Raw genomic sequence first — 230686 nt, forward strand, 5'->3', positions numbered from 1 at the left:
GGTCGGGTAGTGCGGCGACTGCGGCTCCTACCGAGTTCGCCGCAGCGGCAACGGCATTGAAAGTGCGGCGGCGTGATTCACTCACGCCGCCGCGGTCGCTCCCGACAGCGGTTCGCGACGAATCCAAGTCAAGGCGCCCACGGCTCGCTGACCGGAGCGCCGACCCTGCCCTCGTACAGGTAGACCAAAAGTAGGTCGGCTGACCGTTGCACCACCCGGCGAACGAGTGGTCATTCGGCTCACTTCTATCGGCACACCTCCATCGGAGGCGGGACGCTTCCCATCCTAGCCGAACATACGTTCGAATCAAGGGCGGAGCGACGGATTTCGCGGCGCACTCGGAACTGTTCGACATGGAGCGCACTCCAACTCCTAGCGTCTTGTGCCAGCAGGTTTTTCGAGCGCAGGAGGTAGCACCATGATCGACGTCCGCACCCGGCATCTCGGCGAACTCGCCGTCTCCGCCTCCCCCGAGGATCTCGCCGCCATCGAGGCGGCCGCCCCGGCGGAAAAGATCGCGGGCACCCGCTACGACGCGACCAGCCTCACCTTCGTGAACGGGTGAGCGCGGGTCGCTCCGGTTACCGGCTCGCGGGTAGCCGGGTCGTGGCGACCGCCGATCGCTCTCCGCGAGTGAGCAATCCGTCCTCGGTCAGCGCCGCGGCTCGCGCGAGGAATTCGCGGCGCAGTGCCGCGATTTCCTCGGCGGCGAGCGTCGTTGTGTCGTAGTACTTTTCGATGGCGTTGTCCCATACCTGTTCGGGTGTGCCCGATCCGCCGAGGGTGATCTCCTCCCAGGTGATCGACGCGAAACCGGCTGCCGTCAGCAGCTCGTTCAATCCGTCGCGGCTACGGGTGCGGCGGTCGCCGAGCGGCGGGATGGGGCGCTGCGCGAACAGCGGCCGCGCCAGCTCGAGGAACAACTCGAGCCCGCTGCCCTCGGCCGACCGCGCGCCGACGACGACGGCCAGCCTGCCGCCCGGCCGCAGCACCCGGGCGGTCTCGGCGATGACCTGCTCGACGTCGGCCATCAGCATCAACGCCATATGGCAGACCACCGCGTCGAAGGAATCCTCGGCGAAGGGCAGCTCCTGGGCGCGCGCTTCGCGCAGATCGGCGTCGACCAGCTCGGGGCGCCGGCGAGCCACCGCGAGCTCGCCCTCGGAGATGTCGACACCGGCGAGCCCGGTCGCGCCGTCGCGGGCGAGTACCGCCAGCAGCGCGCCGTCACCGCACCCGAGATCGAGCACACGCCGGGCGCGCGCGACCCGTTCGGCGAGGAACTGATAGCTGGTTCTGCCATCGGGCAAGCGGTGCGCGGCGACGTAGCGACCCATCGCTTCCGGCGCTCGGTTGTGCAGGTTCCGCAAGAATTCCTCAGCAGCACGAGCCGCGTCAGCCGTGGTCACGATGCCAACCTAGCCGACTTCGGGTTCGCCGTACGGTCCTCGGACTGCGGGATACCGGCTGGTCGTTCGTGCCCGTGGGCGGGGCGGGCGGTGATAGGTTCGGCGCGGGGTGTCCGAGAGGAGTTCCGGTATGCGAGCAGCTGTCGTGACGAATACGAAGTTCCAGGTCGAGGAGTTGCCAGCGCCGCGGCCCGGGCGCGGGCAGGTCTTGCTCGACGTGGTGCGGTGCGGGATTTGCGGGTCCGATCTGCACGCTCGCACCCATGCCGACGAGATGGCCGAGCTGGCGAGTGCGACCGGGTACGACGCGTTCATGCGGGCCGAGCAGAGCGTGGTGCTCGGGCACGAATTCAGCGGGGAGATAGTCGAATACGGGCCAGGGTGCCGGAAGCGCTGGAAGCCCGGGACGAAAGTGGTCGCGCTGCCGATCATTCGGCACGACGGGCAGCCGCATCTCACCGGACTGTCGACGGCCGCCCCAGGCGGCTACGCCGAGCAGGTGGTGGTGCAGGAGTCCATGACCATGCCGGTGCCGAACGGGCTCTCGGCCGAACTCGCCGCGCTCACCGAACCGATGGCGGTGGCCTGGCACGCGGTTCGCAAAGGGCGAGTCGGCAAGGGGCGCGCAGCGTTCGTGATCGGTTGCGGGCCTATCGGTCTCGCGGTGATCAGCATGCTGAAGGCAGCGGGCGTCCGCACCGTGATCGCAAGCGATTTCTCCCCGCGCCGCCGTGAGCTGGCGGCCGCGTGCGGTGCGGACGTGGTGGTGGATCCGGCGGCCGAATCACCCTGGGAGGCAGCGCCGAAGAAAGGGATCGGCAGCGTCACGGATCTGCTCGGGCTCGGCTTCGACACCATGCAGCGACTGCGCCGAGTCCCGAATCTGCCGTGGTGGTATGTCTTTCGGCTCGCGCACACGTTCGACGCGGGACCGGCGGGGCCGGTGATCTTCGAATGCGTCGGCGTGCCGGGCATCATCGATCAGATACTCACCGCGGCTCCCCCGCTCTCGCGGGTCGTCGTGGTCGGCGTGTGCATGGAGACCGACCGCTTCCACCCGGCGATGGCGATCAACAAGGAGATCGAGCTGCGCTTCGCGCTCGGCTACGACCCCGGTGAGTTCCGCGACACGCTGCACATGATCGCCGACGGCAAGGTCGACCCGGCGCCCCTGATCACCGGCACCGTCGGGTTGGCGGGCATCGACAGCGCGTTCACCGCGCTGGGCAATCCGGAGCGCCACGCCAAGATCCTCATCGATCCGTCCAGCTCCGCAATCGCGCCCTGAGCCTGTCGGCCTCGACCACCATTTCTCTCTCGACGGGAGTCGAATGGATTCGACGGAGAAAGACGGTGGCTTCCCGCCCGCTCGGAGCAACCATTCTCTCCCGTGGATTTCGCCGTGCATCAACGCAGCGGGCATGGGTACGCGTTCGGTAGTCGAGCGAGGAGGGCGTGATGGGTGATCGTGAGGTTGTGCGGGCTCTGCTGGATCGCGCGGGCACGGGGTACGCCGCCGAGGCGGGTATCGAGCTCGCGGACAAACCCGCGCCGCTGTTCCAACTGCTGATGCTCGCCGAGCTCATGAGCACCCGGATCTCCGCGGACATCGCGGTGGCCGCCGCCAAAGAACTGGCCCACAGCGGGTACCGGACACCGCAGAAGGTGGCCGACGCCGACTGGCAGGACCTGGTCGACGCCCTCGGTCGCGCCCACTACAAGCGCTACGACGAAAGCACCGCTACCCGGCTCGGCGCGAACGCCGAACGCGTTCTCGAGCAATACCACGGCGACCTGCGCGAACTGGCCGCCGCAGCGGACGGCGACCCCGACCGAGCAGCCGACCTGCTCCAGGAATTCGACGGCATCGGTCCCACCGGCAGCGACATCTTCCTCCGCGAAGTCCAGGACACCTGGTCCTGGGCGCGACCCCACTTCGACGACCGCGCCCTGCGCGGCGCCCGTCGCGTCGGCCTGCCCGCCGCGCCGGACGAGCTGGCCGATCTGGCACCCCGGGACCGCGCCGCCGATCTGGCCGCCGCACTGGTCCGCGTCACCATCGATGACAAGGTGGCCGAGGGCCTGCCGACCTGACCGGTCGTGCAGGCGGTCAGCGGCGCATGCCTTGGGCCGCCGCGTCGATGCGTCGGCTGAGGAACCGGCGCCACTTCCGGCCGCGTGCCGGACCCGAGTGATCAGGCCGGGATCGGGCGCTGGTCAGCGGCGACCCATGCGCATTTCCGGGGCCGGGGGCAGCATGCTCAGGGTTCCCTCGGCGCTGCGGGCGGCGGTCAGGCAGGCGAGGGTGGTGAGCTGGTCGGCCATCGGGTGGCGGGCGCGTTCGCGCCATTTGCGCACCGCGGCGACGGCCTGCGCTCGCTGCGCCTCCGGGCCCGCGTGCACCGGGAGGCCGAGGCGCAGGTGCGGTGCGATGCCGGAGCCGCCGATCAATCGATGCAGTTCGGCGAGATCGGCTGGGGGCAGCGTCAATTCGTCGGTGCGCAGGCGGCCGAGCAGACGCAGTTCGGCGAAACCGTGCACGTCGGCGAGCAGGGTGCGGACCCGCGGCAACAGTTGGTCGGCCGAAGTGCCCGGATAGACGGTCAGGACCCGCGCCAGGGCGGTCAGCGCCGAATGCGCCTTGAGCTGGTCGGCGCGCTGGCCGAACTGCACGTCGAGCACCGAGCGCAGCTCGTCTACGCCGCTGCGGCTGGTCAATTCGGCGGCAAGCGTGGCGGAGTCGCGGACGCCGAGCCGAATCAGGGTGACCGCCATGCGGATACCGAACAGGCCGAAGCGCTCGGCGAGCTGGGCGCGCAGTTCCGGCGGGACGGGCAGCGGAATGTCGGGGCGCGCGAAGCGGTCCGCCGACAACATCGCTGCGGTCAGCTCGTCGACCGGAACACCCGCCAACGCCTGGAAGGCGGCGAACTCCTGCTGACGCAGCGTCGCCGCGGCGAAGGCCAGCAGTCCCGCGACGGGAATCACGGCCTGGCACAAGCCGGTTCGCTCCAGCTCGGTGGCGAAGCGAGACGCCACATCGCGGGCCGAATCCAAGGCGTCGATGCGTCCCGCGCCGATCTCGTCGGCCCGCGAGACCACGCCGACCACTCCGAGCGGACCGGCCAGGCCCGAACCGCCCTGGCGCGCACCGGTTCCCGCGCCGATACGCTCGAGGAAGCGGATGTCGGTCGCGTCCAGCCTGCGCAGCAGGTAGACGACCGCGTCGGCGCCGGGGACCGAGACGTGCTCGGCGGCCGCGGCGTCCTCGTCGTCCGGCGTCAGCAGGCGGGCGGTGCGGCGCGACACCTCGCGGGACAGCGATGACGTGCCGGGAGTGTCGATGATGGTGGTGTGCGCCAGTGCGGCCGCGGGCCATTCGACCTCGAGGTGGTCGACCTCGCGGGGGCCGGGCGCGTTCCAGTTCAGCCGTTGCAGGTCGAAGGTCAGTCCGTGGGCGCCGCCGCCACGGCGCACCACCACATTCGCGGCAGCGCCGTCGGGGGCGTAGGCGGTGACGCTCGGGGTCGGGCCGTTGCGGTACCAGGTGACCACCCTGGTGCACTCGGTCGCGTCGGTGGGCGCGATGTCCTGGCCGACGAGCGAGTTCAGCAGCGTGGACTTGCCCGCTTTCAGCGAACCCGCCAGCGCGACGCGCAGCGGCTGATCCAGCCTGCGCGCGCAGTCCGCGAGCAGCGCCCTCGGCCGCGGCTCGCGCGCGAACGCCTGCCTGGCCGCGTCCACCAACCGGTGCGCCTCGACGACGATGCCGGGCGCGACCCTCGTGGTCACCGGCGCCCCGCGGCGTGCACGCCGGTTCGGGTCTCGACGGCGCACCGGAAAGAGGCGGCGCCCCTGGTCGAGCGCGAGTGGGGTGTCGTGATCACCCCGATACCGTACCGAGAGCTCTCGGCACGGTCGCGTCGATGGGCTGTTGCATGGCGTCGGCGTAGCGGCGCAACTCCGCGACGAAGCGCAGCTGGCGTTCCAGCACCGCGCAGCGCTCGGTGCGGCGCGCGGTCTCCATGTTGGCCGCCTCCTGCGCGGCGCGCAGCGAATCCTCGATGGACCGCAGGCCGCGCTCGGCGACACCGCTGTAGTGATCGCGCAGCGCGCGATGGATGCTGTGCAGGCGGTCCTTGGACTCCTTGCCCGCTTGGAACGCGACGTCGTCGACGAAGCGGCGCACCGCGTTCTTGGCCTCGACGCGGCGGCGGGCCAAGCGGGCCTGTTTGTCGTCGCGGAATGCCTTGCCGCCCACGATGAGTCCCGCGCCGATGGAAATCGGGTTGAGCATGGCCAGCCCGGCGAAGGTGCTGGCCAGGCCCACCATGAGCACACCGCCGTAGGAGCCGCGCATGCCGACGAGCAGTTTGCTGGCGAAACCGATATCCGGCTCCAGATCGGCGAGGGTGCCGCACCCGGCGAGGCTTTCCTCGGAGTTCAGCCCGCTCTTCACATCGGGCAGCTCCACCGCGCCGATGTGAGTGAAGTGTTCGCCGACGCGCTCGGCCAACTGGATCGCGCGCTTGTGGGTCCACAGCAGGTTGTCGCCGAGCGCGCTGTCGACGGTGCCGGCGAGCCATTCGGCGATCGCGTCCCAGTGCCTGCCCGGATCGTGCTCGTCGATCCACTCCTCGCCGGTCCGAGTCAAGCCGCGCAGGCGATCTCGCAGATCGTGGTCGACATCGCCTGCCAGATCGGTGATTCCGTCGGTGAGTGTCTGCTGCCAGGCGGCGGTGCGCCGATGCAGTTCTTCCGCAGCGGTTTTCGCGGCTCGGAGTTCCCGGATCGCGGCCGCGCCCTGATTCGGGTCGCGCAGCGCGACGAGTTCGCTACCCAACGCGAGCGCCAGATGTTCCGCGGCGGACTGGATATCGCGGGCGACGGCGGCACGGGTCGCGGCTTGATCGCGAGCGACCACCTGCTCGCGCAGGAACTGATACAGCACACCGAAGCCGGACTCCAGTCCGAGCTGGGCGTCCTGTAGGCGCATGGCGTGCTCGCGCAGCAGCGCCGAGACCGGGATGATCGGCACGTCCAACCCGGCGCGATGCAGGTGGCCGAGATTCGCTTCGTGGACCCGCCGCCAATGCGGGTACAGGTCGGTTTTGGTGAGCAACAGCGCGACCGTGGGGCACAGCTCGCGCACCTGACGCAGGAACACCAGCTCGGGTTCGGTGATCTCGGTGGAGGCGTCGGAAACCACGAACACCGCGTCGGCGGCCGGGACTATGCCGAGAACCGTTGTGGCGCCCGCGTTTCCGTGTCCGCCGACGCCGGGGGTGTCGACCAGGACGATGCCGTCGGCGAGCAGCGGATTCGGCAGCTGGATCTCCATCCGCAGCACCCGCCTGCCATCGGCGAGCGGGGGGCGGGCGTCGATCTCGGGAAGCTGTTCGATCGGCACCGGAATCCGGCTCTCACCGCCGCCGTACGGGTCGGTGAGCAGCAGCTCCGCGTGCGCCTGATCGCCGTGCACGAGCGTGGCGGGGACGTCGGTGGTCGCGTCGTCGCCGACCGGGCAGATATCGACGTTCAGCAGCGCGTTCACGAAACGGCTCTTGCCCTGGCCGAGTTGACCCGCGATCACGATGCGACGCCGCGGCGATGGTTTCACCCAGTACCGACAGCAGCGGTACCGCGGGCGCGGAAGCGGATACGGGTGTCCCCATCGCGATATCGACCTCTCTCAGTGCAGGAACGCATCACCCGACAGGTCGGTCGACCCGCCGAGATCGACGCTCGACGCGCCCTCGGCGAACAGCGAGGTCTCGCCGGTCGCATTGGTGCCGCCGTCGAAACCGCTGCCGAATGCGCTCGAAACGTCCAGCGAGGACCAGGTGTGCGCGGTGGTCTCCGCCGTGGAACCGATGCTGCCACCCAGGTCCGTTCCGCCGCCGAGCGCACCCTGTGCTCCCGCGCCGGCCGAGTGCGTTGCGTCCGCGCCGCCGTGGAAGGAGCTGGAGGCTCCTGTGGAGAGGCCACTGCTCGCCGTGCCGCCGATGCCGGAGTCCAGACCGCCGCTCAGACCACCGCCGACGCCGGTCTCCAGACCGCTGTGCAGACCAGCACCCGCGTTAGCCGCGCCACCGATACCCGTCTCCAGACCGCTGTGCAGACCAGCACCCGCGTTAGCCGCACCGCCGACGCCGGTCTCGAGACCGCTGTGCAGACCCGCGCCCGCGTTGGCCGCGCCACCGATACCTGTCTCCAGGCCGCTGTGCAGACCAGCACCGGCGTTGGCCGCGCCACCGATTCCCGTCTCGAGACCGCTGTGCAGGCCCGCTCCCGCGCCCGCCGCGCCACCGATGCCCGTCTCCAGACCGCTGTGCAGACCAGCACCCGCATTCCCCGCGGCACCGAGACCGGACTCGAGACCGCTGTGCAGACCCGCGCCCGCGTTCCCCGCCGCGCCGAGTCCGGCCGACAGGCCCGATTCCAGTCCGGCCCCGGCCTGACCAGCCGCGCCGATGGCGCCGTTGAGACCGGCCGTGAGACCGGCGCCCGCCTGGCCGGCGGCGCCGAGGCCCGCTGACAGACCCGCTTCGATTCCGGACGCCGCCTGCCCGCCCGCGCCGAGCGCGCCGCCGAGACCGCCCGTCAGATCCGCACCCGCCGCAGCGCCGGTTTCGAGACCGCCGGAAAGGCCGGTCTCCAAACCGGTTCCGAATTCGCCGCCCGCCTCGACAGCGGCGTCCGCACCGCCGGACACACCGCCGCCGAACCCGGTCACGCCACCGACCAGACCCTGCAAGCCGCCGCCCAGTTCGGCGCCGCCCTGCGCGCCGCTGGCGAGCACGCCGCCGAGATCACTGTTCAGCCCGCCGCCGATCTCCTGCTCCGCGCCGAGAACGCTGCCGAGCCCCGCTGACACGCTCGACTCCAGACCGGTGACCGTCTGAGCACCCGCGTTCGCCCCGCCGGAAACACCGGACCCGACGCCGGCGGACGCCTCCACCGCGCCCTGCAAGCCGCTCTCCAGCCCGGCCCCGGCGTCGATGGCCCCATCGATGCCACCGGCGAACTCACCACCGAACTCCGCACCGGCGCTCGCCGCGGTGCCGAGCCCGGCCGCCAAGCCTGCTCCGGACGCAGCGCCCGCGTCGACCGCGCCCTCGACGCCGCCCTCCAGACCGGCACCCGCTTCGATGGCACCGCCCACAGCACTTTCCAGCCCACCGGCCAGATCGCCGCCGAAGTTCGCACCTGCGTCGACCGCACCACCGAGACCGGTCTCGAGACCAGCCGACAGACCTCCGCCCAGGTTCGCGCCCGCGTCGACCGCACCACCAAGACCGGTCTCCAGACCAGCCGACAGACCCGCGCCGGCATCCACCGCACCATCGAAACCAGCGGACAGATCACCGCCAAGGTCCGCGCCTGCGTCGACCGCCCCACCGAGACCAGCCTCCAGACCACCGGCCAGACCGGCACCAGCCTCCGCGCCCGCATTCAGCGCACCACCGAAACCAGCGGCCAAATCGCCACCGAGATCCGCACCCGCATCGACCGCACCACCGAGACCGGTCTCGAGACCAGCGGACAGATCGCCGCCAAGGTTCGCGCCCGCATCGACCGCACCACCGATCCCAGCCGACAGACCAGCACCCGCATCCAATGCACCACCGACACCGGCGGCCAGATCACCGCCCAAATTCGCACCGCCATCAACCGCCCCGCCGAGACCAGCTTCCAGACCGGCACCAGCCTCCGTGCCCGCATTCAGCGCACCACCGAAACCAGCGGCCAAGTCGCCACCGAGGTTCGCACCCGCATCGACAGCCCCGCCGAGACCGGTCTCCAGACCAGCCGACAGACCCGCGCCCGCCTCGCTTCCAGCATCGAAAGCACCCTCGAGCCCACCGGCCACAGCACCACCCGCTCCGAGCGCACCCTCAACGCCCGCACCAAGATTCGCGCCCGCCTCGGCCCCACCGTTCAGCGCACCACCGACACCGGCAGCGAAATCACCACCGAGGTTCGCACCCATGTCGACCGCACCGCCCAGACCAGCCTCCAAGCCGCCACCGAGACCGGCCGACAGATCACCGGCGAGTTCGGTACCCGCGCCGAAGGCACCGTCGAATCCGGCACCCAGGTCCGCGCCCGCACCCAGGCCGGCATCCAGCGCACCTTCAAGACCCGCGCCCGCATCCAGCGCGCCATCGATACCCGCGGACAGATCGCCGCCCAGGTTCGCGGCCGCATCGACCGCACCGCCAACGCCCGCACCAAGATTCGCGCCCGCCTCGGCCCCACCGTTCAGCGCACCACCGAACTCGGCACCCGCACCAACCGCACCTTCCAGACCCGCACCCAGGCCAGCACCCGCGCCGAGGCCCGCATCCAGCGCACCTTCGAAGCCACCGGCCACATCGCCGCCGAACCCGGCGCCCGCATCCAGCGCACCGCCTAGACCCGCGCCCAGACCGGCACCGGCCTCTGCACCCGCATCGATCGCGCCACCCACGCCAGCGGACAAGTCACCGCCGAACCCGGCGCCCGCATCAATCGCGCCGTCCAGACCCGCACCCACACCGGTGGCGATATCGCCACCCGCTCCGATCGCGCCACCGAGACCGGCCGACAAGTCACCGCCGAACCCGGCGCCCGCACCGATCGCGCCGTCCAGACCCGCACCCACACCGGTGGCGATATCGCCACCCGTGCCGATCGCGGCGTCGATTCCGGTGGACAAGTCACCACCGAACTCGGCGCCCGCACCAACCGCACCTTCCAGACCCGCACCCAGGCCCGCGCCCGCGCCGAGGCCCGCATCCAGCGCACCTTCGAGACCACCGACCACATCGCCGCCGAACTCCGCACCAGCATCCAGCGCACCGCCCAGACCCGCGCCAAGACCGGCACCCGCGTCAACCACGCCACCGACACCGGCCGACAGATCGCCGCCGAGCTCGGCGCCGGCATCGATCGCGCCTTCCAGACCGCCGCCCAGACCGGCACCGACTTCGGCACCCGCACCGACCGCACCGCCGAGACCGGCCGACAGGTCGCCACCCACTTCCGCGCCCGCACCAAATGCCCCATCCAGGCCCGCACCGACTCCGGTGGCGATGTCACCGCTCGCGCCGATGGCGGTGTCGATTCCGGTGGACAGGTCGCCGCCGAGCTCGGCGCCCGCGCCAACCGCGCCGCCCAGCCCCGCGCCCAACGCGCCTTCCAGTCCGGCACCGAGATTCGCGCCCGCGCCGAGGCCCGCGTCCAGCGCGCCACCCAGACCGCCGGCCACGTCACCGCTCAATTCGGCTCCCGCGCCGAGCGCGCCGCCCAAGCCCGCGCCCAGACCGGCACCCGCGTCGACCACGCCACCGACACCGGCGGACAGATCGCCGCCGAGGTCAGCGCCGGCATCGATCGCGCCTTCCAGACCCGCACCGAGACCGGCACCCGCACCAACGGCACCCCCCAAACCAGCACCGAGCCCAGCCCCAACGCCCAGCGCACCATCCACAGCGCCACCGATACCGGCCGAGAGATCGCCGCCGAGGTCAGCGCCCGCGCCGATCGCGCCTTCCAGACCGGCACCGGCTTCGGCACCCGCACCAACGGCACCCCCCAAACCAGCACCGAGCCCAGCGCCGACGCCCAGCACACCGTCCAATGCCCCGCCGAGGCCGCCGGTCAAGCCGGTTGTGAGATCGCCGACACCGTCCAAAGCCCCGCCGACGGCACCGGTCAGACCCGCACCCGCGCCGAGCGCGCCCTCGAGCCCCGCACCGACCGACGTATCCAGCCCGGCGGCGATATCGGCGACGCCACCCACCGCGCCACCCACAGCACCCGTCAAACCGGCACCGGCGCCGAGCGCACCCTCCAGACCCGCGCCGACCGACGCATCCAGACCCCCGCCGACACCCGCGGCGATGTCGGTGACCGCGCCGAGCGCGCCGCCGACACCCGCGCCCGCACCGAGGACGCCGTCGAGGCCCGCGGTCAGGCTGCCGCCGAGATCGGCCACGGCCTGCGCGCCCGCTCCTACGGTCGTGCCCAGCGCGCCACCCAGATCGGCGGAGAGGTCGGTGCCCGCGTTCACGACGGCCCCGAGGCCCGCGCCGAGCGCGCCGCCCAGGTCGAGGCCTGCGCCGAGATCGCCGTTCAGTCCGGTGTTCAGACCGAGGCCGAGGTCGATGTCGGTGTTCACGTCGGCGCCCAGGTCGACGCCTGCGTTCGCCGCCGCGCCGACCGCCGCGTTCGCGCCCGCCGAGGCGGCGGCGCCGACACCGCCTGCCGCGGCGGCTCCGGCCGAAGCCGAGGTGCCCGCCGCGACGATCGCCGACAGCTGCGAGCCGCCCGCGACCAGAGCCGACTCGGCCACCATCGGGGCGACCGCGGCGATGTCCTCCGGCGTGACCGCGGAGAGTCCCGCGGCCGCCAGCGCGCCTTCCGGGTTGGCGCAGTAACCTACCGCGGCCTCGCGGTCGCGCAGCAGGCCGAGGATGAACTCGAGAATCACGTTGGGGGTCATCGAGGATCGTCTCCTGGGATCGGCGGACCACGCGATCCGCTCTCGTTGGAATGCATTTCACGCTAGGCACGCATTGTGTTACGGGGGAACGGGGCGGACCCCTACCAATCACGGGTGCAACCCGTTAGGGGCCGGACGGCCATTAGGGGAATTACCCCGCACCTTCCCCTACCCGGTAACGGCGGCTCCCCAGCTACCGACAGATCTGACAGGTCGGCCGGATCACTCGGCTATCTCGCACCACCGAACAACCCAGCAGCGACTACCGGATCACACGGTTTTCCCCTAACGAGGTTCACCAATGACACAGCGTCTGGCGCTCGGCATCAAGGTCGGGGCGTCGAATTCGGTCGCCGTGGCGACGACGGGAGAGATCGGCGACACCCAGGCCGGGCCGGCCGCGGGTGGCACCGTCGCGAACCACCCGAGTGTGTTGCGTTTGAGCCGGGACGCCCCGCCTTCCTTCGGGAATGGCGCGCGGCGCACCGGAAGACACTCCAGTGATGCGGTGCTGGAAGGGTTTCTGGCTCGCGTCGGCGATCCGGTCGACATCCTGGCCGAAAATGGTTCCGCGCATGCGGCGGAGGACTTGGTGGCGACGGCCGTCACCTGTCTGATCGACGAAATCGCCCATGCCACAGGGCAAGAGCCCGATGCCGTGGTCGCCTGCCATCCGGCGTGGTGGTCGCGGCACACGATCGACGTGCAGCGCACCGCGTTCGACTCGGCGGGCCTGAACGATGTGACGCTCGTCCCAGAGCCGACGGCGGCGGTGCAGTGGCTGGAGGCCGCGCACGGTCCGCTCGGCGACGGCGCGCTGGTCGTCTACGACCTCGGCGCGACCGGGTGCACGGTCTCGGTGGTGCGCACCGGAACTCAGACTGCGCTGCTGGCCTCGTTGCGTTCCACCGACGTCGCCGGTTCGGAATTCGATCTGCTGACCATGCGTTACGTGCTGGCTAACGCATTGCGTGGAAATGATTTCGATCCGTTCGACCCGGTCGTGGAACGCGAATTATCGGTATTGCGAGAGCGCTGCAAAAAAGCGAAAGAAGAGCTTTCCATAAATACCGCTACGGTCGTCCCGGTCCGGCTCGACCCCGCTTCCGGTGTGGGCGACCAGATCCGTCTGGTGCGCGGCGAGCTGGAAGAACTGATCCGCGGCCCGCTGCTCACCTCCCTCGACCTCATTCGCGACACCGTGCACCGCGCGGGACTGGACGTCGGCGACATCGGCCGGGTCCTGCTGACGGGCGGCGGCGGCGCGATCCCGTTGGTCGGCGAGCTGATCTCGGGTGAGTTCGGTCTCCCGGTCGTCGCCGCGCCCGAGCCTGCCAACACCAGCGCTCGCGGGGCGGCCGCGCTGGCCGGGGATCTGATGGACAGCGCGATCGACACCGCCCCGGTCGCGGCGCTCGCCGAGGTTCCCGCGACCGCCGTCGCACCGAAGACGAAGGAACTGCCCGCCGTCGACCGGCCGACCCGCGCAGGCCGCGGCGCCGAGAAGGAGCTGCCGAAGTCCCGGATCCGCAGGCTCACCGGCCGCCGGCGCGCCGCGATCGTCGCGGGTACGGCCGTGGTCATCGGCTTGCTCGCCACCGGCACCGTCGCGATCGGCACCGGCGCGCAGTCACCCGCGAACTCGCCCTCTCCCGAGCAGTCCGTCTCGCCGGGGCCCGCCGATGTCGCGGCGCCCGGCGGCACCGGCGCTCCGGCATCGGACGTTCCCGCGGCGGATCCCGGCACCGGCACCCCGCAACAACCGAAACCCGTAGCGCCGCAGCCTGGTTCCGCGGCGAACTCGACCCCTGGCTCGAGCACGGTCGCGGTGGTGAACAACCAGCCCGCGCCTGGGCAGCCCACCCAGGGGCAGCCCGCACCCGCCGCCACCGCTCCCGGGGAGCCCGCGCCGCAACCGGCGCCGCAACCCACACCGGGACCGAATCCTCCTGCTCCGCAACCACAACAGCCCCAGCCCCACCAACCGCAGGCACCGAGCGTCCCCACCGGAGTGCTGACCGATCCGCTCGGCGATGTGGTGGACGGAGTCGGCGGCGCGGTCGGCACGGTGCTGCGCGCGCCGGGCGAGATCCTCGGGGGCAACGGTGGCTGACACGGCGTTCGACACTCTCCCGAGCGCCCGTGACATCCTGCGCGAACTCGACAGCGCCGAGCAGGAACCCGCCGTCTACCTGATTCGCGGCCGCTCGGGCACCGGCAAGTCCACCCTGCTCTCGGTGATCCGCACGCGCCTGCGCGGACGCGGTATTCCCCTACAGGACAACGTCGCCGCGCCGGGACCGAACGCGTCGACGAACGGCCAGGTGGACAGCGCCGACCCGGACGCGCCCCGCCCGGCGCTGATCATCGACAACGCGCACACCTTGGGCGCGTCCGAACTCGAAACGCTCTGCACGGCGGTCGAATCCGGAAACTGCACCGCGGTGATCGCGGTGCAGCCGCGCCCGCACGACGCGCACCTGCGCGCCCTGGCCGAGGCGGTGGCCCGGCGCGGGCGCATCGTCGACCTGCGACCGCTCGGTGTCGCCGACATCCTGCCCTTCGCAAGGGAATTGGGGATGATGGTGCCGCGTCCTGTCGCGCAGCACATTCATCAGCAGACCGGCGGTATCCGCGGCGGCGTCGTCGCCGCGCTCTCCGCCGCCTGCTCGGCGCGCCTGGACGCCGGGATCCGCACCGTGGACGAGGCGGTGGCCGACTGGTCGCGCTCGCAGTTGGACAACCTCGAACCCGATCTGCTCGAGACCCTGGTCGTCGCGACCACCGGGACCGGGCTGGACTCCAGCGAACTCACCGAAGTGCTCGGCGTCGAATCGGCTGCCGCACAGACGCTCATCGACCGGGCCCGCGCCACCGCCTTGGTGACCGACGCCGACCTGCTGCTCGCCCCCGCCGTCGCACCGCTGCGCACCATGCTCGGCGACCGCAGGTTCGTCGCGGTGCAGCGCAGGCTGCTCTCCGCCCGCCTCGACGCGGGCCTGCTGCGCGACCACACCGCGTTGCTGCTCGCCGAATCCGGGGTCCGCGACCCGCGCCTCGCCGAATTCCTCTGCACCTCAGCCGAACACGCCGGACGTGAGGCGGTCCGCTATTACGCCGCAGCCGCCGCGGCGGGCGCCGATCCGAACGAGATAGGGCTGCGCTGGGCCGAGGCCGCCGCCCGCACCGGCGACGGCGAGACCGCCATGCGGCTGGCCGAACCCGTACTGGCCAGGGCGGGCGTCGACGGCTCCGATCTCTCCGACGCCGTGCGGATCTGCGCGGGCGTGCTGACCCGGCGCGGACTCGTCGGCCGGGCCGCACAGCTCTACGGCTGGCTCGGCGCGCACCGCGTCGGCCCGGACTGGGCGGTCGGCGCGACCGTGCTGTATCTGGCGGGCAATGTGCCCGCCGCGACCGAACTGTCCGGCGCGGCGGGCAATTGGCCGCCGACCGAGGCGGGCTCGCACGCCCGGCTGATCGCGACCGCGCTCGCCGACTCCCTCGCCGATCACGGAAGCGGAACGCCCAGCGCGGTTTCCGCGCTCATCCAGGCCGCGCACGCCGACTCCGGCGTCGACCGATTCCTGCCGTGCACGGCCGTCTCGATCGCGACCTTGCTGTGTCTGAGCACAGGTGAGCCGCGCCGCGCCGGTGACGCGCTGCGCCGGGCCACCACCAGCGGTCTGCGCTGCCACCAACTTCAGGTGCTCGCCGCGTGGGCGGCCATGCTCGGCGGCGACGAACAGGCCGCGGCGAACACCGTCGCGGCCCTGGGCTGGGACCAGCTCGACATCCGTGACCGGCTGCTCGCGCACGGCGTCGCGGTCGGTCTCGCGCGCCGCGGCGGCGACCACGCCGCGCTCACCCGCGCCTGGCAGGCCGCCTACCCGCTGTTCGACGACGTGGACGCCGACCTGCTCACGGTGCTGCCGATCGGCGAACTGTGGCTGGCGGGCATCCGGCTGCGCGACGAACGCCGCGTCACGCCGCTCGTCGACGCGACGCTGAGCCTGCTGCACCGCCTCGATCAGCCGCCCGCCTGGGCCAACGCCTTCCACTGGTACGGCGTGCAGGCGGCCATCGCCCACGAGAGCCCGGCGGAGCTGCTGCCGCACGCGCGCCTGCTCAAATCCGCGGCCGAGGCGGGTGACCGGCACGCGGCCGTGCTGGTGGACGCGGGCCGCACCTGGGTGCTCGTGCTGCGCGGGCAGGTCGAGGTGAAACCGGTCGAGGTGGCCGTCAACGGACTGCGCGAGATCGGCCTCACCTGGGACGCGGCCAGGCTGGCCAGCGAAGCCGCCCTGTCCGCAGCCGATTCCGCGACCGCGACAGCGCTGCTCAAGCTGGCCCGCATGGTGCGCGCCGAGTCGAAACCGCAGGAGCAGCCGGTGCCACAGTCCGCCGCCGCACCGCGCACGTCCAGCGCGCCCGATCCCGCCGGGGACGGCGCCGCGATCCTGAGCGAACGGGAAAGGGAAGTCGCCGAACTGGTGTTGCTCGGACTGACCTATCGGGAGATCGGTGCGCGGCTGTACATCTCCGCCAAGACCGTCGAGCACCATGTCGCGCGGATCCGACGTCGGATCGGTGCGCGATCCCGCTCGGAGTTATTGTCAATGCTCCGCGCCATGGGACACGGCTCATTGCTCGTGTGATCGCCCGGGGCGGGCCGATCGAAGCCGAAACGAGGAATGTGATGGCCACAGGGGTGGGCCTGCGGATCGCCGATGAGGACTGCACCGCCGCGATCGTCACCGACTCGGGCGACCTGCACTACGTCGTCCGAGAGTCGGTGCTGCACATGTCCGACGACGGCGACACCGTCCTCGGCGGCGACGCGCCGACAGACCACTCACACTCCATCACCGGTTTCGTCGGCGCGGTCGGCAACCCCGCGGGTATCTCGGTCGACGACGGCGAGGCGTATCGCGCGGAGGACCTCGTCGCCACCGCCCTGTTCTGCCTGATCAACCTGACCACCGAGCACCTCAGCGGCGCAGCGGAGTTCTACGCCACCCACCCCGGCTCCTGGCCCGCTCAGCAGGTGCAGTCGCTGCGCGAGGCGCTGGACTACCTGGGTCTGAAATCGGTTGTGCTGGTCAGCGAGGCCGATCTGCCCGCAGTCGACACCGCCGAACCCGGCAAGTCGTTCGCCTACGACGCCGCGCGGGCCGCGCTGGCCTCCGTACTCGCCACCCCCGCGGGCGCGACGCCGCCGGATCCGGGCGCGGCCGAGAACTCGACCGTGGTGACCGACATCATTCCCGCGGTGCCCGCCGAAACCCGTATGCAGGCCTACTCCGCGGCGATGCCGACCGCGACGCCGCTGCCGACCGAATTGCTCGTCGAGACAGTGGCCCCCGAAACGCCGGCGCCCGCGCCCACGCCACGGTCCGGCGACCGCCGCCGCGTCTCGGTGCTGATCGCGGTCGCGGCGCTGATCGGACTCGTACTCGGCGGCATCGGCGTCGCCGTGCTCTTCCGCGGTGAGGAGTCCCCCGCCGTTCCGTCGGTGCGCGACGCGCAGTCAGGCACCTCGAGCAGCGTCGCCCCGCCGCCGGTGGCCCCGCCGCCCGTCGCCGAGCCGCCGGTGGTGATCACCGAGACCACCGAAGCGGAGCCGACCGTCGAGCCCTCGCCGACGCCCCCTCCGACGACCGAGCCGACCACCACGCCGACCACGACGGCGCCCTCGCGTCCGACCACCGCCCGCAACACCAACCCGTGGTACCCGTACCCGTCCTACGACCCGTACGAATGGTGGAACCCGCAGTGGCAGACACCCGGTAACACACGGCCTCGCTGATTAGTAGCGAACGGAAGGGGTTTGTGCCCTAGAGTGAAGCGCTGACCGGTCCGTCCGATGTATCGCGACGACCGGTCGGTCGCTGATCGAGGACTGTGCGCCAAGAGGTTCGCCGCCGACGGCCCACGGATTTAGCTGGCACTTCCGTGCCGACGAAGGGACTTCATGCGCAAGTTGGTGGCGCGTCGCGCCGCGGTCAAGGCTGCCTCTCTCACGGCCGCGGCGACCGTTCTTCTGGCCCCCTTGTCCGGCACGGCGACAGCGGAACCCGCGCCGCCCCAGCTCGCCGCCGATACCCTGCCCGCGGAACTGGTGCAGGCGATCGCGCGCGATCTGAAGATGACGCCCACCGAATACCTCGACCGCGCGGCCCGCGCCCAGCAGCTTCGCGACTACGCCCGCGACTTCCGCTCCGAACGCCCCGATTCCTACGCGGGCGCGTGGATCGGCGCCGACGGCAAGGCCGTCGTCGCGGTGACCTCGCCGGACGCCGCCCGCATCGCCGCGGACGACGGCTACCAAACCCGCCTCGCCCCGGTCTCCGCGGACAGCCTCGAGGGCTCGCTGATGCAGCTCAACCAGTGGATCACCTCGCTACCGCGCGAGCTGTCCGCGGCGATCAACTCGGTGGCCATCGACTTCCTGAACAGCCAGCTGGTGCTCAGCGTCGCTAACACCCCCGCAGGCCACGTGCTGAACCTGCCGACCCTGATCGCCAACATCAAGGTCATCCTTTCCCCCGGCAACGGCGGCCCCGTCGAGCGCAGGCCGATGGGCGGCGACACCTACATCAGCGCGCCCAGCTCGCTGCACGACTCCTCGCTGCGCAACGTCGACGTCTGCTCCTTCGGTTTCAACAGCGTGGATTCGGCGGGCAACGCGCTCAACATCAGCGCGGGCCACTGCGACCCGAACGTGGGCAAGGCGAACCAGCAGGCCGGGGTCTACCTCCCCAACCTCAAGGATCTCCCCAACAGCCCCGAGCTGGGCAGCTTCGTCAACGCCAAGCTCGGCGGGCAGAACGCGCTGGACTACTCGGTGATCAAGCTCAACGACCGCGCCGTCCGGGCGGGCATGGACCAGCCCTCGGTGCGCGGCGCGAACGGCACCACCCTGTCGATCACCGGCACCGCCGATCCGATCACCGGCGCACCGGTGTGCAAGTCGGGCCAGTCGTCCACATTCACTTGCGGTTTCGTGGTCGCCGACCGGGTCGAGACGCAGCTTTACACCGCCGAGGGCGAGAGCAAGACGATCCGCGGCTTCGCCAGCTCCGCCTGCACCCTCGGCGGCGACAGCGGCGGCGCGATCGTCTCCGGCACCCTGGCGCTCGGCATCACCAGCGGCTCCAACGCCGCCGACGCACCGGACTGCAGCGAGGCGAACCTCGCGCTCGCGCCGTACGGCGGCACGGCGACGCTCGGCATTCCGATCCGCGCGATCCTCGCCGACATCGACGAGTCCGCGGGCGGCGGGCTCGGCAGCGGCATCCAGGTTCGGACCCGTCCGAATGCCGGATGACCGACGCATCGCCGGATTAGTCCGAATTAGGCAAAATGGGGTCCCCGCTCGGGTGGGAATACCGGGCCGGACCCCATATAGTCTGGACATGCTCCTGCCACGTATGGGTCAACCCCGATCAGCTGCGCGACAGACAAGATTCCGGAAGTCAGTAATCGCCGCCTCGGCGGCGATCATGCTGTTCGGACCGACGGCGGCAGTGGCGAACGCGGAACCCGCCCCGGCCCTGCCCTCGGATCTCATCGCCGCGGTCACCCGTGACCTGAAGATCTCGCCCGAGGAATACCTGCGCCGCGCCGAGCTCGGCCAGCAGGTCGCGGCCTTCGCCACCTCGGCGCAGCGCCAGTACCCGGGGGTGTTCGGCGGCGCCTGGCTCGACGACGCGGGCAAGGCCATCGTCGCGGTGGCGCAGGGGCCCGGCGCGGAGGAGGCGCGCAAGGCGGCCGAATCGGCCGGATTCGAGGTGCGCAACGTCGCCAAGAGCGAAGCGGCGCTGCGCGGCGAGAAGAGCGCGTTCGATCGGTGGCTGGAGAGCCAGCCCGAGGCGGTCGCGGCCCTGGTGCGCGGCGTCGTGATCGACACGGTCAACAACAGCATCGCGGTGCGAGTGGACCAGGCGGGCCTGCCGATGCCCAGCTTCGTCGACCCGTCGCGGGTCATCGTGATGGCGCCGCCGGTGGCGGGCGAGCTGCTGCCGCAGGGCACCGCCATCGCCGAGGGCGACAACCGGGCCGCGCTGGCAGGCGGCGACGGCTACGCCTCGGTGGGCGGCGGAAGCCAGCTGCGCTGCTCGTTCGGCTTCAACGGCACCGACCGCGCAGGCAACGTCGTGAACATCTCCGCGGGCCACTGCAACCCGGACCTCGGCAACCCGTCGGCCGTGCACGAGCTGCTGCCTCAGGAGCGGCGCGGCGCCCAGCTCGGCGTGTTCCAGAAGTCGGTGCTCGGCAACCAGGACTACTCGATCATCCGGATCAACGACTCCTTCGCGGACCGCTTCTCCAACAACAGCGTGAAGGTGCCCGGCGCCGGGCCGATCGCGGTCGACGGCGTGGCCACCCCGGTGGTCGGCGCCCCGGTCTGCAAGTCGGGTTCGCGCACCGGATTCAGCTGCGGCGTCGTCAACGCCGTCGACCAGACCGTGCAGGTCGGCGATCGTGAACTGACGCAGAGCTTCTCGGCCAACATCTGCGCCCTGCCCGGCGACAGCGGCGGCCCGATCGTGACCGGCCGTCTCGCACTCGGCATCTCCAGCGCCTCGTCGGTGGCCGACTACCCGATCTGCGAGATCCCCAACCTGATCGGCGCGCTCACCGGCAACGCGCCGCAGCTGTTCGCGCAGCCGGTCAGCGTGGTCCTCTCCGACAACCCGGGGCTGCGGATCCGCACCAACTGAGCATGTTTGCCCGAAAAGGCCGTCTGCGTTCGCGCGGGCGGCCTTTTCGCTGTCTCGCACCGTTTTTCCGCTGCCCTTTCCGATGACCGCGCGGGGCCTGTCCGGCATTCTGGACCACATGTGTTTGGTGTTGATCGGTTGGCGCGCACACCCGGATTACCGGTTGATCGTGGCGGCCAACCGCGACGAGTTCTACACCCGGCCGACCGAATCCATGCGGTGGTGGCCGGAGGTGCCCGGACTGCTCGCGGGGCGCGACACGGGCGCGATCGGCAGGCGCGAGGGCGATCCTCCGGGCACCTGGCTGGGGATGAGCGTGGCGGGTGCACACAATCGCTTCGCCGCGGTGACCAACGTCCGAAATCCGGATGACCAACGCGCAGACGCGCGTTCACGCGGCGCTCTGCTGATGGATTTCCTGCGCGGCGGCGACGACAGGCAACCCTCTGGCGAATTTCCCAGCCCGGAAAAGTACGCTCGGGAGGTCGCCGCGGCGCCGGACGACTACAACGGGTACAACCTGGTGATCTCGGATCTGGCTGCGCTGTGGTGGCATTCGAACCGCAGCGCGAATCCACCGCAACCGCTCGCTCCCGGCTTCCACGGACTCTCCAACGGCACCTTCGTCACGTCGGCCGAGGCGACGCCCGGCGCCGAACTCGAGGCGCCCGAGCGGATCTGGCCCAAGGTGCAGGACGGCCTGACCGAACTGCGCAAGGTGGTGGAATCCGATCCCGGTGCGCTGGACCGGTATTACGACGTGCTCTCCGATCACACCGAGGTCCCGGACGATCAGCTGCCGCACACCGGCGTCCCGCCGGAGATGGAACGGGCGCTGTCGGCGAGATTCATCGCCCATCGGGTGCACGGCACCAGGGCGAGCACGGTCCTGCTGGTCCGCGAGAACGGCACGTTCGAGATGGCGGAGCGGTCTTACGGCGAGCTGGGAACCCGTTTGGGGGAGGTCGCTTTCCACGGCTCGCTGGAGCTGCCGAGCTGAGCCGCTGGGGATTGCCGTCGGGCAGAAGACCCGCGAAACGACGACCGGCCCGCTCCCCGAAGGGAACAGGCCGGTCGTACGTGAAGAGCCGAGTCAGTTCGCGGCCTGCGCAGCCTTCGGCTTGTCGGCCCACTTGGTGGTGCCTTCCGGAGCCTGCAGGGTGTTGATCAGGTCCATGCCCGCGACGGCGAGAGCCGGGCCACCGACGGCGATGGTGCCCAGGATGCCGCCGATGCCCGCACCGGCGATGGCGGCCGGGATGCAGCCGACACCGAGCAGCGGCAGGCCGAGGATGCAACCGATGACGCCGCCCGCGATGACGCCCACGGCGGTGCCGAGGAAGCCGCCGACGGCGGTGGCGATGCCGAACTGGCTGGCGAACTCGTTCTGCGCCCGCTGGTTCTCGATCGGCGAGGCGATCGGCTTGGCGACGACGTTGACCGTGTTGGTCGCGATGCTCGCCTTCTGGTCGGCCGGGATCGCGTTCTGGTCCGGCGTCAGTTCGAGCACCTTGCCGTCGTTCTTGAGCTCCGGCTTCACCGGCACCGCGATGTCGGCGACCTTGAAGTCGAGCGGCAGCTCGATGACGGTGTTGCCCGCGTCGTCCTTGACCAGGTAGATGTCGTTTTCCTTGACATCATCGGACGACTTGGCCAGCTCGAAGGTCCCCCCCTTGAGCGTGGTCACGACCGTCTTGTCCACCAGCTTGACCGAGTAGTTGATGGCCTGCGCAGGGTCGGCGGGCTCGGCGTGAGCAGTACCCATACCGATGGTCATCGCGCCAATGACCAACGCGGCGGCCGCGGTGGTTCTGCGGAGATTCAATTCAGTTTCCAATCCATCACAGGGTTGTTGTCCGCACGCCGCTTCGACACGCGAGAGCTCATTCAACCCGAAAGACGGTCGGCCCCTACGGATTCTCCCCGAGCGGTGCGAAGACAGGCGTGGCAAACAGAACGACGTGAGCGTAATCGAACGAGCGCCCAGAAGCGAGATCCCTAGCAGATTCCGCCGAGTAAGCCTGTCCTTACCGATTGGTGTGACTTGCTCGGTGTTTACGGTGGTTACCGGCTGATCTCACGACGGACTTCGAGAATCTATGTGAGATTGATCACAAGTAAATATCAGGTCAAGCCCCAGCAAGTGGGGGCGGACCTCAAATACCGATCGTACGATAGACACTATAAGTTACCGGCGAGTAACTTACTGGCAGTTACGATACGACCAACCGGTACGGCATGCCTGCCGCACCAGTCGCTCGTGTTGCCTCAAAGAAAGGTCGCGACATGAATGCCCTGACAGTGACGCTGGGCACATTCGGAGCGGCGCTCAGCCTCCTGTGCTGGGCGTCGTTCTTCGGCGGCGTCAGGAACATCGCTCGCACCATCATGGTCGGACAGGGCGCGCCCGATCGGTGGCGACCGTTCTTCCCGCGCTTCAAGCAGATGTTCGTGGAGTTCATCGCGCACACCCGCATGAACAAGTTCCGCACCGTCGGCTGGGCGCACTGGCTCGTGATGATCGGCTTCCTCGCCGGCTTCGTACTGTGGTTCGAGGCGTACGGACAGACGTTCGACCCCGAGTTCCACTGGCCGGTCGTCGGCGGCTGGGCTATCTACCACCTGGCGGACGAGATCCTCGGCATCGCCACCGTGGTCGGCATCGTGACGCTGATCGCCATCCGTCAGCTGAACCACCCGCGGGTTCCCGAGCGCCTTTCCCGCTTCGGCGGCTCGAAGTTCGCCCCGGCTTACGTCATCGAGACGATCGTGCTGATGGAAGGCCTCGGCATGATCTTCGTGAAGGCCGGCAAGATCGCGACCTACCACCACTCCAACGCCGCGACCGACTTCTTCACCATGCAGGTGGCCAAGCTGCTGCCCGCCAGCCCGGTCATGGTGTCGATCTTCGCGTTCATCAAGCTGATGTCCGGTATGGCGTTCCTGTACCTGGTCGGCCGCAATGTCACCTGGGGTGTTGCGTGGCACCGTTTCTCGGCCTTCCCGAACATCTATTTCAAGCGTGAGGACGATGGCGGGGTTGCGCTGGGTGCGGCCAAGCCGATGATGTCGGGTGGTAAGGCGCTGGATATGGAGAACGTCGACCCCGATACCGACACCCTGGGTGCGGGTCGGATCGAGGATTTCTCGTGGAAGGGCATTCTCGACTTCACCACGTGTACTGAGTGTGGTCGTTGTCAGTCGCAGTGTCCGGCGTGGAATACCGGTAAGCCGCTCTCGCCGAAGTTGTTGATCATGTCGCTGCGTGATCACACCTATGCCAAGGCCCCGTATCTGCTGGCCGGTGGCCGCACGGACATGGGTGGTGAGGAGGTCGGTCTGGTCGACGCCGAGGGCAAGCCGGACGAGGCCGCGCTGGCCAGGATCTCCGAAGCGGCTCGCGCCGAGGCGGCGCGTCCGCTGGTCGGTGGTGAGGACGTCGGCGGCATCATCGACCCGGAGGTGTTGTGGTCGTGCACCACCTGTGGTGCGTGTGTGGAGCAGTGCCCGGTGGATATCGAGCATGTCGATCACATCATCGACATGCGCCGCTATCAGGTGTTGATCGAGTCGGAGTTCCCCTCCGAGCTGGCCGGTCTGTTCAAGAACTTGGAGAACAAGGGCAACCCGTGGGGTCAGAACGCCAAGGACCGTCTGAACTGGATCAACGAGCTCGACTTCCAGATCCCGGTGTTCGGGCGGGACGCGGACAGCTTCGACGGTTATGAGTACCTGTTCTGGGTTGGTTGCGCGGGTGCGTATGAGGATCGTGCGAAGAAGACCACCAAGGCCGTGGCCGAGTTGCTGGCGACCGCGGGGGTGAAGTTCATGGTGTTGGGTCAGGAGGAGACCTGCACCGGTGACTCGGCGCGCCGGGCGGGTAACGAGTTCTTGTTCCAGCAGCTCGCGCAGCAGAACATCGAGTTGTTGAACTCGGTGTTCGCCGGTGTGGAGGATCGCCGCAAGAAGATCGTGGTGACCTGTGCGCATTGCTTCAACGCGCTCAACAACGAGTACCCGCAGGTGGGTGGCAGCTACGAGGTGGTGCACCACACGCAGTTGCTGAATCGTCTGGTGCGGCAGAAGAAGCTGATCCCGGTGGCGTCGGTGACCCAGAACGTCACCTACCACGACCCCTGCTACCTGGGCCGGCACAACAAGGTCTACAACGCGCCGCGTGAGTTGATGGAAGCTTCGGGTTCGACGCTGGTGGAGATGCCGCGTCATGGTGAGCGGTCCATGTGCTGTGGTGCCGGTGGCGCGCGGATGTGGATGGAAGAGCAGCTCGGCAAGCGGATCAACATCGACCGGGTCGATGAGGGTCTGTCGACCCTGGCCGCGTCGAACGGTGGTTCGGGTGCGGGGAAGATCGCGACCGGTTGCCCGTTCTGCCGGGTGATGCTCAACGACGGTGTCACCGCGCGTCAGGAGAAGGGCGAGGGCGAGGGTGTCGAGGTCGTCGACGTCGCGCAGCTGATGCTCGATGCCATCACCCGTGTCGAGCCCGCCACGCTGACCCAGAACCTGACCGTCATCCAGGAGCCCAAGACCGAACCCGAACCCGAGGCCGAGCCCGAGCCGGAGCCTGTCGCGGTGGCGACCGAGACCCCGGCACCGGCCAAGGCGGCTCCGGCTGGTGGTGGCCTGGCGATGAAGGGCCCGGCCAAGGCACCCGGCAAGGGTCTCGGCATGAAGGGTGCCGCGAAGGCGCCCGGTGCCAAGGCCGCGGCTGCGGCCGACGAAGCGCCCGCTGCGGAAGCTTCGGCCGCGCCTGCCAAGGGTCTGGCCATGAAGGGTCCGGCCAAGGCACCCGGCAAGGGTCTCGGCATGAAGGGTGCTGCGAAGGCGCCGGGTGCGCAGGCTGCGGCGGCTCCGGCCGCCGAAGCTCCGGCCGCGGAAGCCCCGGCGGCGCCCGTCAAGGGTCTGGCCATGAAGGGTCCGGCCAAGGCACCCGGCAAGGGGCTCGGGATGAAGGGTGCTGCGAAGGCACCCGGTGCGAAGACGGAAGCAGCTCCGGCCCCCGAAGCGGCTCCCGAATCCGCGCCCGCCGCCGAAGCGCCCGCCGCCCCGCCCGTCAAGGGACTGGGCATGAAGGGTGCGGCCAAGGCACCCGGCGGTAAGGGCCTGGCGATGAAGGGCGCCGCCAAGGCACCCGGCACCAAGGCACCCGAAGCCGCGGCTCCCGCCACGGCAACGGCCGCTCCCGCGACCGAGTCGGCTCCCACCGCCCAAGCGCCTGCCGCCGAGACGGTTTCGGCCCCCGCCGAAGTCAAGCCGACCATCGCCGCCAAGGGCCTGGCCATGAAGTCCGGCTTCAAACGCCCCGGCCCCAAGGCCCCCGGCGCCGCCGCGACCTCGGCCCCCGCCGAGCCGGCTCCGGCCGACCCGGCCCCCGCCGCGGAAGCCCCCGCCGAACCCGCACCGGAGCAGCCCACCAACGGCACCTCCGGCAACGGCTCCGTCGCCGCACCCCCGGCCGCCAAGCCGGGCGGCCTCGGCTTCAAGTCGGGTGCGAAGGCCCCCGGCCGCAAGAACTGACGCGGCTCCCAACTGAACACAAGCCTCGGCCCGGGTTCGATCAGAACCCGGGCCGAGTGCTTTCGAAGAGTTGCTATGCGAAAAATTCGAAACGCGTTACGCTTCCTTTGAAAGGAGGCCGCGTAGATGTCGTCCGAAGCCTTGCAACAGCACACCTACCTGCCTGAGCCGACTGAGGAACTAGCCCCCGTCGTGAGCTTCCTCGCGGCCCACGAATCGCGTCGCGGTGACCGCATTCGCCCCCGGTATCTGCTGGTCGGCGCGGACGAGCACGACCAGGTCGAGGTGCCTGAATCGGTGCACCGCGTCCTGGTCCAGGTCGTCGCGGCACTTCGCGAGGGCAAGGCCGTCACCGTCGCGCCGCAGAGCATGACGCTGACCACTCAACAAGCCGCCGACCTGCTCAGCGTGAGTCGGCCGACCGTGGTGCGTCTCATCGATGCGAACGAAATCCCAGCGGAGCGAACCGGATCCCGCCGCCGCGTCCTGCTGACCGATGTCCTCGCCTACCGAGACGAGCGCCGAAAGCGGCAGTACGAGGCTCTCGCCGCGAGCTCGGTCGAGCTCGACGACGAAGACGATCCGGATGCCGTGCGCGCTCAGCTACGCGAGATTCGCAAGGAGGTCGCGCGAAGACGGCGCGGCTGATGTTCGGCGCGGTGCTGGACACCTGCGTCCTCTGGCCGAGCCTGCAGCGCGACTTCCTGCTGTCGTTGGCCGTGGAGAACCTCTACCGGCCGCTCTGGAACGACGCCATCCTGGCCGAACTCGAACTCCACGAGGAGCGCAAGCTCGTCCGCCGCGGCACGGATCCGCAGACCGCGAAACGGCGAGCATCCGGTCTTCTCGCGGTGATGACGCGCGCCTTCGACGACGCGCTGGTATGCGGTTGGGAACCGCTCGAAGGCTCGTTCGGTCTGCCCGATCCGGACGACGAGCACGCCGCCGCGGCGGCGGTCGTCAGCAATGCCGGAGCCCTCGTCACCGAGAACGTGCGCCATTTCCCGTCGCACCTGATGCCGACCGGCTTGCAGGTCGTCGGCGCCGCCGAGTTCGCCGCGAACACTTGCGCTGTCGACCCGGTCCGCGCCCTGGCCGCCATCCGACAGATCTCATCGCGTCACCGCGACCCACCGCAGACGGTCGATCAACTTCTCGACATCCTCGCCACCCGCTACAAGATGCACGAGGCCGTCGAACTGATGCTCGGCGCTTGATCCGCGCCGCCGACTACGGCCTGGTCAGCTGCGCGTACCGGGCGCGGTGGTAGTCGGTGCTGCCGAATTCGCGTTCCAGGGCGGTGAGGCGTTTGAAGTAGTGGCCGATGGCGAGTTCTTCGGTCATGCCCATGGCGCCGTGGAGTTGGACGGCGTTCTGGCCGATGAAGCGGGCAGCGCGGCCGACGGTGACCTTGGCGGCGGAGAGGGCGCGGGCGCGGTCGGCGGGGGCGGCGGAGAGGGCGTGGGCAGCGAGGTGGGATGCCGCGATGGCCTGCTCCAGTTCCATGTACATGTCGACCATGCGGTGTTGCAGCGCCTGGAAACTGCCGATGGGCACGCCGAATTGCTGGCGCTGCTTGGCGTATTCGACGGTGTCGGCGAGCACCTTGCGCAGGCAACCGACCGCTTCGGCGCAGATCGCGGCGATCGCCGCGTCCACGGTGGGTTCGATGACGTCCCATGCCGCGCCCTCGGCGCCGAGCAGCGCGTCGGCGGGGAGCCGGAATTCGGTGAGGACGAGATCGGATCCGACACGGTCGTCGATGGTGCGGTAGGAGTGCACCTCGACTCCGGCGGGCGGGTTCGCCGCATCGAATTCGGTGAGGAACAACGAGATTCCGGCCCGATCGCGCCGCTCACCCGAGGTGCGGGCGGCGACGAGCAGGTGCGTCGCGAGCGGCGCACTGGTCACCACGCACTTGGCGCCGTCGAGCACCCAGGAATCGCCGTCGCGTCGCGCCAGGGTGCCGACATCGTGCAGCGTCTGCCCCGAGCTGGGTTCCAGCGCCGCGAACGCGGTGCGGACGTCGCCCGCGACGATGCCGCGCAGCACCTCGTCGACGCGCGAACCACCCGACCGTTCCAGCAGACCGGCCCCCACGACGACGGTGTCGACGAACGGCTCGATCACCAGCGCCCGGCCGAGCTCCTCGGCGATGACCATCAATTCGACTGCGCCACCGCCCATCCCGTCGACCCGTTCGGGCAGGGTCGCGCCGAGAATCCCGAGCTCGTCGGCGAATCCGCGCCAGACGGCGGGCTGCCAGCCCTGCGCCGATTTGGCGGCGGCCCTGCTCTTCTCCAAGTCGTAGCGGACGCCGAGGAATCCGGCGACCGCATCGCGCAGCAGCTGCTGCTCCTCGGTGAGTGTGAAGTCCATCAGAGCCCCAATGCTGCTTTGGCGAGGATGTTTCGCTGAATTTCGTTGCTGCCCGCGTAGATCGATCCCGCGCGGTCGTTGAAGTAGCGCAGCGGCGCGACGGCCTGCCAGTCCGCTCCGCTGTGGTAACCGTCTGCGGGAGCGGCGAATTCGGCGATCGGCCCGCCCGGCGCGGTGGCGTGCGGCTGGTAGACGCGTCCGGCCGGACCCGCCGCATCCAGCGCGAGTTCGGTGAGCTGCTGGCTGAGTTCGGTCGCCAGGATCTTCAGCATCGAGGACGCCGGGCCCGGGTCCTTGCCCTGCGCCATCGCCGAAATCGTCCGGTACTCCAGCACTTCCAGCACCTCGGTGCGAATCCGCGCGTCGGCCAATCGGGTGGCGAAGCTCGGGTCGTCGATCAGCGGGTTGCCGTCCGGGCCCGGCTGCCGCGCCGCCGCCTCGGCCAGCTCCTGGCCCATGACCTGCAACATCGGCGCCGCCGCGCCGCCGCGTTCGTGCACGAGCAGGTACTTCGCGACGGTCCAGCCGTCATCGACGCGGCCGAGCACATTGCTCTTCGGCACCCGCACATTGTCGAAGAACACCTGGTTCTGCACCTGTTCGCCGGAGGTCATCACCAGCGGGCGGATCTCGATGCCCGGGGTCGTCATGTCGATGAGCAGGAAGGTGATGCCCTGCTGCTTCTTTCCCGTGCGCGAGGTGCGCACCAGGCAGAAGATCCAGTTCGCCTCGGTGGCGTGGGTGGTCCAGATCTTGCTTCCGGTGCAGACGAAATCGTCGCCGTCGTCGACGGCCGCCATGCTGAGCGAGGCGAGGTCCGAGCCCGCCTCCGGTTCCGAATATCCCTGGCAGAAGAAGATCTCACCGGTCAGGATGCGCGGCAGATAGAAAGCCTTCTGCTCCGGCGTGCCGAACGCGATGATCGCGGGCGCGACCATCCTGATCCCCATCGGCGAGAGCGTCGGCGCGCCCGCGAGCGTCGACTCCCTGCTGAAGATGTAGTGCTGGGTCAGGCTCCAATCACACCCGCCGTGCTCCACCGGCCAGTGCGGCGCGGCCCATCCGCGCTCGTGCAGAATCCGCTGCCACTCCGTGCTGGCCTCGTGGTCCGGGTACACGCTCGTCGCCAGCCGCCCCGCTCGCCGCAACTCCGGCGTCAGCTTCGCGGCCAGAAACCCCCGCACCTCGTCCCGAAAGGCCAGATCGGCCGCTGACCAGTCGTAATCCATCTGTCCTCCCGGCGGGGTATGCCACAGTGCACCACTATTGGCCACCGGCCAACACGCCCCCAATGTAAGCCCACCCACATCCCGAAATCAAACTGAAGCAACCCGCCCGCAGTTGCCTCACCCGCGTCCCCGCAGAGGTTCCACACGCCTCACAAGAGATATGACGTCTGCGAACCGTGCGACGGGCCTGCGGCAACTGGATCGCATCCTCGGAACGGACGCGCATGATGCATCGCCTCCGCCGCGCAGATATCAATGATCTGCTCTACCTGGCGGCTCGGCGTGCCCGAGTCCGGCGCTTTCGCGCCCATCTTCGACCCTGGACGAGCCATCAGCGTGGATTGCTCCGACCGCCACATTCGCCCTGGACGACGGACACCGGGAGGCGTTGGACCTGACCACCGCCGACACCGGCCTCGACGGCCATATCGGCTCCGACACAATCTATTCCGTAGTCGATGAATTCGGTCTGATCGATGATCCAGCGGGTACGGTGACCCGTCGATCGCCCAACTCGGTCACACTTTCATGACCGTGACCTTCGCTCCACACAAGGCGGTGAGGTCGTCCGGATCGGACGTGAGGATTGTGGTTGGCCCTGGAGCGGAGAGGGCAGTAGCGCAGAGCATCGCGTCGATGGCGTGCTTGTGGCCATGTAGACCCGCCTGACCCAGGAGGGTGGCCGCGTGGCGAGCGATTTCCTCGGTGATCGGCTCGACAACCAGGCGGGACAGTATCCATTCCAAGGCCGGGCGCTTTATGCGCGGATGGATCACTTCGACGATCGTCGCCGCCGAAGTGATCACACGCAGGTCGTCTGCCCGGGCCAGCGCGAGCCAGCTGGTTATCGCACGGTCCCGCAGAACAGCTTTGGACAGACCCTCACTGTCCAGAACGAGCGTTCCGCCAGGCGCCGCCGCACTCATGCCACGTTCGTCTCACGCTGCGCTGCTCGCACTTGCCGAAGCTGATCGCGGAGTGCCTGGACCTCTTCCTCCGTGACAGGCCCGTGTTCCGCCTCGGCGACCGCGATGATCTCGTTAAGGTTGTCCCGTTCGATCTGCCGGGCCACAGCGGCGGCCACATAGCTGGAGAACCCGGAAGGCCCACTGCGAGCACGGGCGGCGTCCGCGATGTCGCGCGGCATGGTGATCGAATACTTCCCGGTATTCTCACTCATAAGACTTATCCTACCAGCGATCCTCCTCGCAAAGGCCTACAGGGAAACAGTGTGATCGACTGGCTGACCTCCGCTCGGAATCAGAGGTGTTCGGCAGCTGACCTCGCACGGTCCGGGTTCATCAGTCAGCTAGCAGTCTTCGAAGAATGCCCGCGTGTACCCCGCCGATTGGTAGGCGTAGTCGTACGCCCAGCGGGCGACGGAGAGGTCGGGTTGGGGGTCGACGAAGAGAAGTTCTCCGTCCCAGCACTTTCCGATGATGTAGCGGGCGCGGGAGACGTGCGGGGTGAAGGTGACGACGATGACGCGGCGCCACCCTTCGGCACGCGCCCTGCGGGCGAGTTCACGTCCCTCGCCGCGGGTGGTGCGCGGGGACGGGTCGAAGCAGATGACCTCGAAGCGGTACCCGCCGTGACAGATGCGGTTCATCGTCGCGCTGTACTCGTAGGGGTCGGAGAAGAGCACCCGCGGCGCGTAGCCCTCCGCGGCAAGGCGCAGGCCGAGCTGCTCGCGGCCGTCGCGCGCGCCGCCGAGGACCAGGATCGCGTCGGCCGTCGCGGGCTGGTCGGTGCGAGGCCGGACGTAGACCGGCCACAGCGCGACCACCACGAGGACGAGCACCGCGGCAAGGCCGATCACGGCACGGGTCACCGAACGTCGTCGCACGACTTCCGATGGTATGCGGGCACCGCATCATCGCAGGTCATCGCCGCCGACCCGGGGCTGTTTCCACCTGTACACCTGCTGTTGCCGTGACCCTTGCCTCGCTGACGTGGCGTGGCCATCGTCGGGGCTTACCAATCGATCATGCGATGCACAGTCTTCGGAACCGGGTACCTGGGGGCCACGCACGCCGCGTGTATGGCCGAGCTCGGGCACGACGTGATCGGGGTGGACGTCGATCCGGGCAAGGTGGCGAAGCTGTCCGACGGCGTGGTGCCGTTCTACGAGCCCGGCCTCGAGGAGGTGCTGCGCCGGAATCTGGATGCGGGCAGGCTGCGGTTCACCACCTCCTATCCGGAGGCCGCCGCCCACGCCGAGGTGCACTTCCTCGGCGTCGGCACGCCGCAGAAGAAGGGGGAGTACGCCGCGGACCTGAAATACGTGCACGCCGTGGTGGATACGCTCGCGCCGATGCTGGAGCGCCCCTCCGTGCTCGTCGGCAAGTCGACCGTTCCGGTGGGCACGGCCGCGGCGCTGGGCGCGCGGGCGCGGAAGCTGGCAGGCGCCGAGGTCGAGGTGGCGTGGAATCCGGAGTTCCTGCGCGAGGGTTTCGCCGTACAGGACACGCTGCGTCCCGACCGGTTGGTGCTGGGCGTGGACCGCGCTCGCGAGAATGCCGACTGGGTCGAGGATTTGGTCCGCGAGATCTACGCCGATCTGATCGCCGCGGAAGTCCCTTTCCTGCTGACCGATTTGGCCACGGCCGAATTGGTGAAGGTCTCCGCGAATGCTTTTCTCGCGACGAAGATCTCGTTCATCAACGCGGTCTCCGAGGTGTGCGAGGCGACCGGTGCCGACGTCACTGTGCTCGCCGACGCGCTCGGTTACGACGCGCGCATCGGTCGCCGATTCCTCAACGCGGGCTTGGGTTTCGGCGGCGGATGTCTGCCCAAGGACATCCGGGCCTTCATGGCCCGCTCCGGTGAGCTGGGCGCCGATCACGCCGTCGCGTTCCTGCGCGAGGTCGACAACATCAACATGCGCCGTCGCACCAAGGTGGTCGACATGGCGGCCAAGGCGTGCGGCGGCTCGCTGCTCGGCGCCAATGTCGCGGTGCTCGGCGCGGCCTTCAAACCGGAGTCCGACGACGTGCGCGATTCCCCCGCGTTGAACGTCGCGGGCATGATCCAGTTGCACGGGGCGGTGGTGACCGTGTACGACCCGAAGGCGCTGGAGAATTCGCGCCGCGTCTTCCCCACCCTCAACTACGCGACTTCGGTGGCCGAGGCGTGCGACCGCGCCGACGTGGTGCTGGTGCTCACAGAGTGGGACGAGTTCACCGCGCTGCGCCCCGAGGACCTGGATCGGGTGGTGCGCGGCAGGTCGATCATCGACGGCCGAAACTGTCTCAATCGTGCCACCTGGAGAGAGGCGGGATGGGTGTACGCCGGACTCGGCACACCGTAGAGTTGCCTGGCGAGGCCGCGCTGGATCACCCGATCCCGCCTGCCTCGTGTGCGACTGAGCGCCGCCGGTAGGGTCCCGGGAGCGGTTCGCGTCGATGACGACGCGAGCTCGCTTTGTCGTGAAGCGTGAAACGAGATGGGCAGCTGATGAGTTCGGTACTGGGGGTTTCGGTGGGGGCCGGCGCTGTCCGTATGGCGCGACCACACCCCGGAAATCCCCCCGGTCATGTCACGCCTGATGCCTACGATCTCCAGACCGTCCCGGTGACCGAGCACCGCGCGGAGGAGCTGGTCGCCGAGGCGGTCGGCGTCACCCTGGCGACCGATCAGATCGGCGCCACCGCGATCGCCTACCGCAGCGAACAGCAGGCCAGGGCGGTGCGCGCCGCGATGGCGCGACAGCAGGTCACCAACTACGAGCTGGTGCCCGAGATCTTCGCCGCGCTCGAATTCGCCCAGGCCACCGGCGATATCCGCGGCATCTCCTCGCTGGTCGTCTACGACCTCGGCAGCACCGGGCTCTCGGTCAGCGTGGTCGACACCCAGACCAGGGAGGTCAGGCACAGCGAGCGCACCAGCGATATCAGCGGTGACTACCTGGATTCGCTGATCCGCGAACAGCAGATCGCCTCGGGCCGCATCGCGCACCCGCAGGACCCGGCGGGCTTGGCCGCGCTGGACGCGCTGTGCCGCGAGGCCAAGGAACAGCTGTCGAGCAATACCGCGGTCGCGCTGCCCAGCGAACAGGGCCTGGTGCTGTTGGCGCAGGAGAACTTCGAATCCCTGATCATGCTGGCCATCGAGTCGTCGGCACGGATGACACGCGATGTGATCGTGCGCTCCGACCGCCCGGTGCACGGTGTGCTCGCGATCGGCGGTTGCGCGCGAATCCCGCTGATCGGGAAGGTGCTCGAGCGCTGGATGGGCGTGCCGGTCATCGTGCCGGAAAGCCCCGAGACGGTGATCGCCCGCGGCGCCGCGCTGCTCGCCCGGCCGGTCCGCCCTGCGGCTCCGGTCGCTCATCCCGTCCCGGCCCCGAGCCAGGCACCCGCCGGCGGCTACGGCGACGAGGATCTCTCGCCCGCTTGGCTGTCCGCGCCGCCCAAGCGTCGGCCGAAGCGGCCGAAGGCGGCGCAGCCGGACGACTTCGACGACATCGACGGTCTCGCGCCGGACTGGCTGGCCGCCAACCCGCGCCGCCGCGAGAAGCGCGAACTGAACGGCGCCGTGCTGACCGTCAGCGCACTGACCGTGGTCGCCGCGATCGGCCTCGGCCTCGGCTACGGACCCCAGGTGCTGGAACGGGATTCACACAGCAGCGAGGGCTCGCCGTCGATCTCGCCGACCGGCTTGCCGCGCACCACCACCCTCGATCCGCAGATCGCGGTGGCGCCCGCCACCACGACGGAGACCGAGGAGTCGGTCGCCGCCCCGCCGCCGCGCAGGCAGACGACCAGCTCGCAGCCGCCGCCCAGCCAGGGCCCGAACACCTTTGTGGTCCCCGGTCTCCCACCGATCGTGGTGCCGACCATCCCGCCCGAGGTCTTCCCCTTCCCACCGCCGCCTCAGCGCTGACGAGCACTCCTGGTGCAGCTGGTCGAGCATCGGCCCGATCTCAGCGGCGCTCGGCGTCGCTGCGGGAACAGAACGGACCCCGGCACGAAGTCCACCCGCAACTGCCACCGGAGGCATGCCGACCGCCGAGACGCGAGTCGGCCCACGCAGGCCACCCCTCGCGAGGCGCGGACAGTGTCACCGCGCCCGCGACGAGCACGATCGCCGTCAACCGCGCGAGTGCCGCCCATGGCGAGGCGCGGGCGCCGGGGGCTTGTGACTGCCGAACGGCCGGGCGAGCAGCACCGCGATGCCGGTGGTCAAGGGCACCGAGAGGGCGAGCGCGATACCGCCGACCGCCGACCGCGCGATCTCGATGGCGACCGCGTCACCGGCGAGCACGTCGCGAATCGAGCGTCCCGCCACGCTGAACAACAGCAGCAACGGCAGCGCGCCACCCGCGTAGGCGAGCACCAGTGTGTAGACGGTGCTGGCGATGTGGTCCCGGCCGACCCGCATGGTCGCGGCGAAAACATGTCGGCGCGACGCGGTTTCGTCCAGGGCGGCCAGCTCGAAGGCGGCCGAGGCCTGGGTGATCGTGACGTCGTTGAGCACACCGAGCGAGCCGATGATGAAGCCTGCCAGCAGCAGGCCGGTGATGCTGACGTGCTCTAGATACGTGGCGACGTTGGTGTTCTGCTCCTCGGAAAGGCCGGTGAGCTGGGTCATCTCGATCGCCAGCCAGGACAGCGCCGCGGCGAGCAGCATCGCGGTCAGCGTGCCGAGCAGCGCCGAACTGGTGCGGAGATTGACACCGTGCGCCAGATACAGCACGGCGTAGAGGATCAGCGACCCGGACACCAGCGCGACCGGGATCGCGGGCTTGCCGTCCAGCAGCGCGGGCAGCAGGAACATCACCAGCACCGCGAACGCGAACCCGAGACCGAGCAGCGCGCGTAGGCCGCGCCAGCGCGCCACCGCGATGATCACCACGACGAAGGCGATCACGATCAGGGTCAGCGGCAGTCCGCGCGCGTAGTCCTCGAAGGAGTACAGCGGGGTGCCGGTCGGATCGGTCTGCCGGACCAGACGGATGTCGTCACCGGCGCGCAGATCGGGTTGTCCTGGGCCGGGGGCGATTTCGAGCAGCGTCTTGTTGCCCTGGTGCGGACCGGTTTCGATGGTGATCAGGCTGCGCTGACAGGTGTAGGCGTTGGTGCGCGGCGGCTCGGGTTTGTCGGCGAACACCTTGCCGATGGAGGGACTGCCGCACGGCCCGACGTCCTGCGCGACGACCGTGCCCGCTTCGGTCTCCACCGCGCCGCCGCCCGCGCTCTGCATCGGCAGCGGGATCGCGACGTGCTGACTGCTCGGCCACAGCGCGATGGTGGCGACGACGGTGAGCACACCGATGACGGTGAGCAACCCGACCACGACGCGGGCGGCGGTGGCGCCGATCGCGATCGGTCCGGAGTGATCGTGATGATGATGATGGTGGTCGGTCACCGGGCTCCTACTTCTCCGTCGTGGCCCCGGGTGCTCGTGCCGGACGACAGGAGCGGCTGACCCGCGGCAGCTACGCGGTGCCGAGCTTAAAGGATGTCGTTTTCAAGATCAGGTCGCCAAGCACCACGGGCACACAACTGCCCATCAAGCACCACCGGTACACAACGGACGGGACCATCGAGACGCAACAACTGATCTCGCAAGAGCCGGGTAACTCACCGGGTACGGGCTGACTCCACCCAGGTACCTACCGCCGGCCGCCAACGCAAATCACCACACACCTGAGTCTGGCCTGAAACGCGGAGAGGCGGGCCGGGGGGCGGCGGAGAGCAGGGGGATGTCTCCGCCGCCCGCAGGCCGGCGGCCCAGGGGGGTAGGCGGCCGAACCCGAGGCCAGGTTGCCCAGGGGGGGTAGGCAACCCGACCGGGCACTCGAAGTGCCAAGAGCCACTGTACACAAAAGTTGCACTTTTGCGCTAGCGGGTCTTCAAAACTCGCCTCTATCCATACATTCGGTATGTTTTAGGCCCAGAAGCAGGGCGATTAGGGCTCAGAGTCCCGCGACGCACATCACTGTCGGTAGCTCGCCAGGAAATTGCCGAAGCGCTCGATCGCGACCGCGAGGTCCCTGGCCCACGGCAGCGTGACGATTCGCAGGTGGTCGTGATCGGGCCAGTTGAAACCGGTCCCCTGCACCATCAGGATCTTCTCCTGCAACAGCAGATCCAGGACCAGCTTCGAATCGTCGTAGATCTCGTACACATTCGGATCCAGCCGCGGGAACGCGTACAACGCACCCTTCGGCTTCACGCACGACACACCCGGGATCATGTTCAGCCGCTCCCACGCCACATCGCGCTGTTCGAGCAGCCGCCCGCCGGGCAGGATCAGATCCTCGATGCTCTGATGTCCGCCCAGTGCGACCTGAATCGCGTGCTGCGCGGGCACATTCGGACACAGTCGGGAGGAGGCGAGCAGATCGATGCCCTCCAGGAACCCCGCGGCGTGATCCTTCGGGCCGGTGATGGCCAGCCAGCCCGAGCGGTATCCGGCGACCCGGTATGCCTTGGACAGTCCGTTGAAGGTCAGGCACAGCAGGTCGGGCGCGAGGGTGGCCAGCGAGATGTGCTTGGCATCGTCGTAGAGGATCTTGTCGTAGATCTCGTCGGCGAGCAGCAGCAGATGGTGCTTGCGAGCCAGGTCGACCAGCTGCTGGAGCACCTCGGCCGAGTAGACCGCGCCGGTCGGGTTGTTCGGGTTGATCACCAGCAGCGCCTTGGTCTTGCTGGTGATCTTGGCTTCGATGTCGGCGACGTCGGGCTGCCAGCCGTTGGACTCGTCACACAGGTAGTGCACCGGAGTGCCGCCCGCCAGGCTGGTCATCGCCGTCCACAGCGGATAGTCCGGCGCCGGGATCAGCACCTCGTCGCCATTGTCCAGCAGCGCCTGCATGGTGATCGTGATCAGCTCGGAGACGCCGTTGCCCAGGTAGACGTAGTCCACGTCCAGTTCGGGGAAGCCGGGCACCAGCTCGTAGCGAGTCACGATGGCGCGCCGGGCCGACAGGATGCCCTTCGATTCGGAGTAGCCCTGGGCATAGGGCAGCGCCGCGATGATGTCGCGCATGATCACGTCGGGCGCCTCGAAACCGAACGGCGCCGGATTGCCGATGTTCAGCTTCAGGATGCGGTGGCCCTCCGCCTCCAGCCGTGCCGCGTGCGCGTGTACCGGTCCACGAATCTCGTAGACGACGTTCTGTAGCTTCGTGGACTGCTCCAGAACGCGCGGCGGGCGGTGGGGTAGATGGCTCGGGCTCACCGTCCCATGGTGCCATCCCCCCACAAGGGGTCGATCGATCGCGTCAGGGTGCGGAATGCCCAGGCGGGATGCCCTTGGCTGCGGTCGCCCCGCAGAACTCCTCGATGCGTTCGTCCAGGAAACGGGCCTCGACGGCGTCGCGGAACGCGGGCTGGGCGATCCGTCGGCGCACGCCGGTGAGCCGCTCCTCGAGCTGGGCGATGCGCTTGTCCTCGGCCAAGCCGAGCACCGGGTTCAGCGCCTCGGTCGCGCCGTCCAGGCTGCCGTTGATCAGATGCGCGGCCGCGCAGTCCACCCGCGCCAGCGCCTCGGCGCCGTAGGAGCGTTTCTCGGACGGGCCGTTGGCATAGATATGGATGGCGCGTTCGGTGGCGGCCAGTGCGGGCTCGGCCTGGCCGAGATGGATGTAGGTGGCGCCCGCGTAGTACTGGGCCTTCGCGTCGGGGAAACCGAAGACGCCGCCGACCTCGTCGTGCAGGTTGTCGGTCGTGGCCAGCTCGCGCGCGTCGTCGGCGGCCCGGATGCAGCGATCGGTGTCGGCGTCGCTGCCGATCTTGGACCAGATCCTGGCCTCGATATTGAGCAACCGCACCTTCGCGGTCGCCGAATCGGCGAAATCCTGCCCGCTCTGCGCGAGCAGCACCGCCCTGCGCGGGCGCTCCGACCAGTATTCGATCAGCGCGTGCATGCCGCGGGTCCAGGCACGTAGCCCGTTGTGGCCACATAGCTCGGCGTAGGCCCAGGCCGCTCTGGCCTGCTCACCCGCCGCGTCGAGGTAGCCGAGGTCGGTGCTCGCGTTCGCGAGCAGGCCGGACAGCGTGCCCGCGAGCAGATAGAGGTGACTGGTGTCGGTCGGCCGCTGATGACCCTCCAGCAGTCGATACACCCGGCGCCGAACCCGAAGCATCTCCACCATCATCGGAACCGGCGGGATGTGCACGTAATCGTTCGCAATGCGCGTGACATCGGCGTCGAGCTGTTCCAACGTGGTCGCACCCACATTGGTGCTCTCGGCCCGGCCTGCGTGTTCGCTGGCCTCGTGGGCAGCCGCCATGATCAGATCCCTCTCCGAAATCGCTGCTAACGCATCACCTCTCATCGCACCGGCGTCTATGAGAGCAAGAAGGTCCGCGTCGCTCGAATAACTGGCACGCGTCCCCGCAGCGGAACGCGTGTCGAAACCGGCGGCAGGTCCATCGATCGGCGGATCGCCGATCAGCGCCGAAAACCGTGCCCGCACAACATCGTCGGACCTGGCAAGGGATGTATCGAGCGCGGCTTGGTTGACGGGGCGCGGATGAACTCGGTTGCCCCCCGCCTCCCATTTGGACACCAGGCGTTCGTGGACACCGAGATGCGCCGCGAATTCCCGGATGCTCATCCGCTTGGCATCGCGAAGGGCGCGGGTCTCTTTACCTGACCAGTGCCGGACCACGATGTCATCCCTTCCGCACGAACCTTCATCCAGGGTACGAGGGCTTTGTGGCTACGGCCACACACAATTCGCAGTTGCTATTGGCTTTTCGCGCCTCGCGCACCCGCGCGAGCGAGCTTCCCTCGGTCAAAGGCAGCGGATTGGCAGTGGAAGGCGCGCATGGGGGCGATGCCGCGTCGCGGTCATTGGCCCGACCCTGGTAGCAGGAGGCAAGGAGTTGGCCGTGAACGTGGAGAAACTCAGGACAGTCGAGGATTGGGTGTCCTTCTACCGGTACGAGTACGGGCTACCCGTCACCGAGCGTGGCGGTTTCGTGATGCTGCCGATCAGCGGCCGGGTCTGTGTCGTTCACCTGCCGACGGCCCGGGCCGAAAAGGTCAGGGCGGCACTGGAACAGCAGGGGACGAGGGGTCCCATGCTGGCCAGGCAGATCCGCTGGAGCTTCCTGGCCGAGCCGGACAGCCGTCCCGGCGCGCAGGTACTGGAGGTGCTGAATCGTCTCGATATCGGGATACCTGCCATCGGCAGTGCAGTGATGTTGCCGACGGGGCTCGGCCGGTGGACCCGGGAAGGGTGCTTCTGGGTTACTCCGCCGAGCCGCGGCGACACGCTCCCACCGCTGTCCGCCGTGGTGACGACGGCGCTCGCGGTCGGAGCGGGCGGCGGGGACTGAATGCGTCGTCGGTCCCCGTCGCCGACAGTGCGACCGAATCCGCCCCTATTTCCTGGCAGTCGGCGGGGCGGATTCGGTCGTGGGTCGTCGTGCGCGCCAGGCGAACCCGCGTCGGCTACCGCGATTCGGCGGCGTCCACCACGTCGGCGGGCAGCGGGAAGTTCAGGTAGGAGCGCGAGGGAGTCGGTCCGCGCTGACCTTGGTATTTGGAGCCCGCGACGGCGCTGCCGTACGGGTGCTCGGCGGGGCTGGTCAACCGGATCAGGCACAGCTGGCCGATCTTCATCCCCGGCCACAGGGTGATCGGCAGGTTCGCGACGTTCGACAGTTCCAGCGTGATGTGGCCGCTGAAACCGGGATCGATGAAGCCCGCCGTCGAATGCGTGAGCAGGCCGAGACGGCCGAGGCTCGACTTGCCTTCCAGTCGCCCGGCCAGATCGTCCGGCAGCGTGCACACCTCCAGCGTCGAGCCGAGCACGAACTCGCCGGGGTGCAGCACGAACGGCTCGCCCGGCGCGGGCTCGACCAGGCTGGTCAGTTCGTCCTGGCGCTGCGCGGGATCGATGTGGGTGTAGCGGGTGTTGTCGAAGACGCGGAACATCCGGTCCAGGCGAACGTCGATACTCGACGGCTGGATCAGGCTCTCCAGCAACGGCTCGACCCCGAGACGCCCAGCGGCGATCTCCGCGCGGAGGTCACGATCGGAAAGCAACACGGCACGAGCGTAGCGTCCGGCCGATCGGGCCGTTCGGGCGCACGGGGGAGGGCCGGATCGGCGACGCATTCTTCGCTGGTCTTCAGTTAATTCTCAGCGCAAGCGGGCAACCTAGGACCAGTGACCTCGAATCCCCGCAGGACGGTGCCAACGGTGCCGTCGCTCGCCGCGCTCGGCGTGCTCCTCGCGGCATTCATCACCGTGCTGACCCGCAATGTTCTCGACAGCAGCGGGCTGGCCACGATGGATCCCGAGGTCTCCGGCTGGGCGGTCGAGAACCGCAACGGGGTGCTCACGCCCGCCGCGCGGATGGTCAGCAACTGCGGGGACACCCTGTCCATGACGATCCTCACCGTGATCGTCTGCGCGGCGCTGCTGCGCGTGCGCGACCGGATGCGCGCCGCGCTCGTCGCCGTGACCGCCCTCGGCGCCGGTCTCATCGTCGTGATCGCGAAGCGACTGGTCGGCCGGGAACGCCCGCCGGTGGCCGATCACCTCGCCGTCGAGAACAGCCTGTCCTATCCCTCCGGGCACAGCACCGGCACGTTCGTGGTCGTCGGGATCGTGGCCATCGTGCTCATCCCCTTGATCCGGCGGCCGATCGTCCGAGCGGGCGTGGCACTGGTCGCCGTCCTGTTCGTCGCCGCGGTCGGCGCCTCCCGCGTCTACCTGGGCGTGCACTGGCCCACCGACGTGCTCGCGGGCTGGTCCCTCGGAGCGCTGTGGATCCTGCTGTGCCTGGCCGTCTTCCGCTACCCGACCTGGCGTTCGCGGGCCGCCGCTACAGTCGATTCGTGCCGCGAACAAAGCAAGTCCGCGACAGCATCGTCGTCGCGATCGACCCGGTGACGGCTTACGACCGGGTCAGCGACGTCACCCGGATCCACCGCTGGAGTCCGGAGAACACCGGCGCGGTACTGGCCGAGCCCGGCGCACCGGTCCGCGTCGGCCTGCGGTTCGTCGGCACCAATCTGCGCCGCGGCGTGCGCTGGTCGACGGGCTGCGAGATCACCGCCGCCGACCGCGGCGCGCGCTTCGCCTTCAAGGTCCGGCGCTACGGTCTGCGCAAGCCGGTCCTCCCGGTCGCCGTCGCCAGCTGGGAGTACCGCTTCGAGGCTGTTCCCGAGGGCACCAGGATCACCGAGATCTGGACCGACGACCGCCGCGGCTGGCCCGACCGGCCCACGCTGTGGTTCGACCGCATCGCCACCGGCAAGCCGGGGTTCGCCGAGTTCCAGCGAGGGAACATCCGCCGGACGCTGGAGCGGTTGAAAGCGGACCTCGAAAGCGAATCCTGACCCCCGAGGCGGTCAGTCGGCGGCATCCGCTCGCGCGGCGTCGATACCCGCGAAGATGACGCGTAGGCCCTCGGTGAACTCGGTATCGGTGTCGCCGGAGAAGACGTCGGTCACCAGTTGCGCGGTGAGAGGGTAGCGGTGGGCGTCGATGACATCGGCGAGGCGTTCGGGGAGGTACGGGTTGCGGTCGCCGTACGCGTCGTCGGAGCGCGCCTGCTCCTCGATGACGAAGCCGACGGTGTAGTGCAGCAGGATCGGGAAGACCCGGGCCGCTCGGGTTTTCGAGAACCCCGCGTCCTCCAGCGTCCGCAGCGTCAATTCGACTGTGCGCCACATTGATTCGTCGTCGATATAGGTTCCTGCCAGCACCTTCGCCCCATCCCGGTAGCCGAGCATCGCCCGCCGCAACCGGCTCGCCAACGCGATGAGCCAGTCCCGCCAGTCCTCGTCGCGACGCGGCGCCTCGATGCCGTCGACCGCGGAAACGAAGACGGCCCGCGCCATCGCGTCGAGCAACTCGCGCTTGTTCGCGAGATGCCAGTACAACGCGGGCGCTTGCACATTCAGCGCCGCGGCGACCTTCCGCATGGTCAGGCCGTCGAGCCCGACCTCGTCCAGCAGGGCGAGCGCGGCCACGGCGATCACTTCGGCGTCCAGCTTGGTCTGACCGGATTTGTTCGACACCTTGACAGCTTAACAATGTTCCTGGTCTCCTTAACAACGTTAAGGATTTAACGTTGTTAAGGAGATGACATGGACACGACCGATGTGGTGATCGCGGGCGCCGGCCCGACCGGCCTGATGCTGGCGTGCGAACTGCGCGTCCTCGGTCTCGAGGTCGTCGTGCTCGACGCACTGCCCGCGCGGACCGGCGAATCCCGGGCGGGCGGCATCCACGCCAGGACCATGGAGGTCCTCGATCAGCGCGGCCTGCTCGACGGGCTGCTCGAGCAAGGCCATCCGCGGCAGGTCGGGCACTTCGCCGCGATTCCCTTGGACTTCAGCGATTACGCGACCCGCTACCCGTTCACGCTCGTCATCCCGCAGTCCCTGATCGAGCGCGAACTGGAAAGCCGCGCAGCGGAACTCGGCGTCACCGTGCGGTGGGATGCGCCGATCACCGGATACCGGCAGGACGCGTCCGGCGTCGAGATCGAGATCGGCGGCTCGAACGGAATCCGTCGCATGCGCGCCGCGTATCTCGTCGGCTGCGACGGCGGGCGCAGCGCGGTCCGCAAGCTCGCCGGGATCGATTTCGCCGGCACCGAGGCGACCATGACCGGCATGATCGCCGACGTGGAGCTGGCCGACCCGCCCGCCGAACCATTCTTCGGCCACCGCCGCGGGATGGGCGATTTCTCCGCCGTGCAGCTGCAACCCGGCTGGTACCGGCTCGTCGTGCAACGGCACGACCGGGTCCTCGAGCGCGGCGCGACGCTCTCCTTCGACGACTTCCGCGCCAACTTCACCGAGATCGCGGGCACCGACCTCGGCATGCACAGCCCCCGCTGGGTATCGCACTACGGCGACGCCGCACGGCACGCCGACCGCTACCGCGCCGGACGCGTGTTCCTCGCGGGCGACGCCGCCCACATCCACTACCCCGCCGGCGGACAGGGTCTCAACCTCGGCGTGCAGGACGCCGTCAACCTGGGCTGGAAGCTGGCGGCCGCGCTGCGCGACGACGCCGCCGACGATCTGCTCGACACCTACGAGGCCGAACGCCGCCCGGTCGCCGCCCGCGTTCTGCACAACACCCGCGCGCAGACCGCGCTCTCCCGCCCCGGCCCGCACACCGACGCCCTGCGCGACATCATGGGCGACCTGATCACCCTGGACGACGTCCGTCATCGACTCGGCCACATGATCACCGCCCTCGACATCCGCTACGACACGGGCTCCGACCACCCGCTCGCCGGACGCCGCGTCCCGGACGTCGACCTCGTCACCGCCGACGGCCCCACCCGCGTCCACGAACTGCTCCGCCCCGCCCGCCCGGTCCTGCTCCGCCTCGACGACACGTCGCCGACCGCGTCCGAAAGCAACGGTCACCTCGACTCCGTCCTGGCTCGCAGCCACGCCACGCACTGGTCGGTCCCTGGAGTCGGCGACATCCCCCGCCCCACGGCCCTCCTCATCCGCCCCGACGGCTATACGGCCTGGGCGACCGACGACCGAACCACCGACGGCCTCGCCGAAGCCCTCCGAAACTGGACCACCCCGATCGCCACCCACTGACCCGCCACCGTCCGGGCGGCGCGTACCTGGATCGCGGCCGCCCACGGACGTAGCCGAAGAGGCAGAATGGAAGTTGACCGGCCCAGGGCTCGGTCTGATAGAGTCGCGGACGCGTCTACGCGCGGTGCCGATGTAGTTCAATGGTAGAACTTCTGCTTCCCAAGCAGACAGCGCGGGTTCGATTCCCGTCATCGGCTCAGCAAAATAAGGCCCTGACCAGCATGTTGTCTGGTCGGGGCCTTTCTCGACTCCAATGCTGTGTAGCCAAGGGTGTAGCCCTGACCCTTTGCCGGCGGCCTTCAGTCTGTCGACCATGGGCGTCGATCGCACTCGTCAGGCACGGCGCATGACGCAGCTACTGTCCGAATCCCGTTGCACCCGAGTCACTCTCGACTGTCACGACAACCACCACATCCGCCGCCGCGACGCACAGATCCGCTGGACCGACGGTCCTACGTGGCATCAGATACTCACGCTCGCAGCGGCACTCGCCGGGCAGGCGCCGGGCTTCGGCCCCGGCCGAGGTGCGGCCATCGACGGCATAGCGGTGCTCACCGCCGCGCTGATCCCTACGCGAGTCGACACCGGCGCCGGAAGCAGGAGGCGCGTCTGCACGCCGAGAAGGAGCACCGCGGACGCGCGAGCTGCACACCCTAGAAGGAGTGGCGCCAACGGGCGCACCCCCACAGCGAAGTAGTCGTGCCGCCTGCCACGTACTGCGGAGCGATCCGCACCTTCCGTCCGCGTCAGGTGCGACAGGGTCAGTTCCCGCGCGCCTCGATCGCACGACCGATGAGCGCGCGGGCGCCCTCGCCGTAGAGCGCCTGCTCGGCGAGCACCGTGAACATCTTCTCGTACAGGGTGATCTCGCGCGGTTGTGTGACCGCAAGCTCGGCGCTGATCGTCTCGACTTGGACGAGCCTGCTGTCGAAGATGGCGAACCCGTTCGTGGCGGGCGCCGCGTAGGCCGAGGCCGCGGGAATGATGCCGAACGCGATGCTCGGCAGCATCATGACGTTGAGCAAGCGGTCGAGCTGGCCACGCATCACCTCGTCGTCGCCGACGGTGGTGTGCAGCACCTGCTCGGCGACAACGAAATTGAACCGGCGCCGCCCGCGGTAGAGCACGTGCTGCCGTTCGATGCGCGCCGCGACACCCTCCTCGAGGTCATCGGGGATGTCGTAGAACGAGATGACCTTGCGGAGGATGCCCTCGGCGTAGGCGGGAGTCTGCAACAGCCCTGGAAAGACGTACGGCTCGTACCATCGCATCGAGTTGGTCTCGGCCTCGACGCGCACGCGCGCCTTCTGCGGGCGGCGCATGCCGGTACCGAGGATGCGCCGCCATTCGAGGTAGGCGGCCTCGATGTTGCGCAACGTGGCGACGAGGTCGGCGAGCTGATCGCCGGTGCCGGTGCGCTCGCACCAGGCGCGTAGATCCGCCTCCGACGGCGTCTGCTTGCCGTGCTCGATACGCGACACCTTGGACTCGTGCCAGCTCGCGAGCTCGGCGAGGCGGCGCGCGGTCAGGTCCGCGTCGCGGCGAAGCTCCCGGAGCCGCAGGCCGAGAGCCTCCCGGGCCTCGTGAACGGCGCTCGTCACCGCTGACCGGCCATCGCGTACTCGGCGTGCGGAATGGCACGCTGCCACACGAGATTCCACACCGCCCGGCACCGGTCGACGATCTGCCAATCGGTTGTCACCGCGACGCCCGCCCACCGCCCGTCCGGCTCGAACACAGTGAACGCGGCGCGGTCGTCGAGCAGCCACCAGTCGTCGGCGGTGAGCTCGTCGGGCGAAACGAGATGTCGCGGTAGATAACGGACCTCCTCGCCCGCGGCGATATTGACCCGCGACACTTCCAAGGTCCACCGTTGGTAGTCGACGTGTGGCACGGTGACGACGCGGGCTCGCCGCACCGCGACGCCGCGGCCGGTGGTCTCCCGGACCAGCGCCGCCCAATCGGCCATCCACGCGTAATCGTCCGGCTCGCCCGCGAGGAACCGAGCGAAAGGCTCGGACTCCTCGGGAGTCTCGTAGGTGTCCTGTACCTCGAGATGCAGGGCCGCACGCTTGCACTCGCCCACTGCGTCGGCGAACTCACCGGCCGTGATCAACAGCACCGTAGAACGTCCTCTCTCGCTTCGGCACCTCGATGGCGGTCTCGTCGGGGGTGAAGCTCATGTGTGCCAGCGCCTCTGGGTCGCCGAGTGGCTCGCCCGACAGGGTGAACGTGCCGCGGCCCGTGTCCGCCATCGTCGCGCCGACAAAGGTGTCCGGCTCGACGAAACCGAGTAGCGCGTGCGGGATCTCCACCGTCGCCTCGTCGTTGGTCCGCCACCCCTGCACGACGTAGGTGCCGCGGTCGGTCGCGTACAGCGTCGGGCATCCGCCCTGGTTCGATCCGCCTTTGCCCAGGAACCTCAGACGCATCGTGCTGTCCTCTTCCAACGGTGTGCGACGGCTTGCGCAACTCCTCCAATAGTCCATCAACTAGGGCGTTTTCGTCACCGTTTGAAAACAGGGATGCAAGTTCGCGCAAGTTTGTGGCAGCGCAGGCCACTCGGTTCGTACTGTCCGTTACAGCACTCGATGCGGAGGCGGTCGGTCCCGACCCTGCGCCGGTCGGCGAGCCACCACATCCTCGGCATCGGAGGCGACCGCACACGCCGACGCGGAGGGCTACCGCGATGGAGATGAACGAGGGCCGCGTGATGGCCGCGCTACACGATCACGGGCCGCTCACCACTGCGGAACTCGCGCGCGAGACGCGCATGAAGGAGTCGTCGGTTCGATCGGTGGTCCGCGAACTCGTCGACCGGAGCTTGGTCGAGACGGCGGCGCGGGGATGGACGCTGTCGGCTCGCGGCCAGGCATTCACCAACACCCCACGCGGGCGCAACGCGCTCGACGTGCCGACAATGCCGAGGCGGTCATGATGTCCTGTTTCGACGACGCGCTGCTGATCAACCATCTCAGCTGCGCCAACACCGCCTACCCCGCATCGAGTCTCCGTGCCGCGCACCGGACGATGCAGGTTCACCTCGAATGCCTCGTCGGCCAATGTCCGGCGAAGACCGCCGCGCACCACGCCCTCGAAGAGGCGGGGCACCTGAGGCCCGACTCGGGCAGGCAGCGACGATGACCGGCAGCGAAAGGTAAGTCGTAGGGGCCGTCAGCTCGGCACGTTGGTGATCTCGCTCGGTTCGGCGTGCAGGCGGCGAAAGCGGCTGCCGTGGAAGACGAGCGGGTCGATGTCGTGGCGGGTGGCCAGGCGGTGGATGCGGAGGATGACGACGAGGTGATCGCCCGCGGGGACCTGGGCCTCGATGACGCCCTCGATCCAGGCGGACGCACCGTGGATGAAGACGGCCTCACCGGTGCCTCGGTGCAGTTCGCTGGCGCGGAAGCGGTCGCCGTCGCGTGCGCCGAGCGCACGCGCGGCGTCGGTTTGGTCGGTGCCGAGCAGGCTCAGGCCGAGGTGGGTCGCGCGCTCCAGGCGCGGCCAGGTCGAGGAGCTGTTCTGCACGCAGAAGGAGACCAGCGGCGGATCGAGCGAGACGGGCACGAAGGTGCTCACCGCGAGGCCGTGCGGCACGCCGTCGACCTCGGCGCAGACCGCGACGACGCCGCTGGGGAAGTTGGCGAAGGCACGGCGCAATCCCGTTCCGTCGGCCGGTGTTTCGAAGAGTTCATGCATGGTCCGCCGCCTTGCTCGCGTTCGCGTAGGAATCGGCGTCGGATCGAAGCGAATCACCTGCGCTGGGATCCCTCGATTCACTCGCGCTCGAAAGTCGTTCCCCCGAATCACGGACGTTCGGCTGCTCGGCGCTCGTACGACCCAGTGCTTGCACCACGGGCCGCCACCGGTCGGCGTACGCGCCGATCACTCCGTCCTCGGTGAAGGTCCGATCGGCCAGGTACAGACCCGGCAGCGCCGCGGTCGCGCCGAGTTCCGCCAGCACGGGCTTGAGCAGCAGGTCGGGAGCGAGCGCGTGCGCCGGTCCTGCGCCGAGCATCACCGGGACGGCCAGCACTCCCGCCAATCCCGTTCCGCCGTCGAATTGTTCGAGGAAGAGTTTGAGCAGCCCGGTGTAGGTCGCCTTGAAGGTCGGGCTGGCGAACACCACCAGCTCGGACTCCGCCACGGTGCGCACGGCGTCCGCCACCGCGGGATCACCCCAGCTGAGCAGCGCGGGCCCATAGGAAGCGAGCTCGAGCACGGTGGGTTCGACGTCGGGCCGCAGACCGCGGGCCACCAGGATGCCCGCGGCCAGCGTGCGGGACGCGGGTTTCGGATTGCCGACCACGACGGTGACTGTCACTGCTGTGTCCTTCCTTTCGCGTGCACGCGGCTGTCCCCAGTGCAACACCGGCCGCGAGGCGAAACGAGGGTTTGAATCTGTGCGATCGCATCGCGAGACGCGCGCGCACGGGTTCGGTCCGGCCGCCTACGAGCGGACTACCGACAACCGCGCCCGGAGCTCGGCTCAGTTACTGGATGAACGATCCGAACGAGCATCTCGGTCGACTCCGAGGAGCCCATGTGAACCCGATCGGGGGCGGACTCACGGGTTGCGCGCACCGGGATCGACATGCGAGCGCGACCTGTCGGTGCTCGGCATTAGGGTCGGCGCGTGGCTGGTTCGCGATATTCGTTCACGGCACGGGTGTGGGAGCACTCCGGCGAAGGCTCCTGGCATTTCGTGTCGCTGCCAGAGGAGATCGCCGACGACATCGAGGAGCGCTACGGGCATCGGTCCGGTGGGTTCGGAGCGATCCGCGTGCACGTCAGGATCGGCGCGAGCAGCTGGTCCACCTCGCTGTTTCCGGACAAGAAACGCGCCACCTACGTCCTGCCGGTGAAGAAGCCGGTGCGGGTCGCCGAGAACCTCGTCGCGGGTTCGGATGCCGAGATCGATCTGACGATCGCTCTCTGAGCGAGAGACGGTCATGGGCGACGCGCGCCACGCACTGGAGCATGCGGCGACCCCGACGGATCACGCCCACCAACTGCCGTCGGCCACACCCACAACCCAGATCCGACCCAGTCGCCCCACCACTGGATGCGAGCCACACCGGCCGGCAGGCGGTCAGCGGCCACCAGAGCCGCAGGCCGGTCATTCGACGAGGTAGGTCGCAGCGCCGACTCCTGCCCAGCCCATACCCGTCAGAAAATGCACTCCTGCACCATTCGCCGGGTAGCGACACCGACTCGCGTCTGGTCTTCCGCGCTCAGCCCGAGCAAGACGGGGTCGACGGGACCGGACAGATCCGCACCGAGAACCCTGCGCAATCCGTCCTGAGAGATCTTCTCCTCCACATAGATTCGCGCGACGCACTCGGATTGCTTCGGGGGAAGTCCCTTCCCCGCCAGCACCGTGGTGACGTCGGCCTGGCTCAAATCCCCGGCGGGCAGCGGGACGGTGGTGGTCGACGCCGCCGCCACGGTGGTCGACGCGGCAGTGGTCGACGCGGCCACGGTGGTCGACGAACCGGATGCCGTGCTCGAATCGTCCCCGCACCCCGCGAGCAGCGGCACCGCGATACACGCCACCGCGATCGTTCTTCTCATCCGAATTCCCTCGCTTCCAACGGTTCCCGTATGGCCGGGACCGTACCCGCAGCGAGGGGTCCGCGTCACAAGTCCATCGCGGCGCGCAGCGCGGTGTCCAACCGTTCCAGCACGTCGGACTCCATGTCATCGATGCGCTCGGCGAGCCAGCCGCGATAGATGCGGCCGATATTGCCCGCGTGCACCCAGCCGCGCCCTGGCACCTGGACCGCGAGGATGTCCTGCGGATCCTGGTCGAGCAGTTCGGCGGCGATCAGCCACTGACGCGGCGATTCGTTGATGCCGTCGCTGCTGATGAGCACGACGGTACGACGCCGAAGCGAACCGTGCGGGTGATAGCTCCACAGTTCACCCCTGCGCACGCATCGCCTCCTCGGCGGCGGCCAGCTCCGCCTCGTCGGCCGCGGCCTCGGCCGCCACATCGACCACGGAACCGACGCCCGTGCGCACCGCTTCCCGGCGCGCGGCCTTGGATATCCACGCCGACGGTGACATACCGGCCCGTGCCGCCGCCTGTTCCGCGAACGACCAGGCCGCCTCGTCCAGCGAGAGAGTGACCTTACGCGTTGCCATACCATTTATCGTACCCGCGAGCGAGCACTCTGCCAGCGGGAACGCGGACGTACTGATACTATTGGCGCACTGCCAACAGAGAATCCGGGGACGAGCATGACGACGTGGAACCATCATCGGGTCGGCACGGGCGAACCGTTGGTGCTGGTGCACGGGGTCGGCAGCCGCTGGCAGATATGGGAGCCGATCATCGACACCCTGGCCGCCTCCTTCGAGGTGATCGCCGTCGATCTGCCCGGCTTCGGCGGCTCGGATCCGTTGCCGCACACGACCGTCGACGAACTCACCGACGCGCTCGCCGACTGGCTGGCCGCGGAAAACATCGAACGCCCGCACCTCGCAGGCAACTCGATGGGCGGCCTGATCACCCTGAAGCTGGGCGCGCGCGGATCGGCCCGCTCGGTCACCGCGTACTCCCCGATCGGGTTCTGGGACACCCCGGGCCGGGTGTGGTGCCAACAGTCGCTCGGTAAGTCGGTCACCCTCGCTCGCGCGATGCGTCCGCAGCTGCCCAAGATTCTCGGCACCGCGGCGGGCCGCACGGCGTTCCTGTCCCTGATCTTCGGCAAGCCGTGGGCGTTGGACGCGGAGTTCGCGATCGGCACCGCCGAGGGAGCGATCGACTCGACCGGATTCCGAGAAGCGCTGGCCTCTTTCGCCGACGCGCGGCTGCCCGAGATCGGCGCGCTCGCCGACATTCCCGTCACCATCGCCTGGGGCAGCCGCGACGTCCTGCTCACCTACGCCACCCAGCACCGCAAGGCCCGCGCGGAACTGCCCAACGCTCGTCACGTCACCCTGCACGGCAGCGGGCACTCGCCGTTTCCGGACGATCCCGAGGCTTGCGCCCGGGTGCTGCTCGACCAGCTGGATCCGAACCGCCGGTAGCGCGCGCTCGCCCCGGGACTTCGCGCGGAAATCCCGCAACAGCCACCGCAACCGAAACCGGCCGCATCGATCGACCGGCCGCACGCCCCCGGCGAGAACAGTCGCGTCGGCACGACAGCTACAAGGCCTCCGTCGCGCACGTCGCCCTCCGCCACAGCGCCCCGGCGAGAACAGTCGCGTCGGCACGACAGCTACGAAGCCGCCGTCGCGCACGTCACCCTCCCCCGCAGCGCGCCCGCGAGAACAGCCGCGTCGGCCACGCCTCACACGGGCCGAGGGTCCAACAACGTGTCCGCCGGTGCCGTCCCGAGCAACACCCGAACCGAATTTCCCCAGCGCTGCTGGAGGATTCGGTTGCGCTCCACGTTCCCGGTCAGCAGCGCCCGCATGGCCAGCCCGGTCATGATCTCGATGGTGAACTCGGTGATCGTCGGCACCCGTGGGTCATCGGGGAACTCGGCACGGAAGATGTCGCGAATGCTGGTGTGCATCAGCTCGAAGAGACGCTGCTCCAGCGGCAGGAAGGCGGCGCGCAACTCGGGATCGGTGCGCGCGCCGACCCAGATCTCCAGCGCGGCAAGGAAAGATTCCCCGCTGAACATGCGCATGGTGAGATCGACCGCGGTGGTGAGCCGGTCGGCATCGTCGGGTATCGCCGCGAATTCCGTTGTCAGCTGCTCCAATCGGCGCGCGGCGAGATGCTCGACGGCGCCGGCGAGCAGATCCGGTTTGGTCGGGAAGTGGTGCTGCAACGTGCCGCGCGGTACCCCGGCGCGGTTCTGCACCTCGAGCGTCGTCGTCCCTGCGTAGCCGACCTCGACCAGACTCTCGATCGCCGCGTCCAGGAGCCGCGTGCGCATTCGCGCGCGGCGCTGCGCCTGCGTCTCCCGGACGCGTTCCGGCATCGGGTCAGCGCCCCTGCCACTGCGGTTCACGCTTCTGCGCGAACGCGAGGGCGCCCTCGGCGGCGTCCTTGGAGAACAGCGCGGGCAGCGCGATCTCGCCCTGCTTGGCGAAGGACTCCGCCACCGACCAGTCCGGCGACTCGTCGATGATGCGCTTGCTCGCGGCGACCGAAAGCGGTGCGGCCGCGACGATTTCGGCGGCCAGCTCCAGTGCGCTCGCCAGCGCGGCGCCCGGCTCGGTGACCCGGTTGACCAGGCCGAGCTGGTAGAGCCGCTCGGCGCCGATGCGTCCGCCGGTCAACGCCAGCTCGGCCGCGATGGGCCGCGGCAGGCGCTGGGTCAGCCGCAGCACGCCGCCGCCCGCGGCCACCAAACCGCGCTTCACCTCGGGGATTCCGAATTGCGCGTCGCGCGCGGCGACGATCAGGTCACCCGCGAGCGCCAGCTCGAAACCACCCGCGAGCGCGAAACCCTCGACGGCCGAGATCATCGGCTTGGCGGGCGGTTTCGCCGCGATACCGAGCGGACCCCGCCGCTGCGTCATCGGCATCTCCCCTTTGGAGGCGGCGACGAGATCCATTCCGGCGCTGAAGGTTCCGCCCGCGCCGGTGAGTACGAGCACGCGCGCGCCGGCGTCGGCCTCGAATGCGTCGACGGCCGCCTCGATGGCCTGCGCGGTGGCCAGATCGATGGCGTTGCGGGCCTCGGGGCGGTTGACGGTCAGCAGCGTGATCGCGTCGCGGCGTTCGACGAGTACCTGATCGGTCATCGGGGGGTCCTCTCGGTGCGCAGGGTGAGCTGGTCGGCGGCGGTGATCTCGGCGGCCGCGCCGATCGGGTCGCCGTCGGTGAACGCCGCGATGGTCTCGGCGTCGGAAACCCGAACCAGTATGCGTGCACCCGCCGGGTTCAGCGCGCTGATCACCACCGCCTCGGGCTCGTCGGCGCGCTCCGGCGCGGGCCCCTTGCGGTAGGCGACGGTGTAGGCCTCGACGGTCGCCGGGCCGGTGTAGCCGGGCGCGGTGTCGCGGCGCGCGGCGGGCACCACGGCCTCGGCCGCGCGAAAGAGCTCGGCGGGCGGGCGCGCCGAGTACACGCCGACGCCGTGTTTGGTGATGTACCAGCCGAGCGCGGTCGCCAGGCCGTAGGACTCGGGGTCCTCGCGCAGCCGCGTGGCGAGGGTGGCGATCGAGTGGGTGGTGTAGTTGTTGCCCGGCCCGCCCGCGAAGGTCAGCCCGCCGGTGACCGAGAGCGGCCGTGCCGGATCGTCGATCGGCAGGCCGAGCGCCTCCGCCGCGACCTGCACCGCGACCGGGAAGCAGGAATACAGATCGATGTGGGCGACATCGTCGATGCCGATACCCGCTGCGCCGAGCGCGGACTCGCCCGCCGCCGCGATCGCGGGCGAGACGCTCATATCCGCGCGCTCGGAGACGAACCAGACGTCCGTGGCGGTCGCGCCGCCGTGCGGGAAGACCCACCGATCGCGCGGCACACCGGCGGCGTCGGCGGCGGCCGCGCTGCACACGATCAGGCCGGCGCCGAGATCCACCGAGAGGTTCGCGACGAGCAGCTTCGGGTACGGGGTCGACACCAGCCGGTTGTGCGATGAGGGCGTCGCCAGGTCGGCGGCGGACTGCGCCGCGGGCAGCCACGCGTACGGGTTGTCCTCGGCGACCGACGACAGCCGCGACCACAGCCCGCCGATGCGCTCGCGATGCGCGGCCTCGCTCAGGCCGAGCCTGCCGCGCAGCGCGGTTTCCATCAGCGCGTAGAAGTAGACCGGGCCCCACAGTCCGGCCGCGGTCTCCATCTCCGAGTTGGGCGCCTTGTCCGAACCGATCAGCTCGGTGGGCGCGACATCCTCCGGCTGCTCGGGCCATTCGAGCCCGGCGCCCGCGCGAGTCGCCGCGTTCGACGAGGCCACCGACTCGGCTCCGGTGATGAGGGCGATCTCGGACTTTCCGTCGGCGATGGCCTGCGCGACCGTGTTCAGCAGCCGCTGCGGCGCGTCGCCGCCGAATCGCACGGACTGCACAGTGCGCTTCGGCGCGGCCCCCAGCTCGGCGGCGACCAGCGCGCCGAGATCCGGATACGGCTTGCTGACCGGGGCGACGGCGGCCACCAGATCGGCGGCCCGCAGCAGCCGATCTCCTGCGCCGCTGTCCGCCCCCGCGCGGCGCAGCGATTCGGTGGCGAGTTCGACGGGGCCGGGCAGCCCCGGATCGCCGGTTCTGTGCACGACCTGCCCGACGCCGACGAGCACCGGCGTCCGCGGATCCATTCCGGCTGGCAGCATTCTTCCTCCGCTCCGAATATTTACCGTCAGCATTGACGGTAATTTGGTTCGATTGAAGCAGCCCGTCCCGACCAGGGCAATAGCCCGTGGACAAGAACTGACTCGAGAGTAAGATCCGGGCATGGGATCCCCTATCGCACTGCGGTTCGACGGCGACCGCGCCTACGTCAGCCTGGACCGCCCGGACAAGCACAACGGCCTGACCATCGAGATGCTCGGTGACCTGGTCGATGCCGCGCGCACCGTCGCGAAGCGCAAGGACGTGCACGCGGTGATCCTGTCCGGCAACGGCCCCAGCTTCAGCAGCGGCCTCGATGTCGCCAAGGCGACCCGCGATCCGCTCGCGGCTGTGCGCAACTTCGTGCCGCTGCCGTGGCGCGGCACCAACACCTTCCAGGAGGCCTGCTGGGCCTGGCGGCGGTTGGAGGTCCCGGTCATCGCCGCGGTGCACGGCCGCTGTTTCGGTGGCGGACTCCAGATCGCGCTGGCCGCCGACGTCCGCTTCGCGACACCCGACGCGGAGTTCTCGGTCATGGAGGCCAAGCACGGCCTCGTTCCGGATATGACCGGCGCGGCCACGCTCTCGCGATTGATCGGCATCGATAAAGCACTGCTGCTGACCATGACCGCCGACGTGGTCGACGCCGCCTACGCCGAACGCATCGGCCTGGTCACCGAGGTGACCGACGACCCGATCGGCGCCGCCGAGAAACTCGCAGAACGCATCGCGTCCCGCTCCCCGCACGCGGTGGCGGGCGCCAAGCGACTGTTCGAGCGGTCCTGGCACGCATCGGCGCGGCGCACCTTCGGAATCGAGCGCGCGACACAGCTGCCGCTGATCCTGCGTCTGGCCGCGAACCGAGATGGAAGATCACACAAAGAGGGCTTCATTTCGTAGAGACAAGATCGCAAGCCACCAATTTCCCCGGTTCGACTGCTAGCATTTCCGTCGATTTGCCAGCCATTCGAAATGTGCTTCGGTTCACATCGGGGGGTGGTGTATCGAGGCCCGTTTCGGCGAGACCCGGAGGGCCCACGACCTTGAACAAGACCGCAAAAATCCTGCTTTCGGCTCTAGCGGGTGGCACGGCCTTGCTTCTCACGGCAACTACCCCCGCCACGGCAAACCCAAACGCGATCAACCCGATTCCGGTGCTCAACGGCACCACCGGTCTGCCGAATCTGGCCGGTCGCAGCCGCGCGATGTTCCAGGTGACCGGCATGGCGAGCCCCAACAACACCCAGACCTACAACGTGCTCGGCACCGATCTGGGCATCATGTGGGACAACGGCCATGGCGAGATGCTCACCGCGTTCGGCGACACCGCCGGACTCGGCTTCCCCAACCTGCTCGCCGGCAGCATGTGGGCCTGGCGTAGCAACATCCTGGTCCGCAGCAACACCAAGGACCCGGCCAACGGCATCTACTTCGACAGCGTGGTGCGCGACGTCTTCGGACAGGCGCGCGATCTCATTCCGAGCCCGAAGATTCCGTTCATCGAAATCAGCCGCATCCCCACCGCGGGCATCGCGGTCGACGGCGTGCAGTACATGAGCACGATGTCGGTGAAGACCTGGGACAACGTCGGCGAGTGGACCACGAACTACTCGGGCCTGGCCGCCTCCGCCGACAACGGGGAGACCTGGGCGGATCTCGGGCACACCCGGCGCCCGAACGAGGGCGGCAACGCCAACTTCCAGATGAACGCCTTCCTGAAGAGCGGCGGGTATGTCTACGAGTACGGCACCCCCTCCGGGCGCGACAACATCGCGTTCATCGCGCGGGTGCGCGAGCACGACATCCAGAACTTGGGCGAGTACGAGTACTGGGACGGCGGCGGCTGGCGCAAGAACGACGTCAACGCCGCGGCGCCGATCATGTGGGGCGTCGGCGAACTGTCGGTCATGTGGAACGACTATCTCGGCCAGTTCATCTCGCTGACGACGGACGCGTTCAACTCGGTCGTGATGCGGCGGGCTTCCTCGCCCGAGGGTCCGTGGAGCGATCCGGAAGTCCTGATCGACACCAGGGAGTTGCCGTCGGCCTACGCCCCCTCGATCTTCCCGTACCAGACCGGGCGCGACCTGTACTTCATGACCACCGTGCACAGCCAGTACAACGTCGTCCTGATGCGCACCACGCTGTGATCATCGCGCCGTGACGCGTTCGGGGTGTCCGCGATTCAGCGGGCACCCCCTTTTTCCTTCCCGGATCACTTGACCTCAACAAAGCTTCATGTACGAGGCTGGCCGCAGCACGCGACCGATCCGGAGGAACAATGACTTCTGCATCCAGCATCGCCCGCCCATCCGCCGACGTGACGGCATGGGTGCGGTCCGCTGCGCGCCCCGTGGTCGACACCGAACCGGACTATGTGGGAAAGGATCTCGACGAGCTCGTCGAGACACTCGGATCGGCGACGATCGTCGGGCTCGGCGAGTCGACCAGGTTCTCGCGGCAGACCTACGGCGTGCGGGAACGGCTCTTCCGCGCCTTGGTCGGCAGGCACGGGTTCCGCGGGCTCGCGATCCAGGACAGCGCGCGGTCCGGCGAGCGCATCGACGAGTACGTCCGCACCGGGGCGGGCGATCCGGAATCCGCGCTGGCCGGAGCGTGGCGCCCGCTGCGGACCGCCGAGATGGTCGACACGCTGGCCCGGATCCGGCTGTTCAACCAGCAGCACCCGGACGACCCGATCCGCGTCCTCGGCGTGGAACCGCCGCGCGCCGAACCCTCCGACTACGACGCGGTGCTGGACTACCTCCGCCAAGCCGCGCCGGACCGGCTGGCGCGCGCCGAAACCCATCTGAACCCGATCCGCACCGCACACCGAATCGACGAGCACGTCCAGCGCCATCAGGGCATTCACCCAGGACGCCCGTTCGCCGAGCACGCCCGCGACGCGCTCGCCCTGCTCGACGAGCTGCCCGACACCGCGGAGCACCGGCGGGCCCGCGCCCACGCCCGGCTGATCGCCGATTTCCACGAGCAGAGCGTCGCCGGGCAAGGCGGCTTCGCCCGCGACGAGCGGCCATCGGCCGAACGCGTCATCGAATGGCAGCGCGCGACCGGCGTGAAGATCGCGTTCTGGGACGGCATCGCCCACGTCAGCGCTCAGGCGCTCGGCGTCGGCTCGGCCGCGGGCGAGTTCCGCGGCACGGGCTCCCACCTGCGCGACCACTTCGGCACGGACTACGTCACTGTGGCCATCGGCTTTCACCATGGTGATCTCGGCATGGCCGAGGCGCCCAGGCCGCGGCCGGAGCTGGTCGACGCGGTGCTCGGCGAAGTGGATTTGCCCGCGTTCTTCGTCGACTTGCGCACGGCCGCAACGGAATCGGTGGACACCTGGCGTCGCGCACCGGCCGAGCTGCGCACCATCAGCGGGATCTACGACCCGAGCAAGGACGCCGAAGCACACATGGGCGTCCCCTCCCTGACGGGGGCGTTCGACATCCTCGTGCACATCCGCGAGACCTCGCCCGTGCACTGGCTTCCCGCGCCCTCCGAGTGAGCACCGGCGCGGTGCGTGCGGTGCCGCGCGGGAGCGGGCTTGTGCGGCTCAGACTCCGCACCTCCGGTGCTTTCCAGCGCGGTGCCGACGGTCCGCCCGAACACGGCGGTTCCTAGACTCGCCCTATGGATGCGGCCGATTGGGACGAGCGCTACGCGCAGAGTGAATTGGTCTGGGGCGCACCGCCGAACAGCACCGTGGTGGAGCACGTCTACGGGCTGGACCGGCGCGCGCCTGTGGGGCCCGACTCCGCCGAAGGCGAGGATCTCGGTCTGCCGCGGGCGCTCGACCTGGCCTGCGGCGAGGGACGCAACGCCGTCTGGTTGGCCACGCACGGCTGGCAGGTGCACGCCGTCGACTATTCGCAGGTCGGCATCGACAAGGGGCGGACCGTGGCCACGCGGCTGTCCCGATCGGTGCGCGGACGAATCACCTGGCAGTGCGCCGACGTCACCGATCTCGACGCCGCCGGGATCGCAGGCCCCTATGAGCTGGTGCTGATGGTCTTCCTGCATCTGCCCGCCGAGCAGCGCCGCGCCGTGGTGCGCCGCGCCGCGGAACTACTCACACCGGCGGGCACGCTGCTGATCCTCGGGCACGACACACTGAACCTGACGGAGGGCTTCGGCGGACCGCAGGACCCGTCGATCCTCTTCACCCCCGACGACATCATCGCCGACCTCGGTTCGGATTCGGGTCTCGAGATCCACATCGCGGACCGGGTGCTGCGCCCCACCGAGGGCCGCGACGCGATCGACGCGCTGGTCATCGCGACCAAACCCGCGCCGGAACCCTCGGAAACCGAAGCCTCGGCCTCCTGATCCAGCACAGCTGCACGCCGACCGCGAGACACAGGCCGACCCGGCGACCGACACACCTACTCCGACCAGCGCCGCAACCACGGCTGCACGGTCGCCGCAATGGTGTCGAATCCGGCGCGGAACGAGTGCGGCTGACCGGGGATCACGCGCACTTCGGCGGCGTCGGCCGCCTCGGGCACGCCGAACGGGTCGTTCGCCCCGTTGATCACCACGACCTCGATGCCGCCCGGCGCGAGCAGCTCCTCGCGCCGCGACTTCTCCGGCTTACCCGGCGGATGTAGCGGAAACGAGAGCGCGAGCACGCCGCGGGCCCGCGCGGCGACCGCCGTACGGCAGGCGACCCGCGCCCCGTTGCTGCGCCCGCCGAGGATGACGGGGACGCCGCGAACTTTCTTGCGCAAAGCCGCCACGATCTCCAGCCAGGCTTGATCCTGCTTGTCCGCCGAGCCCGGCGCCCGCCGCCCCGTGACGCGATAAGGCTGCACCACCCTGGCCACCGCGCCGCCCAGCTCCAACGCCGAATCGCGCACCACCAAAAGATCTTTCGCGTCCACCCCACCGCCCGCTCCGTGGGTGAGCAGCAGCAGGAAGGCCGGTTTGCGCGGCCGGTCGAGCTCGATCTCGGCGGGACCCGCGCTCGTCTCGATCTGCACACCTCACCGTAGCCGCCTACCAGCGGAGAGCGCAGATGCAGCGCTCAGGGGCTGTTTATCGCGTCACATTGCCGGCCGCCGTCTTTGCCTGCCCCTTACCGGCCGGTAATATGGCGCATAAGTTACCCGCGAGTAGCATGCGGAAATCCGGAAAACTACCCCGGTGGCGACAACGGGCGGGAACGGCAACCAAACCGACCGCACCAACTCAACGGAGAGTGAGTACAGACCATGGGTCACTACAAGAGCAACGTCCGCGACCTGGAGTTCAACCTCTTCGAGGTCCTCGGACTCGGCTCCCTGCTCGACGCAGGCGCCTACGGCGACCTGGACAGCGACACTGTCAAGGAGATGCTCAACGAGGTGCGTCGCCTGGCCGAGGGCCCGCTGGCCGAGTCGTTCGTCGAGGGCGACCGCAACCCGCCGACCTTCGACCCCGAGACTCACGTCGTCACCCTGCCGGAAGCGTTCAAGAAGTCCTACCGCGCCCTCGAAGAGGGTGAGTGGATGAAGGTCGGCGTCCGCGAGGAGCTGGGCGGCCTCGGCGCTCCCGCCAGCGTCGTCTGGGCACTGAGCGAAATGATCCTCGGCGCCAACCCGCCCGCTCAGATGTACGGCGCAGGCCCCGGCTTCGCGCAGGTGTTCTACAACAACGGCACCGACGAGCAGAAGAAGTGGGCCCAGATCATCGCCGAGCGCAACTGGGGCGCCACCATGGTGCTGACCGAGCCGGACGCCGGCTCCGACGTCGGCGCCGGCCGCACCAAGGCGATCAAGCAGGAAGACGGCACCTGGCACATCGAGGGCGTCAAGCGCTTCATCACCTCGGGTGACTCCGACGACCTGTTCGAGAACATCATGCACCTGGTGCTGGCTCGCCCCGAGGGCGCGGGCCCGGGCACCAAGGGTCTGTCGCTGTTCTACGTGCCGAAGTACCACTTCGACTTCGAGACCCAGACCCTGGGCGACCGCAACGGTGCTTTCGTCACCAACGTCGAGCACAAGATGGGCATCAAGGTCTCGGCCACCTGTGAGGTCACCTTCGGCGGCCACGGCGTGCCCGCCAAGGGCTGGCTGGTCGGCGAGGTGCACAACGGCATCGCGCAGATGTTCGACGTCATCGAGAACGCCCGCATGATGGTCGGCACCAAGGCCATCGCCACCCTGTCGACGGGTTACCTGAACGCGCTCGACTACGCCAAGCAGCGCGTGCAGGGTGCGGACCTGACCCAGATGACCGACAAGGCCGCGCCGCGCGTCACCATCACCCACCACCCGGACGTGCGTCGTTCGCTGGCCCTGCAGAAGGCGTACGCCGAGGGCCTGCGCGCCATCTACCTCTACACCGCCGCGCACCAGAACGCCGACGTGGCGAACCTGGTCTCCGGCGCCGACTCCGACGTGGCCTTCCGGGTCAACGACCTGCTGCTGCCGATCGTCAAGGGTGTCGGTTCCGAGCGGGCCTACCAGTACCTGACCGAGTCGCTGCAGACCTTCGGTGGTTCGGGCTTCCTGCAGGACTACCCGGTCGAGCAGTACATCCGCGACGCCAAGATCGACTCGCTGTACGAGGGCACCACCGCCATCCAGGCGCAGGACTTCTTCTTCCGCAAGATCGCCCGTGACCGCGGTGTCGCGCTGGCGCACGTGGCGGGCCAGGTGCAGAAGTTCATCGACTCGGAGGCGGGCAACGGCCGCCTGAAGGGCGAGCGCAAGCTGCTGGCCACCGCGCTCGAGGACGTCCAGACCATGGCGGCGACCCTGACCGGCCACCTGATGGGCGCTCAGGAGCAGCCGTCCGAGCTGTACAAGGTCGGCCTGGGTTCGGTGCGCTTCCTGCTCTCCGTCGGCGACCTGCTCATCGGCTGGCAGCTGCTGCGCCAGGCCGAGGTCGCCATCGCGGCGCTCGACGCGGGCGCCTCCGGCTCGGATGTGGCCTTCTACAACGGCAAGATCGGTGTCGCGCAGTTCTTCGCGCGCAACGTCCTGCCCGAGTTGACCGCCACCCGCGCCGTCCTGGCCAACCTGGACAACGACATCATGGAGCTGGACGAGGCCGCCTTCTAAGGTCTCGCCGACACCGTCGAAACACCGCGAGAGCGGCCCGGATTCGTCCGGGCCGCTCTTTCGCGTTCGGGACATGGCGGGTCCCACAAGGTCAACCTCGCCCGAAACCGCAACGGGCAGGCAGAATGTTCGAGGCAGACCGCGCGCCACAGAAGGGACCCGTCCGGATGAACCGATCGCTGTCCGCACTCGCCAGAGCCGGGGCCGTCGCCGCGGCCTGCACGGTCGTGTTGGCAGGCCCCGCCGCCGCCGACCCGAACAACGTGAATCCCATTCCGGTGCTGAACGGCTGGCGCGGACTGCCGCAGCTGCCCGGGCCGACCAAGGCGGTCTTCCAGATGACCGGCATGGACAGCCCGAACCGCACGCAGAACGTGAACGTGCTCGGCACCGACCTCGGCATCATGTGGGACGACGGCAGCGGCCGGATGATCACCGCCTTCGGCGACAGCGCCGGGCTCGGCATCCCCAACCTGCTCGCGGGCAGCATGTGGGCCTGGACCTCGAACGTGCTGTTCCGCAGCACCACCAAGGATCCGTCGGGCGGCATCTTCTTCGACAGCGTCGTCCCGAATCCGTTGCCGAGCCCCAAGATTCCCGGCATCGAGATCAGTCTCATCCCCACCGCGGGCATTTCGGTGGGCGGAGTGCAGTACATGAGCCTGATGTCGGTGCGGGAGTGGGGCGATCACGGCAGGTGGAACACCAACTTCTCCACCCTGGCCACGTCCGGTGACGGCGGCCAGACCTGGGCGCCGCTCACCACCACCCGCCGCGCGAACGTGGACGGGCACGAGCGCTTCCAGCAGAACGCCTTCCTGAAGCACGACGGCTACGTCTACCGCTACGGCACCGCCCCTGGCCGCAACAACCCCGGATTCGTCTCGCGGACAAGGGAAGCCGACATCGCGAACATCGACTCCTACGAGTACTGGGACGGCGGCGCGTGGAAGCCGAACGATCCCTTGGCCTCGGCGCCGATCGTGGACGGCGTCGCCGAGTTGTCGGTGATGTGGAACGACTACCTCGGCCAGTTCGTCATGCTGACAACGGATCCGGCGAATTCCGTCGTCCTGCGGACGGCTTCGTCGCCGCAGGGGCCGTGGAGCGCGCCGCGGGTGCTGATCGAGGCCGCGTCGCTGCCGACCGCTTACGCGCCGATGATCTTCCCGTATCAGACCGGGTCGGATCTGTACTTTCTGCTGACGGTGCACACGCAGTACAACGTGGTGCTGATGAAGACGCCGCTGTAGGTACCGCGAATACGAGAACGGCCCGGGGTGTTCCCGGGCCGTTCTCGTATGCAGGAATGCGCCCGTCGCCTCCGACCTCCACCCGACACTGGCAGCCCGCGGCGCTGACAGCCTCGTGGCGGCACGGCCGTGCCGCGCCTACCGCGATCAGGGCAGCGACTAGCGACCGCTGGAGCCGGTGCCGATCAGGTTGCCGAGGCCGACGAGCAGGTTGGAGGAACCTGCGCTCCAGCCGTCGAGGTAGGGGTTGACGTAGCCGTCCGCGACCGGAAGCGGCTTCACACCGCCGGAGCCGGTGACAAGCAGGTTGGTCAGGCCGGTGCCGAAGTTCGAAGAACCGGCGCCCGAACCGGTGGTCTCGCCCGCGGTCGGCAGGGGCTTCACGCCACCCGAACCGGTCGCCAGCAGGTTGGTCAGACCGGTGGCGAAGTTGGACGAACCAGCGGCCGAACCGGTCTCCGCCGACGCCACACCGGAACCACCAAGGACGATACCGGCGGCGACCACAGCGATGCCGAGCACGCGAATCTTGCTCATGGAATTCTTCTCTTCCTCGAAAATCTTGGTCGACAACACAGTGCGGTCGACGCGCCTATGTCTATCACGCAATATTTTCGGGCCACGACGTGATGATGAACGCATCGCAAATGATCAGTTACGAGTAGTTCACCTTCGCGGGTTCCGACGCGTGAACTCGGCCCTCGGCACTCCTGCCTGGATCTCCGCGCTGACGTGCGGCGATGGCGAACCTTACGCGACATCGGGTTCGCGCCGATTGCCAGCCGTGCGGCAAATACTTCCGCGCAGAAGGGATTTCGAAGCTGCTGATATCCGATCGCGCTGATTGGATGGGTTGTTCAGCGCGGTATCGCGAGTAGTGTTTCAGCAAACTCGAGGACTTCCCGAAACGAAAAAATGCCCCGCCTCGATGAGGCGGGGCGTATTCGAGCTATGCGCTCACTTCGTCAGGTCGAGGTTCGCCGAACCGGTGATGAGCGTCTCCAGCAGCTTGGTCGTCGACTCCGAGGAACCGGCATCCGAGGCGGTGGGCTTCGTGGCGGAACCGGTCGCCAGGTTCTCGGCCAGCGCGGTCAGCGCCTCCGACGAACCGGTCTCCGCCGCGGTCGACTTCGTGGCGCCGGCCGAGCCGGTCGCCAATGCCTCGACCAACTGGGTCGTGAACTCCGCCGAACCGGTGGTCTCGGCGCCGGCCAGCCCGGAGCCTGCCAGCACGATTCCGGCAGCGGCGGCGAAAGCGAAACCGAACGAACGAATGATCTTCATCTTCGAAATATCCCCTTGGAAGTTATCCTCCGTCGGCAACCCGTTGGCGGCCGACGGGATTGTTCTATCACAGGGGTTCGAGTGTTAACGATGAACCGGTTGCAATTCAAACGGTGGGGAGTAACCCCGATTTTGCGAGCAACTCGGGATGAAAGGTTCGCAATCGGACGGCTCACGCTTTACCGCGGTCGATATCGCCCTCCGAACGGCTAAATCCGCAGCGCGAGCGCATCGCCGCGCCACGCCGTCCTACTAGGGCAGATACCTTGCAATCCGGACGCAAGCCGCCAGCTTGCCGAACGGACCATCCTCGTCGCCGACCATCGACGCCAGACCTTCAGCCGACCACAAGCCCGCGAAGTTACTGGCGGGTCGGAGCCCAAATCCGGTAGTGAGATCTATTTCACAAAATCGATATGTAACGTTTCACCTGGGCGAATACTGGGAACAATTCCGGCAAGCCTTTCGACAGCATTCCCACGGTTTGCAAGACTCAGTCCGAGGTTTGCAAATCAATTCCTCCGCGATCACTACTCGATCGAGGCCCCCGGTACACGATTCCGGAATAGGTCCTCGCAACGACTTCGCACGCCTCGCAGCGGTTGCGGCCACCGCGAGGCGTGCGGGCGCGTTGCGAAGAGGTCGCCTGGAAACGACAAAACGCCCCGCCTCCACAGCGGGGAGACGGGGCAGTCCAGGTCAGGCGGGGAGGCGCTCAGAGTTCCTCTTGCAACGAGGGTGGGATCTCGTAGCGGGCCGCCGGAGGTTCCTGGCCGGGAACGTGCAGGCGCAGGAAGCCGCGCAGCTCGTCGATGTGCTGTTGGAGAGCGCGGATCAGGCGGATGGCGTCACGGAAGCGCTTCTTGTCATCGACCGCCTGGCTCTCCAGAGTCTCTATGCGAGCGCGCAGTTTCGCGACTTCACGCGCCTGCCAGGCGGTGACGGCGCCGATCACCGTGGCCGCGGCGGCGCCGAACGCCTGCACGAATTCCGGACTCAACCAGCTCTGCGCCATTCATCGTCCGCCGTCCTGCCGATCGACCGGCGTGACCGCAGGCCGAATGACTGCGCCCGCGATCACCGGAGTGAGCAGGCCGTAGATCGTCAGTACCGACTCGATCCACGAGACATCGATCCGATGGCCGACGACGAAGGCGATCACCCCGGTGATCGCGACGAGCACCGAGCGGATCAGCGCGGGCTCGGGAAGTTTGGTGAGGAACATCAGATCTTTCCTTCCATGGCGTCGAGCAGACGGTCGACCTTGAGTTCGAGCGCCTTCAGACGCTGCTCGTTGCGATAGTCGGCGGCGTCGGAATTGAGCACATAGCCGGCCACCGTGTCCCGGTACTCGGAATCGGCCACCCGAGACTGGAATCCGTAGGTCAGCTCGAAGTGCACCCGGCGCAGCTTGTCGAGCAGTTCGCGCTGTTCCAAGTCGGAAAGTGCCACCAGCACACCGCCTTTCAATCGTTCCGCGACATCGGCGCGGAATTGGTCCATATCCATACCGCCCGGATCCCACTTGCCTTGTTTGGATCCGGCCCATTCCTTGTGGCCGATCACCCGATCGGCCCCGTGGCCGAGCCTGCGCAGAATCGCCGCGCAGCAGCCCACATACGCGTCGTATTGCTCGCGCGACCAGCCCTCGGTGCCGTTGTTCACGGCTTCGATGCCGATGGTGTGGAAATTCGCGTCGTCCTCGGGCAGCCCCGGCCAGCGGCCTACCCCGGCGTGCCAGGCAACACCTGCGGCGACGACCGTGACGGTGCCATCCCGGTCGAGATGCAATTGCGACAACGGCCCCTCCAAATGCGCAAAGCCGTAAGCGATTTCGGATGTCGGCGTATTGGAGCCGCCGGTGTGATGGGCGATGACGCCCCAGATCTCACCGAAATCGCCGTGCCCGCGCTCGCGCCAGCCGGGGAATTCGACCACACCCAAACCCTCCTCACGGAGGACGTCCGCCAACCAGACGGGATCACCGGTCCAAGACATGGCTGTCCTGCCTTTCCAATAGTTCGATGGACGAATAAGTCGCCGCGGGCATCGAAATAGCTGTGCGGACGCGATATTCGCGTCGGCGAAGGCGCCGACGGCCCAGCACGCCGACGCCTTCGACTCGGGCTTGTTACTCGCCCGATCCCGCGTTCGGCGGGAAGGCGTCGTACATGCTCTTCTTCCACCACAGGAGGTAGTCGGTGTTCATGAACGGGATCGCGCCCTGAAGGCCGGATTCGACGTACTCGAACTCACTGGGTTCCTCCCCCGGCGACGTCGGATCAGTCCGGGAACCCTGGCGGATCAGACACCGCTCGATGCCGAACGTGAAGTCCTCGGTACGCCAGTAGGTGGCGATACCGCTGGGGACACCGCCGCCGGGGAAACCGCCGACAACTAGCCCGCCGCCCGGCTCGGCCCACACGAGCTGGCCACCCGCGGGCACCTCGATGCTGGTCCACTCCGTGCTCGGGACGATGGGGATGCGAACAATTCTTGTCATGGAACAACTCCCATGATCAGGGCAGGTGCGAAACGCTCCCTGCCGAACCCACCACCGCGCGGTCGCGCGTGGTGCTCCGTCGGTGCACCCGTTCCACCGCACATGGCGGTGCTTCGGGGCATGCCGTTGAAGTTCGTAGATGTGGTCCCGGGGATGCCCGATCGGGACTTTCGCAGAGTCGGCTCGGCCGAGGCCCCGCTGATCGCCGAGGCGATCCTGTCGAGCACTTCGACTAACTTCTCCCTTATGGGATCTATGCTCTCCTGGGTTGCTGTGCGAAGCGGGACACCGCAGGCCGTACTAGATCAACTGGGTCTTCACGACACCGGAATCCACCACACTCCCGGCACTTCACAGTTCGCAGGGGCGACTATGCGCAATGGGTGGTACGTGGTGATCGACTACGAAGTCGAACCGCCCGGCTACCTCGCCAAGATGCATGCACTCCAACAACTTTCGAGCGGGATAGCCGAGTCGGAGGTAATCGCCTGCTACGAATCGTCCTACGGATCCACCAGCGGTGTCGCGGCATGGACTGGCGGGCAGCGAATTTGGAGCGTGATCCACGATTCGGCACAGGCAGAGGGGCCGAATCACATTCTCGGGGAGGGCGAACCTCCAGTAGAGTTCGCCGCTCTCCTCGCAAAGGCGTGGGACGACAACAGTCGCAGCGACGGCATCGACTACGTGTTCGATGTCCCAATTACCTTCGCAGGCAATCTCACCGGGTTCTCTGAGAACCGCAAACTTCCCCGCGGTTCCAAGATCACCGTGCTCGCTTGACTCGCCCGTTCGTGACTTTTCCGGGACAGACGGATTCGAGAGCGAAGCCAACGTACGTAACCGCGCCGACGTCCCTGCCCGTCGCACTGCGAGACGGTTACGACAACTGTCGTCGAACCCAGTCCGGGATCGCACTGCCCGGACGGCTGAAGGCTGTGAACTCCGCACGCAAATCATCGACGGATGGCGAGGGCATCCACTCGGAAATCTCCGAGTTCGAAAACGCCGCCCGATAGCGGTCCGGATCAGCGATCGAAATCTGGCCGCTCAACCAAGTTCCGGTCTCCGCGTCATACGAAGCACGCTTGTGCTCGGTCAGCAACTGAAGCAGACCCTCGGACGGGCGCACGTTGTCCACCGTCCCGTCGACCCGCCGCACCTGCACGCCCGCTGCGCCCGAAGCACCAACCACCGTCACCCACAGGAGCGCGAAATCCCAGCCGTCGCCGATCATTTCGACGGCCTCGGTAACCAGGGCACGCTCGATGACATCGATACCGACCGCGTCGGGCGCCCAAGACTCCCACCGCGCGGCGATCCCTTCATCGGACAGTTCGCGATTCACCAGGCCGATTATCTGTTCCACTACCGCAGGTGGCTGCGTATCACAGAACAGGATGATATCCACCCCGGCGACCTCAGCCAGCCCACGCTCCCGGGCCAACTGTTCCGCATAACCCGACCGAACCGCGTGAACATAACTGTTCATCTTCCGACGAAAGTCCTCGCACAACACCGCGACATCACCATCGCGATACGACCGCTCCTCCACCATCACCAACGCCAACCGGCCATCCGGCCCAACTGAGACCTGGTCGATACGATCGTGCTCGTTCACCGTCATCGGTATACCTCCGCGTCCCGCCGACCGGCCAGGACGTCTTCGTTTCCATCCGCGCGAATACGGGGTGCGCAGAAGCTGGTTGTGATGTGGTTACGTCGAATCCGTCCGACTCATATGCTCCGTACCAACTCCACGAGAGGTTGTCAGGGTATGAAGGCAGCGCTTCCAGCAAGGATCGAATCTCACCCGGATCCTCTTCCCAATCGAACACAGCAGCGAGCCCTCGCGCCGAGAGCGCACGGATCAAGGCACTCCAGGGATCTCCATCCGTAGCAGCCCGAACTCCCCGCACCACATCCGGTTCGTCAGGTGCCAGCAGCTTCGCGATCGAGACCATGGACTCCTGCGCGTTCCCGGGACTCATATCGTCCTCCTCATCTCCAAATTGGCACTGCAGTTAGCAGCGGCCTCACAACCGCAATGTCGTCAGCAGCGCAAACTCCGCTACAGACTTACTACTTCACTCCGTGTCAACTTCTGAGGTCTGCATACCGGGGAAACTGCGTGTCACAGAAGAGGACGATATCCACCCCTGCGATCTCAGCCAGCCCATGCTTTCGGGCCAGCTGTTCCGCATTTGCCGGGATCGTCCGGTCGTAGGGCCCACACGCCACTCCGCAACCGCCTGCGCCACCTGGATCGCGCAGGCGATATCTACTCGCCTCAGCCGGTCTGGGCGCTAGTTGCTTCCCTTGGCGGCCGAGTAGTCAGGCAACAGGTTACCCAACTCTTGCTCGAAAAGCGTTGCACGATCTATTGAGTCCAGGCGCCCGACCTTCTCTCTATCGAGGTACCAGCCGAGCAATTCGACTGCTTGACGCGGGCGCCCGCTCAGCACCGCAAGGACCGCCACACCACGCAGCAGACGAGGGCTGGGATTGAATCTGTCCTGATGAGTTGGTTCTCGCGCGACAATAAGTAGCTGATCGACACTGATACGCTGATCGAACCAGTCGCGGACCTTACCCCGTACGTAGCGAACGAATTCGTCGACGCCGTCACCACCAACATCGAACATGTGAAATGTTCGATCGATCTTCCGTGGCGTATCGAGCGATCCGAAACCCACCATTTGGAGGTAATTGAAGTTCAAGTACTCCGCAGGCTTGTAGCTGCTGTCCAAAGCAGTGACGGGCAGCTGTTTCACAACCTCCGCAACGGCGTCCGACAGCAGATAGGCATACCCTGAAATTCTAACGCCTTCGCTGGAAGGATCGTCGACCACCAGCGCTTCGATAGCCCCCTTGGTCATGCCCGGAATACCGATTCCGTCATTGACGAACCAGACTTTATGCGCAGCCGGCGAACCGCGCTGACCGTCGCCGACTTCGAAGGTCGCGTATAAGACGTACCCCTCGACGGCTATCGCCTGCCGCAACTTATCGATAATCATCGCAGCAGTGTTCGGGCGTCCACGCTGGGCCATCTACCCCACCTTCCTATGGATCCAACTCCGACCGTTACGGATAGGACCAAGACAGTCATGGCATTTTGCTATCACCTTGTCGTGATAGCCCGATGTCGCCACCTGTCAAACCGGCAGAACCGAGCCTCTCAGGCCGATCTGGGGCCCAATCCTACAGCGCCACCCCATCGGCCTACGCACCATCAAGCCGCAGCATAGGTCAAGGAGTGGAGTTCCTCTGCCCGTACAGCATTACCCGGGCGGTCATTTCCGTCGTGGATATTTACCGTCAGAGACTGATTCGCCCACCGGCGGCGACCGGAGTAAGCGCCGCGAAACGGATCGACTGACCCCACAGGCGGAGACAGGGGAACGACTGTTGTGGCAGCGAGGCCGAGGTCGCTACGAGCAACAAATCCTCCATTCGCCAACGCGTCCGTAGCATCCGGAACAACCTGCCCCGTTGCGCGAAGTATGAAATCGGTGGCGGCCTGGCGGGCTCGAGTGATCATTGCCTGAACATGCCGCCCTTGAGCCGCATCTCGCAGAGCGAGTTCCTCGGCAAGAGCATTCCATGCAAGGAGCTTGGAATTCGTCAGCTCCAACTGTTTGGTTTTCTTGTTCTTACGAACAAAGGGACTGTAGTTTTCGCTGAACTCCTCTGCCGCCTTGGCCAGCACTGCGTCGCTGGGCCGGTATGCGACCTCACCTGGCCACTGCTTCCCAGTGCCGTTCCATCGAATCGTTTCGACCCTGTCGACTACGACATCGTCAGGATCGAAGCCCGCGTCCTCGAGCCTCTTTCTCAACTCCACATTCTTTGGTTCGAACTGGAGCCTCTGATCGCCGCTCTGATAGTGTGTATATCCGGGACGCTGGTTCGGCTGATAGTCGGCATTCCATCCCTTGGACTCCACAAATACGAGTTTGCCGTCCGGAGTTCTCGCGATGAAGTCCGGTTTGAATCCATCCTTACCGACACCGGGCGCGATGATGTTTACTTCGTTGCCTGTCGCAATGATTTCGTATCCATCGAGCTCGAGCTTTGCTCGAGTAAGCGCATCACCGACGAAGCCCTTGGCACCAGAAGATTCCCGGCCCGTTAGATTCGAGTCATCCCACCGGTTCGATCCGTCCGGCGAGATCGGCTCCATGCCAGAGTGCGAGGCCGGTGGCGTGGCCAGTTCCAGCCTACGATTCCACTCAGCTTTCGAAATCCCTGGTGGATGGATGTCGACCACCGAAACGGGCCAATGCCGCCCTGGCTCACCAGGCAGATCAGTGCCTGCACGGTCGTCCAAATGCGAGCCTTCACTCGCGTTCGGATCACCCTCGCGCCTGCCAGCACCGTCGAGGCCGCCGGTTCTCGGGGTTCGAGCATTGTCGATCGCCGCGAGGACTTCCTCAGCCGTCAGCCACTCGCCCTCGCCGCTCCTCCTGGGATTCAGCGTCTCTTGTAGCGCCCGTAATTCTCTGAGAGCGTCGATGATCTCGGCTTCGCTCTTGCCGGCCCCGACCATCTTGTTGATCAGTTGTTCTTCGCCGGCGCGCCCGCCGCGCTTGAACGCACCCAAACCTTTTGGGCCAGGGATGAGGAAAGTGGCGGCGGTCAGGACGCCTTTGGTTATCGATACTGTGCTGTCTTCGGCTAACTCATCGGTGTTCGTTCCCGCCACCATCGCCTGAAGTGCTTGCCAACGTTCATGGCCATCGCCCTTGAACAAGGGCTTCAACGATTCGACGGTCTCTCCGGCGATGTCGTCCGAGGTCACCAGAGGATCGCCAGGTAGTAGAACGTTGGCAGCGGCACCCAGGTCGGTCAACCCGAAGAATGCCCGACCCGCTCCGTAGACGACCTCGTAGGTTGTGTCGACAATCTTTTCGGTACGGGTCCGTTTGTCGGCCGGCTTCTGGCGGCTGAGGACGTTGCCGTCGATGTCATAGACCGTGACCCCGAGGTGGACATCAAGGCGGGAAATGGTGGTCTTGCCTTCGGCGTCGGTGGTGATTGTGTCGCGGTACCACTCACCAGGCTTGTTGCCACGGAATTCGTCGGTGAGCTTGCCGCTCTCATCCATGCGGAGTAGGTGCACACCCGTATCGGTCGGCTGGGTGCGCGTCAGGACCGGCTTGCCCTGGCTGTCCGGTGCGACTTCCCACCTATTGCCGTCTACTGTCCGCCAGCCATAACCGTCGCTGTCGATCTGACCAGTGAATGTGCTGACCAGCCCGCCATTTCCGTCTCGGGTGGTGGCCGAGAACGTCTTGTTGCCGTAGTTGTCGACGTGGACGTTGTCGTAGAGGCCGTTCTTGTTCGCGACACCTAGGTCGGTGCCGATCCTGTTGCCCTGCTGGTCGTAGGACGCGGTGGCCGTAGTCTTGTAGTCGGATGACATCCCGAATTCGTGACTCGGCCTGCCCGAGGTCGATGCTCCTGGATTGAAGTGCTGGCCGTAGACCTCGCTACCTTGCGTGTCTTTGCCTGCATATGAGGATGTGCCGGACGAGTCGTCGTTCCACCGTTGCCACCCTCCCAGTCCGTTGCCCGCGACCCGCGAGTTCGTAGTGCTGCCATCAGGATTGGTAATGACTTGGTCGACAGTCTGATTACCATTACCTGCAGGGATCGTGTTCACTACGGTTCGCCCGTCGGGCAACGTGGTGGTCCACGTATCGCCTTCCTTGCGGCCAGTGGTGTCGGGCAGGCCGTAGATATCTGTCACGGCTCATCGCCTCCTCAAAGGTTTCAGGCGCGCCGAATCCGACTCGAAATGCCGTAAGAGCCAGCCGATCTCAGATGGGCGGCCGCAGTGCGCAATTCGGCCTGACGATTACGACGGAAAGGACAATTGACCGGCCCTGTCACGAGCCGGAAAGTGGCGTGCTCGCGGCCGTTCGCCGACTTCGGGCGCACCCGGTTTCCAGCTGAGTGCGTCGAAGCTCGATACCCCGGGCGCAGAACGATGGCGGGGCAGCGAGCTCCGGTGTGTCCGATACCGACAGTTCGGCAGTATTTGGAAGCGGTCGTCGGACACGGCTCATCGCCTCCGATCAAGGGGCGTCGAATCCGCCGAGCAGACATCGGCCGCCGAAACCGTCGAGCAGCTGCGCAGTTGCGTCGTTCGGGAGAACGGCCGCACGCCTAGAGTGGGTGGGAGCGGCCAGGGTGATCAGGTGATCCGCAGATAGGTATTGGCCGCGTTGATCGTGGCCGTCGAGAATGAGGGCCACTGACTGGTATCGGTGACCTCGAGCGTGATCCGATCGCCCGCGGCTACCGCGACCGTGGCGCTCGCGGTGGCCGGATTGGCCGATGTGCCGGTGGCGATGACCGTGCCATTCTTCTTGAGGCGCACGGCAATCACGTTCGCAAACGTTCCGACCGTCCAGCCGACACTGCCGACGATCGTGGCCGAGGCGTGCGCGCCCTGGCTCACCAAAGCATTGGTATCCACGGTCGAGCCGGGATAGTTCGCGGTGTCCGCGGTCCAGTTGATCACCTGCACCCAGGCGTTCTGGGTGGCGGGCCCGGGCTGGGTCCCGCTCTTGTTCATTCCCGACGGCCGGAAACCGGGCACGGCGGTCGCCGTCAGGCTGCCGCCACCTGTCAATGGCGCGGAAACCGACACGGGCGGAAGGACGAGCACACCGATCATGGTGGCCGTGCCGTGGAACGCCGACACCGCACCGGAATGCGGTACGACGGTGGCCGACAACTCGCCCGCGCCACGCGCGATCGCGTTGATCGCCGCTGCGCGACCAGCACTACCGAATCCGGCGGTAACCAGCACCTTCGCCGAAAGCCCCGCCGCGACTCGCGCACGCGCCGAACCACCGCTCTCGAAGCCGACGGCACCGGACTGGCTCGGGGCGTACTGGGCCGCCAATTGCCCTGACGCACTGCTGATTCCCTGTGCCGTGACAGATGCCGTCGTCGGCGCGAGCAGCGTGCCGGCACCCGTCGTGTCCGCACGGATGAAGGGAACGACCACGGGAATGTACTTGCCCGCGATGAAAGCCACCGGCGCCGAGGGCAACGCCGAGCTGCTGGCGGGCGACGCGGGGATAGCTGGAGTAGCCGATGGCGACACAGGCAGTCTCGCCGATTTCAATGCAGGGTCCGCCACAGCGACCTCCTTCAAAACGATTGGTATCCAATAATTCGCGTCCCGAGTGCGGCGATCTCCGGGTATCGGCCGAGGCGCGGGACGATGACCTCGGAGAAGCAAAGTGCCGCGCTCGACCATCGATCGAGCGCGGCACAATGTCAGGCGGCAAGTGCCACCCCGATTCGCCTGGCGAGGGGCTGACTATCCGCTGGAGACAGCTGCCGTGGCGGTGCCCAGGGCAAAGAACGACGGCAACGCGTCGCAGTGCGTCGCAGTCACCGACGTGAGCTCACCGGTACCGGGGAAGGCGGCATCGGCTGCCACAGCACGGGTGTCGGCGTCGAACCACGCGTTCAGCACCACAGACGCACCGGAACCGACGACCACACGCGCCGTGGGAGACGCGGTGTCGCCGAAACCAGGGACGACCGATTGCGACGACCGCGTCACGGCCGTCAGCAGACCGGCTCCACTAGCGGCGGCCGCTGCTCTCGCGGACGGAGTGGACGGCGCGGCCGGACCGGCGACGCCCGCGAAAGTCGCGTACACGAAGGCGGGAACGACTGGGACCCGCGTCCCGTCGATGACGGTGACCGGTGTCTTCGGTAGCGCCCCCGCGCGGGCGGACGTCGCCGGAACGGTAAGGGCCACTGTCGGCGGAGCAGGCAGAGCCGCCGTGATCACCTGACCTGGTGGTGTCATCGAACTCTCCGATTCGCGGCGATCAGCTCATGGTGAAGGTCGGGGTGATGAGCAGTGTGCCCTGGGCGCCGAGGGTGGTGGAGGCGATGGCGACCTTGTCGATGAAGGTGCCGCCGTTGAGGGCGCTCCACAGACCCGCGTGGGTGTAGGTGCCCGCGGGCAGGTCGATGGTGACCTGGCTGCCGGTGATCTGGCCGTTGGCGGGGGCGGACCAGGTGGTGGCGACCCGCTTGTAGGCGGGCGAACCGCCGGACGCCTCGTTGGCGCCGTTGGTGCCCGGGTCCGCGGTGTGGACCGAGATGTAGACGGTGGTGGCGATGTTGGCGTAGGCGGTGCACAGCGCGTTCTTGGTCGAGGTGACGGCGATAGCCATGGTCGAGCTCCTTGTCGATGAAGGTGGAAACAGCGATTCGTCGAATCCCGCAGGCCGGGAATGACTTCGGATTCGGATCTAGATGCGGATGACGGTGCCCGCGTACCAGGCGTACGTAGTCGCAGGCGAGGTCGGGTAGGTGACCAGCATCGTGTAACGCGAGTTGGTCGGGATCTGGTCGCAGGTCGCGGCGGGCACGGTCCACGTCGCGGTGGTCGAGCCGACGACCGCCGACCATGCGCCGAGCGACGCGCCTCCCGGCGCGGTCAGCACGATGGAAATCATTGTGCCCGTGGGAAATACGGCTCCATCGGAGGGCTGAATGGTCTGCACGAAGCTGGCGCCCGTGGTCAGTTTCAGCGGTTGGAGGGTGGGCTGATAGCCCAGGTATCCGGGATCGTTCGGTGTGCTCATAGAGTTCCTCTGTTTTGTTCGACCTCGTCCACGAGTTCGCTGGACAGGTTCGGTCAGGGATTCGGCCAAGCTGCGGCCGATTCGATGCGGATCGCACACGGCGGCGCGCCGCAGTCGGGCAGGCGCTTCGCGCAGACGGACCGGACTCAGGAGAAGGAGCTGAGCGCCCCGTCGAAATAGGTGTGGGTACCAGACGGATCGCCGTACATTTGATTTGCGCCGGCAATGTAATACCCCGGCGCCCAGACACTCCCCGCGCCCGCGAAGACAACGAATGTTCCCGAAACGCGATAGACCGCAGATCCTGCGGTCTCACCGCTGTTGCGAACGACCTTCCACTGCCCCTCGGGACTCGGCGCGGACCACAACGAGACGTTGTAGTTGTATCCCTCTCCGCACGCTTGCGCCCATTGCGCGCCAACGCTCATCACGTACCAGCCGGGTTTGGTGATCTGGATCTGGCCCGAAGAAAGGTTGAGCACGTTGACCTTGTTCGCCTGCCGCACCGTGTCGAAAATGGTTCCGTAACGTGCATTTCCCGCGCTTTGCGCGACTGTCGTCGCGCTCTGGCGATACAGCGACCAGCCGGTACCGACAACAGGCGGCGACGAGGTGTCGGCCGCAGCGAAAGATTCGATGTCGAAACCGAAGTACTGGGTGGTGCCGGACCAGTCGGAATCCACGTGGCACGCGCTGTAGAACCCGACCCACCGGTTGCCTGCGCCGACCGGGGACGAGACAGCAGTGTCTTGATAGCCGAGTCTGCTGACGCCGTTGACGAGGACCTCGTAGGACGAGCCGGTCGCACCGACGGTGACCGTATCACCGGTATTAAGTGACAGATTCGTTCTTTCGGCCCAGATCGTGACAGTCATCTGACCGTTGATCAACGTTGCCCGCTGGAGTGAGATCTTGGAGGTCCCGAGCTGTACCAGAACGAAAGTCGACAGGTCCACAGCCGCACGGATGAGAACACCGCTGCCGGTGAAATAGCCCGCCTGATTGGCGCGACCCAACACCAACGACACCGACTGGGAGTCGGTCATGAGCGGTGTCTTGTACAGTGCGAAATCGCCACCCGTGCCGGTGTTTCCGCTCTTCGCGATACCGGCTTGGTTAGTGACGACGACCATGTCGGGTACGGTGTGACTGCCGTCGACCCACTTGAGGACCGACCACTTCGTGGTGTTCCAGGACTCGAAGCTGTCGGTGACCGCCGCTCCGCCGACCTCGTTCTGCGTCCTGTCGGTTTGCAGATTGGCGATGGCCGCCGCGTTGGACGCCGACGTGCTCTGAGCCGCATTCGCTGTCACCTGCGCGTCGGAAGCATCGGTCTGTGCCGAACTCGCCGCGTTGAGCGCACGGTTGGTAGCCGAGTTCAGGTTCGCGCCGATCGCATCCACGCCGGCGAAGGACTGCATGACATTGGACATGATCGAGGCCTGCGCCGACGCCCAGGTGACCTTCTGCAGGTTGCGGATCGAGCTTCCGGTGTAGGCGCCGGGAGGAATCTTCTTCTCGGGATTCGTCATCGGTCACCACCGGACGCGATGCTCTCGGCATCGCCGACCTGCGCGTGGTTGAGGTTCAGCTCGCGCGGATCGACCAGATGCTTGAGCTCACCCGACTCGCGCAGCTGCTCCACCAGGTTCGCTCGTTCGTCCGGGGTCAGCTGGGCCACGTCGGGCGCCGATGTTTCCGGCGGCCGCGCTGCGCCCTTCTCGGCCCACTGGCCTGCACCGTTGAGCCAATGGGTGACGCCACGAGCGGGCGGGATGTATTCCTTGGTCTGCTCGTCGGCGTAGTGTCGAAAACCGAGATCCCAGAGGTGTTTCGACCACTGCCGCAGCACGTCCGGGTGCACCAGCAAGGGCGAGTTGCGCGGGCCGGGCAAGCCGACGAGGGCCCACACGAACGCGTCGTACGGATCGTTGGGATCGCAGTCCTCGTGCGAGGGAATAGGCATAGTTCTCTCCGGCAATAGAAATGAGATTTGGCGAAACCGCCCTGTTCGACCTTTCCGAGCCCGCGGTGCGGCGAGCTCGGTCGGGATCACATCTGGACGGCGAGAGCGTGAATGTCGTCGACGATGTCGGCGACCACCCGCATGGACTTGGCGAACGGCATGTCGTGATCGCGGTCCGAACCGATGGTGACCTGCCAGGCGGGGCTGGCCGTGCGCGACCATGCGAGCTCGAGCTCGGTGACCTGGTCGACGTAGATCGAACCCTCGGGCATGCCCTTGACGGTGGAACCGACGCGGTCGCCGAGGAAGAAGTGCCCCTGGCCCTGATCGCCGATCAGGTACGGTTCGCCGTTCGCGACGGTGAACTTGTGGGTGAAGTGGCGTCGCGTCTTCCACAGACCCTCACCGAGGGTGAGCAGCGAGCCGAGTGTGTACGCGCGATCGGCGCTGTTCTCGAAATGCTCGTAGTAATGCGACCAGCCCGAATTATTCTCCCGCTGCGGCGATTTGAACTCCATCCAGGCCAACAGCGTGTCGGAGAGCAGCGCCATCGCGATGGTGTCCACCACTGCGGTCGTACCGTTGGCGACACCCGCCAGGATGGGACCGACGAACGGCACCTCGCCGAGCGCACCGGCGGTGACCATGCCGACGAACTGGATCGCCGAGGAGATCGCCTCGTTCACGCCGGGCATCGAGTGACCGCCGGTGAGGATCTGCACCGCCGACGACGGATTGACCACGAACTGCGAAGTCTGGATACCGGTGTGCTCGTTCTGCCGATACACCACCCAGGGATTCGACGGCAGCGTGCCCATCCATCCCGGATTCTTGTACAGCTCAGGTGCATTCAGGTCAGGCAGCACATCGGGGCTGTAGTCGAGCAGGGTGTTGTCGAGCACCTGCATGGTGTGCTGCAGGCCGTCCCACATGTTTCCGCCGGTGCTGGTGCCGGTCCAGAATCCGGACTTGTCGACGATGTCGACCACCAGGCAGCCGTGCCGCAGGTTCGCACCCGGCCACGGCGCCGGGTCGCCGCGGAGCCAACGCCGGGTCACGACGGCCAGCTGCGCGGTCTCCAAGGTGCCTGCCGCGGCCTCGTGAAAGTTCCGGAACCGGGAGCCGAAGATCGTCCACACCGACGTATCGGAGACGAAGTCGCCGGGCTTCACGACCACGGCCCAGTTCGATTGGTCGAGGTTCCCCCAGCTGCTGACGTCCATGGGATCGTCGGGCAGTGTCCACCCCGCGGTTTCCAATCGCAGCAGGTTCAGGTGCAGTGCCGTCTTGAGCACCCACACACCGGGCCCGGCCAGCAGGAACTCGCGCGGGAACTGCACCGCCGCAGGCAGAAACGGATTCGACCAGCAATAGATGTGCTTGAGTTCCTGATAGGAGTGCATGAACAGCAGCTCCACCGTCGTGACGCCGTGGTCGTCGGTCTTGATGACCGCCTTCTCCAACCGGCCGTCCCAGCGCGCACCGTCCTTGTCGACGGTGATGTGCACGTTCTGCTTCGTGCGGCCGTTGATGTCCACGGCCCACTTGGCCAGGTAGTAGTCGTAAGGCAGCACCAGCAAGCCGGTGCCGGACTGGTTGAGCACCCACCGGAAGTCGGCGCTGATCTCCGCGCCGCAGACGCCGCGCAGATTCCAGTCACCGTCCCACAGCCGCACCAGCGGTCGCGCGTAACGCTGCTGCTTGCGAGTCGATTTGGCCAGCTGCGCGTCCGCGTAGAGTACGGGCAGATCGAGCGCGGTGGTCACTGCAACCCCCACGGACGCGACCAGTTCCGCGGCTGCACGACCATCACCGAAGCGCCGGTCGGCGCGCCGGACACTTTCACCGGAATATCCGTGGCGGGGGTGTACGAGGGCACCGGGTAGAGGAAGCTGACACCGTTCATCAACGCCCAGATCTGCGAACTGTTCGCCGCGACGATCATCTCCTCCATCGGATCGGTGTCGACCGTCAAGTCTTGCCCGGCGCTGGTCATCGGCAGCGTGATGACGCGCGCCTCGTCACGATCGACCGCGCCCCACGAGAAGTCGGGCAGCGTCCATTTGCCCGGCGCCGAGCACACCCATTTCAGCCACATCGGCTGATCGGTCGGGTTGGCGATGCTGACCGTGCCTTGCTGGCTCACGTTCGCGCCCGTGGTGTTCATGGTCGACGTCCACCCGCTCGTCACATCGGACTCCACCCACCAGGGATTGCCCGCGACACAGGTCATCACAACCTTGCCCTGGCTCCTCAGGTGCGGGTCCTTGTCCGGCTTGAAGTCCGGCTGCTCGGACATCCGCAACTTCAGCGACCGGGTTCCGAAGTCGGTCGTGATCGTCAGCGTCGAATCCCGGTCGTAGGCCCATGCTTTGCGCCATGCGGAGTCCACTCCCTCCCACGACCGCCCTGCGGCTTCGAAGACATTGACCGCGAATACGACATCGCGCTTGTTGGTCCGGTAACCACCGAACGACGAGCCGATCTGGAAGGCCGACTGGTTCCAGATCGTCGTCACCGGAGCGTCGTACAGCCCGCTCGGCGACGTAGCCAAATCCACACCCTCACGACCACTGCCCTGGCCGGCGATCGTCCATACCGATCCGTCGACTCCGGTCACCGTGATCATCGCGGCATTCGACGCCACAACCTCACCTCAATTCTCTTGAAAATCTGTAATAGACTCGCCAACAGGCGATCTCGAACCAGGCGGCGTCGATACCGCCTACCGGGAATTCATCAGCTCCCATTGCGTCGACAGCACTTTCAACCGCGCCACAATGTCCTCGGAACTCGACATGGAGATGTTCACGGTCGCGGGCCCACCGCCGGCCGCCGGCGCGTACCCGCCCGCATTCGCATCGGCTCTCGCCGCCGCAGCAGCATCCCGCTGCTCGAGCATCTTCTGCAGGAAGAACGGGTCAGCGTTGAGTGCCTGCAGGAATGGACGGTTCACCGATGTCGAGCGTGCGTTCATGACGAACTCGCCGTCGGACAGCCACGCCGGAATCTTGTCGCCGATGGACGAACCGGGACCTCTGATGTCGCCGCCCGCCGCTCGCTGGACGGGATATTGCGCGTCGCCAGGGTAGTTCATGCGCACGGGGTAGTAAGTGACGGTCCGGTCCGAAACGACCTTCTCCGTGTCCTCATCGACCTTGGGGATGGCCCAGAACCCGTGGTAGACATTGCTGCTGTGGTAGTCGACGAAATCGGCGTCCTCGAAGTACTGGTACCTCGGATTGCCGTTTTCATCCTCACCGATACGCTGCCGCGCATTGCCATGGCCGGCGTAGACCATGGTGTGGCTGAGGATCGGGGACCCGTCCTCGTTCTTCTCGCCGAAACTGACGAATACCAGGTCGCCGGGACGCAGTCCGGCATTGGTCAACGCGTTGGGATCGGGATTCCCGGTGATCGGGTTGACGCTGATCGGCGCCAGCCGCGTTCCCGTCGGCCCACCCTTCGCATTCCCGTTTCCGTTGGCGATGTAGCTGTACAACGCTTGAACATTCAGCCAGGGACGCGGCGCCGAATCACCTGCTTCATGCGGCGCCTCATTGCCGATGTGGTTGTATTTCCGGTTGTAGGGATGCCAGCGGTCGGTCACCGCGAAACTGTCGTCGGCCCGCGAGGGATCGAATTGAAAACCTCCGGCGTGCAAAACCTGTGACGCGAAGCTCGTGCAGTCGCCGCCGCTCGCATCGTAGTTCGGATACTCCCAGTTGCTCATGATCGCCCAGTCATCGGCGTATTTCACCGCCGTCTGACGATTCGGGTTCGGGTCCATGCCACCAGCAATCGGCACGGCGCCCTGCGCGGGGCGCAGAATCGAATCGAGGATCGAAGAACCGGCATTCAGCCACGAGTTCAGCAGCGCGGCAGGTTGATCCGGCGAATCCAGCGTTGCGCTGATCGGCCGGATGCCAGAGTGGTCCTTCCAAGTCCACATCGTCGATAGCAAGGACTCGGCACGCTGCCACTGCTTGTCCTTGACGCGATCTCGATAGCCCTTCGACTCCTTTTCCCCGAGTTTCTTGTCCTTGATCCACACCAACACATTGTTATCGCCATCGGCATCGAACTCCGCATTGTACGCCGAGGCCAAGAATTGATTCAGGGTATACTTCTGCTTGATTTCGTCCGGCATCGCGCCGGCATACGTTTCCTGCAAGTACTTGAGATAGTAGGCGGTAGTACGAACAGCCAGAGCGTCGTCGTTCGCGAGGTCGGACCATTTGTGATCATGAAATACGCTGGGATATTTCTCTTTGACTTTTTCGAAGGTGCGCTCTTTGACGTTGGTAATGCCCAGAGAATAGCCGGCCGGGTTATTCATCCTGCCGATCCACGGGATCCGGCCCCTCTGCCACTGATCCAAATCGTGCAGCGCTCCATCGTCATCGTGCTGGTCTGCTGCTTCCTCCAGCGCAATAGCCAGCACCAAGCGCGGATCGACCCCAGCCATCGAACCGCTGATCACCGAATCCCAGACCAGCGTGCGCTGCCCCGGCCGGAGCCTGTCCACCTTGCTCTGGTCCGGCTTCCTGTCGAAACTCGGCGGCGGCGTGTCCCACGTACTACTCATAGCTTTCCTCCTCACGGAATCCACCGCGCAACAACGAGATCAGTCAGATGGGCGGTCGAATGCGGCTGCGGCTATGCTGGCCGCGTGGAACGACTGGTCTTTGTCATTCCGTTGGTGTGCTGGCTGCTGGCGGCGCGGTCGCCGCGGTATCGCCTAGGGGTGGGTGTCGCACTAGCGGCGATCGCGGCGACACAGCTGGTGGTGTCATTCCTCGCTTGGACGCTGCGCGAGGTGCAGTACAGCGTCGAGGTGTTGCTGACCTTGGCTAGCGTGGGCATCCTGGTGGTGGGTTTGATCACCGACCGGGCAGCGGGTGGTATGGCTTCACTTCGGACCGCGCTCGGTGGCGTTCTCGTCGTTCTCTACTGTGTGGCAAGCCCACTCGGTGTTTTGCTCATGCTGTCGTTCTGGTCGGACTACTTTCCGTCCTATGGCGGGAAGCCGGTTCCGGTGCCAGCCGCCGATCAGGTGCTGCCACTACCCGATGGCCTTGTGGTGCTCGCGGATTCGTCCTGGTGCTCGGAATCGCGACGAGGCCCGTGGTGCCACCGTGTGCTGTCCATCGGCAGTACCGACGGCACGCCCGATAGCGGGGTCGCCGACCGCCTGCTGCAGCATCTGCGCGACTCCCGCGGTTTGCCACTCGAGTTGTATTCCAGCGGTAGCGACGGCCGCGAATGGGACATGTGCAGGAACACGGGATGGTGGCTCGACCGTGCAGTCGAAACCATTGATCTCACAACGAGAACGCCCGGTCCGCAGCACGGGGATTTAGGCATCGGCTGGCCCGAGGGCGCACCGGAAGGCTCGGTCACCGTGGTGACAATCGGTATGACCCATCTGCGATGCGAAGCATGATGCCCCCTCATCGCGACGCTGGCGCGGCATGGTAATCGGACCAGTCCTCGGCGTTTCCAATCCTCTGTTCAGCTGATGAATACGTAGACGGTCAGTCCGGTTCCGACTGCATGGCCGGCCCCGTTCTGGCGCATCCGCACGTCGATCACGTCACCCATCAGCAGGACCGGCTGCGCCGTGATCGGGATGGAGATCGGAGATTCGGGGACCAGGTTGGTGCCCTCTGTTGTGGTAACGGCAGCGAAAGTCTGCAGGACCGTGCCATTGCGAATGTGGCGAACCGAGACGGTCACATTGTTGGTTGCCACGCCGGTGATGGCCGAATAGCCCGGTGGGGCAACGAGTTCGACATCCGTGATGGTGTCGCCACTGTAAAAGCCGGGGGAATAGACGCCGGCCAGGACCGTGGCGTCCGCGGCACCGGCCGCCTGAGCAGGCAAAATTGCCGAGAAGATCATCAGTCCTCCCAGGTGTATGCGGTGAATTGGTCAATGAGGTTTTGCATAGAGCGATCGCGATGTTCGTCGCGTACCTGATCCGCCGCGGTGACGGGGCGGGGCATGGGGCGGATGGCCGGCGGGTCGCCGCCTGCAGCTGCGATGATCGCGGCTTGCACGCCTTGCAGGGCGTCGATGATCGACAGCAGCAGGTAGGTATCGATCGTGTAGCCCTCGGGCGTAGGTCCAGCAGGCCTCGCCGATTCGTCCTCGTAGAGGTTGGCCGCTTCTTCGGCGGTGACCATCCGTTCGGCAAGTTCGCGGTCCATCGACAGCGCCGAACGATACTGTGAACCGTGCGGGAGCCGGTCTTTGAACGCCCAGATGGTGCGCCAGTCGCGCGTGCGAATCGTATCGGGCCCGAAGCAGTCCCGGACGTCGATGCCGCGCTCGAGCAAGTCGTAGTCGAGCGCGGCACCGAAACGTTCCCAGAACTCTACGAGCCCGACGATCCCCCCGGCAGCTCCGCGGCGCCCTGGCCGAAAAGGTGGGCGTAGAGATCGCGTTGGAAGGCCAACCACTCATCCAGCGGCCGCTCGGCGAAGAGCGCTTCGACGGTTTCGTACTGGTCGCCCAGCACGATGGCCATCTGCTCGTCGTCGTTGTCGGTCCGGCGCAGGGCCAGCAGCTGGCCCCGGGTTACGGGCGGGATAGCGATGTCGTCGGTCAGGCGGTAGGGCGCGCGTCTGCGCGGGGCGAGTTCCTGCTGGAGCTCGTAGAATCGTCCGCCGACCTCGGCCTTGTCGGCCGCTTCGTGAGTGGTGGTCATGTCAGATCTCCGGGAATGTGTTGTGTTACTTGGACTTCGAATTGCTACGACGCGAAGCGGCCTCTTCGACCTTGACCGCGTGGCCAAGCTTGTAGACGGCGTTGACGTACTCGGTGGCGCTGGAGACGACGTAGTCGTTCTCGCCGTCGGTCATCGTGACGGGGAATTCGGTGGGGATGGCGGACACTGGTGGACCCGCTTTCTTCTCCGGAAATATGGACAGGAAATGGTGTGGGGCGTGCCATGACCGGAGACACATGACACGCCCCACGCCCAGGCCGGAACCTGGGTGATCAGGGGAGAATTCGCGCTGCGACGAGCGGCGTCACGCCGCGGGGGCGATGCCGGTCTGGGCGACGATCTTCTTCCAGCCGAGGCCGCCGAAGCCGTGCGCGACGGCGTAGCCGGCGGTGTCGTCCTTGAACGCGACCATGGTCAGCTTCTGCGCCAGCACCTCGGTGGGGGTCCACTGCTCGCCGCCGAACTTGCTGACGGCGACCTTCGGCAGCACCTTGAACACGTAGATCGGGTCGGCGTCATTGCCGTCCTTGCCGATGATGATCGCCGAGTAGTAGGTGATCTGCTCCGAGGCGGGCTGCGGGAAGAACACCTCACCGGAGGCGGCGTTCGACTTGACCTGGGCCAGGTTCGCGCTGGTGGTCAGCTCGAGGGTCAGCGCGGTGGTCTGCTGCGGCTGGAACTCGATGGTGGTGATGTCGCTGGTGATGTCGTTGCGCACCGGCTGCAGTTCACCGTAGGCCTCGATCGGCGCGGCGGTGATACCGCGGGCGAAGGCCACACCGGTCTTCTTGTCGATCAGGCCGACCGGCTTGAAAGCCGCGGGTAGCGTCTGCAGCGCGCCGCTGGCGTCGGTGAACGCCGTCGGCGCGGCGGTGTACCAGGGCGCGAGGAACACCGCGGCGTCGAGCGGCTTGAGCAGCAGCGAACGCTGAGCGTTCTTGAGGGCCGTGAGGTTGGTGGCAGGCATGTGTCTCCATTCGAACGCCCGCGAATGCGGGCAGGGATTGACGGAAACGGCACCGCGTGGTGCCGGTGAAAAGCCCTATCCGCGACAGGGTTTCGGTCCGCCTATTGGCGGCGGGCTTCGATCGAGAAGGCGATCTCGACCATCTGATTGAGCGGATCGAGGTCGGGGACCTCGGTCAGACCGCGGCTGCGCCGCAGGATCGGCGGATGGAACTTCTGCTCCTCGGCCGCGATTTCCTCGACGTAGTCGACGAGGACACCGTTGACACGGCTGGCGGGCGCACTCAGGATCGCTTCACGGATTTGCACCGACAGTTGCTGTGCTGCGACGCGGCTGGTGCCGAACGCGACGGCACTCACCTTCGCCTTGTAGGTGACCGCATTGATATCGAGGGTTCCGCCGGTTGTGCGCACCCAGATCAGCGGCAGCGACGACTGCAGCGCGGCCGAGGTCGCCGGCAGGGTGGTCACGGTGGTGGCGATCGGGGTGAACAGATCGACCATGAACTGCTCGAAATCGGGGAACTCCCCCGGCACGGGATAGGTTGCCATCACGCCGCTTCCGAAGGCGCACCGACGGACACTACCGCTTCGAGCGTGCCGGAGGTGTCCGGCGCCGAGGCCGGAACGGCCGCATCGACAGTCATCGACACGCCCTGGGCGAGATTGAGCAGCACCTCGATATCCGCCCGCAGGGTGACCAACCGGGAAACCACGGCGTGTATATCGGTCGTGATGCGTTCGGCGAGGCCGAGGGATTCATCGGGAGTAGGCATGATCTTCTCCATCATCAGGTTCACGGGTAATCCGTGGAAACGAATACGTACAGATAGGAGCCAGGCACCGCCTGACACTCGGCGGCATGACCGCCCGGATTTCCGGGACACGCGGCACCCGGCTTGCCCGCCCCGCGAATCCTGCTCTGGCACTACGGTTACAGTCCGAACAGCGGCAGCAGCAGCGGAACGAGATCGCTGATCAATTCGAGGACATCTTGGATGACAACGAGCATTCCCATCACCCCCTCTCGAGTTCTCGGCAGAGCAACGGGATGAAACCCACAGCGCGTCAGCGCAAATGGGACAGATATGTTGCCGAACGGTCGATCAGTGGATCCCTCACCTTTACGGCGTTCTCCGCGGACTTGATCACGTTGATCGTCGTGGTGCGGTCGATACTCGGACCGAACGACCGGCGATCGAGCACGTCGTTGTTCAACGGGAGGACCTGCGGCAACGGAGTCGCTCTCGGCAACGCGGCGCCCGGCTGTGTCTGCGACGGTGCGGTGAACTGCTGCAGCACATTCTGCACCGAAGAGGTCAACGTACTCACCGCCGCAGTGGCCGCGGCACCGGCAGGACCGGCGACCGCACCGGCCAGTGCGGAGATTCCTGCCTGCGTGACCTGGTCGCGGGTGCTCTTGAAGATGTTGTACCAACTCGGCCACTGCAGGAATCCGAATATCCGACCCGGTCGCGTCGTCGAGAGGAAACCATCGTCGTAATCCGGCCGCCGCCCTTCGGGCTCACCGCCTTCGGCGAGCCCGGCCGCGCCGACGAACGACTTACCGATAGCACTCCCTAAACCGCTTGCGACAGTGGGCCATTGCAGAAATGATCCGATGGTTCCCACGGGAGTAGTGGACAGCAGGCCGTCACCCGAATTCGGGCGACTTTCCTCCTCGGAGTTGATGCGCATTCCTTCATAGAACATAACGACCACCCATTAGCTGTGAATTATTGAAGTGCACGTCATCGTGTGCGTTGACGACCTCGGCCAACCGGTCGCTTGTTCGTCGGTGGCCCGAGTGGCTCGCCGGTGCCGCGGCACGTCAGAACGGCGATCACGAGATTGTGCCTTCCTGGATGAGGAGACGGTGCCGGTGAGAACGGGCAACGTATGGCTGGGGAGGCGACCCCACCCGCGTCCGCATGGCGGTACGGGTGGGGCCGCGTGCGTCCCGGCGTTCGGCCGGCCTGCAACCGTACGGACCAATCGACGGGAGTGCTGGCGGGCGGGGCGAGCTCGGTAGGGCAGAGGGCTTCGGGCGGGTGCATGACGAGTTCGGCGGGCACCCGCCCGGGGCTGTTCACTTGTGCGCGCGGCGAATTGGTGACCCGGCGCAGCACCGGGAGCCGTTTGGACGTCGTTCCGCCCCCGTCCGGGGGAGCGACCAGGACCGAACGATTCGCCCGCACCGCAGTTGCACAGCACGTCCATGGTGATGTGGACGAACGGGACACGGCTGGGCTGTCTGTGCGGTGGTCCCACTCCGGGATTCGAGGGGTCGACCGGAGTGGGGCCACCGCGCCCCTACGCTGCGACAACGTCTGCGATCGCGAACCACCCGCGGGAGACGGGAGCGATAGGGGCGTGCATGCGGCGTGCTCTGAACCCGCGTTCTACCGTGTTCTCGGTGTTCGGGGGCGTGCCGCATGAGCGGACCGACGGACGATTGACCGCCGTCAGCTATTTGGCGTTCCTGGGCATTTCGGCCGGTTGCACGGCCAGGGCGATGGCGCCGTTGAGAGATCGGACGCCCTTGGTGCGCAGCGTCGGCTCGGCGGGTCCAGATGTCGTAGCCGAAGAACCGCTCCTTGCGGGTGCGAACATGAGCGAGCACCAATCACTCTGTCGTCGAACACAATTCCGGCGCGTTGGCACAACCGCACTAGGACTTGATTCGGCAACCAGGATCGGATAGAACTTCACCGTTGTAATTCGCTCCGCGAAACATGCAGCACGCCAACCGGTTTGCAGCGTTCGCGGGGTCGGGAGGATAGGAAAAATCATGCGTCTGACTACCAGAAAATTCGGCCGTAAAGCTCTCATCGCGGCGTTGCCGCTCGCGATCGCGGTGACCTTCGCGGGCGCAGGAGCAGCTTCTGCCGACGCCTCTGGCGTCGCCCCACAGTCGGTCCCCGTCGTGAAGACAGTCGAGGCTGCGCAGGCTCCGGGAACGGTTCAGCAGGTGATCCCGGTCATCGTGCAGCCCGCCGCCGCGGCCGTCGAGCAGCCCGCCGAAGCGGATGTCGCACAGCCCGCCACTGCGGAGGTCCTGCAGCCGGTAGCGGCTGCGGTGCCGCAGGACATCGCGACCAATCCCAATGCGGCCAACCATGATCCGCTGGCCAATGGCGCGGCAGCGGGCGGAATTGCCGGGGCCGTGTTCGGAGCCGTGGTCTGCGCCGCCACCATCATCGGGATTCCCTTCATGCCGCTGTGCGCCCTCGGCTCCGGTTTCCAGGGCGCCTTGGTCGGTTTGATCGTCGGCGCGATCGCCCCGGACGTCATTCCGCAGGTCCTGCCCTGATCCCCCCGCCACCAAACAGTATTCGGTGCCGGAGTTTCCGGACCGATGCGGCGTGGATGGCGCGTCCTTTCCTTCGATGAAGCCTGCACATCAGCACGGAACTCGTCCATGTCGATGCCGGCACCTGCGGCGATGATTCCCAATCCCGGTTTGCCGACCACGCTGCTCGCGAGACTCGACCTCGCCGACCCGAGGGATGAGGTGCCCCACCCCCGGCTCGTAGCAAAACCGGGGGTGGGGCGGGCGCCCCGCGGCTCGGACCGTCTTCGACCGCGATTGTGTTGCGGGAGAAGGGAGCCGGGCGGGGCGGGCTGGTGGGGTCAGCGGGTGCGCGAGGAGTCGGGGATGATGCGGCCTTCGGCTATCAGGGCGCGCAGCGCTTGGTCCTTGCGGCGGCAGTAGTCGGGGGCGCATTCGCGGTGGACGCGCATGATCTGGTGCGCCAGATCGATGGTCGGCGTCGTCGGAAGTGCGCTGTGCGCGTCGAGCTCCAGCAGTGCGCGGATGGCTTCGTCCATGGCTGTCTCCTCGCTGATGACCTGGCCGAGTCACGGCCGGCGGGACGAGTGCCCCACCCCCGGCCTGGAGGGGCACGCCGGGGGTGGGGCGGAGGCCCGAACGTCCGCGCTCGTCTACGACCGCGCACCGGAGTGACGGGGACGGGCGGCGTTCGGGCTTATGCGGCAAGCTCTGCCCCGCTTGTCAATCGACATCGAGAGGGTTTCGGGGGCGTGCCGCATGTTCGGGGGGTGGGAAGTCTCCGGAAACAACCGTGGCACTGTACGTCCGCGGTTTTCAGACGCACAGTGCCACGAGTAGATCTGGGAGAGTGGAGGTTTCCCGGTAGATTTCGGGATGAAGGCGCAGCTCTGGCGCTGCACCAATCTTCACCTAACGCGATGCGAATGTCAACACCTGAATTTTTGATGCCTTCGAAATACCTGGTGAGAGCACATATTTCAGCATTGCGCGGTGCGTTCCGTACTTCCGTTCGGCAGGCCCGAATCGGTGCACATTGCTCCCCAGGATGGTGTCCGCAGCGGGATATGTTGCGACGATGTCCCTGTCGCGAACCGGGGAGGCGGCCGCCGTTCGCGATTACAGGAAGGGCACCCAGAGGTGGCGCGGACAGAAACCGCTGGCGCGACCATGAAGCGGGCGAGAGGTTTCGCGCGCGAGTGGCTGAACCCGCAGAGAAAGAAGAAGCCGCCCAACCGGTACTGGTAACCGGTTGGACGGCGATGGTTTTCAACGGCGTCGATGACGGAGCGATCGTCAGGTTCCCACCACTGACCTCGCGAGAATTCCCGCGCAATGCGATTCGGTCCAGCAGCAGGCGCGGTTCGCCGCCAGTAAGCACCGCTTCGGAAACGCTATGCAGCGCGACTCCGCGCGGCACTGGCCGCCTTGCGCCGCGACCTTCTTGGATGGGCAAGGTGTTGGTCGAGAACCTCTCCCGCGACGAACATCTCGGGCCAATCGGGAGCCCACGGCCCCGGCACCGGGGCGATCTTTCCCGCGTCGCGCAGCGTTTGCACGCGGCGGACAGTCAGATTTCGATACTCGTCTCCGAGCTCCTTCGCCAAAGTGGCGATGCCCGAAGCGTTGAGGCGGCGGGAACGTGCCTGGTCGATCATCGAAGGGTCGAGGTTCACCTCGACCGCCGGTGGACAGACGACCCTTGTCGCGGCCCGCACCGCCTCGCCGATTTCCCGCGACGCGCTCTCGACCCCCGGGGTCATCGCGAGCGCGATCAGGTTCTTGTCCAGCCATCGCGACAATCCGGCGGTCGTGGTCGAACTCGTGTAGCCGAGACCGCGTTGCTCGCAGACCAACCGGACCCAGCCGACCAGGACAGCGTGCAGATGGTCGGCCGCGCGGGCGGCGGCCGGGTTGTACGGCAGCGGTTGCTCGCTGGGACGGCGTCGCATGCGGTAGTCGCCGCGGCTGCCGAGCTTGGCCTGACGAGTCCGCGCAATCGCGAGATCCTCTGCTAGATCGGGGATTTCGCGAAACAACTCGACGAGTTCGCGTACTTCGGCGCGGCTCAGGTACAGGTGGTTCGGTTCGTCGTTCACACTCGCCCCCGGAGCGCGCCGTCGGCGACTTCGGCGTTGAGCTGCTGGGCAAGTCGCTCGGCGTGGCCATGCCGGATGTAGTCGTCGGTGTGCCTGCCGTCGACGAGATATCCGCGTGCGAAGGCCACGGCGCCGGACCAGCTGCGCCAATACTGCGGCGACCACCAGCGTTGCAGCTGCCGCCGCCCAGCCACATCGATCAAGCTCTGCCCCCACCGCAGCGCCGCCTGCGGCGAGGAGAGGCTGAAATACCCGCTGAGGTCGGCGATCGAGCGAAGCGGATTGCCCGCGGGCAGCGCGGTGATCGGATCACCGGGCGCTGCTACCCAATAGGTCGGGACGTTCGGTACGTCGCGTTGGCCCGCGATCCCGTAGCCGCCCGGATCGACGCCGAGGCACTTACCCTCCGGGCGGAGCGGATCGGCGATGAGGGCGCATGCGATGACCTGCGCGAACTCGCCTCGCCCGACCGAGGCCGCGATGTCACCCGCGATGGCGGCGCCCTGGGAGTAGCCCGCCAGCACCACGCGCCGGTTCGAAGCCTCGATCGCGGCGATCAGCGCCTTCCGTCCCACCACCAGGCTGTCCGCATACGGCATCGTGCGGCCGTAGTCGGCTGGATAGGGGACGATTCGCGGACTGAAGCGATCCAGGTCGAGGGATGCGGCGAACGCGGCGCTGATCCCGTCGCCGTGCGGATGCCACGTGCCGGGCATGATCAGGACATCGATCGGCTCGGGCGGCGCGGCGGAGTTCCACAGTGCACGAAAACTTCTGGGGCTTGCCATATTCAGACCTGCGACCTTTCATCGCTCGTGAGTGTGTCGGAGTAGTGATCCGGATCGGCGGTGCGCACCGCACGCCGCGATCTCGCTGCGCCTCCGGGGTCGGGCGACGCCTGCTCGCCGCATCCGACCAATCGCGGAGACGCACCGGCGACGTACGCGAGCGCGACCGTCGCGATAGCTGATCGATCGCCCGCAGCGTCGAATTTCGAGGTCGAGCGGAAGTGATTCCAGTCACAAAAGGTTTGAGACACGTTCGGCGCGAGGCCCTTATCCCGCCATGTGGTCACTTCTCCCCCGCCTGCGGGATCAGCTCGGCGGTCCGGCAGCCGACGAACGCGGCGATACGGGCAAGTTCGCAAAGTGTGAAGGACCCACGTGCAGCTAACCGCCGCCGCAGTGCCGTCGCGGGCATCCCGGTGTGCTTGACCAGGTCATTCAGTCCGATCCCCCGCTTCGCAAGAACGTGTTGCACACGCTCCGCAACCATGACATCCAAATGATCCATACGGATTACCATAAGGTCCGTTTGGACCTTTCACAAGCCCGATCGGCCTTCGGGTCGGGCCGCGAGCTTTCGCGGCGCAACCCGGCGATGCCAGCGGCATGTCGTTTGCGAGGTAGCCATTCGGACCTCAGAATGGTCCATATGGGTGCGAAAGAGACGGCTTCGGGCATCAATCGTGCGGTGGGGAACGAGTTGCGAGCGGCGCGAGCACGCCGCGATCTGACCCGTCAGCAACTGTCGGAACTGACCGGCCTCGCCGTCAGCACGATTCAGCGCTTCGAGAACGGTGAGCGATCCCCTGACATGCAACAACTGCACGCACTTTGCGAGGCGCTGGAGATTCCCATGCGCGAGTTCGTCACCATGGCGCTGAAAGACATCGAGCGCACGGACTGATCACCACCCACATCGATTACTGCCCGGGACCGAACCTACGGTCCCGGGCAGTCGACCCCGACAATGAACGGTGCGTCGCGCAGGTCGATCGACCCGCGCGCGATGGTTCACGCGCAGCGCGAACCGGTGACTCCCTTGACGGCGGATTCGATGGCCACTTCGGCGTATTCGACAACGGCCTGAACCGTATCGACACCCATCACCCAAGAAGCCAGCACGACATCGCACAATGTCGCGGTGCCGTGCAGAATCCGATGCGCAGCGTCGTCACCGATCGCCGCGCCAAGTGCCGCAGCAGCGCCCGCGCCCCGCCCCACTGCCAACTCCGTTACCGAGCCGATCTGGTCCACGACCTCAGTTCCCCTTCATCTCAGTGCTCAACCCTCGAGCGCGAGCCTGGAACGAAATTTCCACTGTCGTCCCAGAATCACGGTAGTTATATCCCATCGCCGCGCACGCGGCTCGCCAAAGTTGCCCCGCTACACAACGATTCGCAGGTCCAGCACGACCATGTGATTCTTCCAGCCGATAGCTGAAGGTTCGCGGCATTGCCCCATCCAACGGGGCCGCGCAACTCGTACCGATGGATAAACCCGTCCATACCAACGACATCCGACGTTCGAACCTCGGAATGTCAAGTGCGCCGCCAGCACGACTGTGTCGTTTCCGAACCATCCACCCGTGCCTGGTCGCGACCCGACTCCGGCTCTCGTCGCTCGTGTCCGCGTCCGCCGATACATACTGAGCGTCACAGTATTTCGCGTACACCCACCGCACGCGCTCCGCGACGCAAACGGCGTCTGTTGCGCGGTCGGATCACACGAATCGTGACCGAAATTCCCCACCCGACAACACACCCCAGCCTTCCTCGAACAGCATCACCACAAAGATGTGCACGCCGGTGCGGCTCCCCGATGAACCCCACACCCGCCGCGGCCGCACGCAAGGGCCCGGTATCCGTACCGCACCGGCCCGAGAGACCGGAATCCGCCGCCGGAACCACCTGTCCAACCTTGCAGGCGACCATACTCGCACATATTTTCGAATAACAAGGGCGTACGGTAGTCCTCGAGGGATTCACTGATGAGCATGCCGCGCCGACAACCGGGCGCACCGGAGGCGCGGACTCGATCACCCACCCACCGGCCATGAGGCGACATGCGGACAGCCACGCTCACCGACTCTCACCAGTTGTTCTGCGGGAAAAGGCAATTCGCGGCTGGGCTCGAATCTGCCAGCGATGCAGGTCGCCGTATACATCACTCTGGTTGATCCGTAGCACTGCGGAAGGGGACTATTACGGTCCAAGAGGTGCACCGAGTGGACTACCTGTCGGGCTTCGAGGACTGCGAGGTGGTTGCCGATCACGTCGTCGCTGCACTACGCGAAATCCTGAAGATCGGTGTGCCGACGGAGCTTTCGGTGAATTCTTGGGTGAATTCTTCCCCCGGCACGATAGACGTCAGCGCGCCTGCTCCTCAGCGGCATCCGCCGCCCGGTATCGACAGCTCACTCGCACTTCACGACCGGGATCGGGTCGTACTTCACCGTCCTGGTCGCCCGTGACACTTCGCGCCCGGTCTTGCGATCCTTGATCACGCGGGTATCGGAGATGGTGAAGCCCGGTGCGCCTTCGGACGCGATGCAGTCCTTCCCCTTGGGGAGGGTGACGGTGTTGGGTTCGGTGGGCTTGGTCTTGTCGCCGGTGATGGACTCGACGTCGACCGTCTTGGTGCCCCAGAGGCGGACGGTGATCTCCGAGGCGGTGGCGAAAGTCTCGATGTAGACGCCGCTTTGGGTGTTGTTGCGGAATTTGAGGTCGATGGCGCCGTCGAAAACGGTGGCCTCGCGGGCGGCCGGGTAGCGGGAGATGTAGTAGCTGTGTTCGGTGTGGCCCGCGTCTTCGAGGCCGGCGAAGTAGGCGGCGTTGTAGAGGGTGGTCGCGAACTGGCTGATGCCGCCGCCGACTGCGGTGCTCGGGCGGCCGTGGTCGATGATCCCGGATTCGACGTAGCCTTCCGCGGTGCCGCGCGGACCGGTGAAATCGTTGAGCGAGAACGTTTCTCCCGGCCGGACGACGGCGCCGTTCACCTTCAGAGCCACGGTGCGGATGTTGACGCCGGACGGTCCGCTGAAGCCGCTGGTGGTGAACGAGCCCATCTGTTCGACGATGCCGAGCCCCTGGGCGGCCTCGGTGGTGAGCTTGGGTTCGACCTTCTCGTAGACGGCGGCCGCGCTGCGCTGCTGAGAGGCCGCGAGCAGCGTGGACAACTGTTCGAGGGTCTTCGGCCAGTCGATCTTCTCGCCGACCACCGCGGGCACGACCCGCGGCGCTCCGCCACCCACCGCGAAAGTCGCGTCCTTGGGCTCCACCTCGGATTTCGCCAGCTGCGGGGCGAGGATGGCGGTCGCGGCGTTCAGGTCGTAGTTCGCGGCGAGACCGCCCTGCCCGTCCGGAGCGAAACTCAGTACGGTCGTGATCTGTTCGGGAGTGAGTCTCGCGTCGCCGTCTCTGCCCGTGAACACCACGTCGCCGCGCACAGCGGGTTCGGCGATCTCGTGCAGCGCTCGCTCGACCGCCTCCGGCCGAACGGTGAGCGGCGCTGGGACGACGGGCAATTCGAGGGTGCCGCCCTCGATCCAGTTGTCGATCAACTCGTTTCGCGCGGCGGGCGTGTCCAGCACACGGCCGAGTACGGGCGGGACGGCGACCGGTTTGCCGTTCTGGAACTGAATGGTGCCCTCGACGGTCGGGCGATCGTGCACCCGCAGCGCGGTCAGCTGACGGTCCAGCGCGGCGTCGTCTACGGTGCTGGCGACCGAGACCTCGCGGGTGCCGAAGAAAGAGACCAGGCGGGCGAAGGGGTTGAGTGGCTGGCCGCCGATGCGGTCCCAGGTGCCCTCCCAGTCGACGGCGAGGCCTGCGGCGGAGGGGGTGAGTTCGGCTCGTACGTCACCGATCTGGAGCGGCAGTTGCTGCCCGGCGCGGCCGTCCAGGGTGGTGCGGAGCTTGGCATCGGCTTCGTCGACGTCCATCCCCCCGATGTCGATCCCGGCCACGACCACTCCGCGCGGTACGTCGCCGGAAGAGAGCACGGCGTCCACGGCGTAGCCGAGGCCGCCGACTGCGATCAGGGCTCCCGCGGCGATTCCGACGCGACGGATGGCGGGGGTCTGCCACCACGACCCGGAACCGGCGGGTCCCGGTCTCGGTCTGGATCTGCGCGCGTTCTCCCAGCGCTGCCGTCCCGTACCCGACTGCTCGGCGCTGGACGGGTGGGCACTGTCGGTTGCCTGGAATGCCTCGGTCTCCTGGTGGGAGTCGGCCGCATGAGTCGCCCATCCGGCGTCGGAGGGACGACCGTGGTCGGGTGCGCCGGTACCGGGCGGGGGGTTGCCAGGCGCGTGTACGGCGCCACCGTGAGCGTGGCCACCACCAGGCGCTTGTGCGGCACCACCAAGCGCGTATGCGCCGCCACCGGGAGCGTGCGCGCCGCCACCAGGCGCTTGCGCGGCACTACCGGGCGCGTGGCCGCCACCACCGGGTACGTGCGCGGCACCACCAGGCGCATGGCCGCCACCACCGGGTACATGTGCGGCACCACCAGGCGCATGGCCGCCACCACCGGGTACATGCGCGGCACCACCAGGCGCATGGCCGCCACCACCGGGTACATGCGCGGCACCACCAGGCGCATGGCCGCCACCACCGGGTACATGCGCGGCACCACCAGGCGCATGGCCGCCACCACCGGGTACGTGCGCGGCACCACCAGGCGCGTGACCCGGCGCATATGCGCCGCCACCGGGAGCGTGCGCGTGTGCGGCGCTACCGGGCGCGTGGCCAGGCGCGAATGCAGCACCACCCGGAGCGTGGCCACCACCAGACGCATGCGCAGCACCACTGGGCGCATGGCCAAGCGCGAATGCAGCACCACCCGGAGCGTGCAGGGCCCCACCGGACGCGTGCGCGCCGCTACCGGGCCCAGGCTGGGCACCAGCACCATCGGGCGCGTGTCCGGTGACTCGCAGCGGCTCGGTGGGGGTGGAGTCGGACCGCCACTGAGGCGCCTGTCCGGGCTGCGTCACCGGAAGAAATGTGGTCTTCGCCTCATCTGGCGATTCGCGGTTCGATTCGAGTAGATGACGGAGTCCGACCTCGCCGTCTCGATGTCGGTCGCGGCCGTGGTGTCCGGTGCTCGACTCGGTGGTCACGAACCGTCCTCCCAGATGAAGATGTGTTTCCGTGCCGCGCACGGTGCGGGTCACCATCCCACGATAGTTGCCCGCGCCGGGGACGTCCGTTCAGCTCGGACGCGCAGCAAACCTTGTGCAATGAACCGTCTTGAACGCGGAAGAGCCCCGCGCAGTTGCCGGGTCGGGGGTCTGGCAACTGCGCGGAGCCGATCTGTTTATCGGAGCAGCGCACCCCGCGTTACACACTTCCCGGGGACAATCGAGGACGACCCGCCAGACAGCTCGCACACACGAGGAGATGGACGGAATGCAGCTGGGAATGATCGGCCTCGGGCGGATGGGCGCCAACATCGTCCGCCGCATCGTCCGGGACGGGCACACCGCCGTCGGCTACGAACGCAAGCCCCACAACATCGACGAACTACGCGCCGATCTGGGCGAAAATTTCCGAGGAACGCACGATCTGCCGGAATTCGTGGGCATGCTGGAGACGCCGCGGGTGGTGTGGGTGATGATCCCGGCCGGCGCGACCGGCACGGTGATCGACCAGGTCGCCGAGCTGCTCGAACCCGGCGACATCATCATCGATGGCGGCAACAGCCGGTACCACGAGGACATCAGACGGGCCGAGAAGCTGACCCCGAAAGGCCTCCACTACCTGGACATCGGCACCTCGGGCGGCGTCTTCGGCCTGACCCGCGGTTACTGCCTGATGATCGGCGGCGAGGCCGAGCAGGTGAAGTATCTGGATCCGCTGCTGAAGTCGATCGCGCCCGGCGTCGACGCTGCACCGCGCACCCCCGGCCGGACGGGCGACCCCTCCACCGCCGAGCAGGGTTACCTGCACTGCGGCCCCGCAGGCGCGGGTCACTTCGTGAAGATGGTGCACAACGGCATCGAGTACGGCGCCATGGCCGCCTACGCGGAGGGCCTGAACATCCTGCACAAGGCCGATTACGGCGCGGCGCACAAGGGCGAGTTCTCGGCGGAGGAGACGCCGCTGGAGCACCCCGAGTACTACCAGTACGACATCGATGTGCCGGAAGTCACAGAAGTGTGGCGACGGGGTTCGGTGGTCGCCTCGTGGTTGCTGGATCTCACCGCCGGCGCGCTGTTCGCGGACCCGAACCTCGACTCGTTCGGCGGGCGCGTCTCGGACTCCGGCGAGGGCCGCTGGACCCTGGACGCCGCGATCGACACCGGGGTGCCCGCACCGGTGCTCTCAGCCGCCTTGTTCGCGCGCTTCTCCTCGCGCGGCGAGTCGCTGTACGCGGACAAACTGCTCTCCGCCATGCGCCAGGCGTTCGGCGGGCATTACGAATTGCCGCCGAAGTAAGCTCCCATCACCCGTTTTACGCTGCGCAGGAACTGATTCCGCTTGTGATTCGAACTTGCTATCCATCCACCCGAAACCCCCGTCTTCGCAAACGATTTCGACTCTTCGCAGATAGTGCAGCACCTGCGAGGAGCCGAAATGGTCTGCGAAGACGTTTTGCGTCGTGGAGTCGAGTCCTCGAAGGGCAGTATTCGGCAGTATCCTGCCGATCGAAAGGACGCGATGTCGGAAGCCACGATCATCGGACATGCGATCCGGACCGCAAGGCGTCGGCATCGCTTGACACAGGAGCAACTTGCCGAGCTGGCGGGCACCTCGACCCGAACAATCCGCGAAATCGAGCACGGCAGTGGCGGGACGGGCATTGCGACCGTCGCCGCCGTCGCGAACGCGGTCGGCCTCACCCTCGGGGTCACCGCATGACGAGTCCAGCCGATTTTCGCCGAGTCCCCCGGGCCGACATCTACAAAGCGGGCCGACCGGCGGCCACCCTTGTCCGTACCCCCAACGGCGGCATCGAATTTCGATACCGGAGCGACTATCTCGCGGCGGACGGTGAGCCGATTGCGACGACACTCCCGGTCCGTCGGATCCGGTCTTCACCATGAACGGCGCGGTACCGCCGTTCTTCGCAGGACTCCTTCCCGAAGGCCATCGGCTGACCGTGCTGCGCCGCGCCGTGAAGACCAGCCCGAACGACGAACTGACCTTGCTGCTCGCCGTCGGCGGAGATGTACCTGGCGACGTACAGATCATTCCCGAGGGCCAGATTGCGGGAGGCACTCCCGCGCTGCTCGAGGACGACGAACCCGAGCACGTCGATTTCGCCCGACTGGTCGATCCTCGAACTGCCGCAGCCGGAGTATCCGCACCTGATCGAGAACGAGGCTGCGCACCTGCACGCCGCTCGGGCGATGAAACTTCCCGTGGCCGAAGCGAGTCTCGTCGCCGATCGAACCGGCGAGCCAGGGCTGCTCATGCGACGCTTCGATCGATTCTTCGACAACGGATCCTGGGAGAGGCTGGCTTTCGAGGACGGGACGCAGGTGCTGGGCCTGCCACCGGCGGCGAAGTATCAAGCGGATACCGCGACGGTGGTCGCCGCCCTCGCTGGGCTGACGAGTGCGCCACTCGTCACGATCAGGAACCTGTATATGCAGTTCCTTTTCGCATGGCTGACAGGAAACGGCGATCTACACGCCAAGAACGTTGGCGTGCTGAAGGATAAGCAGGGGCGGTGGGCGATCGCGCCGATCTATGACATCCCGTGCACGCTGCTGTACGACGACGACTCCATGGCGTTGCCGATCGCCGGGCGGACGCGGAAGCTGCGCGACCGAGACTGGGCCGCGTTCGCCGCCGAGATCGGGCTGCCTGACCGCGCTGCCGCTTCGGCGGGCGAGATCGCATTACGGGCGGCCGCGGGCGTCGACTACCCGAGACTTCCTTTCTCGGGATCACCGCTGCGGCGGACCGAGCGAGAGTTGCGTTCACGTCGCATGGAGATCGAAAAGTACTGAGGCCGAGGATATTCGTCGCGTACGCGAAAGGCGGCATCCGGAAGACCGGATGCCGCCTTCGTGGCGTGACGGGTCAGCGCTCCAGGATGGCGACGACGCCCTGTCCACCCGCGGCGCAGATGGAGATCAGCGCACGCCCGGAGCCCTTCTCGGCCAGCATCTTCGCGGTGGAGGCGACGATGCGGCCGCCGGTGGCGGCGAACGGGTGACCCGCGGCGAGCGAGGAGCCGTTGACGTTGAGCTTGCTGCGGTCGATCGAGCCGAGCGCGCCGTCGAGGCCGAGACGCTCCTTGCAGTACTGGTCGGATTCCCACGCCTGCAGGGTCGCGAGCACCACGGAGGCGAAGGCCTCGTGGATCTCGTAGTAGTCGAAGTCCTGCAGGGTCAGGCCGTTTCGAGCGAGCATGCGCGGCACCGCGTAGGTGGGCGCCATGAGCAGGCCGTCGGGGCCGTGGATGTAGTCGACCGCGGCGACCTCGGAGTCCACCAGGTGGGCGAGCACGGGCAGGTTGCGCTCGGCGGCCCACTCATCGCTGGACAGCAGCACCGCGGACGCGCCGTCGGTGAGCGGGGTGGAGTTGCCCGCGGTCATGGTGGCGTCGCCCAGCTTGTTGCCGAAGACCGGCTTCAGGGTGGCGAGCTTCTCGATCGAGGAGTTCGGGCGCAGGTTGTCGTCGCGGGTCAGCCCGAGGAACGGGGTGACCAGGTCGTCGAAGAAGCCGCGGTCGTAGGCGGCGGCCATGTTCTTGTGCGACAGGTAGGCCAGTTCGTCCTGCGCCTCGCGCGCGATGCCGAATTCCTTGGCGGTGATAGCGGCGTGCTCACCCATGGACAGGCCGGTGCGCGGCTCGGCGTTGCGCGGGATCTCGATGCCGACCATGCTCGGGCGCAGCTGGCCTACCAGCTTCAGACGGTCCTTGTTGCTCTTGGCGCGGTTCGCGTCGAGCATCCACTCGCGCATGCCTTCGCTGACGCCGATCGGCGCGTCGGAGGTGGTGTCGGTGCCGCCGCCGACGCCCGCCTCGATGCGGCCCGCCGCGATCGCGTCACCGACGGTGACGATCGCCTGCAGACCGGTGCCACACGCGAGCTGCAGGTCGTGCGCCGGGGTGTAAGGCGAAAGCTTGCTGCCCAGAATGCTTTCGCGGATCATGCCGTGCTCGCCGACCCGCTTGAGCACCGCGCCGCCGACCACCATGCCGAGCCGCTCGCCCTGCAGGTTGAACCGGCTCACCAGACCGTCCAGCGCGGCGGTGAACATGTCCTGGTTGGAGGCGTGGGCGTACGCCTTGTCGGAGCGAGCGAACGGGATCCGGTTGCCGCCCACGATCGCGACCGGACGCGTCGTCTTCGCGGTCTTGGCCGTGCTCTTGGTTGAACGGGCTTTGTTTGTCACTCGAGTCTCCAAGGTCTCGTCGGGTGGTCCGGCGCCCGGGTGCGGCTCTTCGCAGATCGGCGCCCCGCGCGTTGGTTTACTTTAAACTTACTCTGGAGTAAGTTTGTTGTCGACACTGTACCCCGCAAATGTGCGCTGACACGCCCACCGCGCGGTGCCTGCCACGCAGACCAGGCCCTCGCGGAAACGTGCGGAACACCAGGGGCGAACCAGACATCCGCGAAATTCGAGACAGAAAAGGTAGGAACAGTGGCAGCCAAGAGCAAGGGTGCACCCAACCTCTACGGATCGTTCGTCCACTCCGCCCCCGGCCAGTTCCTGGCGAGCAAGCTGGGTCTGCCGCAGCCGGAGCACCTGCGCCGCTACGTCAAGGGCGAGCCGCCGCTGGCGGGCCCGGTGCTCATCGGCGGCAAGGGCCGCGTCGCCGAGCCCGTGCGTGCACTGCTGTCCGACTACACCTTCGCCGACTCGCCTGCGGGGTCGGCAGTCGGCGGAGCCGACGGGGTGGGTAAGCCCAGCCAGGGGACCAAGTACGGCGCGCTCGTCTTCGACGCGACCGGCATCGGCTCGATCGAGGATCTCTCCCAGCTGTTCGAGTTCTTCCAGCCCGCGATGCGCAGCATCACCGCGTCGGGCCGCGTCGTGGTCATCGGCACCACCCCGGAGCTGGCGGGCACCGTCGACGGGCAGATCGCCCAGCGCGCGCTCGAGGGCTTCACCCGTTCGATCGCCAAGGAACTGCTGCGCGGCTCCACCGCCCAGCTGGTGTACCTGCACCCGGAGGCCTCGGCCGCCGCGACCGGCCTCGAGTCCACCCTGCGCTTCCTGCTGTCGGCCAAGTCGGCGTTCGTCGACGGCCAGGTGATCCGGGTCGGCAAGGACGACGCCACCGCGCCTGCCGACTGGGACCGCCCGCTGGAGGGCAAGGTCGCCGTGGTCACCGGCGCCGCGCGCGGCATCGGCGCGACCATCGCCGAGGTGTTCGCCCGTGACGGCGCGAAGGTGATCGTCGCCGACATCCCGGCCGCGGGCGAGGCGCTCTCGCAGACCGCCAACAAGGTCGGCGGCACCGCGCTCGCGCTGGACGTGACCGCGCCCGACGCCGCGGACAAGCTCGCCGAGTTCGCCACCGAGCGCTTCGGCGGCATCGACATCATCGTGCACAACGCGGGCATCACCCGCGACAAGCTGCTCGCCAACATGGACGAGGGCCGCTGGAACTCGGTCATCAACGTGAATCTCGCCGCACCGCACCGCATCACCGAGGGCCTGGTGGCCAAGGGCGTGCTGAAGGAGGGCGGCCGCGTGATCGACGTGTCCTCCATCGCGGGCATCGCGGGCAACCGCGGCCAGACCAACTACGGCGCCTCCAAGGCCGGCGTCATCGGCATGGTCAACGCGGAAGCTCCGAAGCTGGCGGAGAAGGGCATCACCATCAACGCGGTGGCGCCCGGCTTCATCGAGACCGCGATGACCGCCGCCATCCCGCTCGGCACCCGCGAGGCAGGCCGCCTGATGAGCTCGCTGCTGCAGGGCGGCCAGACCGTCGACGTGGCCGAGACCATCGCGTTCTTCGCCAGCCCGGCCTCGAATGCGGTGAGCGGCAACGTGGTTCGAGTCTGCGGCCAGAGCCTGATCGGAGCATGATGACCGAGACCATCACGCTCACCGAAACGCCCAAGAACAGTAGCCTTTTCGTGAAGGCCGCGCTGGGCGCGGTACCGGTGCCGCTGCTTTCGGCGCGCAAGTCGACGATTCCGGATCGGGTCGTTCGGCTCGACGGAGTGAAGGTGGATCCGGATCATCTGGCCGCCTACTGCCGGGCCACCGGCCTGCGCTTCGGCGACTCGCTGCCGCTGACCTACCCGTTCATCCTGAGCTTCCCGCTGGCCATGCAGCTGGTGGTGGCCCGCGACTTCCCGTTCGTGGCGGTGGGTGCGGTGCACGCGCAGAACCTGATCGAGCGCACCCGCGAGATCTCGGTGAGCGAGCCGCTGGACTTCCGCACCCACATCGAGAACCTGCGCGAGCACCCGAAGGGTCTGCTGGTGGACGCGATAACGGAAGTAAGCGTTGGACGGGAGCGCGTGTGGCGACAGGTCACCACCTTCCTGCACCAGCAGCGCACCTCGCTGTCGGACCAGCCCAAGGGCGAGCCGAAGGAGGAGGAAGTGCCCCCGCCGCCGATGCGCGCCCTGCGGGTGGATCAGAAGATGATCACCAGGTACGCCAACGCGTCCGGTGACCACAACCCGATCCACACCTCGGCGTTGGGCGCCAAGGCATTCGGCTTCCCGAAAGCGATCGCGCACGGCATGTGGTCGGCGGCCAACGTTCTCGGCAACATCGAGGGCCGCATTCCCGAGAAGGCCACCTACTCGGTGAAGTTCGGCAAGCCGATTCTGCTGCCCGCCACGGTGAACGTCTACGCCGATCAGGTCGAGGGCGGCTGGGATCTGTCGCTGCTCCACCCGAAGAAGGGCTACCCGCACCTGACGGCGACGCTGCGCTGAGTTCTTCGGTCGACCGAGAACGCCCCCGAATCAGGCCGATTCGGGGGCGTTTTCGTGTGCGTCAGCAGTCGCAGCCACAACCGCAATCACCGCAGCTGCAGCAATCGCCGCAGCCCGAGCAGCAATCGGCGCAGTCGCAGCAGGAACCGCAGTCGCAGCCCTTCCACCACGCGTCCTTGCGTTCGCCAGTGCAGGGACTGGTGTGGTCGGCGCAGCAGGCGTAGCCGGTGCAGTAGACGCCGAGCACCAAGGCGAGCGCCTCGCCGATGCCGGGGCGACGGGTCGGCGGGCGGTGACCGGTGCGGTGGGCGCGGGGGTGGCCGTGGGTGGTCTCGGAGACAGGTGTCGACGGTCGATGATCGCCGAGGTGGGCGTGCGGGTGACCATCGTGAGTTGTATTGCAGACGTGGGCTTTTACCGCACCGACACCCTTGCCGAGCCGGTGCACCAGCGCGTGCAACGGATCCAGCAGCATCCAGCGGATGGTGGGGACGTCGGCCAGGCGGGCCGCGGCGAGTGCCCTGCGCAGCTCCGCGTCGGACTCGCGCACCAGTTCATACGATTCGGCGAGGGTGGTGTCTGTCGCGGCGAGCGGGTTGAAGCGGCCGTGTGCGGTGTCGTCGTCGTAATCCGCGATGGCGTCGGATAGGTGGGCGATGCGGCCGAAATGCTCTCCTGCGATGCGGAGCTGGTCGGCGTTCTCGGGACGGTTCGCCAGAATCGCGGTGTGGGCGAAGAGTTCGGCCGCGCACAGGGCGGTCGGGGCCGTGAGTTCGTCGAGTGTGACCGGCGGTTCGGCGGAAGCAGCGTTGGACGCAGCGCGGCTCTCCACGAGTTGCTGTGCATCGATCGCGGCGACAAGGGGTTCCACGTCGAAGTCGATCAGCGCCGCCTGCCTGCGGGCGCTGTCGGCCCAGCGCGTCGACATCCTGGTCATGGGTCGTCCGGCGAGCCGTGCGGCGTCACCGTCCGCGACGTGATCGCGCAGCTTGGCCGAACCGAGCAGCAGCGACGCGGTCGAGGCGAGCAGGACGCCGGGCGAATCGGCGGCGGCCACCTCCGCTCGCTGCATGCCACGCAGCGGACAACGACCTGCGGTGGTGCGTGCCGAAGGACCTGGCAGCTGCGCCTCGGTCAGCACGCTGAGCAAGATCGCGTCGGTGTTCGTCGCGGCTCGCGCCAGTTGGCCGTGCCCGTCGCGCAGGCCGAGACACAACCCGCACATGTGCGACCGCCACTCGGCCGCGTCGATACCGTACTTTTCGGCGCCGTGCGAGCACGGCCTGAGCATCCCGAACACTTTTCCCCGTTTGTCCCCGAGCCGTGGCGGCCCTCCTGCTGTGATCTCGAAGAGAGTGGCAGAGCGCCGCCCGGCTGGCAAACGGGGTGCCGGTTATTCCGGCTTCTTGCGACCGGCCAGACCGCGCCAGGCCAGGTCGTCGAGCAGGTCGACGGCCTCGGCGACCTCGATGCGCCCGCTGGCTACCCGATCGGCGATGGCCTCGCCCGCGCCGATGACGGCGACCGCGACGACATCGAAGTTGGTGCCGGGTTCGGCGTGCTTGGCACTGGATTCGAGCAGCTTGGCGGTGAGTTCGATGACCCGCTCGCGGGCGTTGTCGATCTCGGAGGCGAAGGCTTGCTGACCGATCGCCTGGCGATAGAGCACCTGCCAGGACTTGCGGTTGCGGTCGACGAACCCGAGGAAGCCCTCCAGCGCGGTGCGGACCTGCTCGTGCGGGGTGAGCAGCGGGTTACCCGCGGGCGCGACGGCCTCGATGAAGCGCAAGCCCTCGCGCTGGATGCACGCCCGGAACAGTTCGTCCTTGGAGCCGTAGTAGAGATACAACATCGGCTTGGAGATCTTCGCCTCGGCGGCGATCGCATCCATCGACGTATCGTGGAAACCCTTGCGTGCGAACACCTCGACCGCGGCGTCGAGCATCTGCTGCTCACGAACCGCCCGAGGAAGTCGCTTCGTTCCGCCCGCCATCCACTCTCCTACCACATGGTGAATCTCTTATATTACTCCAAGGTAAGTTCCGCGGGACGGATTTGCTCACCAGTCGCCGGTGTCGGCTGCGCGCTCCGGCCCGTGCGCACGCCGGAGGCGACATCGCCTGACAGCGATCCCCTCAGGTGAGCCGAACCGGTCGACATCGCCGGTGGCGGGACCGTCTACGGAAACTCAGCGATACTACGGGGCGCGGCTGGGAACCCGCCTGTACGTCATACGAGAGGGTGTACCGCCGCCTCCGCTCCGGCCGGGAATCATCCGGCTGCCGGATCGGCTTTCCCCTCAGCAGGACGGTATCGCCCCCTTGTACACGCCCATCCGCAGCACCGACCGGTCGACCTGGGCGGCGGGCAGCCGACCGCTGGCCATCGCCTGCTCCAGCTGGTTCAACACGCTCGGAACGGCGTCGGTGGTGATCCACAGTGCGTTGTCGGCGCCCGCCACCAATGCCGCCTCGACCGCTTCCTCGATGGTCATCCGGCTGGTGATGGCCGCCATGCCGCCGAGGTCGTCGGTGAAGATCGGGCCGTCGAACGGGGCGGCTCCGTATCCGGTTCCCTCGCGCAGCAGCGACATGGCCTGCGGACTGATGCTGGCGGGCACGTTCGGTTCGGTCAGGCCGGGCACGTCCAGGTGGCCGACCATGACGGCCGCCCCGGAACCGATCAGGTTGCGGTAGGGCACGAGGTCCACCGTCTGGAGCTGATCCAGCGGCGGCGTGCGCACCGCGCCGGTGTGCGAATCGCCCGATCCGGAACCGTGGCCGGGGAAGTGCTTCATCACGGTGCCGACGCCGACCTCGCGCATGGCGCGGATGTACGCGTCGGCGAAACGGGTGACCACCTCGGGGTCGTCCGAGAAGGACCGGTCGCCGATGACGGTGTCGTCGGGCTGGCTGCTCACGTCCACGTCGGGGGCGAAGTTGACCGTCACGCCGAGTTCCTTCAGATCCCGGCCGCGGGACACCGTGGCGTCGTAGAACTGCTCCGGGGTCATGGTCTGCGCGGTGGCGCGGGCCGACGGCACGGGTCCGATGAGATCGCGAACCCGCGAGACCCGGCCACCCTCCTCATCGATCGTCACCATCAGCGGCGTCGTCGCCAACGCCTTCACCTCGTCCAGCGCGGGACCGGAAATCAGCGACCGGTCGGTCCAGCCACCCAGGAAGATGCCGCCGACCTGCTCGTTACGCACCACGTTCGCCGCGTCGCCGCTACCGGTCACGCCGACGGTCAGCAGCTGCGCGAGCTTCTGCCGCGGGGTGAAGCGGGCGAGGTATTCCGCGTTGCAGTCGCGTTTGGGTGGGTTGGTCGGCGATGCGGCCAATGTGGTCGCGGGGGATTCGGCCGGCGAAGTCGTGGCCGACGTCGGGGTGTCGCCGCCGGAGCAGGCGGTCGCGACCGCGGCGCAGAGTGCGAGCAGGACGAGAGGCGTCTTCCGCATGGGTCAACGGTAGTGCGGGGGTGGGTTGGGGTGGTTGGCGGGGGTGGTTAGGCGGGTGGGGCTGAGCTGGGGTTTTCGGTGGTGGGGTGTGGAGGGGCGGGTCTGGTCGGGTGGTGCGGTGGGGGACGTGGGCGCGGGGGTTCGGGACACTCTCACACCAGGACCCGAGTGCGGCGGGCGAGATCGGAGATATGCACGCCGTCGTAACCGATTACCGCGCTGTGCAGGGTGTCGTGAAAGGGATCAGTCCAGTGAGCTGGAATCCCCTTGGCGCCGACCAGGATCCCGGCGACCGAACCGGCGGTGGCACCGTTGGAGTCGGTATCGGCTCCGCTCTGCACCGTGAGCGCGATGGTTCGGGTGAAATCACCTGCGCCCCAAAGCAGCCCGGCGGCAACTCGGCAGGCGTTGGGGATGGCGTGGACCCAGTTGTACTCACCGTGCCTGGTTTCGATGTTGTGCACAGCCCGTTCCCAAGACAGCCCGTGATCGTGGTCCGCACGCACCTCTGCGAGTGCGACGGCCAGGCGCGAACCGGGTGGGAGCACGTCTTGGGCGGACATGAGCGCGGCGGACGGGCTGGAGGCGGCAAAAGCGGCGGCGATCAAGGCAGCGGCCCACATCGCGGCGTAAATGCCGTTGCCCGTGTGGGATACGGCTGCCTCGCGGGCGGCGAGGGTGGCGGCGCGCTGTGGATCACCCGGGTTGACGTAGCCGAAGATGTCGGCGCGGATCATGGCGCCGATCCACTCGCGGTATGGGTTGCGGACAGTGGCCGTCGCGGGTGGGTGCAGGCCGTCGACGAGATTGCGGTAGGCGACGCGTTCAGCGGTGTAGGTCTGGAGGAAGGGCAGGCGTTCCAGCCATAGGTTCGCGACATCGTCCGCCGTGAAGTTCAGGCCGCGCGATTCCAGGAGGTGCAGTCCGAGCACGGTGTAGTCGACGTCGTCGTCGCGCGGAGCGCCGTCGATCCGGCCGCGTACCGACACCGGCCAGCTCGGGTTCAGCGGAAACGGGGGTGGGAGCACAGCGGGGACGTAGTCGGTCAGTGGATAGGCGTCCGCCCGTTCCAGATACGTGCGAATGTGCGCACGCGTCCACACGAATCCGTTCTCCAGCGGCTTCCCGAGCGTGCACCCGACGCATCGCCCCAGCCAACCACCGTGGATACGTTCCAGGAGTTCGTCATCCGGACCGAAGGTGGTCGCCGCGGAATCCGACGCCGCCGGACCGGGAGAGGTGAGGCCAAGGGACGCTGAACCGGTCGACGCAGCACCAGCAGACGTCGGACCGACCTCCGTCCGGGCCGCGGAATGTTCGGCTCCCCGCCGAGGCGCAGTCCCCTCACCGCAAGAACCGACCCCGGTGGTCTCGACATCAGCCGACTCCCCCTCCTCGAACCTCCACCCGGGATCGCACGGCGCCGACTCGATCTCCTCCAGCAGCGCCCAGCATGCCTCCGGATCGGCCGGGTCGGCGGTCGCCAGTGCGCGAACCGCGGACTCGAACCGGGCGACGAGGTGTCCGGATTCGAGACGCTGACGCCATTCGAAGTACAGCAGGGCGCGCGGGTCGGCCTCGTGCCTGCCGTAGAACACCGCCTCGATCGTCGGGTCCATCGCACTCCCGGTTTCCGCTGCTCAACCGTGCTCTTGTGCCTGATTATCCCTGCGCGCCGCACCGTCCGCGGGCCTGCGAGCGAGGGTAACCTCGGTTCCATAGCCAGGAGACTCCGACCAGGAGGTCACCGTGCCCTGCGATCTGATGCTCATCGCCTACGACGGGTCCGAGAACGCCAAGCGCGCCATCGAATACGCCGGCCGGTTTCTCTCCGCGAACCGGGCCGTGGTGCTCACGGCCTGGGAACCCATGGTGCGCCAGGCCGCTCGGCTCTCGGGCTTGTCCGGCGTGATGCAGCCCGAGTGGGTGCCCGACGAGGAGCTCGAGGACATCGCCTACGTCGACGCGCGCAACATCAACACCGAGGGCGTGCGGCTGGCCAAGCTCGCGGGCCTGAACGCCGAGGCGCGCACGGCCGAATGCACCACCACCATCTGGAACGCGATCGTGGAATGCGCCGACGACTTGGACGTGGACATCATCGTCGCGGGCACCCGCGGCGCCACCGGCATTCGCGCCCTGCTGCACAGCAGCGTGGCCGACGCCGTGCTCAAGCACTGTCACCGTCCGGTGCTGATGGTTCCGCCCGGCAGAGAACCGCAGCGCGAATTCTGACCCGGTGATCTCGGTCGCTCAGGCGCGCCCGTGACGGTCGCGCGGGTCTATGGTCGAGGAATCATGAACGGATTCCTGCTCGCCCAGCCCAATGGTGTGATGCGCGCGACCGGGACCCGGATGATCTTCGACGACGCGAACCGCGCCCTCTCGGCATTGCGGGACGGCGCGGCGGAGATCGTCGTCGGGGCCTTGCCTTTCGATCCGAGTCGGCCTGCCGCGCTCGCCGCGCCGCAGCGGGCCGAACACACCGCGGGCCCTTGGCGTCCCGCCGCGCTTCCCGAACTGCCGACGGTGCGGGTGGTCACCGAAATACCGAGTCCGGCGGAACACATCGCGCGGGTGACGAAACTGATCGAGCAGATCAACGATCCGGCGCAGCCGCTGCGCAAGGTGGTCGCCGCCCGTTCCGTGCTCGCCGAGGCGGACAGCGAACTCGACCCGGAACTCGTCGCCGCGCAGCTGCTCACCAGGCACCCGCACGCCAACGTCTACGCCGTCGATCTGACGCCCGCCGGTCGCGCGGGGACACTGATCGGCGCGACACCCGAGGTGCTCGTCGCGCGGCACGGTGCCACCGTGACGTTGCGTCCGCTCGCAGGCACCGCGCCGCGCCGCGCCGATCCGGACGCGGACGCCGCACAGGCCGCCGAGCTGCTGACCAGCACCAAGAACCGTGACGAGCACGCGTTCGTCATCGAATGGATCCGGGAGCGACTGGCGCCCGTCTGCGCCGACCTGACCATCCCGGACGGCCCGCAGCTGGTCAACACTCACGACGTGTGGCATCTGGCCACGCCGATCACCGGCACCGTGCGCGATCCCGCGACCACCGCGCTCGACTTGGCGCTGCTGCTGCACCCGACCCCCGCGGTCTGCGGCACGCCCACCGCGCTGGCCCTCGACACCATCAACCACGTCGAGGAGGACCGCGGCTTCTACGGCGGGGCCGTCGGCTGGTGCGACGCGCGGGGCGACGGCGAATGGGTGGTCGCGATCCGCTGCGCGGAACTGTCGGCGGACGGACGCGCGCTGCGAGCCTTCGCGGGCGGCGGCATCGTCGCGGCCTCCGAACCGCGGGCGGAACTGGACGAAACGACGGCCAAGCTGCGCACCTTCCTCGGCGGCCTGCACTGCGCGGTGCCGGAGTAGCCGGGGCCACTCGGAAATTGTGAGACGCCCGATTGTCACCTTGCTCACCCTCCGGGCGCGGCATGCGGTAGGTTGACGCGGAATGTGCCTGTCCCGATGTATTGGAGAGCCGCGATGAAGTTTGCTGTTCCTGGTGTTGCGAGTGCGGTAGCCGGTGCCGTGCTCGGTGCGATCGCGGTGTTCGTCATCACCGCGGCGGTACAGCAGAACACGCGCCCCGAAATCGACCGCAGTGGCGATGCGGATTCCTCGCTGCTCAACAACGTTGAGTACGGCAGCCGCTGAGCCGCTGACTGCCGCTTCATCCGCCGACTCGCTCGGCTCCTCCGGTGTGGCCTCGGATTCGTCCGAGGCCGCGCCGCTCGGTAGACGATGGTTCGCCGCGACGGTTGTCGTGGCGTTCCTGCTGACCTTCCTGCAGGCGCCCGGACAGACGGTCGCCGACACGAAGTACGACCTGGCGCAGAATCCGCTGGGTTTCCTCGACCGCGCCGCGCACCTATGGAGCAGCCAGGCCCCGATGGGCCAGGTGCAGAACCAGGCGTACGGGTACTTCTTCCCGCACGGCGCGTTCTTCTCGGCCGGAGATCTGCTCGGCCTGCCCGCCTGGGTGACGCAGCGGATCTGGTGGGCGCTGCTGCTGCTCGCCGGGTTCTGGGGCATCGTCCGGCTCTGCGAGGCGCTCGGCCTCGGCAGCCGCGGGTCCAGGATCATCGCGGCGGTCGCGTACACACTGTCTCCGCGCGTGCTCACCACGCTCGGCTCGATCTCCTCGGAGACCCTGCCGATGGTGCTCGCGCCGTGGGTCTTGCTCGCGCCCGCCGCCCTCGGCGCCGCGTACCGCCGTCACAAGCGTGGCGGCGCCGCCTCGCCCGCGGGCAGCGCGCTGGCGCTCGCGTTGATGGGCGCGGTGAACGCCGTGGCCACGGTCGCCGCGTTCCTGCCCGCCCTGATCTGGTGGGCTTCGTACAAGCCGAACAAGCGCTGGTGGCGTTTCACGGCGGCCTGGATTCCGCTGCTCATGCTCGCCACGTTCTGGTGGGCCGTGCCGCTGCTGCTGCTCGGCAGGGTGAGCCCGCCGTTTCTGGACTACATCGAATCCTCCGGGGTGACCACGCAGTGGGCGTCGCTGGCCGAGGTGCTGCGCGGCACCGACAGCTGGACCCCGTTCGTCTCGCCGGAACGCATCGCGGGCGCGGTCCTGGTGACCCAGCCCGCGGCGGTGCTGGCCACCGGTCTGCTCGCGGCGGCGGGCATGGCCGGACTCGCCATGCGGTCGATGCCGTACCGCGGGCGGCTGGCGCTGATCCTGCTGGTCGGGCTGGTCGGGATCTGTGCGGGTTACGTGGGCGAGCTCAGCGGGCCGTTCGCGGACTCGGTGCGGATCTTCCTGGATTCGAGCGGCGCGCCGCTGCGCAACGTGCACAAGCTCGAGCCGCTGATCCGCATTCCGTTGATGCTGGGTCTGGCTCATCTGCTGGCTCGGGTGCCGCTGCCCGCCTCGGTGCCGCTGCCGGTGTGGCGCAGCGCGTTCGCGCATCCGGAACGCAATCGGATGGTCGCGGTCGCCGGGTTGATCCTCACCGCGCTCGCGCTGTCCACCTCGCTGGCCTGGACCGGCAAGCTGGCCCCGCGCGGGTCCTACGACGAGGTGCCCGCCTACTGGCAGCAGACGGCGGACTGGTTGGCCGAGCACGCCGCCGACACGCGCGCGCTGGTGGTGCCGGGCGCGCCCTTCGGCAGCCAGGTATGGGGACTGACCCGCGACGAGCCGCTGCAAGCGCTGGCGAGCACGCCGTGGGCGGTGCGCGACGCGGTGCCGCTGAACCCCCCGGGCACCATCCGCGCGATGGACTCGGTGCAGCGGCTCATCGCGGACGGCCGCCCGTCGACCGGTTTGGCCGCGACACTCGCCGACCAGGGCATCGGAATCCTGGTGCTGCGCAACGACCTCGACCCGGAGACCTCGCGGTCGACCAGGCCGCTGCTCGCGCACCAGGCGATCGAAGGTTCCCCCGGCCTGACCAAAGTGGCCGAATTCGGAGGGCCGATCGAGACCAACGTCGTCGCCGACGGCCTGGTCGCCGACGGTGATCTGCGACCGGCGTATCCGGCGGTCGAGATCTACCGAGTCGAACCGCAGCCGCCTGTTGACGGGATCGAGATCCGTTCCGGCACAGGGGCTCCCGAATCCTTCCCCGGCGCGTACACGGTTCCGCTCGACTCCGTCCCGATGGTGCAGGGCGGGCCGGAGGTGCTCGAGCGGTTGTACCGCGACGGCTCGCCGCCGCACACGACGCTGTTCGCGGCCGACGCCGCGCGCGCCGGTCTGCCGATCGGACCGCTCACCGTCACCGATACGCCGATGGACCGGGAGGCCGATTTCGGCCGGGTCGACAACCACAATTCGGCGCTGCGTACTCCCGACGACGCTCGTCGCACCCACAATCTGGTGCCCGATTACCCGGTGCCGGGTGCGGAACTGGTGCGGGGTGAATGGTCCGGCGCGACGGTGACCGCGTCCAGTTCGGCCGCCGACGCCACCCAGCTCGGCGGCGCGGCCCCCGGCAGCTCGACCGCAGCGGTGGTGGACGGCGATCCCTCGACGGCGTGGATCAGCAACGGCACGGAACGCGCTGTGGGCCAATGGCTCCGGCTGGATCTGGACCGGCCGATCAGCTCCGGCCTGCTGCGGTTGACCACCAGTTCGGCGGCGATCGGCGATCCGGTGAAATGGGTCGAGGTGCGCACCGCGCACGGAAGCGTCTCGGCGCGGATCATCGAACCCGGTGAGCCGGTGTCGATTTCGCTGCCCGCAGGCAGCACCGACTGGCTCAAGATCACCGCCATCCGCACCGAAGGCGGCTCCGGCGGTGGACAATTCGGCATCAGCGAACTGACCCTCGACGACTACACCGTCCGCGATGCTCCGGTCCGATTGGACATCCGGCACCGCACGGTGCTGCCCGCCACGCCCGACCAGGCGCAGGTGACGGCCTGGGATCTCGGCCAGGAATTCCCCGGGCGCGGTGCGTGTTTCGACGCGCCCGATCGGGTCAGGTGCAGCAAGGGGCTGGCGCTGGCTCCGGAGGAGCCCGGCCTGTTCGAACGAACCCTCAGTTCTCCCGAACCCATGACGGCCGCTCCCGAACTCACCGTGCGCACCAGGCAAGGCCCCGCCCTGGAGGCGCTGCTCACCGACAACAGCAGGCCGGTGGCGCGCGGTAAGGCCGACGTCGGCGATCTGCGCGGCTCCGCGTTCGCCGCGACCGACGGCGATATGCGCACCAGCTGGACGGCGCCCGAGGACTCGGTGCGCAACCTCACCGGACCCAAACCGACACTCACCATCGAACTGCCCGAACCCGCGTTGGTGAACGGACTCGACATCACCGCGTCGCTGGGGGGGCTGCCCGCGGCTCCCCTTTCGGTGTCGGTGAACCTCGGCAACGGTCCGCAGGTCCGCGAGCTCGACGACCGTGTGCCGGGTGAATCGGCGCGAATTCCGTTGCACCCGACGGTCACCGACCGCATCGAACTCAGCGTGCAGAGCTGGAAGCCGGTGCTGGACAGGACCGCTCTCGGCTTCGCCATGAGCCAACCGCCGGGCATCGCCGAGGTCACCGTGCTCGGGCCCGACTATCCCGAGCAGGCCGGGTTGGACCGTGAGGTCACCGTGCCCTGCGAGCTCGGCCCGACGATCGCTCTCGGCGGACGTACCCTGCGCACGTCCGTGACTGCGACCGTCGCGGAGTTGCGTTCCAGCGCACCGGTTCCCGCGCGCGTCTGCGATGCCGGGGACGCGACTCTCGCCGTGCCGGAGGGCCGGGCGGACGTGGTCGTAGCGCCCACCGAACTGTTCTCCGTCGACCGGCTGCGCCTGAACCGCACGAACTTCGAGCCCACCGCTCCGGCCACGGACCTCCGTCTGCTGGTACTGCCACTGAGCACGAATGTCGGCTGGGAGGCGCATACCGCCGACGGGCGCACACTCGAGCCGATCGTGGCGGACGGGTGGCAGCAGGCGTGGTTGCTGCCCGCGGACGCTCACGGACCCATCACCATCTCGTTCCCGGTCGATCGGTGGTACCGCCTGGGCATTTTCGGCGGATTGCTGCTGCTCGTGCCGTTGGCGTTGCTCGCGATACCGCGGCGGATCCGGCTGCGGGGCAGTCGCGTTCGCGAGGGTGAATCGGGTGTGCCGACCGGTTCCGAGGCGCGTGCGGATTCTCGTCGCGCGACCGACGCGGACCGGACCGACTCGCCCTTGCCGGGCGTGCCCGAACCTCCGGTGACCGATTTCGCCGCCGAGGCCGCTCCACCACGCCCTTGGCGCAGCCGCATCCTGGGCGCGCTCGGCCTCACCGCCGCCGCGACGATCATCGCCGGACCAGTCGGCGCCGCGCTGACGGTGGCGGGCCTCGCCGCAACCCATTTCGCCGCCCACCAGTACGCGCGGTACCTCGCCGCGATAGCAGGGCTCGGCACCGCCCTCTCCGCCGCCGCCCTGTCCACCGGCCCGTGGCGCGCACCCGACGGATATATGGGCCACTCGCTCTGGGTGCAGCTACCCGCACTGATCGCGGTGATCGCCGTCGGCCTCGCAGCGCTGCCCACGCGTCGGCGGGGGTGAGGCCGAGTGTCGGCGGGTGCGAGGCCGAGCTGCACAGCCCTTGGCGCTCTGGGCGCGCCACGCGCACTCAGCGCGGCAATGGCCGTCGGACTCGCCGCCTCGGCGACGGGCTGAGCGCCGCCACACATCCGTCTGATGCGAGAGCGGAAATCGACGGGAGAGAAATGGCGGTTGGTGGACCTCGGCTGCGGCGGCGAAGGGCAGTCGGTGTGTGCGCTGGGGCCCTACTCCGCGGGGAGCCGTCGGCCCCGGAGAACACGGTCACCGGAGCGCAGACGCGTGCCGGTACGGCCGACTCAGGCCGCTCCCGCCTCCGCCGAATCCGGCACACCCCGCGGACTGATCGACTCCGGCTCCGCGGCCGCCGCAGCCTTCCGCTCACTCTTCCTACGATCCATCCGCCGCGCCAGCTTCCGCGCCGGCTCCTCGACCAGCGCGTAGCTCGCTGCCGCGACGGGCAGCGTGATGGCGACGGTCAGTATGAGGACGTAGACGAAGTTCCCCTGGAACGGCAGGATGCCGAACACCGGAAAGACTATCGACAGCACCCCGAGGTGCCAGAGGAAGATGCCGTAGGACCAGCGGCCGAGGGTTGCCGCGACCGAGGATTCCAGCCAGCGGTGCTTTCGATCGCCGAGCACCAGCGGGGCGAGCAGGCCGAAGCCGACGATCGCGCCGAGGGCCATCTTCGCAGCGTACTGCCATGGCTCGGCCCTGGTGAGTCCGGCGGGCCCGCCGAAATCGGTGGACGAGAGCAGGAAGGCGATCAGCGCGACGGTCCACATGAGGAGCTGGTTGCCCGCGATACGCCGCCAGAGTGATAGCGGATGCACATCATCGACGAGTTCGGCGAGCAGTATTCCCGCCGCGAACCACGGCAGATATGCGGGCAGCCAGTTGTCGGCATGAATCGCGTCCGGAGTCGGCACCGGAAGGAAATTCCAACTCAGGCTCACCAGCGCCAGCGCGAGCACCACGGGCACCCGCCAGCGCGCCGACTTCCCGCGCAGCCGGACCACCGCGAACGCCAGCAGCGGCAGCACCAGATAGAACGCCACTTCGACCGACAGACTCCACATCTGTGTGAGCCCGTCGGTCAGGGTCAACGGCACGAAGACCTGGAGCAGCGCCAGGTTGGACCCCCATACCCGCAGGCCCGCGGTGTCGGCCGCACTGGGCAGCAGCAACAGCACGGCACAAACCACCGCCCAGTAGGCGGGCAGGATGCGCGCCGCACGATGTCGCAGGTAGTTGCCGGTCGGCGGCGCGGTTCCGAGACCGCGGGCCGATTGGGCGTGCGGGCGCCACAGCAGGAATCCGGAGAGCGCGAAGAAGACCGCGACCGCCATATCGAAGCGTTCCCAGATGCGGCCGAGCACCGGCATTCCCGTCGCTCCAGTCTGGAACGCGACGTGGGTGAGCAGAACGCCGAGCGCCGCCATCCCGCGCATGCCTTCCAGCGCGGGCACGAAACCGCGCGACCGCGCCGAAGTCGTGGCCGCGGTGTCGGCGGCGAGAGTGGCGGTCATCGGGCTCCAGTCTGCCAGGGAATTTTCCAGGTGAGAACTACACGTTTCACTTTTCGCGCTAAACTCGGGCGATTTCTGGTCGGATTCCGGCCTCGGCACGGCATGGTACGCCAATGGACTGTTAGTGTCGGGGCTCACGTGGTGCCGTGGGTTACTCCGCGGTACTAGCCGGACCGACCTGTGTTCTACGACGAGGAGTGTTTGCATGGCACTAAGTGCCGGTACCAGAAGGACGGTGGCCTGCCTGCTCGTAGGTCTCGGCGCGTTGCTGATCGTCATGGCGCTGCTGATCCCGACCTACACCGTCGACAAACTGGCCAAGACTCCTCTCGACCTCGAGATCACCACCATCGCGAACAATCAGCCGGGCGAAGAGAGCCTGGTGCTCGACTCGAGGTCGCTCACCGCGCCCGAGGGTTCGGCAAAGGTGGACACCAACGTTCCGCTGATCTCGCAGCGGTTCCTCACGGTCGAAGAGCCTTCTGATGCCACCGAGATGACGGTCCAGGCTGGTCAGACCCTGCGTCGCATCGACAAGCAGGGCGACACCGGCCTGCTCACGGCGCTCGTCGACCGGGTCACCATCGACCGCAAGACCGGCATGCCGGTCGACAAGGACCCGAACGGCTCGATCGCGGTCTCGGTCAACAGGGAAGGCGAGAGCATCGCCGACCCCGTGCATCGCAACGGCCTGCAGTACCGCTTCCCGATCGGCACCGAGAAGAAGTCGTACCCGTACTTCGACGTCAACGCGCGCAAGACCTTCGACATCAACTTCGTCGAAGAGACCGAGATCAACAGCTTGAAGGTTTACCACTTCCAGCAGACGATCCCGGTCACCAACCTGTGGGACGTCGTGCAGGTGCCGACCAACCGCCTGTCGCTGCCCGCCGCCAAGTGGGGCCTCGAGGGCGAGGAGCCGGTCACCATGACCCGCTTCTACACCAACACCCGCGACCTATGGGTCGAGCCGCAGACCGGCACCGTGATCAAGGGCGGCGAGCAGCTTCACCTCTTCTACGCGCGCAGCGGCGACAAGCCGGACGTCACCGCGCTGAAGTCGCATATCGTCTTCGACGAGAACACCATCGAATCGCAGTCGTCGGTGGCTCAGGACAACATCGACCGGCTCTCGCTGTACGGCCGCATCATGCCGATCGTGCTCGGTGTGCTCGGCGTGATCCTGGCGATCGTCGGCGCGATCCTCGGTGTTCGCGGCGGCGGCACGCCCGCCCCGGCCCGTCCGGTGCGCGGCGGCAACCTGCCCCCGAGCGGTGCGGCCACCCCGCCGCGCAGCCCGGCTCCGCGCGGTGCGGACGACGCTCCGACCGAGCAGATCAATGTGAAGAAGAACCTCTAGGCGCTAGCGGTTCCGAGACAACGGCTCCCCGGCCATTCGGTCGGGGAGCCGTTGTCGTTTGCCAGGGCGTCTCGGCGGTTCCGCAGCTGGCTCTCCGCTCGGGTCGCGATCGGTCAACCGGCCAGGGTCCTGTTTTCGGCCACATGGGGTCGTCGCCCGGCGTCGACACAAGGCCGTCCAGGAATGGTTCGACCTGGTCTCCGGCGGTGAGAACGCAGGCGTCTACCAGCTGATCAACCTGTTCTGATGGTGCGCTGCTGCAGTTGCCGGTCGATCAGCCCCGATGAATCGTCAGTAGGCGCTGTACTCGAACCTGGGTTGTTCGCATCGGTGATGCGTGTTCGTTCGGCCGGTCGCGGTCCGCGGCCATCGCGCGCTCAGGCCCCATTGGCGCACTCACCCCTCGGCCTTCGAAGGCTTTGCCCTCGCGCTCAATCCGCCGCGGGTTGGGTTTCTGCTGGTTCGGTGTGCTCGGCGGTGCGCAGAACGACGACCGCGACCAGGATCGTGGTCGCGGCGGCGACGGAGACGGCGGTGGTGATGAGGGCCGGGACCGACCGGGCGAAGGAGACCATGAGGGTGACCTCGACGACGAGGCCGATCCAGGTGACGGCGGCCAGCGCCGTGCGGTCGACCGCGATCGCGGAGAGCACGGCGCCCTGGAGCACCGCGAGGATCGCGCCGTGCAGGGCGAACAACCAGAGCAGATCCTGAATCGGCGCGTAGTCCTGTCCTGCGAGCACAGGGGCGATGGGTGCGGCGAGGGCGGCGCAGAGCACCGCGACGATGCCGATGGCCGACAGCACCGCGAGGGCGTCGCGGATGGCGCGCGCGGAGTGGGTCGGCTGGGCCATCCGCGGGTAGAGGACGACGCCCACCGCCTGCGGCAGCCAGAAGGCGATCTTGGCGGCGATGGCGCCGAGGGCGTAGCGGCTGGCGTCGACCTCGTCGAGGACCATCCGCACCACGATCAGGTCGGCGGACGACAGCGCCATCAGCGCGGCCTGCACCTGCGCGGCCCGCAGCACGGGCAGAACGCCGACGATGTGCCCGCCGGGTTCGCCCTCCGGCGCGGGCCTACCCGCCAGGACGCGCGCGAAGACCGCCGCCGCGACCAACCCGAGCGCCGCCGCCCACAGCGCCGCCCCGGCCCCGCCGCCGACCGCGAGCACGACCAGCGCGGGCGCCACCCGGACCACACCGGCCGAGCCGAGGACCACCGCGAGGTCGCGGAACCGCCGACCGCCCTGCAAAATCCCCTGCTCGCCGGAGAGAAGAACCAGCGCGGGCGCGGCGCACAGCGCACCGGCACACGCCAGCACGCCGACGTTCAACGCGACCGTCACCACCGGAACGAGCCCGGCCGCCACCGCCGCGACGATCAGCGCGCACCGCCACTGCAAGCCGCGCAGCGCCGCCACTTCGGCGCCACGCACTCGCTCGCGCGCGACTACGTTCTGCAACGCCAGCGCAGGAACCGCGCACAGCAGTTGCACCGCGAGCAGGCTCGCGAACTCGCTGTATCCCGTGACGCCGAGCCATCGCCCGGCCAGCAATTGCAGCAGGTATCCGGCCACGTTGGCGGTCATCGCCCCGGCCGTCACCAACGTCAGATCCGCCACCACAGGAGGACGACGAACCACAGACATCCCGCAATAGTCCCACCCAATCCGAAACACGCGCGCGCGGCCCTGGTCGGAGAGCTCTCGTGGTCGTCCGAAGGCGCCGTAATGCGGCGGTCGGAGTACTCCGACGGCTCGGGCGATCCACACCGCGACGGACCGGACTGCCGCTGGCACGAGCCCGAGCCGGATCGTCGCCTCGGGCCGCTCTCCGAACATCAGCACGATCCGCGCCGTAGGGTTCTCATCCGTGAGTGACGGCGGTGCGGGTCTGCGGACGCGGGTAGTCGCGGGCGCGTACAGCGCGGTGCTCGCGGCGGTGGTGGTCGGGCCACTGCTCGGTCCCGGCTATCTGCTGCTGCGCGACGCGGTGAGCACGCCGCGTTCGTATCTCACGGGCTCCGCGCTCGGACTCGGGGACTCCGCGCCGCGGGCCGTGCCGCAGGACGCGCTGCTCGCGGCGGTGTCGCCGCTGGTGGACGGCGGGTTGGTCGTGAAGGCCATTCTCGTGCTCGCGCTCTGGGCGGCCGGGTACGGCTCCGCGGCGCTGGTGCGGGAGTTGTTGCGCGCCCCTCTCGCCGCGCAACTGGTCGCGGTGACAGTGGCGCTGTGGAATCCGTACGTGGCCGAACGGCTGCTGCAGGGGCACTGGAGCCTGCTGGCCGGATATGCGGCGCTGCCGTGGACAGCACTCGCCGCCTACCGTTTACGGGGCTCCGCACACGCGGCTCACAGAGGCAGCGCCCGTGTGAGACCCGTGTGGGGACTGCGGACGCGGCGCGCTTCGAAGGACGAGGTCCGCGACAGCGCGGAAACGCCGCAGGCCACGCCTCGGCGGGCCAGCATGGAAACGCTGGGTGCCTGGGCGACGCTCGCGGGGTGTTTCGCCGCCGCGGGGCTGACGCCGACCGGCGCTCTCCTCGCGGGCATCACCGCGGCGGTGACAGTCCGCCGCCGACATCTCCCCGGCACGCTCGCGCTGCTGGTGGCGGCGTCGGCGCCTTGGCTGACCGCGACGCTGTTGTCGGGCGCCGGAGCGGAGCCGTCGGATCCCGCGGGCATTCCCGCGTTCGCCGCGCGCGCCGAACCCGGCCTCGCCACTCTGGGTTCGCTGGCCGGGCTCGGCGGCATCTGGAACGCCGACGCGGTGCCGGATTCACGCACCACGCCGTTGGCGCTGCTCGCCACCCTCCTGCTGCTCGCGATCGTCGTCTCCGGCATCCGCGCGGTCGCCACCGACCGGACCGGCGGGCGAGAGAGCCTGCGCGTCCGTCGCGCCCTGCTGGCGCTGGCCGCGGCGGCGGTCGTGCTGCCCGCGCTCGCCGCGACCGGCTGGGGCATGGAGGCGATGGAGTGGCTTGTGGTGAACGTGCCGGGCGCGGGCCTGCTCCGCGACACCCAGAAGTACGTCGCGCTGGCCGTGCCCGCCTACGCGCTGTGCGCCGCCGCCGGATGCTGTGCGCTGGCCGCCCTCTTCCGCCGAACGGCAACTGCCGCAACGAAGTCCACAGCGACAACCACTACCGCGCTGGCCGCGACGGCATTCATCGCCTTCCTCGTTCTCCCCCTGTTCGATCTCGCGTGGGGCGTCGGCGGCGCGATGCGCGCGGTCCACTACCCGCCGGGCTGGCAGCACGTCGCCGAACGCATCGACGCCCCGGGCGATGTCGCGGTGCTGCCCGCAGGCATGTTCCGCAGGTTCCCGTACAGCGGCGCCGCCCCGGTGCTCGACCCCGCGCCGCGCATGCTGCCCAACGACGTGCTGCAAACCGGAGAGCTTCCCGTCCGCGGCCGCACGGTCGCGGGCGAAGGAACGCGCGCCCGCGATGTGGAAACGCTTCTGCTCCAAGGCGGTTCGGCGCGGGATCTGTCACGCCTCGGCGTCGAATGGGTGCTGGTCGAGCGCACCACCCGCGGCCCGCTCGGCGAATCGAAAACCACACTCGCCCAACTCGAACCGGTCTACGCCGACGACCACCTCGCGCTGTACCGAGTCCCGGGCCCAGACCCTGTCGTCGCGGCACCGGACCACCGTGGGCTCGCAGTCGCCGCGCACCTCCTCTGGGCGATGATGCTGATCGGCGGCCCGGCGCTGACGGTGGTAGCGCGACGCATTTCCCGTGCCGAAGATCGTCTGTACGATGTCGAAAACTGATACAGCGCAGCAAGTTCCGTGATGCTGCGGCAGATCAGCCGATGGGCCGCGCGACTGGGCGGCGACCCGGAACTCGCTCGCAGCTCCCGCACCGACCCGCCAGCGGCTCGACATCCAAAACTGAGACAGCGTGGCAAGTTCCGCGATGACGCGACAGATCGGCCAATTGGCCGCTCGACATCCAAACCGATTCAGCGCGGCAAGTTCGGCGATGACGCAACACGGCAGATCGGCCGATGGGCGCGCGGTCCGGCGCTCACGCGACGCAGCTCCCGCAGTCGCCCGCCGTCGAAACCGAGACGGCGCAGCAAGTTCCGCCGATGTCGCAACAACGGACCCGCGGTGGTTACGCCGGGCGGCCTTGTTCATCACCGGCGAAGTGAAAGCCGCACGCCCTCAGTTTCAATCCGCGGGCGCGGCGACCAACCCTGAGACGTGCTCGCCGCGCGACACCGCCGCGAGCACCTCGTACACGCCGTTGCCGGTCTGCTCCCACGAGAACTCCCTGGCCCTAGCGCGCGCCTTCTCTCCCATCACGCCGCGCACGGCGGATTCCTCGAGCAGGTCGCCGACGGCGGTGGTGAGCTGGGTGACGTCGTCGACGAGCAGTCCGGTGACGCCGTCCACGATCGAGTCGGTGAGGCCGCGGGAGCTGCGGTAGCCGACGGTCGGCACGCCGTGCTGGGCGGCCTCGATCACGGCAAGCCCCCAGCCCTCCTTGCGCGAGGGCAGCACGTGTACCCAGGCGCGGGCGAGCAGTTCGTGCTTGCGGCGTTCGTCGACGTGCCCGTGGAAGGTGACGGCGTCGGCGATATCCAGCTCGCGGGCGGTGGCCTGGAGATTCTCGGCCCACCACCCGCCGCCGACGACGTCGAGGCGCAGGCCGGGGATCCGGTCGCGCAGCCGGGCGACCGCGGTGAGCGCGTCTTCGATCTGCTTGTGCGGCACGAGCCGGGACAGCACCACGACGCGCGGCTCGGACGTGCGGGTCGTCGCCGCGCCGGTGGGAGCGTCGGCGGGCACGGGCTCGGCCCCGTTGCGGACGACCGCGATGCGCGAGCGATCCACGCCGAGGGTGGCCAGCTCCTCCGCCGAGGGCAGCGACACGGTCAGGTATTGGTTCTCGCGATGCACGCGCGGGGACAACCGCGATTCGATCCACCAGCCGATCCGGCCGACCAGGCGACCGGCGACCGGCCACTGTTCCCGGTGCCCGTGGTGCACCAGCACCACCGAGGGCGCGTCGCTCGCGGCGGCCGCGAAGAACGGGATGCCGTTCTGCGTGTCGATCACTGCATCGGGACGCACCCCGCGCAGCGGTCCGATGCCGAGCCTGCCGAGAGCGATGGCGGCAAGGGCCCGCGGGTAGACGGTGTAGCGCCCGCCGCCGCGGCTGATGTCGATGCCGTCGACGCGTTCCCGTTTCGGCGCACCCGGGTAGCGGGCAGTGCGCAGCGTGACCTTGACCCCGCGCGCGGCGAGCTGAGCGCCGACCTGTTCCAGGTACCGCTCACTGCCGCCGCCCTGTGGGTGCCCAGTGTCACGCCAGCAGAGCAGGAGGACTTCGCGCACGTGGAGCTTCTCTCGGTCGGTAGGTCCCGGCGGGGACACGGATGGTCGGGCTACACAGTAATAGACGAGGTCCTCGGTCAAGTGCCCTAGCGCACATCCTGGCACGTCACCGCCGATTCGAAGGGATTTCCAGCGAATTGTCTGAAACATCTACATTTCACAGCCCGATCTGGATACCCTCCCGCCAGCCCCGATTTCCAGGGGCAGGCCGGTCGAAGGCCGGCCGTCACGATGAGGAGAACACCATGAAAATGGCACCGACGAGGACGGGCGGTGGCGCCGGGAACGGCGGCGACCTGGACGGCCTGCTCGGCTTGATCCTGGCGCTGATCACGTCGTCCACCTCGACCGGAAGCGGCGCGAGCAGCGGCGTCGGCTGAGCCGACTCGAAGCGGCGGTCCGGTGCGCGCGGCTCCGGACCGCTTTCGCGTGAGCACACCGCGCCCACGGGCACAGCGGCCGGTCGGCGGGCCGAGGACAGGCCTGTGCGAAACTCGGCGCCGTGCTGAGAGCCGAGATCATGTCTTCCGACGCGCCCCGATTCGCGCGACGCGCGACGCTGCGCCGGTCGCTGCGACTGCTCGGCAGCTTCCGTTTCGAACAGTCCGATCCCGGGCGCTTCTACGGCGGCCTCGCCACCGACACCGCCGAGATGATCGGCGACTTCTACGCCGACATCGCCGGAGCCGGCCTCGCGGGCACGACGATTCTGGACGTCGGCGGCGGCCCCGGCTATTTCGCCGACGAGTTCGCCAAGACCGGCGCGCGCTACATTCCCGTCGAACCCGATCCCTCGGAAATGCACGCCGCCGGACTCTCGGTGCCGGGCGCCGTGCGCGGCTCGGGCATGGCGCTGCCCTTCCGCGACGACGCCGTCGACATCTGCTTCTCGTCGAACGTCGCCGAGCATGTGCCGCAGCCGTGGGCCATGGCGGACGAGATGGTCAGGGTGACCCGCCCCGGCGGACTGATCGTGCTGTCCTACACGGTGTGGCACGGCCCGTTCGGTGGACACGAGACCGGACCGTGGCACTACCTCGGCGGCGAGTACGCAGCCCGCCGATACCACCGCAAGCACGGCAAGGAACCGAAGAACCGGTACGGCACCTCACTGTTCGCGGTCCGGGCATCCGAGGGATTACGTTGGGCGGCAACGACTTCGGCCGACGTTCACACCGTCTTCCCGCGCTACCACCCGCGCTGGGCGTGGTGGCTGGTGCGCGTTCCCGCGGTGCGCGAGCTGGCCGTGAGCAACCTCGTGGTCGTCGCGACGAAATCGGCCTGAGCGCCGGTTATTTCGCGAGCCAGCCGCGACGCCACCGGCGACCACAGGACCCGTCCCGTTCCCACGGCGATTCCTGAATGGCCAGCCCGACCGTCTCCAGGGTGGTCAATCCGACTTGATCGGCGAGGATTCCGACGGCGGCGACCGCTTCCGCGGCCTGCATCGCCGCCGTGGCCTGCTCGATGGTCAGCGTGCGTCCCGGTAGGAACGACACCACCCAGCCGCCCGCGCCGACGCTCTTCGCCTGGTGTTCGGTCTGATCGCTGGTCATCAACGACCGGCCGATCACTTGCACCGCCATGACTCGTTCACCCCAATTACGGTCTCTGATCAATGCTGCTCGGCCGATGTTTCGGCCGGAAAACGCGGGAGGGAGCTGATGAGTAGCTACAGCATCCACTGTCCAGCAACAGAACGCAATAGTGCGTTCTCGGAAAAAGCGAACCGACAGGTTGGAATTCGACCTGGTCAGGCGCCTGCGCGAAGAGAAAACTGAAACAGGTTACAGACAAGCGGGCCGTAAAACTGTAACGTGTTCCCATGCATTACGACAGCTTGTTCATCGGCGGCCGCTGGACTGCGCCAGCGGGCACCGAGCGCCTTCAGGTCATCTCACCGGCCACGGTCGAGCCGGTGGGCAGCGTCCCCGTGGTCGAGCGGGCCGACGTCGACGCCGCCGTCGCCGCCGCGCGGCACGCCTTCGATCACGGTCCGTGGCCCGCGACCCCGCCGCTCGAACGCGCCGCGGTGCTCACCAAGGCCGCGCGCCTGATCGAGCAGCGTTCGGCCGATCTGCTCGCGACACTCACTGCGGAAATGGGCGCGCCGCAGATGATCGCCCTGACGCTCAACCAGATACCGGCCACCGCCGCACTGGACGCGTATGCCGCACTCGCGCAGACGTTTCCGTGGCAGGAGACGCGCGTCGGCGGGTTCGGCACCACGCGGGTCACGCGCGAACCGCGCGGCGTCGTCGCCGCCATCACCGCGTGGAACGTGCCGCTGTTCCTCGCGGTCAACAAGCTCGCGCCCGCCCTGCTCGCCGGCTGCACGGTGATCCTCAAGCCCGCGCCGCTCACACCGCTGACCGCCAACATGGTCGCCGACATCTTCACCGAGGCGGGCCTGCCGGAGGGTGTGCTCTCGGTGCTGCCCGCCGACGCCGAGGTCGCCGAATACCTGGTCTCCCACCCCGGCGTCGACAAGCTCACCTTCACCGGCAGCACCGCCGTCGGTCGCAAGATCGGCGCCATCGCCACCGGGCAGCTCAAGAGCGTCTCGCTCGAACTCGGCGGCAAGTCCGCGGCAATCCTGTTGCCCGACATGGATCTCGCGGCGAGCATTCCGGTGCTGGCCTTCTCCGGCCTGATGAACAGCGGCCAGGGTTGCGTCGCGCAGACCAGGATCCTCGCGCCACGCAGCCGCTACGACGAGATCCTCGACGCGCTGGTCGAATACGTCCGCACGCAGAAGACGGGTGATCCCACCGATCCCGCCGTCCAGTACGGCCCGCTCATCTCCGAGCGCCAGCGCGAACGCGTCGAGGGCTATATCGCCAAGGGCGGGGCGGAGGGCGCACGCCTGGTGCTCGGCGGCGGACGGCCCGCCGACCTGGACCGCGGCTGGTTCGTCGAACCGACGATCTTCGCCGACGTCGACAACAAGTCGACCATTGCGCAGGAGGAGATCTTCGGCCCGGTGCTCTCGGTGATCCCCTACGAGACCGAAGACGAGGCGGTGGCCATCGCGAACGACTCGGCCTACGGCCTGGCGGGCTCGGTGTGGACGACCGATATCGAGCACGGCGCGCAGATCGCGGCGCGGGTGCGCACCGGGACCTACGCGATCAACTGGTACGCCTTCGATCCGACGTCACCGTTCGGCGGCTACAAGAACTCCGGGCTCGGCCGCGAGAACGGCCCCGAGGGTCTCGACTCCTTCTGCGAGCAGAAGTCCCTGCTGATGCCGCTCGGCTGGACCGGATAGGAGTACCTCCGGCTGCGCTGGGCCGTGGGCGGCGGCGGATGGGCTCTGTCCAGCGCCTCGGCTCCAGCTGTGCGCGGCGTCGGTCTCGACTCCGTCCGCTGCTCCGCTCCAGCTGTACGCGGCGCCGGTCCAACTCCGTCCGGGGACGCCGCGCTCCGGCCGTGCGCGGCTTCGGATGGGCTCCGTCCGATGCCGCCGCTCAGCGGTACGCGGCGTCGGTCTGAACCAGGGGCGCCGCGCTCCGGCCGCGCGCGGCATCGGATGGCTCTGTCCTGCGCCTCCGTTCCAGCCGTACACAGCGTCGACCCAACTCCACCCAGGCGCGCCGCGCTCCAGCCGTACACGGCATCGGTCCAACTTCGCCCAGGGCCGACGCGCGCTCCAGCCGTACGCGGCATCGGATGGCTCCGTCCGGCACCTCCGCTCCAGCCCGTACACAGCATCGGTCCGACTCCACCCACGGGCGCCACGCTCCGGCCGTACCCGGCATCAGATGGCTCCATCCGGCACCTCGGCTCCAGCCCGTACACGGCGTCGATCCAACTCCGCACGGGGGCGCCGCACTCCGGCCGTACGCGGGATCGGATAGCTCTGTCCGGTGCCTCCGCTCAGCCGTACACGGCGTCGGTCCGAACCAGGGACGCCGCGGCGGCCGTGCGCGGCATCGGATGGCTCCGTCCGGCACCTCCGCTCCAGCCGTACACGGCGTCGATCCGACTCCGTCCGGGGCCGACGCACTCCAGCCGTACGCGGCATCGGATAGCTCTGTCCGGCGCCTCCGCTGCAGCCGTGCCCGGCGTCGGTCTCGACTCCGTCCGGGGGCGACGCGCTCCGAGCCGTCGCGGCTTCGGATGGGCGCCGTACGGTCAGCGCACCGGGCGAGCGGCGCGGCTCGCCCCCGGCTCACTGGTCGGGCATCACGACCCGCAGCGCCGCCGTATCGTCTCGGCCCGGCTGGATCTGTGTGTCCACGACCTCGACCCGCCAACCGGGCGGCAGCGCCTTCTGGAGGCGGCCTGCGTGGCGGTGCAGTGGCGTGCTCACCGGCGCCGACGCGGCCCCGGCCACCACCGGGGATTCGCGGGCGTCGAACTCGAGATCGGTCATGCTCCAACCACCTCTCACGCGTCTCTACGCGCCGCGCCGGGGGCTGCGACGGCGATAGGGCAGTAGTCCCTCCGATCGGCCGGGCCAAGCGTCGAGGCGCCGATCGGTTGTGAAGCCGATATCGAAGTCAGAATAGGACACGGCGTGGCGCGCCTCACAGCCCCGGGTGCGCAGTCGGATCAGCGGCGCAGCGAACGGCGATATCCGGCGGGCGTCGCGCCCGTCGCGGCGCGCAGATGCGTACGCAGCGCGGTGACGCTGCCGAAACCCGATTGCGCCGCAACGACTTCCACCGGCAGGTCGGTGGTCTCCAGCAATTCCCGCGCCCGCGCGGTGCGCTGCGCCTCCAGCCAGCGCCGCGGCGTCGCGCCCACTTCCGCCTTGAAACGCCGGATGAAGGTGCGCTCGCTCATCAGCGCGTGCCGGGCCAGCGCGGAAACATCCGGCGCCGCAGCGGGATTCGCCGCCGCCCAGGCCATCGTCGCGGCCAGCCCCAGTGAACCGTCACCCATCCGCCCGAGCGCGTCCGGAATGTATTGCGCCTGACCGCCTTCCCGGTGCGGCGGCGTCACGTTCCAGCGCGCCAGCTCGGCGGCGAATCCGGCGCCGAGCTCGCGGCGCACCAGGTGTAGGCAGAGGTCGAGACCCGCGGAGAGTCCCGCGGAGGTGAGCATGTCACCGTCGTCGACGTACAGCGCGCCGGGGTCGAGCCGGACCGAGGGGAACAGCGTGGCGAACTCCTCGCAATACGCCCAGTGGGTGGTGGCGGGCCGCCCGTCCAGCAGGCCGGCCGCGGCGAGCACGAAAGCTCCGACACAGATGCTCACCATCGTCGCGCCGCGCCCGGCCGCCGCGCGCAGCGCGTCGATCGCCTCGGGCGGGGGCGGCAAGGTGGGCAGCCCGATCCCTGGCACGACCACGATCTCGGCCTCTTCGAGCAGCTCCAAGCCGTATTCGACGTGCAGGTCGAAGCCGTTCGGCGTCCACACCGGCCCCGGCCGCACGCCGCAGGTCCGCATCTCGAACCCGCGGCCTTCCCCGGTCTTGCTCGGCCCGTGCCGGAAGGCCTGGACCGCGCAGGCCAGGTCGTAGGTCATGACGCCGTCCAGCGCGAGGGCGACCACCTGTTTCACGCCCTCAGTTTGGCACGAATCAGAGCCTTACTGGCATTCCCGCCACTGGCCACGACCTCCGGCGGCCGGTTCACTGAGACCACCGAGACGGAGGAGGTCGGGCGTGGGTGCGCCAGCAGACGACAACAGAGCGCCAGCGGAAATCGACCCGGCGCGAACAAAGACCAACCCAGCGCCGCCAACAGCCAACGAAGCGCCGACAAAGATCGACAGAACGCCGGCAACAGCCAACCGCGCTCCGGCAGGCATGGACTGGAAATGGGCCACGGAAACCGGCGGTGCGCTGACCCGCCGCCAGCGCGGGCAACTCACCGGCAAGCTGGTCACCGCGCTGCCGGGCATCGTGGCCGGGCAGGTCCGGCTCGCCCTCGGCCGCCGCGGCGCGGGCCGCGTCGACTTAGCACTGCGACTGCCGGACTCCCGACTCGCCCGCGCCGCGGAAAATGAAGCGCGAGAACGTCTTACGCCGCACGTCCTCGAACATTCGTATCGCAGCTACTTCTTCGGACGCGCACTCGCCGACCTCGACGGCGTACGATACGACGACGAACTCGCCTACGTGTCCTGCCTGCTGCACGACCTGAATCTCGAACACCCCACGCCGGGAAGGTGTTTCGCGGTGGTCGGGGCCGAACGAGCGGTCGGGTTCGCGACCGCGTCCGGCGCGACGCCCGAACAGGCCCGCACCATCGGCGCGGCCATCGCCGCCCATCTGACCATCGGCGTCGCCGACCGCCCGGACGACCTCGGGTTCGTCTCGGCGGGCGCGGGCGCCGACGTTCTCGGCCTGCGCCTGGCCGACCTGGACCCCGCGTGGGTGACCGAGCTACTGCACCGGCACCCCCGCCACAACTTCAAACGACACATGATCGCGGCTCTGCGCGCCGAGGCAGCCGCCGTCCCCCACGGCCGCGCCCGATGGCTGCTCTCCACAGCGCAATTCGCACCACTGATCCGGCTCGCACCGTTCCCCGAATAACAGGTGTGCGCCACCCGCGCCGCCCCGCCGGGGTGCGCTCGCCCCGGGCACCGCAGCCGAACCCTCCGGCGCACACATCCACCGCACGCCGCACACAGCCGATGGCGCTGTGCGACGTCCGAACGGTGTGTGATCTCCTCGCAGTCGACCAGGAAAACACGATCGCCCGCACCGAAAACGGTGCGGGCGATCGTGAAAGACAATCAGCTCAGGCGCTGCTTGAGGGCCTCGAACTCGTCGCGCACACCCGAAGGCAGCTTGTCGCCGACGAACTCGAACCACTCCTCGATCAGCGGGATCTCCTTGCGCCATTCCTCGGCGTTCACGGCGAGCGCCTCGTCGACGTCCGCCGCGTCGACATCCAGACCCTCCAGGTCCAGCTGCGCCGCGGTCGGCACGTTGCCGATGGCGGTCTGCTCGGCCTGCGCGGAACCCTCGATGCGGCCGATGATCCACTCCAGCACGCGGGAGTTCTCACCGAAGCCGGGCCACAGGAAGCGGCCGTCGGCGCCGCGACGGAACCAGTTCACGTAGAAGATCTTCGGCAGCTTCGCCGCATCGGCGTTCTTGCCGACGTTGACCCAGTGGGCCAGGTAGTCGCCCACGTGGTAGCCCATGAACGGCAGCATGGCCATCGGGTCGCGGCGCACGGTGCCGACCTTGCCCTCGGCCGCTGCGGTCTGCTCCGAGGAGAGCGTCGCGCCCATGAACACGCCGTGCTGCCAGTCGAAGGACTCGGTGACCAGCGGGACGGTGGTCTTGCGGCGGCCGCCGAACAGGATCGCCGAGATCGGCACACCCTGCGGGTCGTCCCACTCGGGGGCCAGGATCGGGCACTGCGACATCGGGGTGCAGTAGCGCGAGTTCGGGTGGGCGGCCAGCGTCTCCGTCTCGCGGTGGTACCAGTCGTTGCCCTTCCAGTCGATCAGGTGATCGGGCTCGCCCTCGAGACCCTCCCACCAGACGTCGTTGTGGTCGGTGCGCGCGACGTTGGTGTAGACGGTGTTGCCCGCCTCCATGGTCGCCATCGCGTTCGGGTTCGACTGGCGGTTGGTGCCGGGCGCGACGCCGAAGAACCCGAACTCCGGGTTCACCGCGTACAGGCGGCCGTCCTTGCCGAAACGCATCCAGGCGATGTCGTCGCCCAGGGTCTCCGCGCGCCAGCCGGGAACGGTCGGCTGGATCATCGCGAGGTTGGTCTTACCGCAGGCGCTGGGGAACGCCGCGGCGATGTAGTAGGCCTTGTTCTCCGGGGAGATCAGCTTGAGGATCAGCATGTGCTCGGCCAGCCAGCCCTCGTCGTGCGCCATCGCCGAGGCGATGCGCAGCGAGTAGCACTTCTTGCCGAGCAGCGCGTTGCCGCCGTAGCCGGAACCGTAGGACCAGATCTCGCGGTCCTCGGGGAAGTGGGTGATGTACTTGGTGTCGTTGCACGGCCACGGAACGTCCTGCTGGCCCTCGGCCAGCGGCGCGCCGACGGAGTGCAGCGCCTTCACGAACGGCCGGTCGGCGCCGAGCTTCTCCAGCGCGGCGGTGCCCATGCGGGTCATGACGCGCATCGAGACGACGACGTATTCGGAATCGGTGAGCTCCACGCCCAGCTTGGGGTCCTCGGCGCCGAGCGGGCCCATGCAGAACGGCACCACGTACATGGTGCGGCCCTTCATCGAGCCGCGGTACAGCTCGGTCATGGTGGCGCGCATCTCGGCGGGGTCGACCCAGTTGTTGGTGGGTCCCGCGTCGGCCTCGGTCTTGGAACAGATGTACGTGCGGGACTCGACCCGGGCCACGTCGGACGGATCGGAGAGCGCGAGGAAGGAGTTCGGCTTCTTCTTCTCGTCCAGCTTCTGGAAGGTGCCCGCAGCCACGAGCTGGGCGGTCAGACGCTCCCACTCCTCATCGGAACCGTCCGCCCAGACCACTCGGTCCGGCTGAGTGAGTTCTGCGACTTCTTGTACCCAGGCGAGTAGTTCGCTGTGCTCGGTCGGCGCCTGGCCGTCGGATCCACGAAGACCAGGAATGGTCGCTGAGGTCATGAAAACTCTCCTGAGATGGGCGGCTGTCCGATGTTTCGCCGCCTGGCCCAAGGCCCATGACCAGCGCGAACACACCGAGCGCCACCGTTGGCGGGAAGGCAACCCGCTACGACCAGTCGAAAGCGCGCCCCGGCTGGACGGCGTACAAGGACGAAGCGGACGCCCAGGTTCCTGCTTAGAGGTTAACGCGATGTGACTACCAGTACGGAATCGGGTTCCTAACCATGTACCCATTCGGTTGCCTATTCAACAGGCACGATGTGCCTGTCGAGTATCGCGATATCGCGTTCGCACGCCGCCAGCTGGCCCGGCTGCTCGGCCGCGGCCCGCCGAATCCGGGCCTCCAGTTCCGCTACCCGTCGGTCGGTGTCGACGATCCGCGTGGCGCTCGCGCGCACCACGCGATCGGCCAATTCGGTCTCCGCTTCCACCAGCGCGGTCGCCACCCGTTGCTCTAGCTGGGCTTTCACGTTCACGAGCGCGTCGGCGACCCACTGCCGGACGTGCGCGCGATCGGCGACCTGCCGCCGCGCCCGCACCACCCACCAGGCCACGAGGCCGCCGAGCAGCAATGTGAAGGGGATGCTTGCCACATCCAGCGCGGGCACCAGCGACAACGGCGCGACGAGCAGCCTGCCCAGTCCGACGCCCGCCGAAGCGCCCAGCGCGATCATGAGGTGATCTTCGACACCCCGGTGCCTCGGCTCCGGATCGGGGCCGACCCGGGGCGCCGGGTCCCGTCGGCGATGCGGCGGCGCGAGATCCACGCGGCCCGCGCTGTCCAGGCGATGCATCAGTTCGGCGAGCCTGCGCTCGATGCTCGCGTCCACCGCGCCGGTCAGCTCGGTCACCGACTGCTGCAGGCGGTCCGGATAGTCGCCGAGCTCGGCGGGGTGCAGGCGGTCGAGCTCGGTGCGGGCCGCCGTGTGCAGCGCCCTGACGTGCCCGCCTACCTCGGTCATCAGGTCGACGCGGGCCAGGTGCAGCTGGCCGCGCAGCGTCGACATGGCGGTGGCGCGGCCGCCGTCGCGGCCGGCGAGCAGGGTCGCGCGCTCCTCGCGCCAGCGGGTGGGTTCCACGCCCGAGCGCAGCGCGGCGACCTGTTCGACGACCCGCTTCCTGGTGTCGGTGAGCACCCGGGCCAGCACGGCGGACAACCGCTCGTCGCCCGACGCCTCCGCGCCCGCCGCGGTCGCGGTCAGTTCGGCGTGCAACGCCGTCAGCCCGGAGCGGTCGATCAGCCCGGCGTCGCCGCCGGTGCGTCCGGCGACGGCGAGACGCGCCGAGACCGGGATGATGTCCAGGTCGCCGAAGCCCTGCGCGGCGAGCAGCTCGAGATTGTGCGAGCGCACGGTGCGCCAGTCCTGGTAGGCGTGCACGCCGTTCATGACGAGCAGGATTCGGGTGCCGTCCGACCGCAGGCGCCGCACCACCCCCAGCGTGTCGGTGCCGAGGCTGGTGCCCGCGTCGAGCAGGATCAGCGCCACGCCGGAGGGCGCGCCGCCCGAGGGGGCGGTGGATTCCACGGCCGCGTCGGCGTCGGTCATCGGATCGGTGAGATCGATGCGGGGTTCGAAACGCGCCAGCTCGGTGCGCAACAGGGTGGTGTTGGCGTCGTCCGGGCCGATCAGCGCGACGGTCGAGGCCGCTCCTGCGCCACGCACCGCCTTCAGCAACGCCATGCCCTGGGGATTCCAGCGCGCGACCACCGCCTCCACGTCCGCCGACAGCGGTTCCGGCGGGGTCGGTCCCCGCAGCGCCGGATCCGGTCGATCAGAGTCCGGCACTGCTCATTCGCTCCCATAGTCGGATGTATCCGTTGTGCACCCGCAGCGCCGCGCGCCGCGCCGCGGGCGGCATGTCGCCGGCGACCACGGCGCGCCAGCGCGCGGCCCTGGTCAACGCGTCGTCGGCGTCGGCGGGCGCGGGCGACGGATAACCCGCGGCGAGATGCGCGACCGCGGGATTCGCCAGTCCGGCGCACAGGGCCAGCCACATGGCGTCGTCGCCGTGCAGGTAGTCCTCGAGGATGTCCCTGGCCTGTCCGGTCTCGCCCGGCAACGCGCGGGCCGCCAGCCGGGCAAGCTCGTCGAGCAGTTCGCCGCCGCGCAGCGCCGAGACCTGCTCGTAGCAGCGGTGCAGCAGCCGGTGCAGCGCGTCGATGCCGCTGGCGGCGTGCAGCAGTTGCAGGATCGCGTGCGCGCCGAGCTCGGGATCGTGGCGCAGCGCGCTCAGCGCGCAGGTGATGCCGTAGAGCTCCCAGCGGTGCAGCAGTTGCTCGCGTTCGGTGACGTCGGGGCCCGCGGTCGGTGAGACGAACAAGTCCGGCGAGAGCGTCAGCGCGGGGTCCGCGTCGGCGGCGAGCCTGCGCAACGTGGCCATGTCGGCGTCGGTGACGGCGCCCGCCCGCGTGCGGACCGCCAGCGCGGCGACCACCGGCAGCGTGAGAATGCCCAGCTCCCTGGTGTACTGCTCGGCGGCGGCGACCGCGTCGCCCCAGCGCGAGCCGATGGCGTCGGCCTTGTTCAACACCACCACCGTGCGCTCGGGCGGCAGTTCGGCGAGCACCCTCCGGTCGGCGGGCAGCGGCGCGCCCGCGAGGACGTAGACCACGATGTCGGCGTCGAGCACCGGATCGGGCGCGCCCGGCTCGTCCACCGGACCGGTCTCCGCCGCCGACATCAGCGCCAGCGCGTGCAGCACCGTGGTCCGGCCCGCGTGCGCGCGCCCGGTCACCTGGATGCGCGGCGGCCTGCGCCACGCGTTGACCGCGCTGTTGGCGTGATGACCGATGGCGGCGGCCTGCCCGCCCACCGACTGCAGATCGACGAGAAGCCGATCCAGCTGATCCCCTTCGCGCGTGGGCACACCCCGTTCGCGCAGCTGCCCGTTGAATTCGGTGGCCGTCGGCATGGCTACACACCCCCTTGTCGAGGCGCAATTCTGTCAGACCGAGCGGTCACCGGCAGTGCCGACCGCTCAGGAACCGGAGAAGTATTTGTTGGCCGCGCGGACCGCCCAGCTCGGGGCGTACTTCGCGGCCGTCGCCAGCAACTTCGCCTGCGTACCGATCTCGTAGTGCACCCTGGGCAGCCGGGGGCGCTTGCTGGTCGCCTCCCAGATGCCGTCGGCCACGTCGGCGGCGGTCAGCCGCACGCCGAGCGATTTGGTCGTCGCGGTGTCCATGCCGTCCACCATCGAGGTCGCCACGAACAACGGCCACACCGCGATCACCCGGATGTCGTGCCGTGACCACTCGAGATCCAGTGCCTCCGTGAGGCTTTTGACCGCCGACTTGGTCGCGCCGTAGCTGGCGAGTTCGGGCTGTCCGTAGATCGCCGACGCCGAGCAGAGATTCACCACCTGGGACCGTCTGGTGTCGCGCAGGTACGGGAAGGCGTGGTGGGTGCCCGCGAGTACCCCGCCCAGGTTGACGTCGATGATCGCCTGGTGGGTGGCCAGGTCGATGTCTTCGAAGCGGCCCGAGCGCAGAATTCCCGCGTTGTTGATCAGGATGTCCAGCCGGCCCGTCTCCGCGTAGAACTCGGCGAGCCGCTCTTCCCAATGAGTGTTGTTCGTCACATCCAATATCCCGGTGCGCACCTTGCCACCTGCGCTGTTGATGTCCGCGGCCAGCCGGGAGAGGCCGACCTCGTCGATGTCATAGGCGCCGATGTGGTACCCGTGCCCAGCGAAAAGCAGTGCCGTAGCCCGGCCGATACCGGCCGCCGCACCGGTGATGAACACGGTCGGTGAACTCATGTCGGCAGTCTAGTGCCGTCGTCGACCCCTGTTACCAGGGTTCACACAGATACCGCGCTTCACTTACTCTGCACTGGTGGTCGGCACCATCGGCGGTGCGCAGCTTCGCTTTTCAAGCAAGCGCTCCGGCCCGTCGAGGAGGTTGCGATGACCGTCGACGCCATCGGTGTTGTCGACAGCGAACCGGAGGCCATCGGCCACCGGCAGGCCCGCGGCGCCCAGGCGCTGCCGCCCGGCGACAAGCCGCTGCTCCCCAGCGCCGATCCGTTCTACCGGCCGCCGCGCGGTTTCGCCTCCAGGCCACCCGGCGCCGTCCTCCGCAGCCGCGCCATCGATCTCGCACTCTTCGGTGTTGTGCCGCAACAGGTTTCGGCCTGGCAGCTGCTCTACCGCAGCAACGATCTGCACGGCGCGCCCGAGGTGGCTGTGACCACCGTGCTGCTGCCCGACGGCGCCGACCCGTCCGAAGACCGGCCGCTGCTGGCCTTTCAGACGGCCATGGACGCGGTCACCGAGAAGTGCTCGCCGTCCTACGCCCTGCGGCGCGGATCCCGCGCGCTCGGCGCGGTCACCCAGGTGGAGTGGCTGCTCGTCGCGAACGCGCTGCGCCGCGGCTGGGCGGTCTCGATCGCCGATCACGAGGGACCGCACGGCAACTTCGGCGCACCGCGCGAACCCGGCTACCGCGTGCTCGACGGCGTCCGCGCGGCGCTCGGCTTCACCCCGCTCGGCCTGCACGCGGGCACACCCGTCGGCGTCTGGGGCTATTCCGGCGGCGGCATGGCCAGCTCCTGGGTAGTGGAGATGGCGCCGACCTACGCGCCGGAGCTGAACATCGCGGGCGCGGTGCTCGGCGCGCCGGTCGGCGATCCCGAGCAGGTGTTCCGCAGGCTGAACGGCGGCAGCTACGCCGGTCTGCCCGCCATCGTGATCGCCGCGCTGCGCAAGCTCTATCCCGCCCTCGGCGCGGTGATCGACGACGAGCTCACGCCCGAAGGGCATCGTTTCGTCGCCACGGCCGAGACCTCGACGCCGCTCGGCGCGATCCTCGCGCTCGCGGGCAAGAAGATGGACGACTTCCTGCAGCGCCCGCTGCAAGAGTTGCTGGCCACACCCGAGTTCCGCGACCTGTTCGACGACCTGCGCCTCGGCCACTCCACCCCCACCTGTCCGCTGCTCGTGCTGCAACCCGTGCACGACCAGGTCATCCACAAGGAGGGCGTGGACGGTCAGGTCGCCCGCTACCGGCAGGGCGGCGCGTCGGTCACCTATGTGCGCGACCGGCTCAGCGAGCACTTCTCGATGCTGCCGCTGGCCACCCCGATCAGCCTGGCGTGGCTGGCCGACCGGCTGGCGGGCGAGCCGCCGACCGCCGACTCCGACTCCACCGTGTGGTCGGTGCTCGCCTCCCCCACCGGCCTGCGCGGACTGCTGGAAATGGCGACCACCACGGTGAAGGTCGTGCTCGGGCGGCCGCTGCGCGGCGAGACCCCGCCCGCGCCGAGGATCGTCGCCGAACGCGCCGCCTGACCTCGCGAAGACCGCGCGGTCGGGGTTCGATTGCCGTGCCGTTCGTCGGATGCTGGACAATGGACGCCGTGAACGACGCCGCCAACCACACTGTCGAGTCGGTTCCGGGCAGGCCGTCCACAGCATCGGCCCCGCTCGAAGCAGGCAGACGATCGCCCACCGGCTCCCGCCTCTACCCGAGGGTGACCAGCTTCCGCTCCCGCCGGGGCGCGCTGACCCCGAACCAGCAGGGCGCCTGGGATCGCATGTGGCCGAAGATCGGCCGCGAGGTCTCCGACGCACCGCTGGACGCCGCCGCCTGGTTCGGTCGCGAAGCCCCGCTGGTCATCGAGATCGGCTGCGGGACAGGCACCGCCACCGCCGAGATGGCGCAGGCCGAGCCGCACCTGAACCTGATCGGCATCGAGGTGTATCAGCCGGGCCTCGCCCAGCTGGTGCAGCGCATCGAGCGCGAGGACATCGGTAACATCCGGCTGCTGCGCGGCGACGCTGTAGATGTGCTCGAGCACATGATTGCCGAAAAGTCGCTGACCGGCGTACGGGTGTTCTTCCCCGATCCGTGGCCGAAGGCAAGGCACCACAAGCGGCGGCTGCTGCAGCCCGCGACCCTCGCGCTCATCGCGAGCCGCCTCCGGCCGGGGGGTGTGTTGCATGTCGCGACCGACCACGCGGGTTACGCCGAACACATCGCCGAAGTCGGCGCCGCGGAACCGCTGCTGATCGGCCTGAACGAGGCGACCGGCGGCGTCAGCGCGGACAACGAGGAGAGCGCCCCGATCGGCTTCGACCGCCCCGTCACCAAATTCGAAGGCAAGGCGCATCGGGCGGGAAGCGCCATCACCGAGTTCATATGGGGCAAGATCGAATGATGAGCGAGCGCAGCGAGCGACCAATTAGCTCGGCCGTCATGAAAGTCGTGGGGTGTGCCTCGCGCATGCCGGAGCCGAGCGTCAGCGAGGCGCAGGGATGAGCGAACGCAGTGAGCGAATCATGTGCCAGCGTGCCTCGCGCATGCCGGAGCCGAGCGTCAGCGAGGCGCAGGCATGAGTGTCAGTGAGATGGCCCACGAGGTGGTGGACGTCACCACGGAGGGGCACGGCAGCGGGTCGGAAGGGCTGGGCGGCGCCGCGCCCGATGTGCGCCGGGTGCTGCTCGTCTGGGACGCGCCCAACCTCGATATGGGTCTCGGCGCCATCCTCGGCGGCCGCCCGACCGCCGCGTACCGTCCGCGGTTCGATGCGCTCGGCCGCTGGCTGCTCGCACGCACAGCCGAACTCTCGGTCGGTAGCGCGACCAGGGTCGAGCCGGAGGCCACCGTCTTCACCAACATCGCACCAGGCACCGCCGATGTGGTGCGCCCGTGGGTGGAGGCGCTGCGCAATGTCGGCTACGCCGTGTTCGCCAAGCCGAAGATCGACGACGACTCCGACGTCGACGCGGACATGCTCGCGCACATCGAATTGCGTAGCCGCGGCGCCGGACTCGCCGGAATCATGGTCGCCTCCGCCGACGGCCAAGCCTTTCGCGAACCATTGGAACGATTGGCCGCGCGCGGAGTTCCCGTTCAGGTGTTGGGCTTCCGCGAGCACGCGAGTTGGGCCGTAACATCCGATACGCTCGAATTCATCGACCTCGAGGACATCCCGGGCGTGTTCCGTGAACCGCTGCCCAGGGTCAGCCTCGACTCGCTGCCCGACGAGGGCGCCTGGCTGCAGCCGTTCCGGCCGCTGTCGGCGTTGCTCACCTCTCGCCCCGCCCAAGGAGTCGCTTAGTGTTCACACGCTGGGGCGATCTGGTCTACCGGCTGCGCTGGGCCGTCATCGGCATCGTCTGCGCGGCCCTCCTGGCATTGGGAGGCTACGGCCTCGGCCTGGAACACCACCTCAGCTCCAGCGGATGGGACGACCCGACCTCGGAATCGGCGGACGCCGCGCGGATCGCCGACGGTGCCTTCGGGCGCGATCACACCAGCGACGTGATCCTGCTCTACACCGCACCCCAGGGCAAGACGATCGACGACCCCCAGTTCCGGGACAAAGTCGTCGACAGCCTGAACCGGCTGCCGAAGGAACACCCGAACGAGATCGCCAAGGTCAACGGCGCCTACTGGCAGACCGAGACCGGCCCCGGCGTCCCGCTGACCTTCGGTTCGAAGGACAAGAAGTCCACCTTCGCCTCCATCGCCATCGTCGGCGACAACGACACCGAGATGGTGCGTAACTACCGGAAAGTGAAGGACGTCTTCTACATTCCGGACGTCGACGTGCAGGTGACCGGCCTGCAAGCGGTGTCGGGCACGCTCAACGACACCATGGCCGCCGACCAGAAGCGCATGGAGATGCTCGCCATCCCGGCGGTCGCCGTGTTGCTGTTCTTCATCTTCGGCGGTCTCGTCGCGGCGGGTCTGCCGCTGGTCGTCGGCGGTCTGACGGTGATCGGCGCCAACGGCATCATCATGTTCCTGACGAAGTTCACCGAGGTGAACTCGTTCGTCTCCGGCGTCGTCTCGATGATCGGCCTCGGTCTGGCCATCGACTACGGCCTGTTCATCGTCAGCCGTTTCCGCGAGGAGCTGGCCGAGGGGTACGACACTCGCGCGGCCGTCCGGCGCTCGGTGATGACGGCGGGCCGCACGGTCGTGTTCTCCGCGACCATGATCATCGCCAGCCTCGGCGGCATGCTGTTGTTCCCGCAGGGCTTCCTGAAATCCGTCGCCTACGGCACCATCGCGACGGTCTCGCTGGCCGCGCTCACCGCGATCACCATCCTGCCCGCGATGCTCGGCGTGCTCGGCAAGCGCGTGGACATGCTCGGCTTCAAGCGCTTCCGCAAGACCAAGACCGCGGAGGAGGTCGAGAACGGCTTCTGGGGCAAGACGACGCAGTGGGTGATGAAGCACCCGCTCAAGATCGCCGTGCCGATCTGCATCGGCCTGCTGCTGCTCATCATCCCGGTGAAGAACCTGGCCTTCGGCGGCATCAACGAGCGATACCTGCCGCCGGACAACAAGACCCGCGTCGCGCTGGAGAACTTCTACGAGGTCTTCCCGCTGCGGAAGACCGACCCGGTGCAGCTGGTGATGGTCTCCGACGACAGCGCCGCGGTCGGCAAGGTGTGGAAGGAAGCGAGCGAAGCGCCCGGCCTCACCGGCAAATTCGAGGTGCCGAGCCGATCCACCACTGATCCCGACGTCTACCGGACGAGCGCGACGCTGGAGGATTCGGAGAACTACGACCCGACCATCGAGTACCTGCGCTCGATGGACGTGCCGGACAACGTCCAGCTCTATGTCGGCGGGCAGCCGACGATCCAGAAGGACAGCATCGACGCGCTGCTCGACCGCATGCCGTTGATGATCGCGCTGGTCATCTTCGTGACCACGCTGCTGATGTTCCTGACCTTCGGCTCGCTGGTGCTGCCGATCAAGGCCGCGCTCATGAGCGCGCTCGGCCTCGGCTCCACGCTGGGCATCCTGACCTGGATCTTCGTCGACGGTCACGGCGCGAGCCTGCTGAACTTCACGCCGCAGCCGATCATGTCGCCGGTGCTGGTGCTGATCATCGCGGTGATCTACGGCTTGTCCACCGACTACGAGGTCTTCCTGCTCTCGCGGATGGTCGAGGCGCGCACCCAGGGCGCGTCCACCACGGAGGCCGTGCGAGCGGGCACCGCGCACACCGGACGCATCATCACCGCCGCCGCGCTGATCCTGCTCGTGGTGGTCGGCGCGTTCGCTTTCTCCGACCTGGTGATGATGCAGTACATCGCCTACGGCCTGATCGCGGCGCTGTTCATCGACGCGACCATCCTGCGCATGCTGCTGGTGCCCGCCACCATGAAGCTGCTCGGCGACGACTGCTGGTGGGCGCCCGCCTGGATGAAGCGCATTCAGCAGAAGATCGGCCTCGGCGAACCCATCCTCGACGACGAGCGCCCCGGCGGCGGTGAGGTGGTCGACCTGGTCAAGACCACCCCCATCACCGACCCGGTGACGATGCAGATGCCCGCGGTGTCGGAGGGCAAGCAGCCGCGCACCCCACGTCGTCCGCGCACCATCGAGGAGATCGAGGCCGAAGCGCCCACGCAGAGCATCGATTCGGTTCCGCCGCCCGTGCCGCCGCGTCCGGCGACTCCGGGGGCGCACGCGGCGCCGCCCAGCCCGCCGCGCACGGTGGCTCCTGGACCGCACGACCCGACTCGGCCGCGCGCGACTTCGCTGTCGGGGCTGCCGGATCAGTACCCGGGCAGGTCGACGCAGCCGACTCCGGCGGAGCCGCCGCGGCCGCGTGCCGTGCCGTTCGCCGAACCGGCGCGGTCGCAGGAATCCGCGGGCTCGATGGACGATGCGACCCGGCCGCTCGAGTCGGGGGGGACCTCCCGACCGCGCGGCACCGCGCCCGACTCGGCCCCGCACGGGTCGAGCGCCTACGATCCGGCCGCAGGCGCAAGCCACCGCCCCTTGGCGCAGAGCCACCAACCCTCTTCCGCCGCACCGGGTTCCACACATCACCGCGCGCCCGCAGAGCACGCGGCCTCGGACGGCAGCGCCTCGGAGACGCCGGCAGACAACCGCACCAGCATCGAGAACTGGATGGCCGAACTCCGCTCCTCCCGCCGCCACATCGCGGATTCGGACGAAGGCAGGCACCACAGCGGCGACGGACGCTCGGTGAGCGTCAACGAACTCCTCCGCCGCCACGACGAGGACTGATTCCGCATCCATCGCGGGGCACCCATCGCGGGCAGGAAATCGACGGGAGAGAAATGGTGGCTCCGAGGCAGTCGGGGCCACCATTTCTCCATCGTCGAATCCATTCGACTACCGGCGGTAGAGAAATGGTGGTTGCGGCCGGTGTCGTGAGAACGGCCCCGCCCCTTGGCATTTCCCGGGCGGGGTGTTCAGGTCACTCGGCGGCCGGATCCGCACCCGAGCGGGCTTCGGTACCGCCCGGCGACGCGCTACCCGAGCCGCCCGCTTCGGCGAAAGCGCGCGCGTAGCGGGTTCCGGTGAGCAGCAGGAGGATTCCGACCACCAGGAAGGCGGCGACACGGATCAGGCCGTCCAGGGTGGCCAGGTCGAACAGGAAGAGCTTGGCCAGTGCGGCAGTGGTGACCAAAAGGCCGGAGCCGAGGGCGACCTTGGCGATGGCGGCGGAGCGTGCGAGGTTGCGCAGGCCGTAGAGCAGGGCCGCGGTGGCCGCCGCCATCCACACGATGGTGGCGATGCTGTGGCCGACGACGAAACCGTCCGCGGCGCCGGTGGCCGCGCCGACCGCGACGATCGCGGCGGTCACCAAGTACAGCGCCGCGCCGCTCGCGGCGATCCACAGGATCGATTCCTCCGCACCGCCCTTCGGCGTGCCCGCGAGTCTGCGGACGGTCCAGACCGCCACCGCGACGACGGCCAGGCCGATGACCGCCGCCAACGTGGTGGAGATGGACAGGTGCTGCTCGGCAAGGCGTGGCGACGCAAGCCTTTCCGGGGTCGCCGTGGCCGCGAACGCGAGGCCGCCGATCAGCGCGAAGGCGAGACCGAGGCCTGCGACGGCGCTGGAACGCAGCTGGCCGGCCACCCCGAGGAAGCCGAGCGCGACCAGCAGCGTCGCGATCGGAAGAGTCTGGGTGCTCGTCGCACCGACGCATGCTTCGAGCAGCGCGAAGGAACCCGCCACCGCAGCGGCGATGGCGGTGTGGCCCGGAATCTTGGTGAGCGCACGCATTTTCGGCGTCACTGCCGTCGCGGCGAGGGACAGGAGAACCACCGCGTGCGCGGCCGCGACGAGGGCGGCGATACGCCGATCGAACAGCGCCACCACCGCGAGCATCGGGGTCGTCGAGATCGCGAAGGCCAGCGTGGCGACGATGTCACCGGCACGCCTGCGCACCACCAGCACGGTGCCGGACACACCGACCAGCGCGACCGCGATCGACGCGACCAGCAACCACAGCTCGCGCCCGTGATCGAGCGTCTCGATCAGCGCGATGGCGATGCTCACCAGGGTGGCCAGCACTGCGGGCACCGTGCGCACAATGTGCAGGAACGGCCAGTCCGGTCCGAATTGCACCGGGACGCAAGCCAATTGCAGCACGATCAGGAATCCGAGCAGCACCAACTCGGTGGTCACGAACGGTGCGAGCAGCGCGGCGCCGAGCACCACGAGCACCGCGAGCGGCTGCGACTTCCACCGCATCGCGAGTCCGACGCCCCCCGCGGCGACGGCCAGCGCCACCGCCAGCCCGAGCACCGGGTGCAACCAGTGATACACGGCCGTCACAGCGACAACGTCGAGATAGACACCCGCGATACCGGTGGCCGCCAACGCGATTCCGCCGACCCGCCCGCCAGCCTTGCCGACGACCCGCACGCCAGCGCCGACCAGAACGGCCGAGAAAACCGCTCCGGACACAACTCTCGGGACCGGCCCGAAGAATCCGGCCTGCGCGGCGAGCACCAACAGCATCACCACACCGATCAATGTGACCGCCACCCCGGCCACCGCGAGCACCCGGCTGATCACCCCGTCCCGCTGCCACCACGGGACATGCGGCTCTCGCCGCGACGGCGCGGGCGGCAGCATCCCGGGCGGCGCCATCCGCCTGCCCCTGTGCGGCAACGCGCCCGGTTGCGTGGGCCATCCCTGCGGCACACCCGGTGGCGGCACCGCACCCGGCGGAACCATCGCCCCCGATCCGGGACCCCAATACCGCTCCGCCGCAGCAGCGTAGGCGGACCCGTACACGGGCTGAGCCGCCGTCGGCGGCGGGTAGGGCGGAGGCGGAACCGGCGGAACAGCTGCCGCACTCGACCCGCCACCCACACCCGGCACCGCACCCGGCCAACCCGCCACACCCGAAGACGAGCCAGCACCAGCAGACGAGTCACTCTGAGCACCGGCCGCACTCGTGCCGCGCGCAGGATGCCCGACCGCAGCCGAAGACGTTCCCACACCAGCTGGTGAACCGCCCTCGGCACCAGAGGAGCCCCGGCGCCGGGCGAGGTCTTCGGGCGTACCCGACTCACTCTCCACGGCGACCGGAGTTCCCCCGCCAACAGCGGTGCTGCGCTCGAGGTCGGGGTTCCCGGCGACGGAACTGCTTTCGCTCGCGGCGGCGGAATCGAGGTCCGTCGAGGACGACCCGCGCCACCCTCCCGCGGGCACCGAAGCGGGGCTGCCCCGGAGCGCCGCCGGAATCCCCTCCGCTCCGCCGGGGGCAGCCCGGTCACCTGACGCACCCGCGGCCGAGTCGGCCGGGGCACGCTCGGCGGCGAGATCCGGCGCCACTTGTTCGCGAAGCAGCGCGAGATCCCGCCCGAGTGCACCCATCTGCGTCCCCAGCGCAGTGAACTCACCGGACAAGCGCGAGATCAGCGCCGGATCGATAGATGTAGTCATGACCCCATGCTCGGCCCCTCATCCGTGCCGAACATGAGTAGAAACCCCCGGCCGAGGACCGATATCTACCCGATTTCGCCCAGACCGACCCCCAACCGGCTACGGGTGGGGGCCGGTCGCGCCGGGCGGTCAGGAGGCGGGCGCGGCCCGCATGCCGGTCACCTGGTGGATGGCGCCGATGACCGCCGAACGCGGCGGCATGCGCAGCACGCCGGGTGCGGGTTCGGCCGCCCAATGCCAGCCGAGGCGGGAATCGGTGCTCGGCAGCAGCATGTGGCGGCCGCCGGGAATCACGGTGACCTGATGTCCGGCCAGGCAGCGCCGGACGTGCACGTCGACCGGGGTGACGGGGCTGGGCGGGGTCACCAGGAACGTCCAGGTGCGGTCGCCGGGGTCGGCGACCACCGGGGCGGTCATCTGGCGGTCCAGGGTGGCGAGCACCTTCCTGCCGAGTTCCGGCGGCATGACGACGCCCCCGAGCAGACTGCCCGTGGTCACCACGGGACGCCCGGCGAGCAACTGGACCGGCAATCCGAACCGATGTCGGAGCAGGTGCGCCGCCTCGTTCGGGCTGTGACAGCGTTCGAACATTATGCTTCCCCTCACGCGATGACGTTGCTGTAGCAAGTGGTCGGCCGTCGGCGTAATAGTTCACGCAGGTCATGGCCCTGCAGGCGCAACTGTTCGGTTCGAGCGAGAAAAACTTGCGACGCGGTCGCGCGATCGGCGCGCCGGGCTCGCACAGTGGTGTTCGGCATCGTGGTCATTGCCGCCGCCCTTTGCATTCTCAAAGTTGCAGAAAGGCAACGGTATTCCAACCAGCGGCCAACGAGTCGTACGCAATGTCCCACTTCGGGTGAAGTCCATCCCGTAGCGTCGTACTCTGAAACCCAGATTTAACAAAGGACTTGGGTACATGGACGAATCGTCGATCGGGGTGCGGATCCGGCGCTTTCGCGGCAAAGCGCTCACACAGCGCCAGCTCGCCGACCAGGCCGGGGTGAGCGTGGATCTCGTGCGCAAGCTCGAGCAGGGTGGACGCCAAACCGCGTCCATCGCGAGCTTGCAGAAACTGGCGCGCGCGCTCGATGTCGACATCTCCGATCTGATCGGCAAGCGCCACGGGATACCGTCCGGCAACCCGGACGCGGGCATCGTCGCCATCCGGCGCGCGTTGACCCCCGTGGACGATTTGCTCGGCGAGGTGCCCGAGGAGGAGGCAGTGAGCCTCGACGACGGCCGCCGCGCGGTCGACTACGCCTGGGGCGCGTACTGGGCGGGCCGCTACGAGCTGCTCACCTCGATCCTGCCCGCCAGCCTCATCCAGCTGCGCGCGACCGTGCACTCCGCGCGCAACGGCGCGGTCGCACCCGCCAACGAACTGCTCGCCCGCATGTGCTGGGTCACCGGTTGCACCCTGGTGCATCTCGGGCACACCGATCCGGCATTCCTCGCCATCCGTCAGGCGCTGGCCGCCGCCGAGCGCGGCAACGATTCGCTGCTGCTGGCGACCATCCGCGGCTCGGTGGCCTGGCAGCTGCTGGTACAGGGCCGGTACGACGAATCGCGCCGGGTCGCGCTGCGCGCCGCGACGGACCTGGAGCCGGAGGGCGAGGTGCCGCCCGCGCACCTGTCCGCCTACGGTTCCCTCGTGCTCCAAGGCGCGACCGCGGCGGGCCGAGCCCAGAACGTGCCAGAGGCGCTGTCGCTGATCGAGGCGGCAGGTGAGGTCGCGCTGCGCATCGGCGGCGACCGGCAGGACTACGAAACCTATTTCGGCCCATCCCAGGTCGTCATGCAGACGGTCGACGTGAACGTCTCCTCGGAGCGCTATCCCGAGGCGCTGGCCGCGGCGAAGGAGATGCCCGCGAACAGCGGCCTGCCGCAGGCCTCACGCGCCCGCCACCTCGCCGACACCGCGGTCGCGCTGACCCGCACCGGCCAGCATCAGCGCGCCCTGGACGCGCTGCTGAACGCCGAACGCGTCGGCGGCGTCGACTGGATCAAATACCAGTCCCTGCCCCGCCACATCGTGTCCGAACTCCTCGACCACGACCGCCGAGTCCCGCTGCGCGCCTTCGCCCGCCGCATCGGCGTCAACACCTGACCGGCCGAACGACCGAAGGCACGGGTCAGTGCCCGAGCAGTTTGCGCCAATGGGCGATGAACGGATGCTTGGCGGTGACCGAGCCGAGGCGGACGCGGCCGTGGACGACCAGGTGGAGCGGGCCGAGCGGAGGACCGGTGCGGACCTTGTTGTTGAGGCTCGCGCCGATGAGGTCGAGACCGTTCATGTCGACGGTGGCCTCGGCGGGCACCACCAGGGTCAGCGAACTGCAGTAGTCGTCGATGTTCAACTCGACCACCTGGGTGGACATGACCGCCTCGGTGAAATCGAGGGTGACGCCCGCGAACCAGTTGTTCAGGTGCAGCGAAGGCGCGACCTGCCACGGCCCGCGCCTGTTCACGCTCGACATGCGGCCGCGAATCACGTTTCCCGCCGGGGCGGGCGGCATCGGCGGCCGATTCGCGAACGAGGGCGTGGAGTTCACGAACGTCGTGGGCCGTGCGGCGGGCTGACCGATGAGGCGGACGCCGGGCAGATCGATGAGCACGGCGTTCAGTTCGCCGCGGGTCTTGGCGGCCAGGGCGGTGTCCATCCGCTCGGTGAACTCGCCGAGCGAGAGCATCCCGAGCCCGACGGCCCGCTGCAGCAGCTGACCGACGTGCTCGCGTTCGGCGTCGGAGACGCGCAGATCCCGATCGCCGACCGCACCATCGGAGCCGACACCATTGGATACCGATTCGGGGCCGCCCATGGCTTCGAGGCTACCGAGGGGCGACGGTCTCGGCATCAGGGCGATCCCGGATTCCGGCGCGCGTGCGGATCCTCCGCCGGTCGGATGTCCCGGCCTACTCGAGCCCCTGTTCGATCGCGTACCTGGTGAGTTCGACCCGGTTGGCCAGCTGCAACTTCCGCAGCGTCGCCTGCACGTGGTTCTCCACCGTCCGGTGACTCAACCCGAGCCGGGACGCGATCTGCTTGGCGGACAACCCTTTCGCCACCATCCGCAGCACGTCGGTCTCCCGTTCGGTGAGTGCGGGCCGGTGGGGTTCGTCGGGCTCGGCGGGCGCGGTCGCCATCCGGCGGTACTCGCCGAGCACCAGCCCGGCCAGCCCCGGCGTGAACACCGGCTGACCGGCGGCGGTCGCGCGCACCGCGTCGATCAGTTCGGCCGCCGACGCGCTCTTGACCAGATAACCGGAGGCGCCCGCCTTGATGGCGTCCAGCACGTCGTCGCGCTCGGCCGAGGCCGAAAGCACCAGCACCCGGCTCCGCGGCGAGACGCGCAGCACCTCGGCCGTGGCGACAGCGCCGTTCCCGTCCGGTAGCTGCATGTCCATCAGGACGACGGCGGGGCGTACGGCCGCGGCGCGCCTGGTGGCCGAACCGACACCGTCCGCGGTCGCGACGACCTCGAACCCGGCCTCGGCGAGATCGCGGGAGACCCCGTCGCGCCACATCGGGTGATCGTCCACCACCATCACCGAAATGGTCCCGGCCGCACCGTCATCGGTCACCGCACCGCTCCTCTCGCCGTACCGTTCATCGTGCCAGAAGCCCCAGGTCAACGTGCGTCGCGCGGGACACGGAATTCCCATTCGACGCCCTCGCCCGCGCTGCCCTCGGTGAGCAGCTCCGCGGTACCGCCCAGCGCGCCGATTCGCCCGACGATCGACCGCGAAACTCCCATCCGCCCTTCAGCTTCCGCCTCGGCCAATCTGCCCGCGGCGATGCCGACGCCGTCGTCGCGCACGCTGACGATCAGCTCGGCGCCGGTGTCCTCCAGCAGCACATAGGCTTTCGCGTCCACTCCGGCGTGCAGCTCGACGTTGACCAGGGCGGTCGCGACGGCGGCGGCGATTTCCCCTGCCGCCCAACGCCCCACCCGCACCGGCTCGCCCGGCGTCGAGACGAACACCTTCGGCGTCGCGTGCACGGTCAGCAGCGGACGCAGATCCAGCTCGGCGCCGCCCGCGTCCTCGCGCACGCCCTGCTCGGAGATCAGCACCCGAAGCGCCACCTCCTGCTCACCAGCACGCAACGCCAATTCCTCGGTGGGTCCGCCGATTTCGCTGCCGCGCCGCTTGATGTAGCTGAGCACCTGGAGCACGCCGTCGTGCACTTCGCGGGCGAGCCGCTCGCGCTCCTCGGCCGCGGCGGTCAGGCGCACCGCGCGCTGCAACTGCTCCTGCGCGCGCCGGGCGGTGTTGGCGGCCAGCCCGAGCGCCAAGCCCACCGAGACGAGCACCGGCGCGGTCGCGTCCGCCCAGACGTCCTGTCCCCACTGGTCGCGCACGGTGATGATCACCGCCGCGATCAGCAGCCCGGACGCGATGCCCGCGACCGGCCCGCGCAGGATCGCCGCCGAGATCACCGCGTTGGCCGCCCACATGGTCGTCGGCAGGGTCTGGTGCCCGTGGTACCAGTCGTAGTCGGCGACCAGCCGGGTAGCGGCGATCAACCCGATCACCACGATGTGGTCGCCGATCACCACCCAGACCCGCACCTTGACCACGTCGGCATGCCACTGCGAGAGCATCAGCGCGGACAGCCCGGACCAGACCACCATCAATGCGATGAACACCCAGCTCAGACGCTGGTTCTGGTAGTAGGGCACGGACGCGACCTGCTGGCCGACGGCGTACAGCAGCGTGACGAGCCGGAACGCCTGCACGGCCCGCCACAGCGGCGCGGTCGCCGCGTCGGCCGGACTGAGCTCAGTCGGCGCGGCCGGGCTCATCGGCGTTCTGTCGTCCGGTGCCTGCGTCGCCCCCGCGCACCTTGCTCAGCAGCGCGACCTCCTCGGCGAGCGTCGCCTCGACATCGAACCTTCCCGGATCCGGCCGGTCCGGTTCCGCCGAATACAGCCGATGCTCGGCGGTCTGCAATTCGCCGAACGTCTCCTCCGGGCTGTCGGCGAGCAGCGATCGAATCGCCGTGTTCATCACCGCGACGAACGGCACCGCGAGCAGGCCGCCCGCGATCCCGCCGAGCACCACGCCCGCCGCGATCGCCAGCACCACGGCCAGCGGATGGATGCTCACCGCGCGGCCGAGCAGCAGCGGTTGCAGCACATGGCTTTCCAGCTGCATCACCGCGATGATGATGCCGAGCACGATCAGCGCCGTCACCAGTCCCTTGGTGACCAGCGCGATGAACACCGCGATGGATCCGGCGAGGAACGCGCCGATGATCGGGATGAACGCACTGATGAACACCAGCGAGGCCAGCGGCAGCGCCAACGGCACCCCGAGAATCGCCAGCCCCGCCCCGATGCCGATGGCGTCGACCGCCGCGACCGCGACGGTCGCCCGCACGAAGCCGACCAGCGATCCGAAGCCGAGCTGCCCGGCCAGCCGGACCCGTTCCCGGTGCGCGGTCGGCACGATCCGGGTGACGAACTGCCAGACCTGATCGCCGCTGTAGAGGAAGAAGATCAGGATGAACAGGGTGAGGAAAGTCCCGGTCAGTATGTGCCCGATCACCGTGGCCGTGGTGAGCGCGCCGGAGGTGAGACTGTCCTGATTGGACTGGATCGTCTTGACGATGGTGTCGCCCGCGTTGCGGATCTGATCGTCGCTCATGTGCGGCGGGCCGTTGATCAACCAGTCCTGGATCTTGTGGATGCTGCCGGTGAACTCGTCGGACAGCTGCGGCACACCATCGACGAACTGCTCGACGACGAAGGTCATGATGCCCGCGACCAGCCCGAGCGAGCCGACCATCGAGACGAACACCCCGACCCACCTCGGTATGCCGAGGCGCTGCATCCAGTCCACCAAAGGCGCGAGCAGCGCGGCAGCCAGCAGCGCGATGGCCGTGGGAATGACGACGGTCGCCAGCCGCTGCACGATCATCACCAGGGCGAGCACCGCGGCGAAGATGACCAGCAGGCGCCATGCCCACTCCGCGGTCTGCCGGACGATCGGGTGCACCGCGTCCGCGGCGGAGTCCCGGCGTGGACGTTCCTCGAGCTCGGTCACCTCGTTGAGGGTAGCGCTCCGAGCCGGGCGGTCCGGACAGCCGCACGTGGACGAATGATCGAAACGCTAGATTAGGGGGCGTGTCAGCGCCCTTGGAAGCGGTCAAGCAGACCATGCATACGCGCTGGCCGCTTTACCTGACATCGATGCTGCTGGCCAATGCCTTCGGCGCGGTGCTGGTGTGGGCGTTCATCCAGTACGGACTCCCCGTTCCGGAAGGCGAGGCGGCCGGTACCCGACACACCGGTCTGCTCATCCCCGCACTCGTCTTCATCACCGGCGGATTGCTCAGCCTCGCCGCTTCGGCGCTGATGCTGCGCCCTGTCATGCGCTGGCAGATGCGCGGCGGTCCGCCGAGCCGCCAGGAACAGATGGCCGCACTGCACGCGCCGCTGCGCCAGGCGATCCTGCATCTGGCGCTGTGGCTGATCGGCGGCGCGGTGCTGGCCGGACTCATCATCTCCGACACGCCCGCGCTGGCCGGTGCGGTGATCGTCACCGAGTGCATGGCGGCCACCATCGTGTTCGGCTTCACCTACATGCTCGGCGAGCGCATCCTGCGTCCGGTCGCGGCGCAGGCCCTGACCGAGGGCACCTTCGATCACACCCTGACGCCGGGCGTCGGCACCAGGATGGGGATGACCTGGGGCATGGGCACCTTCGCGCCCACCATCGCCATCGTGCTGCTGTGCGTCACCCAGATCTCCTCGGACGTGAAGTTCTCCGCCCAGTCGCTGGCGATCTCGATCCTGCTGCTCTGCGGCGTGGTGATCTTGCAGGCGCTCGCGCTGTCGATGCTCACCGGTTCGAGCATCTCCGACCCGGTGCGCCAGCTCAGCCAGGCCATCGACCGGGTGCAGGAGGGCGCCCGGGATGTGCAGGTCGAGGTGTTCGACGGCAGCGAGATCGGCCTGCTCCAGGTCGGCTTCAACCGCATGATGGAGGAGGCGGCCAAGCGCCGCCAGCTCCAGGAGCTGTTCGGTCAGCACGTCGGCGAGGAAGTCGCGCAGCGCGCCCTCGACTACGGCACCGAGCTGGGCGGAGAGACCAGGTTCGTCGCGGTGTTGTTCGTCGACATGGTCGGCTCCACCGCCACCGCCGCCGAACGGCCGCCCACCGAGGTGGTGAGCCTGCTCAACGAGTTCTTCCGCATCGTGGTCGACGTGATCGACCGGCACCACGGGTTCGTCAACAAGTTCGTCGGAGATGCCGCGCTCGCCATCTTCGGCGCGCCGCTGGACCGGCCGGACGCGCCCACCGCGGCGCTCGCGGCGGGCCGCGAACTCCGCGAGGCGCTGCGCGAGGTGCCCGGCCTCGACATCGGCATCGGCGTGTCCGCGGGTTTGGCTGTCGCCGGAAATATCGGCGCCGCCAACCGTTTCGAATACACGGTGATCGGCGATCCGGTCAACGAGGCTTCCCGATTGACCGAATTGGCCAAAGATCAACCCGGCCGAGTGCTCGCCTCCGGTAGCGCATTGTATTTCGCGGAGGAAAGCGAGCAGGAGTTCTGGGTGGAAGGCGAAGAGGTGCAGCTGCGCGGTCGCCGCAGGAAAACCCGATTGGCGTGGCCGAAAGAAGGCGCCGACCCGCGCACCGATGCCGACGTTCGAACAGCAGATTCGTTAGGCTGACGGCGTGACGGCCAACGGGGATACAGCGGGCGAGCCTGCACCGCGAACGTCCACCGTCGAGCAAGGCCGGAGCAAATTCTGGTGGGCCAAATGGTTGCTGGGCGCCGCGCTGTTGGCTTTGTTGATCGGCGAAGGCGTCTATCTGTGGCCGCGGCTACACGAATCGTGGCAGAAACTCACCGAAATTCATTGGGGTTGGGTCGCGGCCTGTATCTGGTTCCAAGCGCTTGCCATGAGCGGATTCGGCCGGGTGCAGAAACAACTGCTGCGCGCCGGCGGCGTCGACGTGAGTCAGAGCAAATCCGTGGCGGTCGTGTACGGCGCGACCGCGATGTCGGTGACGTTGCCCGCGGGGCAAGTGTTCTCCACCGCGTTCACCTACCGGCAGACCCGGCGCTGGGGCGCGAGTCCTATCGTCGCGTCCTGGCAGCTGGTCATCTCCGGCGTGATCGCGACGGCCGGGCTCGCGCTGCTCGGCGTCGGCGGCGCGCTGCTGGTCGGCAATCAGGTGGGACCGCTGAAGCTCGTGCTCTCGCTCGCCGCGGTGGCAGCCCTGATCTGGGCGGGCAACTACATCTCGAGCAATCCCGGCTCGCTGGAGAAGGTGCTGCGTCGGCTGCTCGCGCTGGTCAACCGGGTACGCAAGCGTTCTGCCGACCACGGCATGAGCAAGGTCGCCGAGATCCTGACCCAGCTCGAGTCGGTGGATCTCGGCAAACGCGATGGCGTCTGGGTGGCGGGCTGGGCGCTGGTGCACCGATTCGGCGACGTCGCCTGTCTCGGCGCGGCCTGCTACGCCGTCGGCGCCGATCCGAAACTCGCGGGCCTGCTCATCGCCTTCACCGCGGGCAAGGCCGTCGGCTCCATCCCGTTCGCCCCCGGCGGCATCGTCTACGTCGACGCGACCCTGATCTACGGCCTCACCGCGGGCGCGGGCCTGCCCGCCGCCCAAGCGGTCGCCGCCGCCTTCGTCTACCGCCTGGTCAGCTTCATCCTGGTCGCCATCGTCGGCTGGATCGTCTTCGCCTTCCTCTTCCGTACACCTCAAGCCGACGACGCCGACTACGAGAAGGAATTCGAGACGCGCCGCACGCTCTGAACGCCTGACGACGTCCCGGCGAAGTGACTGGACAGGGCCAGTATCGGATCGGTGTCAAGATCGAGATCGAAACGATGCCGCACTACGCTTGCGCCCGTGAAGAGACTGGTCCCGGTGGCGGTGGACGCATTGTTGGTGATCTTGTTCTGCGTCATCGGCCGGCGCAGTCACGACGAGGCGGTGATCGCGGGCCTGCTGAAGACGCTGTGGCCGTTTGCCATCGGACTGGCGATCGGGTGGGCCGCCGCGCTCGCCGTGGAGCGCCGCACCGGACGCCTCGACGGAACCCTGGTGTGGCCAACGGGAGTCCTGGTGTGGCTCGGCACCCTCGGTGGCGGAATGGCGCTGCGCGCGATCAGCGGACAGGGGATCGCGTTCAGCTTCGTACTGGTCGCGGCCACGGTGCTCGCGCTGTTCCTGCTGGGTTGGCGCGCGGCGATCCGAGCGCTGAACTGATCCGCCGCGCGGATGGATCGCAGGCACCGGATCGGCGTGCGAACCGATCAGCGCGCGAACCCGAGCGCGGCGATCACGACGGCTCCGGCGCGGCCAGCGACTGCAACATCCTGGCGGCCATCCGCGCGGTGGCGTTCCCGCTGTCCACGTCGTTGATGTGCACCGCGAACGCCAGATCGCCCATGTTCGCGATGAGCCAGCCGTCGTCGCCCGCTTTCGCCGCGTAGGCGATCACCGGGTAAGGCCGCAGCGGCGACAGATCGGGAGCTCCGGTCGCGTCGCGCAGCATGGTGCGCAGCCGTTCGGTCAGCTCGCCGCCCAGCGGCGTGAGCTGCGCGTCGGTGCCACCCGTCTTGGTGACCTCGATCTTCGGCGCGGGCACCTCGCCGCGCGCGATCGACGCCGCCGCGATCGCCATCCCGAAGGGGCTGGCCAGCACCGCGTCCGACCCGCCGCCCTGGCGCACCTGCTCGGCGCTGCGTCCGGCGATGGCCAGCCGTCCGGTCACCTCGTCCAGCCCTGCCACCTGGAAATCGATGCCGATGCCGAGCCTGCTCGCGGCCTCCGCCGCCTCCTGCACCGAAACGTCCTGCGGAGCCTTGCCGTTACCGGCCGCCGCGACGGCGCGGAACAGCTCGATATTGCCGCCCACCGGGTACAGGCCGGTGAACGCGATCGGTCCGTGCTCGCTGGCCTGACTGTTCTGCGCGACCGCGACCACCGCTCCGCTGGACGGCTGGATCGCCACGATCGTGGCGGGCGTGCCGACGCTCACCACCGCGTCCTCGGCGGCGCGCTGCAACCGCTGGTCCATGGTGGCGATGATGTCCGGCCCCGGCGGCCCCTGGTAGCCGGCGACCTGGCTGATGAATCGCCCGTCCGGCTCGAAGATCTGCACGCCCCAGCCGGAGTGCTCGTCCTGGCTGGTCTCCCAGACCTTGCGCAGCGCGTCCAGCTGCGGCGACCAGACCCGGCGGTCCGAGGAGATCAGCCGCGGGTGCTTCTCCATCACCACGCCGGGAATCGGCGCCATCCGCGGTTCCAGGATCGCGAAATCGCCATCGCGCAGGTTGACCGCCACGATCGGCTTGCCCTGAGAGGAGGCCAGCTGCTGCATCAGCGCGGGGCCGGTGATCAGCGGCGCGACGGGCTCGATGGCCTTGGCCAGCGCGTCGGTGGAGGCGACCGGATCCGGCATTCGCGTCGGGTCGAGCTTGATCACGTTGATGACCTGCTCGTGCATCAGCGGCGCGCCGACCATGTCGAGGACCCGCGGGGGCGGGGTCGGCGTGGTGCGCACCAGCTTCACGGTGCGGTTGCCTTGCAACTGCGGCAGCACGACAGACGGTTCCCAGGAGATCCGCCAGCCGATCGCGAGCTTGCGGACCGTGCCCTGGAGGCTGTAGCTCCAGTTCTTGTTCGCGCCGAAGCTCCAGTCGACGTCCATGCTGAAGATCGCCGACTGCGAGTCGAGGCCGATGAATTGGGTCTTCTGGTAGTCGACCTTGCCTGGATGCAGACCCTCGAACATTTGCTTCAGCGTTGCCGAAGCGGCGTTCGGATAGGAGGTGAGCTCCGATGCCTTCTTGTAATCCTGGTTGTCGAGGAGTTCGGTGAAGCGCTCGACGACGGCCGCGGGCTCGCTGGGCTCCTCGCGAAACCCGCAGGAACCCATGGTGACTGCCACAGCCGCCGCTCCCGCGAGTGCTAGTGCGCCCCTAACGCGAAAGCGGCGAGATCCCCTCACATCCATGTCGCCCACTCTTCACTCTTGTCACTCCAGCAACAAGACCACCGTACCTGAAATGAACCTGTTTGCGACGTCCCGGTGATCGGGCCGTTACCCATGCTCAGCATTGTCAATTGTGCCCGAAAACGCCTGTCCGAAGGTCCCGATCGGTAACGGTGTCCAGTCACAAGGCGATAACCGGCGCCGCTACCGTACCTGCCGAAACGCGAACGCGGGCGAGAACCCCTGCGGTCAGTGATCCGTCCCGAACAGAGCGCGTCCGGCACAGTACGACCTCCCTGGAGTACCCCTTCCCCACCCTGTTCACGCAGAGCGGAACCACCGCGCTGACTTGCGGCGTAATCTTGTAATCATTGCAACACCGCACCACAGTAAGTAGGCATACACGCCTTGCTCCTGAAGGAGAATCGCCATGAGGCACGAACACCGCGGACGAGGTTTCGGACGCCCCGGCGGCTGGCAACAGGCCGATCTTCCCGACCCCGCCGATGTGCCCGACTGGTTCGCCGGAAGATTGCCCAGCGACTGGTTCGCCGGCAAACCGGTCATCGAGGTGGACCGCGACGAGATCGTGGTCATCGGCGAGCTGCCGCTGCCCAAGCCCGAGCCCACCGACACCGAGGACGCCGAAGCGCCCACCGAGAAGATCCCGGCCGCGACGAAAGAGGGCGCCATCGCCCGCTTCCGCGAATCCACCCGCCCGGCGCGCATGCAGATCGCGGGCGAGGCCCAGCACCGCTACGGCCGCAACGTGGCGTGGGGCGTCTCCGTGGACGGGGAACGAATCATGTTCACCCAGCTCGCCGTTCCGGTGATGACGCGGTTGCGCCAGCCGGAGCGCAAAGTGCTCGACACCCTGGTCGATTCCGGCGTCGCCCGCTCTCGCTCCGACGCGCTGGCCTGGACGGTGAAACTGGCGGGCAAGCACGCCGAGGCGTGGCTCGAGGAACTGCGCACGGCGATGCGCAAGGTCGACGACCTGCGGTCGGAGGGCCCGAAAGGTTTGTGAGCCGGGGTTCGTGAGCCGGGCGTTCCTGCTCGGCCGGGCGCGGTTCGCTCTGTGGCCGCGCCCATTAGGGTTGGCCCCATGGCCGACACCGCCCCGATCCTGGTCCTCAACGGGCCGAACCTGAACATGCTCGGCACCCGCCAGCCCGAGGTGTACGGTTCGGCCACCCTCGACGACGTGGTCGAACTATGCGAACGGACTGCGGCGAAGTTCGACAGGAAGATCGTCGCGTTCCAGTCCAATCACGAAGGCGCGCTGATCGATCGGATCCATGAGGCGCGCGGCGCGGAGTCGGCGATCGTCATCAATCCCGGCGGGCTCACCCACACCTCGGTCGCGCTGCGCGACGCGCTGGTGATCCCCGAGGTGCCGATCGTGGAGGTGCACATCAGCAATGTGCACGCCCGCGAGGAATTCCGGCACCACTCCTTCATCTCCCCCATCGCCACCGCGGTGATCGCGGGCATGGGAATTCAGGGCTACGCCGCCGCCATCGAATTCCTCGCCACCCGCTGATTCACGCGATACGGAAAACCGGGAAACCCGATGCGATGGCGGCGAGTTCGTCGTCGGTCGAGTTCTTGGTGATGCCGTCGAAGAAGCGGTTGACCTCCCAGCCCCACTTCTCCAGGTAGAGCCGCAGCACCGGCGTCTTGTCCGCGTCGGCCACCTCGGTGGCCGTGAACGCCTCGGCCTTGCGCCCGAGCCGCAATTCGCCCGCGCCGGCGACCCGCAGATTCCGCACCCACTGCGTGTGCCCGCGCGGCGCGACCAGGTAGCGCGCGCCGGTCTCGTCCACCAGCAGGTTCACCATCGTGGTCCGCCACTCCCCGCTCTTGCGGCCACGCACGGCGAGCAGCCGCGATCCCGCGATGCTGATTCCCAGCCGGGGCAGCCAGTTGACGATGCGGTTCACGATGGGATCGAAGCCGGTGGGGCCGATGTAGCGGGTGGTGGCGTCCATGATGTCTCCTCATTCTGTGAGCACTGCTCTCTGTTGAGAACAATGATTCACCCCTGTGCGCACAAAGTCAAGAGCAGTGCTCTCTTTTCTGTTGACGCGCGGTCCCTCCCGGATGCCACCCGAGCTCGGCGCATGTCACGGGCACGGGCAACGCGCATGGGCATGGACATGGACATGGACATGGACATGGACATGGACATGGACAACGAGGCAACGAGGCAACGAGGCAACGAGGCAACGAGGCAACGAGGCAACGAGGCAACACTTACCGAGGAACCAGACGAACCAACAAGTAAGCGTCGAACCCACGAGCACGAAAACGGCCGCGATCCGCCAGAAGTGCTCGACCGTCGGCACTTCCAGCTTCGACAGAGCCGAAGTGATCGCGACCCGACTCGCTCGGCCGGACTACGAAATAGTCTTCGTGCGCAGAACGCCGGCGCTACCGGAATCGCCGATATCCCGAAAGGGAAAGCACGCGAACCGAATCGCGCGCCGAATCAACGCTCACCCCTCGGGAAGCGGAATCAGTTCGAGGTGTTCGGCCGCCTGCGGCTCGGCGGCAATACCGCGTTCGGCGACCAGATCCACCCCACCACCGTGCGAGACCAGCCATCTACCGCACACGCAGCGCAAATAGCGGACGGAGCGATGCGAGGACACGAGCATCGGCGAGGACCACGAGCAGGTGGGGCAGGTGTCGGGCATAGCTAAGGCTGAATAACGAACAGCCGGAAGGCAACGACCAGCGCGGCGTGGCGTCGAACTGGATTCGAAAAGCGGCCCGCTACCGGCGAGCGGGCGACCGCATCACCGACAGGCTCGAGATGCTTTGCCCTTCATAAACTTCTGGAAAGCGCGGCGACGAACGCTGTTGGCATGTCGAATTTCGCCTTGCGCTCCAGCAGATTTCTCATTCGATGCGGTGTGGTCGCCGCCGCCATCGACTGGTGCAACAAAGGCGCACTGGTGCAACACTTCCCCGCTTCCGGCTCGCCCGGCCCCTACACCACCGGCGGCGATGGCGACTGGTCCTCCATCGGCGAGCCGGTGCGCCAATCGGTTTCGGCCGAGCAAAGCATTGTTCCCTCGGAATGTAGTAGGTATGCTACGAACCATCCGGTCCGCATAACGGGAGGATGCCATGACTGTGGGCGATGGCGTCGTGATCGACGTCGAGGGTCTGCGAATGCGCTACGGCGCGAAGGACGTCCTGCACGGGGTCGGCTTCCAGGCTCGGCACGGTGAGGTCCTGGCCCTGCTCGGCCCCAACGGCGCGGGCAAGACCACCACGATCGAGATACTCGAAGGCTTCCGCATCCGTTCGGCGGGCCGGGTCGATGTCCTCGGCGCCGATCCCGCGCACGGCGGCGAGGACTGGCGGGCCCGCATCGGCGTCGTCCTGCAATCCTGGCGCGATCACGGGAAATGGCGTGTGCGCGAACTGCTGTCGAATCTCGGCGGGTACTACGCGCCGTACGGCACCGAGCGAATCAGCCGGCCGTGGGACACCGACGAACTCATCGAGGCCGTCGGCCTGACCGAACAGGCGGGCACGAAGGTGATGTCCCTGTCCGGCGGTCAGCGGCGCAGGCTCGACGTCGCCATCGGCATCGTCGGCCGCCCGGAACTGCTGTTCCTCGACGAGCCGACCGCCGGTTTCGATCCCCAGGCCCGGCGCGAATTCCACGACCTGATCCACCGTTTGGCCGACGACCTGCACACCACCATCCTGCTCACCACGCACGACCTGGACGAGGCCGAGAAGCTGGCCGATCGCATCCTGATCCTGGCGGGCGGGCGGATCATCGCGGACGGTTCGGCCGACGAGTTGTCCCGCCGCATCGCGGGCGAGGCCGAGGTGCGCTGGACTCGCGACGGCCAGCGCTTCGTGCACACCACCACCGAGTCGACCAAGTTCGTCTACGAGCTGTTCAAGCAGTACGGCGAGGACATCGGCGAGCTCGAGGTGCGCCGCGCGTCCCTCGAGGACACGTACATGACACTGGTGCGGCAGTTCGAATCCGGTCAGCTGGAGAACGAAGTCCACGCCTTGGAGGAGGTGGCGCGATGAACCCGATCAGGAACGCGGTCCGCGCAGGCTTGTCGCGCGGCGCGATCGAGCTGCGGCAGACGGTGACCAACGGCCAGGACCTTTTCGGCTTGCTGTTCTGGCCGGTCATCATGGTGGTCGTGCTGATCTTCATGCGCAACACGACGTTCGGGTCGAGCGGCTTCGCGCTCGGGACGCTCGCGCTGCCGAGCATTCTCGGCATGCTGGTCTCGTTCAACGGCATCTTCGGCATCGCCCAGCTGCTCAGCTTGGAGCGCGAGGACGGAACCCTGCTGCGCGCCAAGGCGACTCCGAACGGGATGGTGGGCTACCTGGTCGGCAAGGTGGTCACGGTGTCGGGCTGGGTGCTCGTGCCGTTCGGCATCGTGCTCGTCCCCGGATTGTTCGTGGTCGGCGACGTCGCGCTGGACACCCCGGCCGCGTGGCTGTCGCTGATCGGCATCGTGCTGCTCGGCATGCTGGCCACCCTGCCCATCGGCGCGTGCATCGGTGCGCTGTTCGACAGCCCGCGCGGGGTCGGGTTCGCGTCCATGCCCATCATGGGTCTGGTCGCGGTGTCGGGCATCTTCTACCCGATCACCTCGATACCGGGCTGGGTGCAGGGAATTGCCCAGTGCTTCCCGATCTACTGGCTCGGCCTCGGCATGCGCGCGGCGATGTTGCCGGACGAGGCGGCGGCCGTCGAGCTCGGCGGCTCCTGGCGGCATGTGGAAACCATTGCGGTGCTCGGCATCTGGGCGGCGGCGGGATTCGTTCTCGCGCCGATCCTTTTGCGCAGGATGGCACGGCGGGAATCGGGTTCCAGCGTCGCCGCCCGACGCGAGAAGGCCATGCAGCGTGCCTACTGAGGTCATCTACAACCGGATCGCCATGCTGCGCGCCGAGCGTGGCATCTCCCGGCGCGAGCTGGCGGAGGCGCTCGGCGTGCACTACCAGACGATCGGTTACCTCGAGCGCGGCGAATACAGCCCGAGCCTGCACCTGGCGCTGCGCATCGCGGAGTACTTCGAGGTGGCGGTGGAGGTCGTCTTCTCCACCGCCCCGTTCCCCCGGCTCGGATCGGGAAGCGAAACCGCCTGAGGACGAACTGGCCGATGACGGTCACCGAGCGGGCTCGTCCGGACGGCTCACACCGCGTCCGACTCGCGCTCACCCAGCATCAGGTTGTAGGTGGAGACCGCCCTGCCGCGCTCCTCGCTGGCGGCGATGGCCTTGCGCCAGAACGACTGAGCGGTGTGCGAGAAGGTGGCGTCGACGCCGACCTCTTCGCTGGCGTCGATGATGTGCTGCGCGCCGGCCTCCATCATCTTCAAGCTGGCCAGGTCGGCCCAGCCGCCCGCCTGGTTGGCGACGGAGAACTCCTGCATGAAGTAGGGGAACGCCTCGCTGGACCGCACCGCGAACGGTACGAACTGGGCGATGTCGTGGCCCGACTTCGCGATCACGGCGGTGGCCTGGTCGAAGGCCAGCAGCCACGGGTGGAAGATGACGAGCAGCGCCTGGTAGAAGATCTGGGCCAGACCGTCGTCCGCGCCGAGGTACTCCTGCGGGCTCAGCGGGCGCAGCAGCTCGGCGTGCGCGTCGAACACCTCGCGCGGACCGCTGTAGAAGATGTAGGACGCGGGATGGGTGATGTTGTCCCCCGCCGACATGACGCCGCCGGAAATGAACTGGGCGCCGCGCTCGCGCACCCACGCCGCGCCCAGGCGGGTCTTCTCCGGCGAATCCGACGACAGATTCGCGATCACCTTGCCCGCCAGCCGGTCCTCGGCCTGGCCGAGCACGTCGTACATGGCGGCGTAGTGAGTCAGGCTGACCACGGTCACCTCGTTGGCGTCGAGCGCGTCGGCGACCGTCGCGGCCCGCTTGGCGCCGAGTTCGACCATCGCGTCGACCTTGGCGGTGCTGCGATTCCAGACGGTCACCTCGACGCCCGCGTCGAGGAAGGCCCGGACCATCGCCTGCCCCATCGGACCGAGGCCGATCACGGAAACGGAACGGGTGGACTGCTCGGACATTGTGTGCCCCTTCGGTTCTGGATTGCTGGTTCGCGGCGCCGGAACCGATAGTCGTCTGTGCAGGTAGAGTCGACAAGACCGCACGTCGAGGTGGGGATACTTACCTCGAGGTCCGAAATATGGTCAGGAGGTCGGCGATGAACGGCAAGAGTGACATGGATCACGATGTGTGCGGTATGTCGGTCGCGATCGACGTCGTCGGCGGCAAATGGAAACTGCACCTGATGTGGGTGCTCGGTGCGGGCCCCCAGCGCTTCGGCGAAATCCGGCGCCTCCTGGAAGGCGTCAGCGAGAAGGTCCTCGCCGAGAATCTGCGCCAGCTGGAGTCCAGCGGAGTCGTACACCGCGAGGTGTTTCCGGAGATCCCGCCGCGCGTCGAGTACTCGCTGACCCCGATCGGCCACGAACTCGCGGCGGCGCTGCGCCCGCTCGAAGAGTGGGGCGACAAGCATCGGGTGGAACTGCTCGGGAATCTGGCGTCGGTCGGCTGAGCGCGACTGGCGGGAGAGCAATGGTTGCTCCACGGGCCTCTCGGACCACCCCGTCGGAACCATCCGACTGCCGTCGATAGAACGAGCTCGGTCGCTCGGGCAAATGTCGCTGATCTGCGCGGCGATGTGGGGCGTGCCGTGGCGTGCGGGGGTTCGGGGCTGCGCCGACAATGTGGGCATGACCTCCGCGCCCCGGGTGCTGCTCGCCCCCGACAAGTTCAAGGGTTCGCTGTCCGCGTCAGCGGTGGCCGCCGCGCTGGCGGCCGGAATCGCCGCGGCGCGGCCCGACGCCGAGCTCGTGCGCGTTCCGGTCGCCGACGGTGGTGACGGCACCGTGGACGCGTTCGTCGCCGCGGGGTGGGAGCGGGTCGAGTCGATCGCGCCGGGGCCGACGGGCGTTCCGGCGCCCGCTGCCTACGCACTGCGCGGGGACACCGCGGTCGTGGAGTTGGCCGAGGTCGCCGGACTGGTGAAACTGCCTGGCGGACAGTTCGATCCACTCGGCGCGGGGACGGAAGGGCTCGGCGTCGTCATCGCGGACGCGCTGGAGCGCGGCGCGACGCACATAGTGCTCGGCCTGGGCGGCAGCGCGTCCACCGACGGCGGCGCGGGTCTGTTGCGCGCGCTCGGTGTTCACGTCCTCGACGCCGAAGGTCGTGAATTGCCGTCGGGCGGAGGTGCTTTGGCACGCGCGGCACACCTCGATCGCACCGGCTTGCACCCGAGAGCCGCCGCGGCCCGGTTCACCCTCGCCTGCGACGTGGACAATCCGCTGCTCGGGCCGAAGGGCGCGGTCGCGGTCTACGCACCGCAGAAGGGCGCCGACCCGGCGCAACGAGCGATTCTCGAAGCGGCGCTGACGAATTGGGCGAAGCTGGTCGGCCCGGAATTCGCCGAGCGGCCGGGAGCGGGCGCGGCGGGCGGCACAGGCTTCGGCGCGCTCGCGGTACTCGACGCAGAAGTACGCAGCGGCATCGAGGTGCTGCTCGATCTCCTCGACTTCCCGGCCCTGCTGCGCGAGGCGACCCTCGTGGTGACGGGCGAGGGCTCGCTCGATGCCCAAAGTCTGCACGGCAAGGCCCCCGTCGGCGTCTGCGCGGCGGCGCGCGCCGCGGGCGTCCCGGTCGTCGCGGTGGCGGGCCGCGTTCAGCTCGATCCGGACGCACTGCGCGCCGCGGGCTTCACCGCCTGCTACCCACTGAGCGACCTCGAACCGGACCCGGCTCGCTCCATGGCGAACGCCGCACGACTCCTCGAGCGAATCGGCGACGGCATTGCCCAGCACGAGCTCTGAACGGCAACCGTCACCACGCCTTATCGCCCCCATACATCAGCGCCACGCCGCCCCGATCGCGGTAGCAGCCGACCGCCGTCAGCTCGTCCCGGGCATCGGTGCGGAAGGCCGCTTTCGCTAGGGCATCCGGCCGCCGAACCGCCATCTCTCTCCGCATGCGAGCCGGATATCCGCACGTGGGAGAGCAGGCGCATCAGCGGGTCGGGAGTGGGGCCTGCTCGGCGTGGGTGATGGTGACCTGGCCGGTGCGCAGGTAGGTGAGCACCGCGTCGTCGACCGCGGGGTTGCCGCGCCCGAAGGTGCCGTGGTCGCCGCCTTCGACGGTGATCAAAGAACCCTGGAGCGCCCGCGCCATCGCCGGGCCGCCTTCGTATTGCGTGAGTGCGTCGTACCTGCTTTGCAGCAGTAGCGGTTTCGTGCGCAGGGCGGCGCCGCTCAACGGAACCGGTTCGGCGACCGGCCGCCAGGATCCGCAGCTGAGGCCCGCGCGGACCAGGTCGGCACGGGCGTCCATGGCGTTGCCGCCGGAGGCGATGGTGCCGATCGCGGCGCCGATCAGTTCCGGGCGACTCTGCACCGCGTTCTCGTTGCAGGTGATGGCCGAGAAGACGAAGCGGCCGGTGGGGTCGGTGGCGGTGGCGCCCTCGATGGCGAGCAGCCGCTGCACGTTGGCGGGATCGGCGTTGGCATCGGACATCGCCCGCGCGAAAGTCGGCCAGAACGAACGGGTGTAGGTCGCCACCGCGGTCGCGCCGACCAGCGGCACCTGCGCCGAGCCGCCGCCGGAGATCAAGGTGCGCACCAGGTTCTGGAGTTTGCCGCCCTGCTCGATGGTGCCGTTGAAGCCGTCGCGGGCGAACTCGGCCAACGGCTCGGGCAGTTCACCCGGCAGATCGGCCACGCTCGCGGGCGGCGGCGTCAGGTTGGCGTACCAGCCGCCGCCCTGCGCGGAGACCAGCCGCACCCAGTTCTGGTAGACGCGCAATGCCGTTTCGCCGAGCCGGTATTCGCCGTTGTGCTCGGCGATCCAGGCGAACAGGTCGTCGAGGCGCTGCTTGCCCGCGGCCTGTTGCTGAGCGAACTCCTCGGTCCACACCCAGTCCGGGTGCACGTTGGAGTCGAGCACCATGCGCTCGACCCGGTCGGGGAACAGCGAGGCGTACACCGCACCGAGGTAGGTACCGTACGAGGTGCCGAGATAGCTGATCCGCTCGATGCCGAGAGCGGCGCGCACCGCATCCATGTCGCGGGCGGTGTTCTCGGTGGTGATGGTGTCCAGGTAGCCGGGCTGCGCCGCGTCACAGGCCTTCTCGATCTCGTCGCGACTGCCGCCGCCGATCGAAACCTGTTGTCCCTCCGCCTCTTCCGTGCCGCCAGCACAGCGCAGTGGAGTGGCCCAGCGCAGCCCGCGCGGCTGCACCGCGACGCGGTCGTAGTGGGCGTTCAATGCGGCGGGCACGACCTCGACGCGCTGCGCCCAGAACCCGAGCGCGTCGGCGCCGGGGCCGCCTGGGTTGGTGAAGATGACACCGTGCCGTTCGCCGGTGGCGGCGATCCGGCTGACGGTGAGATCGATACGCGGGCCGTCGGGATCGGAGTGATTCATCGGCACGCTGATCACGGCGCACTGCGCGCCCGAGTTCTCGGGCACCGCGCCCTCCGGACAAGATCCGAAAACCGTTGCGGGAGCGGCGTCGGCGAGTCCCGTCACCACCGATCCGGCGAGCAGACCCGCTGCGGCAAGGGTGGCGGCCACCCGTGAAATACGCGTCCTCATCATGTTTTCGCACCTCCGCCGAGCCACCGCCCTCGGCAGAGCGCACGGCGCGACCAAGAGCATTCTGATCGGGCCGCGGCCGGGTAGACAAGTCGAACCGACGATTTCACACCGGATGCGCTGCGATGTCTCGCCGACGGGCATACCGGAGTAGCGTCGAGCCATGTCGACCGAGATCCGCAACAATGTCGCCCTGGAACGCTTCGAGATCTACGTCGACGGTGCCATCGCCGGATACGCGGAATACCAGGACACCGCGTCCGAGCGCGCGTTCGTGCACACCGAGATCTACCCGAGCTACGAGCGCCAGGGCTACGCGACGCAGCTGGTCGGCACGGCGCTGGCGGGCACTCGCCGGGAGGGATTCGGCGTGCTGCCGATGTGCCCCTTGGTTCACCACTTCGTGCAGACGCACCCCGAGTACATCGCCGCGGTGCCACAGTGGGCTAGACAACGCCTCGGTCTGCCGCAGTGATCTCAGTAGTTCGCGACGGCGCCGTCGAGCGCGAGCTGTAGATCCGCGTGCACCAGTCGTGCGATCTCCGCGGGCTTGCCAGGCAGGTCGGCGATCGGCGACTGGAAGTAGAAGCTGGCCGACTTGGCCTCTTCCTTGGTCGGCTCGATGGTCGGGTCGGGGCGCGGGCCGTAGCTCAGACCGAGGCTGACCAGCGTGGGCTGCACGCCGAGCTTCATGGCGCGGAACGCGATGTGCCCGATGCCGCTGCCGATGGCCTGCACCTTGGTCGGGTCGACGTCGTTGCACGTGCCTTCGGGGAACACCGCGATGTGATCACCGCGCGCCAGCCGTTCTGCGCAGATGTCCATCATGCGCTGCCCCGCCGCGTTCACCGCTCTGATGCCGTGATCCCTGCCACGGAAGACCGGGATGCCGCCCATCATGTCGACCTTGCGCCGCTGGTCGGGATCGAGGAACAGCTCGTCCTTGGCCAGTACACGCACCCGGCCGATGAGCGTGCGCAGCGGGCTGCGCCAGGCCGCCGCGGCGACCGTGTACGGATCGTTCTGCGAGAGGTGGTTGATCGCGAAGATGATCGGCTTGCCCGACCTGGTCAGCGCCCGCACCGCTTCCTTGGCGCGCTCGGCGTAGCTGATCCGGGGGTGGTAGCGGCGTCCCAGAAGGGCATACGCGGCCTTCGCCTTCAGCCGGTTCTGCCGGTGATCGCGGTAGTAGTCGTAGACGGCGTCACTGTTCTCGAGGACGACCTCGGGCGCTTCCATACCGCCGACTCTACGACGTCGCCGTGTATGTGCCACATCGGGCAGCTGGCCGCCGAACAGGGCCGGAAAATTGGCTCAGACAGTTGTCGCCCCTTTTGTCCCGCGGTGAACTCGCGACGAAATCCAGGGGCCTGGAAACGAGCACTGAGGCGCACAAACTGCGATGATGTGCGAGTGGCACGCGGAGACGACCCGGATGATCGGAAAACTCACGGCGGGCACGGTGACCGTCGCCGTCGCGATTTCCGGCGCGGCGAGCAGGCGGTACGGGCGGGCACCCTGCTGCTGGCGGCGACGGATCTGGTCGAGCCGACCTTCCGAAGAACTGTGGTGTACATCATCGAGCACAACGACTCCGGCAGTCTCGGCGTCGTACTCAACCGCCCGACCGACACCGCGGTCCACGACGTGCTGCCGCGCTGGGCCGATCTGGCCACCACACCGCGCACCCTGTTCAGCGGCGGGCCGGTGAAACGGGACGCCGCCCTCTGTCTCGGCACCTTGAAGGCCGGCGCCACCACCGCGGGCGCGCCCGGCCTGCGCCGGGTCGACGGCCGCGTGGTTCTCGTCGACCTCGACGCCGATCCCGATCGGATCGCCCCGCTCGTCGAGGGCGTCCGGATCTTCGCGGGCTACTCCGGCTGGACCTTCGGTCAACTGGAGGGCGAGCTGGAGAACGACGACTGGATCGTGCTCTCGGCGCTCTCCTCCGACCCGATCAGCACCGGCCGCTCCGATCTCTGGGCGCACGTGCTGCGCCGCCAGCCTCTGCCGCTCTCGCTGCTGGCCACCCACCCGATTGAACTGGAACGCAACTGAGCCCGTGTACTCCTCAGACGAGAAGGAGTCCACATCGTGAAGCGCAAGAACTGACCCGGTGAGTGCATGGACAACTCACCGGGGACGCCGGACCAACCCCGGCCGACCGACGCGGCCGCGGCTCATCGTGAGACCGCCGGGGCGTCGGCCGACCAAGCCGAATTGATGCGCGTGCTGTACCAGGAGCACGCGCCCGCGCTGTGGCGCTACACCCTAGGCCTGGTGCACGACGCCGGACGCGCCGAGGACATCGTGCAGGAAACGCTTTTGCGGGCGTGGCAGCGCCCGAACGTGCTCGATCAGCAGACGATGTCGGCGCGCGCGTGGTTGTTCACGGTGGCCCGCAACCTGGTCGTCGACGAGCACCGCAGCGCCCGCAACCGCAGGGAGTTCCGCACCGACAACCCGCCCGAACAACCCGCGCCGGATCAGGCCGATCGGACGCTGGACGGCTGGCTGGTAGCCGATGCGCTGGCCCGGCTCAGCGCCGACCACCGTGAGGTGATCGTGCGCGCCTACTATCGCGGCCTGTCGACCCATCAGATCGCGGCTGAACTGGAGATTCCGCCCGGCACCGTGAAATCGCGCATGCATTACGGTATGCGGGCGCTACGGCTGGCCTTGCACGAAATGGGGGTGACGAACCGATGACGGACATCGCCGACGACTACACGACGTGGGACGCGCCCTACGTTCTCGGCTCGCTCACCGGAAACGAGCGCCGCGAATACGAGGAGCATCTGGCTCGTTGCCCCGGCTGCCGCGCCGCCGTCGCCGAACTCGCCGGGCTGCCCGGCATGCTCGCGCTGGTGCCGACGGAGACCGCGCTCGGCATGATCGGGACGCCCGACGGCTCCGCGCCCGAAGCGTCGCCTCCGGTGCCCGACCTGCTGCCCAAGCTCGCCGCGGCCGAACGGCGGCGCAGGCGGCGCGGTCGATGGGCGGCGATCGGCGGTGCGGTGGCGGCGGCCGCGGCGGCCGTTGCCATCGCGGTCCCGATGATCGACACGACGCCCCAGCAGGAACCGCCGGTGGCGGAGCAAGTGATCGCGGAACGGTCGATGAGCCCGCTCGAGCCGACCCCGATCTCGGCCAGTTTCAAGCTGATGGCCGACGGCGATCGCGCGCGCGTCGTGATGACCTGCACCTACGGGGCGAGCGACCTGCCATACACCTACAAGTACAGGCTGCTGGTGACCGGCGCCGACGGCAGCCGGCTCGAGCTGGACGAGTGGCCCGCGGGCCCCGGCACCGTACTGACCGTCGACCGCACCATCGACATGCGGCCCGATCAGGTGCAGACAGTGGAGATCAAGTCGTCGGCGACCAACAAGGTCGTTCTCACCGGAACGGTGTAAGAGCGCATCCGAGAACTCAGACGCTGGCCCGCTGTCGCGGGCCAGCCGTCGGGTGAAGGTGCGGATGGCGGCGATGCAGACCATCGGTTCGCGGTGGTCGGGGCGGGTCTCGTAGTTACGGACGGCCGCTACAGCGTCCGCGGGGGCCATGCAGTGGGTTCAAGGGCATGGTAAGGATGTCGGAACCGAAATCTGTTGAGATACATCCTGTTACATGAAGGGGAGTGAACAGCCAAGAGTTCACCCACGTCAGGGGGGCGTCGAATGGACGTGCGTAGATTGGTTGCCGCTGTACTGGTTCCGGCTGCGGCGGTGATCGTGTTGGCTGCGCCGAGCGCGGCTTCACCGGATATGGCCGTTGCCGGGTCGGCAGGTTCCACGCCCGCTGGGCAGGTGGAGTTCGTGGCGCGGTTCACCGTCACGGTCAAATGCCAGCTGGTCGAGAACGGGGGCGGTACCGTCGGATACATCACCGGCACCGGCACCGGCAGCGGCAAGACGAAGCCGGATGCGGTCAAGGCCGCCAAGAAGGACGCCGACAAGTCCGTGCCGCAAGCGCACTACAAGCGCCACTGCAAGGAGATCTGAACCGCGCATGTCGAACGAGAAGACGCTGTGGGAGGTCAAGGTGGGCATCCTGGCCACCGAGGCTGAGGCGAAGAAACTGGTGGAGCAGATCGCACATCTGCTGTGCCCGGACCCCGACCACCAGCCGCCATGTCCCGTGCCGTGGGCGATCGGGCTGGACTCGGAAACCGACATGGACCCCGAGCGCCGCGAACAGTACGAGGACATCCGAGAGCAGTACCGGATCGAATCGGAGAACTCGACGCCTTGACGACCATTCGCTGCGCGCGCTGACAACGAGCACCGAAGTTCATCGAACGGGACGAATGCTCGGGATACGTGCACTCGGGACGTACGGTAGGCCCCGGTTTCCCTTACCTAGGCGGAGCCGGGGCCTTACTTCGAGGCGTCGGCCTGCATCGAACTCGGACGTGCCCTGCACGACGGATTCCCCCGCCGGATGCTTCCGACGGGGGAATTCAGCTGCACCGCAGCGTGATCAGGCGACCTGCTTGCGGAACCGCGACATCGACCACACGTAGCCGACCAGGCCGAGGCCCGCGCACCAGGCGATCGAGAGGATGCCGTTGGCGCCGATCTCGGTGCCCATCAGCAGCCCGCGCAGCGTCTCGGTGAGCGGCGTGAACGGCTGGTACTCGGCGAACTGGCGCATGCCGACCGGCATGGTGTCGGTGGCGACCAGGCCGCTGCCGAGGAACGGGAGCATCACCAGGGGGAACGGCATGTTGCTCGCGGCCTCCGGGGTGGGCGCGACCAGACCGATCGCCACTCCCAGCCAGGAGAACGCGAACATCACCAGGCCGATGAGACCGAACACCGCGAGCCATTCGACCGGGTTGGCGTTCGGGCGGAACCCGACCAGCAGCGCCACCGCGACCATGAGTACGACGCCGATCAGCGCCTGGATCAGCGCGCCGACGACCTGCCCGGCCAGCATCGAGGACTGCGAGATCGCCATGGTGCGAAAGCGATTCACGATGCCCTTGGTCTTGTCGGTGGTGATGGAGACCGCCACCGAGACCGTCAGGTAGGCCGGGAGCATCAGCATCATGCCCGGGGTCAGGTAGTCGATGTAGTTGCCGCCGGAGGATTTCTCCAGCGCGCCGCCGAACACGAAGGTGAACACCAGCATCAGCACGACAGGCATCACCAGAATGCTGAACGTCATGGCGGGATAGCGCTTGACGTGCAACAGGTTTCGGCGCAGCATCGTCGCCGAATCGGCGAGCGCAAGGGAAGGGGTGCTCATGCCTGCACCTCGCTGGCGCTCGGCTCCGGCATGCGCACGGCGCGCTGGCACATGATTCGCTCACTACGTTCGCTCATCGCACGGTCTCCTTCTCGGCAGTGGGGTGTCCGGTGAGGGTCAGGAATACGTCGTCCAGGTTGGGGGTGTGCACGGAGAGGCCTTCGACCTCGATACGCGCCTCGTCGAGCCGATCGAGCACGGCGCGCAGCGATTTCACGCCGCCGTCGCTGGGCACGGCGAGGGTCAGCTCGTCGTCGCCCTCTTGATCGAGCACACGGGCGGTCTCGCCGAGCGCCTGCGCCGCGGCGGACAGCGCTGCGGCCGTGGCGAATTCGAGGCGGATGTGACCGCCGGGCACCAGCCTCTTCAGCTCGGCGGCGGTGCCCTCGGCGACGATGCGTCCGCCGTCGAGTACGGCGATCCGGTCGGCGAGTTGGTCGGCCTCCTCCAGGTACTGGGTGGTGAGGAAGACGGTCACGCTGTAGTCGTCGACGAGGGCCCTGATGATCTCCCACATCGATCGCCTGCTGCGCGGGTCGAGGCCGGTGGTCGGTTCGTCGAGGAAGATGACGCGCGGGTCGCCGACCAGGGTCATCGCCAGATCGAGACGCCGGGCCATGCCGCCGGAGTAGGTCGCCGCCGTCTTGTCGGCGGCTTCCACCAGGTCGAAGCGCGCGAGCAGATCCTCGGCGAGGCGTTTGCCGTCGCGCCGCGGCAGGTGGTGCAGGTCCGACATGAGCAGCAGGTTCTCCCGGCCGGTGAGCAGTTCGTCGACCGCGGAGAACTGGCCGGTCACCCCGATGGCCGATCGCACCGCGTTGGGTTCGGCGGCGAGATCGTGTCCGCCGATGCGGATTTCGCCCGCGTCCGCGCCGATCAGCGTGGTGAGGATCTGCACGGTGGTGGTCTTGCCTGCGCCGTTCGGCCCGAGCAGCGAGAAGATGGTTCCTTCCGGCACGGTGAGGTCGATGCCGTCGAGCACCACGTGCTCGCCGAACGCCTTGCGCAGGCCGAGCGCCGAGATCGCCGGTGCGCGATGCCCGTTGATCATGGTGGTCCTTTCCAAAATTCATTACTGAATGCGAATAAATGCATGTTTCACCCACACCGCCGCCCAATGGCGGTGCGGTGTTGCTTTTCGAACGTGCTGTTCGGTTGTTGCGGTGCGCTTTTCGCGCCGGCGACGCATACCTCCTGCCGCGTCGGCCCCGGCTGCCTCAGATGTCGAGGTCCTCGATCTGCGGATGGTCGGCGATATCCGAGACGCGCTCGTAGAGCTTGGCGGGCATCTTGTCCTTCAGTTCGGCGAGCGTGTCGGCGATCTCCAAGACGAAGTCGCCCCAGTCCTGATCACCTACACCGAGGAAGCGTCGCCACTGCCGCCAGTCCTTGAAAACGTTGGTATCGGTGGGGAACTCGGACCAGTTCGAATACTGCGCGTGCAGCGCGAACTTGCCTTTGCGGGTCCGATACACCCGCACGAGCTCCATACGCTTGTCGTTGACGTCGCGCCATTCGCCGAGCAGGCTCCCCGAGAACCGCACCTGCCGAGCTCCGTTGTGGCCGACCCGCAGGACCAGCTCCTCGTACCCTTCCTGGCGCCCCTCCTCCAGCTCGATGAAACGGCGCAGCGCCGTGGTCACCGCGCCGGAGAGATTGCCGCCGACCAGCTCTTGCGCACGCTGGAAGAGCGGCAGATCGTCGTCGGCTACGTAGATGGTCTTGTTGGGCATGAACCCACTATACGTAGATGTATACGTACACGCAAGCGTTCTCGTCGAACGGGTTTGTCGAGAACAGATCGTTCGACGCTGAACCGCCTGCCGGGCTGCGTCGTATTCCTCGTGAACGAGGTATGTGGTCGGCCGGTACGCACGCGATCGGCCGACCTCTGCGGAAGGGAGCGTCCATGCCGAGCAGGGTCGTGGATTATCTGGTTCGGGCGGTGTCGACCCTCGGTGTGCGGCAAATCTTCGGCGTCGACGGCGCGAATATCGAAGACCTCTACGACGCGCTGTTCGACTCCGAGGTCACCGGAGTGGTGGCCAAGCACGAATTCTCCGCGGCGACCATGGCCGACGGCTATGCGAGGGTCACCGGCGGACTCGGCGTCGTCGCGGCGACCTCCGGCGGCGGGGCGATGAATCTCGTTGCCGGACTTGCCGAATCGTATGCGTCCCGGGTGCCGGTGCTGGCGCTCGTCGGCCAGCCGCCGACGGCGCTGGAGGGCCGAGGGGCGTTCCAGGACTCCAGCGGGCGCGCGGGCGCGATCGATGCGGTCCGCCTGTTCGGCTCCATCAGCCGGTACTGCGCCCGTGTGGAGACGGCGGATCAACTGCCGGACAGCGTGGTCAGGGCAGTCGCCGCCGCCCGGAGCGGTGGGCCTGCGGTCCTGCTGCTACCCAAGGACGTGCAGCAGTCCGGACTCGACGCGGTCCCGCCGTTCCGGCTACCGCCGCGAGCGCACCGCCGCGACGTGAGTGGACTCGCCGCGGTGCGCGCCGCGCTGACCGAAGCGCGGAGCACAGGGAAGGTCGTGATCATCGCGGGCGATCAGGTCGCACGCGACGACGCACGGGACGAATTGGCCCGTCTCGCAACGGCTCTGGATGCCGCGGTGGGCGTGACCCCGGACGCCAAGGACACCTACGACAACTTCGACCCCGGATTCTGCGGCGTCGCGGGCAGTATGGGTCATCCGGAACTCACCGCCGACCTCCGATCCGCCGCGCTCTGCCTGTTGGTCGGCACCCAGCTGCCCGTCACCGCGCGCGCCGGGCTCGACGAGCTGCTCGCCGATCTCACGGTGGTCAGCATCGGCGTCGCACCGCCGTACCTGACCTCGATCCACACGACCAGCACCGATCTGTCGATCACACTCGGCGAACTCGCCGACGAATTCGCCTCCCCCGCAGGCACACCGCATGCCGAACCGAAGGCGGGCGCGCTGACGCCGCTCCAGGTGCCGCCGTCGAACGGGCCGGGGCTGCGGTATCGGGAACTCGTCGAGACCATCAGCGCGGCACTGCCCGACGGCACCGACGTTTTCGCCGACGCGGGCAATACCGGCGCCGCGGCGGTGCATCACCTGCGGGTGCCGCGCGGCGGGCGCTTCGTCGTCGCCCTCGGCATGGGCGGGATGGGCTACGCCTTCGGCGCGGCCATCGGCGCCGCGTTCGCCCGACGCAAGCCGGGGCGCACCGTAGTGATCGCGGGCGACGGCGCGTTCTACATGCACGGCATGGAGGTGCACACCGCCGTCGAACACCAGCTGCCGATCACCTTCATCGTGCTGAACAACAACGCGCACGCCATGTGCGTCACCCGTGAACAGCTCTATTACCGAGACCGCTACAGCTTCAACCGATTCCGACCAGCGCTCCTCGGCCATGGCATCGGCGCCATGTTCCCCGACCTGCCCGCCCACACCGTCCGTACCCCGGCCGAACTCGCCGAAGCGCTCGGCCCTTGCCTCGACACACCGGGCCCGTCGTTCCTCGCGATCGACTGCGACCCCGACGAGATCCCCCCGTTCACCCCGTTTCTCAACACACTCGAGACACTCGAGAACCCCAGGAGGACCCCGTGACGACCAGCGCCCTGCCCGCACTCAGCGACATCCCGGAAGACGTCGTACCCGGCGTACTGCGGATCGAGAACTCCGACAAGGACGCCACCACCCCGATCATCATGGACATGCTGCGGTCGGTGTACCCGCACGACCAGATCTTCGGTGACTTCTGCCCGGTCCAGGGCTACATCGACGCGCCGCCGCGCGAGGTGTACGACTACCTGGCCGACACCAGGTCGCTGGAGGAATGGACCTACAGCCTGCGCGGTTTCACCGAGACCGAGGAGCAGGGCCTGTGGCTCGCCTACGACCGGCTCGGCGACGCGACCCGGATATTCACCCGCACGGTGGCCAATCCGGACGCGATGACCGTCGACTATCACTGCGCGTGGGATCAGGGCGAACACCTGTGGATGGTCTACCTGATGCGGGTGGTCGACGCGCAGGTGGTGCTGCACAAGCCGGGTTCGGTTGTGCTGTGGACGAATTGCCGTCACCCGTTCTACGACGAAAACCCCTATCCCGAGTCCGCGCCCGCCGGGCGGCCGGTCTGGGTCGGCGACTTCTGGGAGATGTTCTCCGCCGGGCACCAGCTCGAGCTGGACAACCTCAAGGCGATCTGTGAATACCGGGCCTCGCACGGACTGCCGGTCAAGCCCGAGTGGATGAAGTGAGGACACCTGTGTACACCACCGATCCCACTACTTCGCCGCTGCCGACCGTCAGCCTGGCCGATGTGGCCTCCTACCTGCCCGGTGAGCCCGTCGACACCGAATACTTCACCCAGTTCGCCCGCTCGGACCGGATGGCCAAGAACGTGATGTTCCGCTCGCCGCGCGCTCGCCACCACGTGGGCAGGGACGAGACGGCGGTCGACATGATCGAACGCGCCGTCGAGCCGATGCGGCAACGCCATGGGACGCAACTGCTTTCGAGCGTCGATGTGCTGCTCACGCACACCCAGCTGCCGGACAATCCGGTGCTCGGCTGCGGCCCCGAGGTCGCGCGGCGACTGGGCATGCGGCCGCGCGTCGTCTACGACATCCACAACGGCGGCTGCGCGGCCTTCGTGAACATGATGGCGTTGGCTCGAATGATCTTGCAGACCACCGACGCTCGCACCGCGCTCATCGCGGTCGCGCAGAATTGCGCGGGCCCGGTGTTCACCCAGACCGAGATCCGCAAACTCGCGCAGGCGCCCGTGCCGGGTGACGGGTGCGGCGTCGGTCTGCTGGTCAAGGACGACAGCGCACCTGTCCTGGACGTCGAATGCCGCACCTACCCGGAATTCGCCGGGGACATGGAGTTCTCGACCAACGGTGAGCGCAAGTACTGGGAGCCCGGCACGGGCCAGGGCTGCGTCAGCTTCACCGAATCCAAGGTCACCAAGGTGTTCGCGCGGGGCAACCGGCTGGTGCCGGAGGTGGCGCTCGCGGTGTGCGACCGGATCGGTGTGAAGGGCCGCGACATCGACACTTTCGTCACCAACCAGCCGAACCGGCTGTTCCTGCGCAACTGGCACGATGCGCTCGAACTGCCCGCCGAGCGGCACCCGGACACCTTCGATCGGTGCGGAAACCTGTTCGCCGCCGGCATTCCCGTCACGCTGGATGTGGAGAACCGGGCCGGTCGGCTGCGCAACGGGTCGGTGGTGCTGCTGTCCGCGTTCGCGCACGCGGGTGATTTCGCCGCCGCCGCGGCGGTGCGCTGGGGTGCGGCGGCATGACCATCGGGTTCACCGAGGACACCCGCTCCTCGCGACACCACCGTCGGCGGACCCGGCCGCCGGCGCGGTTCGATCTCTCGTTGAGCGAGAATCCGTTCCCGCCTTTGCCTTCCGTGCTTCGCGCGGTGAATCAGGCACTGGCGCAGGCGAATCGGTATCCGGAGTTCCTGCCGCGGGAGCTGCCCGAGAACATCGCGCGGCACATCGGTGTGCGGGGCGACCAGGTGGTGGTCGGCTCCGGCGCGACCGGGGTGGCCATGCAGATCATGCAGTCCCTCACCTTCGACGGCGCGGAGATCGTCGCCGGGACGCCGACGTTCGACGGGTACCCGATCATGGCCGAGATGGTCGGGATGACTCTCGTGGCGGTGCCCTTGGACGCGGCGGGCAATCAGGATCTGTCCGCGACGAGGCGGGCCATCGACAAGCGGACGGCGATAGTCGTCGTGTGCCGTCCGCACAATCCGACCGGCACCGTCGTGTCCTCGGGCGAGCTGAAGTCGTTCTTGAGCGCCGTGCCGGACCGGGTGACGGTGATCCTCGACGAGGCGTACGCCGAATTCCTCGGCCCCGAGGACCGGGTGGACACGCTCGCGCTGCTGCGCAAGCACTCGAATCTTCTCGTGCTGCGCACCTTCTCGAAGGCGTATGGACTCGCGGGTCTGCGCATCGGGTACGCGTACGGGCGGCGCGAGCTCGTCGAGCGGGTCCGTCGGCTGCAACTTCCCTTCGGCGTCTCCGCCGGCGCCGTCGCCGCCGTGTCCGCGTCCTACGCGGCCCAGCCCGAACTCGCGGCCAGGATCCGGCACATCACGGAGGAACGCGAGGCGTTGCGCAACGCACTGCTCGCCTGCGGCCACCCCGTCCCGCGCAGCCACGCCAACTTCCTGTACCTCCCCGGGCCCGGGGTGGCGACGGTGTTGCGGCGGGCGCGGATCGCGGCGAAGGCGTATCCGGACGGCAGCGCTCGCATCGCCGTCGGTGATCGAGAGGCCGGGCGCGCGGTGCTGGAGGCGGTCGCGGGGTTGCGCTGAGCGGAGCTGCCGCGCGGGATCGGGGTGGTTCGATGGAGTGGTGAGGATCCCGCGTCTGCCCGGTCTGCGACCGAACGCCGCGCCCGCGTCCGGCACCGCGAGCCGGGTGCTGGCGCAATTCACCGCAGGCGGGCGTGACATCTTGCTGCGGCAGACGGTGATCGATCCCGGCGGCAGCAGCGGCTGGCACTACCACGACGGGACGCTCCTGGTACTGGTCGCTCGCGGCACCCTCGACCACCCCGGCGCCGACGGCGCGCCCGTCACCTACCGTCGCGGGCGCGTGTTCCGCGAGCCGAGCGGACCGGAGTATCCGCACGTCGCCCGCAACCTCGGCGCCACCGCGGTCACGCTGTTCGTTCTCTACCTCAACCCGAAGGGCAGCCCGCTCTCACGCCACATCACCCCACCCCCGGGCGTCGACTGACGCCGAATCGGCGGGAGAGAAATGGTGGTCGGCGGCTTTCGATGGTCAGCCGCCGCGTGCTCGAATGGTCCGGCAGGACCCCGCGCTGCCCGGGATCGAGGCCGCGCACGGCCCGGTGACCTGCTGGCCGAGGCGACCAGGTCAGCCGCCGCCGCAACCTCCGCCGCCACAGCCACCGCCGCCACCACAGCTGCTGCCGCCACCGCAGCCACCGCCATCACTGCCACCGTCGCCGCCGCCGAAGAACGCCACTCCACCGGCCCCGGCCGCACCCCAACCGGCCCCGCGCCCGCGATGCCGCGGCGAGGTGGGCAATGGCGCACGGCGCCGCAGCTTGACCACCCCCACGACAACGAAAATGGCGGCCACGACGAAGAACGCGACACCGGCGCCGAACCCGAACGGCCCGGCCACGGCCATCCCCGCGACAAAGATCACCAAAGCAAACCCGAAATACATCCGAACCTCCCCCGGACCGAGTCGCCGCGCGGCGAACTCCAATCCAGCCTACAGACGACCACCGACAGCAACCTGCGAATTTCGGGTGGTCGCACGGGGGGAGCAGAACGGCACCGAGCAACCCGAATCGACGGGAGAGAAATGGGTGGTTGGCGGGCTTGCGAGGGTCATCCCCGACAGCCCGCGTGCTCGAAGGTGACGAGGTCAGCCACCGCCACCTCCACCGCAGCCACCCCCACCGCCACCTCCTCCGCAGCCGCCGCCACCGCAGCCGCCGCCACTAGTGCAGCCGCTGCCGCTGTCACCGCCATTGTCTCCGCCGCCACTGCTACCGCTATTGCCACCACCACCGCCGGCCGCGCCCCAATCGCCACCACCGCTACCGCTACTGCCGCCACCACCGCCGTCGGCCGCACTCCAACCGGCATCCCTGCGCCCGCGATGCCGCCGCGAGATGGGCAACTGCGAATGGTGCACCAGCAATCGAACAGACCCAACGGCAACGAGAACTGCGGCCAAGGCGAAGAACGCAGCGCCCACGCCGAACCCGAACGCCTGCATCCAAGACAACCCGATCAGAACGGTCGCGAACGCGAACGCGAAATACATCCGAACCTCCCCCGGCCAGTCGCTGGTCGATCGCCTCTGCCGCGCACCACCACAGCAGCCGCTGCTGTCTGCACGGCCAATGCTGTAGTAGCCGCAGCGGCCGCACTCCGAAGCACTCCTCGGGCAGGCGGCGCGGTCAATCGCCTCCGCCGCCGCAGCCGGAACCGCCACCGCAGCTGCTGTCGGAACCGCCGCCGCAGCCGCCGCCGTCATAGGAGCCGCCGCCGTCGCCCGCCGCCCACCAGCGGGCCCTGGGGCGGGTGCGGTTGCGCTTGGTCCGGATGACGCCGATCGCGACGAAGCCCGCGGCGAGGGCGAAGAACACGGCGGCCGTGAGACCGGAGGAGTCGATGACGGCAGCGCCGAGGACGGCGACGATCGTCGCCAGGATGAAGTACACGATTCCCTCCCGAGGCGGGTAGCCCGCTGGTGAGGGTCAGGGTACGCCTCCGTGCGGCGTCGGGAGGGTCAGTTCGCGGGCTGGCAGGCGTCGCGCAGGGAGCACGCGCCGCAGGACTGGCCGCAGCCGCCCATGTCCTCGGCGGGCACCAAGCTCGCGATGGCCTCGCCTGCCGCGTTCGCGCCCGCACCCAGGGTGAACAGGGCGATGACGGCGGCGGCGCCCGCGACGATCAGGGCGACGACGCCACCCGCGGCGTAGGCGACCAGACCACCGGCGAAGAGCAGCGCGCCCGCCGCGACCGAGGTGGGGGCGGCGACGCGGTTCGCGATACGGAAGGTCTCTTCGGAGGTGAGAGCGGCTTCGGTGTGCACACCGACGAAGCGGTTGCGCGGGAGCCTGCCGGTCAGTCCGAGCAATCCGGTTGCGATGGCCACGGCGGCCAGCACGAACAGGACGAGGGCTACGACGAACACCTATGCAGGCTAGCGCATGGGCGCACGGCCCGATTTTCGGTCCCTCGGACCGCACGTTCTACCCTGTAATACGAAGTTTGTCCAGGATCGGCGAGAAACAAGAAGGCAGGACCGTGCAGGACAGTCGTGCAACCGAAAGCGATGTACCCCAGCACCGGTACAACGCTGACCTCGCGGGCCGCATCGAGCGCCGGTGGCAGCAGAACTGGGCGGAGCGTGGAACCTTCCACGCGCCGAACCCGACCGGCCCGCTCGCCGGGGACATCCCCGCGGACAAGCTGTTCGTCCAGGACATGTTCCCGTACCCGTCGGGCGCGGGCCTGCACGTAGGCCATCCGCTCGGCTACATCGCGACCGACGTGTTCGCGCGCTACCACCGCATGCACGGCCGCAACGTGCTGCACGCGCTCGGCTACGACGCCTTCGGCCTGCCCGCCGAGCAGTACGCGGTGCAGACCGGCGCGCACCCGCGCGACACCACCGAGTCGAACATCGCCACCATGCAGCGCCAGCTGGACCGGCTGGGCCTCGGCCACGACCGGCGCCGCTCGTTCGCGACCACCGACCCGGAGTACTACCGCTGGACGCAGTGGATCTTCCTGCGCATCTACAACGCCTGGTACGACCTGGAGACCGGTCGCGCCCGCCCCATCGCCGACCTGGAGGAGCAGTTCGCCTCCGGCGCGCGGCCGGCGCCCGAAGGCAAGAACTGGGCCACCATGTCCACCGCCGAGCGCGCCGCGGTGATCGACTCGTATCGCCTGGTCTACCAGACCGATTCGGTGGTCAACTGGTGCCCGGGACTCGGCACCGTGCTGTCCAACGAGGAGGTCACCGCCGAGGGCCGCAGCGAGCGCGGCAACTTCCCGGTGTTTCGCAAGCGCCTGTGGCAGTGGATGATGCGCATCACCGCCTACTCGGACCGGCTGGTCGACGACCTGGACACGCTGGACTGGCCGGAGAACGTGAAGGCCATGCAGCGCAACTGGATCGGCCGTTCGCGCGGCGCCCAGGTGAAGTTCGATTCCGACGCGGGCCGGATCGAGGTGTTCACCACCCGCCCCGACACCCTGTTCGGCGCGACGTACATGGTGCTGGCCCCCGAGCACGAACTGGTCGACCGCCTGGCCGCGGCGCAGTGGCCGGAGGGCACCGATGCGCGCTGGACCAACGAGGGCGCGGCCACACCCGCCGACGCCGTCGCCGCCTACCGCAAGACCATCGCGGCCAAGTCGGATCTGGAGCGCCAGGAGTACAAGGAGAAGACCGGCGTCTTCCTCGGCTCCTACGCCACCAATCCGGTGAACGGACAGCGGATTCCGATCTTCATCGCCGACTACGTGCTGATCGGCTACGGCACCGGCGCGATCATGGCGGTGCCCGGCCACGATCACCGCGACCACGAGTTCGCGACCGCTTTCGGCCTGCCGATCATCGAGGTCATCTCCGGCGGCGACGTCGCCAACGGCGCCCACGCCGGCGAGGGCGAGTTGGTGAATTCCGACTACCTGAACGGTCTTTCGGTCGAGGAGGCCAAGGCCACCGTCATCGGCAGGCTGGAGGCCGACGGGCACGGCACCGGCACCATCCAGTACAAGCTGCGCGACTGGCTGTTCGCCCGCCAGCGCTACTGGGGCGAGCCGTTCCCGATCGTCTACGACGAGCAGGGCGCACCGCACGCGCTGCCGGAATCCATGCTGCCCGTGCGGCTTCCCGAGCTGGACGACTTCGCCCCGGTGACCTTCGATCCGGACGACGCGAACTCCGAGCCGTCGCCGCCGCTGGCCAAGGCGACCGACTGGGTGCACGTCGAGCTGGACCTGGGCGACGGGCCGAAGAAGTACCGGCGCGATACCAACGTCATGCCGAACTGGGCGGGCAGCTCCTGGTACCAGCTGCGCTACGCCGATCCGACCAACACCGAGGCGTTCTGCGCCAAGGAGAACGAGCAGTACTGGCTCGGCCCGCGCACCGGGGAGCACGGTCCGAACGATCCGGGCGGCGTCGACCTGTACATCGGCGGCGTCGAGCACGCGGTGCTGCACCTGCTGTACGCGCGCTTCTGGCAGAAGGTGCTGTTCGACCTGGGTGATGTGAGCAGCAGCGAGCCGTACCGGCGACTGTTCAACCAGGGCTACATCCAGGCGCACGCCTACACCGACGAGCGCGGCGCGTACGTGCCGGCCGCCGAGATCGTCGAGCGGGACGGCAAGTTCTTCTGGACCACCGCGACCGGCGGCGAGATCGAGGTGTTCCAGGAGTACGGCAAGATCGGAAAGTCGTTGAAGAACGCCATCTCTCCGGACGAGATGTGCGATCTGTACGGCGCCGACACCTTCCGCTTCTACGAGATGTCGATGGGTCCGCTGGACACCTCGCGCCCGTGGGCGACCAAGGACGTCGTCGGCGCGCACCGGTTCCTGCAGCGGGTCTGGCGTCTGGTGATGGACGAGGAAACGGGCGCGCTGCGCGTCACCGACGCCGCGCCGTCGGATGAGACGCTGCGCCTGACGCACAAGACGATCGCGGGTGTGGACGAGGATCTCGCCGCGCTGCGCGACAACACGGCGGGCGCGAAGCTCATCGAGCTGACCAACCACCTGACCAAGAACTACCCCGACGGCGCCCCGCGCTCAGTGGTGGAGCCGCTGGTGCTGATGCTGGCCCCGCTCTCCCCGCACGTCGCCGAGGAGCTGTGGGAACGGCTCGGCCACAGCGTTTCCCTGGCACACGGCCCGTTCCCGGTCGCCGATCCCGCGCTGCTCGTCGAGGAGTCGGTGGAGTACCCGATCCAGGTGAACGGCAAGGTGCGCAGCCGGATTCAGGTCCCGGCCGACGCCGACAACGCGGCCATCGAGGCGGCCGCGCTCGCCGACGAGAAGATCGCGGCGCTGCTGAACGGCGCCGCGCCGCGCAAGCTGATCGTGGTGCCGGGCCGCTTGGTCAATATCGTCGCCTGACTCCCACGGGCGCGCCTCCGTTCGCGGGGGCGCGTCAGGCGGGCGGCGACAGCACGGGGTCCGGAGATCGCGGTGAGGTCGACCGAGGACCTCGGATCAGCGGGCGATAGGACGCAGCACGATCTCGGTCGGGTGCGCGTCGCGCGGGGTCTCCACGGCGTGCCGCACCGCGGTCGCGACCGTCTCGGCGGTGAGGAACTCCTCCGGCCGGTACTCGCGTCCCTCGCCCGCGGTGATCTCACGCTGCATGTCGGTATCGATCCGGCCGGGATGGATGGACGTCACCCGCAGCGCGGGCTCCTCGAGCCGCAGCACGTCGGCGAAGGCGCGCAACCCGAACTTGCTCGCCGCGTAGGAGGCCCAGCCCGCGTTGGCCCGCAGACCGGCGCCCGAATTGATCAGCACCACATGACCGTTCGCCGCGCGCAACGCGGGCAGCAGCAACCTGGTCAGCTCCGCGACGGCGATGAGGTTCGCCTCCAAGGTGTTTCGCCACTGCGCCACCGAGGATTCGGCGATGGTGCCGAGATCGGCCACGCCCGCGTTGTGCACGAGCACGTCCAGCCGCTCCACCTGCGAGACCGCCGCGGCGACCGCGTCGTAATCGGTGAGCTCCACCGGCCACGGCGTCGCCTCGGGCAGCTCGGTGAGGATGTCGCGCAGCGCGTCTCGCGAGCGCGCGCCGAGCAGCAGCTCGTGCCCCGGCGCGAGTTCGCGGGCGATGGCCGCGCCCAGCCCTCGGCTGGCTCCGGTGATCAACGCGGTCGGCTTCGGGGTGCTGGTGACGGCGGCGTTCATGCGCCTCACCGTAGTGGGTACCCGAAATCCGTAGCACTGCGCGGACTCGTAGCGATGCACGCGTACGTCGGTAACAATCTCCACGGACGGGGGCATGCGAGAGTGAGATCCGCCGAACACCTGAGGGGCGACCGGGAAGAACCCAGCGCTGCGACAGAACCCAGCGCCACCGTAGAACCCAGCGCCGCGGCAGAACACAGCGCCACGACAGAACCCAGCGCCACGACAGAACTCGACGCCGCTGAGCGGGCATATCTCCGCGTGGGATCGCAGAATAGGGGGATGGCACATCCGGGTTTCACCCCCACTCAGCTCGCGGCCCGCGCCGCCTACCTGCTGCGGGGCAACGACCTGGGCACGATGACCAGCGCGGCGCCGCGGCTGTACCCGCACATGTGGAGCTGGGACGCGGCCTTCGTCGCGGTCGGTCTGGCTCCGCTCAGCGTGGAACGCGCTGTCGTCGAGCTGGACACGTTGCTCTCGGCGCAGTGGAAGAACGGCATGATCCCGCACATCGTGTTCGCCAACGGCGTGGACGGTTACTTTCCCGGACCGGCCCGCTGGGAGTGCCGCAAGCTGGCCGCCAACGCGCCCGACGGACCGGACACCTCCGGCATCACCCAGCCGCCGGTGCACGCCATCGCCGTGCAGCGCATTCTCGATCACTCCCGCCGCCACGGCCGCAGCACCCGCGCGATCGCCGAGGAGTTCCTCAACCGCCGATGGCCGGACCTGGTGCGCTGGCATCGCTGGCTCGCGCACGCCCGAGACCCGAAGGAGAACGGGCGGATCACGCTCTACCACGGCTGGGAATCCGGCATGGACAACTCGCCGCGCTGGGACCGCGCCTACGAGAACGTGGTCCCCGGCGACCTGCCCGCGTATCGCCGCGAGGACGTGCTGGTCGTCGCCGATCCGTCACAGCGCCCCACCGACCGCGAGTACGACAGGTACCTGTGGCTGGTCGAGCAGATGCGCCGGGCGGGCTACGACGACTATGTGCTGGCCTCGACCATGAGCTTCGCCGTGCAGGACGTGTTCGTCACCGCGATCTTCGCGCTCGCCTGCGAGGTGCTCGCCAACATCGGCGAGGAGTACAAGCAGCCGAACGCCGACGTGCGCGAGCTGTACAGCTGGGCGGATCGGTTCCGCGCAGGCGTCGTCGCCACCGCGGACGCCCGCACCGGCGCGGCTCGCGACTTCGACGTGCGCGCGCAGCGCTGGATCAACACCGAGACTCTCTCGGTCTTCGCCCCGTTGCTGTGCGGCGGCTTGCCGCGCGACACCGAACGCAGCCTGCTTCGCCTGTTCGAGGGTCCGCGCTACTGCGGCCATCCGGACCTGCGCTACGCACTGCCGCCCTCGACCTCTCCCGTCGCCAGGGATTTCCGGCCGCGCGAATACTGGCGCGGCCCGGTGTGGCCGGTGATGAGCTGGCTTTTCTCCTGGGTCTTCGCCCGCCGCGGCTGGGCCGAGCGGGCGTTCATGCTCCGCGCCGAAGGGCTGCGGCAGGCCAGCGACGGCGCCTTCGCCGAGTACTACGAGCCGTTCACCGGCGAGCCGCTCGGCAGCATGCAGCAGTCGTGGACCGCCGCGTCCGTGCTGGACTGGCTCGGGTGATCGCCGCCGTGACAGTTTACTGGTAAATATTCAGCAAACGTCTCATCGGTAACGCCGGCCACGCTGAACACGGCCCCTAAGGTCGAAGGGCATGGATAGCACGCGCTGGAGAGCGACCCGCATTTTTGCGTTGTCCGCGATCACCGTGGGCAGCATCCTTTCGGCGAACGGCCAGGCCGCAGCCACACCGACCGAGCCCGACATCTCGGCGAACGGCCAGGCCGCAGCCACACCGACCGAGCCCGACATCTCGGCGAACGGCCAGGCCGCAGCCACACCGACCGGGCCGGACGTCTCGTCCTGGCAGCACATCGACGGACGGTTCATCGACTGGTTCGCGGTCAAACGAGCCGGACACGATTTCGCCATGGTGAAGGCCACCGAGGGCTTGAGCTACATCAATCCCTACTTCGTCGCGGACAGCGTGCTGATGCGGGCGGCGGGCATCGCCCGCGGCACGTACCACTACGCCAGGCCGCAGCTGCCGCCGGAACCACAAGCAGCGCTTTACGCCACGATCGTGCTGGGTCAGAACGGTCCGCTCGATCTGCCGCCGGTGCTGGATCTCGAGCATTCCGGCGGCCTGGCTCCCGGGGCGCTGATCAATTGGACGCACCGCTACCTGAACACGGTGCGGGCACTGACCGGCCGAGTGCCGATCATCTACACCTATCCGAACTTCTGGAAGACGGCGATGGCCGATACCAGCGAATTCACCCACTATCCGCTGTGGATCGCCGACTACCGCGACAACGAGCAACCCGAGGTGCCCGGCGGCTGGCCGGCCTGGACGTTCTGGCAGACCACCGACAGCGGCAGCATCCCCGGCATCGCGGGCCGCACCGATCTCAACGTGTACAGCGGCGCCCAAGGCGATTTCGCCCGCTTCGCCAACATGGGCTGACGCACCGGAAACCGGCGATCGTCCCCCGGGTGGCGAAACCACCCGGGGGACAACAGGTTACACGCCGATCCGGCCGCCGTCCTTCTTCCATACCACCGCCACCGAGGGCCGCGGCTGCGCGGAACCGCCGTCGGGCCAGTGCGACAGCGGGTTCTCCGGAGTGGCGTCGTCGGCCTCGCCCGGGTGCTGCACGCACACGATGACCCGCGATTCGGTGACGATCGGACCGCAGGTCTCCGCGCCGCGCGGCACCGTCAGGAACTGTTTGGTCTCACCGCGATTCGCGCCGTCGAGCACCACCGAGAAGAGGCCGTCGTTGGACTTCAGCGCGTTGCCGTCGGTGGAGATCCACAGGTTGCCGTACGGGTCGAAGGCCAGGTTGTCCGGGCAGGAGATCGGGCTCACCTTGGTCTTGTCGAACCCGGCGTAGTAGGTGTCCGCCGCGGCCGGATCGCCACAGACCAGCAGCAGCGACCAGGTGAACTGGGTGCCGGTGTGGTCGTCGTCGATCTCGAGGATCTGACCGTTCTTGTTGAGGTTGCGCGGGTTCGCCTCGTCCGGACCGGCCTTGCCCTCCTTGCCGCGGTTGTCGTTGTTGGTCAGCGCGACGTACACCTTGCCGGTGTAGGGGTTGGCCTCGAAGTCCTCCGGGCGGTCCATCTTCGTGGCGCCGACCTTGTCGGCCGCCAGCCGGGTGAACACCGCGACCTCTTCGGCGGTCATGCCGTCGACGAGCGATTTGCCCTTGCCCTGCGCGTCGGTCTCCAGCAGCGGAATCCACTGTCCCTTACCGGTGAAGCCCTGGTCCGACGGCTTGGCGCCGGTGCCGTCGATCTTGTCCGCGTGATCGCCGGTGAGCTTCGCGACGTACAGGGTGCCCGCGTCGAGGATGGTCATGTTGTTCCGCCTGCTCGCCGCGCCAGAGCCGGACTGCACCTTGCGGGACGACACGAATTTGTACATGTAGTCGAACTTTTCGTCGTCACCGGTGTAGGAGACGACGTCGCCGCCCTTGGTGACGTAGATGTTCGCGCCCTCGTGCTTGAGCCTGCCCATGGCCGAGTGCTTGACCGGCGTCGAGTTCGGATCCCACGGGTCGATCTCGACGACGTAGCCGAAACGGTTCGCCTCGTTGGGTTCCTGCGCCAGGTCGAAGCGCTTGTCGGCGCGCTCCCAGAGGTTGGCCGTCGCGCCGGCGGTGAAGCCGTAGCGCTTGGCGCGCGCCACCGCGGCGTCGCCGCCCGCGGGCTTGTCGCCGTTGGCGAAGTAACCGTGGAAGTTCTCCTCGCCGGAAAGTACTGTGCCCCAAGGGGTCACGCCGCCCGCGCAGTTGGCGAAGGTGCCGAGGACCTTGGCGCCGGTCGGGTCGGCGGAGGTCTTGGTGAATTCGCTGCCCGCGGCGGGTCCGGTCAGGGTGAATTCGGTGGTCGCGGTGATGCGGCGGTTGTACTTGCCGAAGACGGGAGTCAGCTTGCCGGTGCCGGATTCGCCCTTCACCTCGACGACGGTCAGGCCGTGCGCCGCCATGGTGACGGCGAGCTGCTCGGGCGTCGGGTTGGCCTTGTCGTAGCCGCGAAACATGTGCGGCGCGGTGGTGTACTCGTGGTTGACCACCAGCAGGTAGCTGTTGGCCTGGCCCTCGATGGGCAGCAGGGCCGCGAAGTCGTTGTTGTAGCCGAACTGCTTGGCCTGCGCCGCGGCGGTCTGCCGGTCGAAGTCGAACGCGGGGGCATCGGCGAAAAGCGGATCGCCCCAGCGGATCACGACCGACTGGTCGTAGCCCTGCGGGACGACGATCGCGTCTTCCTTGTTGGGGGCGACCACGACGAAGTTGGTTCCGGTGCCGGGCGGGCCCGCCGGGGTGGCGCCGGTGGAGCCGGCCTCGGCCGTGTCGTCACCGCAGGCCGCCAGCGCGGAGGCGGCGCCGACGGCGAGCACCGCCGCCGCGCCGCCCCTGATCAGACCGCGCCGGTTCAGTGAGCTGACAATGTCGCCGAAGTACTCGCCGCCCGAGGTGTTGGGCGTCTCGTGGAAGCACGCGTTGGCACATTTGTATTCGCAGGTCACGGCGGCGCGCGCGGAGCGGCCGTCGTGCTGCACGAAGAGGGCGAGTGGTTTCAAGGTCACGATCACTCCTGACTCGGGCTGTCGGCCGCACGCTAAACGCCCCAGGCTATTACCGGGAAACACTCAGGTGAACAGCCGACCAAGTCTCAGGCGTTCACCGGTACCGCGATGACGACCTCTTGCTCGTTCTCCGGCAAGTAGTGCACCTGCACGATCCTGCCCACCTGCACGTTGCCGACACTGGCCGGCGGCAGGAACTTCTCGGCGCGGGTGCGGAAGGTGCTGCCGTCGGGCCTGGTGACGGCGAGCCCGATCTCCACTTTGGAGTAGCCGTTGCGGATCTCGCCGGGCACCGACAGCGACTGCACCACCGCCTGCGCCGCGATGCCGCGCGCCGCGATGTCGAGCTTGGCCTTGGTGGTGAAGCCCTTGCGAATCATGGATTCGTTCATCACCCGCTGCGCCTCGACGCTGTCGCCGGTCAGATCGACCTCCACCTTCTCGGTGCGATCGGGCAGGTACCGCACCGGAAGCACCACTCCGGGACGCAGCAGCGCCAGCTCGGTGAGCGGCACGATCATCTTGGCCGCGGACTCGAAAACCTTGCCGTCCACGCCCTCGACGCTGAACTCGATGCGAATCTGCGGCTGGTCGTTGACCGTCAGCCCGGTCTGCCGGAACGACTTCACGGTGCCGATGCCGAGCAGGCCGCCGCGGAATTCCGTCGAGTTGAGCCCGGTGAACGCGGACATGATGCCCTCGCCGGTGAAGGCGAAGACCATCACCACCGCGGTGAACGCGATGATCGGCAGTGCCATGAAGCCGTTCACCCAGGCGAGGAAGTCGGGCTCGTAAGGGCTGCTCGGCTCGTAGGTGAGGCCGTGCACGAGGTAGAGGCCGATCGCGGCGATGCCGAAGACGATCGCGGCGACGCGCAGTTTGGTTGCCATGGTGTACTCCCTGAATTCTTGGTTGTCGGACGGACATTCCGTGTTCCGGGCCACCCCGTCGTCCCGTCCTGGCGCACCCCTCGGTGGCGCCGGGCTCGCGGGACGACGGGGAGCCGAGCACACGGACCGTCCGTCAGGCGCCGACGATGGTCGAGCAGGCGAAGGTGATGTCGAAGGTGGAGGTGGACGGCCCCGCAAGCGGGTTGGTCAGGTCCGGCGCGCCGACGCCCTCGCCGGTGACCTTGTAGGTGTTGCCGTCCTTCACGACCTTCGCCGAACCGCCCGGCTGGCCGTTGCCGTAGCCCACCGCGTAGGGCAGACCCGAGGAGCCGCCCTTGCTGCCCGCGATGCCGACGGCCTGCACGGTGTCGGAGTCGGTGACGGTGGCGCTGGCCGTCAGCTGGCCGTAGGTGGCGTTGTTGTTGTCGGTCAGGGCCAGGGCCAGCGTGTTGCCCTGCTTCACGCAGGTGGTCTCGAAGGTGCCTGCCAGCGCCTTGCCGTCGACCAGCGCCGCGGACTTGCCCGCCGCGGGACCGGCGGGCGCGGCGGCGGTGGTCTGCTTCGAGGTCGCGGGCGAGCTGCTCGCGGAGTCGTCACCGCAGGCGGTGAGGAAGCCGGTCAGCGCGAGGGCGGCGAGGGCGGCGGTGCCGGTGCGGAAGTACTTGGTGTTCATGGTGATCCGTTCCTGTCTCTCCGTTGGTCCGGCCCGGTGGTCGGGCCGTTGAGAGAAAGGTAGGAATCGCGTGCCGCCTACCGATCCCAGGTTTCGGCGGCCCGAACCGGCCACAGGTCCGTTAACCTGGTCGAATGCGACGACCGCGCGCCATGGTGCTCGACGAGGTGTGGCGCAGGCTCGACGGCGTCGAAGCACTCAGCGGCCCGCACGGCGGACCGCTGCGCCGGACCGTCAAACTCCTGCTCGACCCCTTGGTGATCCGTCCCGTGCAGCATCCGAGCTGTGCAGGGGCGATTCTCAGCGCGGACGGCGCGACGCTGCTCGCATCGCGCCTCTTCGCCGCCGCCGACGTGCTGCGGGCCACCGCGGCCTGGTTCACGCTGCTCAAACAGGTCCGCCGCGCGCTGCGTATCACCGAAGGCAATCCCCAGGATCTCTACTTCCAGCGCTGTTTCGAGCTCGCGACCACGGCGGGTCATCCGGATCCGGTGCGCGACAGGCAAACCGCGGAGGCCGCGCTGCGCGATATCCACGAGTTCGCCGCGGGCCGGACCACGCAGGCGCTCAAGCAGCACCTCACGGACGCCGAGGTGGCGCGGCAGCTTGGCGGGTTGATCGACATCGCCTGGCGGCGGCGACCGGCGACGGTGAGCGGCGATCACACCGCGGCGTTCGAGGAACTGCTCGACGCGTGCGCGAACAGCAGGGTGACCGGTGATGGACAGCCCGAACTGGACCGTCTCGTGGCGGCGCGCGCGGGCACCCACTCCGGAATCGACCTCTGGCACCGGGCATCCGGCAGCAGCGCGAACGAACTCGGGCTCACCGCGCATCCGCTGCCGCACTCGCCCGCGCTCGGCGCGTCGGCGTCCAAGGCGGACCTCGGGCTTCCGTTCGACCGCACGATCTACGAACGAGTCTTCACGGTGTTGCAGGCCTCGAGCGAACGCGCCGAACTGCCGCCGATCCCGGAACTCGTCACCGACGAAATCGCCCGCAGCTGTTCGCCGTGGGCACTGCTGGACGAGACGCTGCGGGTCGCGGCCGCTACCGGAGCCGCCCTGGCCGTTGGCCTTTCGCCGTTCGGAGCGACGTCGGGCGAGGGCGCCGGCGGGGCGGGAAGGGTGCGCCACTTGGCCGGTGCAGCGTCGTCGGGGCGCGGCGGGGCGGACGTCGCATGGACGACCGGGCGGGTTGCGGCGCCGGACGGCATGGCGCGCGGAACCGCGGCACACCAGGCGATCAACAATCGCTGGCGGCGCGAAGCCTATGTGCTGCAAGCACGGCGGCTCGCGGTGCACGACTCCGATCGTGCGAGCGGGCCGCTCACGCAGATCGCCGCGGAACTCCGCACGCCGTGGCGACCCTACCTACGACGGCTGTGGGTTCGGTTGCACGGTCGAGATGTTCGCGCAGCCGCGGTGGTCGAACCCGACGAGCTGTGGGACCTGCTGGACGGCGTGGCCCGCTCGGTCATCCTCGATCACCGCACCAAGGTGAAGAATGCGCTCAGCGCGAGTGCTGTGGCGAGCGAAGTCGATTCGACGGAATCGAGGGCGAGCTGATGAATGCGGTGCTCGTGCGCGAAGACGCCGAAGGATTCTGGACCATCGCACCCGCAGGCGCGCCGACGGTCTGGGCGGACGCTCCCCCACTGGACACCATGGTGCTGGAGGTCGTCGGCGGTCACCTCGCCTGGAGTCTGCTGGCCGGAGAACCGGTCCCGGCCGCCGTGCTGCACGACCTCGACGAAGCGCAGGAATGGTTGTGGGCCGTCTACGGCGAGCATGTCGCACTGGCTGTCGCCGACCGGCAGGCCGTCGAACTTCCGGCAGAACCCGCGCTGCCGACCCTGGTCGCTCAGGCCAGGAAGTTGGCTTACGCGCACTGGGCGGCACGCTGGTGGCCCGCCTCCACCATCGACGGCATCCCAGCGCTGGACCAGCAATTGCTCGACACCGAGATCGCCACGCTCACCGAGGCGTGCGAGTTGATCGTCGACGGTGCCGACGCGGACCTCGAGCCGCTGCCCGCCGCACCCGTCGCGCTCGGCCGCGCGGAGGACTACGCGCTGGCCGCCGGTTCCGGTGCGCGACAAGGTGAACTGGTCTTCGGGCGTGGCAGCGGCGGCTGGGACTGGCGGCGCTGCCCGCCCGGCCTGGTCGACGCGTCCGAACACGCCGTGTCCTGGGAGTTGACCAGGGCGGAGGGGGCGACGCTAGTACGGGTGAGGGCGGTGGCCGCACCGCAACTCGATGCCCCGCCCGCGCATCTGCACCCGCGCGCGCTGCTCGACACCAGCGTCGGCGCGATCGACACGGAACTCCATCTGGTCGGCGACACTTGGCAGGGCACGGCGTCCACTGCCGCGGAAGCCGTTGCGGGAGTGCATGTCTATGTGCCCGGCGTGGGTCCGGATGCGCTCCCCGCCGACCACGACGAGCGCGCGCGGATTCGGGATCTGGTCGCCGCCCGGCTGCGCGGCGCCACGGCGGACGACGACACCTTGCTCCTGGCCGAGATCGCGGCCGCCGCATCGGATTCGGACTTCTGATGACACAGGACGAAGCAGCGCCGCCCGGCCTGGAACTGCTCTACGAAGGCGCTGCGGCGTATCAGCGCGGCGAGGTCGCGGAGGCGCTGCGCATCTTCGAACACGCGGTCCTCACCACCTCCGGCGGTGTGCGGGTCAGCGCGCTGGTGAACGCCGCGAGCATGTGCGACGAACTCGGCGACCACGCGGGGGCGGCCGTCCGGTTCCGGTCGGCGCTGGCGGAGATCCCCGACGACGCCGTCGAGAAGCGCGCGTCCACGCTCGTCAACTACTCGCAAGCGCTCCAGCACCTCGGCGAACTCGACGCGGCGCAGGACGCGCTCGAGCAAGCCAGGACGCTGCTGACCGACCATCCCGAATTCGCCTCGCTGCGGGTGCCCTGCCTGCTCTCACTGACGGCGGTGGCGTTCCACCGCGCCCAGTGGGTGCGGGTGGTCGAACTGGCCACCGAAACCCTCGACGTCGCACAACGTTTCGCGCCGCACCTCACCGGCCATCCACTGATGAACCTGGCGGGCGCGTACTTCGAGACCGGGCGCAGGGAACTCGGCATCGACTTCGCCGAACAAGCGCTGGCCGCCTTCGAGGCGGCGGGCGACCGCAACGCGGTGGCGGAAACCCAGCAGAATCTGGCCACGCTGTACACGAGAGTGAACCGGTTCGACGACGCGGAAGAGCCGCTGCGAGCGAGCCAGCGGTATTTCGAACAGGCCGGACTCGAGTACCGCGCCGGAGTCGGGCTCAGGATCATGGGGTACGTCGCCGAACATCGCGACGACGACGAACAAGCCGAGGCGCTGTACCGGCGCTCCCTCGCCTGCTTCGAGGCGTCCGGCGCGATGCTGGACGTGGCCGCCGTCCAGACCCGTCTCGCGACGGTGGCGTTCAAAGGCTTTCGCGTCGACGAGGGACAGGAGTTGCTCGCCGCCGCGTTCGAGGCGTACGCGGCGCGCGGTCTCGGATTGCACTGCGCGCAGGTCGATTTCTGGCACGCCGTGCTGCTGGAGGCGGTGATCGACAGCATCGACGCGCCGACTCCCGAGCTGCTGGCGCTGGCTCGCGATGTAGCGGTGCCCGCGGCCATCGCCATCGATGCCGTGCGATACACGCTGCCGAACGGCAATCAACGGGCCCAGTGGAATCGCGAGATCGCCGACCCCGCGATGCGCTTGGCGTTCCGATTCGCCTACCTCTGCGGGGACGGTCCGCTCATCGCGGATCTGATCGAAACACAATGTGCGGGAACCACAGTGGATGTCGATGCGACCGACCACCAGCCCCGCCCGCAGCTGCCGCTGGAGCCGCTCTCACCGATCGAGGCGCCCGCGCAGGCCGAGGGCTCCGCGCTCCACCTCGGTTCGGCATTGGCCAAGGTCGCCGCGGCCGCCGGCCTGCGAGTCACCCCGCCGCCGCGGCTGGCGGTCGCGCCGGACGGGCACATCGCGCTGGCGGAGTACATCACTGCCGCCGAGCAGCGCTATGGGCGCGCGGTGCGGGAGGAACGGGTGCTGACGGTATGAGTGAACTTCGCGGCGATGTGAGATCGGCGGGGGCTGCATCCCGCGCTGCGACCGCGTGGCCCGGGTGGGCAACACCACGCGCAGCAAACACGCGGCCCGAGTCGACAACACCACGCGCAGCAAACACGCGGCCCGAGTCGACAACAGCATGCTCGGCAGGGCACAGTGCGCGCCTGGGCTTACCTAGGCGGCGAGCCCGCGGCGCTGCTGATCGGCGGTCCGCGTCAGCACGTCGCGCGAGCCCCAGGATTCGAGCATGACGACACCCGAGCAGCCGACGGTAGTCGTGCGGATGGCCGACGCCGGTGACCTCTACATGTCCTGGCGGTGGGACGACGATGCCGCGCCGCGCGGGGCCGCGATGCTGCCGGGTGATCCGATCGCGGAGGCGGTGTCGGCGCTTGCCGATGCGCTACCGAAGCCCGACGCTCCGGGCGGACTCGAGCGCGCGCTGACGACCGGCGCGTTCGCGTCCCCGGACGCGGAATACAGATTGGCACAGTCACTTTCCCGCGCGTTGTTGCCGTACGGGCTGGCTGTGCAATTGCACGAGCTGTACACGCGGGGAGTTCGGCCGCATATCCGCCTACAACCCTCGCCACGGGTGGCGCAGGTGCCGTGGGAGATCATCGCGCCCGACCCGGCTCTGCGGCTCATCGACATCGCCGACGTCAGCCTGCTCGCTCCAGCGGGCGTCGTGCACGCGCCGGGACGGCGCGCGCGCAGCTGGTCAGCCGATCGCGAGTTGCCGGTGGTCGCCGTGCTCGATCCGCGGGTGCCGGGATTTCGCGCCGACTCCGCACTGGGCTCGGTGCTGGGACGGATGAACGGTTCGGGCGCACTCTCCGAGCGGGTCGCCGAACATGTAGCACGCCAACGCCTCCGACCCAGCGTGACCGATACCGTCGAGGTCTTCCGCCGAACCGACCTGGATCGCGGGTGGCTCTCCGAGACGCTCCGTGCGGGGGCATCGCGACTGATCTACGTCGGACACGTCACGGCCGCCGCACCGGAGTCCGGTCAGAGCGAGAGCGCCGAACTCCACCTGGCGTGCACGGCCGAATCCACCGGTTTCGCCGAACCGCTGCGCACGCACCGCCCCCTGTCGGCCAAGGACCTCCTGCTCGGCACCCACACCCTTGATCCCGAACCCGTTGCGGGCCCCGACCTTTGGCCCATGCCGAGCCGTGTCGCCCTGATCGCCTGCGAGAGCGGCGGCGACCTCCGCTTCACCGAGGCGCTCGGCCTCGTCGCGGCCATGATCAACGGCGGCGCCGAACTCGTCACCGCCACCCGCTGGCCGCTCCCCACCGACCTAGCCTTCCAACGCCTCGCAGGCGCCACCGCAACCCCCTTGCAAGACCTCATCCGCGCCATCGACACCGCTCACGACCACCCCGACCCTCTCCACCCCCTCACCACCTGGCACCGCACCCGCCTCACCACCTGGCGCGAAACCGGCGCCATCGAACACTCCCCCCTCCTCTGGTCCGCCATCGCCACCTTCCACACCTGACCATCCGCGCGCGGCGGGAGGCGCTCGGGATGACGCAGGCAGAACTGGCCGAGCGGGCAGGGTTGAAGCAGCCTGCGGTGGCGCGGTTCGAGGCGGGCGGCACCATGCCGACCATCCCCATGCTCGAGCGGTACGCGGAGGCGTTGGGGTTGCGGCTGGAGGTGCGGTTGCGGGAGGCGGGGTGAGAATCAGGCGCGCGGCGAGACGAGCGGCGCGCGCCTGGGATCAGTGTTCGTCGTAGTGGCCGTCGTGGGGAGCGTGACGGTGGCCGTCGTGGATGTAGTCGACGTGGTCACCGTGCGGGACGGCGACGTGGCCGCAGCCTTCACCGTGTACGTGGTCGTGGACGACTTCGGTGTGACCGGAGGGCTCGCATTCGTCGAAGTGGCCGTCGTGGGCGCGGTGCAGGTGGCCGTCGTGGACATAGTCGACGTGGTCACCGTGCGGAACGGCGACATGGCCGCAGCCCTCGCAGTGGACGTGCGCGTGGCCGGTGTGCTCGGAGTGTGCTGCAGTCATCAGAAAGCCTTCTTCCATCGCGATGGACAGGTGCATCTGTGAACAACAACACATTAGCACGTGTGCATGGATGGAGATTGCCAGCTATGCGCTACCGAACCTCAGAGCACCTGCGAGAGGAACTTGCGCAACCGCGGCGTCTCGGCGGCGTCGAACAGCGTGTCCGGCGTCCCGGTCTCCACCACCTGCCCCTGATCCATGAACACCACATTGTCGGAGACGCTGCGCGCGAACCCCATCTCGTGCGTCACCACGATCATCGACATGCCACCGGACGCCAGATCGCTCATCAGCGCGAGCACGCCCTTCACGAGCTCGGGGTCGAGCGCCGAGGTGGCCTCGTCGAAGAACATGATCTCCGGCCGCATGGCCAGCGCCCGCGCGATCGCGACCCGCTGCTGCTGCCCGCCGGAGAGATTCGCGGGTCGCGCGTCGGCCTTGTTCACCAGCCCCACGATCTCCAGCTGCTCGATCGCGAGTGCTCGCGCCGTGTCCTTCGACAGACCGCGCAGCTTGCGCGGGCCGAGCGCGATGTTGTCCGCCACGGTCTTGTGCGGGAACAGGTTGAAATGCTGGAACACCATGCCGATGCGCTGACGCAGCCGGTCCGGGTCCTCGCGCAGCACCGACTCGCCGTCCAGCAGGACGTCGCCGCGATCCGGCTCGTGCAGCCGGTTGAGCACCCGAAGCAGGGTCGACTTGCCGGAGCCGGAGGGTCCGATGACGGTGGTGGTCGTGCCCGCGTCGACGTGGATGTCGATACCGCGCAGCACGTGGTTGCGGCCGAGGGTGAGGTGCAGGCCGGTTCCGGTGAGAGATGCACTCATGGTTCAGCGCCCTTCGGTGATGGTGGCCTGCTCGAGTTCGTCGATCGGCTGATCGGGCCGACCGGTGCGCATCCGGCGGTCGATGTAGTTGACCAGGTGGGTGAGCGGGATGGTCAGCACCAGGTACATCAGGCCCGCGGCGACCAGCGGCGAGAGATTTCCGGTCTGCGCGTTGAGATCTCGGCCCACCGCGAACAGTTCGCGCTGACTGGCGAGCAGACCGAGGAAGTAGATCAGCGAGGAATCCTTGATGAGCGCGATGAATTGGTTCATCAGCGCGGGGAGCACCCGGCGCACGCCCTGCGGGATCACCACCAGCGTCATGGCCCGCCGATAGCCGAAGCCGATGGCGCGCGCCGCCTCCAGCTGCCCGGCCTCCACGGATTGGATTCCGGAACGGAAGATTTCACCGATGTAGGCCGAGGCCAGCAGTGCCAGAGCGACCGCGCCGAGCCAGTACGGATTGTTGCCGGTGATGTTGCGCGCCACCGGCCCGACACCCAGACCGATGAGCAGGATGATCACGACGGCGGGCAGGCCGCGGAAGATATCGGTGTAAACCCGCGCGGGCCAGCGCAACCAGCGGGTGCGTGAGATTCCGGCGACCGCGAGCAGCATGCCGATCGCGGTGCCCAGCAGCCCCGAAACCAGCGCCAGGATCAGGGTGTTCGGCAGACCCGTCTTGATCAGATCGGGAAAAGCCTTGCGATACAGGGACCAATCGAAGAATGTGTCGCCCAGCTGTTGCAGGGTGGACTTCGGCGCGGTCTGCTCCTGGCCTTGGTCCGGTCCCTGTTCGGCGGCGATCGCGGCGAAATCGGGCAGCTGCGGAGTCGGTGCGGCCTTGGAACCCGGCTTCCAGCCCGGCGGCAACTGCCGCGGCACCCAGTCGCTGTAGAGGCGGGCGTAGGTGCCGTCCGCGATCACCGCGTCCAGGCCGCTGTTGAGCGCGTCGACGAGCGGCTTGTTGCTCTTGTTCACCGCCCACGCGGCGAAATTGTCCAGACTGAAAGCGTTCTGGACCACCGAGGTGCCGTCGCCCGGCTTGATCGCGCCCTCGGCCTGCGCCGAGGGGGCCACCCAGGCGTCGACCTGACCGGTCTTCAGATTGGCGTAGGCGGTGTTGTAGTCCGGGAACTTCACCGGGTCCAGGTGCAGGGTGTTCACCACGTAGTCGTCCTGCACCGTGCCCTGGACGACGGCGATCCGGGTACCTGGACCTAGATCGGCGAAGCTGCGGATCGGACTCCCGTTGGCCACCACGAGGGCGAAGTAGCCGAAGTCGTAGCCGTTGGTGAAGCCGACCAGTTCGCGGCGGGCGTCGGTGGTGGTGATGTTGGAGGAGCCGACATCGAAGCGCGCGCCCGCCACCTGCGCGAGCAGACCCGAGAACTCGGTGCCCGAGAACTGCACTCGCAGGCCGAGTTTCGCGGCCACCGCGCGCAGGAGCTCGTTGTCGAAGCCGGTGAAGGTCCCCGCGGAGTTCACGCAGATGCTCGGGGGCGCGTCGGAGAGGGTGCCGACGCTGAGCGTGCCGGGGGTGATCAGCCCGAGCCTGTTCGCGTCGATGGATTCCAGCGGGGCCGTGTTCGCGGTGGTGTAGCGGTCCGGTCCCGCGGTGGCGGAGGAGGCCAGATTCGTCGGCGCAGCGGACGCCGCGCTCAGCCCTGGGGGCGAGCAGAGGTCCCTGATATCGGAGGATTCGTCGCCGGAACCACAGCCTGCCGCCGTCAGACCGACGGCGATCAGTATCGAGGTGATCAGGGCACGACGCCACGCAGCGGGCAGACCAGCCATGGTCGAGAACCCTAGTGCGGACATACCGCAAATCCACAGTTACATGTGGCCGACGCGACGAGGGTCACTCGCCGCACAGCGGCGCGCCTGTGCGAGAATCGCTCGGAAATTTGCCCCGGGTACGCGGACATTCTGTCGCCGGCACGGCACGACCGGTCGGCGCGGCGTAGGTGATTACTCCCGCACGGGGCTTTTTCAAGGTTCACACCGATCGAAACTGCTCGACGTTCCACCGATGCAGCCGGCGGCCGACTTCGCCTCGGCACCACCACGATCGGACAGCGAGCGATCACCGCTGTTACCGCTTCTCGAGACTGCGTCGGGACTGAATCAGAACCGTTCGACCTCGAAAGGACACAGGGCTAGTGAACTACCTGGATTCATGTTCGGTTTCGGGCGGCTCCGCGTCGCGGACCGGGGGCGCCGCGTGACGACCGCCAACGAGATCATCGAGCTGACCGACGACGACTTCTACCGGGACCCGCACGCCGTCTACCGGAGTCTGCGCGAACGCGGACCGATCCACCGCGTCCGTCTGGACGGGGTGCTGAGCTGGCTGATCGTCGATCAGGACGTGGCCAAACAGGCCTTCATCGAGCCGAATATCAGCAAGCGCGTCACCTCGCCCGAGGGCCAGGCCGCCATGGCCAAGAACGGCGGAGCCGAGAAGTTCGCGGGCGCCGTCAACGACAACATGCTCTTCGCCGATCCGCCCCAGCACACCCGGCTACGCAGCCTGGTGGCCAAGGCGTTCGCCAGCCGCGCGGTTCGCGACCTCGGCCCCCGCATCACCGCGATTGCCGACTCGCTGCTCGACGAGTTGAGCGGCAAGGAATCCGCCGACCTGCTCGACGACTACGCGTTCCCGTTGCCGATCATGGTGATCTGCGAGCTGCTCGGCGTGGCCGACGACGACAAGGACGAGTTCCGCGCCTGGACCGAGGTCGTGGTCGACGAATCGGCCAGCGTCGAGGAACGGACCAGCGCCGGCATCAGCTTCTTCACCTACCTCACCGAACTGATCGCCGTACGCACCGACAATCCCCGCGAGGACCTGCTCTCGGCACTGATCGTCGCCAAGGACGACAACGACCGGCTCGACCAGCAGGAACTCATCTCGATGCTGTTCCTGCTGCTGGCCGCGGGGCACGAGACCACGGTCAACCTGATCGGCAACACGGTGCTCGAGCTGCTGCGCGATCCGGCCACGGCCGAGCGACTGCGCGCCGACCCGACCGGCGTCCCCGCCTACGTCGAGGAGATCCTGCGTTGCCAGGGTCCGGTGCATATGGCGACGGCCCGGTTCACCACCGCGCCGATCACGTTGGGCGGTCAGGAGATCGACGCGGGCGAGTTCGTCATGATCTCCCTGGCGGCGGCCAACCGCGATCCGCAGCGGTTCGCCGACCCGGACCGGGTCGACGCGATGCGCACCGACAACCGGCACATCGCCTTCGGCCACGGCATTCACTACTGTGTCGGCGCGGCCTTGGCCCGGATGGAGGCCACCATCGCGCTCACCCGGCTGCTCGATCGAATCCCGGCGATGTCGCTCGACGGCGACTTCGCCGAACTGAGCTGGCGCAGGAGCCTGCTCATTCGAGGTCTCGCCGAACTCCCGGTCCGCCTGTCGCTGCCCGTCGAGGGGGCAGCGGCCGTGGCCCGCGAGCGGCAGTATTCGACGGTCTGATCGCGGTAGAACCCGGAACCGGGCTCAGGCCAAGCCGGTGACCTGTTCCGGGTTCACCTCGTCGCGCCACCGGATGGCCTGCTCGAGCTGGCCGAAGTCGTAGTCGGGGCCGCTCACGCCGACGGTGAACAAGCCCACCCCTTGCTCGATGAACGCCGGCGCCTGCTCCGCTCCCGGCCACGGCACCGAGCGCTCGATACGGGACGGGTCGGAGCCGACGGCGGCGGCGTGCTCGGCGAGCACCTGGTTCTTGTGCCGCAGCGAGCCGAGGTCGGCGAAGCTGTGCCAGATGTCGGCGTATTCGGCGACCAGGCGCAGCGTCTTGCGCTCGCCACCGCCGCCGATCAGGATCGGGATGTCGCGGGTCGGCTGCGGATTCAGCTTCTTCAGCCGCGCGGTCAGCCTCGGCATGCTCTCCCCGAGCAGCTTCAATCGGCTTGCCGCCGTGCCGAATTCGTACCCGTACTCGTCGTAGTCGTGCTGGAACCAGCCCGCGCCGATGCCGAGGATCAACCTGCCGTCGCTGATGTGGTCGACGGTGCGCGCCATATCGGCGAGCAGTTCCGGGTTGCGGTACCCACCGCCGGTGACCAGCGCGCCGATCTCCACCCGCTCGGTCTGCTCGGCGAACGCGGCGAGCATGGTCCAGCACTCGAAGTGCGCGCCCACCGGATCGCCGCTGAGCGGATAGAAATGATCCCAGTTGAAGACGATGTCGACACCGGCGTCCTCGGCCCGCCGCACGGCATCGCGAATCAAGCCGTACTTGGGGGCGTGCTGCGGCTGCAGCTGGACTCCGATCCGAATCGGCCGACTCATCTCATGCCCTCCTCGTTCGCTCGCTGATCCCCGCGATCGAGGCTACCGGCGTCCGGCGGATCCGGCGTGGTGAAAACCGGCCCGCGCCTTCCTCGTGCTTTCGGCCGGCGCACGGACTCGGCTGCATGGGAATTTGTCGCCCGATACGATCGTCCGGACCGTCCGCGCGCCGCGTGCGACGGTGAGCCCTCTACTCGGATCGTCCGGCACGTTCCTGCCGGTGAAGGGATGTGATCTGCCGTGGCAACGGTGACCTTCGAGCGCGCCACCCGCCTGTATCCCGGCGCGACCAAACCCGCCGTCGACCAGCTGGATCTGGAGATCGCCGACGGCGAGTTCCTGGTTCTGGTCGGCCCGTCCGGTTGCGGGAAGTCCACCTCGCTGCGGATGCTGGCCGGGCTGGAGGAGGTGAACGGCGGGCGCATCCTGATCGGCGCGAACGACGTCACCCACGCGGAGCCGAAGGAACGCGACATCGCGATGGTGTTCCAGAACTACGCGCTCTACCCGCACATGACGGTGGCCGAGAACATGGGCTTCGCGCTCAAGCTGGCCAAGGTCGCCAAGGCGGAGAAGGACCAGCGCGTGCGGGAGGCCGCCAAGCTGCTCGACCTGGAGCCCTACCTGGACCGCAAGCCGAAGGCGCTGTCCGGCGGTCAGCGTCAGCGCGTGGCGATGGGCCGGGCGATCGTGCGTCAGCCGCAGGTGTTCCTGATGGACGAGCCGCTGTCGAACCTGGACGCCAAGCTGCGCGTGCAGACCCGCACCCAGATCGCCCAGCTACAGCGCAGGCTCGGCACCACGACGGTGTACGTCACCCACGATCAGGTCGAGGCCATGACCATGGGCGACCGCGTCGCCGTGCTCAAGGACGGCCTGCTCCAGCAGTGCGCGACCCCGCGCGACCTGTACCGCAACCCGGCCAACGCCTTCGTCGCCGGTTTCATGGGCTCGCCCGCCATGAACATGTTCACGCTGCCGGTGTCCGACGGCGCGGTGGCGCTCGGCGGGCACGCACTGCCGGTGCCGCGTTCGGTGTCCGACGCCGCCGAGGGCAAGGTCGTGGTCGGCATCCGCCCCGAACACTTCGAGCTCGGCGACGGACTGAGCAAGGACGGCATCGAGATGGAAGTGGACGTGGTGGAGGAACTCGGTTCCGACGCCTACATCTACGGCCGCACCGTCGCCGAGGGTCAGGTCGACGGTGCGGGGGAATCCATTGTGGCGCGGGCCGATTGGCGCAACCCGCCCGCGAAGGGCACCCGCCTGAAGCTGTCCACCACCCCTGAACACACGTACTTCTTCTCCGCCACGGACGGCCGTCGCCTCGACTGAGCCCCGGCGCGGGCCGCTAGCGATACCTCGCAAACTCTTCACACGCCTCGCAGCCAGTACAACTGCTGCGAGGCGTGTGGAAGCTCTGCGAGGTTCAATTCACGCACACGGCAGAGCGGTCGACCGGCCGCTACTCTGAGCGCTGCCGTCTTTGCTGCAGGTAGCTCTCGTTCACCCGAATCCCGAGTTCCTCCAACTCGATCTCCTTGCCCGTCGCGCTCCGCACCTCGACACGTACCGGAGCCCCCGTCGCCTCCTCGACCAGCAACAACGGGGCCGGGCCCGGCTGTAGGTACGCATCCCCCCACTGCATCAAGGCCAGCACGGCCGGGAGCAGGTCGCGGCCCATCCGGGTGAGGACGTATTCGTGCCGCGTGCGTTTGCCTTCTTCCTGATAAGGCTCTTTTGCCAGCAGGCCGGCCTCGGTCAACTTGCGGAGCTGGGCCGCCGCGGCCGCATCCGTGATACCGACCCGGCTGGCGAAACCGTCGAAGCGGCGGGTGCCGTAGTAGGCCTCGCGCAGGATCAGGACGGCCGAGCGCGTGCCGACGAGTTCCATCGCCTTGGCGATGGAACAGTCGACGGCCTGCCACGAACTGAGATCGGCCAAGGGTCCTTCCATCACGGCTGCCATGACGCACATCATATCCGCGACTGACTTGAGTCAGCTATACCCAGGCGTTAATCTGACTATAAGCCAATAGAGCCAGGGTGCAGAAGCCCCGGTCAGAGGAAGGATCCGCCATGAGAGACGCGGTGATCGTCGAAGCGGTGCGCACGCCGATCGGCAAGGGCAAGCCGAACGGAGCGCTGCACAACGTCCACGCGGTCGACCTGCTGGCACACAGCCTGCGCGAGGTAGTCGAGCGCAGCGGCATCGATCCGGCGCGGATCGACGATGTGATCGGCGGCGTGGTCACGCAGGTCGGCGAGCAGGGCGCCAATGTGACGCGGCGAGCGGCGCTGGCCGCGGGCTACCCCGAATCGGTGCCCGCGACGACGGTGGACCGGCAGTGCGGCAGCAGTCAGCAGGCCATCCACTTCGCCGCCCAGGGCGTGATCGCGGGCGCGTACGACATCGTGGTCGCCGCGGGCGTCGAGTCGATGGGCCGAATCCCGATGGGCGCCAACCTCGTCGGCTCCGAGGACCTCTCCGGTGTCGCGTTCGCCGAACGGTACCCGGAAGGTCTGGTACCGCAGGGCATCAGCGCCGAACTGATCGCAGCGAAGTGGGGCCTCACGCGCACCCAGCTCGACGAGTTCGCGTTGACCAGCCACGAAAAGGCAGCGCAGGCAACGAAGAACGGCCTCTTCGCCGCCGAGCTCGCCCCGATCAACGGGCTGATCAGCGACGAGGGCATCCGCGTCGGCAGCACCCTCGACACCCTCGCCGGACTGCGGCCCGCCTACTACGACCCGGCGATGGGCGAGCGCTTCCCGCAGATCGGCTGGCAGATCACCGCCGCCAGCGCGAGCCAGGTCAGCGACGGCAGCGCCGCGGTGCTGATCATGACCAGCGAACGCGCCGCACAGCTCGGCCTGCGCCCGCTCGCCCGGCTGCACAGCTTCGCCGTCGCGGGCGACGACCCGCTCATGATGCTCACCGCGGTGATTCCGGCGACCCGAAAGGTGTTGCAGCGAGCCGGTCTTCAACTCTCCGATATCGACCTCGTCGAGATCAACGAGGCGTTCTCGCCGGTGGTGCTTGCCTGGGCTCAGGACACCGGCGCCGATATGTCGAAGGTGAACGTCAACGGCGGGGCGATCGCGATCGGTCACCCGCTCGGCGCGTCCGGCGCCCGCCTGATGACCACACTGGTGCACGCCATGCGGGACCGCGGCGCCCGCTACGGACTGCAAACCATGTGCGAGGCAGGCGGACTCGCCAACGCAACCATCCTCGAGCGGTTGTGAATCACCGGGCGCCCGGTACCCGCCGGGCGCCCGTTTTCCTCTCGGATCGAGTAGATCCCGCACCAGCTCGAATCGAACTCGGCACCGGCTCAGATCGAATCCAGCACCAGCGCGAACGGAACCTAGCACCAGCTCAGATCCCCAGCACCAGCTCGAAACGAAACACAGCACCAGCTCAGAGCGAACCCAGCACCAGCGCGACGAGGCATCCCAGCAACCACGACTCGATGATCAACGGGACCGCCACCAGTGGCGTCCATCCAATTGCCCTGCGCATACGCAACTTCGACACCACCAGTACGGCTGCCACTACAACCGCCGCGGCGATTCCCGTCCATGCGAGGCCGTAGGCGACCGGCAGATACCTGCTGCCACGCTGTCCGTCGGCTACGAGGAACTCGTACAGGGGGACGAGAATCACTGCTGACCAACCGATCCCGAGGGCGACGAAGGTGGCGAGACCGGCCCGCGTCAAGTCTGCCAATCGCCTCGACAACGCCGACCCCATACGTCCAGGGTGCCCGTCTGTCGACCACGCGACCACATGCGGCCGATCGCCACACTCCGAACTCGGCCAGCACGTGCGCGTCGGCGGCGTCGCTTTTCGCTCTCGAAACGGTCGGGCAGCGCCCGTCATCGATGGCGATTCGAACCGCGTTCCGGTCCGGTTCCACTTCGGCCTCAACAGCCCCCGGGGACCCCCATCGCATACAACACACTCGGCGGCAGACAGCCCGGATCGCACCGCCAGCTGCGGCAGCCAACGCGCCAGCGCGGGCTGTGGCGGCAGCAACGCAGCGACTTCGTCTACGCCGAGCCAGCGCACCCGCATGCACGGATTTTCGCCACGATACGAACGGCGCGAACATCCGAAGCCCCATCGCCAACGCGATGGAACTCGTAGGCCGTCCTGATCCTTGCGCGAGGCCTGCTACGACACCCACCGCTTCGACGGTTTCGCAAGCCGGGCCGATATGCCGCTACTCGTATCGGCCTCGGCCCGTAGGCTGACCAACGATGACCGCCGATACGTTCCCCGAGCCCGTCGTCTACGCGATTCCGCTGCGCACGCGGTTTCGCGGGATCACCGTGCGGGAGGGGATGTTGATTCCGGGGCCGCTGGGGTGGGGTGAGTTCTGTCCGTTCCCCGAGTACGACGATCGGGAGGCGGCCGGATGGCTGGCGACGGCGGTCGAGCAGCTGACGACCGGGTGGCCGGAGCCGGTGCGGGAGCGTATTCCGATCAATTGCACGGTGCCCGCCGTCGATCCGGAGCGGGCGCACCGGATCGTCAGCGCGTCGGGCTGCCGCACGGCGAAGGTGAAGGTCGCCGACCATCCCGATTCCCTCGGCGAGGACCTGGCGCGGGTCGAGGCGGTCCGCGACGCGCTCGGGCCGGACGGCGGGATTCGGGTGGATGCCAATGCGGTGTGGGATGTGGACACCGCGGTCGCCCATATCATTCGGATCGACCGCGCCGCAGGTGGTTTGGAATACGTCGAGCAGCCGTGCCGGACCGTCGAGGAACTCGCCGAGGTGCGCAGGAAGGTCGACGTGCGCATCGCCGCCGACGAATCCATCCGGCGTGCGGAGGACCCGCTGCGGGTGGCCGTGGCAGGGGCGGCCGATGTCGCCGTGCTCAAATGCACTCCCCTGGGCGGAGTTCGACGCGCGCTGGAGGTTGCTGCGGCGGCCGGACTGCCCTGCGTGGTCTCCTCCGCACTGGAGACCAGCGTCGGCCTCGGCGCGCAGCTGGCGCTGGCCGGCGCGCTCCCGGAACTCGACTTCGCCTGCGGACTCGGCACGACCTCCCTGTTCGAGGGCGACGTGGTGGCCGAATCCCTGCGCCCGGTGGACGGTTTCCTCCCTGTGCCGCGCACACCCCTCACGCCGGACTCTGCACTCATCGACCGCTACCGCCACCCAGACCCCGACCGCGTCGCCTGGTGGCACGCCCGCTACCAGCGCGTACGCGCCCTGCTCGCCTAGAGGGAAACCCGGGCTATTTCCCGAAACCGGCTCCGCGCCAACCTCCGCCGCCATTTCTCTATCGACCGTAGTCAAATGGTTATGACGGGCGAGAAATGGCGGTTCCGGAGACCCGCAAAGCAACCATTTCTGTCCCGCCGATTGCCTACGCGCTTCGGCCTAGCCGAAACGGACGCCGCAGCTGAGCATTGTCGTTCGCAGCACTAGGGCGGCTTCGGGGCCGACGACTCCGTCCACCAATTCCAGGTAGCGGGTGCAGAATTCGGGTCCGTGGGGCGCGACTTCGCCGGGTGCGGGTTCCAAGTGGTGGGCCAGTTCGTGCAAGACGACCAGTTCGCGCAGAGCCCACGCGGTGCCGCCGGTGTGCAGCGGCACCGCGAGGACTGCGTCGGCCGCTTCGTAGTGGGCGGCGGTCGCTCCGGCACGCGACCGCACCCGAACCGGCACCTCGGCTCTATCCCATTGGGCCCGAACCCAATTGAGGGCGAGCACCTTCTCAGCATAGGTCTGGACGGACGCCACCGAGGCGAAACGGCGTTCGACGGGCAAGGTGATGTGCGAGCCGTACAGCTCGACGGTGCGATTGCCGTACTCGTCGGCGCGATCGAACATGCCACGGACCAGCTGTTCGGCGTCGTACACCTTGGCGCGCTGGGTATCTCGTTCACTCATCGCGGCACGCTCCCGGTCGCCCAGCCGTGAAGCGGCAATATCCGCAAACTCGAGATCGCCGACCGAGGGAAATGCTGCCATCCGACCGCGCCCGAGATCAGCCGCGGGCAGCCCCTCCGACATCGAGATCCCGAGCCTACCGAGTGCTGGAACAGCCACCGGCGCCGTCCATCCTCATTGCGCCGAAGCAGGCTCGAAACAAGCGCCCCGAGGCCCACCCCGCGCCACCGCGAGCCGAAATGCTCCCGGCACTGAGCACTCCGTCGGCGAGGCAGCCATACGAAAGCACTCACTCGCCCGCGCCGGAGGTCAGCTGCCCACGCGCCCCGCCCAGTTCGGGCGACGTGCCCAGCCGCGCCGCCTGACCCGCCCGATCACCCGCGCGACGGGCCCCGGCCGAGTGCCCGGCGGAGGCCTGCGGCCCGCGCCAAGTCCCGCGGGCCTCCGAGGTGCGGCTGTAGAAGTCGGTGAGTTCCAGTTCCTTGTCGCGCAGCGCGAGCGCCGTCCCGGCCGCCGCCGTCTCCGGCGCCACCGCCTCGGCCTCGACCTCCGACTTCACCTCGGCGAGCCGCCGCCCGATGCGTGCGGCGAAGGCCATCTGGAAGTTCAGCCGGGCCGTCACGGGGGCGGCGGGCGCCTGCACCCGGCGTCGCACGGTGCGTCCCCAGCGCTTCTCGCTGACGATCTTCTCGACGGTCGCCGTGCGGTACTGCCCCGATTTGATGTAGTGGTCGGACGCGCGCACCATCTGCACGAGCAGGCTGGCGTAGAGCGCCTCGCAGGTGTCGATGTCGGTGTCGAAGCCGTAGGCGTAGACCTGGGTGGAGGTGCGGGCAACATCGCAGCGCACATCATTGGCTTGCGCGATCGCGACGAACAGCTGCACGTAGGTGCGCAGTCCCTTCTTGCCCGGCTCGCCGATCGGAACGACCCGCTGCACCGGCGTCGGCCTGCGTTCCCGCCCCGCGACGTGCGCCCGCGCCACCGCGAGATCGATCGAGGATCGGGTCGCCAACCGCTGCGCCGCGGCGAGGAAGGCCTCCGCCTCGTGCTCGTTGTCGGTCGCTTCGGCCTTGCGCAGCAGACCGCCGATGCGTGTGAGCATCCGATCGGGAACCGCGTTGGGCGAAGTCATCGGCAGCCAGGGTAACGGGACGCCGCGTCACAGGTCGTCGTGCGCTCGGACGGGCGGCGGCGCATGCTCCGGTCGAGGCTCCCCGCGACCGGCGACATCCACCCGACCTGGCCTTCTGTACCGCTCTTCGGGCGTGGCGGATGAACACCATGTATCTTCCGTTGTGCAACCGGCAGGGTGTGCTGCTGCTCACGTCGTACCCATGGAGTGTTCGCAATGGCTTTGAAGAAGGTGTCGTCCCTACGTTCGTCGCTCGTATCGCGGGCCGCGCTGGCGGCTGCCTCGGTCGCGCTGTTGACGGCGACCTTCACCAGTGCGTGCTCCAGCGACAACGGCGGCAGCCCGACCGGCCAGAACCTGACCGGCCGCGGCCCGATCACCTACGTCGAGGGCAAGGACACCACCGAGACCGGTGTGGTCAAGCAGCTCATCGAGCGCTGGAACGCCTCGCACCCCGACGAGCAGGTGACGTTCAAGGAGCAGTCGAACGACGCCTCGCAGCAGTACGACGACCTCGTCGAGCACATGCGCTCCAAGCAGTCCACCTACGACGTGGTCGCGCTCGACGTGCCGTGGACCGCCGAGTTCGCCGCCAAGGGCTGGATCCAGCCGCTGAAGGACTCCTTCGCGATCGACACCTCGACGCTGCTCTCCCCGCCGGTCGCCAGCGCCACCTACAACAACACGCTCTACGCCGCGCCGCGCAACACCAACGGCGGGCTGCTGTTCTACCGCAAGGACCTGGTCTCGAACCCGCCGAAGACCTGGGGCGAGATGCTCGGCCAGTGCCAGGTCGCGCGTGACAACAACATCGGCTGCTACGCCGGGCAGTTCGCGCCCTACGAAGGTCTCACGGTGAACACTTCCGAGGTGATCAACGGCTTCGGCGGCACCTTCGTCGGCGCCGACGGCAAGACCCCGACCGTGGACAGCCCACAGGCCCGCGCCGGTCTCAACACCCTGGTCACCGCGTACAACAACGGCGACATCCCCAAAGAGGCCATCACCTTCAAGGAGCCGGAATCGGCGAACGCCTTCACCCAGGGCAAGCTGATGTTCCTGCGCGCCTGGCCCTCCACCTTCGGTGACGCGGGCGCCGAATCCTCGCAGGTGAAGGACAAGTTCGCGGTCGCGCCGCTGCCCGGCGAGAACGGCGTCGGCGCCTCGACCCTCGGCGGCTACAACGCGGCCATCAGCGCCTTCTCCAAGAACAAGGCCACCGCGCTCGACTTCCTGCGCTTCCTGATCAGCGAGGACGCCCAGCACATCATCGCCTCCGGCGCCCTGCCCTCGGTGCGCGCCTCGCTGTACGACGACCCGGCGCTGATCGCCAAGATGCCGTACCTGCCCGCCCTCAAGGAATCGATCGCCAGCGCGGTGCCGCGCCCGGTGACCCCCTTCTACCCGGCGGTGTCGAAGGCCATCCAGGACAACGCCTATGCTGCCCTGACCGGAAACAAGTCCGTCGACGACGCGATAGTCGGGATGCAGAAAGGCATCGAGACCGCGGGTTCGTGAACGAGCGTCAGCGAATGAGCCATGAACACAGCGCGCTACCGTGCACGACGAGCCGAGCGTCAGCGAGGCGGAGTCGCGCGCGGTCGCGTAGCGGACCCGACCAACCCGTAGGAGAGAGATAACGGTGTCGGATCCTTCGGGAGCGGCCACACGCCTGCCGAGCGACGAATTCCTTCCGCGCAAACGCGGTTTCGGCGCGAGCCTGGCCTTCGAGCTGCGCCGCTCCGGCAAGGCCTGGGTCTTCGTGGCGCCGGTGCTGATCGCGCTGGCGGTCGTCATCGGCTACCCGGTGGTCCGCGCGCTGTACATGTCCTTCCAGAAGGACCCCGGGCTCGACCCGAGCACGGGCATGTTCGTGGAGGGCGGCAGCGCCGGATTCTCGAACTACACGCACTGGCTGCTGCAACAGTGCAGCCTGCCGACCGGCGAGACCATCGCCTGCCCCACCGGCAATCTGGGCTCGCAGTTCTGGATGGCCGTCGGCGTCACGCTGTTCTTCACCGTGATCACGGTGGCGCTGGAGGCCACCATCGGCCTCGCCATGGCGATCGTCATGGGCAAGAGCTTCAAGGGCCGGGCGCTGCTGCGCGCGGCGGTGCTCATTCCGTGGGCCATCCCGACCGCCGTCACGGCGCGGTTGTGGGAGTTCATGTTCCAGTACGACGGCGTGGTGAACCGGGTGCTCGGCACGCACATTCTCTGGACCTCTGATCCGTGGGCCGCGCGGTTCGCGGTGATCGCCGCCGACGTGTGGAAGACGACGCCGTTCATGGCGCTGCTCCTGCTCGCCGGATTGCAGGTGATCCCCAACGACGTGTACGAGGCCGCCAAGGTGGACGGCGCCTCGGCCTGGCAGCGGTTCACCCAGATCACCCTGCCGCTGCTCAAGCCCGCGCTGCTGGTGGCGATCCTGTTCCGCACCATGGACGCACTGCGCATGTACGACCTGCCCGCCATCATGACGCTGAACAACCCGTCGACCCGCACGGTGTCGATCCTGGTGGTCGACCAGGTGCGCCAGGGACCGAACAGCGCCGCTGCCCTGTCGACCATCACCTTCCTGCTGATCTTCGCCGTGGCCTTCATCTTGGTGAAGATCCTCGGCGCCAACGCCGTCCGCACCCAGGAAGCGCAGCGCGAAGGGACGGTGCGAGCATGACCACGAGCAATCAGGTGCGCACCGAGCAAGACAGTGGAGGCGCACCGATGGTGACGAAGGAACCGGCCACCGATCGGGCGGTGCCGTGGACCAAGCGGTTCGGATCGGTGCGCATCTACCTCGGCGTGCTCATCGTGCTGGTCTGGGGCCTCGGCCCGTTCTACTGGATGGCCGTCACCGCGTTCCGCGATCCGGACTACACCTTCGACAACACGCCGTGGCCGACGCACGTCACGCTGGAGAACTTCCGCGACGCGTTCGACACCAGCCGCGGCAACGACTTCGGCAAGGCGCTGCTGAACAGCGTCGTCATCGGTGCGTGCACCACGGTGCTCGCGCTGGTCATCGGGATCTTCGCCGCGTACGCGCTGGCCAGGCTGACCTTCCGCGGCAAGTACGTGGTGGCCGGACTGATCCTGAGCGCGTCGATGTTCCCGGTGGTCGTGCTGGTGACGCCGCTGTTCCAGCTGTTCACCAACCTCGGCTGGATCGGCCAATACCAGGCGATGATCATCCCGAACATCTCGTTCGTGCTGCCGATGACCGTCTACATCCTCGCCTCGTTCTTCACCGAACTGCCGTGGGAGCTGGAAGAGGCGGCCCGCATCGACGGCGCGAGCAAGATGCAGGCGTTCCGGCTGGTGATGCTGCCGCTGGCCGCGCCCGCCGTCTTCACCACCGCGATCCTGGCCTTCATCGCCGCGGTGAACGAATACCTGCTGGCCCGCCTGCTCTCCAGCGACGCGACCGAGCCCGTGACCGTCGCGATCGCCCGGTTCTCCGGCAACAACCCGCTCGTCCAGCCGTACGCCGCGATCATGGCGGCGGGCACGATCGTCACGATCCCGCTGGTGATCATGGTGCTGCTGTTCCAGCGCCGCATCATCTCCGGTCTGACCGCGGGCGGCGTCAAGAGCTGAGTTGTCGGCGCGCTGGCGCGCGCGGGTTCGCGGCCCTTGTTGTCTCGCTTCCCAGCGATCGAGACTCGCGACTGCGTCGCATGCGCTTCGATCGCTGGGAAGCGAGACGGCCGCGAACGGTCGCTCGTCGGGCTCGCTCCGTGATGGGCGGGTGGGGCTGGGATGTTCCGTGGAATCACGGCCTTTGCGTCTGGTTTTCTGGCGGTCGGGACTCGCTTCAGCGGCGCATGCGCTGGGTATGGAGCGCTGGTGCGGAGGTTTCCGCACCGCGTCCAGCTTGCCCACCGACTGAGCTCGCGCCCGCGATTTACATGCTGAGATTTCGGCGTAATAGCGAAGACAGGTTCGCTTTGCCTCGCCGACGGTCGCGCCGGGCTCGCTCGGTGGGCGGGTGGGGTTGGGGTTGGGGACGTACTCGGGTTACTTTGCCTAAGAAGCGGGTTGGTGTGGACTGTGTGCCGCCTCGGCCGGGGTGGGCGGAGTAGAGTCCGGTCGTAGCTCGTTTCGGCGATCGTTGTCAGTGCAGGTGGGTTCGACCGACAACTCCGGGAGGAGATGATCGTGAGCTCGTTCGGCAAGCGAGGTGGGAAACGCGATGCCGGGGGCAAGCAATCGTCGCCGCAGCACGCCTCCATCGCGGGTTTCCGGGAGCGGGACACACCGCACAGCCGTGAACGGAAAGCGCAGGCGCTCAGGGGATCCCGGCCCGGCGGCACCGCGGAGGCGACGAAACCCGAGCGGCCGCAGCGCAGTCGCGCCGAACGGCTTCGTCGGCTCGTGCTCGCGCTGTTCATCCTGTTCGTCGCGGTGCCCTCGCTGCTGTTCGTGCTGGTCTACTGGAGCGCCGAGATCCCCGACCCGGCGGCGGTGCAGACCAATCAGATCGCCACCGTCCTCGCCGCGGACGGCAGCACGGTGATCGCGAAGGTGGTTCCGCCGGAAGGCAATCGGACTCCCGTGTCGCTCTCCGAGGTGCCCGAACCGGTGCGCAACGCGGTGCTCTCCGCCGAAGACCGCGATTTCTACACCAACCCCGGCTATTCCACATCCGGCTTCCTGCGCGCGGGCCGGGACAACCTGATGGGCAAGGACGACGCGGGCGGCGGCTCGACCATCACCCAGCAGTATGTGAAGAACGCCTTCCTCGGCTCGGAACGCACTCTGACCCGCAAGATGCGCGAGCTGATCATCGCGGCCAAGATGGCCAGGCAGTGGAGCAAGGACGACATCCTCGCCGCCTATCTCAACACCATCTACTACGGGCGCGGCTCCTACGGCATCGCCGCGGCGTCCAAGGCGTACTTCGACAAGCCGCCCGCGCAGCTGACGCTCGCCGAGGGCGCGGTGCTGGCGGCCGTCATCCGCACACCGTCGATCCTCGACCCCGAAACACACCTGCCGGAATTGAAGGCGCGCTGGCGGTATGTGCTCGACGGCATGGTCGAGATGGACGTGCTGGCGCCGGGCGACCGAGACGCCACCGTTTTCCCGCGGATCCTGCCGATCACCGACATTCCCGACCGCGACGCCTCCCGCGGTCCCGAGGGCCTGATCCGCACCCAGGTGCTGCGTGAGCTGCGCGCCTCCGGCATCAGCGAACGCGAAATCAACACCGGCGCACTGCAAATCACCACCACTATCGACGTCGGAGCCCAGCAGGCGGCGCTCACCGCGGTGCACGATCGGCTCGGGCCCCAGCCCGCGCACCTGCGCGCCGCGGTGGTGTCGATCGATCCGCGCTCCGGCGCGGTGCGCGCCTACTACGGCGGCGAGGACGGCATCGGCTACGACTTCGCGCAGGCGCCGTTGCAGACCGGGTCGGCGTTCAAGGTGTTCGCGGTGATCGCCGCACAGCAGCAGAGCATCCCGCTGACGCGCATGCTGGACAGTTCGCCGGTCACCGATCGCGGCACCAGGATCACCAACGTGGACGGCGAATCCTGCGGCAAATGCAGCATGGCCGAAGCGCTGAAGCGCTCGCTGAACACCAGCTTCTACCGGCTGACCATGTCGATGTTCGAAGGACCGCAGGCGATCGCGGATGCCGCGCACCAGGCGGGCATCCCGGAGGAGATCCCCGGCGTGGCGGGCAAGACGCTCGCCGAGGACGGCGGCCCGCCGCTCAACGGCATCGTGCTCGGCCAATATCTGGTGCGCCCGATCGACATGGCCTCGGCGTACGCCACCGTCGCGGCCTCCGGCATGTACCACCGGCCGCACTTCGTGCAGCGCGTGGTGACCGGCGACGGACGGGTGCTGCTCGATCGCGGCGCACCCGAACAGCAGGCCGGCGACCAGCTGCCGCCCGGCGAGCAGCGCATCAAGCCCGCTTTCGCGGAGAACACCGTCACCGCGATGATGCCGATCGCCGCCTACTCCAACGGGCACGCGCTGGCGGGCAACCGGCCGTCGGCCGCCAAGACCGGCACGACCCAATTGGGCCAGTCCGACCAGAACAAGGACGCCTGGATGATCGGCTTCACGCCGTCGCTGTCCACCGCGGTGTGGATCGGCAGCGAGCAGTCGCAGCCGATCCACACCGCGGCGGGCGCGGACATCTACGGTTCGGGCCTGCCCGCCGACATCTGGAAGCAGATGATGGACGACGCGCTGGCGGGCACGCCCATCGAGCAGTTCCCCACCGGACCCGTGGGCGGACCGGCGGTCGGCGGCCCCGCGGGCAGCACTCCGCCGAAGCCCCCGAACAATCCCTACGACATCTTGAATCCGAACCCGAATCCGTCGCGTGCGCCGCAGCAACAACCGGAGCCCTCGATCATCATTCCGCCTGCGCCGCCGCAGCCGACGCAGGTCGAGATCTTCCCCGGATTGAACGTTCCGGTGCCCGGCTGACGTGCGGGCGGTCAGATAACTGTGGCCCACACCATCTTGAATCGATCTTGTGACCTAGCGAGCCTCCGGGGAACGCATGACATGGCAGCATCGTTTTGCCAGAGTGAGAGCGCGGCCCAGCGGCGCCGAGGTGAACCAGGGGCGACGGCCGTCCCCCGGTGACGATGCGGAAGGATAAGCGCTCGAGCGACGACGGCAGCGGCGCGAGCGACCGGCCGACAGGCGGTAGCGTGCGGACCACAGAGGGGCCCGGAAGCGCCGCCAATTGAAAACAGACTAGACATAGGGGCTACGCCGGTGGATTTCAATGTCGTTGACCGTCCCGAGGTGCTGGTGGCGGGCACGGTGCTTCGCAGCCCAGCGCTAGCGGTCGAGGGGCCGCGCCGCGCGAAGGTGGAGGAAGCGTGGAAGCGCATCCTCTCGCGCCGTCTACCTGGCCCGCCGACCACCGCCTATGTCGATCATGCGCCGGAGATCAACTCCTATCTGACCCACATCGTCGGCTACCGCTGTAAGAGCATCGATGACTTGCTGCCCGGCGACGTGCTGGCCAGGGTGCCCGGTGGCCGGTTCGCCCGATTCATCGCCAGCGGCGACGATCTCGGCGATACGATCGTCAGCATTTGGCGGGCGGTGTGGGATGCCGAGGCGGCGGGCCGGTTCGTGCGTTCCTATACCGGCGACTGGGAGCACTATCCCGACGACCGCACCGCCGAGGTCTTCGTGGCGCTGGCCGACGAACCGAGCGACGGGTAGGACACAACAGTGGATTTCGAGATCGTCACCCTGGACGGCAGCCTGGTCGCCGGACTGACCATTCCGCTGGCCGGCCGCGAAGTGACCGCGCGCGACCTCGATCTGGTGAACTTCACCTGGGATCGCTACCTCGCCAGGGAAAAGAGCGTGCCGCGCGTCGCGGCGTACATCGGCCAGAACGACCATGCCGTCGCCGTCCTCGGCTACGAGGTGGGTTCGCTGGACGACCTGGACCAGGGCGACGTGGTGACCCGCATCCCGCAGGGCCGCTACGCGAAGTTCGTCGTCTCCGACAAGCCCTACGATCTGCTGCGCACGGCGTGGGCGCAGGTCGCCAAGGCCGAGAGCGCGGGCATCATCACCCGCTCGCACACCGCGGAGATCGAGCGCTACACCGGCCCGACCTCCGTCGAGGTCTACGTTTCACTGGACTGAACCGGCTCCGAGCCGACGCGGCGTGTCCGCGGCAAAAAACGCAAAGCCGGTCGGAGAGTGGCTCTCCGACCGGCTTCCCTCATCGAGTCGTCGGATCTACTCCGCGCCGATGATGAACGCTTCCAGCTGGGCGCGGGCGATGTCGTCCGCGAGCTGCTGCGGCGGGGACTTCATCAGGTAGGCCGAGGCCGGGATGACAGGTCCGCCGATGCCGCGGTCCTTGGCGATCTTGGCCGCGCGCACCGCGTCGATGATGATGCCCGCCGAGTTGGGCGAGTCCCACACTTCGAGCTTGTACTCCAGGTTCAGCGGCACGTCGCCGAAGGCGCGACCCTCGAGGCGCACGTAGGCCCACTTGCGGTCGTCGAGCCAGCCGACGTGGTCGGACGGGCCGATGTGCACGTCGTTGGCGCCCAGTTCCTTCTTCAGGTTGCTGGTGACGGCCTGGGTCTTGGAGATCTTCTTGGACTCCAGGCGCTCGCGCTCGAGCATGTTCTTGAAGTCCATGTTGCCGCCGACGTTGAGCTGCATGGTGCGGTCGAGCTGCACGCCGCGGTCCTCGAACAGCTTGGCCATCACGCGGTGGGTGATGGTCGCGCCGACCTGGCTCTTGATGTCGTCGCCGACGATCGGGACGCCCGCGTCCACGAACTTCTGCGCCCACACCGGGTCGGAGGCGATGAACACCGGCAGCGCGTTGACGAAGGCGACGCCCGCGTCGATGGCGCACTGGGCGTAGAACTTGTCCGCCTCTTCTGAACCCACCGGCAGGTAGGACACCAGGACGTCGACCTTCGCGTCCTTCAGGGCCTTCACCACGTCGACCGGCTCGGCCTCGGAGAGTTCGATGGTTTCCGCGTAGTACTTGCCGATGCCGTCGAGCGTCGGGCCGCGCTGCACGACCACGTCGGTCGGGGGCACGTCGGAGATCTTGATGGTGTTGTTCTCGCTGGCGAAGATCGCCTCGGCCAGGTCGAAGCCGACCTTCTTGGCATCCACGTCGAACGCGGCGACGAACTTGACGTCGCGTACGTGGTACCGGCCGAACTTGACGTGCATCAGACCGGGCACGGTCGAGGTCTCGTCCGCGTCCTTGTAGTACTGCACGCCCTGGACCAAGGAAGAGGCGCAGTTGCCCACGCCCACGATGGCCACGCGAACTTCGGTGGCGTTCTCAGCCGTATTGATGTCACTCATGGCCGATGGTTCCCTCTTTCTGTGGTGCCGCCTTCGTTGATTGCTCCGCCGCAATCAACTCGTTGAGCCAGCGCACTTCGCGCTCGCTTGATTCCAGACCGAGTTGGTGGAGCTGTCGGGTGTAGCGATCCAGCGACCCGCTGGCCCGTTTGATCGCTTCCCGCAATCCCTCTCGGCGCTCCTCGACCTGCCGGCGCCTGCCCTCCAGGATCCGCATCCGCGCCTCCGCGGGAGTGCGGCTGAAGAACGCCAGGTGGACGCCGAAGCCGTCGTCGGTGTAGTTCTGCGGGCCGGTGTCCGCGAGGAGCTCCGTGAAACGCTCCCGCCCCGCCGGTGTCAGTTGATAGACCCGCCGCGCGCGGCGCATGGTGACGCCCGCGACGTTCTCCTCCGCGATCAGTCCGTCCGCCTGCATGCGCCGCAGCGTCGGATAGAGCGAACCGTAGGAGAAGGCCCGAAACGGCCCGAGCAGGCCCGTCAGCCGCTTGCGCAGCTCGTAACCGTGCATCGGCGCTTCGAGGAGCAGCCCGAGGATTGCCAGCTCGAGCATCGGGCGTCACCCCCTGACTGTTGTGCAGACCTAACCGATGGATGCGACTTCCGAGTATATCGCGCCGATATAACCGGGCACAGCGATGGGCGATATATGGGGCGTTCACCCAGGTCGGATCAGCGGTTGGGCGGGCGGACGTTCAGCGGTTCGCCGTCGAAGAGGACGGTCATGAATCCGGTCTCGCTCATCTCGTTCTGCACGTAGATCTGCACGTAGGGCTGCGCGCCCTTCTTGTCCTCGCGCTCGATGCTCACGTGCGAGATCGGACTGCCCGGCAGCAGCACCGACTGCGAGGCTCCCGCGAGCAGGCGGGCGAGGATCGGCAGGTCGATGGCGCCCATGTCGACGGTCGGGGTGTCCGGCTTGCGCGAGGACGGGTTGCCGAACAGGGAGAAATCGCCGTCGAAGTGGTAGTAGACGGACTTGCCCTTCTCGTTGCGATAGAAGAGGGCGTAGCGCGGATAGACGGTGACGTCGTCGGCGACCGTGTCGCCGAACTCGGCGCGATACCTGTCGATGAAATAGGCCAGGCCCGCGCCAGTGGTCAGGTCGGGCAGGGGGTCGGCGACGGCCCGATCGACCGCGCTGTGCGCGACGCAGCCGACCAGCCCGCCCGCGATCAGGGCCGCGGCCAGGATCACCGCGGGAATCCAGCGCGTTCGTCCGCGTCCGCCGCGCACCACGGGAGCGTCGACCAACTCGCCGGGAATCTGCAGGTCGTCGATCAGCTTGTCGAGATCTCCGAACGACTTGGCGCGCATGGCGATACCGGTGCGGGCGGTGTGCTCGGACTCGGTGAGCTGACCGTCGGCGAGCGCGGCGTCCAGCAGTCCGCAGACATCGGCGCGATCGCTGTCACTGGCCCGCAGGCGGGCGGTTTTCGACGCCATCAGCGCTTCCCCTCGCCGGTCATCCGACCTCCCTGACCTTCAGCACCTCACCCGACGGCGAGATCACGACGCTGCCGTGCTGGCTGCGGTCGTTGCGCACGCGGATCTCTACGAGGGGCCTGGCGTTGCCCGCGCTGGAACCGTCGGCGGAGATCTCGATGGAGTCGACGACACCGCCGGGCACCTTGGTCATCGCCGGCGCCGTGGCGAGCACCGCGCCGATCGCCTCGACGTTCAGCGTGGCCAGGTCCACGCTGCGCGTGTCCGGCCTGCGCGTGGTGATGAGATTGTCGTGCTGGGTGAATCCGCCCCAGTAGTCCCAGTCGACCGACCACTGCGGCCCCTCCGGCGCGATGCGCTGCACCGATGCGAAATCCTTGTGCAGCCAGAGCTCGTCGACGAGGGTGTCGCCGAACTTCTCCCGGTACTTGTCGCGGTAGAGCGTCATCCCGGCGACGGTGTACAGCTCGGGCCTCGGCAGCACCAGCGGCTGCACCGTGCCCAGCTCGACGGGGACGGCCTGCGCCGGGACCTCGCTGTCGTCGCGTCCCGCGGCGAAATACCCGGCCCAGACTCCGAGCACGGCCACGACGCCCACCGCGGCACGGAACCGCAGATTCCGGCGCGAATGCGGAGGACTCGGCGGCGACGCCGCGGCGGCGCGTTGCACATCGGCCACCAATTCGCCGAGATCACCGAGGGTTTTCGCCTCGGAAGCCAGCTCGGTGAGCGCCTGGTGCTCGTCCGCGTCCAGCTGCCCTTCGCCGTGCGCGTCGTCGAGCACCCGAATCGTGTTGGCACGATCGGCATTCCGCGCCCTGGTGTGGTCCGGATAACTGGCGCGGGTTCGCGCCCGCCGCAAAGGTTTCCGCGTCTTCGCCGACCCGCCCGGCGCCAGATCACCGGCGGCAGCGGGAACTTGCAGGTCGCTCGTCAGGCGCGCCAGCTCACCGACGGTCTTGGCGCGCCCCGCTTTCGCCGTGCGGTCGTGATACTCGTCGGCCCCGAGCTGCCCCTCCGCGTAGGCCGCATCCAACAGACCGCATGCGTTCACGCGGTCCAGATCACGCGCTCGCATGCGCCCGTTGCTCCCGGTGGACACACACGAATCGTAAACAGAACATGCCCACCGGGAACGGTTCCCGCGAAACCGAAGGAGGCGAGCACCATGCACGGCATCGATTCGTGCACGTCGCCGAGGAAATGCGGCGCGCCCGAGTCACGAACCGAGTCCCGCGGCGGCCTCCGTAAGCCCCCTGTACAACACGGAACGGATCGCCTTGTCCTGAACCACCGTCCACCGCGGACGCCGGATGCCGAGCGAAGCGACGCGACATGTGCAATAAATGTCACGGATCTGCGCCTCGTGCGGACTGGACAAGCCGAGGGAAGCTAGGCGTCCTCGCCGAGCGACACAGTGATAGGTGCAGGTCGACCCGGAAAGCGAAGCGCTCCGGGTCGCGAATCGATGTCCGGTGTGGCCTACGTAAGGCGAGCGGAGCGAGGCGTCAGCGCCCGTACCCCGCTACTCTGGTTGGCGTGCGAATTCAGCGGCAGGTGGTCGACTACGCGCTCCGGCGCCGGTCGCTGCTGGCTGACGTCTATGCGGGCCGGGTCGATGTCGCCGAGGTATGTGATGCAAATCCCTATCTCCTGCGTGCGGCGAAGTTCCACGGCCGGGGGAGCGAGGTCACGTGCCCTATCTGCCGGAAAGAACAGCTCACCCTCGTATCCTGGGTCTACGGCGACGGCCTCGGACCGGTGGCTGGTTCGGCTCGCACACCGGAGGAGCTGACGCGCCTCGCCGAGACTCGCGAGGAGTTCTCGGTGCATGTCGTCGAGGTATGCCGGAGCTGCAGCTGGAATCATCTGGTGCAGTCCTATGTGCTCGGCAACGCCCCGGCGCCCACGCGTCGCCGTACGGGTACGCGAGCGAACCGACGTACCGCCGCCGAGTGATGTGCCTGGTCATCTGCCAGTCGGGTGACATGCGGAGCCTGCACGTGTCCGCCGCGGTGCCCGTGACCGCACCCAGCCAGCCTGACCGATACGAGTTATGGAGATCTTGTCAGTGAATTCGCCCTACGAGACTTCCCCCTACGGCGATGAACCGCACGGCGGCCGTACTCAGCGAAGTTCACAACCGGCTCCGAACCCGACTCCAGGCCAGCGCCAGGCGCCCCCTCCCGGTTTCCGCCCGCTACCGCCACCGGGCGGTCCGCGGCCGGGTGGCCCGCGTCCCGGCACACCTCAGGGTGGCCCCAACGGTGGCCCGCAGCCGCCGCATCGTCCCGGCCCGCCGCCGCAGGGTCGTCCCCCACAAGGTCGTCCCCCGCAGGGCCGTCCTCCACAAGGCCGCCCGCCCGAGGGTCGCCCGCCGGAGGGTCGTCCGCAGCCCAACGCCGCGCCCGGTGGCGCCGCCGGCGCGACCCAGCGCATTCAGCGGCCCGGTCAGAATCCGCAGGGCGCGCCCCGGCCCAGCTCGCTGAGCGAGGCGGTCGCCGAGCGCGATCGGCGATCCGGTCCGAGCGCCGCCGTCCGTCCCGCGGGCGGCGCGCGGCCGAACACCGGCCAGCGGCCCGCGATCGACCGCGACCGTCGTCCGAACGGTCCCGCCACCGGTGAGCGCCGCGCCCAGTCCGGCCAGCCCCCTTCGGGTCCGCCGCCGCGCCGCAACGGCGGCGGTGACGGTGGTTCCGGCGGAGCGGGTAAGCGGCCAGGCGCGAAGAGGATTCCTTGGAAGATGATCCGCCGGACGCTCTACGTACTCATCGCCCTCGCCATCGTGGTGCCGAGCGCCGTCTTCCTGGTCGCCTACTCCACGGTGTCGGTGCCGCAGCCCGGTGATCTGAAGACCAACCAGGTCGCGATGATCTACGCCGAGGACGGCAGCACGGTGCTGAGCAAGGTGGTCCCGCCACAGGGCAACCGCACCGACGTGACCATCGAGCAGATCCCGCCGCACGTGCGCAACGCCGTGATCGCGGCCGAGGACCGGGATTTCTACACCAACCCTGGCTTCTCCATCTCCGGCTTCGTGCGCGCGGCCCGCGACAACGTCCTCGGCAAGGAGAGCGCGGGCGGTGGCTCGACGATCACCCAGCAGTACGTGAAGAACGCGCTGGTCGGTGACGAGCGCTCGCTCACCCGAAAGATGCACGAGCTGGTGATCTCCGCGAAGATGGCGCGGCAGTGGAGCAAGGACGAGATCCTCGCCGCCTACCTGAACACCATCTACTTCGGTCGCGGCGCCTACGGCATCGACGCCGCATCCAAGGCCTACTTCAACAAGCCGGTGCAGGATCTGACCGTCGCCGAGGGCGCGGTGCTGGCCGCCACCATCCAGCTGCCCTCGCTGCTGGATCCGGAGAAGAACCCGGAGGGCGCCAAGACGCGCTGGGGCTACGTGCTCGACGGCATGGTCGACGGCGGCAACCTGAAGGCCACCGACCGGCAGGGCATGCAGTACCCGCAGGTGAGCCCCCTCGCGCAGACCCAGGACAAGACGCTGGATTCCGGACCCGAGGGCCTGATCAAGACCCAGGTGCTCGAGGAGCTCGCGTCCGCGGGCATCAGCGAACAGCAGCTCAACACCGCCGGTCTGCAGATCACCACGACCATCGATCCGAAGGCGCAGCAGGCCGCGGTCGACGCCGCGACGAGCAAGATGCAGGGCGAGCCCGAGCAGCTGCGGACCTCGGTGGTGTCGATCGACCCGCGCACCGGCGCGGTGCGCGCCTACTACGGCGGCAACGACGGCCAGGGCTACGACTTCGCCAACGCGCCGCTGCAGACCGGTTCCTCGTTCAAGGTGGTCGGCCTGGCCGCGAACCTCGAACAGGGCATTCCGCTGTCGCAGATGTACGACAGCTCGCCGCTGACGGTGAACGGCATCAAGATCACCAACGTGGAGGGCGAGTCCTGCGGCATGTGCACCATCGCCGAGTCGCTCAAGCGTTCGCTGAACACCAGCTTCTACCGCATGCAGCTGGACATGGGCAACGGTCCGCAGAAGATCGCGGACATGGGCCACAAGCTCGGCATTCCCGAGGAGCTGCCCGGCGTCGGCAAGACGCTGTCCGAGCCGGGCGGCGCGGGCCCGAACAACGGCATCGTGCTCGGCCAGTACCAGGCCCGCGCGCTCGATATGGCCTCCGCCTACGCCACGCTGGCGGCCTCCGGCATGTACCACGCGCCGCACTTCGTGCAGCGGGTGGTGACCGCCGACGGCCAGGTGCTGCTCGACCGCGGCGACGTTGCGGGCGAACAGCGCGTCTCGGCGGCCGTCGCCGACAACGTGACCGCGGCGATGAAGCCGATCGCGGGCTACTCGCGCAACCACGGCCTGGCAGGCGGTCGCGAATCGGCGGCCAAGACCGGCACCGCGCAGTTGCTCGACACCGGCGAGAACAAGGACACCTGGATGGTCGGTTACACGCCATCGCTGTCCACCGCCGTGTGGGTCGGCAGCGTGGACAACTCGCCGCTGCGCAACTACGCGGGCGGCATGATCTACGGTTCCGGCCTGGCGTCGGACATCTGGAAGTCCACCATGGACGGTGCGCTGCAGGGCACGCCGACCGAGACCTTCCCGAAGCCCGCGCCGATCAAGGGCCAGGCGGGCGTTCCCGAGTGGACCGCGCCCTACACCCCGCCGTCGACGGTCGACGCCCCGGCGCCGCCGGTCGTGATCGCGCCGACCCAGGTGGAGATCCTGCCCGGCATCACCATCCCGGTCCCCGGCGTGCAGCCCAACCCGCGTCCGCAGCAGCAGCAACAACGTGAGCAGGACCCGGGCCCGCTGCCCGGCCAGCCGGTCGCGCCGACCGATGGCAGCTCGCCGACCCAAACGGGCTCGCCGCGTCCGGGCGGAACCGGAAACGGCGGCGGAAACGGAAACAGCGGCCAGGAAGAGGGCTCCAGCCCTCAACCCACTCGCAGCCGTTAGGCAAGCAGCTGAGACCGGCGAGACCGCCCGGAGGAATCCTCCGGGCGGCCTCGCCGATTGTCCAGGTCAGCGACTGATGGAGCGGTCGTCTTCCACAACGACGCCACGCCGCAGGCCTGGCCGCTCCGAAATCAGACTCTGGTGATGTACCAGAACCCGTTCGGGTCCTGATAGCAGCGATCGTGCACACCAGCCCAGGTCAGGCACTCGGAGTAAGAGCCGTAGCCCTCGAGGACGACCCAGTTGCCCTCCCCGACCTTGACGCACCTGTCGCGGACGCCTGCCCAGGTCAGGCACTCCGCATACGACGGATACCCGGCCGATGCGTTCCCCGCGAGTCCGAAGACCGCAGCGCTCGCGATGGCGACGACCGTCAGCAATTTCTTGAGCATTCCCACCCCTCTTCTCGAAGATCGGCTTCCTCCCGTTGCACAGCCGATCACCGTAATTATAACAACGGCAACAACTCTGAATACGGTTACGAGGCAACACCGGCTCCCAGCGGCCGAGTGCCGCGGGGACACACGCACTCGCGCCGAGCAGGGGCGTAGGTCGGCTCGACCGCACCTATTAGGCTCGGGTTCCGTGACCGATCAGCAAGTGGTGGACGTGCGGACAGGCCAGGCCGCGCGCTCCGGCGGGGGCTCGGGCGGCGGGACACACTACGCGGCGCCCGCGCCGCTGGCGCCGGACCTGCGCTCGGCCGACGCGCGGGATCGCCCGAGCCGCAACGATTCCCTCGCCGCGCAGCTCAGCAGCGTCGTCGGCGGGCCGGTGGGCGATCACGCGCTGATCGGCCGGGTCCGGTTCTGGACGCCGCTGCGGGTGATCCTCGCCTTCACCGTGGTGTTCCTGGCGCTGGGCTGGGCCACCAAGGCGGGCTGCATCCAGCAGACCGAGGCGGGCGACGGCTCGCTGACGCTGGATTGGAACAACGGCCGCCAGTACATCGCGATGTGCTACTCGGACACGGTGCCGCTGTACGGCGCCGAACGCCTGGACGAAGGTGCGTTCCCGTACAAGAAGGCCTGGGTCGAGCAGACCCCGGACGGCGGTCGCGAGACCAGGTACATGGAATACCCGGTGCTTTCGGGCCTGTACCAGTACGTGTCCATGCAGCTCGCCAAGACATGGGACACGCTGCCGCTGCCCGGCGCGCTCCAGGTGGTCATCTACTTCAACGTCGTCGCGTTCGGCCTCGCCATGGCCTGGCTGGTGACCGTGTGGGCCTCCGCGCTGCTCGCCGGGCGCCGGATCTGGGACGCGGCGCTCGTCGCGTGCTCGCCGCTGGTGATCGTGCACGCGTTCACCAACTTCGACGCGCTGGCGACCGCCTTCGCCGCCACCGGCCTGCTCGCCTGGGCGCGGCGCAGGCCGGTGCTCGCCGGTGTGCTGCTCGGGCTCGGCGGCGCGGCGAAGCTCTATCCGCTGCTGTTGCTCGGCCCGATCGTGGTGCTGTGCCTGCGGGTCGATCCGATGCACCGGGTGCCGAGTACCCGGATCGGACTGCGCCTGCGCGATATCGACAGCGGGCGCGCGGCGCTGACCTGGCTGCGCGAAACGCCCTACCGTATCCAGTTCTTCGGCTTCCGTCCGCTGGGCGCGGCCATCGTCGCGGTGGTGGCCGCGGCGGGCACCTGGCTGGCGGTGAATCTGCCGATCGCGCTGCTGTATCCGAACGGCTGGCGGGAGTTCTTCCGGCTCAATACCACCAGGCACGCCGATCCGGACTCCATCTACAACGTGATCACCTCGTTCACCGGCTGGTCCGGTTTCGACGGCGAACTGAACCACGGCGAGCCGCCGTCCATTCTGAACGCGGTCTCGCTGCTCCTGTTCGTGGTCGCCTGCGCCGCTGTCGCCTACATCGCGCTGACCGCGCCGCGCCGCCCGCGCGTCGCCCCGCTGTGCTTCCTGGTGGTCGCCGCGTTCCTGCTCACGAACAAGGTGTGGAGCCCCCAGTATTCGCTGTGGCTGGTGCCGCTGGCCGTCCTCGCGCTGCCGCACCGCCGAATCCTGTTGGCCTGGATGACCATCGACGCGCTGGTCTGGGCGCCGCGCATGTTCTACTACCTCGGCCTCGACCGCAAAGGCCTGCCCGAGCAGTGGTTCACCGGCACCGTCGTCCTGCGCGACCTCGCCGTGATCGGACTGTGCGCGCTGATCGTGCGGCAGATCTATTGGCCGGGCGAGGACTTGGTGCGCCGCGATTTCGTGGACGACCCGGCGGGCGGCGTATTCGACCGCACCGCCGACCCCTTGCTGCCCTGGCTGCCGGAACCGTTGCGCCCCAAGGCGACTCTCGTCCGCACCGGTTGAGGCGCTGCCGCAACGGCCCGCCCGCACCGGCTGACGCACTACCGCAGCGGCTCCGGGCCCACCTCCTGACACACTGCCGCAGCGGCTCCGGACCAGATCGCTGATTCGCTATCGCAGCGGTCGGCCGCGTGCCGCTGCGAGCGCGCCTACGCCGCAAGTGGATTCGCCAGACGCGACCGGCGAACGCAACCGCGGCGCTACTCCGAACGCAACAGCTTCGCCGCCAGCTGCGGATCTCGCGGCAGCAGATCCAGTTCCAGTTGCCACGCGCTGCCGGTCCACGGATCGAACAGCGGCGTGTCCTCGACGGTCGGCAGATGGCGGCAGGCCTGCGAGAGCGCGGCCACGGTCCCGTCCGGCGATTCGGATTCGTCGCTGCCGACGATCACGATGGACAGTCCGATCAGGTCGCCGCGCAGGGTCAGCGCCGAAATGCGCTGGGCGTCGGAGGCCTGGTACCCGTGCGGGAAGTCGGCGGCCAGCAGCACCCGATGCTCGGCGGGTGGCGTGAAAGCGCCACTGGTGTAAGCCATCTCGGCGAGTTCCGCGGCGTCGACCAGGGCTTGCAGGCGCGGCGAGATATCGCCGTGCTCGGTGATCGGCGGACCGTTCAGCACCGGTCCTAGCGGTGCGAGCAGTCCGGTGAACGCGCCGGTCAGGTCGATGACATCGATGCGGGTGCGCCTGCCGGGATCGGACGCGAGCAGCCGCGCCAGCAGCGCGCCGACCACCGGAACCACCGCCGCCGACCGCTCGGTGTCGATCCACAGCGGCCGGGTCAGCGGCACCGGTACGCAGTACGGAATCCGCAGCGGGCCGCGTTCGATCGCGTACAGCTCGCCGAGGCGGATGCCATCGCTGATCTTGGCGTTGCCCTCCCATGCCGGTGACGACCAGGAGGCCAGCGCGGGCGGCAGCAACCGGTCGGCCTCGGCGAGCTCGCGCATCAACTGCTCGCTGTCGCGCCGGTGATTGCCCTCGGCGACGGCGACGAGTTCGTCGCTGCGCCGTTGCGCCTCCTTGCGTTTCGCCTCGGCGCCCGGCGTGTTCCTCGTCGCGGGATCGGAGACCGCGGCCGAGAGCTCCTCGTCCAGCCGTTTGGCGGCGTAGTCCCGTGCCGAGACGAGCGCGGCGGCCGAGCGCGCCGCGTCCTCGAAGATCATCCACAAACGTTCCAGCCCGTGCGAGACCTCCAGCACGGGAGCCTCGGCCGGATGCTGGGACTGCCGGGGACCGGCGATGGCGGCGCGGTCGCCCTCCGGATGCGGCGCGTGCGCGCTCGCGTCGGCGCCGCCGGAGACCTCGACGCCGTGCGCGGGCAACAACACCGGAAGCCCGCCGGCGTAGCCCTGACCGACGGCGCGGACCTTCCACGCGTCGCCGCGCCGATAGACCTCGAGGCAGATCAGCGCAGCCTCTCCCGCGGCGGGCGTGATCGCGAATTCGGCGGTGAGAGCGCCGTTCTCGGCAAGCGACGCGGTCACCGGACCGAGCTCGCCGCCGCCGGGCGCGGTGGGATCGGCGCTGACCACCAGCAGCACCGCCTTCGCGTCGGCGCGCACCTCGGCCAGGGTGATGGTCACCTCTTCGCCGGTCAGCGCGACGCCGCCGGTGCTCGGCTGGTTGTAGAAGACGAAGTCGGCCGCGTCGCGAACCCGCAGGTTCTCCGCCACCACCAGCGCGGAAACATCGAGCGCCGCACCGGCTTTCACGCCGAACCGGAGCACCTCGCCGGAGAGCGGGATGTTCTGGCCTGCCTTCAGTTGAATCACGTTGTCTGCCATGCTCTTCGCGCGTTCCCCCGACGAGCCTTCCTCAGAGGAAGCGGCCCAGCTGGGGGATCGCCTCGCCCGGATGCTTGGCCTGGAAGCCCTCGCCGAGCGCCTGCATCTTCCAGTCGCCGCCGACCCGGAACACCTTCGCCATCGCCATCGCGGTGAACGGCATGCCGCCCGCCATGGTGTACCTGGCGAGTTCGGCGTTGTTGGATCCGTCGACGAGCCGGCAGAACGCGTTGCGCACCTGCTCGAAGGTGTGGCCCTTGTAGGAGGTCACGATGAACACCAGAGAGGTGATGTGCGCCGGAATCCTGGTCAGGTCGACCAGGATGACCTCGTCGTCGCCCTCGCCCTCGCCGGTGAGGTTGTCGCCCTGGTGACGCACCGAGCCGTCCTTGGACGACAGCTGGCCGTAATAGGCGTAGTCGGCCGGGTTGGCGTCGGCGAACATGATCACCGAGGCATCGAGGTCGATATCGACCGTGCGGTTGCCGAACATCCCGCGGCTCTGTACCGGATCCCAGCCGAGACCCATCTTCACGAAGGTCAGCGCCTGGCCGCCCTCCTTGCGCAGCGTGACGCGCTGACCCTTCTGCAAGCTGACCGGGCGGTCCTTGCTCAGGCTCACCTCGCCGGTGGGCTGCGCGGCCTGCTGCGGCGCAGTGCCTTGCTGCTGCGCAGTGGCCGGTCCCGGCGGCGGCGGGTAGCCACCGCCGGGCGGCGGCGCGTACCCGGTGCTGGGCGGCGGGTAGGAGCCGGTGGACGCGTACTGGGGCGACTGCTGCGCCGGGGCCGTCGGCGGCGGGTAGTGCGCCGGCGGCGCGGCCTGGGTCGGCGGCGCGGCCTGGGTCGGCGGCGCAGCCTGGGTCGGCGGCGGCGGGGCCGCGGGCGCTTCGTCGACGGTGACGCCGTGGTCGGTGACGAGCGCGGCGAAACCGCCCGCGTAGCCCTGGCCGACGGCGCGCACCTTCCAGGAGCCCTGGCGGCGGTACAGCTCGAGTGCGATCACGATGGACTCGGAGTCGAGCCCTTCGATCCGGTACTCGTACAACCGATTACCGCTGGAGTCGGACACGACGGCGGTCGGCGGCGCTGACCTGCCGAAGTTGCTGGAGGCGTCGTCGAGCGTGATCACCGCGCGGATCTGGTCGATATCGGCGGGCACCGCGTTCAGCGACACGGCGAGCGAGGCGGGCTGACCCGCCGGTGCGGGCTGCAGGTTCACGCCGGGGCCGGACGGCTGGTTGAAGAAGACGAAGTCCGCGTCCGAGCGGACCTTGCCACGCTCGGTCACCAGGAGCGCGGACAGGTCCGCCGGTGCCGACAGCTGGACGGAGATCACCACGTCGTTGGTGGCCAGTGGACCGTTCTGGCCCTTGGCGAGAGTTGCGGACAAGGTCGACCCTTCGCTTGTCGGTGCGTACGGTTGCCACTCTACGAGAAACGGCCCTGCCACCGCCGGAGTAAACGTCGCGCACGGCGTTGCGAACCTCGTGTGTCCGTTACAGTGACCGCGAGCAGCGGAACGTGACAACGACCCATGTTCCCGAACGAGACAGCAGGGCAAACACCGGATGGCACAACTTTTCGAACAGTCGAAGAAGGTGGTCGAGGCTCATCTCGCCGGAACGAGTGTCCGCGCGATAGCCGGGTCGATGATCGCCTACGAGGGAAACGTGCAGTTCAAGTCCGCCGGGTTCGGCGGAGGCGACGGCGTGCTCGCCGGGCTCAAACGACGCGCCACCGGCGAGAAGCTGTCGCTGATGGAATGCGGCGGGCACGGCAGGGTCTTCTTCGCGGTGAACGGTCAGCACGTGTCGGTGGTGAACCTGAACGGCGAAACCCTGCAGGTGGAGTCGCAGCAGTTGCTCGCCTTCGCCGGGAATCTGCGCACCGACGTGCGTTTCGCGGGTTTGCGCGGCGCCTCCACCGGCGCCGGGTTGTTCACCACCACCGTCACCGGACAGGGACAGGTCGCGCTGCTCTCGGCGGGCGGGCCGCTGATCCATCTGGAGGTGTCGCCGCAATATCCGCTGGTGGTCGATCCGGACGCGTTCGTCGCCGCGCAGGGCAATCTGAACCAGTCCTTCGTCACCGATGTCTCCTGGCGGACCATGGTGGGTCAGGATGCGGGCGAGGCGTTCTCGCTGCGCTGGGAAGGCCAGGGCGTCGTGTTGATCCAGCCTGCGGAACGGTAAGGGGCCGGGGATGTTCGAGAAAGTCAACGGCAAGGTCGTCAAGGTCGACGTCGGCATGGCGGGCGGCGTGGTCGCCCGCAGCGGCGCGATGCTCTTCTACACCGGCGACATCTCCTTTGCGCCGCATCAGATTCCGGGTGCGCAGGGCATGGGCGGCGGCGGTCTGATGGGCATGGCGGGCCGCATGATGGCGGGCGAGCACGAGCGCACCATGCTCGCGCAGGGCAACGGCCAGGTGCACTACGGCTTCGCGGGGCTGGAGGTGCACGTCGTGCAGATGCAGCCTGGCGCGTCGCTGCGAGTGGAAGCCTCACGGCTGCTTGCCAATACCGCGGGGCTGCAGAGTTCGATCGTCTCGGTGGCGAGTTCCGGCGGCGGCGGTGGCGGCGGGCTGATGGGCGCGCTGCGCGGCGCGGCCTCCGGCGCGCTCACCGGCCAGGGCATGTTCACCACCCAGCTGTCCGGGCACGGCGCCGCGGTGCTGCTCGCGCACGGCGGGTTCCTGGAACTCCAAGTGGGCGGTCCGAATCCGATCGTGGTGGACCCGCAGGCTTTCGTCGCCGCGTACGGCAATGTGCAGACCGAGTTGAAGACCGCGCTGAGCTGGCGTGACGCGGTCGGGCGCGGCTCCGGCGAGGCGATGCAATTGCATTGCGTCGGACAGGGAGTCGTCTACGTGCAGGCCTCCGAAGAGAAGTTGTGACCATGGCCCAGATCCACAACCCGATGACGCTCGGCGAGAGCGACAACATCCCGGGGAACACCTACGCCTACTGCATCGACCTGAACAAGCCGTGGTTCATGCGCAAGGGCGCGATGATCGCCTACTACGGCCAGATGAACTTCCAGCTGCTCACCCACGGCCTGCACGGCGGGCTGATGCACATGGTGTCGCAGCAGTTCTCGGCGCCGCTGTTCACCAACGACTACGTGGTGGCCGAGGGCCACGGCAAGCTGATCATCGGCGACCGCGGCTACGACATCAATTCCTACGATCTCGACGACGGCAACCTCACCATCCGCGCGGCCAACCTGCTCGCCTTCGAGCCGGGTCTCGCGCTGAAGCAGTCGATCGTGCCCGGCTTCCTCACCCTGATCGGCACCGGCAAGTTCCTCGCCTCCTCCAACGGGCCGGTGATGTTCGCCGAACCGCCACTGCGGGTGGACCCGGAATCGCTGGTCGGCTGGGCCGATTGCCCCTCCCCCAGCCACCACTACGATCACCAGTGGGTGTCCAGCTTCCTGGCCGCGGGCGCGGCGCGCTTCGGCGTGAACTCCGGCGAGGAGCGGCAGTTCGACTTCACCGGCGCGGGAACGGTGCTCATCCAATCCAGCGAAAAGGTCATGAGCGATTCGGTGCTGGTGCGCACCATCGAGGGCCAGCTCCAGAGCGGCGTCACCGTCGGCGGCCTGCAACGCATCCAGGCCGTCGTCGCCCAGCAGCTCGCGGGTCAGCAGCAGCACTACTGAGACCGCTCGACCGGCGCGACGCCCACGCCGCGCCGGTCCCGTGCCGCAGCGGGCACGGTCGGTCGAAGTCCAGCCTCCGGCGCACTGCCAGAGCAGAGGCGGAGCTCCGCCTACTCGGCGGCGGGCGCCGCCTTGATGAACCAATTGATGATCTCCTCGCCCGCGAGGATGCCGGTGGCGCGGGTGATGGTGAGATTCGGGCTGGTCCAGTTGAGTTGTTCCAGTTCGCCGTGCCTCGGCCGGATGGCGGAGTCGGCGGCGCGCAGCATCTCGGCGTCCAGCGCGCCGTCACCCGCGGCGAAGGTCTTCGCCTCGTCGGTGAGCTCGCCGGATTCCCTCAGGCGGCGGCGCACCTCGGCCACCGCGATGCTCTTGCACACCGTCTGCGGCATCGTGTAGATCTTGCGGCCCTGCTGGGAGGCCGACCAGCCGCGCTCGCGGCACCAGTCGTCCCATTCGGCGAGGAATCCCTCGGGCACCGCCTTGGGTTTGACCACCAGATAGCAGAAGAGGTGGTCGGCGACGCGGAACTTGGAGACCCAGGACTCGTCGATCCTGGCGCGCAGTTCAGCGCTCACCTCCGAGAGGGTGGCGCCGCTCTGGCGGACCTTCACGTCGATGTCGATGCGCCACCGCATGTCGGGGACGCCGTCGACCAGGATGTTGCCACCGTTGCTGGTGATGGCGTAGCGCCACGGCGCACCCGGCAACTGAATCCGGTTGAACTGCTTGATGGTCCGCGTGGTCGTCGGGATGACGGCCGCAGGCTCGGTGAGCGTCTGCATGCGCAGCGCCGCCGCCGTCGTCATGAACGACAGCGGCGCGCCCTCCAGATGCTCGACGCACACCGTCGGCACCTCCGCGGCGGTGCTGAAGGCGTTGCGTGAGTAGATCATCGTGCGGTCGAGATCGGTGGCGACTAGCGCTTGTCTTCGCGGTCTTAC

211 protein-coding genes, 1 tRNA gene and 3 pseudogenes (1 of these 215 cut by a window edge) are annotated in these 230686 nt (G+C 68.2%); 102 read left to right on the top strand and 113 right to left on the bottom strand.

What is annotated here, in order from left to right; genetic code table 11:
- Positions 1-10: the final stretch of a hypothetical protein gene (locus tag ACRWNM_RS15880; RefSeq protein ID WP_431968116.1), read on the top strand. The gene continues 245 nt to the left of window position 1, outside the view; 10 of the gene's 255 nt are visible here — the last part of the coding sequence; its start codon lies beyond the left edge, outside the window; it ends in the stop codon at positions 8-10.
- A gap of 408 nt (positions 11-418) precedes the next feature.
- Positions 419-565 (top strand): hypothetical protein, encoded by a 147-nt coding sequence (locus ACRWNM_RS15885; protein ID WP_431968118.1) that lies wholly within the window; start codon positions 419-421, stop codon positions 563-565.
- A gap of 16 nt (positions 566-581) precedes the next feature.
- On the opposite strand, the gene ACRWNM_RS15890 is transcribed toward ACRWNM_RS15885, so the two are convergent.
- Positions 582-1409, bottom strand: a complete 828-nt coding sequence (locus ACRWNM_RS15890; RefSeq protein WP_431968120.1) for a class I SAM-dependent methyltransferase — start codon at positions 1407-1409, stop codon at positions 582-584.
- 130 nt (positions 1410-1539) lie between these two features.
- Between ACRWNM_RS15890 and ACRWNM_RS15895 the strand changes: the two genes are divergently transcribed.
- Positions 1540-2697 carry a zinc-binding dehydrogenase gene (locus tag ACRWNM_RS15895; protein ID WP_431968122.1) on the top strand — a complete coding sequence of 386 codons (1158 nt, stop codon included), beginning with the start codon at positions 1540-1542 and terminating at the stop codon, positions 2695-2697.
- 170 nt (positions 2698-2867) lie between these two features.
- Positions 2868-3503, top strand: coding sequence for an endonuclease (locus ACRWNM_RS15900; protein ID WP_431968124.1), 636 nt, complete (start codon positions 2868-2870; stop codon positions 3501-3503).
- A 123-nt stretch (positions 3504-3626) separates the two neighbouring features.
- Here ACRWNM_RS15900 and ACRWNM_RS15905 read toward each other — a convergent pair whose 3' ends face one another.
- The 3 genes and pseudogenes from ACRWNM_RS15905 to ACRWNM_RS15915 form a co-directional block, all read right to left on the bottom strand.
- A complete protein-coding gene (locus ACRWNM_RS15905) occupies positions 3627-5201 on the bottom strand; it encodes a dynamin family protein (RefSeq protein ID WP_431968126.1) in 1575 nt (524 codons plus the stop codon).
- A 91-nt stretch (positions 5202-5292) separates the two neighbouring features.
- A pseudogene (locus ACRWNM_RS15910) lies at positions 5293-7084 on the bottom strand (dynamin family protein).
- Between the two features lie 17 nt (positions 7085-7101).
- Positions 7102-11898, bottom strand: a complete 4797-nt coding sequence (locus tag ACRWNM_RS15915; protein WP_431968128.1) for an IniB N-terminal domain-containing protein — start codon at positions 11896-11898, stop codon at positions 7102-7104.
- A 301-nt stretch (positions 11899-12199) separates the two neighbouring features.
- On the opposite strand from ACRWNM_RS15915, the gene ACRWNM_RS15920 reads away from it, so the two are divergent.
- The 6 genes from ACRWNM_RS15920 to ACRWNM_RS15945 all read left to right on the top strand — a co-directional run bounded on the left by ACRWNM_RS15920 (position 12200) and on the right by ACRWNM_RS15945 (position 21624).
- Positions 12200-14011, top strand: a complete 1812-nt coding sequence (locus tag ACRWNM_RS15920) for an Hsp70 family protein (protein WP_431968130.1) — start codon at positions 12200-12202, stop codon at positions 14009-14011.
- Complete coding sequence (locus ACRWNM_RS15925; RefSeq protein WP_431968132.1) at positions 14004-16556, top strand: LuxR C-terminal-related transcriptional regulator; 2553 nt, start codon at positions 14004-14006, stop codon at positions 16554-16556. The genes ACRWNM_RS15920 and ACRWNM_RS15925 overlap by 8 nt, the downstream gene beginning before the upstream one ends.
- A 41-nt stretch (positions 16557-16597) precedes the next feature.
- The gene (locus tag ACRWNM_RS15930) at positions 16598-17707 is read left to right on the top strand and encodes a hypothetical protein (RefSeq protein WP_431968134.1); all 1110 of its coding nucleotides are present in this window, start codon (positions 16598-16600) and stop codon (positions 17705-17707) included.
- A 165-nt stretch (positions 17708-17872) separates the two neighbouring features.
- A complete protein-coding gene (locus ACRWNM_RS15935; RefSeq protein WP_431968136.1) occupies positions 17873-19228 on the top strand; it encodes a S1 family peptidase in 1356 nt (451 codons plus the stop codon).
- A gap of 175 nt (positions 19229-19403) precedes the next feature.
- The gene (locus ACRWNM_RS15940; protein ID WP_431968138.1) at positions 19404-20624 is read left to right on the top strand and encodes a S1 family peptidase; all 1221 of its coding nucleotides are present in this window, start codon (positions 19404-19406) and stop codon (positions 20622-20624) included.
- 82 nt (positions 20625-20706) lie between these two features.
- The gene (locus ACRWNM_RS15945) at positions 20707-21624 is read left to right on the top strand and encodes an NRDE family protein (protein WP_431968140.1); all 918 of its coding nucleotides are present in this window, start codon (positions 20707-20709) and stop codon (positions 21622-21624) included.
- 93 nt (positions 21625-21717) lie between these two features.
- Here ACRWNM_RS15945 and ACRWNM_RS15950 read toward each other — a convergent pair whose 3' ends face one another.
- Entirely contained in the window at positions 21718-22389 is a 672-nt protein-coding gene (locus ACRWNM_RS15950) for a hypothetical protein (protein WP_431968142.1), read from the bottom strand.
- A 521-nt stretch (positions 22390-22910) separates the two neighbouring features.
- Between ACRWNM_RS15950 and ACRWNM_RS15955 the strand changes: the two genes are divergently transcribed.
- The 3 genes from ACRWNM_RS15955 to ACRWNM_RS15965 all read left to right on the top strand — a co-directional run bounded on the left by ACRWNM_RS15955 (position 22911) and on the right by ACRWNM_RS15965 (position 27379).
- Positions 22911-26162: a (Fe-S)-binding protein gene (locus ACRWNM_RS15955; protein ID WP_431968144.1), complete on the top strand. Its 3252-nt coding sequence runs from the start codon at positions 22911-22913 to the stop codon at positions 26160-26162.
- Positions 26163-26288: 126 nt separating this feature from the next.
- Complete coding sequence (locus ACRWNM_RS15960; RefSeq protein ID WP_431968146.1) at positions 26289-26810, top strand: excisionase family DNA-binding protein; 522 nt, start codon at positions 26289-26291, stop codon at positions 26808-26810.
- Complete coding sequence (locus ACRWNM_RS15965) at positions 26810-27379, top strand: PIN domain-containing protein (protein WP_431968148.1); 570 nt, start codon at positions 26810-26812, stop codon at positions 27377-27379. Before ACRWNM_RS15960 ends, ACRWNM_RS15965 begins: the two co-directional genes overlap by 1 nt.
- A gap of 13 nt (positions 27380-27392) precedes the next feature.
- Here ACRWNM_RS15965 and ACRWNM_RS15970 read toward each other — a convergent pair whose 3' ends face one another.
- From ACRWNM_RS15970 to ACRWNM_RS15990, 5 genes are all read right to left on the bottom strand, one after another.
- Positions 27393-28541, bottom strand: a complete 1149-nt coding sequence (locus tag ACRWNM_RS15970; RefSeq protein ID WP_431968150.1) for an acyl-CoA dehydrogenase family protein — start codon at positions 28539-28541, stop codon at positions 27393-27395.
- Complete coding sequence (locus ACRWNM_RS15975; protein WP_431968152.1) at positions 28541-29770, bottom strand: acyl-CoA dehydrogenase family protein; 1230 nt, start codon at positions 29768-29770, stop codon at positions 28541-28543. Before ACRWNM_RS15975 ends, ACRWNM_RS15970 begins: the two co-directional genes overlap by 1 nt.
- Positions 29771-30288: 518 nt before the next feature.
- Positions 30289-30696 carry a type II toxin-antitoxin system VapC family toxin gene (locus ACRWNM_RS15980; RefSeq protein ID WP_431968154.1) on the bottom strand — a complete coding sequence of 136 codons (408 nt, stop codon included), beginning with the start codon at positions 30694-30696 and terminating at the stop codon, positions 30289-30291.
- Entirely contained in the window at positions 30693-30950 is a 258-nt protein-coding gene (locus ACRWNM_RS15985; protein ID WP_431968156.1) for a hypothetical protein, read from the bottom strand. Before ACRWNM_RS15985 ends, ACRWNM_RS15980 begins: the two co-directional genes overlap by 4 nt.
- 129 nt (positions 30951-31079) lie before the next feature.
- Positions 31080-31616 (bottom strand): YdcF family protein, encoded by a 537-nt coding sequence (locus tag ACRWNM_RS15990; RefSeq protein ID WP_431968158.1) that lies wholly within the window; start codon positions 31614-31616, stop codon positions 31080-31082.
- Between the two features lie 141 nt (positions 31617-31757).
- On the opposite strand from ACRWNM_RS15990, the gene ACRWNM_RS15995 reads away from it, so the two are divergent.
- Complete coding sequence (locus ACRWNM_RS15995; protein WP_431968160.1) at positions 31758-33080, top strand: UDP-glucose dehydrogenase family protein; 1323 nt, start codon at positions 31758-31760, stop codon at positions 33078-33080.
- A gap of 263 nt (positions 33081-33343) precedes the next feature.
- Complete coding sequence (locus ACRWNM_RS16000) at positions 33344-34654, top strand: Hsp70 family protein (RefSeq protein WP_431968162.1); 1311 nt, start codon at positions 33344-33346, stop codon at positions 34652-34654.
- Between the two features lie 207 nt (positions 34655-34861).
- Here the strand turns inward: ACRWNM_RS16000 and ACRWNM_RS16005 are convergent, their stop codons facing one another.
- The 3 genes from ACRWNM_RS16005 to ACRWNM_RS16015 all read right to left on the bottom strand — a co-directional run bounded on the left by ACRWNM_RS16005 (position 34862) and on the right by ACRWNM_RS16015 (position 39011).
- Positions 34862-36139, bottom strand: coding sequence for a YibE/F family protein (locus ACRWNM_RS16005; protein ID WP_431968164.1), 1278 nt, complete (start codon positions 36137-36139; stop codon positions 34862-34864).
- Between the two features lie 570 nt (positions 36140-36709).
- Entirely contained in the window at positions 36710-37957 is a 1248-nt protein-coding gene (locus ACRWNM_RS16010) for a pyridoxal phosphate-dependent aminotransferase (protein WP_431968166.1), read from the bottom strand.
- A 43-nt stretch (positions 37958-38000) separates the two neighbouring features.
- A complete protein-coding gene (locus tag ACRWNM_RS16015) occupies positions 38001-39011 on the bottom strand; it encodes an XRE family transcriptional regulator (RefSeq protein ID WP_431968168.1) in 1011 nt (336 codons plus the stop codon).
- Between the two features lie 604 nt (positions 39012-39615).
- On the opposite strand from ACRWNM_RS16015, the gene ACRWNM_RS16020 reads away from it, so the two are divergent.
- Positions 39616-40065, top strand: coding sequence for a hypothetical protein (locus ACRWNM_RS16020; RefSeq protein WP_431968170.1), 450 nt, complete (start codon positions 39616-39618; stop codon positions 40063-40065).
- 115 nt (positions 40066-40180) lie between these two features.
- Here ACRWNM_RS16020 and dcd read toward each other — a convergent pair whose 3' ends face one another.
- Positions 40181-40780 (bottom strand): dCTP deaminase, encoded by a 600-nt coding sequence (gene dcd, locus ACRWNM_RS16025; RefSeq protein WP_431968172.1) that lies wholly within the window; start codon positions 40778-40780, stop codon positions 40181-40183.
- 120 nt (positions 40781-40900) lie between these two features.
- Here dcd and ACRWNM_RS16030 point away from each other — a divergent pair, with 120 nt between their 5' ends.
- Complete coding sequence (locus ACRWNM_RS16030; protein WP_431968174.1) at positions 40901-41629, top strand: phosphatase PAP2 family protein; 729 nt, start codon at positions 40901-40903, stop codon at positions 41627-41629.
- On the top strand, positions 41575-42078 hold the full coding sequence (locus tag ACRWNM_RS16035; RefSeq protein ID WP_431968176.1) for an SRPBCC family protein: 504 nt from the start codon (positions 41575-41577) through the stop codon (positions 42076-42078). Before ACRWNM_RS16030 ends, ACRWNM_RS16035 begins: the two co-directional genes overlap by 55 nt.
- A 12-nt stretch (positions 42079-42090) precedes the next feature.
- On the opposite strand, the gene ACRWNM_RS16040 is transcribed toward ACRWNM_RS16035, so the two are convergent.
- Positions 42091-42762: a TetR/AcrR family transcriptional regulator C-terminal domain-containing protein gene (locus ACRWNM_RS16040; RefSeq protein ID WP_431968178.1), complete on the bottom strand. Its 672-nt coding sequence runs from the start codon at positions 42760-42762 to the stop codon at positions 42091-42093.
- 69 nt (positions 42763-42831) lie between these two features.
- On the opposite strand from ACRWNM_RS16040, the gene ACRWNM_RS16045 reads away from it, so the two are divergent.
- Positions 42832-44316: an FAD-dependent monooxygenase gene (locus ACRWNM_RS16045; protein ID WP_431968180.1), complete on the top strand. Its 1485-nt coding sequence runs from the start codon at positions 42832-42834 to the stop codon at positions 44314-44316.
- Between the two features lie 126 nt (positions 44317-44442).
- Positions 44443-44513: transfer RNA gene (locus ACRWNM_RS16050), tRNA-Gly, on the top strand.
- Positions 44514-45077: 564 nt separating this feature from the next.
- On the opposite strand, the gene ACRWNM_RS16055 is transcribed toward ACRWNM_RS16050, so the two are convergent.
- The 3 genes from ACRWNM_RS16055 to ACRWNM_RS16065 are packed head-to-tail and all read right to left on the bottom strand — an operon-like array spanning position 45078 to position 46748.
- Positions 45078-45917 (bottom strand): helix-turn-helix domain-containing protein, encoded by an 840-nt coding sequence (locus ACRWNM_RS16055; protein ID WP_431968182.1) that lies wholly within the window; start codon positions 45915-45917, stop codon positions 45078-45080.
- Positions 45914-46438 carry a DUF6879 family protein gene (locus ACRWNM_RS16060; protein ID WP_431968184.1) on the bottom strand — a complete coding sequence of 175 codons (525 nt, stop codon included), beginning with the start codon at positions 46436-46438 and terminating at the stop codon, positions 45914-45916. Before ACRWNM_RS16060 ends, ACRWNM_RS16055 begins: the two co-directional genes overlap by 4 nt.
- Positions 46416-46748: a hypothetical protein gene (locus ACRWNM_RS16065; protein ID WP_431968186.1), complete on the bottom strand. Its 333-nt coding sequence runs from the start codon at positions 46746-46748 to the stop codon at positions 46416-46418. Before ACRWNM_RS16065 ends, ACRWNM_RS16060 begins: the two co-directional genes overlap by 23 nt.
- A 257-nt stretch (positions 46749-47005) precedes the next feature.
- On the opposite strand from ACRWNM_RS16065, the gene ACRWNM_RS16070 reads away from it, so the two are divergent.
- On the top strand, positions 47006-47254 hold the full coding sequence (locus tag ACRWNM_RS16070; protein WP_431968188.1) for a MarR family transcriptional regulator: 249 nt from the start codon (positions 47006-47008) through the stop codon (positions 47252-47254).
- On the top strand, positions 47254-47460 hold the full coding sequence (locus ACRWNM_RS16075) for a hypothetical protein (protein WP_431968190.1): 207 nt from the start codon (positions 47254-47256) through the stop codon (positions 47458-47460). Before ACRWNM_RS16070 ends, ACRWNM_RS16075 begins: the two co-directional genes overlap by 1 nt.
- A 30-nt stretch (positions 47461-47490) precedes the next feature.
- On the opposite strand, the gene ACRWNM_RS16080 is transcribed toward ACRWNM_RS16075, so the two are convergent.
- Together ACRWNM_RS16080 and ACRWNM_RS16085 are read right to left on the bottom strand one after the other, a co-directional pair.
- Positions 47491-48015 carry a flavin reductase family protein gene (locus ACRWNM_RS16080; protein ID WP_431968192.1) on the bottom strand — a complete coding sequence of 175 codons (525 nt, stop codon included), beginning with the start codon at positions 48013-48015 and terminating at the stop codon, positions 47491-47493.
- 127 nt (positions 48016-48142) lie between these two features.
- A pseudogene (locus ACRWNM_RS16085) lies at positions 48143-48640 on the bottom strand (NADPH-dependent FMN reductase); the annotation flags it as partial.
- Between the two features lie 312 nt (positions 48641-48952).
- Here ACRWNM_RS16085 and ACRWNM_RS16090 point away from each other — a divergent pair.
- Positions 48953-49255 (top strand): DUF1905 domain-containing protein, encoded by a 303-nt coding sequence (locus ACRWNM_RS16090; protein ID WP_431968194.1) that lies wholly within the window; start codon positions 48953-48955, stop codon positions 49253-49255.
- A 230-nt stretch (positions 49256-49485) separates the two neighbouring features.
- On the opposite strand, the gene ACRWNM_RS16095 is transcribed toward ACRWNM_RS16090, so the two are convergent.
- From ACRWNM_RS16095 to ACRWNM_RS16105, 3 genes are all read right to left on the bottom strand, one after another.
- Entirely contained in the window at positions 49486-49890 is a 405-nt protein-coding gene (locus ACRWNM_RS16095; protein ID WP_431968196.1) for a hypothetical protein, read from the bottom strand.
- Between the two features lie 65 nt (positions 49891-49955).
- The gene (locus ACRWNM_RS16100) at positions 49956-50252 is read right to left on the bottom strand and encodes a hypothetical protein (protein WP_431968198.1); all 297 of its coding nucleotides are present in this window, start codon (positions 50250-50252) and stop codon (positions 49956-49958) included.
- On the bottom strand, positions 50239-50463 hold the full coding sequence (locus ACRWNM_RS16105; RefSeq protein WP_431968200.1) for a hypothetical protein: 225 nt from the start codon (positions 50461-50463) through the stop codon (positions 50239-50241). The genes ACRWNM_RS16100 and ACRWNM_RS16105 overlap by 14 nt, the downstream gene beginning before the upstream one ends.
- Positions 50464-50559: 96 nt before the next feature.
- Here ACRWNM_RS16105 and ACRWNM_RS16110 point away from each other — a divergent pair, with 96 nt between their 5' ends.
- On the top strand, positions 50560-51351 hold the full coding sequence (locus ACRWNM_RS16110; RefSeq protein WP_431968202.1) for an alpha/beta fold hydrolase: 792 nt from the start codon (positions 50560-50562) through the stop codon (positions 51349-51351).
- A gap of 263 nt (positions 51352-51614) precedes the next feature.
- On the opposite strand, the gene ACRWNM_RS16115 is transcribed toward ACRWNM_RS16110, so the two are convergent.
- From ACRWNM_RS16115 to ACRWNM_RS16125, 3 genes are read right to left on the bottom strand one after another with little or no spacing between them, the layout of a single operon-like run.
- A complete protein-coding gene (locus ACRWNM_RS16115) occupies positions 51615-52256 on the bottom strand; it encodes a TetR/AcrR family transcriptional regulator (RefSeq protein ID WP_431968204.1) in 642 nt (213 codons plus the stop codon).
- A 4-nt stretch (positions 52257-52260) separates the two neighbouring features.
- Positions 52261-53025, bottom strand: a complete 765-nt coding sequence (locus ACRWNM_RS16120; protein WP_431968206.1) for a crotonase/enoyl-CoA hydratase family protein — start codon at positions 53023-53025, stop codon at positions 52261-52263.
- The gene (locus tag ACRWNM_RS16125; protein WP_431968208.1) at positions 53022-54554 is read right to left on the bottom strand and encodes an acetyl-CoA acetyltransferase; all 1533 of its coding nucleotides are present in this window, start codon (positions 54552-54554) and stop codon (positions 53022-53024) included. The genes ACRWNM_RS16120 and ACRWNM_RS16125 overlap by 4 nt, the downstream gene beginning before the upstream one ends.
- A 121-nt stretch (positions 54555-54675) precedes the next feature.
- Here ACRWNM_RS16125 and ACRWNM_RS16130 point away from each other — a divergent pair, with 121 nt between their 5' ends.
- From ACRWNM_RS16130 to ACRWNM_RS16145, 4 genes are all read left to right on the top strand, one after another.
- Complete coding sequence (locus ACRWNM_RS16130) at positions 54676-55452, top strand: crotonase/enoyl-CoA hydratase family protein (RefSeq protein ID WP_431968210.1); 777 nt, start codon at positions 54676-54678, stop codon at positions 55450-55452.
- 194 nt (positions 55453-55646) lie between these two features.
- On the top strand, positions 55647-56702 hold the full coding sequence (locus ACRWNM_RS16135; RefSeq protein WP_431968212.1) for a DUF4185 domain-containing protein: 1056 nt from the start codon (positions 55647-55649) through the stop codon (positions 56700-56702).
- A gap of 131 nt (positions 56703-56833) precedes the next feature.
- On the top strand, positions 56834-58069 hold the full coding sequence (locus tag ACRWNM_RS16140; RefSeq protein ID WP_431968214.1) for an erythromycin esterase family protein: 1236 nt from the start codon (positions 56834-56836) through the stop codon (positions 58067-58069).
- A 125-nt stretch (positions 58070-58194) separates the two neighbouring features.
- Positions 58195-58890, top strand: a complete 696-nt coding sequence (locus ACRWNM_RS16145; protein ID WP_431968216.1) for a class I SAM-dependent methyltransferase — start codon at positions 58195-58197, stop codon at positions 58888-58890.
- Positions 58891-58946: 56 nt separating this feature from the next.
- Here ACRWNM_RS16145 and ACRWNM_RS16150 read toward each other — a convergent pair whose 3' ends face one another.
- Positions 58947-59543, bottom strand: coding sequence for an alpha/beta hydrolase family protein (locus tag ACRWNM_RS16150; protein ID WP_431968218.1), 597 nt, complete (start codon positions 59541-59543; stop codon positions 58947-58949).
- Between the two features lie 231 nt (positions 59544-59774).
- Between ACRWNM_RS16150 and ACRWNM_RS16155 the strand changes: the two genes are divergently transcribed.
- Complete coding sequence (locus ACRWNM_RS16155) at positions 59775-61610, top strand: acyl-CoA dehydrogenase (protein ID WP_431968220.1); 1836 nt, start codon at positions 59775-59777, stop codon at positions 61608-61610.
- Between the two features lie 167 nt (positions 61611-61777).
- Positions 61778-62863: a DUF4185 domain-containing protein gene (locus ACRWNM_RS16160; RefSeq protein WP_431968222.1), complete on the top strand. Its 1086-nt coding sequence runs from the start codon at positions 61778-61780 to the stop codon at positions 62861-62863.
- Positions 62864-63022: 159 nt separating this feature from the next.
- On the opposite strand, the gene ACRWNM_RS16165 is transcribed toward ACRWNM_RS16160, so the two are convergent.
- The 6 genes from ACRWNM_RS16165 to ACRWNM_RS16190 form a co-directional block, all read right to left on the bottom strand.
- Entirely contained in the window at positions 63023-63400 is a 378-nt protein-coding gene (locus tag ACRWNM_RS16165) for a hypothetical protein (RefSeq protein WP_431968224.1), read from the bottom strand.
- Between the two features lie 420 nt (positions 63401-63820).
- Positions 63821-64147 (bottom strand): hypothetical protein, encoded by a 327-nt coding sequence (locus ACRWNM_RS16170; RefSeq protein WP_431968226.1) that lies wholly within the window; start codon positions 64145-64147, stop codon positions 63821-63823.
- A gap of 715 nt (positions 64148-64862) precedes the next feature.
- On the bottom strand, positions 64863-65162 hold the full coding sequence (locus tag ACRWNM_RS16175; protein ID WP_357411214.1) for a hypothetical protein: 300 nt from the start codon (positions 65160-65162) through the stop codon (positions 64863-64865).
- Entirely contained in the window at positions 65163-65372 is a 210-nt protein-coding gene (locus ACRWNM_RS16180) for a hypothetical protein (RefSeq protein ID WP_431968228.1), read from the bottom strand. It lies immediately after the preceding gene.
- Positions 65372-66145 carry an N-acetylmuramoyl-L-alanine amidase gene (locus ACRWNM_RS16185; RefSeq protein ID WP_431968230.1) on the bottom strand — a complete coding sequence of 258 codons (774 nt, stop codon included), beginning with the start codon at positions 66143-66145 and terminating at the stop codon, positions 65372-65374. The genes ACRWNM_RS16180 and ACRWNM_RS16185 overlap by 1 nt, the downstream gene beginning before the upstream one ends.
- A 133-nt stretch (positions 66146-66278) precedes the next feature.
- Positions 66279-66650, bottom strand: a complete 372-nt coding sequence (locus ACRWNM_RS16190; protein ID WP_431968232.1) for a hypothetical protein — start codon at positions 66648-66650, stop codon at positions 66279-66281.
- A 120-nt stretch (positions 66651-66770) separates the two neighbouring features.
- On the opposite strand from ACRWNM_RS16190, the gene ACRWNM_RS16195 reads away from it, so the two are divergent.
- Positions 66771-67433, top strand: a complete 663-nt coding sequence (locus ACRWNM_RS16195; protein WP_431968234.1) for a hypothetical protein — start codon at positions 66771-66773, stop codon at positions 67431-67433.
- 97 nt (positions 67434-67530) lie between these two features.
- On the opposite strand, the gene ACRWNM_RS16200 is transcribed toward ACRWNM_RS16195, so the two are convergent.
- The 13 genes from ACRWNM_RS16200 to ACRWNM_RS16260 form a co-directional block, all read right to left on the bottom strand.
- Positions 67531-68277: a hypothetical protein gene (locus ACRWNM_RS16200; RefSeq protein ID WP_431968236.1), complete on the bottom strand. Its 747-nt coding sequence runs from the start codon at positions 68275-68277 to the stop codon at positions 67531-67533.
- Positions 68177-68641, bottom strand: a complete 465-nt coding sequence (locus ACRWNM_RS16205) for a DUF6630 family protein (protein WP_431968238.1) — start codon at positions 68639-68641, stop codon at positions 68177-68179. Before ACRWNM_RS16205 ends, ACRWNM_RS16200 begins: the two co-directional genes overlap by 101 nt.
- A 315-nt stretch (positions 68642-68956) precedes the next feature.
- On the bottom strand, positions 68957-69703 hold the full coding sequence (locus ACRWNM_RS16210) for a hypothetical protein (RefSeq protein WP_431968240.1): 747 nt from the start codon (positions 69701-69703) through the stop codon (positions 68957-68959).
- Positions 69704-69885: 182 nt separating this feature from the next.
- Positions 69886-72405, bottom strand: coding sequence for a hypothetical protein (locus ACRWNM_RS16215; RefSeq protein ID WP_431968242.1), 2520 nt, complete (start codon positions 72403-72405; stop codon positions 69886-69888).
- A gap of 447 nt (positions 72406-72852) precedes the next feature.
- Entirely contained in the window at positions 72853-73929 is a 1077-nt protein-coding gene (locus tag ACRWNM_RS16220) for a hypothetical protein (protein WP_431968244.1), read from the bottom strand.
- A gap of 63 nt (positions 73930-73992) precedes the next feature.
- On the bottom strand, positions 73993-74493 hold the full coding sequence (locus tag ACRWNM_RS16225) for a hypothetical protein (protein ID WP_431968246.1): 501 nt from the start codon (positions 74491-74493) through the stop codon (positions 73993-73995).
- Positions 74494-74515: 22 nt separating this feature from the next.
- Positions 74516-74866 carry a phage tail fiber protein gene (locus tag ACRWNM_RS16230; RefSeq protein WP_431968248.1) on the bottom strand — a complete coding sequence of 117 codons (351 nt, stop codon included), beginning with the start codon at positions 74864-74866 and terminating at the stop codon, positions 74516-74518.
- Between the two features lie 78 nt (positions 74867-74944).
- Positions 74945-75280, bottom strand: coding sequence for a DUF7264 domain-containing protein (locus ACRWNM_RS16235; protein WP_431968250.1), 336 nt, complete (start codon positions 75278-75280; stop codon positions 74945-74947).
- A gap of 146 nt (positions 75281-75426) precedes the next feature.
- On the bottom strand, positions 75427-76812 hold the full coding sequence (locus tag ACRWNM_RS16240) for a hypothetical protein (protein ID WP_431968252.1): 1386 nt from the start codon (positions 76810-76812) through the stop codon (positions 75427-75429).
- Positions 76809-77246, bottom strand: a complete 438-nt coding sequence (locus tag ACRWNM_RS16245) for a phage gene 29 protein family protein (protein ID WP_431968254.1) — start codon at positions 77244-77246, stop codon at positions 76809-76811. Before ACRWNM_RS16245 ends, ACRWNM_RS16240 begins: the two co-directional genes overlap by 4 nt.
- Positions 77247-77332: 86 nt before the next feature.
- Positions 77333-79012 carry a phage tail protein gene (locus ACRWNM_RS16250; RefSeq protein ID WP_431968256.1) on the bottom strand — a complete coding sequence of 560 codons (1680 nt, stop codon included), beginning with the start codon at positions 79010-79012 and terminating at the stop codon, positions 77333-77335.
- Entirely contained in the window at positions 79009-79875 is an 867-nt protein-coding gene (locus ACRWNM_RS16255; protein ID WP_431968257.1) for a phage tail protein, read from the bottom strand. The genes ACRWNM_RS16250 and ACRWNM_RS16255 overlap by 4 nt, the downstream gene beginning before the upstream one ends.
- 96 nt (positions 79876-79971) lie before the next feature.
- Entirely contained in the window at positions 79972-81834 is a 1863-nt protein-coding gene (locus ACRWNM_RS16260) for an amidase domain-containing protein (RefSeq protein WP_431968259.1), read from the bottom strand.
- Between the two features lie 84 nt (positions 81835-81918).
- On the opposite strand from ACRWNM_RS16260, the gene ACRWNM_RS16265 reads away from it, so the two are divergent.
- Complete coding sequence (locus tag ACRWNM_RS16265) at positions 81919-82692, top strand: hypothetical protein (protein WP_431968261.1); 774 nt, start codon at positions 81919-81921, stop codon at positions 82690-82692.
- Positions 82693-82760: 68 nt separating this feature from the next.
- Here ACRWNM_RS16265 and ACRWNM_RS16270 read toward each other — a convergent pair whose 3' ends face one another.
- The 8 genes from ACRWNM_RS16270 to ACRWNM_RS16305 form a co-directional block, all read right to left on the bottom strand.
- Positions 82761-83150 carry a hypothetical protein gene (locus tag ACRWNM_RS16270; protein ID WP_431968263.1) on the bottom strand — a complete coding sequence of 130 codons (390 nt, stop codon included), beginning with the start codon at positions 83148-83150 and terminating at the stop codon, positions 82761-82763.
- Complete coding sequence (locus tag ACRWNM_RS16275) at positions 83150-83587, bottom strand: hypothetical protein (protein WP_431968265.1); 438 nt, start codon at positions 83585-83587, stop codon at positions 83150-83152. The genes ACRWNM_RS16270 and ACRWNM_RS16275 overlap by 1 nt, the downstream gene beginning before the upstream one ends.
- 38 nt (positions 83588-83625) lie before the next feature.
- Positions 83626-83958 carry a hypothetical protein gene (locus tag ACRWNM_RS16280; protein WP_431968267.1) on the bottom strand — a complete coding sequence of 111 codons (333 nt, stop codon included), beginning with the start codon at positions 83956-83958 and terminating at the stop codon, positions 83626-83628.
- Between the two features lie 25 nt (positions 83959-83983).
- Positions 83984-84145 (bottom strand): hypothetical protein, encoded by a 162-nt coding sequence (locus tag ACRWNM_RS16285; RefSeq protein ID WP_431968269.1) that lies wholly within the window; start codon positions 84143-84145, stop codon positions 83984-83986.
- A gap of 138 nt (positions 84146-84283) precedes the next feature.
- Positions 84284-84946 carry a hypothetical protein gene (locus ACRWNM_RS16290; RefSeq protein ID WP_431968271.1) on the bottom strand — a complete coding sequence of 221 codons (663 nt, stop codon included), beginning with the start codon at positions 84944-84946 and terminating at the stop codon, positions 84284-84286.
- Positions 84947-85047: 101 nt separating this feature from the next.
- Positions 85048-85482, bottom strand: a complete 435-nt coding sequence (locus ACRWNM_RS16295; RefSeq protein ID WP_431968273.1) for a hypothetical protein — start codon at positions 85480-85482, stop codon at positions 85048-85050.
- A gap of 14 nt (positions 85483-85496) precedes the next feature.
- Complete coding sequence (locus ACRWNM_RS16300; RefSeq protein WP_431968275.1) at positions 85497-85721, bottom strand: hypothetical protein; 225 nt, start codon at positions 85719-85721, stop codon at positions 85497-85499.
- A gap of 292 nt (positions 85722-86013) precedes the next feature.
- Positions 86014-86658: a hypothetical protein gene (locus ACRWNM_RS16305; RefSeq protein ID WP_431968277.1), complete on the bottom strand. Its 645-nt coding sequence runs from the start codon at positions 86656-86658 to the stop codon at positions 86014-86016.
- Between the two features lie 1126 nt (positions 86659-87784).
- Between ACRWNM_RS16305 and ACRWNM_RS16310 the strand changes: the two genes are divergently transcribed.
- Positions 87785-88258 (top strand): hypothetical protein, encoded by a 474-nt coding sequence (locus ACRWNM_RS16310; RefSeq protein WP_431968279.1) that lies wholly within the window; start codon positions 87785-87787, stop codon positions 88256-88258.
- A 320-nt stretch (positions 88259-88578) separates the two neighbouring features.
- Here ACRWNM_RS16310 and ACRWNM_RS16315 read toward each other — a convergent pair whose 3' ends face one another.
- The 4 genes from ACRWNM_RS16315 to ACRWNM_RS16330 form a co-directional block, all read right to left on the bottom strand.
- Positions 88579-88776 (bottom strand): hypothetical protein, encoded by a 198-nt coding sequence (locus tag ACRWNM_RS16315; RefSeq protein WP_431968281.1) that lies wholly within the window; start codon positions 88774-88776, stop codon positions 88579-88581.
- Positions 88777-89631: 855 nt separating this feature from the next.
- On the bottom strand, positions 89632-90336 hold the full coding sequence (locus tag ACRWNM_RS16320; protein ID WP_431968283.1) for a hypothetical protein: 705 nt from the start codon (positions 90334-90336) through the stop codon (positions 89632-89634).
- Positions 90333-91124, bottom strand: coding sequence for a hypothetical protein (locus ACRWNM_RS16325; protein WP_431968285.1), 792 nt, complete (start codon positions 91122-91124; stop codon positions 90333-90335). The genes ACRWNM_RS16320 and ACRWNM_RS16325 overlap by 4 nt, the downstream gene beginning before the upstream one ends.
- Before the next feature lie 283 nt (positions 91125-91407).
- Positions 91408-91629 (bottom strand): helix-turn-helix domain-containing protein, encoded by a 222-nt coding sequence (locus ACRWNM_RS16330; protein WP_431968287.1) that lies wholly within the window; start codon positions 91627-91629, stop codon positions 91408-91410.
- Between the two features lie 141 nt (positions 91630-91770).
- Between ACRWNM_RS16330 and ACRWNM_RS16335 the strand changes: the two genes are divergently transcribed.
- A complete protein-coding gene (locus ACRWNM_RS16335) occupies positions 91771-92025 on the top strand; it encodes a helix-turn-helix domain-containing protein (RefSeq protein ID WP_431954146.1) in 255 nt (84 codons plus the stop codon).
- 107 nt (positions 92026-92132) lie between these two features.
- Here the strand turns inward: ACRWNM_RS16335 and ACRWNM_RS16340 are convergent, their stop codons facing one another.
- Positions 92133-92375, bottom strand: coding sequence for a hypothetical protein (locus ACRWNM_RS16340; RefSeq protein ID WP_431968289.1), 243 nt, complete (start codon positions 92373-92375; stop codon positions 92133-92135).
- A gap of 1159 nt (positions 92376-93534) precedes the next feature.
- Positions 93535-95085: a VanW family protein gene (locus tag ACRWNM_RS16345; RefSeq protein WP_431968291.1), complete on the bottom strand. Its 1551-nt coding sequence runs from the start codon at positions 95083-95085 to the stop codon at positions 93535-93537.
- A gap of 103 nt (positions 95086-95188) precedes the next feature.
- On the opposite strand from ACRWNM_RS16345, the gene ACRWNM_RS16350 reads away from it, so the two are divergent.
- The 6 genes and pseudogenes from ACRWNM_RS16350 (at position 95189) to ACRWNM_RS16375 (ending at position 99078) form a co-directional block, all read left to right on the top strand.
- A complete protein-coding gene (locus ACRWNM_RS16350; protein WP_431968293.1) occupies positions 95189-95359 on the top strand; it encodes a hypothetical protein in 171 nt (56 codons plus the stop codon).
- 86 nt (positions 95360-95445) lie between these two features.
- Positions 95446-96168 (top strand): hypothetical protein, encoded by a 723-nt coding sequence (locus ACRWNM_RS16355; protein ID WP_431968295.1) that lies wholly within the window; start codon positions 95446-95448, stop codon positions 96166-96168.
- 361 nt (positions 96169-96529) lie between these two features.
- Positions 96530-97558 (top strand): phosphogluconate dehydrogenase (NAD(+)-dependent, decarboxylating), encoded by a 1029-nt coding sequence (gene gnd / locus ACRWNM_RS16360; protein WP_431968297.1) that lies wholly within the window; start codon positions 96530-96532, stop codon positions 97556-97558.
- Between the two features lie 222 nt (positions 97559-97780).
- Positions 97781-97981 carry a helix-turn-helix transcriptional regulator gene (locus ACRWNM_RS16365; protein ID WP_431968299.1) on the top strand — a complete coding sequence of 67 codons (201 nt, stop codon included), beginning with the start codon at positions 97781-97783 and terminating at the stop codon, positions 97979-97981.
- Between the two features lie 181 nt (positions 97982-98162).
- Positions 98163-98252, top strand: a pseudogene (locus tag ACRWNM_RS16370) (hypothetical protein); the annotation flags it as partial.
- A 37-nt stretch (positions 98253-98289) separates the two neighbouring features.
- The gene (locus ACRWNM_RS16375; protein ID WP_431968301.1) at positions 98290-99078 is read left to right on the top strand and encodes a type II toxin-antitoxin system HipA family toxin; all 789 of its coding nucleotides are present in this window, start codon (positions 98290-98292) and stop codon (positions 99076-99078) included.
- A 73-nt stretch (positions 99079-99151) separates the two neighbouring features.
- Here ACRWNM_RS16375 and ACRWNM_RS16380 read toward each other — a convergent pair whose 3' ends face one another.
- Positions 99152-100474, bottom strand: coding sequence for an acetyl-CoA C-acetyltransferase (locus tag ACRWNM_RS16380; RefSeq protein ID WP_431968303.1), 1323 nt, complete (start codon positions 100472-100474; stop codon positions 99152-99154).
- A gap of 249 nt (positions 100475-100723) precedes the next feature.
- Here ACRWNM_RS16380 and ACRWNM_RS16385 point away from each other — a divergent pair, with 249 nt between their 5' ends.
- The gene (locus tag ACRWNM_RS16385; RefSeq protein ID WP_431968305.1) at positions 100724-102121 is read left to right on the top strand and encodes a 3-oxoacyl-ACP reductase; all 1398 of its coding nucleotides are present in this window, start codon (positions 100724-100726) and stop codon (positions 102119-102121) included.
- Complete coding sequence (locus ACRWNM_RS16390) at positions 102121-102987, top strand: MaoC/PaaZ C-terminal domain-containing protein (protein WP_431968307.1); 867 nt, start codon at positions 102121-102123, stop codon at positions 102985-102987. Before ACRWNM_RS16385 ends, ACRWNM_RS16390 begins: the two co-directional genes overlap by 1 nt.
- 61 nt (positions 102988-103048) lie before the next feature.
- Here ACRWNM_RS16390 and ACRWNM_RS16395 read toward each other — a convergent pair whose 3' ends face one another.
- From ACRWNM_RS16395 to ACRWNM_RS16410, 4 genes are all read right to left on the bottom strand, one after another.
- Positions 103049-104278: a DUF5685 family protein gene (locus tag ACRWNM_RS16395; RefSeq protein ID WP_431968309.1), complete on the bottom strand. Its 1230-nt coding sequence runs from the start codon at positions 104276-104278 to the stop codon at positions 103049-103051.
- A 102-nt stretch (positions 104279-104380) separates the two neighbouring features.
- Complete coding sequence (locus ACRWNM_RS16400; RefSeq protein WP_141808227.1) at positions 104381-104980, bottom strand: TetR/AcrR family transcriptional regulator; 600 nt, start codon at positions 104978-104980, stop codon at positions 104381-104383.
- Positions 104981-105286: 306 nt separating this feature from the next.
- A complete protein-coding gene (locus tag ACRWNM_RS16405) occupies positions 105287-106447 on the bottom strand; it encodes a glycoside hydrolase family 3 N-terminal domain-containing protein (RefSeq protein WP_431968312.1) in 1161 nt (386 codons plus the stop codon).
- Positions 106448-106599: 152 nt separating this feature from the next.
- Positions 106600-108066: an ADP-ribosylglycohydrolase family protein gene (locus tag ACRWNM_RS16410; RefSeq protein WP_431968314.1), complete on the bottom strand. Its 1467-nt coding sequence runs from the start codon at positions 108064-108066 to the stop codon at positions 106600-106602.
- A gap of 130 nt (positions 108067-108196) precedes the next feature.
- Here ACRWNM_RS16410 and ACRWNM_RS16415 point away from each other — a divergent pair, with 130 nt between their 5' ends.
- The 4 genes from ACRWNM_RS16415 (at position 108197) to ACRWNM_RS16430 (ending at position 114467) form a co-directional block, all read left to right on the top strand.
- Entirely contained in the window at positions 108197-108682 is a 486-nt protein-coding gene (locus ACRWNM_RS16415) for a universal stress protein (RefSeq protein WP_431968316.1), read from the top strand.
- A gap of 63 nt (positions 108683-108745) precedes the next feature.
- A complete protein-coding gene (locus tag ACRWNM_RS16420; protein WP_431968318.1) occupies positions 108746-109834 on the top strand; it encodes an isochorismate synthase in 1089 nt (362 codons plus the stop codon).
- Between the two features lie 114 nt (positions 109835-109948).
- Positions 109949-110119 carry a DUF2613 domain-containing protein gene (locus ACRWNM_RS16425; RefSeq protein WP_084501446.1) on the top strand — a complete coding sequence of 57 codons (171 nt, stop codon included), beginning with the start codon at positions 109949-109951 and terminating at the stop codon, positions 110117-110119.
- 46 nt (positions 110120-110165) lie between these two features.
- On the top strand, positions 110166-114467 hold the full coding sequence (locus ACRWNM_RS16430) for an alpha-(1->3)-arabinofuranosyltransferase domain-containing protein (protein WP_431968320.1): 4302 nt from the start codon (positions 110166-110168) through the stop codon (positions 114465-114467).
- A 296-nt stretch (positions 114468-114763) separates the two neighbouring features.
- Here ACRWNM_RS16430 and ACRWNM_RS16435 read toward each other — a convergent pair whose 3' ends face one another.
- Positions 114764-115996 carry an acyltransferase family protein gene (locus ACRWNM_RS16435; protein WP_431968322.1) on the bottom strand — a complete coding sequence of 411 codons (1233 nt, stop codon included), beginning with the start codon at positions 115994-115996 and terminating at the stop codon, positions 114764-114766.
- A 205-nt stretch (positions 115997-116201) separates the two neighbouring features.
- Here ACRWNM_RS16435 and ACRWNM_RS16440 point away from each other — a divergent pair, with 205 nt between their 5' ends.
- Positions 116202-117356: a DUF3068 domain-containing protein gene (locus ACRWNM_RS16440; protein WP_431968324.1), complete on the top strand. Its 1155-nt coding sequence runs from the start codon at positions 116202-116204 to the stop codon at positions 117354-117356.
- A gap of 431 nt (positions 117357-117787) precedes the next feature.
- On the opposite strand, the gene ACRWNM_RS16445 is transcribed toward ACRWNM_RS16440, so the two are convergent.
- Positions 117788-119005, bottom strand: coding sequence for a polysaccharide biosynthesis protein (locus tag ACRWNM_RS16445; protein ID WP_431968326.1), 1218 nt, complete (start codon positions 119003-119005; stop codon positions 117788-117790).
- Positions 119006-119228: 223 nt separating this feature from the next.
- Here ACRWNM_RS16445 and ACRWNM_RS16450 point away from each other — a divergent pair, with 223 nt between their 5' ends.
- A complete protein-coding gene (locus tag ACRWNM_RS16450) occupies positions 119229-121133 on the top strand; it encodes a hypothetical protein (RefSeq protein WP_431968328.1) in 1905 nt (634 codons plus the stop codon).
- Positions 121134-121535: 402 nt separating this feature from the next.
- Here the strand turns inward: ACRWNM_RS16450 and ACRWNM_RS16455 are convergent, their stop codons facing one another.
- Positions 121536-122705, bottom strand: a complete 1170-nt coding sequence (locus ACRWNM_RS16455; RefSeq protein WP_431968330.1) for a glycosyltransferase family 4 protein — start codon at positions 122703-122705, stop codon at positions 121536-121538.
- Between the two features lie 245 nt (positions 122706-122950).
- Between ACRWNM_RS16455 and ACRWNM_RS16460 the strand changes: the two genes are divergently transcribed.
- Positions 122951-123085, top strand: coding sequence for a hypothetical protein (locus ACRWNM_RS16460; protein ID WP_431968332.1), 135 nt, complete (start codon positions 122951-122953; stop codon positions 123083-123085).
- Positions 123086-123225: 140 nt separating this feature from the next.
- A complete protein-coding gene (locus ACRWNM_RS16465) occupies positions 123226-123990 on the top strand; it encodes a class I SAM-dependent methyltransferase (RefSeq protein ID WP_431968547.1) in 765 nt (254 codons plus the stop codon).
- Positions 123991-123997: 7 nt separating this feature from the next.
- On the opposite strand, the gene ACRWNM_RS16470 is transcribed toward ACRWNM_RS16465, so the two are convergent.
- Positions 123998-124291 carry a hypothetical protein gene (locus ACRWNM_RS16470; RefSeq protein ID WP_431968334.1) on the bottom strand — a complete coding sequence of 98 codons (294 nt, stop codon included), beginning with the start codon at positions 124289-124291 and terminating at the stop codon, positions 123998-124000.
- A 239-nt stretch (positions 124292-124530) separates the two neighbouring features.
- Here ACRWNM_RS16470 and ACRWNM_RS16475 point away from each other — a divergent pair, with 239 nt between their 5' ends.
- Positions 124531-125976, top strand: a complete 1446-nt coding sequence (locus tag ACRWNM_RS16475; RefSeq protein WP_431968336.1) for an aldehyde dehydrogenase — start codon at positions 124531-124533, stop codon at positions 125974-125976.
- A 903-nt stretch (positions 125977-126879) separates the two neighbouring features.
- On the opposite strand, the gene ACRWNM_RS16480 is transcribed toward ACRWNM_RS16475, so the two are convergent.
- Positions 126880-127083 (bottom strand): hypothetical protein, encoded by a 204-nt coding sequence (locus ACRWNM_RS16480; protein ID WP_431968338.1) that lies wholly within the window; start codon positions 127081-127083, stop codon positions 126880-126882.
- Between the two features lie 179 nt (positions 127084-127262).
- Positions 127263-128216, bottom strand: a complete 954-nt coding sequence (locus ACRWNM_RS16485) for a GlxA family transcriptional regulator (RefSeq protein ID WP_431968340.1) — start codon at positions 128214-128216, stop codon at positions 127263-127265.
- Positions 128217-128463: 247 nt separating this feature from the next.
- On the opposite strand from ACRWNM_RS16485, the gene ACRWNM_RS16490 reads away from it, so the two are divergent.
- Complete coding sequence (locus ACRWNM_RS16490) at positions 128464-129195, top strand: phosphohydrolase (RefSeq protein ID WP_431968342.1); 732 nt, start codon at positions 128464-128466, stop codon at positions 129193-129195.
- A gap of 203 nt (positions 129196-129398) precedes the next feature.
- Here ACRWNM_RS16490 and ACRWNM_RS16495 read toward each other — a convergent pair whose 3' ends face one another.
- The 4 genes from ACRWNM_RS16495 to ACRWNM_RS16510 form a co-directional block, all read right to left on the bottom strand.
- Positions 129399-131231 carry a phosphoenolpyruvate carboxykinase (GTP) gene (locus ACRWNM_RS16495; protein ID WP_431968344.1) on the bottom strand — a complete coding sequence of 611 codons (1833 nt, stop codon included), beginning with the start codon at positions 131229-131231 and terminating at the stop codon, positions 129399-129401.
- Between the two features lie 242 nt (positions 131232-131473).
- Entirely contained in the window at positions 131474-133018 is a 1545-nt protein-coding gene (locus tag ACRWNM_RS16500; RefSeq protein ID WP_431968346.1) for a hypothetical protein, read from the bottom strand.
- A complete protein-coding gene (locus ACRWNM_RS16505; RefSeq protein ID WP_431968348.1) occupies positions 133005-134144 on the bottom strand; it encodes a hypothetical protein in 1140 nt (379 codons plus the stop codon). Before ACRWNM_RS16505 ends, ACRWNM_RS16500 begins: the two co-directional genes overlap by 14 nt.
- Before the next feature lie 66 nt (positions 134145-134210).
- The gene (locus tag ACRWNM_RS16510) at positions 134211-134993 is read right to left on the bottom strand and encodes an SDR family oxidoreductase (RefSeq protein ID WP_431968350.1); all 783 of its coding nucleotides are present in this window, start codon (positions 134991-134993) and stop codon (positions 134211-134213) included.
- A gap of 147 nt (positions 134994-135140) precedes the next feature.
- Here ACRWNM_RS16510 and ACRWNM_RS16515 point away from each other — a divergent pair, with 147 nt between their 5' ends.
- The 4 genes from ACRWNM_RS16515 to ACRWNM_RS16530 all read left to right on the top strand — a co-directional run bounded on the left by ACRWNM_RS16515 (position 135141) and on the right by ACRWNM_RS16530 (position 141234).
- Complete coding sequence (locus ACRWNM_RS16515; protein WP_431968352.1) at positions 135141-136523, top strand: lipase family protein; 1383 nt, start codon at positions 135141-135143, stop codon at positions 136521-136523.
- A gap of 59 nt (positions 136524-136582) precedes the next feature.
- Positions 136583-137392 (top strand): tRNA (guanosine(46)-N7)-methyltransferase TrmB, encoded by an 810-nt coding sequence (trmB, locus tag ACRWNM_RS16520; protein ID WP_431968354.1) that lies wholly within the window; start codon positions 136583-136585, stop codon positions 137390-137392.
- Between the two features lie 174 nt (positions 137393-137566).
- Entirely contained in the window at positions 137567-138295 is a 729-nt protein-coding gene (locus ACRWNM_RS16525) for an NYN domain-containing protein (RefSeq protein WP_431968356.1), read from the top strand.
- A complete protein-coding gene (locus tag ACRWNM_RS16530) occupies positions 138295-141234 on the top strand; it encodes an MMPL family transporter (RefSeq protein ID WP_431968358.1) in 2940 nt (979 codons plus the stop codon). The genes ACRWNM_RS16525 and ACRWNM_RS16530 overlap by 1 nt, the downstream gene beginning before the upstream one ends.
- Before the next feature lie 193 nt (positions 141235-141427).
- Here the strand turns inward: ACRWNM_RS16530 and ACRWNM_RS16535 are convergent, their stop codons facing one another.
- Positions 141428-143116, bottom strand: a complete 1689-nt coding sequence (locus ACRWNM_RS16535) for a DUF2339 domain-containing protein (RefSeq protein WP_431968360.1) — start codon at positions 143114-143116, stop codon at positions 141428-141430.
- Positions 143117-144046: 930 nt separating this feature from the next.
- Positions 144047-144523, bottom strand: coding sequence for a hypothetical protein (locus ACRWNM_RS16540; RefSeq protein ID WP_431968362.1), 477 nt, complete (start codon positions 144521-144523; stop codon positions 144047-144049).
- Between the two features lie 310 nt (positions 144524-144833).
- Between ACRWNM_RS16540 and ACRWNM_RS16545 the strand changes: the two genes are divergently transcribed.
- Complete coding sequence (locus ACRWNM_RS16545) at positions 144834-146024, top strand: helix-turn-helix domain-containing protein (protein WP_431968364.1); 1191 nt, start codon at positions 144834-144836, stop codon at positions 146022-146024.
- A gap of 25 nt (positions 146025-146049) precedes the next feature.
- Here the strand turns inward: ACRWNM_RS16545 and ACRWNM_RS16550 are convergent, their stop codons facing one another.
- The 4 genes from ACRWNM_RS16550 to ACRWNM_RS16565 form a co-directional block, all read right to left on the bottom strand.
- A complete protein-coding gene (locus tag ACRWNM_RS16550; RefSeq protein WP_431968366.1) occupies positions 146050-146736 on the bottom strand; it encodes a DUF1707 SHOCT-like domain-containing protein in 687 nt (228 codons plus the stop codon).
- A gap of 94 nt (positions 146737-146830) precedes the next feature.
- A complete protein-coding gene (locus ACRWNM_RS16555) occupies positions 146831-147463 on the bottom strand; it encodes a response regulator (protein WP_431968549.1) in 633 nt (210 codons plus the stop codon).
- A gap of 83 nt (positions 147464-147546) precedes the next feature.
- Positions 147547-148722: a MacS family sensor histidine kinase gene (gene macS, locus ACRWNM_RS16560; RefSeq protein WP_431968368.1), complete on the bottom strand. Its 1176-nt coding sequence runs from the start codon at positions 148720-148722 to the stop codon at positions 147547-147549.
- Positions 148700-149965, bottom strand: coding sequence for an AI-2E family transporter (locus ACRWNM_RS16565; RefSeq protein WP_431968370.1), 1266 nt, complete (start codon positions 149963-149965; stop codon positions 148700-148702). Before ACRWNM_RS16565 ends, macS begins: the two co-directional genes overlap by 23 nt.
- Positions 149966-150078: 113 nt before the next feature.
- On the opposite strand from ACRWNM_RS16565, the gene ACRWNM_RS16570 reads away from it, so the two are divergent.
- The 3 genes from ACRWNM_RS16570 to ACRWNM_RS16580 all read left to right on the top strand — a co-directional run bounded on the left by ACRWNM_RS16570 (position 150079) and on the right by ACRWNM_RS16580 (position 153154).
- Positions 150079-151599: an adenylate/guanylate cyclase domain-containing protein gene (locus ACRWNM_RS16570; RefSeq protein WP_431968551.1), complete on the top strand. Its 1521-nt coding sequence runs from the start codon at positions 150079-150081 to the stop codon at positions 151597-151599.
- A gap of 4 nt (positions 151600-151603) precedes the next feature.
- A complete protein-coding gene (locus ACRWNM_RS16575) occupies positions 151604-152698 on the top strand; it encodes a lysylphosphatidylglycerol synthase transmembrane domain-containing protein (RefSeq protein ID WP_431968372.1) in 1095 nt (364 codons plus the stop codon).
- 96 nt (positions 152699-152794) lie between these two features.
- Positions 152795-153154: a DUF3054 domain-containing protein gene (locus ACRWNM_RS16580; RefSeq protein ID WP_431968374.1), complete on the top strand. Its 360-nt coding sequence runs from the start codon at positions 152795-152797 to the stop codon at positions 153152-153154.
- A gap of 73 nt (positions 153155-153227) precedes the next feature.
- On the opposite strand, the gene ACRWNM_RS16585 is transcribed toward ACRWNM_RS16580, so the two are convergent.
- Positions 153228-154841: an NTF2-like N-terminal transpeptidase domain-containing protein gene (locus ACRWNM_RS16585; protein ID WP_431968376.1), complete on the bottom strand. Its 1614-nt coding sequence runs from the start codon at positions 154839-154841 to the stop codon at positions 153228-153230.
- 475 nt (positions 154842-155316) lie between these two features.
- On the opposite strand from ACRWNM_RS16585, the gene ACRWNM_RS16590 reads away from it, so the two are divergent.
- Entirely contained in the window at positions 155317-155913 is a 597-nt protein-coding gene (locus ACRWNM_RS16590) for a hypothetical protein (protein ID WP_431968378.1), read from the top strand.
- 78 nt (positions 155914-155991) lie between these two features.
- Complete coding sequence (gene aroQ, locus ACRWNM_RS16595) at positions 155992-156429, top strand: type II 3-dehydroquinate dehydratase (protein ID WP_431968380.1); 438 nt, start codon at positions 155992-155994, stop codon at positions 156427-156429.
- Between the two features lies 1 nt (position 156430).
- Here the strand turns inward: aroQ and ACRWNM_RS16600 are convergent, their stop codons facing one another.
- Together ACRWNM_RS16600 and ACRWNM_RS16605 are read right to left on the bottom strand one after the other, a co-directional pair.
- Positions 156431-156877, bottom strand: a complete 447-nt coding sequence (locus ACRWNM_RS16600) for a nitroreductase/quinone reductase family protein (protein ID WP_431968382.1) — start codon at positions 156875-156877, stop codon at positions 156431-156433.
- A gap of 507 nt (positions 156878-157384) precedes the next feature.
- Positions 157385-157585 carry a hypothetical protein gene (locus ACRWNM_RS16605; RefSeq protein ID WP_431968384.1) on the bottom strand — a complete coding sequence of 67 codons (201 nt, stop codon included), beginning with the start codon at positions 157583-157585 and terminating at the stop codon, positions 157385-157387.
- 436 nt (positions 157586-158021) lie between these two features.
- On the opposite strand from ACRWNM_RS16605, the gene ACRWNM_RS16610 reads away from it, so the two are divergent.
- Genes ACRWNM_RS16610 through ACRWNM_RS16620 form a run of 3 tightly spaced genes read left to right on the top strand, consistent with a single transcriptional unit; the run spans position 158022 to position 160031 of the window.
- Positions 158022-158951 carry an ABC transporter ATP-binding protein gene (locus ACRWNM_RS16610; protein WP_431968386.1) on the top strand — a complete coding sequence of 310 codons (930 nt, stop codon included), beginning with the start codon at positions 158022-158024 and terminating at the stop codon, positions 158949-158951.
- The gene (locus tag ACRWNM_RS16615; RefSeq protein ID WP_431968388.1) at positions 158948-159799 is read left to right on the top strand and encodes an ABC transporter permease; all 852 of its coding nucleotides are present in this window, start codon (positions 158948-158950) and stop codon (positions 159797-159799) included. Before ACRWNM_RS16610 ends, ACRWNM_RS16615 begins: the two co-directional genes overlap by 4 nt.
- Positions 159789-160031, top strand: a complete 243-nt coding sequence (locus ACRWNM_RS16620; protein ID WP_174555485.1) for a helix-turn-helix transcriptional regulator — start codon at positions 159789-159791, stop codon at positions 160029-160031. The genes ACRWNM_RS16615 and ACRWNM_RS16620 overlap by 11 nt, the downstream gene beginning before the upstream one ends.
- 47 nt (positions 160032-160078) lie before the next feature.
- Here ACRWNM_RS16620 and ACRWNM_RS16625 read toward each other — a convergent pair whose 3' ends face one another.
- Entirely contained in the window at positions 160079-160969 is an 891-nt protein-coding gene (locus ACRWNM_RS16625) for an NAD(P)-dependent oxidoreductase (RefSeq protein WP_431968390.1), read from the bottom strand.
- 137 nt (positions 160970-161106) lie between these two features.
- On the opposite strand from ACRWNM_RS16625, the gene ACRWNM_RS16630 reads away from it, so the two are divergent.
- Positions 161107-161460: a winged helix-turn-helix transcriptional regulator gene (locus ACRWNM_RS16630; protein ID WP_431968392.1), complete on the top strand. Its 354-nt coding sequence runs from the start codon at positions 161107-161109 to the stop codon at positions 161458-161460.
- 178 nt (positions 161461-161638) lie between these two features.
- Positions 161639-162754 carry a glycerate kinase gene (locus ACRWNM_RS16635; protein ID WP_431968394.1) on the top strand — a complete coding sequence of 372 codons (1116 nt, stop codon included), beginning with the start codon at positions 161639-161641 and terminating at the stop codon, positions 162752-162754.
- A 193-nt stretch (positions 162755-162947) separates the two neighbouring features.
- Here ACRWNM_RS16635 and ACRWNM_RS16640 read toward each other — a convergent pair whose 3' ends face one another.
- Positions 162948-164534 carry an alpha/beta hydrolase gene (locus tag ACRWNM_RS16640; RefSeq protein ID WP_431968396.1) on the bottom strand — a complete coding sequence of 529 codons (1587 nt, stop codon included), beginning with the start codon at positions 164532-164534 and terminating at the stop codon, positions 162948-162950.
- A gap of 160 nt (positions 164535-164694) precedes the next feature.
- Between ACRWNM_RS16640 and ACRWNM_RS16645 the strand changes: the two genes are divergently transcribed.
- On the top strand, positions 164695-165006 hold the full coding sequence (locus ACRWNM_RS16645) for a GNAT family N-acetyltransferase (RefSeq protein ID WP_431968398.1): 312 nt from the start codon (positions 164695-164697) through the stop codon (positions 165004-165006).
- Between the two features lie 2 nt (positions 165007-165008).
- Here ACRWNM_RS16645 and ACRWNM_RS16650 read toward each other — a convergent pair whose 3' ends face one another.
- Positions 165009-165770, bottom strand: a complete 762-nt coding sequence (locus tag ACRWNM_RS16650) for a lysophospholipid acyltransferase family protein (protein ID WP_431968400.1) — start codon at positions 165768-165770, stop codon at positions 165009-165011.
- A gap of 174 nt (positions 165771-165944) precedes the next feature.
- On the opposite strand from ACRWNM_RS16650, the gene ACRWNM_RS16655 reads away from it, so the two are divergent.
- From ACRWNM_RS16655 to ACRWNM_RS16675, 5 genes are all read left to right on the top strand, one after another.
- The gene (locus ACRWNM_RS16655) at positions 165945-166589 is read left to right on the top strand and encodes a YqgE/AlgH family protein (protein ID WP_431968402.1); all 645 of its coding nucleotides are present in this window, start codon (positions 165945-165947) and stop codon (positions 166587-166589) included.
- A gap of 66 nt (positions 166590-166655) precedes the next feature.
- Complete coding sequence (locus ACRWNM_RS16660) at positions 166656-167240, top strand: sigma-70 family RNA polymerase sigma factor (RefSeq protein ID WP_431968404.1); 585 nt, start codon at positions 166656-166658, stop codon at positions 167238-167240.
- On the top strand, positions 167237-167947 hold the full coding sequence (locus tag ACRWNM_RS16665) for an anti-sigma factor family protein (RefSeq protein WP_431968406.1): 711 nt from the start codon (positions 167237-167239) through the stop codon (positions 167945-167947). The genes ACRWNM_RS16660 and ACRWNM_RS16665 overlap by 4 nt, the downstream gene beginning before the upstream one ends.
- A 264-nt stretch (positions 167948-168211) precedes the next feature.
- Entirely contained in the window at positions 168212-168535 is a 324-nt protein-coding gene (locus tag ACRWNM_RS16670) for a hypothetical protein (protein WP_431968408.1), read from the top strand.
- A gap of 7 nt (positions 168536-168542) precedes the next feature.
- Positions 168543-168785: a hypothetical protein gene (locus ACRWNM_RS16675; RefSeq protein ID WP_431968410.1), complete on the top strand. Its 243-nt coding sequence runs from the start codon at positions 168543-168545 to the stop codon at positions 168783-168785.
- A gap of 228 nt (positions 168786-169013) precedes the next feature.
- Here the strand turns inward: ACRWNM_RS16675 and ACRWNM_RS16680 are convergent, their stop codons facing one another.
- The 3 genes from ACRWNM_RS16680 to ACRWNM_RS16690 all read right to left on the bottom strand — a co-directional run bounded on the left by ACRWNM_RS16680 (position 169014) and on the right by ACRWNM_RS16690 (position 171517).
- On the bottom strand, positions 169014-169784 hold the full coding sequence (locus ACRWNM_RS16680; protein WP_431968412.1) for an ABC transporter permease: 771 nt from the start codon (positions 169782-169784) through the stop codon (positions 169014-169016).
- Between the two features lie 73 nt (positions 169785-169857).
- Positions 169858-170835 carry an ATP-binding cassette domain-containing protein gene (locus ACRWNM_RS16685; protein ID WP_431968414.1) on the bottom strand — a complete coding sequence of 326 codons (978 nt, stop codon included), beginning with the start codon at positions 170833-170835 and terminating at the stop codon, positions 169858-169860.
- Positions 170836-171001: 166 nt separating this feature from the next.
- Positions 171002-171517: an EXLDI protein gene (locus ACRWNM_RS16690; protein ID WP_431968416.1), complete on the bottom strand. Its 516-nt coding sequence runs from the start codon at positions 171515-171517 to the stop codon at positions 171002-171004.
- A 176-nt stretch (positions 171518-171693) separates the two neighbouring features.
- Here ACRWNM_RS16690 and ACRWNM_RS16695 point away from each other — a divergent pair, with 176 nt between their 5' ends.
- Genes ACRWNM_RS16695 through ACRWNM_RS16715 form a run of 5 tightly spaced genes read left to right on the top strand, consistent with a single transcriptional unit; the run spans position 171694 to position 176542 of the window.
- Positions 171694-173373: a thiamine pyrophosphate-binding protein gene (locus ACRWNM_RS16695; RefSeq protein WP_431968418.1), complete on the top strand. Its 1680-nt coding sequence runs from the start codon at positions 171694-171696 to the stop codon at positions 173371-173373.
- Positions 173370-174029 (top strand): SRPBCC family protein, encoded by a 660-nt coding sequence (locus tag ACRWNM_RS16700; RefSeq protein WP_431968420.1) that lies wholly within the window; start codon positions 173370-173372, stop codon positions 174027-174029. Before ACRWNM_RS16695 ends, ACRWNM_RS16700 begins: the two co-directional genes overlap by 4 nt.
- Before the next feature lie 38 nt (positions 174030-174067).
- The gene (locus ACRWNM_RS16705) at positions 174068-175081 is read left to right on the top strand and encodes a 3-oxoacyl-ACP synthase III family protein (RefSeq protein ID WP_431968553.1); all 1014 of its coding nucleotides are present in this window, start codon (positions 174068-174070) and stop codon (positions 175079-175081) included.
- A complete protein-coding gene (locus tag ACRWNM_RS16710) occupies positions 175078-176115 on the top strand; it encodes an aminotransferase class I/II-fold pyridoxal phosphate-dependent enzyme (protein ID WP_431968422.1) in 1038 nt (345 codons plus the stop codon). Before ACRWNM_RS16705 ends, ACRWNM_RS16710 begins: the two co-directional genes overlap by 4 nt.
- A gap of 40 nt (positions 176116-176155) precedes the next feature.
- Positions 176156-176542, top strand: coding sequence for a cupin domain-containing protein (locus ACRWNM_RS16715; RefSeq protein WP_431968424.1), 387 nt, complete (start codon positions 176156-176158; stop codon positions 176540-176542).
- A 141-nt stretch (positions 176543-176683) separates the two neighbouring features.
- On the opposite strand, the gene ACRWNM_RS16720 is transcribed toward ACRWNM_RS16715, so the two are convergent.
- The 3 genes from ACRWNM_RS16720 to ACRWNM_RS16730 form a co-directional block, all read right to left on the bottom strand.
- Positions 176684-177001, bottom strand: coding sequence for a hypothetical protein (locus ACRWNM_RS16720; RefSeq protein WP_431968426.1), 318 nt, complete (start codon positions 176999-177001; stop codon positions 176684-176686).
- A gap of 745 nt (positions 177002-177746) precedes the next feature.
- Positions 177747-178010, bottom strand: a complete 264-nt coding sequence (locus ACRWNM_RS16725; RefSeq protein WP_431968428.1) for a hypothetical protein — start codon at positions 178008-178010, stop codon at positions 177747-177749.
- A gap of 68 nt (positions 178011-178078) precedes the next feature.
- The gene (locus ACRWNM_RS16730) at positions 178079-178486 is read right to left on the bottom strand and encodes an SdpI family protein (protein WP_431968430.1); all 408 of its coding nucleotides are present in this window, start codon (positions 178484-178486) and stop codon (positions 178079-178081) included.
- A gap of 113 nt (positions 178487-178599) precedes the next feature.
- Between ACRWNM_RS16730 and leuS the strand changes: the two genes are divergently transcribed.
- Complete coding sequence (gene leuS / locus ACRWNM_RS16735; protein WP_431968432.1) at positions 178600-181446, top strand: leucine--tRNA ligase; 2847 nt, start codon at positions 178600-178602, stop codon at positions 181444-181446.
- A 96-nt stretch (positions 181447-181542) separates the two neighbouring features.
- Here the strand turns inward: leuS and ACRWNM_RS16740 are convergent, their stop codons facing one another.
- Positions 181543-182244 (bottom strand): SDR family oxidoreductase, encoded by a 702-nt coding sequence (locus tag ACRWNM_RS16740; protein WP_431968434.1) that lies wholly within the window; start codon positions 182242-182244, stop codon positions 181543-181545.
- Positions 182245-182526: 282 nt separating this feature from the next.
- On the opposite strand from ACRWNM_RS16740, the gene ggh reads away from it, so the two are divergent.
- Together ggh and ACRWNM_RS16750 are read left to right on the top strand one after the other, a co-directional pair.
- Positions 182527-183864 carry a glucosylglycerate hydrolase gene (ggh, locus tag ACRWNM_RS16745; protein ID WP_431968436.1) on the top strand — a complete coding sequence of 446 codons (1338 nt, stop codon included), beginning with the start codon at positions 182527-182529 and terminating at the stop codon, positions 183862-183864.
- Between the two features lie 247 nt (positions 183865-184111).
- Complete coding sequence (locus tag ACRWNM_RS16750; RefSeq protein ID WP_431968555.1) at positions 184112-184768, top strand: glycoside hydrolase family 25 protein; 657 nt, start codon at positions 184112-184114, stop codon at positions 184766-184768.
- 57 nt (positions 184769-184825) lie between these two features.
- On the opposite strand, the gene ACRWNM_RS16755 is transcribed toward ACRWNM_RS16750, so the two are convergent.
- The 3 genes from ACRWNM_RS16755 to ACRWNM_RS16765 all read right to left on the bottom strand — a co-directional run bounded on the left by ACRWNM_RS16755 (position 184826) and on the right by ACRWNM_RS16765 (position 188458).
- Entirely contained in the window at positions 184826-186895 is a 2070-nt protein-coding gene (locus ACRWNM_RS16755; RefSeq protein WP_431968438.1) for a PhoX family protein, read from the bottom strand.
- Between the two features lie 86 nt (positions 186896-186981).
- Positions 186982-187785 (bottom strand): hypothetical protein, encoded by an 804-nt coding sequence (locus ACRWNM_RS16760; protein WP_431968440.1) that lies wholly within the window; start codon positions 187783-187785, stop codon positions 186982-186984.
- A 133-nt stretch (positions 187786-187918) separates the two neighbouring features.
- Positions 187919-188458 carry a lipoprotein LpqH gene (locus ACRWNM_RS16765; protein WP_431968442.1) on the bottom strand — a complete coding sequence of 180 codons (540 nt, stop codon included), beginning with the start codon at positions 188456-188458 and terminating at the stop codon, positions 187919-187921.
- 152 nt (positions 188459-188610) lie between these two features.
- Here ACRWNM_RS16765 and ACRWNM_RS16770 point away from each other — a divergent pair, with 152 nt between their 5' ends.
- The 5 genes from ACRWNM_RS16770 (at position 188611) to ACRWNM_RS16790 (ending at position 194236) form a co-directional block, all read left to right on the top strand.
- Entirely contained in the window at positions 188611-190026 is a 1416-nt protein-coding gene (locus ACRWNM_RS16770) for a hypothetical protein (protein WP_431968557.1), read from the top strand.
- Complete coding sequence (locus ACRWNM_RS16775; RefSeq protein WP_431968444.1) at positions 190026-191015, top strand: hypothetical protein; 990 nt, start codon at positions 190026-190028, stop codon at positions 191013-191015. The genes ACRWNM_RS16770 and ACRWNM_RS16775 overlap by 1 nt, the downstream gene beginning before the upstream one ends.
- Complete coding sequence (locus ACRWNM_RS16780) at positions 191015-192535, top strand: tetratricopeptide repeat protein (RefSeq protein WP_431968446.1); 1521 nt, start codon at positions 191015-191017, stop codon at positions 192533-192535. Before ACRWNM_RS16775 ends, ACRWNM_RS16780 begins: the two co-directional genes overlap by 1 nt.
- Positions 192536-192791: 256 nt before the next feature.
- Positions 192792-194051, top strand: a complete 1260-nt coding sequence (locus ACRWNM_RS16785) for a CHAT domain-containing protein (RefSeq protein WP_431968448.1) — start codon at positions 192792-192794, stop codon at positions 194049-194051.
- 2 nt (positions 194052-194053) lie between these two features.
- Positions 194054-194236, top strand: a complete 183-nt coding sequence (locus ACRWNM_RS16790; protein ID WP_431968559.1) for a helix-turn-helix domain-containing protein — start codon at positions 194054-194056, stop codon at positions 194234-194236.
- 40 nt (positions 194237-194276) lie between these two features.
- Here ACRWNM_RS16790 and ACRWNM_RS16795 read toward each other — a convergent pair whose 3' ends face one another.
- The 3 genes from ACRWNM_RS16795 to ACRWNM_RS16805 all read right to left on the bottom strand — a co-directional run bounded on the left by ACRWNM_RS16795 (position 194277) and on the right by ACRWNM_RS16805 (position 197194).
- Positions 194277-194570 carry a hypothetical protein gene (locus ACRWNM_RS16795; RefSeq protein WP_431968450.1) on the bottom strand — a complete coding sequence of 98 codons (294 nt, stop codon included), beginning with the start codon at positions 194568-194570 and terminating at the stop codon, positions 194277-194279.
- Positions 194571-194671: 101 nt separating this feature from the next.
- On the bottom strand, positions 194672-195397 hold the full coding sequence (locus tag ACRWNM_RS16800; protein WP_431968452.1) for an amino acid ABC transporter ATP-binding protein: 726 nt from the start codon (positions 195395-195397) through the stop codon (positions 194672-194674).
- Positions 195398-195400: 3 nt separating this feature from the next.
- Positions 195401-197194, bottom strand: a complete 1794-nt coding sequence (locus ACRWNM_RS16805; protein WP_431968561.1) for an ABC transporter substrate-binding protein/permease — start codon at positions 197192-197194, stop codon at positions 195401-195403.
- Positions 197195-197621: 427 nt separating this feature from the next.
- Here ACRWNM_RS16805 and ACRWNM_RS16810 point away from each other — a divergent pair, with 427 nt between their 5' ends.
- The gene (locus tag ACRWNM_RS16810; protein ID WP_431968454.1) at positions 197622-198884 is read left to right on the top strand and encodes a cytochrome P450 family protein; all 1263 of its coding nucleotides are present in this window, start codon (positions 197622-197624) and stop codon (positions 198882-198884) included.
- Between the two features lie 24 nt (positions 198885-198908).
- Here the strand turns inward: ACRWNM_RS16810 and ACRWNM_RS16815 are convergent, their stop codons facing one another.
- Positions 198909-199703 carry an LLM class F420-dependent oxidoreductase gene (locus tag ACRWNM_RS16815; RefSeq protein WP_431968456.1) on the bottom strand — a complete coding sequence of 265 codons (795 nt, stop codon included), beginning with the start codon at positions 199701-199703 and terminating at the stop codon, positions 198909-198911.
- A gap of 240 nt (positions 199704-199943) precedes the next feature.
- Between ACRWNM_RS16815 and ACRWNM_RS16820 the strand changes: the two genes are divergently transcribed.
- Positions 199944-201038, top strand: coding sequence for an ABC transporter ATP-binding protein (locus ACRWNM_RS16820; protein WP_431968458.1), 1095 nt, complete (start codon positions 199944-199946; stop codon positions 201036-201038).
- Between the two features lie 130 nt (positions 201039-201168).
- On the opposite strand, the gene ACRWNM_RS16825 is transcribed toward ACRWNM_RS16820, so the two are convergent.
- Positions 201169-201684: a winged helix-turn-helix transcriptional regulator gene (locus ACRWNM_RS16825; RefSeq protein WP_431968460.1), complete on the bottom strand. Its 516-nt coding sequence runs from the start codon at positions 201682-201684 to the stop codon at positions 201169-201171.
- Positions 201685-201782: 98 nt separating this feature from the next.
- Here ACRWNM_RS16825 and ACRWNM_RS16830 point away from each other — a divergent pair, with 98 nt between their 5' ends.
- On the top strand, positions 201783-202952 hold the full coding sequence (locus ACRWNM_RS16830; protein WP_431968462.1) for a thiolase family protein: 1170 nt from the start codon (positions 201783-201785) through the stop codon (positions 202950-202952).
- 175 nt (positions 202953-203127) lie between these two features.
- On the opposite strand, the gene ACRWNM_RS16835 is transcribed toward ACRWNM_RS16830, so the two are convergent.
- Entirely contained in the window at positions 203128-203436 is a 309-nt protein-coding gene (locus tag ACRWNM_RS16835; RefSeq protein WP_431968464.1) for a hypothetical protein, read from the bottom strand.
- A 533-nt stretch (positions 203437-203969) separates the two neighbouring features.
- On the opposite strand from ACRWNM_RS16835, the gene ACRWNM_RS16840 reads away from it, so the two are divergent.
- Positions 203970-204941: an o-succinylbenzoate synthase gene (locus tag ACRWNM_RS16840; RefSeq protein ID WP_431968466.1), complete on the top strand. Its 972-nt coding sequence runs from the start codon at positions 203970-203972 to the stop codon at positions 204939-204941.
- Positions 204942-205100: 159 nt separating this feature from the next.
- Here ACRWNM_RS16840 and ACRWNM_RS16845 read toward each other — a convergent pair whose 3' ends face one another.
- Positions 205101-205613, bottom strand: coding sequence for a TIGR04338 family metallohydrolase (locus tag ACRWNM_RS16845; RefSeq protein ID WP_431968468.1), 513 nt, complete (start codon positions 205611-205613; stop codon positions 205101-205103).
- 289 nt (positions 205614-205902) lie between these two features.
- Positions 205903-206748 carry a DUF2786 domain-containing protein gene (locus tag ACRWNM_RS16850; protein ID WP_431968470.1) on the bottom strand — a complete coding sequence of 282 codons (846 nt, stop codon included), beginning with the start codon at positions 206746-206748 and terminating at the stop codon, positions 205903-205905.
- Positions 206749-206964: 216 nt separating this feature from the next.
- Between ACRWNM_RS16850 and ACRWNM_RS16855 the strand changes: the two genes are divergently transcribed.
- The 6 genes from ACRWNM_RS16855 (at position 206965) to ACRWNM_RS16880 (ending at position 214389) form a co-directional block, all read left to right on the top strand.
- Entirely contained in the window at positions 206965-208266 is a 1302-nt protein-coding gene (locus tag ACRWNM_RS16855; protein WP_431968472.1) for an ABC transporter substrate-binding protein, read from the top strand.
- 124 nt (positions 208267-208390) lie between these two features.
- Positions 208391-209425, top strand: a complete 1035-nt coding sequence (locus ACRWNM_RS16860) for a carbohydrate ABC transporter permease (protein ID WP_431968474.1) — start codon at positions 208391-208393, stop codon at positions 209423-209425.
- Between the two features lie 47 nt (positions 209426-209472).
- Positions 209473-210345: a carbohydrate ABC transporter permease gene (locus ACRWNM_RS16865; protein ID WP_431968563.1), complete on the top strand. Its 873-nt coding sequence runs from the start codon at positions 209473-209475 to the stop codon at positions 210343-210345.
- A gap of 555 nt (positions 210346-210900) precedes the next feature.
- Positions 210901-213198, top strand: a complete 2298-nt coding sequence (locus ACRWNM_RS16870) for a transglycosylase domain-containing protein (protein WP_431968476.1) — start codon at positions 210901-210903, stop codon at positions 213196-213198.
- Between the two features lie 297 nt (positions 213199-213495).
- Positions 213496-213954 (top strand): GyrI-like domain-containing protein, encoded by a 459-nt coding sequence (locus tag ACRWNM_RS16875; RefSeq protein ID WP_431968478.1) that lies wholly within the window; start codon positions 213496-213498, stop codon positions 213952-213954.
- 9 nt (positions 213955-213963) lie between these two features.
- Positions 213964-214389 carry a GyrI-like domain-containing protein gene (locus tag ACRWNM_RS16880; protein ID WP_431968480.1) on the top strand — a complete coding sequence of 142 codons (426 nt, stop codon included), beginning with the start codon at positions 213964-213966 and terminating at the stop codon, positions 214387-214389.
- A 96-nt stretch (positions 214390-214485) separates the two neighbouring features.
- On the opposite strand, the gene ACRWNM_RS16885 is transcribed toward ACRWNM_RS16880, so the two are convergent.
- From ACRWNM_RS16885 to ACRWNM_RS16900, 4 genes are all read right to left on the bottom strand, one after another.
- Entirely contained in the window at positions 214486-215586 is a 1101-nt protein-coding gene (locus tag ACRWNM_RS16885) for an inositol-3-phosphate synthase (RefSeq protein ID WP_357448368.1), read from the bottom strand.
- Positions 215579-216136 carry a PadR family transcriptional regulator gene (locus ACRWNM_RS16890; protein ID WP_067786837.1) on the bottom strand — a complete coding sequence of 186 codons (558 nt, stop codon included), beginning with the start codon at positions 216134-216136 and terminating at the stop codon, positions 215579-215581. Before ACRWNM_RS16890 ends, ACRWNM_RS16885 begins: the two co-directional genes overlap by 8 nt.
- A 119-nt stretch (positions 216137-216255) precedes the next feature.
- Positions 216256-217029: a DUF1707 SHOCT-like domain-containing protein gene (locus ACRWNM_RS16895; RefSeq protein WP_431968483.1), complete on the bottom strand. Its 774-nt coding sequence runs from the start codon at positions 217027-217029 to the stop codon at positions 216256-216258.
- 19 nt (positions 217030-217048) lie between these two features.
- Entirely contained in the window at positions 217049-218131 is a 1083-nt protein-coding gene (locus ACRWNM_RS16900; RefSeq protein WP_431968485.1) for a DUF1707 SHOCT-like domain-containing protein, read from the bottom strand.
- A 437-nt stretch (positions 218132-218568) separates the two neighbouring features.
- Between ACRWNM_RS16900 and ACRWNM_RS16905 the strand changes: the two genes are divergently transcribed.
- Entirely contained in the window at positions 218569-218988 is a 420-nt protein-coding gene (locus tag ACRWNM_RS16905; RefSeq protein WP_162272772.1) for a DUF5318 domain-containing protein, read from the top strand.
- 784 nt (positions 218989-219772) lie between these two features.
- Positions 219773-221977, top strand: coding sequence for a transglycosylase domain-containing protein (locus ACRWNM_RS16910; RefSeq protein ID WP_431968487.1), 2205 nt, complete (start codon positions 219773-219775; stop codon positions 221975-221977).
- Between the two features lie 131 nt (positions 221978-222108).
- Here ACRWNM_RS16910 and ACRWNM_RS16915 read toward each other — a convergent pair whose 3' ends face one another.
- Entirely contained in the window at positions 222109-222369 is a 261-nt protein-coding gene (locus ACRWNM_RS16915; protein ID WP_431968489.1) for a hypothetical protein, read from the bottom strand.
- A gap of 193 nt (positions 222370-222562) precedes the next feature.
- Here ACRWNM_RS16915 and ACRWNM_RS16920 point away from each other — a divergent pair, with 193 nt between their 5' ends.
- On the top strand, positions 222563-224296 hold the full coding sequence (locus ACRWNM_RS16920) for a glycosyltransferase family 87 protein (protein WP_431968491.1): 1734 nt from the start codon (positions 222563-222565) through the stop codon (positions 224294-224296).
- Between the two features lie 197 nt (positions 224297-224493).
- On the opposite strand, the gene ACRWNM_RS16925 is transcribed toward ACRWNM_RS16920, so the two are convergent.
- Complete coding sequence (locus ACRWNM_RS16925) at positions 224494-226080, bottom strand: TerD family protein (protein WP_431968493.1); 1587 nt, start codon at positions 226078-226080, stop codon at positions 224494-224496.
- Positions 226081-226111: 31 nt separating this feature from the next.
- On the bottom strand, positions 226112-227470 hold the full coding sequence (locus ACRWNM_RS16930) for a TerD family protein (protein WP_431968495.1): 1359 nt from the start codon (positions 227468-227470) through the stop codon (positions 226112-226114).
- Between the two features lie 178 nt (positions 227471-227648).
- On the opposite strand from ACRWNM_RS16930, the gene ACRWNM_RS16935 reads away from it, so the two are divergent.
- The 3 genes from ACRWNM_RS16935 to ACRWNM_RS16945 are packed head-to-tail and all read left to right on the top strand — an operon-like array spanning position 227649 to position 229742.
- The gene (locus ACRWNM_RS16935) at positions 227649-228272 is read left to right on the top strand and encodes an AIM24 family protein (RefSeq protein WP_431968497.1); all 624 of its coding nucleotides are present in this window, start codon (positions 227649-227651) and stop codon (positions 228270-228272) included.
- A gap of 10 nt (positions 228273-228282) precedes the next feature.
- Positions 228283-228975 carry an AIM24 family protein gene (locus ACRWNM_RS16940; RefSeq protein ID WP_431968499.1) on the top strand — a complete coding sequence of 231 codons (693 nt, stop codon included), beginning with the start codon at positions 228283-228285 and terminating at the stop codon, positions 228973-228975.
- A 2-nt stretch (positions 228976-228977) separates the two neighbouring features.
- Positions 228978-229742, top strand: a complete 765-nt coding sequence (locus ACRWNM_RS16945; protein ID WP_431968565.1) for an AIM24 family protein — start codon at positions 228978-228980, stop codon at positions 229740-229742.
- A 110-nt stretch (positions 229743-229852) separates the two neighbouring features.
- Here the strand turns inward: ACRWNM_RS16945 and ACRWNM_RS16950 are convergent, their stop codons facing one another.
- A complete protein-coding gene (locus tag ACRWNM_RS16950; RefSeq protein WP_431968501.1) occupies positions 229853-230638 on the bottom strand; it encodes an HAD family hydrolase in 786 nt (261 codons plus the stop codon).
- Positions 230639-230686: the final 48 nt, after the last annotated feature.

The sequence above is a fragment of the Nocardia sp. bgisy134 genome (assembly GCF_965341865.1).
Lineage (GTDB): Bacteria > Actinomycetota > Actinomycetes > Mycobacteriales > Mycobacteriaceae > Nocardia.

Excerpts from the sequence above, each read along its gene's own strand:
- ACRWNM_RS15885 (WP_431968118.1), top strand. The coding sequence starts at position 419 with ATGATCGACGTCCGCACCCGGCATCTCGGCGAACTCGCCGTCTCCGCC.
- ACRWNM_RS15895 (WP_431968122.1), top strand. The coding sequence starts at position 1,540 with ATGCGAGCAGCTGTCGTGACGAATACGAAGTTCCAGGTCGAGGAGTTG.
- ACRWNM_RS15900 (WP_431968124.1), top strand. The coding sequence starts at position 2,868 with ATGGGTGATCGTGAGGTTGTGCGGGCTCTGCTGGATCGCGCGGGCACG.
- ACRWNM_RS15915 (WP_431968128.1), bottom strand. The coding sequence starts at position 11,898 with ATGACCCCCAACGTGATTCTCGAGTTCATCCTCGGCCTGCTGCGCGAC.
- ACRWNM_RS15920 (WP_431968130.1), top strand. The coding sequence starts at position 12,200 with ATGACACAGCGTCTGGCGCTCGGCATCAAGGTCGGGGCGTCGAATTCG.
- ACRWNM_RS15930 (WP_431968134.1), top strand. The coding sequence starts at position 16,598 with ATGGCCACAGGGGTGGGCCTGCGGATCGCCGATGAGGACTGCACCGCC.
- ACRWNM_RS15935 (WP_431968136.1), top strand. The coding sequence starts at position 17,873 with ATGCGCAAGTTGGTGGCGCGTCGCGCCGCGGTCAAGGCTGCCTCTCTC.
- ACRWNM_RS15940 (WP_431968138.1), top strand. The coding sequence starts at position 19,404 with ATGCTGTTCGGACCGACGGCGGCAGTGGCGAACGCGGAACCCGCCCCG.
- ACRWNM_RS15945 (WP_431968140.1), top strand. The coding sequence starts at position 20,707 with ATGACCGCGCGGGGCCTGTCCGGCATTCTGGACCACATGTGTTTGGTG.
- ACRWNM_RS15950 (WP_431968142.1), bottom strand. The coding sequence starts at position 22,389 with ATGGGTACTGCTCACGCCGAGCCCGCCGACCCTGCGCAGGCCATCAAC.
- ACRWNM_RS15955 (WP_431968144.1), top strand. The coding sequence starts at position 22,911 with ATGAATGCCCTGACAGTGACGCTGGGCACATTCGGAGCGGCGCTCAGC.
- ACRWNM_RS15960 (WP_431968146.1), top strand. The coding sequence starts at position 26,289 with ATGTCGTCCGAAGCCTTGCAACAGCACACCTACCTGCCTGAGCCGACT.
- ACRWNM_RS15965 (WP_431968148.1), top strand. The coding sequence starts at position 26,810 with ATGTTCGGCGCGGTGCTGGACACCTGCGTCCTCTGGCCGAGCCTGCAG.
- ACRWNM_RS15970 (WP_431968150.1), bottom strand. The coding sequence starts at position 28,541 with ATGGACTTCACACTCACCGAGGAGCAGCAGCTGCTGCGCGATGCGGTC.
- ACRWNM_RS15975 (WP_431968152.1), bottom strand. The coding sequence starts at position 29,770 with ATGGATTACGACTGGTCAGCGGCCGATCTGGCCTTTCGGGACGAGGTG.
- ACRWNM_RS15980 (WP_431968154.1), bottom strand. The coding sequence starts at position 30,696 with ATGAGTGCGGCGGCGCCTGGCGGAACGCTCGTTCTGGACAGTGAGGGT.
- ACRWNM_RS15985 (WP_431968156.1), bottom strand. The coding sequence starts at position 30,950 with ATGAGTGAGAATACCGGGAAGTATTCGATCACCATGCCGCGCGACATC.
- ACRWNM_RS15995 (WP_431968160.1), top strand. The coding sequence starts at position 31,758 with ATGCGATGCACAGTCTTCGGAACCGGGTACCTGGGGGCCACGCACGCC.
- ACRWNM_RS16015 (WP_431968168.1), bottom strand. The coding sequence starts at position 39,011 with ATGGCGGCTGCCCACGAGGCCAGCGAACACGCAGGCCGGGCCGAGAGC.
- ACRWNM_RS16045 (WP_431968180.1), top strand. The coding sequence starts at position 42,832 with ATGGACACGACCGATGTGGTGATCGCGGGCGCCGGCCCGACCGGCCTG.
- ACRWNM_RS16065 (WP_431968186.1), bottom strand. The coding sequence starts at position 46,748 with ATGCGTCTGAGGTTCCTGGGCAAAGGCGGATCGAACCAGGGCGGATGC.
- ACRWNM_RS16070 (WP_431968188.1), top strand. The coding sequence starts at position 47,006 with ATGGAGATGAACGAGGGCCGCGTGATGGCCGCGCTACACGATCACGGG.
- ACRWNM_RS16075 (WP_431968190.1), top strand. The coding sequence starts at position 47,254 with ATGTCCTGTTTCGACGACGCGCTGCTGATCAACCATCTCAGCTGCGCC.
- ACRWNM_RS16080 (WP_431968192.1), bottom strand. The coding sequence starts at position 48,015 with ATGCATGAACTCTTCGAAACACCGGCCGACGGAACGGGATTGCGCCGT.
- ACRWNM_RS16095 (WP_431968196.1), bottom strand. The coding sequence starts at position 49,890 with ATGAGAAGAACGATCGCGGTGGCGTGTATCGCGGTGCCGCTGCTCGCG.
- ACRWNM_RS16105 (WP_431968200.1), bottom strand. The coding sequence starts at position 50,463 with ATGGCAACGCGTAAGGTCACTCTCTCGCTGGACGAGGCGGCCTGGTCG.
- ACRWNM_RS16110 (WP_431968202.1), top strand. The coding sequence starts at position 50,560 with ATGACGACGTGGAACCATCATCGGGTCGGCACGGGCGAACCGTTGGTG.
- ACRWNM_RS16115 (WP_431968204.1), bottom strand. The coding sequence starts at position 52,256 with ATGCCGGAACGCGTCCGGGAGACGCAGGCGCAGCGCCGCGCGCGAATG.
- ACRWNM_RS16120 (WP_431968206.1), bottom strand. The coding sequence starts at position 53,025 with ATGACCGATCAGGTACTCGTCGAACGCCGCGACGCGATCACGCTGCTG.
- ACRWNM_RS16125 (WP_431968208.1), bottom strand. The coding sequence starts at position 54,554 with ATGCTGCCAGCCGGAATGGATCCGCGGACGCCGGTGCTCGTCGGCGTC.
- ACRWNM_RS16130 (WP_431968210.1), top strand. The coding sequence starts at position 54,676 with ATGGGATCCCCTATCGCACTGCGGTTCGACGGCGACCGCGCCTACGTC.
- ACRWNM_RS16140 (WP_431968214.1), top strand. The coding sequence starts at position 56,834 with ATGACTTCTGCATCCAGCATCGCCCGCCCATCCGCCGACGTGACGGCA.
- ACRWNM_RS16145 (WP_431968216.1), top strand. The coding sequence starts at position 58,195 with ATGGATGCGGCCGATTGGGACGAGCGCTACGCGCAGAGTGAATTGGTC.
- ACRWNM_RS16155 (WP_431968220.1), top strand. The coding sequence starts at position 59,775 with ATGGGTCACTACAAGAGCAACGTCCGCGACCTGGAGTTCAACCTCTTC.
- ACRWNM_RS16160 (WP_431968222.1), top strand. The coding sequence starts at position 61,778 with ATGAACCGATCGCTGTCCGCACTCGCCAGAGCCGGGGCCGTCGCCGCG.
- ACRWNM_RS16165 (WP_431968224.1), bottom strand. The coding sequence starts at position 63,400 with ATGAGCAAGATTCGCGTGCTCGGCATCGCTGTGGTCGCCGCCGGTATC.
- ACRWNM_RS16170 (WP_431968226.1), bottom strand. The coding sequence starts at position 64,147 with ATGAAGATCATTCGTTCGTTCGGTTTCGCTTTCGCCGCCGCTGCCGGA.
- ACRWNM_RS16175 (WP_357411214.1), bottom strand. The coding sequence starts at position 65,162 with ATGGCGCAGAGCTGGTTGAGTCCGGAATTCGTGCAGGCGTTCGGCGCC.
- ACRWNM_RS16180 (WP_431968228.1), bottom strand. The coding sequence starts at position 65,372 with ATGTTCCTCACCAAACTTCCCGAGCCCGCGCTGATCCGCTCGGTGCTC.
- ACRWNM_RS16185 (WP_431968230.1), bottom strand. The coding sequence starts at position 66,145 with ATGTCTTGGACCGGTGATCCCGTCTGGTTGGCGGACGTCCTCCGTGAG.
- ACRWNM_RS16190 (WP_431968232.1), bottom strand. The coding sequence starts at position 66,650 with ATGACAAGAATTGTTCGCATCCCCATCGTCCCGAGCACGGAGTGGACC.
- ACRWNM_RS16195 (WP_431968234.1), top strand. The coding sequence starts at position 66,771 with ATGCCGTTGAAGTTCGTAGATGTGGTCCCGGGGATGCCCGATCGGGAC.
- ACRWNM_RS16200 (WP_431968236.1), bottom strand. The coding sequence starts at position 68,277 with ATGACGGTGAACGAGCACGATCGTATCGACCAGGTCTCAGTTGGGCCG.
- ACRWNM_RS16205 (WP_431968238.1), bottom strand. The coding sequence starts at position 68,641 with ATGAGTCCCGGGAACGCGCAGGAGTCCATGGTCTCGATCGCGAAGCTG.
- ACRWNM_RS16210 (WP_431968240.1), bottom strand. The coding sequence starts at position 69,703 with ATGGCCCAGCGTGGACGCCCGAACACTGCTGCGATGATTATCGATAAG.
- ACRWNM_RS16220 (WP_431968244.1), bottom strand. The coding sequence starts at position 73,929 with ATGGTCGAGCGCGGCACTTTGCTTCTCCGAGGTCATCGTCCCGCGCCT.
- ACRWNM_RS16225 (WP_431968246.1), bottom strand. The coding sequence starts at position 74,493 with ATGACACCACCAGGTCAGGTGATCACGGCGGCTCTGCCTGCTCCGCCG.
- ACRWNM_RS16230 (WP_431968248.1), bottom strand. The coding sequence starts at position 74,866 with ATGGCTATCGCCGTCACCTCGACCAAGAACGCGCTGTGCACCGCCTAC.
- ACRWNM_RS16235 (WP_431968250.1), bottom strand. The coding sequence starts at position 75,280 with ATGAGCACACCGAACGATCCCGGATACCTGGGCTATCAGCCCACCCTC.
- ACRWNM_RS16240 (WP_431968252.1), bottom strand. The coding sequence starts at position 76,812 with ATGACGAATCCCGAGAAGAAGATTCCTCCCGGCGCCTACACCGGAAGC.
- ACRWNM_RS16245 (WP_431968254.1), bottom strand. The coding sequence starts at position 77,246 with ATGCCTATTCCCTCGCACGAGGACTGCGATCCCAACGATCCGTACGAC.
- ACRWNM_RS16255 (WP_431968257.1), bottom strand. The coding sequence starts at position 79,875 with ATGATCACGGTGACCGGAGTCGACGGATCGGTATGGACGATCGCCGGC.
- ACRWNM_RS16260 (WP_431968259.1), bottom strand. The coding sequence starts at position 81,834 with ATGAGTAGTACGTGGGACACGCCGCCGCCGAGTTTCGACAGGAAGCCG.
- ACRWNM_RS16270 (WP_431968263.1), bottom strand. The coding sequence starts at position 83,150 with ATGATCTTCTCGGCAATTTTGCCTGCTCAGGCGGCCGGTGCCGCGGAC.
- ACRWNM_RS16280 (WP_431968267.1), bottom strand. The coding sequence starts at position 83,958 with ATGACCACCACTCACGAAGCGGCCGACAAGGCCGAGGTCGGCGGACGA.
- ACRWNM_RS16290 (WP_431968271.1), bottom strand. The coding sequence starts at position 84,946 with ATGCCTGCCACCAACCTCACGGCCCTCAAGAACGCTCAGCGTTCGCTG.
- ACRWNM_RS16300 (WP_431968275.1), bottom strand. The coding sequence starts at position 85,721 with ATGCCTACTCCCGATGAATCCCTCGGCCTCGCCGAACGCATCACGACC.
- ACRWNM_RS16305 (WP_431968277.1), bottom strand. The coding sequence starts at position 86,658 with ATGTTCTATGAAGGAATGCGCATCAACTCCGAGGAGGAAAGTCGCCCG.
- ACRWNM_RS16315 (WP_431968281.1), bottom strand. The coding sequence starts at position 88,776 with ATGGACGAAGCCATCCGCGCACTGCTGGAGCTCGACGCGCACAGCGCA.
- ACRWNM_RS16325 (WP_431968285.1), bottom strand. The coding sequence starts at position 91,124 with ATGGCAAGCCCCAGAAGTTTTCGTGCACTGTGGAACTCCGCCGCGCCG.
- ACRWNM_RS16330 (WP_431968287.1), bottom strand. The coding sequence starts at position 91,629 with ATGGATCATTTGGATGTCATGGTTGCGGAGCGTGTGCAACACGTTCTT.
- ACRWNM_RS16335 (WP_431954146.1), top strand. The coding sequence starts at position 91,771 with ATGGGTGCGAAAGAGACGGCTTCGGGCATCAATCGTGCGGTGGGGAAC.
- ACRWNM_RS16350 (WP_431968293.1), top strand. The coding sequence starts at position 95,189 with ATGGCGGGGGTCTGCCACCACGACCCGGAACCGGCGGGTCCCGGTCTC.
- gnd (WP_431968297.1), top strand. The coding sequence starts at position 96,530 with ATGCAGCTGGGAATGATCGGCCTCGGGCGGATGGGCGCCAACATCGTC.
- ACRWNM_RS16365 (WP_431968299.1), top strand. The coding sequence starts at position 97,781 with ATGTCGGAAGCCACGATCATCGGACATGCGATCCGGACCGCAAGGCGT.
- ACRWNM_RS16375 (WP_431968301.1), top strand. The coding sequence starts at position 98,290 with ATGTACCTGGCGACGTACAGATCATTCCCGAGGGCCAGATTGCGGGAG.
- ACRWNM_RS16390 (WP_431968307.1), top strand. The coding sequence starts at position 102,121 with ATGACCGAGACCATCACGCTCACCGAAACGCCCAAGAACAGTAGCCTT.
- ACRWNM_RS16395 (WP_431968309.1), bottom strand. The coding sequence starts at position 104,278 with ATGCTCAGGCCGTGCTCGCACGGCGCCGAAAAGTACGGTATCGACGCG.
- ACRWNM_RS16400 (WP_141808227.1), bottom strand. The coding sequence starts at position 104,980 with ATGGCGGGCGGAACGAAGCGACTTCCTCGGGCGGTTCGTGAGCAGCAG.
- ACRWNM_RS16405 (WP_431968312.1), bottom strand. The coding sequence starts at position 106,447 with ATGCGGAAGACGCCTCTCGTCCTGCTCGCACTCTGCGCCGCGGTCGCG.
- ACRWNM_RS16410 (WP_431968314.1), bottom strand. The coding sequence starts at position 108,066 with ATGGACCCGACGATCGAGGCGGTGTTCTACGGCAGGCACGAGGCCGAC.
- ACRWNM_RS16420 (WP_431968318.1), top strand. The coding sequence starts at position 108,746 with ATGAACGGATTCCTGCTCGCCCAGCCCAATGGTGTGATGCGCGCGACC.
- ACRWNM_RS16425 (WP_084501446.1), top strand. The coding sequence starts at position 109,949 with ATGAAGTTTGCTGTTCCTGGTGTTGCGAGTGCGGTAGCCGGTGCCGTG.
- ACRWNM_RS16435 (WP_431968322.1), bottom strand. The coding sequence starts at position 115,996 with ATGACCGCCACTCTCGCCGCCGACACCGCGGCCACGACTTCGGCGCGG.
- ACRWNM_RS16440 (WP_431968324.1), top strand. The coding sequence starts at position 116,202 with ATGGCACTAAGTGCCGGTACCAGAAGGACGGTGGCCTGCCTGCTCGTA.
- ACRWNM_RS16445 (WP_431968326.1), bottom strand. The coding sequence starts at position 119,005 with ATGTCTGTGGTTCGTCGTCCTCCTGTGGTGGCGGATCTGACGTTGGTG.
- ACRWNM_RS16460 (WP_431968332.1), top strand. The coding sequence starts at position 122,951 with ATGAAAATGGCACCGACGAGGACGGGCGGTGGCGCCGGGAACGGCGGC.
- ACRWNM_RS16465 (WP_431968547.1), top strand. The coding sequence starts at position 123,226 with ATGTCTTCCGACGCGCCCCGATTCGCGCGACGCGCGACGCTGCGCCGG.
- ACRWNM_RS16470 (WP_431968334.1), bottom strand. The coding sequence starts at position 124,291 with ATGGCGGTGCAAGTGATCGGCCGGTCGTTGATGACCAGCGATCAGACC.
- ACRWNM_RS16475 (WP_431968336.1), top strand. The coding sequence starts at position 124,531 with ATGCATTACGACAGCTTGTTCATCGGCGGCCGCTGGACTGCGCCAGCG.
- ACRWNM_RS16480 (WP_431968338.1), bottom strand. The coding sequence starts at position 127,083 with ATGACCGATCTCGAGTTCGACGCCCGCGAATCCCCGGTGGTGGCCGGG.
- ACRWNM_RS16490 (WP_431968342.1), top strand. The coding sequence starts at position 128,464 with ATGGACTGGAAATGGGCCACGGAAACCGGCGGTGCGCTGACCCGCCGC.
- ACRWNM_RS16495 (WP_431968344.1), bottom strand. The coding sequence starts at position 131,231 with ATGACCTCAGCGACCATTCCTGGTCTTCGTGGATCCGACGGCCAGGCG.
- ACRWNM_RS16505 (WP_431968348.1), bottom strand. The coding sequence starts at position 134,144 with ATGCCGACGGCCACCGAATTCAACGGGCAGCTGCGCGAACGGGGTGTG.
- ACRWNM_RS16510 (WP_431968350.1), bottom strand. The coding sequence starts at position 134,993 with ATGAGTTCACCGACCGTGTTCATCACCGGTGCGGCGGCCGGTATCGGC.
- ACRWNM_RS16515 (WP_431968352.1), top strand. The coding sequence starts at position 135,141 with ATGACCGTCGACGCCATCGGTGTTGTCGACAGCGAACCGGAGGCCATC.
- trmB (WP_431968354.1), top strand. The coding sequence starts at position 136,583 with ATGGACGCCGTGAACGACGCCGCCAACCACACTGTCGAGTCGGTTCCG.
- ACRWNM_RS16525 (WP_431968356.1), top strand. The coding sequence starts at position 137,567 with ATGAGTGTCAGTGAGATGGCCCACGAGGTGGTGGACGTCACCACGGAG.
- ACRWNM_RS16535 (WP_431968360.1), bottom strand. The coding sequence starts at position 143,116 with ATGGCGCCGCCCGGGATGCTGCCGCCCGCGCCGTCGCGGCGAGAGCCG.
- ACRWNM_RS16545 (WP_431968364.1), top strand. The coding sequence starts at position 144,834 with ATGGACGAATCGTCGATCGGGGTGCGGATCCGGCGCTTTCGCGGCAAA.
- ACRWNM_RS16550 (WP_431968366.1), bottom strand. The coding sequence starts at position 146,736 with ATGGGCGGCCCCGAATCGGTATCCAATGGTGTCGGCTCCGATGGTGCG.
- ACRWNM_RS16555 (WP_431968549.1), bottom strand. The coding sequence starts at position 147,463 with ATGGTGGTGGACGATCACCCGATGTGGCGCGACGGGGTCTCCCGCGAT.
- macS (WP_431968368.1), bottom strand. The coding sequence starts at position 148,722 with ATGAGCCCGGCCGCGCCGACTGAGCTCAGTCCGGCCGACGCGGCGACC.
- ACRWNM_RS16570 (WP_431968551.1), top strand. The coding sequence starts at position 150,079 with ATGCATACGCGCTGGCCGCTTTACCTGACATCGATGCTGCTGGCCAAT.
- ACRWNM_RS16590 (WP_431968378.1), top strand. The coding sequence starts at position 155,317 with ATGAGGCACGAACACCGCGGACGAGGTTTCGGACGCCCCGGCGGCTGG.
- aroQ (WP_431968380.1), top strand. The coding sequence starts at position 155,992 with ATGGCCGACACCGCCCCGATCCTGGTCCTCAACGGGCCGAACCTGAAC.
- ACRWNM_RS16600 (WP_431968382.1), bottom strand. The coding sequence starts at position 156,877 with ATGGACGCCACCACCCGCTACATCGGCCCCACCGGCTTCGATCCCATC.
- ACRWNM_RS16605 (WP_431968384.1), bottom strand. The coding sequence starts at position 157,585 with ATGCCCGACACCTGCCCCACCTGCTCGTGGTCCTCGCCGATGCTCGTG.
- ACRWNM_RS16610 (WP_431968386.1), top strand. The coding sequence starts at position 158,022 with ATGACTGTGGGCGATGGCGTCGTGATCGACGTCGAGGGTCTGCGAATG.
- ACRWNM_RS16615 (WP_431968388.1), top strand. The coding sequence starts at position 158,948 with ATGAACCCGATCAGGAACGCGGTCCGCGCAGGCTTGTCGCGCGGCGCG.
- ACRWNM_RS16625 (WP_431968390.1), bottom strand. The coding sequence starts at position 160,969 with ATGTCCGAGCAGTCCACCCGTTCCGTTTCCGTGATCGGCCTCGGTCCG.
- ACRWNM_RS16630 (WP_431968392.1), top strand. The coding sequence starts at position 161,107 with ATGAACGGCAAGAGTGACATGGATCACGATGTGTGCGGTATGTCGGTC.
- ACRWNM_RS16635 (WP_431968394.1), top strand. The coding sequence starts at position 161,639 with ATGACCTCCGCGCCCCGGGTGCTGCTCGCCCCCGACAAGTTCAAGGGT.
- ACRWNM_RS16640 (WP_431968396.1), bottom strand. The coding sequence starts at position 164,534 with ATGATGAGGACGCGTATTTCACGGGTGGCCGCCACCCTTGCCGCAGCG.
- ACRWNM_RS16645 (WP_431968398.1), top strand. The coding sequence starts at position 164,695 with ATGTCGACCGAGATCCGCAACAATGTCGCCCTGGAACGCTTCGAGATC.
- ACRWNM_RS16650 (WP_431968400.1), bottom strand. The coding sequence starts at position 165,770 with ATGGAAGCGCCCGAGGTCGTCCTCGAGAACAGTGACGCCGTCTACGAC.
- ACRWNM_RS16660 (WP_431968404.1), top strand. The coding sequence starts at position 166,656 with ATGGACAACTCACCGGGGACGCCGGACCAACCCCGGCCGACCGACGCG.
- ACRWNM_RS16665 (WP_431968406.1), top strand. The coding sequence starts at position 167,237 with ATGACGGACATCGCCGACGACTACACGACGTGGGACGCGCCCTACGTT.
- ACRWNM_RS16670 (WP_431968408.1), top strand. The coding sequence starts at position 168,212 with ATGGACGTGCGTAGATTGGTTGCCGCTGTACTGGTTCCGGCTGCGGCG.
- ACRWNM_RS16675 (WP_431968410.1), top strand. The coding sequence starts at position 168,543 with ATGTCGAACGAGAAGACGCTGTGGGAGGTCAAGGTGGGCATCCTGGCC.
- ACRWNM_RS16680 (WP_431968412.1), bottom strand. The coding sequence starts at position 169,784 with ATGAGCACCCCTTCCCTTGCGCTCGCCGATTCGGCGACGATGCTGCGC.
- ACRWNM_RS16685 (WP_431968414.1), bottom strand. The coding sequence starts at position 170,835 with ATGATCAACGGGCATCGCGCACCGGCGATCTCGGCGCTCGGCCTGCGC.
- ACRWNM_RS16690 (WP_431968416.1), bottom strand. The coding sequence starts at position 171,517 with ATGCCCAACAAGACCATCTACGTAGCCGACGACGATCTGCCGCTCTTC.
- ACRWNM_RS16695 (WP_431968418.1), top strand. The coding sequence starts at position 171,694 with ATGCCGAGCAGGGTCGTGGATTATCTGGTTCGGGCGGTGTCGACCCTC.
- ACRWNM_RS16710 (WP_431968422.1), top strand. The coding sequence starts at position 175,078 with ATGACCATCGGGTTCACCGAGGACACCCGCTCCTCGCGACACCACCGT.
- ACRWNM_RS16720 (WP_431968426.1), bottom strand. The coding sequence starts at position 177,001 with ATGTATTTCGGGTTTGCTTTGGTGATCTTTGTCGCGGGGATGGCCGTG.
- ACRWNM_RS16740 (WP_431968434.1), bottom strand. The coding sequence starts at position 182,244 with ATGAACGCCGCCGTCACCAGCACCCCGAAGCCGACCGCGTTGATCACC.
- ggh (WP_431968436.1), top strand. The coding sequence starts at position 182,527 with ATGGCACATCCGGGTTTCACCCCCACTCAGCTCGCGGCCCGCGCCGCC.
- ACRWNM_RS16760 (WP_431968440.1), bottom strand. The coding sequence starts at position 187,785 with ATGGCAACCAAACTGCGCGTCGCCGCGATCGTCTTCGGCATCGCCGCG.
- ACRWNM_RS16765 (WP_431968442.1), bottom strand. The coding sequence starts at position 188,458 with ATGAACACCAAGTACTTCCGCACCGGCACCGCCGCCCTCGCCGCCCTC.
- ACRWNM_RS16770 (WP_431968557.1), top strand. The coding sequence starts at position 188,611 with ATGGTGCTCGACGAGGTGTGGCGCAGGCTCGACGGCGTCGAAGCACTC.
- ACRWNM_RS16775 (WP_431968444.1), top strand. The coding sequence starts at position 190,026 with ATGAATGCGGTGCTCGTGCGCGAAGACGCCGAAGGATTCTGGACCATC.
- ACRWNM_RS16780 (WP_431968446.1), top strand. The coding sequence starts at position 191,015 with ATGACACAGGACGAAGCAGCGCCGCCCGGCCTGGAACTGCTCTACGAA.
- ACRWNM_RS16785 (WP_431968448.1), top strand. The coding sequence starts at position 192,792 with ATGACGACACCCGAGCAGCCGACGGTAGTCGTGCGGATGGCCGACGCC.
- ACRWNM_RS16795 (WP_431968450.1), bottom strand. The coding sequence starts at position 194,570 with ATGACTGCAGCACACTCCGAGCACACCGGCCACGCGCACGTCCACTGC.
- ACRWNM_RS16800 (WP_431968452.1), bottom strand. The coding sequence starts at position 195,397 with ATGAGTGCATCTCTCACCGGAACCGGCCTGCACCTCACCCTCGGCCGC.
- ACRWNM_RS16805 (WP_431968561.1), bottom strand. The coding sequence starts at position 197,194 with ATGGCTGGTCTGCCCGCTGCGTGGCGTCGTGCCCTGATCACCTCGATA.
- ACRWNM_RS16815 (WP_431968456.1), bottom strand. The coding sequence starts at position 199,703 with ATGAGTCGGCCGATTCGGATCGGAGTCCAGCTGCAGCCGCAGCACGCC.
- ACRWNM_RS16825 (WP_431968460.1), bottom strand. The coding sequence starts at position 201,684 with ATGATGTGCGTCATGGCAGCCGTGATGGAAGGACCCTTGGCCGATCTC.
- ACRWNM_RS16830 (WP_431968462.1), top strand. The coding sequence starts at position 201,783 with ATGAGAGACGCGGTGATCGTCGAAGCGGTGCGCACGCCGATCGGCAAG.
- ACRWNM_RS16840 (WP_431968466.1), top strand. The coding sequence starts at position 203,970 with ATGACCGCCGATACGTTCCCCGAGCCCGTCGTCTACGCGATTCCGCTG.
- ACRWNM_RS16845 (WP_431968468.1), bottom strand. The coding sequence starts at position 205,613 with ATGAGTGAACGAGATACCCAGCGCGCCAAGGTGTACGACGCCGAACAG.
- ACRWNM_RS16850 (WP_431968470.1), bottom strand. The coding sequence starts at position 206,748 with ATGACTTCGCCCAACGCGGTTCCCGATCGGATGCTCACACGCATCGGC.
- ACRWNM_RS16855 (WP_431968472.1), top strand. The coding sequence starts at position 206,965 with ATGGCTTTGAAGAAGGTGTCGTCCCTACGTTCGTCGCTCGTATCGCGG.
- ACRWNM_RS16865 (WP_431968563.1), top strand. The coding sequence starts at position 209,473 with ATGGTGACGAAGGAACCGGCCACCGATCGGGCGGTGCCGTGGACCAAG.
- ACRWNM_RS16870 (WP_431968476.1), top strand. The coding sequence starts at position 210,901 with ATGATCGTGAGCTCGTTCGGCAAGCGAGGTGGGAAACGCGATGCCGGG.
- ACRWNM_RS16885 (WP_357448368.1), bottom strand. The coding sequence starts at position 215,586 with ATGAGTGACATCAATACGGCTGAGAACGCCACCGAAGTTCGCGTGGCC.
- ACRWNM_RS16890 (WP_067786837.1), bottom strand. The coding sequence starts at position 216,136 with ATGCTCGAGCTGGCAATCCTCGGGCTGCTCCTCGAAGCGCCGATGCAC.
- ACRWNM_RS16895 (WP_431968483.1), bottom strand. The coding sequence starts at position 217,029 with ATGGCGTCGAAAACCGCCCGCCTGCGGGCCAGTGACAGCGATCGCGCC.
- ACRWNM_RS16910 (WP_431968487.1), top strand. The coding sequence starts at position 219,773 with ATGATCCGCCGGACGCTCTACGTACTCATCGCCCTCGCCATCGTGGTG.
- ACRWNM_RS16915 (WP_431968489.1), bottom strand. The coding sequence starts at position 222,369 with ATGCTCAAGAAATTGCTGACGGTCGTCGCCATCGCGAGCGCTGCGGTC.
- ACRWNM_RS16925 (WP_431968493.1), bottom strand. The coding sequence starts at position 226,080 with ATGGCAGACAACGTGATTCAACTGAAGGCAGGCCAGAACATCCCGCTC.
- ACRWNM_RS16935 (WP_431968497.1), top strand. The coding sequence starts at position 227,649 with ATGGCACAACTTTTCGAACAGTCGAAGAAGGTGGTCGAGGCTCATCTC.
- ACRWNM_RS16940 (WP_431968499.1), top strand. The coding sequence starts at position 228,283 with ATGTTCGAGAAAGTCAACGGCAAGGTCGTCAAGGTCGACGTCGGCATG.
- ACRWNM_RS16945 (WP_431968565.1), top strand. The coding sequence starts at position 228,978 with ATGGCCCAGATCCACAACCCGATGACGCTCGGCGAGAGCGACAACATC.
- ACRWNM_RS16950 (WP_431968501.1), bottom strand. The coding sequence starts at position 230,638 with ATGATCTACTCACGCAACGCCTTCAGCACCGCCGCGGAGGTGCCGACG.